This window comes from Tissierella carlieri, assembly GCF_018917285.1.
GTDB lineage: Bacteria > Bacillota > Clostridia > Tissierellales > Tissierellaceae > Tissierella > Tissierella carlieri.
The window spans coordinates 1-185281 of record NZ_JAHLOH010000033.1 but is presented as its reverse complement, the minus strand read 5'-3'; the positions used below and the strand labels follow the sequence as shown (position 1 = coordinate 185281).

The window sequence follows — 185281 nt, the reverse complement described above, 5'->3', positions numbered from 1 at the left end:
TCAGGCATGGGGGAACTATTTATATCCTCAATTACCAGTAGAGATTATTCAGTAATGAATGCTTTGGTTCTATTATTTGGTGTATTGACGTTACTTGGAAGTTTATTGTCAGATATAATTATGACAATTGTTGATCCAAGAATAAGGATAGAATAGGGGGTAGCAGGTATGAATAAAGAAAAAAAAGTTGTGAAAAATGTTGCCTCTAAAATAGATAAAGAAACATTAAAATCCGTTAGTGAGGTGCCCTCCTTTTGGAAGGTAATAAAAAGAGAATTTAGGGCTGATAAGCTGGCAACATTCTGTCTTATTATGTTAGTTATTATTTTTACCACTGTAATAGTAGGTTCTTTTCTAATAGATCAAGAAGAGCTTATGAGGATAAATTTGAGAAATAAATATCATGCACCTAGCAAAGAATTTATTTTGGGGGCAGATATTGGAGGAAGATCAATTGCAGGACAATTGTTAATAGGTGGAAGAAACTCCATTTTAATAGGCTTTGCTGTTACCATACTGACCTCTGTAACGGGAGTGATCATGGGATTGATTGTAGGGTTTTATGGTGGGAAGGTAGATAGTATTATAATGAGAGTATGTGATTTTATCTCTATATTGCCTACAACTATGCTTATCATTACCTTCGTAGTTGTAATTCCAAAATATACTATGTGGCATTTCATATTTATTATGAGTATATTTTATTGGGTTGGGATGACTAGATTAGTAAGGAGTAAGGCATTATCGGAAAATAGAAGAGATTATATAAATGCTTCTAGGATAATGGGTACAAGTGATTTTAAGATTATGCTTACTGGAATTCTTCCAAATATTAGTTCAATCATTATTGTTGAGTTGATTTTAGGATTTGCAGGGAACATAGGAATTGAAACTGGATTATCTTTCTTAGGATTTGGTTTGCCGCCAGCGACACCATCACTTGGAACTTTGGTTTCATATGCAAGAACTCCAGGTGCCATGACAGGCAAACTATGGTTATGGTTACCTGCATCATTATTGATACTAGTAATGATGCTGTGTATAAATTACGTTGGGCAAGCTGTTAAAAGGGCGTCCGACGCAAAACAAAGATTAGGATAAAGAAGGGGGAAATTAAAATGAAAAGAAGTTGGAAAGTTATTATTCCACTACTGCTGGTATTAGTACTTGTACTAACATCCTGTGGTAAAAAGGTAGACCAAGAGCCACCAGTAAGTAATGAAGATGTGTCTCAACAGCCAGAAGATAAAGGCGATCAAGGACAAGACGAACCTGATGTAGGAGCAGGTGAGATTGTACTACCTCATCCAATGACTATTAAAAAAGATGGAGCAACAGTAGGCGGTACACTTAATGTTGCTATAGTAACAGATACACCTTTTGAAGGTATCTTCAATACATTTTTATCTTCAAATGCTGTAGATACTCAATTAGCAGAGCCTCTACAATCAGGATTCATGAGATCAGGTCCAAACAAAGAAATAGCAAATGGTGGATGGTGTGATGTTGATTTCGACAGAGAAGCTAAAACAGCTACTTACAAGATTCACAAGGATTTAACTTGGTCTGATGGAGTACCTGTGACTTCTGATGATTTAATCTTTGTATACAATAGTATAGGACACAAAGATTATAAAGGCGTTAGATTTGACAGTGATTATCACAATGTTGTAGGTATGCTTGACTATAACCAAGGAAAAGCAGATACTATTTCAGGACTTAAGAGAATCGATGATAAAACTCTTGAAGTAAGCTTCTATGAGTTTACACCAGCGATATTATGGGGTGCAGGTCTTACCTATCAAGCTGAGCCAGCACATTATCTAAAGGATATTCCAATAGATGAGATGGAAGGACATGACAGAGTTAGAATAAGCCCACTATCTTATGGTCCATTTATGGTATCTAATATAGTACCTGGAGAATCAGTAGAATACGTTCCAAATCCACATTGGTTTGGAGAGAAACCAAAGGTAGATAAGATTGTAGCAAAGAGAACAGGTTCAGATACTATTGTAGAAGCATTGAAGGCTGGAACATTTGATATAGTTGATAAAATCAATGTTAATAGTTATCCAGAGTACAAGGATTTAAGCAATATCACTTTAACATCAGCTATGAGTAGATCTTTAGGATATCTAGGATTTAAACAAGGAAAGTGGGATGTAGAAACTAAAAAAGTTATGCCAGACCCAAATAAAAAATTAGCTGATGTGAAATTAAGGCAAGCAATAGCTTATGCTATGAATAATGAAGAAGTAGCAGAATTGTTCTATAATAATTTGAGAATACCTGCTAATGCATTAATTACACCATATCATGCTAGTTTCTGGAATGATAAGCAAGAAGGTTATCCATATAACCCAGAAAAAGCAATGCAAATATTAGATGAAGCTGGATATAAAGATGTAGATGGAGATGGACTTAGAGAAGATCCAAAGGGTAACAAGCTACAAATCAACTATCTTTCAATGTCAGGTGGAGATATAGCTGAGCCATTAGCTCAATTCTATATTCAAAACTTTAGAGATGTTGGATTAGATGTAGTATTACAGAATGGTAGATTAATAGAGATGAATGCATTCTATGATATGGTAGAAGAAGATAATGAAGATATAGACTTATACATGGCAGCTTGGAGTGTAGGATCTAACCCAGAACCATCAGGATTATGGGGAAGAGATGCTATGTTTAACTATACAAGATTTGCAGCAGATGAAAACGATAAATTAATTGCAGCTATTAATTCAAATGATGCATTTGGAGAAACTGGAATGGATAATGAATACATGGTAAAAGCATATCATGATTGGCAAAAATATGCTATGGAGCAAGTTATAGTAGCTCCAACTCACTATAGAATTGAATTGACAGCACTTAATAACAGAGTTACCTACTGGGATAAAGACCCTATGAATACTGATTGGGGATGGGAGAAGGTTGGTTTATTAGCTGATACTCCTGAAAAAGCAAAATAGTAAGATTCTAATTAAATAAATTAAAGTAAAGTCTAATGATTTTTATCATTAGACTTTATTTTGATGGTACATTACAATATCACCTTACCTTACCACACAGCAAACGTCAAATTCATATATTTTTCTGTTAGTTCTAACTCTGGTAATATTAGTTTTTTAGTTGGCTGTAAACCTAAAGAAAGATCAACCAGTGGTTTTCTTTCAATTAATTTTCATACATAGAATTAATTATGCAAAAATGGGTATAACTCATATAATAGTAAAAAAAGGTTAGGATGATATTATGAAAAACATAGCAGCATTTTTTGATATTGATGGAACCATATTTAGAAATTCCCTAATGATCGAGCATTTTAAGAAATTAAACAAATATGAGGTAATAGACCCGTCTATCTGGTATACTCGAGTAAAAAAGGTCTATGAAGAATGGGAAAAGAGATTTGGAGATTTTGAACTTTACTTAGAAACTTTGGCACAAGTATATATTGAAGAGCTAAAGGGAGTGAATAAGACATATATAGAATTCATAGCATCACAAGTAATTAATCTCAATGGTGATATGGTTTATAAATATTCTAGAGATCAAATTGAATGGCATAAAAGCCAAGGTCATAAGGTATTTTTTATTTCTGGAAGTCCAGATTTTTTAGTAGCGAAGATGGCTGAAAAATATGGTATTACAGAGTATAAAGGAACCATTTATAAAGTAGATGAAGAGAATAAGTTTACAGGGGAAATAGTTAGGATGTGGGATTCTGAAAGCAAACAGAGAGTTCTAAATGAATTGATAGCAAAGTATAATGTTGACTTAGAAAACAGTTATGCCTATGGAGATACTACTGGAGATATCTCCATGCTTAGAATGGTGGGAAATCCTATTGCTATAAATCCAAATAAACCTCTTTTTTTAGCTATAAGAGAAGATGAAGAATTATCAAACAAGATATCTATTATAGTAGAAAGAAAAAATGTCATATATAAATTAAACCCAGATGCAGAAATATTATAGAAAATATAAACAAAGAACCTTTACTATACTTAAGGTCACAGCTATTTTTCCACCTTGAGTATAGATAAAGGTTTGATTTTTTTATAACTCACGAGTCTCAGTTGAAACCAAGTTAGATTGTAATATTATCGTAAAGACTTTTTTATAGAAATATATTATAATTATAGTAAAAGAGGATATAATCTAAATGAAGTTATAGTTGGACAAATTAGTTATAGGAGTGATATTATGAAAAAATTATTTTCCTTATTATTAATAACATTATTAATTTTTTCTTTAATTGGATGTAAACAAGTTATATCTAAAGATCAAAGTAATATCAAAGGTGATGAAAAAATATCAACAAAGGAGATTTTAACAATAGCTGACTATTACCCTTTTAAAGAAAATACTATTATGGACTATGAAGGTATAGGAAATGAATATGCTGAACAAAAGACCTTTATAGAGTTTGTTGAAGGAAATAGAGCACAGATGAAAATCATGAATCCAGGTACTGTTTTTGTAAAAGTTATGGAATATAAAGATGGAGCGTTAACAGAAGTATTTGCAGAAGGGGAATTTTATCATATTGAAAATATGTTAAATGCTAATACAAATAGTAGTAATACCATTCTAAAGGAACCATTGCAAGTTGGAAATACTTGGTCAAATGATGAAGGAAGTACAATGGAGATAACTAGCTTAGATAGAAAAATAGAAACACCTTCTGGGACTTATAATGCATTAGAAGTGACTACTGAGTTTAAAGATGGTAGAAATCAAAAAGAGTACTATGCAAAAGATATAGGCCTCGTGGCAAGAATATATAATGATGGAGAATATGAAGTTAAAACTCTATTAGAAGAAATAGAAAATAGTAAACATGAAATGGAAATACTATCCTATTATCCAACATCTGAGGATATTGGTACAGCATATATAGAACAAGATATGGAATTTGGAACCAATGATAGTATTGAGGAAATTTTAGCAAACATTATGAAAAATCCCCCATCAAGTAAATTGATTTCTCCAATTTCAAAAAATACTAATATAAACAAAATACATTTAAATCGAGAATCATGGACTTTAGAGGTAGATTTTTCAAAGGAATTATTAATAGATATGAATGCTGGTTCTTCTTTGGAATTAGAGATATTAAAGTCTATAGTAAATACCTTGGGGAAGTTTTATGACGTGGAAAAGGTATATATAACTATTGAGGGAAGCCCTTATGAATCTGGTCATATCGGGATAAAGCCTGGAGAATCTTTTAGTGTGGATGATGTAGATGTAAAAGAGTTTAATAAATAAATGAAGGTCCTCTAGTGATGAGGACCTTCATTTATTTATTTGTCATCTTCGTTTTTGTTGTCATCTCTTTTTGATTCTTGTTTGTTTTCATTTTTTCTCTTTTGATTATTTTGTTTATTCTTTGCCATTACCACCATTTCCCTCCTTTTTCAAATAATTATTCCTGCATTTATAGTATTACAAATAAATAAAATTTTACTCTTAAAAATGTTATAAAAACTAAAAAATAACAAATTTTTATAACATTTTATAGCGAAAAAGAGAAAGCTTAAGATTTCCCTTTTTCTAGCTCTAATAAAAATCTTGAAGGCTCTACACTTTTTCCACCAAGATTATTTAGAGTAATTAAAGATAGATGGTATTTTGCTCTACTCATCCCAACATAAAATAGTCGTCTTTCTTCTTCTATTAATTCATACTTACCCTTTTCAACTGCTTCGATGCTAGATATAGATGGAAAATCACCATCTACTAAATCTATCATATATACCCTATCAAATTCTAAGCCTTTAGCAGAGTGAACAGTAGATAAAGTTATAGCATCCTTAACATTTTTAGAACTTTTACACAGATATTCTAGATATTTTAATCTATTGGTTAGTTCGTTTAAGTTATTAGTATTACTAGCTATAATTTTCAAAAAATATATAGTAGTCTTTAAAACATCATAGGTATATCCAAACTTCATAGAATTTTCCTTAAGATATTTCTCATATTCTAAGTCATATTCAATAAAATTTATTGCATCGCTAGGGCTCATCTTTGAAAGTTTTTTGAAATCAAGTTTTAGCTCTTTAAGAATTGATTTATAAAAATTAGATATTCCAGGAAAATCCATTATTCTATCAAAGACTGAAAGACTATAATTCAAGGTTTTAGCATAATTAATTTGTTTTTTTGATATATAACCTCTTTTCTTATAATAGATATTCTCGTATATACTCATATTGCTAGTATCTTGAGAAAATATTATAAAGTTTATTATATCCTGTATAAGCCAGTGATTAAAAAATCTAACTTTAACATCCCTCATGTAAAAGGGAATTTTATGTCTCTCAAACAGTTCAATAATGCCTATGGATGACAAATTATTTCTATACAAAATGCAGCATCTAGATAACTCTCTATTTTTCAAATCCTCCACTAAGTATTTATACTGCTCAGCAATTGAGTTGACTTTTACTATATTGATAGGCTCAATAAAATTATTATCAGTGGAAATATTCTTATTATACCTCAATGTGTTTCTTTTAATAAATTGATTACAAACAGAGACAATATTCTTTGATGACCTATAATTTTGTTCCATAAAGAATAACTTCCCATTGGAATAAATTTTATTAAAGTTAAGTAATCCTTTAGGATATGCCCCTCTAAACCCATAAATAGATTGGTCATCATCTGCTACAATAAATAAATTATTTTTGGGACTTGCTAATAATTTTATTATTTCCATTTGTACCTTTGAAGTATCTTGTCCTTCATCTATCTGAATAAAATCATATTTAGCACGATATTTTTCCAATATATATTTATTTGATTCAAGAATCTCTAAAGCAGTAGTTAACATATCATCAAAATCTATGAGATTATTATCTCTTTTATATTTTTCATAAGTATTATATATGGTTTTAAAATTCTCAATATCAGATTTATTGTTTTTTAAGAATTCATCGACCGTAAGCATCATATTTTTAATATATCCTATGGAGTTTAAAAGTGATTCTAACTTTTCTTCAGTGATATAATCTTGGTTTGCTGCAAAATATATTTTTTTAATTACGTTATATTTATTAAGTTGATTCTTTTCTTCTTCAATCAAAGTATATTTAATTTTGTTTATATATGCATATTCTCTAATTAAACTAAAGCAAAAACTATGTATTGTAGAAAATTGAACCTGAATAGGTGATAAGTCTAAAAACATTTTATTAAATCTCTCTTTCATGTCTTTGGCAGAAGCTTTACTAAATGTTATTGATAATATCCTTTCAGGACTTATTCTATGGTTTAATATTAAATTTACTGTTCTATGTATTAATACAGTAGTTTTACCTGCACCTGGGACAGCTAATACTAAAGCAGGACCTTCCTTATGTTGTATGGCTCGTTCTTGTTCTATACTTAAATGCATATCTACACCTACTTTTGAATTTATCTTCTATATTTTAACATAAAAAAGAAATAAGTAGTATAGATATATAAATCAATAAAATTATTGATAAGTGGGTAATAATAAATTACAATATAATATTAGGAGTAAAAGACAAATTTCTACAATAAATTCTATTATTAAAGGTGAAAAAATGAAAAATAAATTAAAAAAATTCGACGATCTTTTTATTAACATAATTAATAGGAAAATGAAACATAGATATTTGGATGCTATAATGTATAGAGCTACAAATCTAGGGGGAGCGGTATTTTCTTCTCTCTTAGTTTTAATTCTAATATTAATAGGAAGCAGCAATGTTAAACTTATAGGACTTGAGGCTCTTGGAGCTTTAACTATTAGTCAAATAATAGTCCATGCACTCAAAAGAATATTAAGTAGAGAAAGACCATATAAGATAATAGAGCAATTAAACACCTTTGGTATAAATTTAAAAGATTATTCATTTCCTTCAGGACATACTACTGCAAGCTTTTCTATTGCTACTACTATAGCACTTAATATACCAAAATTATCTATTGTAGTATTTGTTATTGCTATAATCGTTGGTATATCAAGGATATACTTAGGAGTTCATTATCCTACAGATGTGACTGCAGGTATATTATTAGGCATTGGTACGGCTTTAGTTATACATTTTTACCTACTTGAATATATCTATACCTTGGCAGAAAGTCTGGGACTAAAATGATAGATTAGAAAATTACAATAGTGGTATATATACTATATATTTATATTGAGGGGGTTTTGGTATGTTAATGACTAATTTTTTGAAGAAAAGAAAATCAGTGAGAGAATTCAAGAATAAAAAGATAAATAGTGATATATTAGATGAGATTAAATTATACTTAGATTCATTGGAAAGAGAATATGGTACTGGAAATTTAAAGTTTAAATTATATGAATATGGTGAGAAATTATATGAAGGTTTAAGAGGAATTGGGGGATATTCAGGTGTAATGATTGAAAGTCCACACTATATTGGACTTGAGTTAATAGATGATAAAGATAGAAATACAATCTATGGTTCATATTATATGGAAAAGCTTATAACAAAGTTAAACACTATGGGATTAGATACTTGCTGGGTAAGTGTAGGAAACGTAGGCAAGGATACTAAAAAAGATATATTTGGAGATATGGTAGGGGAAATTAATTATATTTTAGCTATAGGATACGGAAAGGCGAGAAATCCTTTTATAAATGATAGTTTTAGTGATAGGATTGGTGTTGAAGAAATAGTTTTTACTGATAAAATAGGAAATCACGCAAATGTTGATGATTTAGAAAATAGGGGACTAGGTGATTTATTTTATTATATAAGATTTGCACCATCAACTCTAAACAAGCAACCTTGGAGATTTTTACTTGAAAGAGATAAAGTGACATTATTGATTAAATATAATAAAGGAGAAGAACCAAATCTTATAGATGCAGGAATAGTAATGTATTACTTTGAATCTCTAGGAGAGTCTATAGGCTTGAATAGTAAATGGCAATTAGTGAGTAACACAGTAGAAGAAGGAAATGATTGTTATAGATATATAGCAGAATTAAAATTATAAGAAAAGCTTGGGAAGCAGTATTTACTGATATTGGAGTATCTATATTAGCCATATTAAACTCAATGAGAGCATTAAAAGTAGAGGAATAACATTTTCTCTACTTTTTTGGCGTAAATGTGATAGACTATATATAGTATAGAAATTAAGAGGTGTTTTTTTGGTGAGAGAAATAAAAGAATATACTAGACAATATAATTATGTGTTATTAGCTGAAAACGCATATATTAATGGTGATAAAGAAAAATCTATTGAATTTTATAAAAAAGCATTAAAATTTAGAGGAAGTATAGAAGATACAATAGCAATATTATATAATATTGCTGAAGTCCATGATGAATTAGATAATGCATTAAAATCTTTATCTACATATGAACAGATAACGGAAATTGATTCTGATGAAGCAGGGGCATATTACGGTATAGCCATGACATATGAAAAGATAGGAGATAAAGATAAAGCTTTAGAATATTATCATAAAGCAATAGATATAGATCCATACTATGACAGAGCATATTATTATGCGGCTAATATATTTGATGAAAAAGGTCAAAAGAGCAAAGCTATAGAATATTATAATAAGGTAATTCAATTGGTGCCTGATGATCATATAGCTTTGAACAATTTAGGATCTATATATGAAGAATTGGAAGAGTACAATAAGGCCTATGAGATGATAGAGAAGAGTTTAGATTTAGAGCCTAATTATTATAAAGCATTGTTTAATATGGGTGTTATTTACAAAGCGATGGAGAATAATGACAAAGCCTTAGAATATTATTTTAAATCGATAGACATTAATCCTGAATATTCCTATTCATATCTAAATGTCTCTGCCATTTATATAGAAGAAAAAAGGTATGGGGATACTATTGAATTGCTAACAGAGGGAATAAATAATAACCCAGAGGCTCATGATTTATATTATAATAGAGCTTGCTGCTATTCAATATTAGATGATAAAGAAAAGGCCTTGGAAGACTTAAAAAAAGCAGTAACACTGTTGCCGCAAATAGTAGAATTTATAAAAACTGATAATGATTTTCAGAGTTTATATGGAGATAAGGAGTTTTTAAAGATAATAGATAAAGAAAATAATAAAGATTAATAGGATTTATTTACTATAAACAATATTATGATATATGAAGGAAGGTAGATTAAATGATTATATTAAAAACAGAGCAAGAAATACAGAATATGAAAAAATCAGGAGAGTTATTAGCAAGACTGCATAAGGAAATAGGAAAGATGATTAAACCAGGTATATCGACTATGGAGATAGATAAATTCGTGGAAGATTATTTAAAGGAACATAATGCTTATCCAGAACAAAAAGGATATCATGGCTATCCTTATGCAACTTGTGCTTCAATAAATGATGAAATCTGTCATGGGTATCCAAGACCAGAACCTTTAAAAGAAGGTGATATAGTGACTATAGATATGGTAGTCAATATAGATGGATGGCTAGCTGATTCTGCTTGGAGCTATTCTGTTGGGAATGTATCAGATGAAGCTAAGCAACTATTAGATGTAACTAAAGAAGCCTTATATAAAGGAATAGAACAGGCAGTTGTAGGCAATAGACTAGGAGATATTGGTTATGCTATACAATCTTTTGTAGAATCTTATGGGTATTCGGTTGTCAGAGATTTCGTAGGTCATGGTATAGGTAAAAAAATGCATGAAGATCCTCAAGTTCCTCATTATGGAATACCGGGTAGGGGACAAAGACTTGTTGAAGGAATGGTTATAACTATAGAGCCAATGATAAATGTAGGGACATATCGTATGAAAATGGATGATAATGAATGGACTGCTAGAACAGTTGATGGAAAGTTATCAGCACAATATGAGCATACAATAGCCATTACAAAAGAGGGACCAATGATTTTAACAGAGCAAGACTGAAAAAGATAATTAACAGATGACAATTAACAAAGAACAATTTTATCAATTAGCAATTGTCAAAAAATAATTAGAAGATTAAAGATTAAAAGATCAATATCATTTTAAGAATTTAATTTATTCCAATTTTTTTATTGTTAATTGTTAATCGTTAATTGTTAGTTGATTATAGAAAGGATAGGTGAAACGATGAAAAAAGAAAATCCAGTTCAATTATTGAGTAAGAAATATACAGTTAAAGAAGAAATTGCAAATGGAATTACTCATGGATTAGGAGTATTATTTGGTATTGCATCTTTAATTGTATTACTAGTAATTTCTATAAGGAAGGGAGATAATATATCAATTGTTGCATTTAGCATATATGGTGCATGTTTGACTTTGATGTATTTATCATCAACATTATATCATAGTATACCTAACGAAAAAGCAAAGAAAATACTTCGTGTATTTGACCACTCCTCTATATTTTTATTTATAGCTGGAACCTACACTCCTATTGCACTTCTTACTATGAAAGGAGCTTTAAGGATTGGTATACTAGTTGCTGTATGGTCTATAGCAGTATTTGGTGTTGCATTTAAAATTTTTACCTTTGGAAAATTTGATAGATTTAAGGCATTGTCATTGAGTCTATATATAGGTATGGGATGGATAGCAGTATTCACTATAAAACCAATTATTAGAATGACCTCTGTAGGATTTTTTATTTGGATATTAGGAGGAGGACTTTTATATACTTTAGGAACTATATTCTATAGTATTAAAAAGATTCCTTATCACCATGCTATATGGCATTTATTTGTATTAGCAGCATCGGTAGTTCATTTTGTAGGGATAATACTATATTTGACTTAGAATATAATGAACAATTAAAATAAAAGCAGGATGAGTCTTGAATACCTAAAATAAGTAATGTTTTTAAAAGGGGTTTATCATGATAAAAGTTCTTATAGTAGATGATCAAAGTTTAATACGAGAAGGCCTTACGATGATGCTGAGTCTTTATGATACTATAACTTTAGTAGGTGAAGCTACTAATGGTAAAGAGGCCATAGAATTAATAGATAGAATACAAGTTGATTTAATATTAATGGATATACGAATGCCCATTATGAACGGAGTAGAGGCTACGAAAATAATTAAAGAAAAACATCATGATATAAAAGTATTAATACTAACAACTTTCAATGAAGATGAGTATATCTTTGAAGGTTTGAAAAATGGTGCAGATGGTTATTTACTCAAAGATATATCGTCTCAGGATTTGGTGAAGGCTATAAAAACAGTATATGAAGGAAACGTACTGTTACAACCAGATGTAGCTAAGAAGATGTTAGGGGCTATGACGTATAATAATGCTGCACAAGGCAATCTAGATAAACATATATTTAAAGAGTTAACTAAAAAAGAATATGAAATAGCACTATTAATTGGAGAGGGAAAATCTAATAAAGAAATAGCAAATATCCTATATATAACAGAAGGAACTGTTAAAAATCATATAACAAAAATATTAGATAAGTTAGACTTGAGAGATAGAACTCAATTGGCAGTATTAATTAAAGACTAAAAACTGTGATTAACAATCACAGTTTTTTTTTAATCTATAGGAGAGCTACCACTTATTTTTGATTTTTTAAAAATAGATAATTTCAATGGTTCAAAAAAGCTGTCTTAATAATGCTTCAATAGAAGTTTTTGTTACTTTAGTCATGAAAAAACATGACCTTTAATATTACCTTAGCTAGATTTTTTATATTGAAAATTCTTATATATTTAAGGTAAGAATATTTAGGGGGTTATGCCGTGAAAGAGCTAAGAAAGGTTATCTATTTCATATCTTTTCCGTTGTCCTTTATAGGATTTATATTTCCTATTTATGCTTCTTCTATAGGAGCAAACATTATTCAAATAGCATATCTTTATTCCATATTTTCAATAATCAGTATAATAATACGGCCAATGGTTGGAAATTTAATAGATAAGAGAGGAAGAAGAATAGGGATATTAATAGGTACTATACTTTATACAATAGTGAATATATTTTTTATATTAGCTAAGGATTTTAAGTATCTATTGATAGGGAGAATAATTCAATCTTTAGGGGCTTCATTTCTATGGATAAGTGTAGATACTTTTATCTCCGATATTAGTGATGAGACTAATAGAGGTAAAAATTTTGGTTTATTAAATCAATTTATGGCTAAAGGTGAATGGGTGGGTAGTATTATTGGGTTTACTATTCTATACAATAATTTTACTGATAATCCATTTAAATTAATATTTACTATCTTTCTAATTACTAGTTCCATATCTGTCTACTATACAATTAAAAAAGTTCCGGAGACTATTAATCTTAAAAAGGAATATAAAGCAGGTAATATTAAAGATAAGAAACAATTAAAATATTTCCTGGGAATAATGGGGATTCTTTCATTTATAACTAGCTTAACTGCACCAATATATCTTATATATCTACAAGAAAATATTACAAAAGATATTGGTCTAATATCCTTCTTGTTTATTCCAGCATCTATATTGGCACTTTTTCTGCCAAATATATTCGGAAGTTTCTCTGATAAATATGGCAGAGAGAAGATAGTTATAGCTGGTATGTTCATAAATGCTATACTTCAAATATTTATACCATTTAATAAAGAATATTATAGTTTTATGATTCTTTATACATTGATTTCTATCGTTGTAATGTTTTATAGTCCAGCATTTTCTTCATTGATCATTGATTTTGTAGGAGAAAATAAAAGAGGAAGATCCTATGGTTTATATAGCTTTGCAAGTGGAATAGGGGGAGCAATAGGATATATGGCTGGTTCTTATATATATGAAAATATAGGAAATGATATTTTATTTTACACTAAAGGAATACTTTTAGTTGTAATGACTTTATTTATTTGCTATCTTTATATTAAGAATATAAGAATGAATAGAAAAATGGAGATAACTAGAATAGAACAATGAGGTAGTATAGATGAAGAATATTTATAAATACAATAATTATTTATATAGAGTATTGCAGACTTCCATAGGACTTGATATTATTTATCGATGCAAAGATAATATTACTGCTTTACTAATTTCTTTTGGGCTATTTTTAGTAATAGTAATCAATGACCATCTAAGGAGAAAATACTTTTATAGAAGTGTAAAGAAGTATTATTCATCCATATTTATATCTATGGCAATAAGCCTAATGTTGGCTTTGAAAATAAGTGGATATATAGAAATATATTTATACATGATTTTATATGAACTAATTCTATATACAGAAGGAAAAATCTCAAGGTTATTTATATCACTGGAGATCATATTTATTCTAACTCTAATTCTGCTTAGCACAATATCTGGTGAAGATATAGGTTCAATAGAATTTTGGAAAGAGAATATATTAGATGTTATTATGGTACTGATGAGTTTATTTTTCTACTTAGCAAGTTTATTTGGATATAAATTTTTGAGAAAAGAAAAAAGAGAAGTAGATAGGTTGAATAAAGAATTAGAATTATCCTATAACAAACTAAAAGAGCAATCAGAAAAAATAGAAAAGTTAACTATAGCTAAAGAGAGAAATAGAGTAGCTGGAGAAATCCATGATAACTTAGGTCACAGCCTTATAGCTTTAAATATGAATCTAGATGTAGCGGAAAAAATTATAGATAAAGACATTGTTAGGGCTAAAGAGCTAATCAATAAATCTCAGATATTAACTAAAGAAAGTATGGAAAGCCTGAGAAAAGCTGTCTATGCTTTAAAAGATGAAAGAAATAGAACTTTGCTGGATTCAATAGAGAAAATAGTTGATAATATTGAAAGCACAGGAAAAGTTAGTGCAGTATTAAATATAGATGAAAGAGTGGAGGAATTGTTGCCAGAATATAAGGATGTTATATATACCTCTATAAAAGAAGCTTTAACTAATAGCATAAAACATGGCAAAGCAGATAAAATCAATATAGAGATAAAATTAGGTAAAGAAGAAGTTAGAGTTGGAATTAGAGATAATGGACTAGGATGTGTAAGTTTGATTAAGGGTAATGGATTAATGGGTATAGAGAATAGAATAGAAGCTTTTGGTGGGAAAATAATTTATAATAGAGAGGAAAAACAAGGATTTAATTTAGGTTTAATCTTTAAATTAAATTATATAGAATGTACTAATGAGGAAGGAAAATAAAATGACTAATATAAAAACAAATGCTATGCGTATTTTAGAACAGATGAAAATAGATTATAATGCTATCACCTATAGTAATAATGATGGAAAAATTGATGGTATTTCAGTTTCTGAGAAGATTGATAGAGAACTGAAATTTGTTTACAAGACATTAGTAGTCCAAGGTCATAGCAAGAATATTTATGTGTTTCTTTTACCAGTTGCAGAGGAATTGGATTTAAAAAAGGCTGCAAAAATTGCGGGAGAAAAAAGTATTGAAATGATACCAGTTAAAGATATATCAAAAATTACAGGATATATAAGAGGTGGATGTTCTCCAATAGGGATGAAGAAAATTTATAAGACATTTATAGATAAATCTGCTTTAGAGATAGATAAGATTATTGTAAGTGGAGGAAAGATAGGAGTTCAAATAGAATTGGAAACATCCAAATTAATTGAAGTCTGCCATGGTGAAGTCGGAGGTTTTACTATTATAAAATAACTATTATTTTTGGTGCCTGGCACCAAATACTATAGTTATTTATTAGTTGGAGATCTTATCAAATAATTATTTTATTTATTTAATGCATATATTATAGATTACATATTATGGTATAATGAATCTGCATTAGTATTAGTTATTTTTTCGAAAGGAGTGGACAATATGAGAAAAATAAATGTTAATTCAATCAATCAACTAGCCATTGGAGGAATTACATTTTAACTAAATGTACTTAACCCATTGGCAAAATTTAAAAAACTATTTGGAGGGATTTTAATGTCAATGGAAAAGTCTATAGCAGAGAAAAGTATATTCAATTGGATAGAAGAAAAATTAGCACCTATATACTGCACATCAGAAGAATTCATTTATAATGAAATGGAATCTCAGTCAGGGTATAGTTTGCCAATCATCTATAAGCCTTTTGATGCAACAGAAAGATCCCATTGGGATGATAGAGGACGTATGTATGATTTTCTTTATTCAATTAAGGGAGAAGGAAAAAAATTATTAGACTTTGGACCCGGTGATGGATGGCCTTCATTAATTGTGGCACCTTATGCTAAAGAAGTAATAGGAGTAGATTCATCGGAGAAAAGAATATCAGTCTGTAAAGATAATGCTAAAAGTCTGGGAATTACAAATGCTGAATTTATATTCTATAATTCAGAAGATAGATTACCATTTGAAGATAATACTTTTGATGGAATAATGGCAGCCTCATCTATAGAACAGACACCTAATCCAAAGAAAACCATAGGAGAATTATATAGGATATTGAAGCCTGGCAGAAGTATAAGGATTTACTATGAAGCATTGGGTAGATATAAAGATGGATCTGAAAGTGATATATGGATAGAAAAGTTAAATAAAGAAAGCTGTAAACTAATTATATTTGATAGAAATATTAAAGAAGAATATGTAATACAATATGGTTTAACTATTGCTATGTCTATGGAAGAATTGATTAGCAAGTTGAATAACAATACTGATTTTTCACAGATAACCATTTCTTTCTTAGAAGAGATTAAACCTAAGGTTACAAATGCTTTAGTCTTAAGAACGATTCATCCTTCTGGTAAGACATATATAAAATGGTTTAGGGAAGCAGGGTTTAGAGAAGTAATACCTACTTATTCTGGTGGGATAGCTGCTAGCAAATTATATGATTTATATAAAGAAGAATTACCTAATTCTTTAGAACTAGTCGATGAAGCAATTAAAAAAACTGTAAAGATAGTAATAGATTTAAAAGCACCTATTGAAATGGCCCCAATGATTATAGCAGTAAAATAAGACATAAGCTAGACAAGGGAGATGAGATGTCTCCCTGTTTAGCTATTTTGCTAGTTGCAATAATTTTGTAAGGAGATAATAGGATGATAAAAGCAAAAGATGAATTTAAAATTTCACTACCTCAAATTCCAGCAAGGTTAGAAAACTTAGATATAACTGACAAGGATATTCAAGATGAGGACTCTTTTAATATGGCTACTATCAGTGATTGTTATATAGAAGAGCAAAGGGCAGAGAAAGTAATATTTGAGAAAATTATATTTAGAAATGTTATATTTGAAGATATATTTTTTAAGAACCTTGAGCTAACGGATGTTAAGTTTATTAATTGTGACTTATCTAATATAGATTTAAGTGGCGCAATTATACATAGAGTAGAGTTTATGGATTGTAAAATGATGGGGATAAAATTAATTGAAGGAACTATTAGAAACGTAAGATTTAATAATTGCAATTTATCCTATGCCAATTTTAGATTTTCTAATATCAAACAGGTAATTTTTATGAATTGCTTATTAAGAAATGGAGATTTTCAAAGTGTTGAACTCTTGAAAGTTAAATTTGATGAAAGTGATATGAAACAAATACAAATGAGTGGAACAAAGTTAAAGGACATAGATTTAAGTACTTGTGATATAGAAGGAATAGGTATAAGAATAGAAGAATTATATGGAGCAATAGTCTCAAATATACAAGTAATTGATTTTGCTAAGTTACTAGGACTTGTGATTAAGGATGAATAAAAAGGGGAAATAAGTGATGAAGATAGATAGACTGCTTTCTATTATAGTTATACTACTTAATAAAGATAATATAACTGCTAAGGAGCTGGCTAATAGGTTTGAAGTTTCTGTAAGGACTATATATAGAGATATAGAGACTATTAACTTAGCGGGGATTCCCATAGTGTCTAGCCAAGGGAGAGATGGAGGATTTAGAATTTTAGATAACTATAGGATGAGCCATCAGTTGCTAACATTAGATGATATGACTTCAATCATTATTGCATTAAAAAACATAGGCAATTTCTCAGAAAATGAAAATATTGACATAACAATTGATAAAATAAGCAATATTGTACCTAAAGATAAGAAGCAAGAGTTTGATTATCATTTTAATGAATTAATAATATGTGATCTGCCATGGGGATATAGAGCTAACTCGAGAGATAAAGAAAAATATAGAATCATATATGAAGCAATAAGGGAAGAAAGGCTAGTAAATATAGAATATAGAGATCCATATGGGAAGATAACAGAAAGAAAAATAGAACCTATGAGTCTTGTTTTAAAAGGACTTAATTGGTATGTTTTTTCATATTGCAATTCAAGAAATGATTATAGATTTTTTCGGCTTTCCAGAATACATAAAATCAATATATTAGAAAAAAGATTTAATCGTAGAGATATTTCTTATGAAGAGTTTAAAAAGCAAAATACTTATATAAATAATATGGTAGAATTAGTTTTAAGGTTTTCTCCTGAAGTGCAGCAAAGAGTTGATGAATTTTTCTATGAAGAAAATATTATAATAGATGAAAAGGGATATACAGTAGTTAGGATTTCATTTCCAGAGGATGAATGGGTTTATTCTATGATATTAAGCTATGGTGAATATGTAGAAGTTCTTGAGCCCCATTATATTAAAGATATAATCAAGAAGAAAGCACAAAAGATTTATGAAAAGTATTAAATATGACATACTGTTGTCAAAAGATAGTGATATTATAGGATAAAACAATAAAAGACAAGGGGGAAAATCTTATGAAACAAGAGTATTGTCAAAGTTGTGGAATGCCAATGGAAGATGTTAACCTTTATGGTACAGAAAAGGATGGAAGTAAAAGCCAAGATTACTGCACATATTGTTATGAAGATGGAAATTTTAGCAAACCTGATGAGACAATGGAAGAAATGATAGAAACTTGTGTACCTTTTATGAAAGAAAATGAAATGGATGAAGAAGAAGCAAGAAAATTATTAAATGACTCTCTTCCACATTTGAAACGTTGGAAAAAATAAAATGGTTTTTAATTTTAATTCTCCTATTTAGCAAATGTGCTGGATAGGAGAGTTTTTCATTGGTTTATCTATATAGGAATAGATATTAATTAGGAGGATAGGTAATCTAAAATGAAATATATTGATGCTAAAACAATAATTATACATAATAAATATCCAAATGCATGGTTTGGGAATAAATATAATATGAATATTTATCGTGGGTGTAGTCATGGATGTATTTACTGTGATTCTAGATCTGATTGCTATCAGATAGAAAATTTTGATGAGATTGTAGCAAAGAAAGATGCTCTCATAATAATAGAAAAAGAATTAAGAAGTAAAAGAAATACTGGTATTGTAGGTACTGGTTCTATGAGCGATCCATACAATCCTTTAGAAAAGAAACATAATTTAACTAGAGGTGCATTAGAACTTGTAAATTCATACGGTTTTGGTATTGGTATTACGACTAAATCAGATATTATAATTAGAGATATTGATATTTTAAAAGATATTAATAAACATTCACCAGTATGTATTGGTATTACTATAACAGCGGCAGAAGATTCTTTATCACAAAATATAGAACCTTTAGCACCCTCTTCTTCAAGACGATTTGATGCTCTAGCTAAGTTATCTAAGAATGGAATATATACAGGAATTTTGATGATGCCTATTTTACCATTTATATCTGATAATGAAGAAAATATTATTTCTATTGTAAAAAAAGGAGCAGATTGTGGTATTAAATATATTTATCCAGCATTTGGAGTTACTTTACGCTCGGGGAACAGGGAATATTTTTATCACAAGCTTAATCAAACTTATTCAGGAGTTAGTGAAAGATATAAAATGAGTTTTGGATATTCCTATGAATGTTTGTCACCAAACTATAAAGAATTATGGAAAATCTTTAAAAAAGAGTGTGATAAATATAATATTGTTTATAAAATGTCTGATATTATAAAGGGTGCAGAGAAAAGCAGCCAAACTAAGCAATTATCGATGTTTAGTTGATTACCAAAAAAATTGGGATTTGCAGATTAGATAGCTAATAAAACTTTAAAAGTTTCTCTTATATAACAAATATATTACATAAGAGTTTTTTCGTTGACTTTGCTCCCTTACTCTGATAAAATCATCCTTACGTCTAAAAAATAGAGAGGAGGGTTTTATATGGTTATTGTAGCAAATGAGCTGTCAAAAGGATATAAGATATCCCAAAGAAGCCCAGGTATAGTAGGTGGACTAAAGAGCATTATACACAGGGAGTATAAGGAAATAACTGCTCTGGACAAGATATCCTTTGAAGTAGTGAGAGGAGAGTTGGTAGGATATATTGGACCAAATGGAGCTGGTAAATCTACTACAATTAAAATACTATCAGGTATTTTAACACCAGATTCAGGAGAATGTAAAGTTCTTGGAAAAGTTCCATATAAGGAAAGGATAGATTATGTAAAGGATATAGGGGTAGTTTTCGGTCAGAGAGCTCAACTATGGTGGGATTTACCTGTAATTGATTCCTTTGAATTACTGAAGGATATCTACAAAATTCCTTTAGGAGACTATTTAAAGATTAAAAAAGAGCTGGTAGAATGGCTCGGCCTAGAGAACTTTATAAATACTCCAGTAAGGCAGCTAAGCTTAGGTCAGAAAATGCGATGTGAGCTAGCAGCATCACTTCTTCATTCCCCAAAAATACTTTTCCTTGATGAACCTACTATAGGGTTGGATGCTATATCTAAATTAGCTGTTAGAGAATTTATAAAAAAGCTGAACAAGGAAAGAGGAGTTACAGTCATACTTACGACCCATGATATGGATGATATCGAAACTCTATGCAATAGAGTAATCATAATAGGGAAGGGAAAAATCCTTTTAGATGGTTCCTTGCAATCCCTTAGAAACACAGTATCTAAAGACAGAAGATTGATTTTAGACTTTGATGAAGGAATAAATGGCTTTTCAATAGTGGGAGCAACTCCCATAAGTCAAGAGAATAATAGGCTTGTAATTGATTTTAATCCTGATATAATCACACCTGCAGATCTAATAACTACTTTATCCACTAAATATAAAATAAAAGATATATTAATAGAGAACCCTCCCATTGAAGAAATTATTGCCAAGCTCTATGGAGAATTTAACATATGAAGGCATTTATATCTATTATAAAAATTAGATTTAATCTATTATTGCAATACAAAGTTGCTGCTATAGCAGGTATGACTACTCAATTTTTCTTTGGGATGATTATGGTCATGGTATTATATGGGTTTTATAGTTCCTCAGGTGGAGAGATGCCTATTAATCGTGAGGCAGCTATTACCTATATATGGATAGGTCAAGCTATGCTTGGAATGTTACCATGGAATGGTGATAGTGAAATACAAAATCTAATAAGGACAGGGAACGTAACCTACGAACTTATTAGACCAATGAATTTATATAATTATTGGTTCGCAAGAGCCTTTGCTTTAAGAACTGCGCCAACTCTACTTAAATCCATTCCTTTATTTATTATAGCTTTATTATTACCAAAAGATTATAGAATGGAATTACCACCAAATGCTTTGGCTACTATAGGGTGGGCAGTAACCACCTTTGGTGCTCTTATGATTTCTTGCACCATAACTAATATAATTAATATGACTACTCTTTATTCTCTGTCAGGAGATGGAATACAAAGACTATTAGCAACCATCGTCACAATATGTTCTGGTATGATAGTACCATTACCACTTTTTCCAGATAAGTTCAAACAAGTATTAAATTACTTACCCTTTAGCGGATTAGTAGATATCCCAGCTAGATTTTTTACTGGAGAAATACCTTTTAGTCAGTTGCTTGGACATTTTTTATTTCAGTGCATATGGGCATTTGTACTATATTTATTAGGCCAATGGATTTTAAATAAAAAAATAAAAGACTTGATAGTACAAGGAGGCTAGAGTATGGATAGTATAAAATTATATTTTAAGTATATTAAACTAAGTATAGAATCTCAGCTTCAATATAAGGCCTCCTTTATTATGATGTCTATTGGTCATTTCTTAATAACTTTTATTGAATTTCTCGGTGTATGGGTATTGTTTGAAAGATTTGGTAGTATTAAAGGTTTTACTTTTGAAGAAGCCGCCTTATTCTATGGAATAGTTCATATTGCCTTTTCCATTACAGAAGGTTGGACTAGAGGATTTGATACTTTTCCTAGACTAGTCAGATTAGGAGATTTTGATAGGATATTACTTAGACCAAGGACTACAGTATTACAGATTCTAGGACATGATTTTCAGATAATGAGAATAGGTAGATTTGTTCAAGGTCTTGTAGTGCTTATATGGGCTATGCTTAAATTAAAGATAGAGTGGACTTTAGGAAAGACTCTATTATTAATTGGATCTATTATTGGAGGAAATTTTCTATTTTCAGGTCTTATAGTACTTCAAGCTACCTTATCTTTTTGGTCTGTACAGAGTCTAGAAATAGTAAATTCCTTTACCTATGGTGGAGTTCAAGCAGCACAATACCCCATTTCTATATATAAACCTTGGTTTAGAAAAATACTTATATATGTTATACCATTAGCTACAGTGAATTATTTTCCTGCTATGAGTATATTAGGAAAGTCTCAATTATTAAACTATCCTATTTGGATAGGGTGGGTTTCTCCATTCATTGGGTTCATGTTCTTTATATTTTCTATATTAATATGGAGAATTGGAGTGAAGCATTATACTTCTACTGGAAGTTAAAAGTAACAGGAGTTGTATCTAACAACTCCTGTTACTTTTTTATTCTCTAAATCTATATCCAATACCACTCACTGTATCAATATAATGTTTTTGTTTTTTAGTATCTCCTAGCTTTTTCCTTATAGAAGATATATGCATATCTACAACTCTAGTATCTGGGCTATAATCCAGTCCTCCAATTTTATCTAATATAGTTTGCCTATGTATAACTTTACCAGGATTTGAAGCTAATAAATATAGTATTTCAAATTCCTTGAAGGAAAAGTTAATGACTTCATTATTCTTTTTTATTATTCTCTTATTTACGTTTATTTCCAAATCATGAAAAGCTATTATAGGACCAGTTTTATCTTCAATAGCCTGAGATCTTCTTATAGAAGCATTTAATCTAGCTATTAATTCCCTATGATGGAATGGCTTTGTTATATAATCATCTGCACCCATTTCAAGTCCAAGGATAGTATCTAATTTATCATGGTTTACTGTAACTATTAAGATGGCAATATTTTTATGTATTGGGTGATTTCTAATGTATTTTAATATTTCAAACCCACTAGTGTCTGGCAGGGCTAAATCCAGTATAGCAGCAACAATTTTATTATTCATCAATGATTCTATAGACTCTGCCCCATTAGTTGCTTTTAATACAGAAAAACCATATTTATTTAATATTGCATTAAAAAGCTTCATACTTATAATATCATCTTCAACCACTAAGACTTGATTGCCCATAATTTGTCTCCTTACTAATATAGTTTAGATAATGTACTTCTTACAATTATAGTTTAAACTAAGAGAAAAATATTTTCTATCATAGATAAATATATACATTGTATCATATAAAGAGAATTTAATACAAATAATTCCGATAATAACATAAAATGGAAGGTGAGGAGAGATTGGATACTAAAAAGACAGAAAAGTGTGTATTTAAAAATATTAGAGAGATGGACAAAATAGAAGACCAGTTACATAGTATACATCCCTTGTTGGAGTATATGTTTGAAAATGCTACAGAAGGGATGTGTATTATAGATGATAATCGTAGGATAATAAAGGTTAATAGTAAATTATTAAAGATATTAGATGTTAATGAAGATAAGATATTGGATAAAAAATGTTATGAAATTAACTCTTATATTATCTGTGATTTAAAAGAATGTCCATTAGAGAGAATGAAAAAAGGAGAACATTACATTACTTATGAAATCAAAAAAAGATTAATGGATAGGGAAATTTTTTTACTTATTACAGCAACTCGACTATTTGCTATTGATAAAGAATTAAGGGGAACTGTGTTACGACTGAAAGATATAACAATATTCAAAGAGGAAGAAAAGTCTATAAAAAAACATCTGAACTTATTAAAACATACAATAGATTCTATTCAAGATATAATAGCTATAATTAAACCAGATTTAACTGTAGAACTATTAAATAAAGAAGGATATAAATTTTTTGATTCTAATCAGAATAATGTTATAGGTAAAAAGTGGAATCAGCTTATTGAAGAAAAGCTGGGAAAAGAAGGAGTATTAAATTGTCAAGTAGCAAGTTGTAAAGATAGATTTATTAGGAGAAGGTATTTTGCTAAAATTGATAAATATATGGATTGGTATAGCAAATTAATTTTTGATGAAAGGGGTAATATAAAATTTATTATTGAAAGGTTAGTCGATATAACAACATCTGTAAAACATGAAGAAGAGATAAATCAAGATAAAGAGTTAAATATAATACAAAATGAATTTTTAACAGACGTGAGTCATGAAATACGTACACCAATGAATGGAATTATTGGTCTGGTAGAATTATTAGGAGATACACCATTAAACGATATACAAAGAGAGTACATTGATATGTTAAGATTTACGACTGATAGACTTCTTTCTCTTGTAAATGATATATTAGATTTATCTAAGATACAAGCTGGGAAGTTTGAACCTATAAATGATAAATTCAATATTTTAAAACTACTCAAAGATATTACACATTATTTCAAATTACAGGCAGATAAAAAGGGATTAGACTTTGATTATAAAATAAATGGTAATATGCCTCATAGTATAATTGGCGATGTGGATAGATTAAGTCAAGTCCTATTTAATATCATTGGAAACTCTATAAAATTTACTGAAAAAGGATATATCAGTCTAGAATTGGAAGTGTGTTATGAAGATGATAAACAAATAGATATTCTTTTTAGTGTAAAGGATACAGGAATAGGTATACCTAGTGAGAACATAGATACAGTTTTTGAAAGTTTCAATCAAGTAAACTTAAAAGTTTCAAGGAAATATGGAGGTACAGGTTTAGGACTTGCTATTTCTAAGAAACTTGTAGAGCTCATGGGAGGAGAAATAAAAGTAAAATCACAGCAAGGTAAAGGAAGTATATTTTCTTTCAACTTAAAATTTTTAAAAGATGATTATAAAAGTTTAGATAAGCAATACTTAAATTCAAAAGAAAGTTCTACAGAAAATATTTTATTTTATGGGATTCGTATTTTAGTTGCAGAAGATGATATTGTGAATCAAAGAATAATAAAAAGTATATTGGATAAAAAAAAGTGTATAGTGAGCATAGTTTCAAATGGCAAAGACACATTGGAACATTGGCAAAATAACGATGTTGATTTAATACTAATGGATATTGAAATGCCAGTGATGAACGGATTTGAAATAGTAAAAGAAATTAGAGAAAGAGAATTGATAACAGGTAAGTATACCCCTATAATTGCATTAACTGGAGCTACGATGAGAGAAGATAGAGAGAAATGTTTAAAAATGGGAATGGATGGATATATATCAAAACCTATAAGAATAGATGGGATTTATCAAGAAATAAATAGTGTATTGAGAAAGTATAGAAAAATAGAAAGTTTAAGTATCAGACAGTTTCTTGAGAGAGTAGATGGAGATAAAGAAGTTTTGATGGAGATAATAGAAGATATAATATCTGATGATTATGAGAAAGAATACTTAGGAAATATAGAAACATGTATAGAGCAAGGAAATTTAGAAGCTTTAAATAAGAATATTCATAAATTCAAGGGAAGTATATCAAATTTTGACGCATATAATGCTATTAATATTCTAGAAACAATGGATGAGAATATAAAGTCTAGAAATCTATATACAATAAAGCATTTATTTAAAGAATTAAAAAATGAATTTTTTGATATTAAATGTGAGCTTAAAGAATATAAAAGAAAATTCCTAAACAACCTATAAATATAGGTTGTTTTTTACAAAAAAATTACATAATCTCCTATGGAATTTACAACGATTATATATAATAATTTTCAATAACGTCGAAGGCTGTTGTCTTTTGTAATATTATATAAAAATTTTAAGACTAATAATATAAATAAAAGCTTTGAAAAAGTTTTTCAATATGGTTTAAAGAATCTAGAGAATAAGGAGTTCACAAAAATATTATGGGAAGATATACTCTATGATAATTCCTATAGTTTTAGAGAAACTATAGAAACTGTGGCATGGGGATATTTAATTAGTAGATTCGTGGAAAAGATAAAATTTAAGAATTATTGGTTAAAAGTAAAAAAAATTTATGATTTATATTATTTAAAAATTAAAATGGAGGTGTTATAAGTGAAAAGTATAAAAACAAAACTTATTATTTATTTTTCTGCATTGATTTTACTATCATCTATTGCATTAGGAGCAATTTCTATTATATATTCTAGTATAACCTTAACGGGAGAGGCAGAAAAAACTCTTATTGCCCTAACGGCAGAAGGTGCTAGGGTGACAGACAGTAGAATTGAGACTCAAATGCGAACATTAGAAGCTATAGCAAATATGGCAGATATAGGAAGTATGGATTGGACGTTACAAAGACCTATTTTAGAAGAACAATTAAAAAGAACTAATTTTCTTGACTTTGGAGTAGTGAATCTAACAGGAAATATCTATTATGCAGATGGTACAATTTCTAAGTTTGAAGATAGAGAATATACAGAGAAGGTCTTAAAAGGTGAGGATAATATATCAGATTTAACGATTAGTAGTGTGACAGGCAAGCCTGTTTTTATGTATGGAACTCCTATAGAAAAAGATGGCAAAATAGTTGGTGCTTTAATAGGCAGTAGAGATGGATATGCTTTGAGTGATATAATAGATGAAACTGGCTATGGTGAAAGTGGTTATGCATATATGATTAATGACATTGGAACCACAGTTGCTCATCCTGATAGAGATATGGTATTGAGACAACAAAATATTATAGAAGAAGCAAAGAGTGATGAAAGTCTAGCATCAGCAGCGGAACTATTTAAAAAGATTTTAGTAGAAAAAAATGGAGTTTCCGATTATTCCCTTAATAATCAAGATTTATATGCTGCATATGCACCAATAGAAGGAACTAACTGGATATTAGTTATTACAGCAAATATAGATGAGGTGTTGTCTGCGATTCCACCAATGCGTAATAGCATCTTAATAGCAGCAGCTATTAGTTTAATCGTTAGTATGGCTATTACATATTTAGTAGGGAATTCAATTTCAAAACCTATTATTCAAGTGGTAAGATATTCAGAAAATATAGCCAATCTTGATATTAGGGAAAGTGTTTCCCAAGATTTTCTTAATAAAAAAGATGAAATTGGAATATTAGCAAAATCATTTCAAAGTATAACTGATAATCTTAGAGATATTATTAAAGAGGTTAATTATTCTTCAGAGCAAGTAACTTCTACTTCGGAAGAACTGACAGCTACTACACAGCAATCGGCTGCTGCTGCAGAAGAAATAGCAAGAACAGCAGATGAGATATCAAAAGGTGCAGCTGAACAAGCGCAGAATACTGAGGGAGGATCTTCAAAGGCTGTTTTATTAGGGCAGATTATCGAAAAAGACATAGGATATATGAAAAACTTGAACACTGTTTCAAATAAGATTACGGAAGTAGTTAATGAAGGATTAAAAGAAATTCAAAACCTATATGAAATAACTGAAGAAAGTAACAGTGCAACGGGAGAAATCAATGAGGTTATATTAAAAACAAATGAGAGCTCTATTAAAATAGGACAGGCTAGTAATGTAATAGCATCAATAGCAGAACAAACTAACTTATTGGCTTTAAATGCAGCAATAGAAGCAGCAAGAGCTGGAGAATCAGGAAGAGGATTTGCAGTTGTAGCAGAAGAGATTAGAAAATTAGCAGAAGAATCCACAGAGTCTACAAAGTCTATTGACCAGATAGTTAATGAATTACAGGATAATGCACAAAATGTTGTAAAGACAATGGAGAGAGTATCAGCCATATCTCATGAGCAAACAAAGAGTGTAATTAACAGTAAAGATAAATATATATTAATCGCAGAAGCTATGGAGGAGGCAGAAAAAGCAGTTTTAAAATTAAATGATTCGGGGTTAGATATGGAAAGAATGAAAAATGAAATACTTCACACCCTTGAAAATCTATCAGCTATTGCACAAGAAAATTCAGCTGCAACAGAGGAAGTAACAGCATCTATAGAAGAACAAACGGCTTCAATAGAAGAAATTGCAAGTGCCAGTGAGGGATTAGCAAACTTAGCACAAGATTTACAATCAATTATTAAGAAGTTTAGAGTTTAAGATAAAAGCTCCTATGTTTAATTAAATGACTTAAACATAGGAGCTTTTGTAACCAGTGAGAAAATAAATATAACTTTCTATAGATGGATTTCATAAAATGCTTTTTCAATATATGAATGTTTAAATGAATGCTTTTTATATAAATCTATCTAATTATCTTGAATAATCTCTAACTTTAATGTAAAATTACTTAGAGTTACTAAATAGAGTAACTATTAATCAACTAGGAGAGGCTAATATGAGTAAAAATATTAATTTAACAGAAGGTAATATTTCCAGTACCCTTACTAAACTAGCATTACCTATTATGGGTACATCTTTTATACAGATGATGTATAATTTAACAGATATGATGTGGCTAGGGCGACTTAGTACTAAGGCTGTAGCTGGTGCAGGTACAGTGGGGTTTTTTATGTGGTTTGGGATGTCATTAGTGCTGATTTCTTCAATAGGAGTGAGTGTAGGAGTATCTCAGGCTTATGGAAGGGAAGATATGGAGGATGCTAGGGAATATATATCTAGTGGAATAAAGCTAGACATACTTATAGGTATCATATATTCATTATTATTACTAATCTTTAGACATCAGGTGATTGGATTTTTTAATTTGGGTGATGCAGAGACTATTCAATTAGCCACAGATTATTTAACAATTATAGCTTGTGGATTTATATTTCACTTTATTAACCCAATATATTCAGCAGTATTTAATGCATCAGGTAATAGTATTACACCTTTTATTATAAATACTATGGGGTTAGTTACTAATATAGTTTTAGATCCTGTTTTAATCTTTGGTATAGGACCTTTTCCTGAAATGGGGATAAAGGGAGCGGCATTAGCTACTGTACTTGCTCAAGTTGTAGTTACTTCAATATACATAGTAGTATCAAGAAAAAATAAAGAGTTATTTTCCCATTTGCATCTTTTTAAGTCACCAAAGAAAAACTATATTAAAAGAATACTTAAATTAGGTTTTCCTGCGTTTTTACAGTCAGGAGCTCATGCATCAATATCAATGGTTTTGACAAAAATACTAGCAAAATGGGGTCCTACTCCAGTAGCAGTACAATCTGTAGGCTCTCAAATAGAGTCTATATCTTGGATGACAGCAGAAGGGTTTTCTACTGCAATAGCAGCCTTCGTAGGACAAAATTATGGTGCTAGAAACTATGATAGGGTAAAAGAAGGATATTATAAGGGGCTTAGGATAGTTGGTACTATAGGAATTTTTGCAACTATATTACTTATATTTGCTGGGGAACCTATATTTAGAATATTTACACCAGGAGACGCTACTGCAATAGCTCAAGGAGCCATATATCTAAGAATTTTAGGATTTTCTCAATTTTTTATAACTATTGAAATAGCATCCACAGGAGCATTTAATGGAATTGGTAGAACTCAAATCCCAGCAATAACCGGAATTATATTAAATTCACTAAGGATTCCAGGAGCTTTACTTTTATCCAGTACCATATTAGGAATGACTGGAGTATGGTGGAGTATGAGTATTAGCACTATATTTAAGGGAATTATTTTAACCTCTTTATTTATGTATGTAATAAAAAAGGGATTACATACTAAATAAGTAACAAAAATGGTGCAGCCCTAATCCTAAGCCTATTGATAGGCTAGGACGGCCACCAAGTTTGTTACTTATTATGATCAGTTTACTCTTCTAGCTGCAACTACATCAACACCAGTACCCAATATATTTTTTATAATGATCTCTCCCTTTTCTATAGGGGCAGATACTTCAGTTACCTTGATAATTTCCATGCATTCATCAACCAGATTTTCTGGAATAACTCCATTAGTTTTAACTGGAAGTCTGCCCATAGGACCATTATTAAGTAACACTCTAGATGTAAGAATTCTTGAAGGTTCTAAGAGTTCATTAATACCATATTCTTTACCTCTATTGCATCTATTACCTTCAACTGAAAATTGAGAATCATCATTTTTGGTTATTCTAAGGTGACAGCCCACAGGGCAAACCTTACATTTTTTTTCAACTATGTTCATAATAGGACCTCCATGATAAATTAACATAATCATTATAACATATTATGGTGGATGTAGTATATTTAATAAAAGGAGATGATTTAATGGATGTTTTGCAGGCTATAATGACTAGAAGAAGTATACGAAAATTTACAGGAGAAGTAATCACAGAAGAACAATTAGATACATTGCTTAGAGCGGGATTTCAAGCACCTTCTGCTCATAATATTCAACCTTGGCATTTTGTAGTAGTTAGAAATAAGGAATTACTTGAAAAAATATCAGATTTTCACAAGTATGCAAAGATGCTACCTAATGCTGGATGTGGAATAATAGTTTGTGGTGATGAAGAAAAACAGTCAAATAGAGGGTTTTTGGTAGAGGATTGTTCTGCCGCCATACAAAACATGCTTTTAGCCGCTCACGGCATAGGATTAGGTGCAGTATGGTGTGGCCTATATGATTCTGGAAATCTAGTTGAGGTTATGAAGGATGTACTAGAGTTACCTAATAATATTATACCTATAGGTATGGTAGTAGTAGGAAATAAAGAGAAAGATATGGAACAAACAAATAGATATGATGATAATAAAATACACTATGATAAATGGTAGATAAAAAATGAGTATATGTATATAATAGAGCATAAGTATAATTAATATACCTAGATAATATTATTATAAGGGGTTTTGTTATGATATCTAGAACCGAAATAGTTACAAGGCTGTTGCTGTCTGCTATAATAGGTGGATTTATAGGCACTGAAAGAGAGGTTAACAATAGGCCAGCAGGATTAAGAACACATATACTAGTTACATTAGGATCCACCTTAGTTATGCTTGTTTCCATTGATGGATTTCAATCTGCAGATCCTTCTAGATTAGCAGCACAGGTTGTTAGTGGAATAGGTTTCCTTGGGGCGGGAACTATTATGAGAACAGGTAATAATATCAGTGGACTTACTACTGCTGCCAGTTTATGGGTATGCGCTGGAATTGGCTTAGCGGTTGGAGCAGGATATTATCTAGGAGCTATAGTTACTACTGCCATAGTCCTTGCTACTTTAATGAGTTTAGGTATATTTGAAAAAAGGATATTAAGGAAAAAATATCAGGCTATTGAAGTAATAGCCACAAATAGACCAGGGATTATAGGGCAAATAGGAGTTTTATTCGGGAAACACTATGTTTCTATTAAAGATATAACCATTTTAAATAATGACAATGAATATGACGAAGATAGCGGGATTATGGAAATTCGATTTCTAATCAAGACACCTAATAATTTTAATATAAATAACTTATATAAAGAAATCTATCAGATTCATGGTATTATTAGCGTTAGCTTTGAAGGTAATATTATACCGCATAATAAAGATATAGATTTTTAATTAATATAGTTATTGTATAATATAAGATAATGTCGTATAGAAAGTATTAAGGAACTAGGAGTTGCAAAAATGTATAAAAAAACTATTAAAATTTTAATATTATTACTAGCTACATCCTTGATTTTATTTACAGGAGGATGCAAAAAAGAAAAGATAGTAGAAAAAGAAGAAATAGAAAAAAATGAAGGAGGAAATGATATGACATTAGAGCAGCTAGAGCAACCACAAGAAGGAGAAGAAATTGCAGTTATTACTACAAATTATGGAGAAATAAAAATAAGACTTTTTCCAGAAATAGCACCAAAAGCAGTGGAAAATTTTAAGACTCATGCTAGAGATGGATATTATAATGGTGTTACTTTCCATAGAGTAATGAATGAATTTATGATTCAAGGGGGAGATCCAGATGGTACTGGTAGGGGTGGTCAAAGTATCTGGGGTAAACCTTTTGAAGATGAGTTTAATGTAAATTATAGAAACTTTAGAGGAGCATTATCCATGGCTAATGCTGGGCCTAATACTAATGGGAGTCAATTTTTCATAGTACAAAAAACAGAAACTGAGGAAAACATAATCAAGCAAATGAAAGAAGCAGGTGAACAAAGAGGATATCCAGATGCAGTAATAAATGCTTATGCTGAACTAGGAGGTACCTATTGGCTAGATGGTGCACATACAGTATTTGGTCAAGTATTTGAAGGAATGGATATTGTAGATAAAATAGCTTCTGTAGATGTTGATGCAAACGATAAACCAGTTGAGCCAGTTGTTATGGAGAAGGTGGAAATATTAGAATATAAATAATCAGCAATAAGGGGGAGGATAGCATGAAAGAAAAGGTTGGAAATATTATAAAAGAATTTGTTTTCAGCTATCAAAACAATGAGGATATATCTACAAAGTGGAAAGAACCATTAATTGCTTATGCTGATGCAGATGATATTATGTTTAGTAAATTAAAAGAAGCAGTAAGCGAAACTCATTTATTACCTCATGATTTGCTTGATGATGCAGAAACAGTAATTGCTTATTTTCTTCCCTTTGAAGAATATATACCAAATAGCAATATCGAAAATAGGCACAGCTCTAAGGAATGGGCAACTGCCTATATAGAAACAAATAAAATTATTGCGGAAATAAATAAACATCTAAAAGAGAAACTACAAGAGTCAGGATATAGCCTTGAAGTTGTACCTGCAACACATAATTTTGATACAGAAAAACTAATGAGTGATTGGTCCCATAGGCATGTAGCATATATAGCTGGACTTGGAAAGTTTGGATTAAATAATATGTTGATTACTGAAAAAGGTTGTTGCGGTAGAATAGGCACTGTGGTTACAAATATAAAAATACAGCCGACTACGAGACAAGATAAGGAAAATTGCCTATATAAGCATAATGGCAGCTGCAAGAAATGTGTAGACAGATGTGTAAATAATGCATTGAAACTAGATGAATTCAATAGACATTTATGTTATGAGATGTGTTTAACAAATGGAGAAACCTATAAAGATATGGGATTGGCAGATGTTTGTGGCAAATGTTTGGTTAAATTGCCTTGTTCTTTTAGAAATCCAGTTAAGTAGTTGTTGACAGAGTTATATGAACTAAAAACAAAGCCTATGGGTGAAATTCCATAGGTTTTGTTGTAATATAGATCGTTTTGCCAGTTCAAATTTACAAATAGAAAAACTCCAGAAGAATATGTTAATAAGATATCATCAATAGTACGCAACAAATTAAAATAGGAAGTAAATATTAATAAGGTTTTATTACAAGGGTTAGAACAAAGATTTTAAACCGTAACCTCTATCAGAGTATCAATAAAATATCAAGTAATGAGATAATTTTGGGTATATATTAAAGAGCTTATGTTTAGAGAATGTTCTCAACTTATTTTCTTATAAGATAGCTTTTTGCTAAAAAATAATTGACATGAATAATAAAGATGTGGATTTTCATATAAAGCATATATATGGGGGAGATATATGAGAAACTATAAAATTATAAGAGGTTTATTATTAACTTCAATATGTATAACATTATTGACAGCATGTGAAAAGGAATCAGAAAGTATTTCTCAAATGGAAGAGTCTGAGGTTTATAAAAGTACCTATATAACGCAAGAAAATGATAATAAGAATCAAATTGTGAATCAGAAAGTATATGAAAGTTTTAAGGGGACATGGAGTGAGGAAGGTAAACAGAAAGAAGAAATTTTACATAATGGAGGTAGTTATTTAGAAGTATATGAAATAAATAATAATTTTCTCAAGGGCTCTTATATATCTGTTCAGGAACAATCCCTAAGAATTGCTGAAGTTGATATTGCTGCGGAAATCAATGATTATTACATTTCTGAGAGCTTTTCTGATGATGGATTTGGAAATAGAGGAATCATGCAAATAAGAATGGCAACTGAAGAGGTAAGAGTTGAAATATTATTTGAACATAAAGAAGAAAGTAATTGGTCGATTCAGGATTCAGATTTAGTGCCTATGAATGAAATAAGAAAATATGACGAAGAGGAGCTTGTTTTGTATACGAGTGCAATTAATGATTATAGAGAAAAAATGGGGAAATTTGATGTAGACTATGATAATTTTATTTTTGATACGGATGAAAGAGTATATTCTATGGAGGAAATAGAAGAATTAACAGAGATACAGCGTTCTATTTTTCGAAATGAGATTTATGCAAGGCATGGATATGTATTTGAATTAGAAGTACTTAATCAGTTATTCAAAAAATATAGTTGGTATGTGCCAATGAAGTCACAAAAATTTTTTGATACAAATGATTTTTCAGAGTATGAGCAAGAGAACCTAAATAATATTGTGTAATATTAATATATATTGTTTTGATATAAGAATAATTGTGAAAAAACAACTATAAAAAACGGTGGTCATCTCAGCCAATAGGACTAGGGATACACGTTTTTTATAGTTGTTTTTATTCTACCATCTTTTAAACTTATCTTCTAATATAGCAACTAACTTATACATTACAGCGGATATAATAGCTAATATGAATACACTCATCATTACAATATCCAGCTTAAAGACTTGCCCACCATATACAATTAAATATCCTATGCCTGCTTTCGATACTAAAAACTCTCCTACAATTACTCCTACCCAAGATAAACCAATATTTATTTTTAATGTGCTTATTAGAGCAGGTATAGAAGAAGGTAATACTACTTTTTGTAAAATTTGCAGCTTAGTGGCACCAAAGGTATTTAACAATCTAATTTGATCTTCATCGACAGCTATAAAGCTTGCAAACATATTCATAATAGTGACTACTATTGATACGGTAATAGCTGTGACAATAATACCAGAATAACCTGCTCCAACCCAAATAATTATAATAGGTGCCAAGGCAGTTTTAGGAAGACTATTTAGCATAACTAGATATGGATCTAATACTTTTGCCCAAAAATCTGACCACCAAAGCCCAACGGCAACAACCATGCCTAATAATGTGCCTCCCAAAAAGCCTACTATAGTTTCAAACACTGAAATTCCCACATGATAAAATAGATTTCCTTGCTTAGTATAATTTAAAAATAGTCTCCATATTTGCGATGGGTAACTGGTTAGAAAGGTATCTATCCATTTAAAGTGTGCAGCTATTTCCCATAAACAAAGAATTAAGACTAAAATACTTATTTGAGTTAATAATATATTTCTATTTTTCCTTTTTACACTAATTAGGTAATTCTCGTGCTCTTCAGAAATATTTTTATTAGACATGAACATCCAGCTCCTTCCATATTTTATTGAAATAGTGTCTAAACTCTGGAGCTTCTCTACACTTCAGCGGTGTTCTACATCCATCAGGACAAGTTAGATTTATATCAATTATTTCCTTAATATGTGCAGGTCTCTTTGAAAGAATAACTACCCTATCTGACAAACTAATGGCTTCAGCTATATCATGAGTTATCAATAGACCAGTTTTTTTCTCTCTTTTTAATATAATTCCAATTTCATCTGCTATGGCAAGTCTTGTCTGATAATCTAAAGCAGAAAAAGGTTCATCTAGAAGAAGTAAATCAGGTTCTAGTAAAAGAGTTCTAATAAGAGCAACTCTTTGTCTCATGCCTCCTGATAATTGGCTTGGATAACTATTGATAAAATCACCTAATCCATAATTTTCTAGCATTTCCTTTGCTGCTTTGTAATCTTCAGGAGTTAATTTACCTTGAATCTCCAGTCCAAGTATTACATTTTGCATAATAGTTCTCCACTCTAATAGTTGATCTTTTTGAAACATATAGCCGATATTTCTATTAGATTTAGTTACTTTCTTGCCATTTATCAGGACACTTCCGGTACTTGGCTGGATAAGCCCAGCTATTATTGAAAGTAAGGTAGATTTTCCACATCCACTTGGTCCAACTATTCCAACGATTTCTCCCTCCAATATATTTAAATCTATATTTTTAATAGCTACAGTTTCTCCCTCTAGGCTGTGGTAAGTCATTCCAATATTTTTAATTTCTACTATAATTTTTTCATCCATAGTATCCCTCCCAAAAGTAATATATAGTACTTTATTGTATTCTCAAGGAAAGGAATATGTGAGATTACAAAAAAATATTAATTTTGTAGAAAGTAAGAAAAGATGATATAATATTGCAGTAATAATCTTAAGGGGGAATTATTTTGCATCAGTACAAAGGAAAATTGATTATACATACAGGATCTATGTTTTCTGGCAAAACTTCTAGTCTAGAAAAGGACATAAAAAGATTCAATATAGCAGGATATAAAACTGTAGCTTTCAAGCCGGCAGTAGACACTAGATATCCTAAATCTGAAATAAGAACGCATGATAATACAACATTAAATGCAGTAATGGTAAACAATATATCTGAAATATATGAATACTGCAGGATTCACAATCCAGATGTTATAGCTATAGATGAGGTACAATTTTTAGGTGGTAAAATAGAAGATATAGTGAAAGCTATCACTAAGTTTCTAGAAAAGGATGTAACAGTTGTATTAGCAGGTCTGGATATGGATTTTAGCGGACAGGCATTTGAAATAGTAAAGGAATTAATGCCTATGGCAGATTATCTATATAAACATCATGCAGTATGTGCTAAATGTGGAACAGATGCTTGGGTGAGTCATAGAAAGACTAAAGCACAAGAAAGAATAGTTATAGGAGCAACAGATGAATATGAGCCTCTTTGCAGAAAATGCTTCCTAGAAGAACAAAATGATTAGGTGAGAGAAGATATGGAAAGATATATAAAATTTGAACCTTCAAAACAGCCACTATATGATGAATATAATAAGGATTATATGTATTTATTTAATGAAGACAGACTTATGGTAGAAGTTAAGGATGGAGAGTATACTATACCTAATAGAGAAGGCTTAGAGAGATTTAAACCACATATAAACTATCTACAGTGTTTAGGTGCTTATAATGGAATAAATTGTTACTGTGGCGAAATAGAAGAATTTACAGCAGATAATTATAAGTTTATAGATTTGAGGGCATACTCGAAAAATATAAGTCACGACGATTTTTTAATATCAGCCAAAGCACTACTTTTACTAGATTATGTGAGGACTAATCAAAGATGTGGAATTTGTGGTTCTAAGATGATTATGAAAGTTAGTGGAAATGATAGAGCTATGATATGCACAAACTGTGATCATATGGTATGGCCTAAAACGGCACCTGCAATAATCGTAGCAATTACCAAAGAAGATAAACTACTATTAGTACATAATAAAATGTTTCCAGAGGGAATGTATAGCATATTAGCAGGGTTTGTTGAGATGGGAGAGACATTCGAGGATTGTGTAAAGAGAGAAGTATTCGAAGAAACGGGAATAAAAGTACATAATATAAAATACTTTGGTTCACAACCTTGGCCATTTCCAAATTCAATGATGATAGGATTTACAGCAGAATACCTTGAAGGTGAGATAAAGGTAGATAATGATGAAATAGTTGATGCAAAATGGTTTTCAAAAGAGGAAATACCAGGAAAATATAGGAAATCTATTAGCATTAGCACAGAGTTAATAGAGTGGTTTTTGAATAGGTAAGATAGAAGGAGACAGAGTACATTTCTTCTGTCCTTTTGATGATTTTGTTGATTTCTTATTGAAAAACTAGATAAGCTATGGTATCATTTAATTAATCAAAATAATATAAAAGGATGGAAATTGCAATAATGAGAATATAATTCACTTAATTTAAAGGAACAATTTGAACTTAGAAAAATAATACCTATTTGATAGGTTTGTTTTTGGTGTAAAAATGTTCTGAAGTGGATTATTAATCGCTTATTATTTATTTAAATTAACCATGCTATTTGGTTGGTTTATTCCTTTTTGTAATAATAAAAGATATTTAGTCCCTTCAGATTTTAGGAGGGATTTTTTTATGTTGATTTTAGATATTAATAATTTAAAAAAATATTATGGATATAGGCTTATATTAGATATTAAAGATTTAAAAGTATATTCAGGTGATAAAATAGGTTTAGTTGGGCTAAACGGATCTGGAAAAACCACATTACTAAACTTAATTTCAAAAGAAATCAATCCTGAGGAAGGAACAATTAGGACCACCATGGAACCATTCTATATTAAACAGCTAGAAGACAGCCCTAATAAAGAAGTAGATAAGGAGTATATGAGTAAATTTGGGCTAAAAGATAAAAATGAGCAATTTATGAGTGGTGGAGAATTGACTAGATTAAAAATTGCTAAGTTCTTGACTGATGATAGAAAATTTCTTCTTGCAGATGAGCCAACTTCCAATCTTGATTTTGAAGGAATAAATTTATTAATAGAAAAATTATCTAAATTTGATGGAAGTATGATTATCACTTCTCATGATAGAGATTTACTAGATAAAGTATGCAATAAGATAATAGAAATCGAAGATGGAAAAATTAAAATATATGAGGGCAATTATTCTGACTATAAAGCTCAAAAAGAACTAGAGAAAAAGACTCGAGAACTAGAGTATGAGAAATATATTAGAGAAAAGGAGAGATTGCAGAAGGCTCTAATTGATACAAAACAGAATTTGGAGAAAATTAGAACGACACCTAAAAGAATGGGAAACTCAGAAGCAAGACTCCATAAGATGGGGGGGCAGGTAAATAGGAAAAAACAAGATAATAAAGTTAAAGCAATAGCTAAAAGAATAGAAAAGTTAGAAGTAAAAGATAAAGTGAAAGAGCTAGAAAAAATAAATCTAGATATTAGAGGTAAAGAGATTTTTTCAAAAATAGTAATTGAAGGTAAGGATATTACTAAGGCTTTTGGAAAGAGAATATTATTCAAGAACTCAGATTTTCAAATATATAATAAATCCAAGGTAGGATTAATTGGTGATAATGGTACTGGAAAGACTACATTATTGAAAATGATACTAGAGAATGCAACTAATATTAATATCTCTAAGAAAGCCAATATAGGCTATTTTAGTCAAAATTTAAATATTCTAGATGAAAATAAAAGTATAATAGAAAATCTTCTTGAATTAAGTTGTCTAGAGCAAGAGGCAAGAGATATTTTAGCAAGATTTCTATTTAAGAGGGACGATGTATACAAAAAGGTTAGTGTGTTAAGTGGTGGAGAAAAAGTAAAAGTATCTTTGGCAAAAATACTATTGAATAATTTTAATATATTAATATTGGATGAGCCAACTAATTATTTGGATATATATTCAATTGAAGCGGTAGAAGAAGCTTTAATAAATTATGATGGTACATTATTATTTGTATCACATGATAGGAGATTAATTGAAAAAGTAGCAGATACAATAATGGTAATTGAGAATAATAAAATCAATACATTTCAAGGAACTTTCAATGAATATAATAATAAAGCTTTAGTTAATGATTCTAATCACAAAGATTTGCTCTATAGGAGGGCAATATTAGAAAATAAACTAAGTGAGGTAATAGGACTTCTTTCTATTTCCAAAAATGATGAAGAGAAGGAGAAGCTTGATTTAGAGTATCAAAAAATATTGAAGGAATTAAACCAAATTAAATAAAAGGAGACAGAGAAAAATATAGAAAATCTATTAGCATTAGTATAGAACTAGTAGAGTAGTTTATAAATAGGTAAAGACGGAATAAAATATTTCCGGTTTTTACCCATTTATTATTAATTAGGACCTTGTATTAGGTAGGATAGTATATAATATAGTCAACAATATTTAATAATATAAAAATACAGGGGGGATATTGGTGAATAGAAATTTTGTTGTTTCATTAATTTTATTGTTTATCTTAATTGTCATTATTGCAACTGGATGTAATCAAGCAAAAACTTCTATAGCTAGAGATATAAGTTTAATGGAAACAATAACTGAATCGAAAAATTCTATTAATGTTTCTGTTGATCCAAGAATAGAGCTTTTGTCTATTGTTCAAATTTTAAGTAATTATCCAGAAAAATTTCCAACGCTAATTACTAAAGAGAAGTTTGATTACAAAGATAAAGTAATGGATTATTTTAGTGAGTTTAAAGAACATAAGGCAATAAAGACTTTAGAAGGAATGATGCCAGATTTTAGCTATGATGTACCTCCAGGACTGATGCTTTTTATGGATAAAAACTTTAATGTTAGAGAAGATGTTGAATTGACAGAATATATAATTGAGAGGGCTGATGGAAAAAATAATATAAATGAATTATTTGAATCTCTTAAAGAGTTTTGTATAGATACCAATTTTATTGATTTCTTCAATGATAATAGTAATTATTATAATAGAATAATTAATAGCACTCTTGAATTAATTCCTTCTGATTGTAATATTATCGAAGATTTAGAAGAATACTATGGAATGAAGCAGAAAAGTTATAATGTTGTATTAGTGTCTCTATATGGAAATGGAGCATTTGGACCTAACATTGACACTAAAGAAGATGATACAGAAATATATAGTGTTTTAGGCTGTATCGGGATTGATATGATGGACCTACCAATGTTTGGTGGTTGGAGTTTCTTTACTGGATTACAGCAACATGAATTTAGCCATTCATTTATCAATCCTATAACAGACAAAAATTATAATTTGGCTTATTCTTATGAAGAATTATTCATACCGATAAAAGGCAAAATGAGAAGTATGGCATATACTAATTGGGGCACTTGTCTAAATGAACATATAATTCGTGCACTAACGTCAAGATTTGCCTATCATGAAGATAATCTTGATGGAATTAGAGCTCTTGAAATGGAAAAAGAAACTGGTTTTATTTATGTTGAAACTCTATTTAATAAACTAGAAGAATATGAAAATAATAGAGATAAATATTCTACAATAGAAGATTTTTATCCAGAGCTTCTAAAATCATTAGATGAATTTATGGATAAAAACTAAAAATTTAAAACCTACGAAAGTGAGTTTTTTATACGGAATAAGTTGTGTATTTAGTTTTAATTTCACCTCTTTATGTTATAATATTAATATTAACTAAGAGCGAATCTAAAACACCAAGGAGATGTAATAGGATATGAAATATGTAACTAGTGATATACACGGCAGATTAGATAGGTTAAAGAAACTTATTGAAACTATAGAGCTTCGAGAAAATGATATACTCTATATAATTGGAGATTTAGTAGATAGAGGGGAAAAGCCTATTGAAACTATCGAATTTGTCATGAATCATCCACAGATAGAAGTAATTATGGGAAACCATGATGAGATGATGCTCTATGCATTAAAGTATAAAGATGAGAAACAAATAGAAAGATGGGGGAGAAATGGATGTGAGCCTACTATAGAAGGCTTTTCCAAAAGAACTTTGGAGGAACAAGAAAATATATTATCTTATATAGAAGGATTACCATATTTTAAGATAATAGATAACAAATATTTACTTATCCATGCTGGATTTGAACCTTCAAGATTATTTGAACATATGATAGACAAGCCTTTAAAAGATGCTTTGAGTGAACAAAAAGATAGACTTGTTTGGGTAAGAGATGACTTTATAAAGAATAAAGCCTTAGATAATCTAATAACAGTATTTGGGCATTCTCCTAGAATATATATAGATAAGTTATTTGAAAGAGAGTCGAAGTTACCTTATGAAATTTGGATTGATAATGTTTATAATGATAAAATAGGTATTGATACGGGCAATTGCTATGAAGGTGGTAGAATGGCTTGTTTGAGGTTGGATGATCATAAGGTATTTTATATTGAATAGTAGCATACTCTATTTATATTGAAAAAACAAGGGTGCTGTTTAAGCATCCTTGTTTTAATTGTTTATAACATATTGTATCGCTTCATCATTTTCATAACTATATCCAACTGCAGAATCAATTTCTATATCAGGAGGAGTTTGTACTTCCTCATTTATAGTTCCGTCTCCATTTAAAGCTAATAGACTACTAAACCTTATTACTATACCACTATTAGGTAAAGAGAAGAACAATGGATCAATTCCAATCCCATCTCCACCAGTAGTTGTCCCTACTAGAGTTGCAAGACCACTATCCTTACAGAAAGCAGCAAAACTTTCTGAAGAAGAATATACACCTTTATCTACCAATAAATATATTTTTCCATCAAAATCTATAGGGTTTTTTGGTTGTATAGTTCTGTTGGATATGTGATAATAATCAAAATCCATCTTTATTTCTTGAGGGAAATTTTCTAAGATATTTTTATCTAATTTTGATATTGGAGATTGTTTCATCCCTCTTGCTTTATAGAAAGGTTTTCCATAGTTACCCCTTGTGAAGATATAATTACCTACAGATATTTTTTCCTTGGTTAAAGGTTCTATAACATTTTTCATCCAATATAGATCATCGCCACCACTATTACCTCTAATGTCTATTATTAACTTATTATAATCTTTGACTTCTTCATAAAACTTTCTTATTTCTTTTCCGTCTTCCTCAACTCTTTCACCGTTCATTTGACTAATCTTCAAATAAGCTACCTCATCAGGTATAATAATGTCTGAATGAAAAGCAGGGGCATTAGAGCCAAAAAATCCTTGGCTTTTTATATTTTCAAATTCATCTTCGTTAAATCCATACCATTTTAGAACAGTTTTGTCTTTAAAGACTTTAGACCAAGGTTTGTTAGATTTTTTATATTTAGGATTTGTGTATACAGTATAATACCATTTAAAGCTTTCTTTATCTACCACATGGGTATGACCATTGTTTAAATCTTTTACTATAGCAGATATATTATTCATAAAGATTGTATCATTATTCGAGTTTTCAACTAATTTTATATACTTTTCTTTTTGTTCTAGCCAATTAATACCATTAACTCTTTCATTAACCTTTAAAAAAGGATAATTCTCTGAAATGATTTTATACAGATATTCAAAATCTTCTAATCTATCTTCCATAGATAATGGTGTGGAAGTATCTGTAGTATTTGCTTCTTTTGCACATCCAATTAGGCTACTAAATATTAGTGTAATTAACAAAGAATATACTAAAAACCTTTTGCTAGTAAACCTCAAAATTATCTCTCCCTTTTGAATCTATATATTTTATTTAGGGGAAGCTCATGTGCAAATGAGTCCCCTTTATATGAATTTTTTTATCTTTCTATTTATCTGAATTCAACATCTCCAGATGAAGTACTAATATCAATAGATTTTTCCCCTGAACCTATTGTAGCTCTAAATCTGCCTTTTTCATTTTCTTCTATATTCATATCTACAGATGAACTGAAATCACCAGAAGAAGCTGAGCCTTTTATATTATAACTGGCATCATCACTAAGGTCGATGGAAACATCGCCAGAACTAGTAGAGATTTTCATATTTCCACTTACTTTCTCATTACCTAAAGAAATATCTCCAGAACTGGAAGTTACACTGATTTCACCTATAAATTTATCTAATTCGATATCACCGGAAGAAGTAGATAATTTTAATGATTTTCCTTCTAAGTTTTCTAATTCTAAATCACCAGAGCTAGAGGAAATATTTATATCTTTACCAATTAAATCTTTCATATAGATATCTCCAGAAGAAGTAGAAGTATTAAAATCATCTTTGAATGATTTAGGTACAAATACTTCTAGGACAACATCAGATTCTACAACTGAATAACTATTGACGTTTGATTCAAGTTTAATATTTAGCTTATTAGATATTTTTTCAACTTTTAAACTAGGTACTACATTAGTCCTCATTCTGCCATAATAACGAACGCGAACATCATCTCTATCCTCTGAAGTAACTTTAACATCTATAAAGGGAGAAGAGACAACTACATTATTTATTCCATCTATTTCAGCTAATTTCTCTTCATCAATTGTTTCCCATTTTACATCTTTAGAATTCATTCCAAACCACCCCCAATTCCAATTCTTATCAATATTAACTCTGGACTTACCATTTTCATTAAATTTTATCCCGTCCCATCCAATTCTGACTTCATCTCCGCCATCATCTACCTTTATTCCATTCCATCCTATAGATACGTGCTCATTTCCATCCCTAATTTCGATTCCGTCTGTACCTATTTTTACTATCCCATCCCTAGATCTAATATTCAATAAATTGCCAGACTTGGAACTTACAAAGCTATAATTATCATTATATCTCAGGGACAAAAAACCTACTCCAAGAGCAATTAAAGCAACAGCTACTAAAATTGGAACAAATTTTCTTATATTCATTTTTCAAACCTCCTATTTATTAATTGTTTCTACATTCCATTGAATATATTTCACTACAAGTTTATAAAATCCTTTTGTTAGATATACTGACAGTATTATTCCCAATGCGCCTAATGCAAGTAACCCTATACCGAATGATATAGAAGTAAGTATATGAGGTGATGGTATTGGAGTAAAAATAGTAATTGGAAATCCAAATAAAATTACAATTCCACCGATTACACAACTAACAGAAACGCCATATAATCCAATTAATAAGGCTACTAGAGACATAAAAGGAGCAATTACTACCACTAGGTTAAATCCTATTAACAATAATGTGACCAACAGTTTTCTTGTAGTATCATTAGAGGAATCTGTATTATAACTATTTCTATTATAGTTGGGTCTATACATTGTTCTATAATTACTAGCTACTTCTCTAGGATCTCCTAATTCATTAGATATTTCTTCTTCTGATTTGCCTTTGGAAATACCTATATCAAAATGTTCATTATAGTCTGATAGAATATCTTCTAACTCATCTGTAGGTAAACCTTGTAAAGATATTCTTAATCTATCTAAATATTCTTTTTTACTCATGATAACTCACCCCTTAATATGCTATTTACTCCATCAATAAAACTCTGCCATTCTATTTCTAATTCTTCATAAACTTCCTCGCCTCTATCAGTCAATTTATAGTATTTTCTTGGAGGACCCTCTTGAGATTCCTCTAGATAGGTAGTTACATATCCTTCGGCTCTAAACTTTCTAAGTAAGGGATAGATAGTTCCCTCAGAAATATTTATATATTGTGAGATATGTTCAACCAACTCATAACCATAAAAGTCTTTTCTATCTAGCAAGGAAAGAACACAAAGCTCTAAGACACCTTTTTTAAATTGAATATTCATAAGCTTCTCTCCCTATTATTATATATTGACTATAGTATATCATATGCTACCTTTTAATACAAGGTACTAAAATAAAAAAATAATGGTTAAATAGACGATAAAATATAAAGGATGAAAAAGACAGGAGAAACATCTCCTGCCAGCTAAAAACTTAATTCTTCTCTATGAACGCTTACGCTTAATATTATTCCTATACAAATCATATTAGATAATTGAAATGTACCACCATGACTGATAAATGGCAATGGAATTCCCGTTATAGGCATGAGGCCCATAGTCATTCCAATGTTTTCCCATATATGGAAGAGAAACATGGCTGTAAATCCTACTATCATTAAAGAACCGAACAAATCTTTAGATTTTCTAGCTATTAAAATAAATCTACTAAGTAATATAAAATATAGAAAAATAAGCCCAAGTCCTCCCATAAGCCCAAGTTCTTCTCCTATGACAGAAAATATAAAGTCTGTTTGTTTTTCAGGTATATAGTTAAATTGGGTTTGTGCGCCTTGAAATAAGCCTCTGCCAAAGACTTTACCAGAACCAATAGCGATTTTGCCCTGATGGGCTTGGAGTCCCGAATCAGCCAAATCTCTCTCAGGGTCTAAGAAATTTAAAATACGATTTTTTTGATAATCACCAAGCTTAAACCATAGTAGAGGAAGACTAAATAGTCCAATTAAAAATGTATAGCCAATATATTTCCACTTGATTCCAGCAATAAATAACATTACAGCTATGAAAAAGATAAAAACCATGGCTGTACCGGCATCAGGTTGAAGAAGTATAAGAACAACTGGAGCAAAAGCGAAAGCCAATATTTTTAGCAAAGTGAAAGGGTCATTTATATTTTCTTTATGATTATCTATAAATTTAGCTAAGGAAATAATTAAACCGATTTTTACAAATTCAGCAGGCTGAAAGGTTATAGGACCTACAGTAAGCCATGAGCGAGAACCCCAATCTTTATCACCTGTACCAAATACAAGAACGGCTATAAGTAAAATATTACATACTGCATAAATAGGTATATAAAGTTTCCCTAGAAATTCATAATCTAATAGGACTAATATAACAATGGCAATTAGTCCAATGATGGTAGCTATTCCTTGAGTCTTTACATAAGACATAGTTTCTTTGCTTAGAGTGGCACTCTTTATCATAAGTAGACCATAGCCGCAAAGTAATAAAGTAGTTAAAAATAATATATAGTCAAATTTTTTATAAGCTTTCTTTTTAAAGTTGAACATTATACTACTTCCTTTCATCGGATAAATTACCAGTAAAAACCAAAAAATCCCTATTTTCGCCTTAAATTCAATTATAACATATTTTATTCTTTTGAAATAGTTAAAAATAGGTGACAATATGGTATTATAATATATAAGAAAGGATGATTAGAATGTTAAATATTGGTTGTCATTTGTCTATTTCTAAAGGATTTTATAATGCAGCACTAGATGCAGTATCTATAGGGGCTAATACATTTCAATTTTTCACAAGAAACCCTAGAGGTGGCAAGGCAAAAGAAATTGATATGGAAGATATAAATAAACTTAAAGAGTTAATGATAGAGCATAAATTTGTACCACTTTTTGCTCATGGAGCTTACACTATGAATCTTGCTTCGGATAAGGAAGAAACTAGGGAATTTGCAAATATGATATTAAGGGATGATTTGGAAAGACTTAAGATAATTCCAAATACCTATTATGTATTTCATCCAGGATCTCATGTAGGACAAGGGAGCGAAAAAGGTATAGAATTTATAGTAAATGCTCTCAATAGAGCAATAGATGAAGATAATGAGACAATAGTATTATTAGAAGGCATGTCAGGTAAAGGTACAGAAATAGGCAGGAATATGGAAGAGCTTAAAGCTATAATAGATGGTGTGAAAAGCAATAAAAATCTTGGAATCTGCATAGATAGCTGTCATTTATATTCAGCTGGTTATGATATAGTCAATAACTTAGATGGGGTATTAGAAGAGATAGACAAAATAATTGGTATAGATAGATTAAAAGCAGTCCATCTTAATGATAGTAAGGTAGAGTTTGGATCTAATAAGGATAGACATGAAGTCATAGGAGAAGGCACTATTGGAATAGATGCAATAATAAATATAATCAATCACCCATTGTTAAGAAATTTGCCTTTTAATCTAGAGACACCAAATGAATTAGATGGTTATAAGAAGGAAATTGAAATGCTTAGAAGGGAATATAGATGAATTCATTAAATCAATATATAATTGATAAATCTAAAGAGTTAAATATAGATATCTGTGGTTTTACAGATTCATTACCATTAGATAAATTACAAGATTATCTTATCTATAGGGAAAAAATCAATATAAAAACTGAATTTGAGGAAAATGATATAGATAAAAGAATTGATCCTAAGCTTACTATGCCTAATTGTAGATCTATTATAGTTGTAGGACTTTCTTATAACGTAGATTATACTGAAAAGCCAGATTATCTATTAAAAGGAAAATTATCAAAATCTACTTATGGTATAGATTATCATAAAGTATTGAAACAAAAAATAGAGGAACTTATTCAAGAGATAAAAAAAGTTGTAGAATTTGAATATAAATATTTTGTAGACACTGGTCCCTTAATAGACCGAGAATTGGCAAAAAAAGCTGGCGTTGGATATTATGGGAAAAATTCTTCCATTATAAATGATGAATATGGATCATTTGTGTTTTTAGGTTATATATTAACTAATTTAGATCTAGAATTCAGCAAAGAAGCATCAAACAAATGCGGAGACTGTGATTTATGTCTAAGAGCATGCCCCACTGGTGCATTGGAAGGTCCTTATAAATTTAATCCTAAGAAATGTATATCATATCTAACTCAAACAAAGAATGATATACCTGTTTCCCTTCGGGAAAAAATGGGAATAAAAATATATGGATGTGATACCTGCCAATTAGTTTGTCCTAAAAATAAAGATATAAAAAAATCTAACCATAAAGAATTTATACCAGAGATAACTAGGGGGTATATGGATATAGAGGAACTGTTATCCATTTCTAATAGAGAATTTAATAAAAAATATGGAGATATGGCTAGCAGTTGGAGAGGAAAGAACATACTAAAGAGAAATGCAATAATTGCCTTAGGTAATATGAAAAAAGAGGAAAATATACATCTTCTTATACCAATGCTAAGAGATTCTAACCCTATGATAAGAGAGCATGCAGAATGGGCAATAGTTAATATTTTTTTTAACAATTGTATCCACTAAATAATAAATATATGTTATAATAGAATTGTGTTACATATTAGAAAATTTAGGGAGGTCTTACTGTGTCTAATGTTCACGAGTTAAGTTTTTTAAAAGAAAAAATTGAGGAATTAAAAAAAGATGGTGTTTATAGGACGTTGCCTGTATTAGGAACTCCAAGCCAAGCAGAGGTAATATTAAATGGAAAAAATGTTATAAATTTATCTTCAAATAACTATCTTGGATTTGCAAATCATCCTAGATTAAAAAGAGCTGCTATTGAAGCTGTTGAAAAATATGGTGCAGGCTCAGGTGCAGTTAGAACTATTATAGGAAATATGGACATTCATGAGAACTTAGAAGCCCTTATAGCTAAATTTAAAGGAGACGAGGCAGCATTCTTATATCAATCAGCTTTTAATTGTAATGCAGGTACTATTCAAGCAATAACAGAAGCAGGAGATATAATAATATCTGATGAATTAAATCATGCTTCAATAATAGATGGCTGTAGATTATCAAAGGCTTCAAAGGGTGTTTATAAGCACTCAGATATGGATAGCCTAGAAGCAGTATTAAAAGATGCTAGAGATAAATATAAGAATATCTTAATCATTACTGACGGTGTATTTAGTATGGATGGAGATATAGCAAAGCTTCCTGAAATAGTTGAACTAGCAGAAAAATACGAAGCTATGACCTATGTAGATGACTCCCATGGTTCAGGAGTATTAGGTAGAAGCGGAAGAGGTACTATTGACCATTTTGGATTACATGGTAGAGTAGATTTTGGAATGGGATGTCTTTCTAAGGCCATAGGTGTAATGGGAGGATATGTAGCTGGTTCCAAGACTGTATATGAATGGTTAAGTCATAGGGCAAGACCAGTATTATTCAGTACATCTTTACCACCAGCGGCTGTTGGAGCAATTACTGAGGCAATAACTATGCTGATGGAATCAACAGAATACACTGATAAGCTATGGGAGAATGCTAAATATTGGAAATCAAAGATTGGAAGTCTTGGATTTGACACAGGACATAGTGAAACTCCAATTACTCCAGTAATTATTGGAGATGAAGCAAAGACTATGGAATTCAGTAGAAAGCTACTTGAAAACGGAGTTTTCGTATCAGGTATTGTATTCCCAACAGTTCCAAGAGGAACAGGAAGAGTTAGATGTATGGTAACTGCGGAACACACAAAGGAACAGCTAGACAGAGCAGCAGCTGTATTTGAAAAAGTAGGAAAAGAAATGAATATATTAAAATAATTGAAAGGGAGAGATATTCTCCCTTTTTCTTTTATAATCCAATAAGAAAGTTCTTAATTTATTTATTTTATTTAACTTAACTAGAACTTGCTATGACCCCAATGAGTTTTAAGCAGATTGCCGAAATCTTTGATTTCGTATAAGTCACTTATGCAATGGTCAAAAAAGGCCTCTTTAATATAATAGGTTTTTTATAGAAGATTTTTTTACATAGAATAAGATAAAGGGTAAAATATATACTATAGAGGTGATACTAGTGATAATAGGAGCTTGTAGGGTTAAACTACTAATATATGAATCAAATTCTCTGAAGGATAAAAGACATACTATAAAAAGCATAATAGGAAGGATACAATCAAGATTCAATGTTTCAATAGCAGAGATAGATTTAAATGATAGTTGGAGATCATCTATAATTGGATTTGTTTGTGTGACAAATGATACAAATCTTGCTAACCAAATTTTGTCAAATGTGATAAAATTTATAGATGAGGATGGTAGAGTGGAAATATTAGAATATCAAATAGAAATATTGTAGGTGAGAAAATGAAAAAGATTTTATCAAAAAAAGAAATAAAAATAGTCTTAGAAAAACTTATGGAAAGATTTCCAGATGCAAAGGCAGAATTAGATTTTACAAATTCATTTGAGCTCTTGATAGCAACAATTCTATCAGCGCAATGCACAGATGTTCAAGTGAATAAGACTACATCAACTTTATTTAAAGAGCTTAAAACACCAGAAGACTATATAAAATTATCTGAAGAAGAACTGGGAGCAAGAATTAGATCCTGTGGATTTTATAAGACTAAGAGTAAGAATATCTTAGAGACATGCAAGCTTCTTATAGAAAATCATAATAGTCAAGTTCCAGATACTATGGAAAAGTTGACTACTTTACCAGGTGTAGGTAGAAAAACTGCCAATGTAGTCTTGTCTAATGCCTTTGATACTCCAGCAATTGCTGTAGATACTCATGTTTTTAGGGTAGCCAATAGAATAGGATTGGCTAATAGTGCCAATGTCCTAGATACAGAAAGAGATTTAATGGATAATATAGAAAGAGAGATGTGGTCAAAGGCTCATCATTTATTAATTTTTCATGGAAGAAGAATTTGTAAGGCTAGAAAACCCTTATGTGATATATGCCCAATAACTGATTATTGTTTTTATTATAAAAAAGAAGTTAAACAATAGGAAGAAGGTGGTATTGTGAGAGACGAATTAATATTTTCCCTAGATATTGGAACTAGAACTATTATAGGGATAGTAGGAGAATATACTGAAGATGAAAGATTTAAAGTGTTAGCTTATTCCATAAGGGAACATAAGAAAAGAAACATGTATGATGGTCAAATTCATGATATTGATGGAGTAGTAAAGCTAGTTAAAGAAATAGTATTAGAATTAGAAGAAAAGACAGGTGAAAGATTAAAGGTTGTATCTATAGCTGCTGCTGGTCGGGCTCTTAAGACTCATAAAATTAGGATAGAAAAACATATTGATGGCTTAAAAGAGATAACTAAATTTGATGTGGAGGCCCTAGAATTAGAGGCAATACAAAGGGCACAGGGTGAAATAAATGAAGTAGAAATAAATAAGCACTTTAAATATTATAGTATAGGATATACTGTATCAGATTATTATTTAGATGAAGATAGAATTGAAAAGTTAGAAGGTCATAAGGGAGAGAGAATAGGCGTAGAACTTTTAGCCACATTCCTGCCTCAAATAGTTATAGAAAGCTTATATTCTGTAATCTCCAGGGTGGGGTTAGAAGTAGGTAGTATTACCCTTGAGCCGATTGCTGCAATTAATGTAGCTATAAAGAAAGAGTTAAGACTTCTTAATTTAGCATTGATAGATATTGGTGCAGGGACATCAGATATTGCTATTACCAAAGATGGGCAAATTGTTTCCTATGCTATGACTTCCACTGCAGGAGATGAAATAACTGAAAGACTAGCAAAGGCATATTTACTTGATTTTAATAGTAGTGAAAAGTTAAAAGTAAATCTAAGCAAAAAAGAAGAACATGAATTTGTAGATGTAGTAGGCATACAATATAAATTAACTACTACTGAAATAGTAAATACCATAATAGATATAATTGAAAAGATTGCAGCAGAAGTATCAGAAAGAATACTTGAATTTAATGGAAAATCACCAAATGCAGTATTTTTAATTGGCGGAAGTAGTCAAATGCCTATGTTAAAAGAAAGCATTGCAGAAAAGCTTGGATTACCAAAGGAAAGAGTTGCAATAAGAGATGCATCTATCATTGAAAATATAGAAGGGCTAGAAGAGGTTAATGGGCCAGATATGATAACACCTATAGGAATTGCAATAGAAGGCGCCCAAGATAAATATAAAAATTTTATAAAAGTAAATTTCAATGGTGAAGAAATTCGCATATTTAATACTGAAGATATAAAGGTATCAGATGTTTTAATACTGACAGGATATAATCCTAGAGATTTGCTGCCAAAGAAATCCAATGATTTTATATATTATCTAAATGGAAAGAAGAGAATAATAAAAGGTAAAGAAGGGACTCAACCACAGATAATAGTAGACAAGGAACTTGCTAATTTAAAAACTAAACTTTATGATAAAGCTAATATAGAGATAATCTCTAGTGTAGTAGAACCTTTAATTATTCCATATCTTTATGATGTAGTGCAAATGGACAAGTCAGTATATTTTGAAGGAGAAGAAATAAACCTTGTTAAAACTATCAAGATAAATGATGAAATAATAAACCATAATATTATTCTTAGTCCAGAAGTATATATTGAGATTGAGGAAATAAAAACATTGGAAGAGTTAATACTAGAATATAAAAAAGACATATCTATAGATGAATTCTTGGTAAATGGAGCTAAAGTATTTCATACTTATCAATTGAAAAAGGGAGATGTTATTAAAAGAATAGTTGGTATTAAAGAAGATAATAATATAAGAGATAATGAAAAAAAGATTAAATTAGTAATAAATAATGAGGAAATGGAAATATACTATAAAAAGGATAAGTTTGTTTTTGTAGATATTTTTGACTATATAGATTTTGATTTATCTTCCTTAAGGGGAAAATTAATTCTGAAAGTAAATAATAGAGATGCAGAATACTTGGAAGAATTAAAGGACGGAGATAATATAAAAGTCTATTGGGAATAAAATATTAATACTCTGGGCTGGAGGATTTAAATGAAAAAAGGTATATTGATTTTATTATTTGTTACTGTAATAGTATTAGCTATAGTTCTAGGATCTGGAACCTATATTTACAAGAATATCCTAAATATAGATACCATCTATAAAGGTATAAGGATAGATGGATATGATGTAAGTAATAAAACAATGAAACAAGCCTTAGAGTATATAAAAGAGAAAAAAGAAGCAGAAATCCAGAAGAAGTCTATGAATTTAATATATAATGAAAACATATATAAGATTAGATTAAGACAATTAGGATTTTCATATAAATATGATGAAGCAGTTAATATAGCATTTCAGCTAGGCAGGGAAGGAAATTTCATTAAAAGGTTGAGGGATATAGCTAAAATTAAATCTGGGGTAGAAATATCACTTGAATCCTTTTATGAAAGTACTAAGTTAGAAGAGGTAGCAAAAAACATTTCCCAAGAAATAAATAAGGAAGCTGTAGATGCAGTTCTTAATTTCAATAATGGTAAAATCACTGTAACAGATGAAACCGTAGGGAAGAGAGTATTAACAGATAAATTAATTGCAAGAATAGATGAAAATATCTATGAATTAAAAGACATAGAAATTCCGGTAGAAGATATACAACCACGAGTTAAAAAAAGCCTACTATCTAGAATAAATGGAGTAATAGGAGAATTCTCCACTTCTTTTAAGGGAAGTAGCAGTGGAAGAATACAAAATATTAAATTATCATCTAAAGCAATTAGTAATAAATTAATTTTACCAGGAGAAGAATTTTCATATAATAATACAACTGGACCTAGGTCTGCCCAATCTGGCTATAAAGAAGCGAATGTGATCATAGGAGGAGAATTAACGCCAGGTCTTGGAGGAGGAGTTTGCCAGACATCAACTACGATGTATAATTCCTTATTACTTGCAGATCTTACTATACTTGAACGTCACCCCCATTCTATACCAGCAAGTTATGTTCCTTATGGCCAAGATGCTGCAGTGTCATATGGTTATTTGGATTTGAAATTCAGGAATGATTTTGATTTTCCAATATATACTTATGCAAAAGTAGTAGGAGACAGAGTTAATATATATATATATGGAGATACAAAGACAAAAAATTATAATGTAAAGATAACTCCAGAGATTATTGAAACGATTCCTCCTAAAACTGAAAAAATATATGATGCAAAATTATCACCAGGTACTACAATAGATATACAAAAAGGCAGAACAGGATATAAAGTTAAGACTTATAAATCTATAATAAAAAATGGGAAAGTAGTATCTAGAACACAGATTACTGTAGATCATTATAGGAAAAAAGATTATATATATAAAGTTGGGCCTGCCTTACCAGCTAGTACTATAATAGAGGAAGAAAAAGATATAATAGAAAGGTGAGTTGCAAATTGACAGAACAAAGTGAACTATTTGACAAAAAGGTAGAGTGCCCAATCTGTAAAAAAGAATTTTTGACTAAAAAAGTGAAGACATCTAGACTAAGGCTTTTAAAAAGAGATGAGGATTTTTTAAATCATTATAGTGCTGAAAATCCCATAAAATATAGTATATTCGTATGTCCTAACTGTGGATATGCTGCATCCGAAAATAAATTTAATGATATAAAAAAAGATCAAATTGGAATAATTATAGATAACATATCATCAAGGTGGAATAAAAGAGACTTTGGTGGAATAAGAGATTTAGACGAGGCAATAGAATCCTATAAATTAGCATTACTTGCTGGAACATTACTTAAAGCTAAAAATTTGGAACAAGGGAATATTTGCTTAAGTTTAGGTTGGCTATATCGTCTAAAGGAAGAAAAAAATGAAGAAGTTAGATTTTTAAAATTAGCTAGAGACCAGTTTATAGAAGCATATAATACAGAGTCCTTGTCAGGTACAAATATGGATGATAGTAAGCTATCTTATTTAATAGGAGAATTATCAAGAAGGTTAAGCGAAAAAGAAGAAGCTTTATCTTGGTTTAATACATGTTTAAATCTTGCTTCCACAAGGATGAATCCTGCATTAAACGATATGGCTAGAGAACAATGGAGATTAGTGAAGGAGATGTAGTGGACAAGTATATAATGCTAAATCATAGATGTATTAAGAAATACACTAAAAACAGACAAAATACCATAAAGAAATAATTAAAAAAGAGTTACTTTTAGGTAAAAACAAAGGTAACTTTTTTATTTTAAATTAATGCATGGTCCAATATTGCAGAAATAATACCCAGTTTTGCATATGGTGTATACAATTAAAATAGTAACATGGTAAAGTAACAGACAGGAGGAGATATATATGGAAAAAATTAATCAAGATGATTTTAGAAAAGCATCCAATAAAGTAGGACTATTGTTTATTTTACATATGCTTTCATTTGGACTTATTCCACCAATTCTTTCTAAAATAGGAATATATAATCAATCTACGAATGGTTTTCTATTTAATATGGGGTTTATATTGATTATAGCTTGTTTATTGTTTCCCTGTGATTTTAGAAAGATGTTTTTAAGAGAGAAAAAAATTGGTATATTAGAGGGAGTTTTCTATGTATTTATATTTTTATCTATATATTTTCCATTGGCTATTATAATAAGTAATTTATTCTCACCTCTATATTTTACTAGTATAGGTGAAGAACAATTAGCAGTTGGAATATTTATTTTACAAGGAATTATAGTACCAATTGTAGAAGAAATCGTATATAGAGGAACATTATTAGAAAACCTGAGGAAATATGGAGACAGCTTTGCTATAGTTATTTCTGCACTTATATTTGGTATGATGCATGGTCATAGAGTAGTAGATATATTTTTCGCAGGAATATTTACTGGAGTTGTATATGTTAAATCGAATCAACTATCTTATTCCATTTTAATGCATCTGTTTATAAATTTATTTTTTACTTCATTGGTATTTTGGATAAGAAAATCTTTTTTAATAGAAGATATAAATATAGAATTCTTAATATTAACTATTATTTCAATGACTATAGCTTTTATATTATATATTATAGCAAAGAGAAAAGATTATCCAGAAATCAAAAAAGCAAGGGTTTTTCAAATAAAAGAAATTATTCCACAATTGAGAAAAGACAAAGAAAAATATAAGGTTTTCTTTCAGGAAGGAGGAGTAATTTTTGCTTTAATAGTTTTCTTCATAATAACATCAATAGAAATAAAATTAATTATAAGTAAATTAAAGTAAATGTTATGATTGGGGATTTAAAATATAGATATAAACTTTATAGTATATAAAATATAGTTCATTTTATATATAGTTTTTAAAGTTTCTACGAAATAAATGAATTACTTTTAGATAAAAATAAAGGTAATTCTTTTGTTTTATCAATTCTATGACAAAAATTGACAAAATTTTTATTACATATATGCTATATCAAATATACCTTAAGTATTATGAAAAATTATCTAGCATGAAGTCATTAACAGATAAAGATAGGATAATTGCAATGAAGAATTTTCAAAAAGTAGGTGAATACAATGCATATAGCTATCTGCGATAATGAGAAGTTTTATAGAGATAAAATTAAAAAATATCTAGAAAAATATATAAACTTATATCGAGAAATAAGTATCGCAGATTTTGATTGTGGAGAAGATTTGATCAAGGCTTATGATAGTGAGGAAGAATTCGATTTTATTTTTTAGATATACAGATGAAAGATAGGGATGGAGTACAGACTGCCCAGAAAATAAGAAAAAGGGATAAGCATACAATAATATTCTTTATAACAAGCTATGTAAATTTTTTATCAGATACATTTAGAGTAGGAGCATTTCAATTTCTTATAAGATCTATTAATGCTATTGAAGCCTGTGAAAAGATATCATCAGAAAATGAGAAAAAGATCCAACTTAAGATAATTTAGATAGAAGAATACTTATCAATAGAAATAAGCAATTCAATAATTGATAAAGTTAAACTTAAAAAAGGTAGGAGTTTTACTACAAAAAAGATAAGTTATTCCATGGTTTCGGATTAGGAAGTATAAAAGAAATAGTAGAGAAATATAACGGACATATAAATTATGAACAAGAAGAAAACTCTTTTATAGTTAATATATTATTACAGAATTCAATAGCTAATCCAATATTGCAGAAATAATATCCAGTTTTACAAAGAATTGCATTTAAATTAAAATTTAAAGATGTAAAGGAGAGATGTTAAATGAATAAAAAATCTTATGTATCTATATTAGTTGTTATAATAACTTACATAATTACTCGTATTGTTTATAAACTAACAGGATTTAGTTATAGTTTCTCTGAGGGAATACTAAATATAAAGCTGTTAATAGATTTAGGTTTATGGATTATAGTAGCTGTATTGGTTAGTACCGCTTTAAATAAGATATTATCCAATATCTAAGGAGCAATTTGAAAACAGTGTAAAAATAATAGAGTTAAAACATTGCTAATCTTCCTTATATATAAGTGGAGTATTTCTCATGCCATTAAATACGATTTAAAAGGAGGATTATTACCTTGAAGAATAATATTAAACTAGCTGAGGTTTTGAGTGAGAAAAATATAAAAATTATTGATATTATTAAAATATACATATATATTAATGCTGTTAATCATATAGTTTTACTATTTCTAACCATAATTGAATCAATATTAAATACTAAGGGGTATTCAATAGATGTGAATCTTTTGTATGCCAGTAAAGGAGAATATATAAAAGCTTCATTAGGACTTTATTTACGTGTATTTATAATTGGCCCCGTTATAGAAGAACTTATATTCAGAGGTGGAATATTAAAATGGTTAAAGAAATATGGAGTAAAATTCGCTATAGTAGTGCAAGCCTTAATTTTTGCTATTTTACATAATAACTTAATGCAAGTAGTACCTACTTTTATAGTCGGAATATCATTGGGGTATATTGCAGTTATGACAAATTCAATTTTAGTAACAATTATTATACATATGATAAATAATTCTTTTACTGGCTTAATTCAGATGATCATATTAAAAAATGTAAGCATAGCTAGTCCAATATATATTATTATGTCTATTTCATATGTTATAATGGGAGTAATCACTTTATATCATTCAAAATGGAAAGTGATATTAGAAAATACAGTAAATATCGACATTAAAGAATTTTTTAGCAGAAATAAACAACAAAAAATAAGGAGAGGTAAATATGAGCCCTAAATATTACTCGTTTGAATCACCCATAGGTGAATTAACAGTATATTTTACTGAAAAAGGAATAATAGCTCTTTCTTTTCAAGAAGAGGACAACCTTAAATATATAGAAAGATACTATGATACTCCTATTAAAGTAGAGGAAAAAGACTATAATTATCATGAGGAAATAATTAAATACCTAGAGGGAGAATTAAAGGAATTTACTATGCCAATTTCCTTTAAGGGAACTCCTTTCCAAGAAAGCGTGTGGAAGGAATTATTAAATATACCCTATGGAGAGACAAGAACATATAAGGAACTTGCTGAAAAAATCGGGTGTCCTAAAGGACCGAGGGCAGTTGGCGGAGCATTAAATAAAAATCCAATAGCTATTATAGTTCCGTGTCACAGAGTCATAGGTTCCAATGGAAATTTAGTAGGCTTTGCTAGTGGAGTTGAACTAAAAGATAAACTATTGAAATTAGAAATGAATAACACCATATAAGTAAATTGAATATCCTGATATAAAAGCAGAAAGGAGAATAAATATGGACTATCCTATTGTTTTTATACCAGGACTTTTTGGTTCTATGGGTGATGATATAATAAAGGGGACTGGGGATTTTTCTTTTGGATTGGCAGAAAGGGTTTATAGACCATTTATTGAAATATTAAACTCTATGGGTTATGAAGAAGGAGAAAACTTATTTATTTGCTATTATAATTGGAAAATCCCTGTATTGGAGGCAGTAGATAGGTATCTAGTTCCTAATATAGAAAAATTAAAATTGAAGACAGGTGCGAGAAAAGTAATACTCATCGGCCATAGTTTAGGGGGACTGTTAGGGAGGGCATATATTAATTATTTTAATCCTTCCTATATTGATAAGCTAATTATGTTAGGAACTCCGAATTTAGGAAGTGTAGATGCGTATTGCTTCTGGAGTGGAGGAAAGCTTCCCTATCCGAAAATAGAGGATAATATTCTTTACAATGGACTAAAGCTTGGCTTTATACTTTATTATTATTTGTTTGAAAAAATACATTATATAGAGGCTTTAAGAAACATATTTCCTGTTGCTAAGGATTTATTGCCAAGTTATAGATATGGAAATTATTTATTTTGGAAAGATAAAGGAGTAAAAAAAGAAATTTCCGTAGAAAATATGTCTATAAATAATTCATTTTTAAATACATTGGAAAAGGAATCTATAAATGAAGATAAATTATTTATTATAAGTGGAAAAGGGATTTATACAAATAAAGAATTTATAGTAGAACTAAAGGGAAAAGAAAAAATCAAATGGGCAGATGGAAAGCCCATAGAGGCATTTAAAACAAATTATGGAGATGGTACTGTAACTACAGCTAGCACATTAGGATATTTGGGCGGAAATAATATAATATTAGAAGGAAATCATACAGAAATTTTATATAAGTCAAAGGATTATCTATCATCAATTCTAAGCAAACCTATAACTAGGGAATTTAAAGACAGAGAAGTAGAAAAGGTATATATTATTTTAGCCGATAACTGTAACAAGATAAATATTAGGACTTCAATATCCAATGAGATATCCAGTGAGTATATGAAGATTAACGATAATAGAGTTCAAGCAATAAATCTATCATACAATAGATACTTAGTAATGGTTGCAGGTAATAATAATTTAGATATTAAATTAGATATAAGTCCTACTGAGGTAAAAAAGCCAAAGGTATTTATGGCAATTATCGATAAAGACGGATTTATATTTGAGGATAACCCCTTGAAATATAAATTTTAATTTGATATTATTATTTTACAAAAGAATAGATTTATAGGTGTTCCATATTAATGGAACTTAAAAGGGAAAGTGGTGAGATCCCACTACAGCCCCCGCTACTGTGATTGGGTACGAAACCAGCAAAAGCCACTGGGAAACTGGGAAGGTGCTGGGATTAGGATGATCCATGAGTCAGGATACCTGCCTATATTTAAGCCTCGGAGGGAGGGATGAGATAGATTATAAACTTATCCTTTATAAAAGGCATAAGTTTTTTTATTTATCTTTATAACTAAAAGAAAAAACGGGAGGTAAAAAATGAAGAAGTTTAGAAATATCGCATTATTTTTATCATTAATGCTAATAGCATTTACAATTGTTGGATGTACACCAAAGAAGGATTCAAATGAAGGATTAAAAGTAGAAGGTGTAGAATCACAAAATAAAGATGTAGGAGAAGAAACTCAAGAATTCCCAATAGAAATAGAAGATAACTTTGGTAATAAGGTTACTATGGAAAAAGAACCTATGAAAATAGTATCATTAGCACCAAATAATACAGAAGTTTTATTTGCCTTAGGCTTAGGAGATAGAATTGTAGGGGTGACATCTTATTGTGATTATCCAGAAGAAGCTAAGACAAAAGAAATAGTAGGTGATTTTACGGCTACTAATTTAGAGAAAATTGTAGAGTTAAATCCAGACCTAGTATTGGTATACGGTGCTGGCAATGAGGAAGATAATAAGGTATTAAAAGATGCAGGGATTAAAGTTCTTGGATTTATGCCCGAAACCATAGATGCTGTGATGGAAGATATTGAAACCGTTGGAAAAGTAACAGGAAAGAATAAAGAAGCAAAAGAACTTGTTGAAGCTATGAATAATAAGAAAAATGATATATTGGAAAAAATAAAGGGGCAAGAAGAAGTGAGAGTATTTTATGAAATATGGCATGATCCACTACAGGCAGCTGGTAAAGGTTCCTTCATGAACGAGCTTATAACATTGTCAGGTGGAATAAATATTGCAGCAGATGAAAAAGATGAAAAGGGTGTAGAAATAGCTTATCCTCAATACGATTTAGAAAAATTAATTGAAAAAGACCCAGAAGTCTATTTAGCATCTCAAGATATGCCAGATAAAACTATTGAATCTATAAAGATGAGACCAGGATTCGAGACTATATCGGCTATAAAAGATGACAGAGTATATGTATTTGAAGGTAATGAAGCAAATGTAGTGTCTAGACCTGGACCAAGAATAATTGAAGCATTGGAATTAGTGGCAAAGTCTATTCATCCAGAATTATTTAAGTAAAGTTGGGATTTTAATGAAAAAAAGCATAAATAAGGATAAATATGGTTTTATCCTAATAGTGTTGTTCTTAGTATTAATATTATCAATAGGTTTTTTTGCAGTAATAGGTACTGCCAATATTAGTTCTATAGATACCTTTAGGATTGTAGGCTCAAAACTACCTATTATAAAAAAATATATAGATGTTTCAGATATAGAGAAATCTCATCAAACTATAATCTGGTCAATAAGACTTCCTAGAGTGTTATTGGGGATTTTAGTCGGTGCTAGTTTATCTATGGCTGGTACTGCATTTCAAGGAATATTTAAAAATCCAATGGCTGATCCTTATGTAATAGGCATATCATCGGGAGCAGCCCTTGGTGCAAGTATTGCAATAATATTAGGAGTTAATATAGCATTTATAAATATATCCACTATTTCGATTTTTGCCTTTATAGGTGCCTTGGGAGCAGTATTTACAGTATATAATATTGCTAGAATAAAGAACAAGGTTCCAGTTACAACCTTACTTCTAGCAGGTATTGCCATAGGCCAATTTTTAACAGCTATAATGTCCTTTCTAATGGTTATATATAGTAAAGATATGGCAAAGATTATATATTGGACCTTAGGTAGCTTAGCAGGTAAGGGGTGGGAGCCTTTAATTAAGATATCAATTCCTGTAATTATTTCAATGATTTTTATAAATTTTTTTGCAAGAGATTTAAATATTATGCTGACTGGAGAGGAGTCAGCTCAAAGTTTAGGAGTAGACGTAGAGAAAACAAAAATATATATATTAATATTGGGAACTTTTATGGTTTCCATGGTAGTATCTATAGCAGGAATTATAGGATTTGTAGGACTTATAATTCCTCATATAGTGAGGATTATACTTGGACCTGATAATAGAATAATTCTTCCTGCATCAGCATTTGTGGGCGGAATATTTATGGTATCAGCAGATACAATAGCAAGAACGATTATCTCACCTGTTGAAATTCCAGTAGGCATTATAACGGCTTTATTTGGAGGACCATTTTTTTTATATTTACTTAGGAAGAGTAAAAGATAGTGAAAATCAATTAACAAATGACAATTAACAAAGAACAAAAATCAATTAAAAGATTAATGATTTCAATCGTTAATCGTTAACTGTTAGTTGTCAATTGAATGGAGTGTTACCATGTATGCATTAGAAGTGAAAAACTTAAAATTTGGATATGCAAAAGATCTAATACTAAAGGATGTATCCTTTAGTATAGAAAAGGGGAAATTTATAAGTATAATAGGACCCAATGGCTCTGGAAAATCAACACTTTTAAAAAATCTCAATCGGATATATACTCCAAAAGGAGGAGAGATTGTTGTAGAAAGTGTTGATATTAACATGATAAAGGCTAAGGAATTAGCTAAGAAAATTGCATTGGTACCACAAAATACCATTATTGATTATGAATTTACCGTAGAAGATATAGTATTAATGGGTAGGCATCCATATAAGGGAAGGTTTCAAAGAGAAGATGATAATGATTATGAAATTGTAAAGGAAGCCTTAGAGATGACTAATACATTTCATCTAAAAAATAGAATTATTACAGAGCTTTCTGGTGGTGAACGACAGCGAGTTATCATAGCTAAAGCTTTAGCCCAAAATCCCTCTATTATCCTTTTAGATGAGCCGACTTCTCACTTAGATATAAATCATCAAATAGAGATATTAAACCTTTTGAGAAAATTAAATAGAGAGAAAGGGACTACTATAGTGGTTGTAATCCATGATATAAATCTAGCATCTAGATACTCTGATGAGGTAATTATGTTAAATGAAGGACAAATTGTTGGCATAGGAAGTCCAGAAGAGGTCATAACAAAGGAAAATATAGAATTTGCATATAATATAAAAGTTGTTATAGAAAAAAATAAATATACTGATGCAATTTATTTAACTGCATTGTAATAATTATAATAAAGTGAAAAATCCTTTTTATTTAATTAATAGAAAGGGTTTTTTATAATTATAGGCAAGCTCTAGCTTGTTTTTAATATTTTAAAAAGAATTTTATATAAATAAATTTCAGAAAAGCTATTTCATATAGAAATTCTTTATTAACATCAAAGGAGATTTTGATATAAAATAACAATAAAGGTTGTTATTATTTAAATTTGTATTTTATTATTTTATTTTTTATGCTATATTAAGTAGTTGAGGAGTGAGAAAAATGAAATATAAATTAGTTGCTATAGATATGGATGGTACACTTTTAAATAGTAATAATCAGGTATCGGAAAGAACAAAAGTAATAATAGAAAAGGCAAAGAACAAAGGTACTCACATTGTTTTATCAACGGGAAGAGTATTAAAATCAGCTTTATCATACTCTAGGTCTTTGAATTTAAAAAATCCGATAGTTGCATGTAATGGAGCAATAATCGTAGATGAGAATGCTAATATTATATATAAAAAGCCTATAGATAATAGTTTAGTTAAAGAAATAGTAAATCTTGCTATGAAGAAAAATATCTATTATCATTTCTATGATGAGTCTAGATTTTATTCTCATGTTAAGGTTGATGAAGTGCTTCAATTTTATAATGAAGGCAATGGAAATACCATTATAGATATAAAGGTATTTCAAGATATAGAGGAAATAATCAAACTAAAGGATTTAAATGTATATAAGTTCTTATTTATTGATGATAATAGAGCGAAACTTCAAGATTTAAGAATGGATCTAGACAAGTTAGGAAATATAGGTACTTCTAGTTCCTGGGCTAATAACATAGAAGCTATGGGCTTAAATGTGTCTAAGGGAGAGGCTTTAAGGGAGTTATGCAATAGACTCAAAATTATGCCGGAAGAAGTTATAGCTATTGGAGATAGCGAGAATGATTTATCGATGTTGACATTTGCAGGATTAGGTGTGGCTATGGGAAATGGTGATGAATTCATAAAGAAAGAAGCAGACTATATTACAGACTCAAATGATGAAGATGGTGTAGCTAAAGTAATAGAGAAATTTGTATTAGAATAGGAGATGGTGACTTAATTATGGCACTACATATAGTACTTGTAGAACCAGAGATACCTTCAAATACAGGAAATATTGCTAGAACTTGTGCCCTTACAGGGACAGTGCTTCATTTAGTAAGACCTTTAGGATTTTCTGTAGATGACAAAGCTCTTAAAAGGGCAGGACTTGATTATTGGAATTTAGTAGAAATACATTATTATAATAGTTTTTTTGAAGTATTGGAAAAGTACCCTAATGGTGAATTTTATTATGCTACTACTAAAGCAAAAAATAATTATGCTGAAAATTGCTATAAGGATGAATCTTTCTTTGTATTTGGAAAGGAAACAAAGGGATTATCTAATGAAATACTAGATGGGAATCTCCAGAAGGGTATTAGAATACCAATGAAGAGCAATATAGCGAGATCACTAAATTTAGCAAATTCAGTTAATATTATATTGTATGAAGCTTTAAGACAGTTAGATTTTCCCAATATAGAATAATATTTTATTTGATGATAATAATTGAATAAAATATGATATTATGTATTTAGAATAAATAGTTCAACAAAAGAATAAATAGGTCAATAAATTTGTCTAGGAGGTTAATTATGGATATAGCACTACCAGTACTTGGTGGACTTGGATTATTTTTATATGGAATGAACTTAATGGGAACAGGTCTTCAAAAAGCTGCAGGTGAAAAACTAAAGAAATTGATAGAAGTACTTACTAACAATAGATTAATGGGTGTTATAGTTGGTACATTGGTGACTATGGTTGTTCAAAGTAGTTCTGCTACTACAGTTATGGTAATAGGATTTGTTAATGCAGGTCTTATGTCTTTATATCAGGCAGTTGGTGTTATTATGGGTGCAAATATAGGTACAACTATAACTGCCCAGTTGATTGCATTTAATTTAACAGATTATGCACCCTTAGCAGTAGCTATAGGCGTGGGAATTTGGATTGCAACTTCCAAGAAAAAAGCTAAAAACATGGCTGAAATACTTATTGGGTTTGGTATATTATTTATTGGTATGGATATGATGGGGAGTGGATTGAAACCTTTAGCTGATTTACCAGCCTTTAGTAATATTATGGTTAGTTTAGAAAATCCTGTTCTTGCTATGTTAGTAGGTTTAGGTCTTACAACTATTGTTCAAAGCAGTAGTGCCTCTATAGGTTTATTGCAAGCATTAGCTGGGCAAGGCTTACTAAATATTAATGTTGCTTTTCCAATCCTTTTCGGTGACAATATTGGTACAACTACAACTGCTATGATATCGTCAGTTGGGGCAAATAAGACAGCAAAAAGAGCAGCTATCATACATTTTTTATTTAATTTAGTTGGTACAATTATATTTATGACTGTTTTAAAGACACCAATTCAAAATATAGTAACTAAATTGTCTCCAAATGATGTTCAAAGGCAAATAGCTAATGCTCATACTTTATTTAATCTAATAAATGTATTAATTCAATTGCCTTTTGCTGGACTACTAGTTAAGGCAGCTAAAGCTATAGTTCCGGGGGATGATAAGCTAGAAGGACAGGAAGCAAAATTCCTTGATTTCAGAATCATAGAAACTCCTTCTATAGCATTAGGTCAAGTAAGAAAAGAAATTGCTAGAATGGGTAGTTATGTAGAGGATAACTTAGGAAAAGCCCGAAGAGCCTTTGTGGAAGGGAAATATGATGAAATAGAACCAGCACTAGAGCAGGAACAAAAAATAAATAAGTTGCAAAGAGAAATAACTGATTATCTAGTAAGACTTTCAAATGCACCATTATCAGATGAAGAACATAATCAGGTCAATGTATTCTTCAATAATATAAATGATATAGAGAGAGTTGGAGACCATGCTGAAAATATAATTGAACTTGCCGAAGAAAGAATGGAGGGTAATCTTCAATTTACAGAGGAAGCTATAGATGAGCTACATGAGATATTTGGTAAGTGTCAGCAGGGATTTCAGAAGGCAATGGAAGCATTTAAGACAAATGGCGAAGCTTTAGCTAAGGAAGTTTTAGTTATAGAAGATGAAGTGGATGCATTGGAAACAAAAAATAGAACTAATCATATAGATAGATTAAATAAAGGTTTATGTTCAACAGGACCTGGAATAATATTTTTAGATGCTATATCTAATCTAGAAAGAGTATCAGATCACTGCTCTAATATAGCATTATATGTACTTGATAACTATAAAACAAAGCCTAGGAATATATAAAAAATATTAATATAAAAAGGGGTTGTATAATTATATTTTATATATTATAATGTTAATGAACTGTGAAAAAAGTATCAAAATATTACATTATCTGGATGACTAATGCGGAAGAGACCATGTTATATGGCGCCGAAGGAACAAGTTGATGGGTAGCCGATCCACAATGAAACTCTCAGGCAAAAGGACCGTATTGTGACAGAACTCTGGAAAGCGAAAAGCACCGAAGGAGCAATCCAAATATTGGAGAATCTCTCAGGTAAATGAACAGAGTAAGTAGGCCTACTTAGACCTATTTATTCTGTTTTTTTTATTCTTAAATAATTAAAAGAATTATTTTAAGCTACTACAAATATTTAAATTTTATATTGATTTTCTTAAATCGTTGAGTTTATAATTAGATTTATGTAATTGATAAAAATTATACTAGTTCTTCAATGAAAATGAATAATATTTTAAAATGGAATATTATCAATATAATTTGGCAAAAATGCCATATTAGAGAACTACATAAAAAAATATTTTCAAGGGAGGAAGACAAATGATTTATGATGTAATAATCATAGGAGCAGGTCCAGCAGGTTTAGCAGCAGGTCTATATGCATCAAGAGCAAGACTTAATACTTTGATTATCGAAAAAGAAGGCGAAGGTGGACAAATAAAGACAACTGACGAAGTTGCTAACTATCCAGGTTCTATAGAGCATGCTAGCGGACCATCTTTAATAGCTAGAATGGTAGATCAAGTTAATGAATTTGGTGCAAAAAGAATAATTGATGAAATCAAATCCGTAGAACTAGAAGGCAAAATTAAGGTTTTAAAAGGTGCAAAAGAAGAATATCAAGCAAAAACAGTTATTATTGCAACAGGTGCAACTCCAAGACCAATAGGATGTCCAGGAGAAAAGGAATTAACTGGCAGAGGAGTTTCTTACTGTGCTACATGTGATGCTGCTTTCTTCGAAGACTTAGAAGTGTTTGTAGTAGGTGGAGGAGATTCAGCAGTTGAAGAAGCTATGTATTTAACAAAATTTGCTAGAAAAGTAACTATCGTTCATAGAAGAGATGAGTTAAGAGCAGCTAAATCAATTCAAGAAAAAGCATTTAAAAATGAAAAAATGAATTTCATGTGGGATTCAGTTATCACTGAATTAAAAGGTGATGGTATACTTGAGTCAATGATAGTTAAAAATGTTAAAACTAATGAAGAAACAGAAATATTTGCAGATGAAGATGACGGTACATTTGGAGTATTCGTATTCGTAGGATATAATCCAGCAACAAAATTATTTGATGGAATAATTAATATGGAAAATGGGTATATAAAAACTGATGATGATATGAAGACTAATATACCTGGAATTTTTGCTGCTGGAGATAACAGAGTTAAGTCACTTAGACAAGTAGTTACAGCTACTGCAGATGGAGCTATAGCTGCTGTTCAAGCTGAAAAATATATAAACGAGCATTTTGAAGACTAATAAATAATGGCAGACTAGTAATGCTTAAAAATAATATTAGGAGGTATAATAAATGTTAGAACTTAATAAGGACAATTTTGAAGCAGAAGTATTACAAGCAGAAGGATATGTATTAGTAGATTACTGGGGACCAACATGTGAACCATGTAAAGCACTTATGCCACATGTTCACGCTTATGAAGAACAATATGGTGATAAAATCAAATTTACATCATTGGATATTACAAAAGCAAGAAGACTTGCAATTGGACAAAAGGTTATGGGATTACCTGTAATCGCTATCTACAAAGGTGGAGAAAGAATAGATGCAGTAGTAGCTGATGAAGCTACAAAAGAATCAGTTGAAGAATTAATTAAAAAATATATTTAATTAATTAAGGTTTTAATTCTGGGCCTTGAGCCCAGAATTGAGATATAGATACTTGCTAAAATAAGAGGAGGTGAATTTATGCGTCTGGAATTAGGCCATGTGCTAATTAAAGATGTTCAATTTGGTAATGAAACCAAAATTGAAAATGGGGTGCTAACTGTTAACAAAGAAGAGTTAATCAGTTTAATTAAAGAAGATGAGCACCTTACATCAGTAGACGTAGATATTGCAAAACCTGGTGAAAGTGTTAGAATTACACCTGTTAAGGACGTAGTAGAACCAAGAGTTAAAGTGGAAGGTCCAGGAGGTGTATTCCCAGGAATATTATCAAAGGTTGATGTTGTAGGTTCAGGAAAAACCAATGTATTAAAAGGTTGTGTTGTTATGACAACTGGTAAAATCGTTGGTTTCCAAGAAGGTATTGTGGACATGACAGGACCTGGAGCAGATTTTACTCCATTCTCTAAAACAATTAACTTAGTATTAAAATGTGAACCTGTAGAAGGATTAAAGCAACACGATCATGAGAGAGCAGTAAGATTCGCAGGATTTAAAGCAGCAGCTTATCTTGCAGAAACCGCAAAATCATTAACACCAGATACAGTAGAAGTATATGAAGTAGACCCATTCTTAAAAGGAATTGAAAAATATCCTAATCTTCCAAAGGTTGGATATGTTCAAATGCTTCAAACACAAGGATTACTTCATGACACTTATGTATATGGAGTAGATGCTAAGCAAATTGTACCAACTATAATGTATCCAACAGAAATTATGGATGGTGCAATTGTAAGTGGTAACTGTGTATCTGCTTGTGATAAGAATACAACTTACCATCAAATGAATAACCCAGTTATTCATGATCTTCTAGCTCAACACGGAAAAACGCTTAACTTTGTAGGTGTTATAATCACAAATGAAAACGTTTATTTAGCTGATAAAGAAAGATCATCAAACTGGACAGCAAAACTTGCTGAATATCTAGGACTTGATGGAGTTATAGTTTCACAAGAAGGTTTCGGTAACCCAGATACTGACCTTATAATGAACACTAAGAAGATAGAAGCAAAAGGCATTGATACTGTAATAATTACTGACGAATATGCAGGTAGAGATGGTGCCAGCCAATCTCTAGCAGATGCTGATCCTTCAGCTAATGCAGTAGTTACAGGTGGTAATGCTAATGAAATCATTGTATTACCAAAGATGGACAAAGTAATCGGGACTTTAGATTATGTTGACATTATAGCTGGTGGATTTGATGGAAGTTTAGCAGCTGATGGTACAATCACAGTTGAGATCCAAGCTATTACAGGTGCAACTAATGAAGTTGGTTTCAATAAAATGTCAGCAAAAGGTTTCTAATTTTATATAAAAATATATGCAAAAAAATTAAAATATAATACAAAAGATTAAAGAATATAACAAAGAAAGGAAGTGGCTAGATGTCAATTTTTAATGAAAACTCAAAAGTTATCATTATTGGAGACAGAGATGGTATACCAGGACCAGCTATGGAAGAATGTATAAAGACCACTCCTGCAGAAGTAGTATTTTCAGCAACAGAATGTTTTGTCTGAACGGCTGCAGGCGCAATGGACTTAGAAAATCAAAAAAGGGTTAAAGATTTAACTGAAAAATACGGTGCAGAAAATATGATCGTATTAATCGGTGGTGCAGAAGCTGAATCAGCAGGATTAGCAGCTGAGACAGTTACAGCAGGAGACCCAACTTTCGCAGGTCCATTAGCAGGAGTTCCGTTGGGACTTAAAGTATATCATGCAGTAGAACCAGAATTCAAAGAATCAGTAGATGCTGATGTATATGATGAGCAAATTGGTATGATGGAAATGGTTCTAGATGTTGATTCAATTATTGAAGAAGTTAAAGCTATGAGAGATGAATTTACAAAATTTTAATGATTAAATAAAATCCCGATACGAAATATATGAGAGGAGGGGAACAAATGGGGAAATTAAAAGTTGTTCATTATATCAACCAATTCTTCGCTGGTATAGGTGGAGAAGAAAAAGCTGACCACAGACCAGAAGTAAGAGAAGAAGTATTAGGGCCAGGTCTAGCTCTTCAAGCAGGATTCGGAGATAATGCTGAAATAGTAGCTACAGTTATTTGTGGTGATAGCTATTTTGGTGAAAATCTAGAAGAGGCTAAAAAAGAAGTATTAGCGATGGTTAAAAAATATAACCCAGACCTATTCATTGCTGGACCAGCATTTAATGCAGGTAGATATGGTGTTGCCGCAGGTACTATAACAGAGGCAGTGCAAAACGAATTAGGTATACCAGCTTTAACTGGTATGTATATAGAAAACCCAGGTGCTGATATGTTCAAGAAAGCAGTTTATGTAGTTTCCACAAGGGACTCAGCTGCTGGAATGAGAGACGCAGTTAAGAAAATGGTTCCATTAGCACTTAAACTAGCTAGAGGGGAAGAAATCGGTTCTCCAGAAGAAGAAGGATACTTAGAAAGAGGTATCAGAAAGAATTACTTCACTGATAAGAGAGGTTCTGAGAGAGCGGTAGAAATGCTTCTAAAGAAAATGGCTAAGGAAGAATACAAAACTGAATTCCCAATGCCAAACTTCGATAGAGTAGATCCTAACCCAGCAGTAAAAGATATTACTAAGGCTACTATTGCTATAGTAACATCAGGTGGGGCAGTTCCAAAAGGAAACCCAGACCATATAGAATCATCCTCAGCTCAAAAATATGGCAAGTATGATATTGAAGGTATAGATGATTTAAATGAAACAAACGGAGAAACAGCTCATGGTGGATATGACCCAGTTTATGCTAATATAGACTTAGACAGAGTTATCCCTGTTGACGTTCTACGTGACTTAGAAAAAGAAGGAAAAATTGGAAAACTACACAGATACTATTATTCAACTGTAGGTAATGGTACAGCTGTAGCGAATTCAAAGAAATTTGCTGAAGAATTCAGTAAAGAACTTAAAGCTGATGGCGTGGATGCAGTTATCTTAACTTCTACCTGAGGCACCTGTACACGTTGCGGTGCAACAATGGTAAAAGAAGTTGAGCGTGCTGGTATTCCAGTAGTTCACATGTGTACAGTAGTTCCAATTTCATTAACAGTAGGAGCTAACAGAATAGTTCCAACAATAGCTATTCCTCACCCATTAGGAGATCCAAAACTAGATCCTAAAGATGAGAAAGCTCTTAGAAGAAAATTAGTTGAAAGAGCATTAGAAGCTCTAACAACTGAAGTAACAGAGCAAACTGTATTTGATGTAAAAAAATAATTAATAAAATTTATAAAAGGGTGATTCTTCTTATCACCCTTTTATAAGCAAAGTTTCTAATAAGCATTAAAAGGAAACTTTGCTTAAAACTCATTTACGAAAAGTTTAAATTTAAAAATAATAAAGAAAAACTTTTCTATTCGTTATAAGCAAAGTTTCTAAAAAACAAAGTACATACCAAAATTTATGGAGGTGGACATATGAATTATTCAGTAGTAAAAGGAACATCTTATGTTTTGATGCAAGCACCAGATATGATTATTCACAATGGTACAACTCAGACAACAGAAAGATTATTACATCCAGATTCAGAATATTTAAAAGAGCTACCAAATCATATACGTAGTTATGAAGAATCAGTTAACTATTTACCAAACCAAGTATATATTGGAAATCATAAGCCAGAGGAACTTAAAACAGTTGAGCAACCATGGTATGATAAGGATGTAGCAGATGCAAAAAGAGATGGAAAATTTGGTGAAATAATGCCACAAGATGAATTTATAGGTCTAATTAAAATAGTAGACGTATTTGATCTTGTGTTATTATCCAAAGAATTTACAGCACAAATTAAACCAAAATTAGAAGCTCATCCATTAATTAAAGATGAGTTTGTTGCAAAATTAAAAGATGGTGCAGAATTAGCAGATATTGAAAAATATATTAACGAGCAACATGCAGAACCGCTATATAATGATAAAAAAGTAGTAGGTTGTGTAAAGAGAGCTCATGATGTAGATGTTAACTTAACAGCTCATGTTATGTTTGAAAACTTAGTTACAAAGGCGTCAGGAGTATTAGCAGCATTACATTGCTTAGCTAAAAATGATTTACAACCTGAAGAAGTCGAATATGTAATTGAGTGTTCAGAAGAAGCATGTGGAGATATGAACCAAAGAGGTGGCGGTAACTTTGCTAAAGCAGTTGCTGAAATGGCTGGTCTTACAAATGCTACAGGTTCTGACCTAAGAGGTTTCTGTGCTGCACCTGCTCATGCTATTGTGTCAGCAGCTTCATTAGTTCAAGCAGGAACTTATAAAAAGGTAATGGTAGTTGCAGGCGGATGTACAGCTAAATTAGGTATGAATGGTAAAGACCATGTGAAGAAAGGTATGCCTATATTAGAAGACGTTATAGGTGGATTTGCAGTTATAATAGCAGAAAACGATGGAGTAAACCCAGTTCTTAGAACTGACTTAGTTGGTAGACATACTGTAGGTACTGGTTCATCACCACAAGCAGTAGTTACTTCATTAGTTACAGCACCACTTGATAAAGCAGGATTAAAAGTAACTGATATAGATAAGTATTCAGTAGAAATGCAAAATCCAGATGTTACAAAACCAGCAGGAGCAGGAGACGTTCCAGCAGCTAACTATAAGATGATTGCAGCTCTAGGAGTTAAGAGAGGCGAAGTAGAAAGAACTGGTATAGATGGATTTATTCAAAAACATGGTATGGAGGGATGGGCACCAACTCAAGGACATATTCCTTCAGGAGCACCATATATTGGATTTGCTAGAGAAGCTATGTTAGCAGGTGAAATAAATAGAGCGATGATCGTAGGAAAGGGAAGCTTATTCTTAGGTAGAATGACTAACCTATTCGATGGTACATCAATAGTTATGGAAAAGAATACTGGAAAGTTAGATGAAGGTAAAGGTGTATCACAAGAAGAAGTTAGAACACTTGTAGCAGAAGCTATGAGAGATTTTGCTTCTCATCTACTTCAAGATTAGAGGTGATAATATGGCAGATAATAATATAAAAAGCATGATCGGTAAGGTATTTAACGATATCGCTGATGCTATGCAAACTGGCCAATTTGGAGAGAGAGTAAGAGTAGGTATTACCGTAGCTGGCTCAGAGCTAGGTATTGACAATATAGTTAAAGGTGCTGAAATGGCTCAAGCTAGAGACAATAGCATTGAAGTAGTACTAATTGGACCAAAGGTTGATTCTAAACTTACTCAATACAATGTTGAAGGCGAAGATGCTCAACATAAGAAAATGGAAGAATTACTTGATAGTGGAGAAATAGGAGCATGCGTTACTATGCACTATAACTTCCCAATAGGTGTATCTACTGTTGGTAGAGTAATAACTCCAGGTAGAGGTCGTGAAATGTTCTTAGCTACAACCACTGGAACATCATCACCACACAGAGTTGAAGCTATGGTTAAGAATGGTATCTATGGTATTATAGCAGCAAAAGCTATGGGAATAGAAAATCCAACTGTAGGTATCTTAAATGTAGATGGTGCAAGACAAGTAGAGAGAGCTTTTAAAGATTTAAGTAGTAAAGGATATCCAGTTAACTTTACTGAATCAGGAAGAGCAGATGGTGGCTCAGTAATGAGAGGTAATGATCTATTAACAGGTACACCAGATATAATGATAACTGATACTTTAACAGGAAATCTTTTAATGAAAGTATTCTCTTCATTTGCAACAGGTGGAAGCTATGAAGCTCAAGGCTTTGGATATGGACCTGGTATTGGAGAGGATTATGATAGAACAATCCTTATTCTTTCAAGAGCATCAGGTACTCCAGTAGTTTCTAATGCAATTGGTTATGCTGCATCATTAGTAAGAGGGAACGTAACTAAAATTGCTAAGGAAGAATTTGAAAAAGCTAACAAAGCTGGACTTAAAGATATATTAAAAGGTCTTACAAAGGACACTAAAAAGGCTGAGGCTAAGGAAGAAGAAACTGTAGAAGCACCACCAGCTGAAACCGTAACTGGTACTATTAATGGTATAGATATTATGGAATTAGAAGATGCTGTTCAAGCTTTATGGAAAGCAGGTATCTATGCTGAGTCTGGAATGGGTTGTACAGGACCAATAGTAATGGTAAACGAAGCTAAGTTAAACGAAGCTACCAAAGCATTAGCAAAAGCTGGTTATGATGTAGGCGAAGCTGATCCATGCTAGGACTAAAAGCTCCAAGGAAACTTGGAGCTTTTTCTTGCGAAATAATTGCAATTAAATAAAAATTTACTTATCAACATAAATTATCAGAAAACATTGACAAACATTTCTCAATGGACTATAATATAACACAATAGCATTAACTAATGGACAAAACATAGACTAAAAGATATAGTCTCGATTAAATTTTAAATTATAAATTGTTTACATTGAGGACATAAATAATATTCTTTGTGATTATTTAGATAGATATTTAATAATAAATAAAATTAATTGGGGAATAGTAGAAATTAGAGATTAATTATTATGGAAGTAAATATGATATAATTGAGTCCAGAACTATTAACATTTCTAGGGTAGTTTTAGTTTGATGACTTATTTATACCATAAAAAAGGATTAGAGTTTTTATTTTAAAACTATTGAAAGCTTTACAAACACAGAGTTTAAATCTATTTAATAATATAAATGGGTTTATACTAATTTAAAAAAGGGGGGATACCATGAAGAAGAATGTCAACAAGGTAATACTATGCTTAACGTTAATTGCGATACTAGCTGTAAGCTTTGCAACGTCTTCAATGTATAATGTTGTAGAGGCAGCCGCAATAAACAGTGAGGTAGAAGTAGCTTCAACTTGTAGTAAACATCTTTATTCAACAAAAGTAGTAAGAGATTATAAAGATCACTATGAAAACGGAAAGCTAGTATATACTTTGGTAACCGAATATGTATATAATCGTTGCACTAGATGCGGTTATGAAGAATTTGTTGATGCAAGAACTCATATTATTTATCCCTAGAGATTGACAAATTAATGAATTAACAAATAAATTTTGTTAGTTTTAGATTTGTGTACATGACATCAAAAAACCCTTTATATATAATTATATATAGAGGGTTTTAGTTTGTTTACGCTAGAAACTTGTAGAGTTAAATCAGACCTTTTAATGAACAGAGGTAGACTTTACTTTTACAATTAAATATATAAAATAAAAACAAATTGAATACAAAACACTTGACTTTTAGTAACTATTTTTTATATAAGAAAATCACCTTCATAGCAAGTTCAATATTTTCTATATTAAGCTATTGCTTCAGAATTAGAGGTAACCTGAAGCTTTTTATGTTGAAATAATTAATAGTATACATTATAATTATATTGTAGTTAATCTTGTTTAAAAAGGTAATTATATAGTACTATTTTTAATAATACTATATGAGTTAATAAAAATTAAGAGGGGGAATAAAAAAGTGAAGAGAAAATTATCAGTGTTATCATTAGTATTAATCTTAGTTTTATCTCTTACATTAACAGCATGTACAGGTGGAGGTAAGTCATCAGCTCTTAAAGTAGCTATGGTTACAGATGAGGGTGGAGTTAATGATCAATCATTTAACCAATCAGCTTGGGAAGGCTTACAGCAAGCAGAAAAAGATTTAGGAATAAAAGTAAGCTACCAAGAATCAAAGCAAGATGCAGACTATGCTCCAAACTTTGAAACATTATTAGATGCGAGTAACAACATGATTTGGGGAGTAGGATATAAACTAGCAGATGCTACTTTAGCTGCTGCTAAAGCAAATCCAGAGATTAAATATGGTATCGTTGACTTCGATTATGGTGATGAGACTCCAGATAACGTAGTAGGAGTAGTATTTAAAGCTGAGCAACCTTCTTTCTTAGTTGGATATATTGCAGCTAAAATGACTGAAACTAATAAATTAGGATTTGTAGGTGGAATACCAGGAGATGTTATTTGGGGATTTGACTATGGATACCAAGCAGGAGTTCAATATGCTGCTAAGGAATTAGGAAAAGAAATTACAGTATTATCTCAATATGCCGACTCTTTCTCAGATGCAGCAAAAGGTAAATCTATAGCTTCTAATATGTATCAACAAGGCATGGATATAGTATTTCATGCAGCAGGTGGAGTAGGTGACGGTGTTATAGAAGCAGCTAAAGAACAAGATAAAAAAGTAATAGGTGTGGATAGAGACCAAAACTATCTAGCTCCAGACCATGTTATAACATCAGCTATGAAACGTGTAGACGTAGGTATTTATAATGTAGTCAAGGATTTAAAAGATGGTAAATTTGCTGGTGGTACAACTGTAAAATATGGTTTAGAAGATAATGGTGCTGTAGATATAGCTCCTACATCAAATAAACATGTGCCGCAGGAAATTCTTGATAGAGTAGAAGAACTTAAGAAAGATATCATAGATGGAAAAATCGTTGTTCCATTTAACGAAGAAACTTATAATGAATTCATGGAAGGTCTAAAATAATAAAAATTAGCAGCTCAGGCTTTAGTCTGAGCTGCTTAAGTCTAAATGGGAGGGAGACCTGTTGACCACTGGAAAAATGGATATGAAAGTAATAGAAATGAAAAACATAATTAAAAAATTCGGCAGTTTTACAGCCAATGATAATATTGATTTATCAGTCCATAAAGGTGAGATCCACGCCCTATTAGGAGAAAATGGCGCAGGGAAGAGTACGTTGATGAATATTCTCTATGGCCTTTATACACCAACTTCTGGTGAAATCTATATAAATGGCAAAAAAATAAATATTACTAATCCTAATGTAGCTATAAAGCATGGTATAGGAATGGTACATCAGCATTTCATGCTAGTAGATACCTTTACAGTAGTAGAAAATATTATATTAGGTATGGAAACAACTAATGGACCAGTATTAGATATTAAAAGAGCAACGAAAAAGGTAGAAGAATTATCTAAGAAATATGGATTATTTGTAGACCCAAATGCAAAAATACAAGATATATCTGTAGGCATGCAGCAAAGAGTTGAGATATTGAAAGCTTTATATAGGGGTGCTGATATCTTAATATTGGACGAACCAACTGCTGTACTTACACCTCAAGAGATTGATGAATTAATTAACATTATGAGATCTTTAGCTAGTCAAGGAAAGACTATTATTATAATTACTCATAAGTTGAAGGAAATAAAAGCTGTGGCGGATTACTGTACAGTTATTAGAAGAGGTAAAAAAATTGATACGGTAAAAGTTGAAAGTGTAAATGAAGAAGAACTTGCTGAAATGATGGTTGGCAGGCAGGTAAGTTTTACTGTAGATAAAAAAAATGTAAACAGAGGTAAAAAGGTATTAGATATTAAGGATATTGTTGTGAAAGATAATAGAAAATTAAATGCAGTAAATAATTTATCTTTAGATATTTATTCAGGTGAGATATTAGGTATTGCTGGAATAGATGGAAATGGTCAATCTGAATTTATAGAAGGAATTACGGGACTTAGACCTATTGAATCTGGACAAGTAATCTTTGATGAAAAGGACATAACAAATAAATCTCCTTTTGAAATTATAAATGCTGGGTTAAGTACTATTCCAGAGGATAGACAAAGAAGAGGTTTGGTATTAGATTTTACAATAGCAGAAAATATGATATTAGAAAATTACCATAAAGAGCCTTTCTCTAGAAAAGGCAGGTTGAATCATAAAGCGATAGAAGATTTTTCGGAGAAATTAATTGAGAAATTTGATGTAAGACCAAGAAATCATGGACAGAAAGCAGGAGCATTGTCTGGAGGTAATCAACAGAAGGTGATTATTGCTCGTGAAATCACGAATAATCCAGAGGTATTAATAGCAGCTCAGCCTACTAGAGGGCTAGATGTAGGTGCCATAGAATACGTTCATAAGTATCTAATTGAACAAAGAGATAATGGGAGGGCAGTTCTTTTAATATCTTTTGAGCTTGATGAAGTAATTAATCTATCCGATAGAATAGCTGTTATTTATGAAGGTAAAATTGTTGATATAATAGATGCTAAGGATGCAGATGAAAGAACGTTGGGGCTATTAATGGCCGGAGGAGGTGCAAATAATGAAGAAGATGAAGAATAGCAAATTTTTAGTTACCCTATTCTCTGTATTACTAGGTTTGGTAATAGGAGCAATAATTCTACTGATATCAGGATTTAATCCTATTGAGGCTTATTGGATAATGTTTACAGGGATATTTGGAAATATTAAATATATTTCTTGGACTATTATTAGATCTACTCCCATAATAATAACTGGTATATCAGTTGCATTTGCATTTAAAACTGGATTATTTAACATAGGTGCAGAGGGGCAGTTTATTATTGGTTCATTATTTGCAATGATGGCAGGATATTTACTAAATTTACCTCCAGTAATCCATGGATTAGTTGCTATTTTAGTTGGCGCATTAGCTGCAGGTATATGGGCGGGAATTGTTGGGATGTTAAAGGCAAAGTTTGGAGTTAATGAAGTAATTTCATCTATAATGCTCAATTGGATAGCGTTATATCTTAACAATTATTTCCTTACTTTTCCACTTTTAAGAAGACCGAATTCTGATGCTTCGTATAAAGTTTTAGATTCTGCTAAAATCAATGTTTTAGGACAATGGAAGGCATCGGAGGCAGGGCAGGCAGTTTTGAGCAATAATAAGTTTTTAAGAGATCTTCTAAATCCACCAGTAAATTACGGATTTATTTTAGCAATTTTACTAGCCATACTAATATGGTATATATTAAAAAATACTACTTTAGGTTATCAATTAAAAGCTGTGGGATATAATAAGGATGCAGCAGAATATGGTGGAATAAATATTAAGAAAAATATTGTAGTATCTATGATGATAGCAGGAGGTTTATCAGGTATTGCAGGAGCAACACAGGTCCTTGGAGTAGAACATCAGGTAGGAATTCTTGCAGCATCTCAGGGTTACGGTTTTGATGGTATGGCAGTATCCTTAATTGCAGGAAATAGTCCTTTAGCTGCTATACCAGCAGGACTTTTGTTTAGTGGATTGAAATATGGTGGTGGAAAACTTAATTCAACCATACAAGCTCCATCAGAGGTAATAAGCATAGTATTAGGTTCTATAGTATTTTTCGTAGCAATGCCAAAATTATTTGAAATGGCAAGTAGCTTATTGGCTAAAAAGAAAAGAGGTGAGAGTGTTGAATAGTATATTTGATAATATAGGTATTATAATAGGAATATCACTAATGTATTCAGCACCGCTTATATTTACAGCCTTAGGTGGAGTTATATCAGAAAATGCTGGAGTAGTAAATATTGGACTTGAGGGCATGATGACAATAGGTGCACTTATAGGTGCTACAGTAGGATATTACTCTGGGAATCCTTGGCTAGCTTTTTTAGCAGCAGGGCTTGCAGGAGGGGTTTTAGCTCTTCTTCACGGTATAGCTTGTATTACCTTTACAGCAGATCACATAGTGTCAGGTATAGCTATTAACTTTATAGGTCCCGGACTCTCCTTATTCCTTTCTAGACTTTTCTTTGAAGGAGCTGCGATGACAAAGCCTATACCTTTAGATAATAAAATGCCAAGACCATTTAATGATATTCTGCCAGAAGGAACTATATTAAATTCAATATTTAATCAATATGCCACAGTTTATATGGCATTTATTCTAGTATTTATAGTATGGTTTTTATTATATAAGACTAAATTAGGTCTAAGAATTCGTTCAGTAGGAGAACATCCAAGAGCAGCAGACACCTTAGGTGTTAATGTATACAAGATAAGATATATAGCTGTAATTCTTTCAGGAATATTTGCAGGATTTGGTGGGGCAGCCATGAGTATTGCAGTAGTTGCAAATTTTAGATCTACCTTAATATCAGGTCAAGGATTTATAGCACTTGCAGCTATGATTTTTGGAAGATGGAAACCTCAAGGTGCTATGTGGGCTTGTTTATTATTTGGTGCAGCTCAAGGATTAGCCATATATTTAGGAAGTACATCTTTAAAAGTACCATCAACATTATTAGCTATGACCCCTTATGTAATCACATTACTTGCTTTAATATTTGTAGTAGGAGAAGGTAATGGACCTAAGGCAAATGGATTATCTTACGAGAAAAATCAAGGGTAGATAAGGCAATTGACAATAAAAATCTAGTACTGATTAAATTATTATGAAAATAAAAGCTTATAATAAAATATTTGATAAAAGGCAAGGTTCACAAAAATTCCTTGTCTTTTTATTTTGTACTTTGTCGAATATTTGGTATAATATAGTTAAGACTATATATTAGGAAGGTTGAGCTGGATGAGACTTAGCTATGATTTAACTCTTGAACAGTCACAAAAATTAATAATGACACCAGAACTAAGGCAGGCTATAGAATTGCTTCAATTTAATAGTCTGGAATTAAAGGAATATATAACTAACGAAATGGAACAGAATCCTATGCTTGAGTCATTAAGTTCTTCTGAGGAATTTGAAAACTTAGATAAATATGCTAATGACAATGATGTAGACTGGAAGGAATACTTAGAGAAGTACGACGATATTAGCTATAGACCCCAAGTTGATAAAAATATAAAGGAATATAATTATGAATCCTTTGTTTCTTATGAACCCACATTAAAAGAGCATTTAATGTCACAGCTAAGTCTTATTCCTCTGGATAATAAGGAACATAAAATTGGCGAGAACATTATTCAGAATATTGATGAAAATGGTTATTTAAATATTTCAACAGAAGAAATTGCAAGCTTTATGAAATGCGAGAAAGATGAGGTTGAAATAGTATTAGATATTATTCAAACATTTGAACCAGCAGGAGTCGGTGCAAGAGATTTAAAGGAATGTTTATTAATTCAAGTAAGAAATAAAAAGGATGCTACTAACTATATTATCATAATAATTGAAGACTATTTAGAAGATCTTGGCTATAATAGAATACAAAAAATTGCTAAAGAACTGAATCTTGACTTACAGCAAGTTCAGGATGCCTGTGACTATATAAAGCGATTAGAGCCTAAGCCTGGTAGGTCTTTCAGAGGAAACAATGAAGAAGTAAGATATATTATTCCAGATGCTGAGATCCAATTAATAGATGGAGAATTTGTTGTGGTCATAAATGATGTTACAGGTCCTAGGCTTAACATAAACAATTACTATAAAGGATTAATGAAGTCAGGTGGAGATAAAAACACTATAGATTTTCTTAATGAAAAATTTAACTCTGCAATGTGGATTATTAGAAGCATAGAGCAGAGGAGAAACACGATTAAAAGGGTAATAGAATCTATATTAAAATTTCAAAAAGATTTTTTTATTGAAGGAGAAAAGGCACTAAAGCCTTTAACATTGAAAGATATAGCTGACGATATTGAGATGCATGAGTCAACCATATCTCGAGCAACCAATGGAAAATACGTGCAAACTCCTAGGGGACTGTTCGAACTAAAGTATTTCTTTTCCTCTGGGATATTAGGGGAAGAGGGAGATATATCATCCACTAGCATTAAGGTTACATTAAAAGATATTGTAGATGGTGAAGATACTAAGAAACCTTATAGTGATCAAAAGATATCAGACTTATTAAAAGAACAGGGTATAAACATTTCAAGAAGGACTGTTGCAAAATATAGAGATGAATTAGGCATACCTTCATCTTCAATGAGAAGAAGATATTAATTTGAAAAAAGGATATTTACTTATTGCATAAAAAATAAATATAATATATACTATAGGTGGTGGAATTTATATTCTACCATTTCTTTAATACAACCGGGACAAATAATACATATGTGGGTCGAAAAATGACCAGTTAAGCAATTAAAACTTCTTACTATGAGGTGATTTAATGGAAATACTAGAATTATTGAAAAAGATAACACCAGAAATTATTGAAATAATTGAAAAAAGATATCTTATTTTAAGGGCTATTTCCTATAATCAACCTATAGGGAGAAGAGCTTTGTCAGGAGAATTAGGATTTAAGGAAAGAACTATAAGGGATGAGGTAAGTATACTCAAAAATCAAGGGCTGTTAAATATAGATTTAATGGGTATGTATATCACTGATGATGGAAAAAAAATATTAGAAAATTTACACTCAATCTATGGTAACCTAAAAGGTATCCCAAAGCTAGAAGAAAGATTACAAGAGATATTAGGAATAAAGAAAATGATTATAGTACCTGGAAATTCTACGGAAAACAGTATGGTTCTGAAGGATATGGGTAAAATTACATCTAGAGTACTGAAGAATATCATTCAACCTAAGGATATAATTGGTATAACTGGTGGAAGTACAATGGCAGTAGTAGCTGAGGAGATTACTCCTGATAATAAATCCAGAGACATAATGGTTATACCTGCAAGGGGAGGTCTGGGACGTGAAGTAGAGACTCAATCCAATTCCATAGCAGCAAAATTAGGACAGCAGTTAGGTGGGTCATATAGATTATTATATGTACCAGATGGATTGGAAGAGAAAGCCCTAGAACTTATGTTAAAAAATGAAGAAATCAGAGAATCTATGGAAATGATAAATAATATGAATACTCTTGTATTTGGAATTGGCAGAGCAGATACCATGGCTAAAAGACGAAATCTATCTGAAGAAAGAATAGAAGAATTAATTAATAAGGGAGCAGTAGCAGAAGCTCTTGGTCATTATTTTGATATTAAAGGAAACGAAATTTGGGAATTTAAGACCATTGGATTATCTCTTGAAAAGTTTAAATCATTAAATAATGTTATTGGAGTTGCAGGGGGAGAGGAAAAGGCAGAATCCATAATCTCTGTATCTACTTTGAACTCAAATATGACATTGATAACAGATGAATCTGCTGCAGAAAAGATATTGGAAATTGTGAATGAAGCTACAAAGTAGCTAAAAATATAAGAACTAAAAAATACAAATAAATAGGAGGAGTTTTTTATGGCAATGAAAGTTGGATTAAGTGGATTTGGTAGAATTGGTAGAGATGTATTAAGAGCTTATGCGGAAAATGGTGTGGATGAATTTGAAATAGTGGCAATAAATGCATCAGGTAGCTTAGAAGATTTAGCCCATTTATTTAAATATGATACTATGTATGGAAAATTTAATGGTACATTAGAAGTAGCAGAGGATGGATTTATTATTAATGGTAAAAAGATTAAAGTTGTAGGTCATAGGGACCCAGCTGAGATACCTTGGAAAGACTTAGGAGTTGAATTAGTAATTGACTCAACTGGAGCATTTAGAGATAGAGCGGGCTTATCTAAACATATTGAAGCAGGAGCTAAAAAAGTAATTATAACTGCTCCAGCTAAAGATGAAGATATTACTATAGTATTAGGTGTTAATGAAGATAAATATGATCCAGCTAATCATCATATTATTTCAAATGCATCTTGCACAACAAACTGTTTGGCACCAGTAGCTAAGGTAATATTAGAGAAGTTTGGTATCAAAAAAGGTTTAATGACTACAATCCATGCTTATACAAATGATCAACAAATATTAGACAAGAGACACAAGGATCTTAGACGTGCAAGAACAGCAGCACAAAATATTGTTCCTACAACAACAGGGGCTGCAAAGGCTGTAGCATTAGTGCTTCCAGAATTAAAAGGAAAACTTAATGGTTTCTCAGTAAGAGTGCCAGTGCCTACAGTTTCCATGGTAGACGTAGTATTTGAAGTAGAAAAACCAGCTACAGCAGAAGAAATCAATAAGGCATTAAAAGAAGCTAGTGAAGGTGAATTAAAGGGAATATTAGGTTACTCAGATGAGCCATTAGTATCCTCAGATTATATTGCTGACCCTCGTTCATCAATAGTAGATGGTTTATCAACTATGGTTATTGACAATATGGTTAAAGTAATAGCATGGTATGATAATGAGTGGGGATATTCTGAAAGAGTAGTAGACCTTGCAAAGTTAGTAGCTAACAAATAGATATTTCACAAAATATAATAAGTAACAATAATGGTGCAACTCTAATCTCTAGCAAATTGATATGCTAGGACGGCTACCATTATTGTTATTTATTGAATAATCTTGGTGATGGGGGAATTTAAATGCTAAATAAAAAATCATTAAAAGATTTAGACTTTACAGGGAAAAAAGTATTGGTTAGATGTGATTTTAATGTGCCAATGGATGGAAATGGTAAAATTACGGATGATATAAGAATAACATCTTCACTACCAACTATAAATTATTTAATTGAAAAAGATGCTAAGATTATACTTATGTCACATTTAGGTAGACCAAAGGGAGAAGCAAATAAAAAGTATTCATTGAAAGCAGTAGCAGATAGGCTAACAGAACTACTTAACAAAGAAGTTATATTCGCAGAAGATGATAATGTTGTATCTAGTGCGGTGAAAAAACAAATAGATGCTATGGAAGATGGAGATGTTTTATTACTTGAAAACACAAGATTTAGAAAAGAAGAAGAAAAGAATGAAGAAAACTTCGCAAAGGATTTAGCATCATTAGGAGATTTATATGTAAATGACGCTTTTGGAACTTCTCATAGGGCTCATGCATCTAATGTAGGTGTATCCACCTATTTACCTTCTGCTGTAGGGTTTTTAGTGGATAAAGAGATATCTGTAATGGGTAAGGCTTTAGAGTCACCTGAGAGACCTTTTGTAGCCATATTAGGTGGTGCAAAGGTATCAGATAAAATAGGAGTAATAGAAAACCTTATAAATAAGGTAGATACCATAATAGTTGGTGGCGGAATGGCTTATACTTTCTTAAAGGCACAGGGATATGAAATTGGTAAATCCTTACTGGAAGAAGATAAGATTGAGCTAGCAAAGGAACTATTGCAAAAAGCAAAAGACAATAATGTCAAATTAATGTTGCCAGTAGATGTAGTAGCTGCGAGAGAATTTAAAAATGATACTGAATTTAAGACTGTTAAAATAGATAATATATCCGAGGATATGATGGGATTAGATATAGGTGATGAATCTATAAAATTATTCTCAAACCTAATCAAAGAAGCGAAGACGGTAATCTGGAATGGACCTATGGGAGTATTTGAAATGGAAAACTTTGCAAAGGGTACAGATGCCATTGCAAGAGCTATGGCGGAATCAGAAGGTATAACTATAGTTGGTGGTGGAGATTCAGCTTCAGCAGTTGAAAAATCAGGCTATGCAGAAAAAATGACTCATATTTCAACAGGTGGAGGAGCTTCCTTAGAATTTCTTGAAGGAAAAGTTCTACCAGGAATTGAGGCAATAACAAATAAATAGTGAATAACTAATAGTGAATAGTGAAAAGTTTTGGGTAAGGACTTTAGGGTTTTCAACTATTAGTTATTCACTCTTCACTATTCACTAAATACAGAGGGGGGTAATGTTAATGCGAACTCCTATAATCGCAGGAAATTGGAAAATGAATAATACAATAAGTGAAGGACTACAATTAGTGGAAGGAATAAAATCCCACAATTTAAATCAGGACGTAGAAGCAGTTCTTTGTGTACCCTTTACTATTATCCAAGATGTAAAAAAAGCTGTAGAAAATACTAATATAAAACTGGGTGCCCAAAATATGCACTGGGAAGAAAATGGAGCCTTTACAGGTGAAATTTCTCCAAAGATGTTAAAGGAACTAGGGGTTGATTATGTAATAATTGGCCATTCTGAGAGACGTCAATATTTTAATGAAACAGATATTACAGTAAATAAAAAAATAAAAGCTGCTATTTCCCATGATATTAAGCCAATAGTTTGTGTAGGAGAGACTTTAGAGGAAAGAGAAGCAAATACAGAAAAAGATGTGGTCAAATCTCAAATCTTAAAAGCTTTTGAGGAAATAAAAGAAAAAGACCTAGATAATATCGTAATTGCATATGAACCGATTTGGGCTATAGGTACAGGCAAGACTGCTTCATCAGATGATGCAAACGATATGATCCTTTTTATAAGGGAAACTATAGGGGAAAAATATAGTGAAAAGAAAAATGTAATTAGAATTCAATATGGTGGATCTGTGAAGCCAAGCAATATAAAAGAATTAATGGATAAATCTGAAATAGATGGTGCCTTAGTTGGAGGGGCTAGTCTAGTTGCTGAAGATTTTGTGGATTTAATAAATTTTTAATTGGAGGATAATATGGTTAAAGCACCAGTTATGCTAATAATACTTGATGGTTTTGGTATAGGAAAAGAATATAACGGCAATGCCGTTACACTAGCTAATACACCAAATATAGATAGGTTATTTAGAGAATATCCGAATACTATTCTGGAAGCAAGTGGCTCAGCAGTTGGTCTCCCAGAGGGACAAATGGGTAATTCGGAAGTAGGCCATCTGAATATTGGATCAGGACGTATAATATATCAGGATTTAACTAAGATATCTAAGTCTGTAGCAGATGGCGATTTCTTCGAAAAAGGAGAATTCTTAGAAGCAATAGAAAATTCTAGAAAGAATAATTCTAAAGTTCATTTAATTGGATTAGTATCATCAGGCGGAGTTCATAGTCACAATACACATTTATATGCGTTGTTGAAACTAATGAAAAAACAGAATTTTAATAATGTTTATATACATGCAATATTAGATGGCAGAGATGTATCACCAACTGCAGGTAAAGAAGATATAAAAGATCTAATGACCAAAATAGAGGAAATAGGTGTAGGAAAAATAGCGACTATATCTGGTAGATACTATGCTATGGATAGAGATAAGAGATGGGATAGGACGAAGCTAGCCTATGATGCTTTTACTCTAGGCAAAGGTAATGAAAATGATAATCCAATATCAGCCATAGAGAAATCCTATAATGAAGATATTACAGATGAATTTATTATTCCAACTATTATAAAAGAGAATGATGAACCTGTTACAACTATAGATAATAATGATTCAATTATATTCTTTAATTTTAGACCAGATAGGGCTAGACAAATTACTAGAGCTTTTGTAGATGACAATTTTGAGGGATTTGAAAGAGAGAAAAAAGTAAATACCTTTTATGTCACCATGACAGAATATGATAAAACCATAGAAAACGTAGAAGTGGCTTATACGGATGAATCACCTAGAAACACTTTGGGAGAGTATATTAGCAATAAGGGATTATCCCAACTTAGAATTGCTGAAACTGAAAAATATGCCCATGTAACATTTTTCTTCAATGGAGGTATAGAAGAACCTTATGCAAACGAAGATAGGGCATTGATTCCATCTCCAAAGGTGGCAACCTATGATTTGCAGCCAGAAATGAGTGCCATAGAAGTAAAGAATGAAGTATTAAATAGATTAGGAATGGATAAATATGATTTAATCATATTAAACTTTGCAAATCCAGATATGGTAGGTCATACGGGAGTAGTATCTGCCACAGTAAAGGCTATAGAAACGGTAGATAGCTGTTTAGGAGAAATAATAGAACTCCTTATAGAGAAGAGGGGCAAGGCATTAATTACAGCAGACCATGGAAATGCAGAAATGCTAATAAATGAAGATGGTAGTCCTGTAACATCTCATACAAGTAACAAGGTACCATTAATTCTTGTGGGATATAAGGATGTAGAACTACAAGAAGGTATTCTGGCAGATTTAGCACCAACTATATTAGAACTGATGGGGTTAGAAAAACCAGAAGAAATGACGGGGAAATCACTTGTAAAATAAATGCACAATTCACAGTTCACAATTCACAATTATGAAAGCGGTGAATGAAGGTCATAAAGACCCCAAAACATTCCTTAGCAATTGTGCATTGTGCATTGATAATTGTGAATTAACTAAAGGAGGAGTTAAATTTGAGTATAATAGTAGATGTTTATGCAAGAGAAGTATTAGATTCAAGAGGCAATCCTACAGTTGAAGTAGAAGTATGGACAGAAGATGGTGCTTTTGGAAGAGCTCTAGTTCCATCAGGAGCATCTACAGGTGCATTTGAAGCTGTAGAGTTAAGAGACGGAGATAAAGGAAGATTTCTAGGCAAGGGTGTTATGAATGCCGTAGATAATGTTAACAATATAATAGCAGAAGAAGTAATAGGAATGGATGTGTTTGAGCAAACTGCAATAGATAAATTGATGATTCAATTAGATGGTACACCCAATAAAGGAAAACTAGGTGCCAATGCAATCCTTGGAGTATCCCTAGCAGTAGCCAGAGCAGCGGCAGATGAATTAGGAATGCCTTTATATCAATATGTAGGTGGAGTTAATGCTAAAACATTACCGGTTCCTATGATGAATATACTAAATGGTGGAGAGCATGCTGATAATAATGTGGATATTCAAGAATTCATGGTAATGCCTGTAGGGGCAAAAAGCTTTAGAGAAGCTCTTAGAATGGGTGCAGAAATATTCCACAATCTAAAGTCTGTTCTTAAATCTAAAGGTCTAAATACAGCAGTAGGTGATGAAGGCGGATTTGCTCCAAATTTATCTAGTAATGAAGAAGCATTAAAAACTATAGTAGAAGCTATAGAAAAGGCAGGGTATAAACCAGGGGAAGAAATAATGCTGGCACTAGATGTAGCGGCTACAGAAATGTATGATGAAGAAAAGAAGGTTTATAATTTAGCTGGAGAGGGCAGAATTCTTACTGTAGATGAGATGATAAATTATTATGAGGAATTAGTAAACAAATATCCGATTATTTCCATAGAAGATGGTTTAGCTGAAGATGATTGGGATGGATGGAAACAGCTGACAGAAAGATTAGGGAAGAAGATTCAATTAGTGGGAGACGATTTGTTTGTTACAAATACTGAGAGATTGAACAAAGGTATAGACTTAGGAATTTCCAATTCAGTATTGGTTAAATTAAATCAAATAGGTACATTAACTGAAACATTAGATACAATTGAAATGGCAAAGATAAATGGATATACTGCAGTTATATCTCATAGATCAGGTGAGACTGAAGATACTACTATAGCAGATTTAGCAGTAGCAATGAACGCAGGACAAATTAAAACAGGAGCTCCTTCAAGAACGGATAGAGTGGCAAAATACAATCAATTACTTAGAATAGAAGATATGCTAGGTGAAGAAGCAATTTATAGAGGAAGAAAAACATTTTATAATATAAAGAAATAATATTTAGATATAAAAAGATTCTATTGCATGCAATAGAATCTTTCTATATCAAGAGAAGATTTAGGAATAAATAAGAGGACTTAAATTTGACAATTTATATTGCCTATGATATATTCTACTTAAAATTTAATATTTTATTCATTGGTATAATCTTATATATAGGATTATTTAAAAGGGAAGTTCGGTTTAAATCCGACACGGTCCCGCCACTGTGATAGATAGAACCTTGCAGATGCCACTGTACTTAAAGTATGGGAAGGTGTAGGGTTTGTTATTCTTAAGTCAGGAGACCTGCCAATGAAAAAAACGCTGTTTATTACTCACGCGGATGAGAAGGTGTTATTTATAAGGTAGATTAAATATTTATTCTACTCTATTGATAATATCCTTTCTATTGCAGAAAGGTTTTTTTGTTTTGTAATATTTATTTTGCAAAACCATAGTAATAACTCAGCAAATTTTTGCTGAGTTATTTTTTTGAAAATAAATTGGAGGGATAAAGATGAATATACATGAATATCAGGCAAAAGAATTATTGAAGAATTATGGGATTCCAGTCCCTAATGGCAGAGTTATATATGATGCGAAAGAAGCGGAAAAAACTTCTTGGACAATAAGTACTGATGTGGCAGTTGTAAAAGCTCAGATTCATGCTGGTGGAAGAGGAAAAGCAGGAGGAGTTAAGATAGCTAAATCGATAGATGAAGTTAAGAAATATTCTAAAGAGCTATTGGGGAAAAAGTTAGTAACACATCAGACAGGAAAAAAGGGAAAAGAAGTTAAAGCTGTATTAATAGAAGAAGGGTGTAATATTGATAAAGAATACTATTTAGGATTTGTATTAGATAGGGATACATCAAGCATAACTCTTATTGCTTCTGAAGAAGGTGGAACTGAAATTGAAGAGGTAGCATTAAGAAATCCTGATAGGATTTACAAAGAGAAGATTGACTGTTTGACGGGACTAACAGAATTTCAAGCCAGAAGAATATGTTTTGACATTAATTTACCTATTGAGATAATAAACGAAGCAGTAAGATTAATGATGAACTTATATCGTATTTTTGTGGAAAAGGACTGCGTTCTGGTAGAAATAAACCCATTAGTATTAACAGAAGAAAAAAAACTAATAGCTTTGGATGCAAAAATGAATTTTGATGAAAATGGCCTGTTTAGAAATGAAGATATACTTAGCTATAGGGATTTAAGTGAAGAAGATGAGAAAGAAGTAGAGGCTTCAAAGCATGGACTGTCTTATATATCATTAGATGGAAATATTGGATGCGTGGTAAATGGAGCGGGCTTAGCTATGGCTACTATGGATTTAATAAAACTTCACGGGGGAGAACCGGCTAATTTTCTTGACGTTGGAGGAGGAGCATCAGAAGAAAACGTAACAAATGCGTTTAAAATACTATTATTAGACGATAAGGTCAAAGGAATTTTTGTCAATATATTTGGTGGAATAATGAAATGTGATGTTATAGCTAAAGGAATTGTCAATGCGGCAAAAGAGCTGAAATTAAATATTCCTTTAGTAATCAGATTGGAAGGAACTAATGCTGACTTAGGTATGGAAATAATAAAAAACTCTAATCTGAATATATTTGCAGTAGAAAATATGGGCGAAGGTGCTAAGAAAATACTAGAACTAATTTAACAGAAAGGTGGACTAAATAATGAGTATATGGGTTGATAAATCTACTAAAGTAATAGTGCAAGGAATAACGGGAAATACAGCCATTTATCATACAAAGCAAATGTTGGAATATGGTACAAATATAGTCGGGGGAGTTACTCCGGGTAAAGGGAATATGAAAATTGAGGGTGTACCTGTATCTAATACTATGAAGGAAGCTGTAGATAACACTGGCGCTAATGTTTCTATAATATATGTTCCGGCAAAGTTTGCAGCAGATGCTATATTGGAGGCTGTGGATTTAGAATTAGATATGGTAATTTGTATTACCGAGCATATTCCTATAAAGGATATGGTAATGGTTAAAAGATATATGGAGGGTAAGAAGACCAGATTAATCGGGCCTAATTGTCCTGGGATTATAACACCTGATGAGTGTAAGATTGGTATTATGCCTGGATATATACACAGGAAAGGAAGAATAGGAGTTGTATCTCGTTCCGGTACTTTGACATATGAAGCAGTTCATCAACTATCACAAAAGGGAATAGGACAATCAACAGCCATAGGAATTGGAGGAGATCCTGTGAATGGAACAGATTTTGTCGATGTATTAAAGGCTTTTAACGAGGATGAAGACACCGATGCTGTAATTATGATTGGCGAAATTGGAGGAAATGCAGAAGAAAAGGCAGCTTTGTGGATTAAAGAAAACATGAAGAAACCAGTAGTGGGTTTTATAAGTGGAAAGACAGCTCCTAAGGGAAAAAGAATGGGACATGCAGGAGCGATTATCTCGTCAGGCCAAGGAACAGCAGAAGAAAAAATAAGGACAATGAATGACAGCGGAATATATATGTCACAATCTCCTACAGCTATAGCTGCTACTTTAGTTAAGGCATTAAAGGATAATAATCTCTGGAGAGAAGAATATAAGGGATAACATTAGAGAGGTATAATCATGGGCGAAATTGTGGGAAAAAAACATAAAAAAGTAAAGTTTCTTGGAATGAGAGTCGTTAAAACAGTTATAGCGGTGTATATATGTTTTCTAATAAGCTTTTTTAGAAATGGACTTCCTTTCTATTCAGCAATAGCCGCAATCCTATGTATGCAAAATGATCATGCTAATAGCTTAGAGGTTGGGAAAGGCAGGATGATAGGCACTTTTATCGGAGGAATATATGGATTTCTAGCTATAATATTAATTAATTTTGTCAATGTTGAGTTATTTAGTTATATTCATCATTTGATTTTGAGCTTATTTTTGATTCCAATTATATATACAAATGTATTTTTGAAGTCCAATAGTTCTACCTATATTAGTTGTGTAGTTTTTTTTAGTATAACTATTTCTCATGGAGGAGATATAGCACCGATGTATTTTGCGTTAAATAGAGTAATCGATACATTAATTGGAATAGCAGTCTCACTCATTATAAATATGATAATGTAAAATTAAATTTTTTCAGATGTTATTTATTTGAGAAAGGTAAACTGTAAAATTAAATTAGGCTTTGTAAAGTTAAATTAGACCTATCGATCTGTAAGACTAAGTGAGTCTGCAAGAAAAAATAGGTCTATTTTATTTTTATAATTAGATAGATAGAGAAGTTTAATAGTTAATACTCTAAATCTATTGTTTAAATCCAAAATATGGTATATAATGGAATAAATCTGAATATTAATTACTTAGGTTCTTTATATAATAATGATTAAAAGACAATCATGTGCAAATCATGAACGGTCCGGCCACTGTAAATGGAGAGCGATCTTTTAATATACCACTGGAAATATTTCTGGGAAGGTAAAAGAGAGTAACGACCCATAAGTCAGGAGAACTGCCTAAGTGATATTTTTCATTAGCCTTCCAGGATTGAGGCAAGATGTAATAAGTATGTGTATTTGTATATAATTATACTTAGATAAAATGTCTTAATCTCTAAAGGTTAGGACATTTTTATTATTTTAGGGGGGAGCTGATCTACACACATGAATGATAAAAATTTAAACTTAAAGCTTACAGAGAGGGAAAAGAATCTTATAGAACTAATAAGAAATACAGAATTTGGAGAAATAAAAATTATAATCCAAAATAGTGAACCCATAAGGGTTGAGGAGTTAAAAAGATCGATAAAACTATAGAATATGCTGACCAGAAAACTGGAGGCACTACTTGATTAACAAAGGTAGTGTTTTTTTATTTTTGTAGAGATTTAACTGAAAAATTCCAATACACGTTATATTAACCTAGTATGGAGGTGGTAAGATGAATAGAAATATCATGAAAAAATTAATTCTTTTTATCATTTTAATTACATTAGTGATTCCTTTAACAGGATGCTTTTCTGATAAGGCTGAGGGAGCAGGCAGTAACGGAGATTTAGAAATAGATTATCTTGTAGAGAAAAAAGAAGATAAAGAAAATTTAAAAGCAACTTCTTTACTTGCACAGATGAGAGAAAAACTATCATCAAAAAATGAGGTCGAAACTGAAATTCAAATAGAGGAAGAAGATATAGTTCAGCAGGATAAAAAAGAACTGTCATTTTGGGAGAAGTTAAGACTAAAGAATTCAGAGAGAGGAAAAGATGAAGAATTAGACCTTGTATCAAAAATAAAGGAAGAAGAAAAAGACAATGTTGAAATAAAGCCAACAGAAAACAAGAAAAAAGACAGCTTTCTTGAGCAAAATATAAAGGCGAAAGAAGACAAAAAGGAAGAAGAAAAGAAAAAAGAAGAAAATAATACTAAGGATAACGAGAGTAAAGAGAAAAAGGAAGAAAACAAAGAGCCAGAGGAACAGAAACCAAAGGAAAATACAGTAACCCTTACTATACGTTGTGATACTGCTGTAAATAAAGAGATGCATAAAGACCCTAAATTTAAAGGAATAGTACCGGAAAGCGGAGTTATATTATCTACAACTACATTTAAAATAAAAGAAGGAGATACTGTATTAAATGTATTAGAAACCGCAAGAGATAAATACAAAATACAGATGGCATATAGAGGAAATAAAGAATCAGCATACATAGAAGGGATAAATAATCTTTACGAATTTGACGGTGGACGCTGGAGCGGATGGATGTATTGTGTAAACGGCTGGTATCCTAACTATGGAGCTGGAGTGTATGTATTGCAGTCAGGAGATGTAATAGAGTGGAACTATACCTGTGATTTAGGAAAGGATCTAGGGCAGGAATGGCTGGGAAATTAGATAAGAGGAGAATATAATGTCTTTTATTGAATTGAGAAATATAAAGAAGGAATTTAAAATAGGAGAAAATATTGTAAAAGCTCTTGATGGAATCAATTTGTCTGTTGAAAGAAAAGAATTTATCAGCATCACCGGACGTTCAGGTTCAGGAAAGTCCACCTTGTTAAATATTTTAGCTGGATTGGAAAAGTCAACAGATGGAGAAATTGTAATTGAGGGAGAGCATATTGAAAAGATGGGAGAGGGGCAGAGAATAAGATTTAGGCGCAAAAATATAGGATTTATATTTCAGTCATATAATCTATTGCCTCAATATACTGCCTTGGAGAATGTAGCTCTTCCTCTGGCATTAAAAGGAATTGAACCAAAAGAAAGAATTGAAAAGGCTAAAGAAATAATGAAACAGGTGGGAATAGAAAGCCATGAGAATCATAAGCCCAGTGAGATGTCAGGAGGGCAGCAGCAAAGAGTTGGGATTGCCAGAGCATTGATAACAGGTCCAGCTATTGTACTTGCAGACGAGCCTACAGGTAATTTAGATACTAAAACAAGTATAGAAGTAATGGAATTATTAATTAATCTTTTTAAGGAAAAGGGGACTACCTTCTTGCTAGTTTCCCATGATGAAGTAGCTAAAAATTATACGGAAAGAACTATTAATCTACTAGATGGCAAAATAGTAGACATTGAATAAATATTTAGGGGGACAATGTTAATATGAAAAAAAGAAAAATATCCATTCTTTGTCTTGTACTAGTGATTTTGATAATAGCAGTTAAGCCTAATGTTATTTGGGCAGAACCAACTACACAACCTGCTGTCAATCAAGATAAGGTGGAAGGGGCGGATAAGAAGGCGATAGTAATTGCAGATACAGGTGCATTAGCCGTCTCCGGTAAACCGGGAGAAACAGTTACCATAGAGCTTCCTTTAGCTGTAAACAGAGAATATCTACCGACAAGAAAGTATGTACTTAGAAATATTACCGTAGAACCGGTTATACCTGTAAAGCAAGAGGATATGAAAAAATGGCCCTTCGAAATAAATCAGGCAAGCTATGTAAAAAAAATGGAAGATATGACCTATGGAAGTATGGCAGATATATTTTATAGCTTTAAAATATCTGAAACAGCAAATAAAGGACTTTATCCTATTTCATTTTTAATAAATGCAACAGTATGGAGATTAGATGATATAAACGGGACCAATATAAAGGAAGATGTAGAATTCCAGATTGTGACTTATGTAAATGTATTGGAAGATGGAAGTCAGTCCCAAAAAATTAATGAATTAGGAGCCCTGTCAATAGCATCAGTTGATGAGGACGGAGCCATAATACCTGCACCCTCGGGAAATGCAGGACAGAGAGTAAAGCTTAGACTTCCCGTCATAAATAATGGAGGGAACCTATCAAATATCAGTGTAACTCCGGTTATATCTACGTCATTGGATGAATGGCCCTTTGTAGTAGAAGCGGTAAACTATGGAAAGAATCTGCCGGATATGAAGCATGGAGAAATAGCCTTCCTAGAATACGATTTTAAAATATCCCCTAATATTTCCGAGGGAGCGAAACCAATTAATTTCAGAGCAACATATAAAGAAAATGATGTATATATGGAAAGCTTATTTTCTGCATATATCAATGTGGCAAAGGGGAAGCCAGAGATAAAGGAACTCCCCGATTCAGTGCCTAAATTAATAGTTACAGGCTATAGTACGGAACCGGAAATAATATATGCAGAGGATGAATTTCAGTTGATTTTAAACTTACAAAATACTTCTTACAATTCAACTATAAAAAATGCAGGTATTGTATTGACATTAGAAGAAAATAGTATCATGCCTGCAAAAGGAGAAAGTGATACCAAATATATAAATTCATTAAAACCAAGAGGAACTACTAGCTGTACTTTTAAACTTAAGGCATTGCCTACAGCATTAAATCCTACTTCTACAATTGCAGTTACCATGGATTATGAAAATGAAAAGGTGGTAAAGGGGACTGCCGCTCAGGGAATAGTAATTTCCATTAAACAGAAGATGGAGGTATCAGTAGAAGAACCTATAATCTATGACGAAGATATTGCAGTAGGAGATCCAATAGCTGTAAGTATGGCAATTGTAAATAAAGGAAGGACTAAGGCATTTAACCTGGAAATTGATATTGAAAGTGAAGATATTCTTATGTTTGAAAAATATTATGGAGGAGATTTGATACCGGCAGGTAAACATAGTGCAGATTTTCAAATTATTGGAGGAAAAACAGGAACACTGACAGGTGATTTTGTAATAACCTATGAAGATATAGATGGGGAAATATTTGAAGAGAGAAAACCCTTTGAAGTGAAAATTCTAAATGAAACTTCTGGCAAGGATAAGATAATTCAAGAAGAGATACAGCAGCCTAAAAAGAATTTAGTATTGCCTTGGGTAGGAGGAACAGGAGGAATCGCAGCTATTGTTTTGGGATATTTATATAGGTTTAAATGGAGGAAGAAGTAATGAGGTTTTCAGATTTTTTTCGTATGGGATTTATAAATCTAAGGCGAAGAAAAGTGCGAACTATTTTAACAGCTGCAGCCATGGCAGTGGGAGTGTCCTGTATAGTGGTACTTATATCAATTGGAATTGGCTATAACCAAACATATCAGGAGTCTATCTCTGAAATGGGAAGTCTGACTAAAATAGATGTAACCCCTCCAAGGGAAACGAAGGGAAAAGTAGCTTTATTGAATGATAAAGCAGTATCAGCATTTAAAAAGCTAAATGGGGTAGAGGCTGTGACTCCCGTTGTACAAGTAGTTCCTTATTTAAAAAGCGGGAAGTATGTAGCTCCTATTAGATTATATGGAATTGACTTGGCAACAGCAGAAAGCTTTCAGATAACTCCATTGAAGGGAGAATTACCCCTAAAGGGTACCAAGCTTGTACCTCAGATTATATTGACAGATGATGTAGCGGATTCCTTTGCAGACCCTCAAACATGGGAGCAAGTTAAGGATATGAAAAATAAGCCCTTGATAGATCCTATGAATGGAAACATTAAATTAACCTTTGATTACAATACATTATCAGGACAATATACAGAAGGGGAAGATGGCAGAGCAGTACTAAGCGGAAATATCTATAGAACAGAAGTCACAGGAATAACTAGTATTCAGAATTATACATACTCTACTTCTGGATTTGTACAACTTAAAATATTAGAAGAACTAATAGAAACTAATAAGGGTTTTTTACCTCTATTGAATACAGCTAATGATATGAAAAATATAAAGACCTATCCTTTGGTATGGATAAAGGCAGATGATATAAAAAATGTACAGGGGATTACAGATGTAATAAGGAAGGCTGGCTTTGAAACCTATTCCTTAAACGATATGCTAGAATCGGTGAAAAAACAATCAAGACAAATTCAAGGGATGCTGGCGGCTATTGGAGCAGTAGCACTTTTAGTGGCTGGTATTGGGACAGCCAATACTATGATGATGGCAATCAACGAAAGAACTAAGGAAATAGGAATACTCAAGGTCTTAGGAACTGATTTGGGGGATATAGTAAAGATGTTCCTAGTGGAGTCTGCAATGATAGGAGTTATAGGAGGAACCATAGGACTTTTTGTTAGCTTTATATTGAAAAGACTGTTACCTGTGCTATTGAAGGAAATGGAGGTCCGTTCCATTATACCAATTTGGTTAGCAGGAGGAGCATTAATATTTGCAGTATTTGTAGCGGTAATATCTGCGCTGGGACCGGCAATAAATGCTATGAGAGTCAGTCCCCAAGTGGCCATAAGGGCTGAATAGGTGGCAGTTTGGTCTAAGGTGCAGTTTATTATAAATAAACCAAAAGTATTGGAGGTGCATAAAGGAATAGAGAAACAGAGAGCTTACATCCTTAGGAAAGACAAAAAACAGTAATTTTATGAGATAGGCTCATAGGATAGAGAAAAAACTTATAAAAAGAAAGGGGATAAGAGTATGTTTAAGAAGCTTAACAATAAAAAAATATTTAGTTTATTACTAGCGTTAATGCTGGTAGTTGGAATGAGTGTATCATCATTTGCGGCGACATTGACAGATGACGGGATATTAGTAGTAAAAGCAATAGAGGGTTCAAATCAATATACAGCAGAGATGAAATTTGTAGATGTAGGGGGAGTAACAAGATATACAGGATATATTGAGTTTCCTAATTCCTCCAGTGTGGATTTAAGTAATGTGGAGATAGTTGCCACAATCACAGGGTCATATACTCTAGAAGTAGATGGAACTCCTTATACTCCAAATATGAGTGTGGATTTTAGTGAGGGATATGTAGATTTTGTTCTGAAATCAGGAAGTACAGTTTACAGAACCTATCAAATAAATGCAGGTATAGATGGGACAAATGTTTTGATATTTGTAACCATTGATTTAGAAAATGTAAATGATTGGCTAGATGGAACTTATGTAAGCCCAAATAAAGAAGGGTATATAGTGCCTAAGGCTATTAACAATCCTCTTGCAGAAGCTAGAGCACAAGCTGCAGTAAATGGTTTGGAAAGTGGTTCCCTATTAATCCCTTTTGTTGCCAATATAGGAGATTCTGCTATGACTACTTTTTCCAAAGCAATAGCAAGTACAAATCTTAATGTAGTAGGTATATCCAGTGGATATGTAAGTGAAATAGGAAGAGGAAGTGCTGATACTTTGCCTGATACACTATTTCAAAGAACAGAAGGAGCTCCTAATTTCCCACCGGGAGATTATATGAAGGATAGGACAGGCTGGATATATCTTATGAATGATATTGTTGCTGATATGGGTGCAAGCCAATATATTATAACAGCTAGCGATAGTACCTTAACATGGGGATATACCTTTGACTGGGGTATAGACTTAGGAGGACCTGAGTGGTAAAAATTTCAGAAGGGATAAGGAGTGATGTTTTCACTCCTACCTCCTTTAATACATATAGTCTAATAAATAAATTTATAAAACGTAGGCTGGGAAAAGGAGATAAAGATGAAAAATAACAAATTTATAAAGAAAATGGTATTTTTATTAATTTTATCAATTTTATTGAATTTGAGCTCCAGTTTAATTAATATATCATATGCCAATTCAAATGTAGAGATTCGAGAATGGTGGGCATATAAATTTAGGGGAATTAAGTCCTATGAATATTTTAATGGGGGAAGCTATACAGAATTAATAGGGAGTAAAAACCATTCCATATTAATTCCTTTAAAGATACCTGAAAAGGGAAATAATAGGGCTAGAATAGATATGGTAGAAACCTTTGCAGCTCCAATTATAGGACAGATAATAACTGCTCCAGGGAAACTATATTTAGATGGTAATAAATATGATTATTCACTTCCTATAAAGCATGAATACAGAATTAACTATGATAATAATGAAAAAATGGATTATTTCCCCGTATGGATGGTAGTAGAAGGGGCAGGGCAAACTATAGCAAAAGAGAGAACAGAAGAGTTATTAAAATTGTATACAGAGAAAAAAGAAGCTTTGCAATCTTTATACAATACCATAATAAGGCAGGGATCTCCTAGTAAATCTGGTGATTATCATTTTACGCATTTATTTTTCCTTAAAAGTGCTATGGAAGAATGGGACGCGGTACTAACTAATGGAAAAAAAGATGGGTTTTCAACTCATTTAAATGAAATTCAAGTAGAAAAAATAATCTATCTAATGGATGAAATACCTAAATTTATAGAAAATCATAGGATAAATGAAGCAGAAATATTAGATTTAAGATTAGATAGATATAAGAGTATTATAGATAAGGATAATAAAACCATAGAATTATATGTACCGGAAGATGCAGTCTTAAATATAGAGAATGTAGAAATACAAACTCCGGATTGGGTTATAGCTAATTATAAATCTGGTCAATTTAAGATAGGGGGAGAAGCTAGATATACAGTTCAGCCAATAGATATAGGCTATCATGGATTTAGAGATATACCTAAGTACGATAATTTAAAAGAAGAATGGACAGTAAAAACCTTTAAAGAAGATGAAAATGAGACTGATAAATTAAGAATTAATTCTTTGAGTTATATAAGTGAGTATGGGGAAAAGATAAATGGAATTATATCTGAAAATAAAATAGAACTGAATATACCGTTTCAGGTAGACTTAAATGAGATTGAATTAGAATTTTACCATACAGGTGAAAAAGCCTTTGCAATAATCGATAATAATCAACAAATAGAAATAGAAGGAAATAAAATAAAAAAACCTAGTATAATAAAAGAGATTAAGATACAAGCAGATAATATTGAAAAAATATATGATTTCCACATAGAAAGTCAACCATCATCTAAGAATGAAATTCTAGATTTTAGAGTGGCGATAGATGGAGTCAGCCATAGAGCTTATATAGATAATGAAAAAAATGAGATAGAAATATTTATTCCATTTAGTACAGATATTACTAAATTGAAAACAGATATTAAGATAGATTATAGGTCTAACATTAAACCAGGTAAATATGAAGTACAAGATTTCACCAATCCGTTAATATACAGTGTTACCTCTGAATCAGGAGATATAAGAAACTATAAGGTCTCCGTAAAAAAAGGTGAAGCTTCTTCAGAAAATCAGATATTATCTTTTAGGGTCGGTACTATAGAAGGAAAAATAGAAGGAAATAATATTAAAGTGGAAGTTCTGGCTTCGGTAAACCTAAAGGGTATAAAGCCTTTTATAGAAGTTTCTCAAAAGGCAAAGGTAAAGCCAGCAAGTTCTGAAGAAATGGATTTTTCAAAAGGTCCCGTTGATTATATAGTAACTGCTGAAAACGGAGAACAAAGAATATATGAAGTAACTATAGAGCATAGTCAAGGGGAAGCAATAGGTCCGGATGAAGAGTATATGTCTATGCTTAAGGAACTAAGAGACAATATATATAAGAAATATAAAGAAGAGACTGTCTCCGAAGACTGGGAATGGATGAACATAGGGTTTTATGAAGGAAAAAATAATGGATTGCCTAAAGGGATAAGAAAAAATATAGATGATTTGCCGGAAAGATTTAATATGTATGACGAAATAGGAGAACTATCTGGTACTAAAATTACTGATTTTGCTAGATTTGCTATGACCTTAACAGCAATGGGAATCGATGCTTCTAATTTGGAACCATTTCAAATTGATGGCAAAACCTTTAGAACAGATTATGGACGACCTACAGGGAAAACAATAACAAATATGATAGAGCCGCTCTACAATGCCTATGGTGCAGGAATAAATGGAGCCATATACTCCTTAATAGCATTAGATATGGGAAATTATTCTATCCCAGGAGATGCTAATTTAACTAGAGATGATTTAATTAAGGTTTTATTAAATCACGAATATGGTTCTGATGAATTTGGAGTAGATATGGTGGCTATGCTTATGCAGGGATTATATCCATATCAGAATCATCCTACCTATGGCGAAGCTGTAAAGAAGAAATTAGCTCATGGAGTAGAGCTGTTTTTAGGAAGTAAATCTGCTAAAAAAGTGGAACCTTTAAATAAGGATTTTCTAGGAATTTCATGGAGTGCTGTAAATAGCGAATCCACATCTCAGGCTATCATAGCTTTATGTTCTATGGGTATAGATCCTTTTTCAGATTATAGGTTTTCTAGAGGAGCAGAGGATAATATGATAGTCAATTGGATTAACAGATTTGCAACTAAGGAGTTAGATGGTTTTGGGCATACAAGTAAGGCATACAATTTCATGGGAACATATCAAGGAATGTACGCCCTTCAATGGTATATAAATTTTGTAGAAAATGGAGGTAAACCTTATTCTTTATATTATGATGGAGTTCCTTTTGATTTCAGCAAGGAGTTTAGCAGTGAAGCAGAAATAAAGGAGTTTAAACTTTTAGGAAAAGAGGGAATTATAGATAACGAAAAAGGTATTATAACAATTGAGATTCCTATAGAGACTACAGATGAGCAGCTAAAGGCAAAACCAATTATAAAAATTTCCGAAAATGCAGCCATTAATCCAGCAATAGGAGTGCTTCAAGATTTCACAAAAGAGATTTCCTATACTGTAACTGCTGAAGACGGGAGTACAAGAAAGACCTATAGGATTGTAGTTGAGAAAAAAGAAGATATATTAAGCGGAGAAAAAGAAATAAGCTCCATTGGTATAAAGGAATTCCCCACTGCTAAAGTCAATATAGATAACCAGAATAGAGAAATATCCATAATCCTTCCTAGCGATACGGAGCAGTCCAAACTAAAAAGTCTAAGGATATCCATAGACTTCAAAGGGGAGGCTATAAGTCCTGACCCTAATGAACCTCAGGATTTCACCAATGAAGTAAAATATACCATAAGAGCTAAGGATGGTTCTACAGATTACTATATTGTAAAGGTATTTATCGAGGAGGCAGATAAATATGAATTTACAAAGTTTGTACTTCGTGGAGTAGAGGGGAAAATAGATGCTTTAAAGAATGAAATCACTATAAATCTTCCCTATGGAGCCTATGTGGAAAATATAAAGCCAAATAAAGCGGAATATTACCCTGAAGAAACAGGTACTTCAATATTCCCGGCACCTACTATTTCAAGAAAGTTTGAAGACGAAAACATATATAGTATAAATCCACATGGAGGAAGATTAATTGAATATAATGTAAAACTTAATTATGTTGAAGTAGGAGGAAATAGCGAAATAACTAAATTTTCCATAGGAAATTATACAGGGAAAATTGAAGGGAAATCTATTATATTAGAAATACCAGAGGGAATGACTGAAAAGGAATTTAAAGAAAGGTTGAAGGATAAATCATCAAAACTAGAATGGGAAGGGAAAACCATTGATCCTATGCCGGGAGCAGATAATAATTCTTTAAATGATTATCTAAAGGATTATGTCCTTACGGATAGTGAAGGAAATGTAAATATCTACACAGTAAAGTTTACTGGCAGTACAGGTACAGATCCTGATGATCCAAATAATTCAAAGGAAAATAAAATAGAGATAACTTCCTTTAAAGTCAATGGTATGGAAGCAACTATAGACAATGGAAACGGAAGGATATTTTTAGAAATTCCATTTGAAACTGAAAATTATAGAGTTGTTCCTACTATAGTAATGAGTGAGAATACAGAAATATATCCAAGAATAGGAGAAACAATAGACCTAAGGAAAAGTAATGTTTATACCCTTAGAAAAGGAGATATTTATAAGCAATATGTTCTAATAGTAAGAAGAGTAGAGCCGAAGCCGGTTACTTTGTTATGGAGATATATGGAAGAAGATTTAGATATACCTTATTACCAAAGAGTTGAATAAAAGGGAAAATTAAATAGATAATTGTGGAACTATATATTAATTAGAAAAAGGAGGAAAATATGTGAAAAAATCTATCATAAGAATTTTAATATTTGTAATATTGCTTACCATTGTAATAAATATAGATTCTTCATTTGCTGAACAAGATACAATAAATCTGAAAATAAGCATGAGAGAGAAAGTGTTACCACTCAACGATGCAACCAAACAAGCAGGGATTGTAGTAATTGACGAAGATGGAAAAGAAAGTTTAGTAGAGACATTAGATAGCCTTAAAATAGGAGATACTATAAAGGTGAAAGTTAAAAATGGAGAAATCGCACAATTTGCAAATTGGGAAGCTAAGAATGGATCCCAAACCATATTAGAAGATGAATTTAAAACAATGTTCGGAGGAAGCCCTACAGAACCAGAGTTAACCTTTACCATAAATGGAGAATTTAAAGGTAAAAATATAGTTATATATGCATTGTTTGAGATGTGTGTGACCATAGATACAGGAAATACAAATGGAGAAGAAGGAAAAGTAGAAGTAGATGTAATAGCTATAGGAGGACAAAGAGCAAGTTTTAAGTCAAAAGATGGCTATGAGATGGCTGCTAAGGATTATAAAGTGAACATTAAAGCTAGACCAAATAGAGGCTATGAGTTTGATAGGTGGGAATTTTCAGACAAGAGATATGAAGCAGATAAAAAAAATATAATTGATGTAAATTCTAGTGAAATAACTATAAATAAAATGAACGCTATGACTCTTTTAGGTTTCCAAGTAAATAGGTTGAAAGTTACAGCCCATTTCAAAGAAAAGGAAGGCGAAGAGCCAATTAATGATGAATATATAACAGATGTTAAAGTTCAGTCCCAAAATTGGTTTAAAGATTTTAGAATTGAAGATGATAAGCTAATTATAAAACCTGATAAAAGTATATATGGATATTTTGTTAATGGATTACATGCTAACAATGTGGCCAATGCGAAATTAGTTATAGATACAAAAGGTATAGAAAAAATTAAAGTCTCCAATCCATATACTGATACAGAAAACGGTATAGTTGGTAAAGAGATAGTAGCTACCAGCGAAGAATGGGCACAAGGTATAAAATTTAGTGAATTTGGTATCGTAGAAAATGGTGAAAATAAAATAGGCTTTTTTAAAGATCATCCTGTTGAATTTACCTTTTTCCCAAAAGATGGGAATGAGTTTAAACTAATTTGGGATATGCAAAGGGATTCAAAAGACCACATCCTATATATTGCAAGTGATGGGGTAATAAGAAAATCAGAAGTAAATGATAAAGAAATATCTTTAAAAATAAATAATGATATGTATAAGATGATAAATGATTTTAATATAGAGAGCTTAGAATTGCATAATGAAAAATCATTGATAATTAGTACCTTAGAAGTAAAAAGTATAAAGGTAGATAATAGTAAGTTTGCTAAAGGTGGATATAGAGGGATTACAACAGGAGAAATAAGTAGTGAAGACTGGCAAAAGGGAGTTAAATTTTCTGTTTTTGGAGCAGAAAAAGATGGACAGAAAATAATTGCCATAGATAATGAAAATCCACCATTATTAACTTTTAAAACAATGAATGACGAAGAATTTATATTTGAATTAAAGATAGATCAATTTATACCTGCATTGGAGTTTACAGCTAGAGGAGGAAATTTACTATTAGGCCAGATAGACAAAGAAGCTAAGATTGAAGTCAAAGATACTAAGGGAGAAGAGATAAAAGAAAAATTCCTATATTTAGTTCCAGGAGAAGAATATAATATAATAGCTGTGGATGGAACAAGAAGTAAGTTTAAGGAATGGACGTCAGAATTGAAACCTATAGATGAAAATTTTGAAATTCATTTTGGGGATAAATCCAATAGAGAATTAAAAATTTCAGCGACAGATGATTTTATATTTGAACTTCAAAAAACAAATAAAGATGTCGTCAAACTCAATGCTAATTATGAAGTATATGTATCTGTAGAAGTAGAATTAAAAGAAGAAGAGAAAAAAGAAGGATTTTCAAATGAAAGCAAGGTCTATAAAAATAATCTCAATATAATGGAATACTCTATTGAAACAGAAGAATATGAAGAAAAGTTAAATCTATTAAAAAATAGTGTGAAAACTGAATATACCCATAAACTAGAAGCTAATATGGGAGAAGGGTATATCATATTAAAAGATAAGGATGGTAATATAAAAGAAAAATTAAGTCCTTCGCTAAACAATGATATTGTATGGGGATATGGAGGGTTAATAGGAGAGTATTTCGATACTTTAGAATTGGTAGCTATTCCAAAGGTGGGTTATGAGTTTGTAAAATGGCAGATAATTACACCAGCTATGAATATAGAAGATGAGTGGGATATGCCCATAAATTACTTTGATCCAAATTCGGGAGTTTCTGCTGAAGCTAAAAGTCCATATATACGAACTAAACTAGAAAATATGATAAATAAATCCGAAGGACATAGAAATAGATTTAGTGCAAGAGCAATATTTAAATCTATAGATGATAGTAATGCAAGAGAAATAGAAGAAATAGCAGATATTTATAGGGAATATATAAAAGGATATACAGATAAGGGAGACGTATTACTAAAATCAGTAGAAGCAAAATATAAAGATAATGGTGAGAAGGTAATAATCCCAGTGGAATGGGAAAATCCTAATATAGATAACCTTCCTATAGGCAGAAATATAATTACAGGAAAATTAAAAGATCCTAGATTTACTGATAAAGAAGCAAAGTTATATCTAACTGTAAAAGAAATAGTTGGATTTGGAGAACCGGAACAAAGAATGGAAGTTATAAATAGTAACTGGTTTGGAGAAGGTCAAAGGCATAAGTTGCCGGAAAGGTCTAAGGTAAATCTAAATGATGGAGAACAGGAAAGTACTTTGGAATTAGATATAAAATGGGATGAAGAGGACTTAAACTCAGAAGAAACTCATAAAATTAACGGTAAAGATATTATATATTATAAGCATGGAAGATTTACAGCTGTTGGCAGGGTCAAAGGGTATGATGGTGAACTTAAATATGTCTTGGAAGTAATTCAAGGGAATGAAGTAGTATTTTGGGTGGACGATAATTTTAAAAAATCAAAAAATGATTATATCTATGAGAGATTTAGTTCAATACCAATAAAAAAAGGAGAATCAATTCCAGAGCCAGAAATACCAACAAGACCGGGATATGTTTCTATAGGGTGGTATAAAGATGCTACTTGGTCGAATCCGTTAAACCCTGATGCTGGAATAAAATTTGATTTTGCCAATCCTTTGGGGGAGGCTGAAATGGAGAATTCAAAATTTTCTTTATATAATAAATGGAGAAAAGTTATCAAATGCACCATAAACTTCGACACCAATGGTGGAAATCATATATCTTCTATAGAAGTAGAGGAAGGAGAAAAGCTTACAAAACCAACAGAGCCTATAAGAAATGGATATAGGTTTTTAGGATGGTATGAGGATAAAGGATTAACGCAAGAATTCAACTTTGCTACACTGATCATGCAAGATTTAATCCTTTATGCCAAATGGGAGGAAGAAGATCCAACACCTGGAACCCTTGAAATAGGATCTGTAGAGCTAATCAAAGATAGTCAAGTGGTTTCTACAGGAGTAAAGAAGGGTAATACTTTTACTTTAATGCTTCCAGAGAATTACAGTGAAAAAGTTGATGTAGGTCATATTCTAAAGATAATAGGCACTGAAGGATCATATCTTGCTCAAGATAATGGTCACGGTGACCTCATAGAAAATTGGGCTGCCGGCAATATATCTAATAGCATTGTGGTAGGAGAAACTAAAAAATTTACCCTAACTAAAGATGGTAAATCTGAGGTTTATTATGTAGAAATCAAAACTTCAGCAGAAGTTGAAGAAAAGCATACAATAATCTTCAACACAAATGGAGGAAACAATATTCCTTTCCAAGAAGTAGAAGAAGGTAATAAAGCTACAAGACCCAGCAATCCAACTAGAAATGGATATAGATTCATAGGGTGGTATATGGATTCAAATCTAACTCAGGAATTTAACTTTAATACCTCTATAACAGAGGATATGACCCTATATGCAAAATGGGAGAAGGCAGAAGAACCTACAACAGAGCTTCCTAGAATCATAAGATTTTCATTGCTAGGATATGAAGGTTCAATAGATGATAGAAATGAAAGAATTACAATAAGTCTTCCATATAATATTGAGCTTAGAAATTTAGTACCAAGTATTACCATATCAGAAGGAGTTACTATTTCACCAAATAAAGACGTAGCACAAGATTTTAATAGAACTGTTTATTATACAGTATATGGAGCAAATAATACTCAGAAGACCTATAGGGTAGTAATAAATATGCCAACAGAAAGAGAAGAGTCTCGCTATTGGGATGATTATTATGAAAATTATAAGAAAGAGCGAGACGATTATTACAAAAAAAGGGGAGAAATTTCTTGGTGGGAATTAGCTAAGGAAGCTAAAGAAAAAAGAGCTGAAGAGGAATTAAAAATACAAGCAGAAAGAGATGAGAAGCTAATACTGAAAGAGAGGGTAAAGATTTTAAATGATGTAGGTAAGATTGGGTCAAGAGCTAGAAATAGTCGTAGCTCCTTGATGATAAATGATCGCTTTAACCATATAGAGATTATGCCTACTGTAGCTGACTTTAAACCAGGATTCAGCAATATAATAACTATACCTAAGGATGTTCTGACAGTATTGTCTAATGGAGAATATGAATTCATAAAATATAGCACTGGAGTTGTAAATATAGAGATATACCCCTTTATGGAAACAGCATCTGGATTAAAACTAAATCTATGTGATGTATCTAAGGATATACGAGATAAATGGAATAAAGTAAAGGGGAATGGCTATATATTTCAAGTAGAATCAGATTCTACTAAGGGCGGATTTTCCTATGAATTGAATTTGGAAAAACAATATCCGGCTGAAAAGCTTAGATTTGTAAAATATAATTATATGAAAGGCAACTTTGAAGATGTTCCTCCAGAAAAATGGTATGTATTCGGTGGGAAACTCCGTTGCGACAAAGTTTCAGCAGGGATTTACGGAATAATCTATAAAGACTAGAATATCAATGTACAATTCACAATGCACAATGTAAAAGATATGAATGTGCATTGTGAACTGAAGTATGAAAATAAAGGAAGGTTTTTATATGAAAAATAGAATAAAAAGATTATGGTCAATTATTTTCATTATAATAATAAGCACTAGCCTTGTATCATGTGCTTCTCCAACATCTTCGACTGATTATAATATAGAAGAAAGAATAGCAGAAACAGCTAAGTATATGCAGGAAATTATACCTAATCCAACAATATCCTCAATAGGAGGAGATTGGACTGTAATGTCTCTAGCAAGGGCGGATATAGAAATTGATGAAAGCTATTTCGAAAATTATTATGATAATGTTGTAAAGACTCTAGAAGAAAATCAAGGTATACTTCATGAAAGGAAATATACAGAATATTCTAGAGTTATCCTTGCTTTAACTGCCATTGGAAAAGATCCGGTAGATGTTGCAGGATATAATCTGCTTGAAAAGTTAGCAGATTATGAAAAGGTGATATTTCAAGGAATAAATGGTCCAACCTTTGCCCTATTAGCTTTAGATTCTAAAGACTATGAGATTCCTTTAACTCCAGAGGTGAAGATTCAAGCAACAAGAGAAATGTATATAGATAATATTTTAGAAAGACAATTAAAAGATGGGGGATTTTCCATAACAGGGGATGATAATGCAGATCCTGATATGACAGGAATGGTATTGCAGGCTTTAGCCAAATATGAGGATATCCCTAGAGTGAAAGAATCCATAGATAGAGCAGTTGAATGTTTGTCTCAGATTCAGTTAAAGGACGGAGGGTACGAGAGCTGGGGAGCTACTAATTCCGAATCTGTAGTACAGGTAATTATGGCATTGACAGAGTTGGGCATTGACCCAAATGACAGCAGATTTATAAAAAATGGCAAAACCTTAATAGATAGCTTGATGACTTTCTATGTAGATGGTGGAGGTTTCATGCATATAAGAGAAGGAGAAAAGGAAAATGGGGGGGCTCAAGCAGGAGCAGTAGATCCTATGGCAACGGATCAGGGGATGTATGGAATAGTAGCATATGAAAGGTATATGAACAAGAGGAATAGCTTTTATAACATGACTGATGTCAATTAGCTATAAGTTAAGATATAGATTAGGGTGATAAAAAGATGAAAAATAGAAAGTTTAAAATAGGAATATTTTTAATTTTTGTATTGACTATTACTTTCTTTTACGGTGGAAATAAGGAAATTCATCCCCTTGATTATACTGAAAGCATAAATCAAGATAGAGTAAATGAAGAGCAAAAATCTGAGAAAGAAAAAGTAATAGGAGAAGACAATAATAAAGATAATAAGGATAAATATTTAACAGACCCAGTTCCAGAAGGAAAGCCGAAACCCGTTGAATGGCAAGATATAACCATAAATAAAGAAAAGCAGCTAACTACAACTTTGTCCGTCACATGTAAGACCATATTAAATAATATGGGGCTGTTTAATGAGGATAAGATGGAGGTATTACCAGAGGATGGAATTATTTATCCGCCTCAGGAAGTGAACTTCTATGAAGGAGAATCTGTATTTGATGTTCTTCTCAGAGAGATGAAAGAAAACAAGATTCATATGGAGTTTGTAATGACTCCAATATATAACAGCCATTATATAGAGGGAATAAATAATATATATGAGTTTGACTGTGGAGAATTAAGCGGATGGATGTATAAGGTCAATGATTGGTTTCCCAATTATGGAGCCAGCAGATATCTATTAAAGGACGGAGATGTAATAGAATGGATTTATACTTGTGATTTAGGCAGGGATATAGGCGGCAGCTTCGCTGTTACAGGGGGAGAAGAATAATGTATGATAGTTTTTCTAGTTTTCATCCTATAGTAAATTTTTTATATTTTTTAGTTGTATTAATATTTAGTATGTTCTTTATGCATCCCATATTTCAAATCATAGCCTTAATATCAGCTATTACCTATTCAATGATGATAAAGGGATTAAGAAAAGGTATAAAAATTAATATTGTATATATGCTCCCTATGCTGTTGTTTATGGCATTTCTAAATCCTTTGTTCAATCATGAAGGAGTCACCATATTATTTTATCTAAAGGATGGAAATCCTATTACATTTGAATCCATACTCTACGGCATAGCTTCAGCAACCATGTTTATTACAGTTATTATATGGTTTTCCTGTTATAATGCAGTTATGACATCAGATAAGTTCATCTATCTCTTTGGTAGGATTATACCTTCATTATCTTTAATTTTTTCAATGGTTCTCCGATTCGTCCCAAGATATTTAGAACAAATAAAGATAATTTCCAATGCTCAGAAATCCATTGGAAGAGATTTGTCTCAGGGAGGGATTATTAAAAGGGCTAAAAATGGAATAAAGATATTATCCATAATGACCACATGGGCATTGGAGAACTCCATTGAAACAGCAGATTCTATGAGAGCAAGGGGCTACGGATTATCTGGTAGGACTAGTTTTTCTATATTTTCTTTTGATAATAAGGATAAGATAGGAGTTTCGGCTATAATATTGTTGGTATCGATTATCCTGATAGGTGCTTTTAAAGGTGAAAATACAATTAAATTCTTCCCATCTATTAAATTTAGCGAAATAACAGAATTCAGCATATTCATATATATAGTATATTTAATATTATGTATGCTGCCAGTGATTATAAATATTCAGGAGGCAATTCGATGGAAATCTATAAAATCGAAAATTTAAGTTTTACATACCCTTTAATGGAGAAGAAGGCATTAGATAATATAAATCTTACAATCAATACAGGAGAATTTTTAACTATATGTGGGAAATCAGGCTCAGGGAAGAGTACCTTTATTAGACAATTAAAAAGCATACTTGCGCCTCATGGAAAAAAGGAAGGTGAAATATATTTTTTTGGACAAGTTTTATCAATGGTAGAAAATCGAATTCAGGCTTCTCAAATTGGATATGTACTTCAAAGTCCAGATAATCAAATAGTAACAGATAAAGTTTGGCATGAATTGGCATTTGGTCTTGAAAGTCTAGGCTATGATAATAGGACTATCCGAATTAGAGTAGCAGAGATGGCTAGTTTTTTTGGTATCCATACATGGTTTCATAAAAAAGTAACTGAGCTTTCAGGAGGACAAAAACAGATTTTAAATTTAGCAGGCATAATGACAATGCAGCCTTCTGTATTGATATTAGACGAACCTACCTCCCAGTTAGATCCTATTGGAGCCTCTGAATTCATCGGAATAATAAAAAAGATTAACCAAGAATTGGGGACAACCATAATAATAACAGAACATAGGCTAGAAGAAATAATTCCAATATCTGATAAGGTTATAGTTATGGATGAAGGACGTATTATCAGTGAAGGTATGCCAGAAGAAGTAGGTAAGGATTTACATAGAAATAATAATTCAATGTTTTACAGTATGACATCAGCTATGCAGATATACACGGGAGTGAAAAATCAATTGCCCTATCCTATTACTGTGAATGAGGGAAGAAGGTGGATTGATTCTTTTATGAAAGGAAAAAAAGATATAAGAGTTCAACCTTCAATAGAAGGGCAGAGGGAGAAAAAGAATACAGTAATAAGTCTCAAAGAGGTGTGGTTTAAGTATGATAAAGGTATGCCAGATACTATTAAGGGTATGTCTATAGAAGTAAAAGAGGGGGAAATCTATTGTATTTTAGGAGGAAATGGTACTGGTAAGACTACTACATTATCAATTATCTGTGGAATATTAACTCCATATCGAGGTAAGGTATTTATATGGGATAAGAATCTAGCAAAGATGAGTACCAAAGAAAAATTTATCAACAATTTAGGAGTATTACCTCAAAATCCCCAAAGCCTATTTGTGAAAAAGACAGTTGAACTGGACTTATATGAGATATTGTCAGACTTAAAACTTTCTAAGGAGGAAAAGTCTCATAAGATTAAAGAAATAGCAAAACTTACTGAAATTGAGAATTTACTGAATCAGCATCCTTATGATTTAAGCGGAGGAGAACAGCAGAGGGCTGCCCTTGCCAAAATACTATTATTAGAACCTAGAATACTACTGTTGGATGAACCTACTAAAGGCCTAGATAATTTTTTCAAAGATAAATTGGCAAGAATCTTAAAGGCTCTAAGTAATAAAGGAGTTACAACTGTAATGGTATCTCATGATATAGAGTTTTGTGCAAAGTATGGTGATACCTGTGCTATGGTCTTTGATGGAAATATAGTTAGCTCTAAGCCTACAAAGGAATTTTTCGCCGGAAACAGTTTCTATACCACATCTGCCAATCGTATTGTAAGACATATTTGTCCAGAGGCAGTAACTATAGAGGATGTGATTAAATTATGTCAAAAAAGTATCTAGAAAGTGATTCTTTAAATCCTAGAACCTTGGTCTCAGCAATAATTATTTTATTGCTGATTCCGATCACCATTTTTTTTGGAATGTACTTTTTAAATGACAGAAAATATTACTTTATCAGTGTTTTAATTATCATTTACACCATGATTCCATTCATAATGATATTTGAAAGTCAAGAGCCTCGGGCTAGAGAATTAGTTCTTATTGCAGTATTAACAGCTATAGCTGTAGCAGGAAGAGGTGCCTTTTATATGATCCCTCAATTTAAGCCTGTCGTGGCTATTGTAATTATTACTGGAGTATCACTTGGAGCAGAATCGGGTTTTCTTGTAGGTGCAATGACTGGATTTGTGTCTAATTTTTTCTTTGGGCAGGGTCCGTGGACACCATGGCAGATGTTTTGCTTTGGAATAATAGGATTTCTAGCAGGTATATTGTTTCAAAAGAGAATTATCAAGAAAACAAGATTTTCTTTATGTATTTATGGTGGATTATCTACACTTTTCATATACGGTGGAATTATAGATATTGGAAGTCTTTTAATATTTACTTCTAATTTTTCATGGAAAGCCTTATTAGCAACTTATATTTCAGGGTTTTGGTTCAATATTGTTCATTCTATTTCTACAGTTTTTTTCTTATTCTTTATTTCTCAGCCAATGATTGAAAAGCTAGATAGAGTCAAAATTAAATATGGTCTTATTGAGATAGAGTAGTATTGGAGATAAATTTTTATTAGTTTAGGACCGTGTATATTTGATAATAATAGGGAATATACACATTATTATTTCATATGTACGAGTTCATATGCTATTGATTTTATGCTCCCACTATGTTAAAATAGTAATGTTTTAGGGGATATGTTACTATCTACTATATTTGTAGGAGGTGTAAATATGACAACATTCTTTTCAGTATTAGTTCTTGCGTCAAGCTTATCTTTAATAGTTTCTGTAGTATTACAAGAGGGTAGTGAACAAGGGATGGGTACTTTAGCAGGTGGTTCAGCGGATTCATTATGGGGTAAGTCAAGAGGAACAAGCCGTGAAGACATGCTTAAGAGAATAACAGTAGTGTCAGCTGTTATTTTTATAATATCTACTTTAGTTTTAGCAGCTAAATAACAAAGGAGGAATAGGAGATGAATTTGGCATTAATTGCTGCGCCAGTAGTGGGTATATTGGCGTTATTATTTGCTTTGTATAAGGCAAACAGTATCAATAAAGTTAGCCCTGGAAATGATAGGATGAAAGAAATATCAACCTATATTCAAGAAGGTTCCATGGCTTTCTTAAGTAGGCAATACAGATCTTTAGCAATTTTCGTAGTAGTACTTTTTGTTATTTTAACAATTGTGCCTGGTCTTGGTTTTAAAACAGCTATTTGTTTCTTACTTGGAGCATTATTTTCAATATGTGCAGGTTACTTTGGTATGAAGGTAGCTACAAAAGCAAACGTAAGAACTGCAAATGCTGCAATGGAATCAGGTATGACTAAGGCGTTGAATGTAGCATTCTCAGGTGGAGCGGTAATGGGAATGTGCGTTGTAGGGTTAGGAATTTTAGGAGTAGGAGTACTTTACATAATATTTGGTGATGCAAATATTATAACAGGTTTTGGATTAGGGGCTTCATCCATAGCATTATTTGCTAGAGTAGGTGGAGGTATCTATACTAAGGCAGCAGACGTTGGTGCAGACCTAGTAGGTAAAGTAGAGGCAGGAATTCCAGAAGATGATCCAAGAAATCCAGCAGTTATTGCAGATAATGTTGGAGATAACGTTGGAGACGTAGCAGGAATGGGTGCGGACTTATTTGAATCATATGTAGGAGCAATTATATCAGCTATTACCTTAGGACTTGTAGCATATGGAGAAAAGGGAGTTTATTTTGCACTTGCACTTTCAGCAGTAGGAATTATCGCTTCAATCATCGGTGTTTATTTTGTTAGAGGAGATAAAGATCCTCAAAAGGCATTAAATAATGGCACATTAGTTAGTTCATTGATTACAGTAGTTGCAGGTTTTTTCTTGAGCAATTATATATTAGCATCATATAAGCCATTTATAGCAATATTATCTGGACTTGCAGTAGGACTTATCATAGCTAGAATAACTGAATATTATACATCTGGAGATCATAAACCAGTACAAAGAATAGCAACTGAATCAGAAACGGGAGCATCAACTAATATTATTGGTGGACTTTCAGTAGGTATGATGTCAACGGCTGGACCTATTGTTATAATAGCTATTGGTATTTTAGTAGCTTATTATATTTCTGGCGGATCAAGTGATGCTGCTCAAGGGCTATACGGAATTGCTTTAGCAGCAGTAGGTATGCTATCAACAGCAGGTATGACTATAGCAGTAGATGCTTATGGTCCAATAGCTGATAATGCTGGTGGTATTGCAGAAATGTGTGAATTACCAGATAACGTTAGAAATATAACAGATAAATTAGACTCAGTAGGTAATACTACAGCAGCTATAGGAAAAGGATTTGCAATAGGCTCAGCAGCACTTACAGCTCTTGCATTATTTGCTTCCTATACTCAAGCAGTAGGACTTTCTAGTATAGACATGACAAAACCAACTGTTATAGCAGGTGCATTTATAGGTGGTATGCTACCATTCCTATTCTCAGCAATGACTATGGATGCAGTAGGTAAAGCAGCTTTCTCTATGATTGAAGAAGTAAGAAGACAATTTAGAGAAATTCCAGGTATCATGGAAGGAAAAACAACTCCTGAATATGCTACTTGTGTAGATATCAGTACAAAAGCAGCACTTAGAGAAATGATAATCCCTGGACTATTAGCAGTAGTTGTACCTGTAGCTGTAGGTTTATTATTAGGAGCTGAAGCTTTAGGTGGGCTATTAGCTGGTTCATTGATTACAGGAGTATTAATGGCTATATTCATGTCAAATGCTGGTGGAGCATGGGATAATGCTAAGAAGTATATTGAGGAAGGAAATCATGGTGGCAAAGGTAGCGAAGCTCATAAAGCAGCAGTTACTGGAGATACTGTAGGAGACCCATTCAAAGATACTTCAGGACCATCATTAAATATCTTAATAAAACTAATGACAATAGTAGCATTAGTATTTGCACAAATATTTGGAAATGGAATTTTATTCTAATTAAAAAGGATTCTATCGAAGAATTATACGGATTATAAAAAGTCCCTCTTTTAGAGGGATTTTTTTATGCTGGAAAAATATATAATGAATAAAAATGTTTTAGTAGAAGAGCTTGTTTTACTGTAAATATATGTGTTTATATGATATAATCATATAGTTAAGGGCATAATAATATATAAAAGAGTTGAGGTATATTAGTATGAATATTGAAGGTATAAATCTAAATTATATAGTAGAAGGTGAAGGGAAAGATGTACTCGTACTTCATGGCTGGGGTGCAAATATCAATACGGTACTTCCAATAGTTAATATACTAAAGGAAAAATTCAAAGTACATGCACTGGATTTACCGGGTTTTGGTAAGTCTCAAGAACCAAAAGAACCTATTGATTCTTTTAAGTATGCAGATATAGTAAAAGCATATATGGATAGTATGGAAATTAAAAATGTGATTCTAATAGGTCATTCCTTTGGGGGAAAACTATCAATTATTTTAGGAAGCAAATATCCAGAGATGGTAGATAAGATTGTACTTGTAAATAGTGCAGGGTTAATACCAAGGAGAGGGTTTAAATACTATATAAAGGTTTATAGCTTTAAAACTTTAAAATTCTTATATAAAAGTCTTTTCTTTTGGATAAAAAATGAAGAAAAGATGGAGAAGTTTTATAAGAAATTTGGGTCAACAGATTATAAAGATTCATCAGGTATCATGAGGAAAATATTAGTTATAGTAGTCAATGAAAATTTATTACCTTTACTAAACAAAATAAAAGCACCTACGCTATTGATATGGGGAGATAAAGACACAGCTACGCCTTTATATATGGGAAAAATAATGGAAAAAGAAATAAAAGACTCAGGTTTAGTAGTACTAGAAAATACAGGACATTATTCATATCTAGATGATTATCAAAGATTTACATTAATACTAAGAAATTTTTTGCAATATGAAAATATAGTGAATAGTTAAAAGTGAATAGTGAAGAGGTAAATGCAGTGACTAGTTAATGGTGAATAGCTAATAGATGAAAAGATTAAAAAAACTAAGTTCTAAAATTGTTTACCATTAGTTATAAGTTAAGTTAAACTATTCACTTTTAATTATTAGTTATTCACTAATTTTGTGGGGGGATTATTTTGTTAATTATAGTAATTATAATAGATATTATGGCTTTAGTTTTTATAGCAAATAGATCAAAATATTTTTTACATATGCTCCAACTTGAGGGATATAACTCAGAGCAATTTCAGAAGTGGATAAATAGCAATAAGAAAAAAGTTTTTTCTCTAAAAAATGATAATAACGAAATTAAAAAACCATTAGTATTTACTAATAGAGCAAAGAGATTATATCTAACTAATATGATATTTAATATAATATTAGTAGCATTATTTGTCTTGAAGACTCGTAATTTTCTTGAAGCTCCGCCTGCCTATGCATTCTTTGCATTAGTAATATTAATTGTCTTATTAGGGATACTCTATTATCTTCAAGCATTTCTTATGTTAATATCAAATAATTCACTAAAACCCATAGAAAAAAGAATTAATATGGGTTTTTATGAACAGGCTCAGGAAAAGATAAAAAGTAGAGCAGATTTAATCGTAGTAGGTATTACGGGAAGTTTTGGAAAGACTAGTACAAAGTTTATAGTTGGAAATATATTGGAAGAAAAATTTAAAGTACTTAATACTCCTGAATCTTATAATACTCCTATGGGACTATCAAAGGTAATAAATAATGATTTAACTCACGAACATAATGTGTTTATTGCAGAATTAGGAGCAAGAAATATTGGAGATATAAAGGAGGTAGCAGAATTAGTTCAACCTAAAATAGGAGTTATCACATCCATTGGGCCAACACATATAGAGACATTTAAAAATATAGATAATATAATGAAAACAAAATACGAATTAATTGAAGAATTGCCTACAGATGGAGTAGCCATATTTAATTACGATAATGAATATATAAAGAAATTAGCTGATAAAACATTTAAAGAAAAAATCCTTTATGGACTGGAAGATATAGAGAATCTGGATTTATATGCAGAGGATATAGAGGTATCCGAATTTGGATCTACTTTTACAATAAAAGACAAAGACGGTAATTCTATAAGATGTACTACTAAACTCCTAGGAAAGCATAATGTCTATAATATCTTAGCAGGTGTTGCAGTGGCTAGATTATTAGATTTATCCTTTGATGAAATAAAAAATGGAATAGAGAGTCTAGAACCAATACCACACAGATTAAATATAATAAATCCAGGTACGGGTGTTATCATAATAGATGATGCTTTTAATTCCAACCCAATAGGGTCTAAAGCAGCCTTAGAAGTATTATCACAGTTTAAAGAAGGGAGAAAGATAATAGTAACACCTGGCATGGTAGAATTAGGTGCAATGGAGATAGAAGCCAACAAAGAGTTTGGTACAAATATAGGGAAGGTCTGTGATTATGTAATACTTATTGGAGAAAAGAGGACTAAACCGATATATGATGGATTAATGGAAGTGAATTACAACAAGGATAACATATTTATAGTAAATACTTTAGATGAAGCGACATCTCATATTCAAAAATTGGCAAGACCAAAGGATATTGTTTTATTTGAAAATGATTTGCCAGATAATTATAGTGAGTAAAGTAAAGAATCGGAAGGGGGTTATCTCTTGTGAAAAAAATCGGGGTAATATTTGGAGGACTAAGTGTAGAGCATGAGGTATCTGTAATTACAGGAATGCAGGTAATAGAAAATATTGATAAGACAAAATATGAAGTGATACCGATTTATGTAAGCAAAGATGGAAAATGGCTGACAGGAAGTAGCTTAATGGATTTTAGAAACTACAAGGATGGAAATTTTAAGGATGCTAAAGAGATTATATTATCTCCTAACCATGGAGATAACAATATCTATTCACATCCTAAGACAGTAGGATTATTTGGAAAGAAGATTCTTGGAGAGATAGATATAGCGTTTCCAGCATTTCATGGAATGAATGGAGAAGATGGAACAGTGCAGGGAATATTTGAACTTATGGATATACCCTATGTAGGTTGTGGTGTATTAGGTTCATCAGTAGGTATGGATAAGATATTAATGAAAGATGTATATAAGGCTAATGAATTGCCTGTAGTAGATTATACCTGGTTCTATAGATCTAAATGGTTGAAAGATAAAGATTTAATTATAAAAGATATAGAAACAAAACTATCCTATCCATTATTTGTGAAACCAGCTAATTTAGGATCAAGTATAGGGATATCAAAGGCAAAAAATAGAGAAGACCTTGTTGATGCTATAGAGGTAGCTATTAGATATGATAGAAAGATAATAATAGAGCAAGCAGTGGAAAATTTAAGAGAAATAAATTGTGCAGTCTTAGGATTTGATGATGAAGTAATTACATCTTTATGTGAAGAACCAATTGGTTGGGAAGAGATTCTAAGTTTTGAAGATAAATATGTAAAAACTAATGAAAAAGGTGGAAAATCCAGTGGTGAAAGAAGAATAATACCAGCTGGAATTGAAGATAATATTAGACAAGAAATAGAACAATTAGCAAAGAAGGCGTTTATAACTATTGATGGTAGAGGAGTATCGAGAATAGACTTTTTATTAGATGCCAATAATAATATATATATCAATGAAATAAATACTCTGCCTGGTTCAATTGCATTTTATTTATGGGAAGGCAAAGGATATTCTTTCAAAAAATTAATAGATGAATTAATATCTATTGCAATAAAAGTTCATGAAGAAAAGAAAGAAAATATGTACTCTTACGAGGCAAATTTATTTAATAGGACACAATATGGTTCAAAAGTAAAAAAAGTGTAAGATATTTTTAATATCTTACATTATTTTTATATAATATGGGTAAATACTAATGATAAAGAAAGAATATATAAAAATATAAACCCCAGATAGGGAGGAATAAAGATGAGTATTAGAGAAATGATTATAGAGTTTATGGAAGAAAAGAAATATAAACCTATGTTAAAAGAAGAATTAGCCGTACAATTTGATATAGAACGTAGGGATTTAGAGAGTTTTTATAAGATATTAGAGGGATTAGAAAGAGAAGGTATAGTAATAAAGGCCAAGAATGATAAATATGGTTTAATTGATAATGATTACTTAGTTGCTGGTATTTTAGAAGGAAATGAAAGAGGATTTGGATTTGTTATTCCTAATGATAAAATTAGAGAAGATATATTTATTCCTGCTGAGAATATGAATGGAGCAATGCATGGAGATAGAGTAATAGCCAATATTACTAGAAGGCAAGAAACGGATAGACGAGAAGAAGGAGAAATAATCAGAATTCTAGAAAGAAATAATAAAATCATTGTAGGTACCTTTGAAGACAATAGGAATTTTGGCTTTGTGGTACCAGATGATCATAAGATTAGATACGATATATTTATCCCAAAGGCAAAGACTCGCAATGCAAAGACAAATCAAAAGGTGGTTGTGGAGATAACTACATGGCCAGAGCCTAGGAGAAATCCAGAGGGCAAAGTAATAGAAGTTCTTGGATATTTAGATGAAAAGGGAACAGATATTTTATCAATTATTAGACAATTCAATTTGCCAGAGGAATTTCCAAATAAGGTACAAGAAGCAGCCAAGAATATTGAACAAGAGGTAGATCCTAAAGAAGCGAAGCGTAGAGTTGATCTAAGACATTTAAATACTTTTACAATAGATGGAATCGATGCAAAGGATATAGATGATGCTGTATCTATTGAAATGAAGGATAATGGAAACTATTATCTTGGAGTTCATATTGCAGATGTTGCTCACTATGTAAGAGAGAAATCAACTTTAGATAAAGAGGCATTGCAAAGAGGGAACTCAGTGTATCTAATAGATAGGGTAATACCTATGTTACCAAAGGAACTATCTAATGGAATATGTTCATTAAACCCTAATGTAGATAGACTTTCATTATCTGTATTTATGGAAATAGATAAAAAAGGTAAAGTAGTAGACCATGAAATAGTTGAAGGATTAATAAATAGTAAACAAAGATTAGTATATGATGATGTTTCTGATTTCTTAGAAAATGATGATGAAGTGGCTAAGGAAAAATTGTCTAAGGTTGCAGAGGATTTAAAGCTAATGGAAGAATTATGTCATATATTATATGAAAAGAGAGAAAGAAGAGGAAGTATAGACTTTGATTTTCCTGAAGCAAAGATTATCTTAGATGAAAAAGGAGTACCTATAGAAATAAGAAAAGAAGAGAGAAGAATAGCAAATAGATTAATAGAGGAATTTATGTTAGTTTGCAATGAAACAGTGGCAGAACGATTTTTCTGGTCACAAACTCCATTTTTATATAGAATACACGAAGAACCTTCAGCCGAAAAAATAGCTACTTTTAGTAAGCTAATACACAATTTTGGATATACATTAAAAGGGCAGCAAGAAGTCCATCCAAAAGAGTTACAGCTATTGACTAAGGAAATAAGAGGCAAGAAAGAAGAAACGCTAATTAGTACATTAATGTTGAGGTCATTGAAAAAGGCTATATACAGTAATGAGCCAGGTATACACTTTGGTCTTGCTGCGCAGTATTATTCTCATTTTACAGCACCTATTAGAAGATACCCAGATTTAGTAATACACAGAATAATAAAAGCATATTTAAATGGGAAACTAAGTGACCAAGTTCAAGGAAAACTAGAAGCAAACCTACCTGAGATAGCAGAACATACTTCTATGACTGAGAGGAGAGCAGAAGAAGCGGAAAGAGAAGTTGAAGATATGAAAAAAGCTCAATATATGACTAAACATATAGGAGAAGAATTTGAAGGTATAGTATCTTCACTAACTAATTTTGGTATGTTTGTGCAGCTGGAAAATACCATAGAAGGATTAGTTCATTTTAATAATATGCTAGATGATTATTATCATTTTGATGAAGAAAAATACTATATAATAGGAGAAAGAACAAATAAAATATATAGATTAGGAGATATGGCTAAGATAAGAGTAATAGATGCTGATGTAATGAGGAGAAACATTGATTTTGAATTGCTATAGGAGATTGACATCACCATATATATTTGTTAAACTTAATCATAAGAAATTATAATGTGGTGATAGAATGAAAAAAATAGGAACTAAGGTAGTTGCAACTAATAGAAAAGCAAGATTTGAATATTTCATAGAGGATACTATGGAAGCTGGACTAGTATTAACTGGAACAGAAGTAAAGTCCATTAGACAAGGGAAGTTAAATATTAAAGATAGCTATGCTTCCATAGAAAAGGGAGAATTATTTATAAATAATCTCCATATTAGCCCATATGAGCAAGGGAATATATATAATGTAGATCCTCTTAGAAAGAGAAAATTATTATTGCATAAAAGGGAAATCAGGAAGTTAATGGCTGCCATAACGCAAAAAGGCTATACCTTGGTTCCTTTGTCTGTATATATAAAGGATGGGCTAGTTAAAGTAGAACTAGCGACTGCAAAAGGAAAGAAGCTATATGATAAGAGAGATGATATAGCGAAGAAGGATGCAGAAAGAAGAATGCAACAACATTCATCTGAGAAATACAAGTAGACAATTCACAATTAAAAGGACTAGAAGATTATAAGTTTTGTGGTATTAATTGTGCATTGATAATTGTGAACTGTGCATTGATTAACGGTTGACATAATTCAATAAATTTGCTATAATTAATTGCTAATTAAATATGGGGGCGAATTTGGTTTCGACGGGGATGTGGAATCAGGAGTAGCGAGTCGTTGTCGCCAAGCAACGTTAAAAGTGGCAAACTAAATTAAACGCAAACGATAATTACGCATTTGCAGCTTAATTAAGCTGCTCGTCCTACTCGAGTAACCCACGGCTTGAGATAGGGCGTCAATCTAGTGGGGCACCGCACTTAGCAAAGCTTTGAGCTAAGGACGGAACTTATGAAGCTACTGAAACTTGAATCCTGTCAGTAGGGGTCAAGTAGAGGGAATGTCAAATTACTGACTGCACTCGGAGAAGCTCTTGTGGAAATGTTTTCGGACGTGGGTTCGACACCCACCGCCTCCACCATACATATTATAGAAAAAATAATAGGAGTGATCATATGAATAAAGAAGATCAGATATTTGACCTATTAGAGAGACTATATATAGAGTTACAAGATACAAAGAAAGAATTAAAAGAAGAAATTTCTAACGTAAGAACTGAACTTAAAGAAGAGATTTCTAACGTAAGAACTGAACTTAAAGAAGAGATTTCCAATGTAAGAACTGGGCTAAAAGAAGAAATTTCTAATGTAAGGACTGAATTAAAAGAGGATATAGGAGTTCTTAATGATAATCAAATGATTATATTTGATAAGCTAGAGAAAATGGGATCGGATATAGAGGGTATAAAAGAAGATATGTCAGATGTCCAGATGATTACTGCCAATAATTATAAAGATATAGTTAGACTTAAATCAGTCAGATAAAATAAAACTCTAATGAATAAAATCATTAGAGTTTTTATAATGAAATAGTTTTAGCACTATATTCACGATAACTAAATTGTAAGAAGCCTACTAAAAATCTTTAATTGACTTTTCGTAGTACATAATATAAAATCTTCATTAATTAATAAAATTGGAAATTCTAGGAAGAGAAAAGTAGCCATTTAAATTTCTAACAGCGAGCGAGAACAGAGTGAGAGTCTTGTAAGAAAGCTGATGGTGAAGAGGGCCTCGGAGAATATGTCTGAGCAATTGCGAGGATAATACGTTAACTGCGTTAAAGTATTTAAGTGGACTTATGTCAATTTGAGTGGTACCGCGGATTTAAACCCGTCTCAGTTTATGAGGCGGGTTTTTTATCATTATGTATATTTTGATGTTTTAGTAATAGTATAATTTACTGAAAGATCCAATATAGTTGAATTTAAGGAGGGAATCCATGGAAAAATTAATTAAAATATTAAGTAGGATAGTTGAGGATGCTTTTGGGCAATGTGGATATGAAAGAAATTTTGGTAATGTTACTATATCCAATCGTCCTGATTTATGTCAATTTCAATGTAATGGAGCTCTACCTGCATCTAAGAAGTATAAGAAGTCACCTATACAAATTGCTAATGAGATATTAGAAATATTGAAGAATACTAATGTTTTTAAAGATGTTTCTTCTGCTGGACCTGGTTTTATAAACATAAATATAAAGGATAACTTCTTGGTTGATTACCTAAATGATATGAGTAAAGATAAGAAATATGGTTGTTCTGAGCCAGCAAAACCTATGACAATTATAGTAGATTATGGTGGAGCAAATGTTGCGAAGCCTCTTCATGTTGGTCATCTTAGAGCTGCAATTATTGGTGAAGCAATAAAGAGAATTTCTAGATTTCTAGGGCATAATGTCATAGGTGATGTTCATTTAGGTGATTGGGGCTTGCAAATAGGAATGGTAATATCTGAGCTTAGAAGACGTATGCCTAGGCTGCCTTATTTTGCTGAGGATTATAAAGGGGAACATCCTGAAGAAGCCCCTTTTACAATAGATGAACTTGAAGAAATATATCCAGCGGCAAGCTCCCTAGCAAAAAGCAATATTGAAGCGATGGAAGAAGCTAGAAAAGCTACCTTCGAGTTACAAAGCGGGAGAAAAGGATATATAGCACTTTGGAAGCACATTTTAAATGTTTCTGTAGAGGATTTGAAGAAAAATTATAGCGCTTTAAATGTAGAGTTTGACCTTTGGATGGGTGAAAGCGATAGTCAGAAGTATATTGATGAAATGATAAATTATCTAAAGGAAAACAACTATACCTATGAAAGCAAAGTAGCATTGGTTATAGATGTTGCCAAGGAAATTGATACTTATACGATTCCCCCAATAATAATATTAAAATCAGATGGTGCTATATTATATAGTACTACGGACCTTGCTACTATTTGGCAAAGAGTAAAGGATTATAATCCAGATCAGATAATATATGTTGTTGATAAAAGACAGGGGTTACATTTTGAGCAGGTTTTTAGATGTGCTAAAAAAACAAGAATTGTAAATGAAAATCTATCTTTTGATTTTATTGGCTTTGGGACAATGAATGGTAAAGATGGGAAACCTTTCAAGACTAGAGAAGGTGGTGTTATGAGACTACAGGATTTGATTAGAATAATTCAAGATAATGTAGTGAATAAACTCGATGACAATAAAGGTTTTAGTGAATCTGAAATATATGATATAGTAAGAAAGGTCGGACTGTCTGCATTAAAATATGGTGATTTATCTAATCAGGTTACTAAAGACTATATATTTGATATGGAAAAATTCTCATCATTTGAAGGAAATACAGGACCATATATTTTATATACCACTGTAAGAATTAAATCTATTTTGAGAAAAGCTAGTGAGGAAAAAATGCATAATGTAGATGTAATATTTGAACCCTACAGTCAGAGTGAAAGAGATTTAATGCTAAAGCTTTCAAAATTTAATGAGGCGATAGAGTTTAGTTTCTTAGAAAAGGCACCAAACAAATTATGTGAATATATTTATGATTTATCTAATCTTTTCAATAAATTTTATCATGAAAATAAAATTATAAGTGAAGAAAATCTTGAGAAGAAAAACTCTTGGTTAAGTCTTATTACTTTAACAAAAAATGTTTTAGAAACTTCTCTTGATTTACTTGGAATAGAAGTGCCTGATAGAATGTAAATGAAAAAATCAGAATTGAATAAAACCTAAAGGATAATGAACAAGTTAAAAATATAGTAAAATATCAAGCAGGGAAGTCCAATTTGGCTTCCCTGTTAAAGTACTTAACTAGATTAATATCTATCCCTTTATTTTTTAGCAATTTTATAAAGTTAGATTTTGATAACCCATTTAAACGTATTTTTTATTAAGAATAGTATGAAACTTATAAAGAAATCTTATAAAAGCAAGCTAATATCAAGAGATTCTTGGTAACTTTATGGTTAATAAACTATTCATGGTAAAGATATGATTTATATTAAGATATAAAAATATTAAAATCAATACATCTTCTTAACATATTTATGATAGTAATATTTTATTCTACCCCAATACTTTTTTAGTCGATTTTCCATAGTATTCTTATATTTTTCTAGTTCTAATACATCCTCATTTGAAGAAGGAAAGCTACTGTACTTACTTTTTACAAAGATTTCTGTAATTTCTTTTATTCCTATTTCATCATAGGAATAGAATTTATACGCAATACGATTTGCATATTCATAGTGAGTTTCTCCATATAGTTGGGGATAACCCATTAATTCCTTAAGCCTTAGAATTTGTCGATATAGATAAATAACTCTTTTATTATTGGATAACTTTTTAGCTTTAGCTTCACGATAGCTATATTGTAAAAATCCTACTGAAAATCTTAGAGGGATTATTAATAATAAAATGATTGTAAATAAATCAACAGTATCACTTGGTAAACCAGTAGGTATATCTTTGTAGTCTTCCTCATAGTCTGATTTCCTTCCATCAATAATAGTTTGGTCACCATCAATAATTTGATCATCAATATCCTTTCTTGGACCTCTAGTACTTTCCCTAGCTTCATTTAACTCCATATCCTTATCGGATTCATTTAGCTGATAATTTTCTAATCTAGATTCTACAGGGTAAGCAGGTGTAGGCTCAAAGGTCATCCAACCAACTGGTTCAATAAATGCTTCTACCCATGCATGGGCATTTTCATGTTTTACCTCATATACACCAGTTTCAATAGAATCTTTAGCTAAATAACCTTCTATATATCTGCTTGGTATTCCTGATAGACGAAGCATCACAGCCATAGATGTTGCATAATAGGTGCAGTAACCCTCTTTTTCTTCGAATAGGAAATAATCTATAAACTCTTGATTTTCTGGTACATATTCCACATCTAAGCTATATTTATAATTATTTCTAAGATAATTCTCAATAGCCACTGCTTTTTCAAAATCATCTTTAGTATCCTTTACTATTTCCCTTACTAGATCTTTTGTCCGTTCAGTTATTTTATCTTTAGGTATTTGTAGATATATATTTAAGTCAGTCATATCTTTCTTTTTTTGTTCTATACCTAGGGATACTAACATCCCATATGGAAGAGGTTTTTGTACTAGGACAAGATAGCTTTCACCATTATAAACTCCATTGGAGAATACCAAAACATCATCACGGTTTACTTTTAGCATATGATTATCTGAGAAGCTAACTTTAGCTGGTTTATAAGGACTAAAAAGGGTAGTTGATGCAAAATCATGATAAGTAATAGTAATATATTCTTGCTTGTAATAAATTTTCTGTTCTTCCTGTGAAATACCACTGAAGTCTTGTTTCAATCCATAATTTGCTGAAGGTTCAATTATAGTATCCCAAGAATTCCCCGTATAAACTTGCTTTACATTTCCCCTTAGATAAGTACTATCACTTATACGTACTATCATAATTCTCTTATCACTTAAGTATACAGGACCTCCTAATTTTGAGCTTTCACTTTGATATCCTGTAATTGAAAAATTGAATAGTGTAGCGTTTCCAGATTTCCGGCTATAGATATCATAGGAACGTAAGTCTTCGATAAATGGGAAGATGGTATAAACTTTTTGCTGCAACCAAGGCCATTCGATATAGTTGTAACTCTTTGGCAATAGTAAAGCTATGAAAACAATTAATATACTATAGGTAGTTAATGTGTGGAACCATGGATTGTAAAGGTTCTGTAACTTTTTCTGAGAATATTTATTTAATCCTATGAGAATAAAAAATGCTAATAGAAATATGGAAATCATCCAATATGCTTGATTGAAAAAATTATACCAATAGTAAAGGAAGGAAACTATATAAATAGGAAGCAATAGATAAATATTTTTACTCCTAAATAAGATGAAAGCAGTAAACAATGATACTAAAATTATAAGTATTGCCCAGAATAGCAACATATTATCTGATGCAATACTTTCTTTCCCTTGGAGATGAGCAATTATATTTTTAAACAAAGAAAGAATTCTTTCTATTATGGTAAATAAAATGGGAGAAACGAAACGGTGTATCAAGATAGTGATTAGAGAACTAATAGCTAAAAGTCCATATAGAATTAGTGGATTTAGTAGAAAGAATTTAACCATCATACTTCCTAGCAATACTATTAATACTTGCAGCATAATATTTAGTTTTAGACCCATCCCTAAACCAAAAAGATATACTAGACAAAATACAAAAGAAGCATAAATCAGGTTAAAAAGTAATTTTTGACTTTTATTAGATATTTTATCCATGATATACCTCCAATGCTTCCTTGATACTATTGTTATAATCTAATATATATATGGGGATTCCTTCCTGTCTTAATCTTTTCTCAACGATTTGGTCTATATATCCTGTTCTGTTATCCAAATCAGTTATAACTATAAATAATGGATTAAGATTTTTGATTTTTAGTTGAATTCCTTGTGCACCAATAGCCTTATCTAAGTTTGGAGTAATAATTATAACTGTTGAACCTTTATTTAAAGTTTCAATCTTTGACGCGACAATAGATTTAAATTCAAGAGCTCCATTACCCTTAAATCTAGCTAAGGTTTCCAAAAAAGGCTTTAAGTCAGACTTTTGCTGACCTTTTACTTCTACTTGGTTTTGATCATTCTGAGTTTCCAAGTTTACTTCTATGTTTTGACTTAAACAATAATTTACTATGCTAAGAGCAACATCAGCAGTCTTATCTTCAAGACGACGATCTACATCACCCCTAAATATATTTGCTTCATTGTCTAAGAAAATGATGACATATGTATCTCCTCTATTTTCATAGTCTTTAACTATGGGAATACCTTTTTTTGCAGATAGTTTCCAATGAATGGCTTTAACGGAATCACCTTCTCTATATTCCCTCAAAGAAGCAACTCGGCTTTTATCTTGAAAATCTGAGGTTTGCACTAGAAGTTCTCCAGATTGATGGCTGGCAGTTATTTTGAAAGTAGATAGAATAATGGTTTCTGGATAGACTAGTAGAGAGGCGGGACTGGTAATTTTTTTCTTAAAAGAATAAAATCCAAAAACATCTCCCACTGTTACCTCTATTTCTCCAAATTGATAATAACCCCTTCTTCTTAGGATTGGAGACTCACTACTGCTGTAGGATTCCTTTTTTTTCAGTGCTAATGTCACTTTAGGAGAATTAATCCCTGTTAATTGCTTTGAAATATCAGATTGAATTTCCAAATAAGGTATGTGAAGAATACTATTATTTTTTACCTGATAATCTATATTGAGTATTTCACCAGTGAATAGAGATTCACTTGGAATCTCTATAGAACCTTTTAGCCCTTTAAGGGTAACTAAACAGTGAATTAAAGGAATAATGAATGTCAGTAATAGTATATAAAATAAAAAGTAAGGCAAGGTTCCTCCAACCAACAATACAAAGGTAATTATAATTATAAGGAAGATTAATGGAAGACCAATTTTTATATTATTCATTTGCCATCACCGGTACAAATACACGACTAAGAACTTCTTTTAATATCTCTTCAATACCCTTTTGCTCTATTCTGGCCTCTGGGGAAAGAATTAGCCTATGTCCCAATACAGGTACTACCATTTTCTTTACATCATCATGAATAACATAGTCTCGACCTGCTAAAAATGCCTTTGATTTTGCAGCCTTCAATAAATCAATAGAAGCTCTAGGACTAGCTCCTAAACGCAAATCTTCATAAATTCTAGTTGTATTAGAAATATTAACAATATAATCTATAATATCACGGTGAACTGTTATTTCATCTACCATGGATTGCATCTCTAATATATCTTCCTGAGATACAACAGGCTCTATAAGATTAAGATTTTTTATGGACTGATAATTTTGGAGTATTTCTATTTCAGACTGTTTTTCTGGATATCCCAGAGATAAACGCATTAGAAAACGATCTAGTTGTGCTTCTGGTAGAGGAAAAGTTCCTTGGTATTCTAGTGGATTCTGAGTTGCTAGTACCATAAAAGGTTTCTCTAAAATATAATGACTTTCTTCTGTAGACACTTCCCCTTCCTCCATAGCTTGTAATAAACTAGACTGAGTTTTTGGAGAAGTTCTGTTGATTTCGTCAGCTAAGAATACTTGATTAAATATTGGACCTTTTTTGAAAGAAAAGGTTCCAGTATTTTTATCATAGACACTAATACCTATAATATCAGAAGGCATCAGGTCTGGTGTAAACTGAACTCTTTTATATGATAAATCCATACTTCTAGCAAGTGCTTTAACTAAAGTAGTTTTTCCAACTCCAGGTACATCTTCGATTAAAAGATGGCCTTTGGCAAATAATGCTATTAAAACCTTCTCTAGAACTTCATCTTTGCCCATAATTACCTTTTTTAAGTTTTCTAAAATATCTAATGCTTTTTTATTATCCATATTTACCTCCATTACTCTTTTATAGAGATTAAATTTATTAATAAATTTTATGGCTGCAGATAATTTATATGTTACATTAATTATACCATTAAAACTATTATATAATCTACAAAATATAAGGTAAAATATAATTTCAAAACTAAGCAAATAACTATTTTATAAACAGTAGAGAATACTATCTATAAGAGAGTAATGGGATGAAGAAAAAATGTAAGTAATTAACTGCGAGGTAATTAGTGTTTTCATATTTTTGCTGAAAAAGCCTTGATTAGAATCATATCCTATCAAGGCTTCTATTATTTTTGCAATCCATATTCATTAATTTTATTAAAAAGCTGACGAGAACTAATATCAAGCCTGCGAGCTGCTTCAGCTACGTTTCCATTTACTTGATTTAGAACCCATTGTAAATATTTAGATTCAGTATTTTTTCTAAACTCTTTCAAGCTAATGATAGATTGAAATGTATTACTGGTCGAACTAGGTTTCATTCTAGCAATAGAATGTAAAATAGGAAGATTGTCTTTTTTAATAACACCATCTTCTGACAATATCACTAATCTATCGATAGTATTTTTAAGTTCCCTGACGTTTCCAGGATAATCATAATTATACAGAAATTCATTAACCTCAGGTTCAATATAAGTGATTTCACGTCTATTTTCAATGCAGGACTGTTCTAGAAAAAAATTAATCATATCCATAAGATCCTCTTTACGTTCACGGAGAGGTGGGATTCTAATGGCGATAGTGCTAATCCTATAAAAAAAGTCTTCTCTAAAAGTAGCATTTAAGATGTTTTCTTCAAGATCTTTATTAGTAGCACAAATTAGTCTAAAATCTATTAGCATAGGTGTGTTAGAACCAATTCGTTCAAATTTTTTAGTTTCAATGACTCTTAAAAGCTTCACTTGAGTAAGTAGACTGGTATCTCCAATTTCATCTAAAAATAAAGTACCTTCATGTGCCAGTTCGAACTTCCCCTTTTTTGCTTTTAAAGCTCCTGTAAATGCTCCCTGTTCATATCCAAAAAGTTCAGATTCTAAAAGGGTTTCAGTGAAAGCACTGCAATTAACTGCTACCACATCATTAGAAGCCCTTTGGCTACATAAATGAATATATTTAGCAGCAACTTCTTTTCCAGTTCCAGATTCGCCTATCAAAAGAACATTGGAATTAGAATTTGCAACCTTTTCACAGTATCTTAAGGTTTCTGCAAAAACTGGACTTTTAGTATTCAATAAAAACTTTTTATGCATATCATCTATATCTTTAACATCCATAGGTTCAATTGCTATGTTTTTTTTATTAAAGGCTTGGTTCATATACAACATCTCCTGACTATATTATAGATACATAATAAATGAAATTTATTTCTTAGTCAAGAACTAAATTTCACTATAATATAGTTAACAGTGTAAGATTAAGAGTTAATAAAAAGTAAGAAATCAATACTTTAAAATATGAAAAATACTTTTTATTACTATAATACTAAGAACTATAGCCTATATGTAAAAGATAGATTAAATTTAAATAAAAAGCAAAAGCTGGCAAGGTAATTGCAATTATTAATTGTGTAACAAAAAAACTGACAAATAGATTGATATTATTTAATATATAGGAGGGATACGTATGAAAGGTTTTGCAATGCTTGGATTAAATAATGTAGGGTGGATTGAAAAAGAAAGACCAGTGGCAGGACCTTATGATGCAATACTTAGGCCTTTAGCTTTAGCTCCTTGTACTTCTGATATTCAAACAGTATATAAAGGTACATTAGGTGATAGGCATAATTTGATTTTAGGTCATGAAGCTATAGGTGAGATTGTAGAAGTTGGCCGTAAGGTTAAAGATTTTAAACCAGGTGATAAAGTAATAGTACCAGCTGTAACACTTGATTGGAGAAATATTGATATGCACAGTAGCAGTCAACAATTAGTAGGAAGAAAATACTCAAATATAAAGGATGGAGTTTTTTCAGAGTATTTTCATGTAGATAATGTAGATATGAATGTTGCGTTACTTCCAGAGGGGATTTCATTAGAATCAGCTGTTATGTTGACAGATACAGTATCTACAGGATTTCATGCTGTAGAATTAGCAGAAGTAGAATATGGAGATACAGTGGCGGTTTTAGGCACTGCTTCTATAAGTTTGATGGGAGTTGCAGGTGCACATTTAAAGGGAGCAGAAAGGATTATTGTAGTTGGCTATAGTCCTGATTTAGTTAAAGCAGCTAAATTCTATGGCGCAACAGATATAATAAATCATAATGATGGGCCCATTGTGGAACAAATTTTAAAAATCACAAAAGGTACAGGAGTAGATAAAGTATTGGTTGCAGGGACTGATTCAGATGCAATTACTGATGCTGTGAAAATTGTTAAATTAGGTGGACGTATTGGAAATGTAAATCACTTTGGTAGCGGGGAGACATTTTCAATTCCAAAGATTGAATGGGGAGCTAATACAAGTCATGATAACACCATTAATAAAGAAATTCCCGGTGGCAGAGCTAGAATGGAAAAACAAATTGAATTAGTTAAGTATGGTAAACTTGATCCGAGTAAGATAGTTACACACGTTTTTCATGGATTTGAAAAAATAGAGGATGCATTAGTAATGATAAAAACTAGACCATTTGATTTAATTAAACCAGTAGTAATTATGTAGCAAGAAAATAAAACTCTAATGATAATTTATCATTGGAGTTTTATTTATTATTTTTGCATATCATTAACGTATCTTTGAACTCTCAACAAAAAGCCTACTACTTATATATATTTTACATTGTCATTTTATACTATTTATCAAATTTATTAACATATCTCTTTTAATTCTAATATGTTATAATTGTAAAGAATAATTTGTCGAAATTTAGCGAATTATGACTATAAATAAAGTGAGGGAATTAAATGATCAAGATAATGGCTGATTCTACTTGTGATTTATCAAAAAAAATAGTCGACAAATATAATATAGGAGTTGCACCCCTTAATATTATCATAAGTGGTACAACCTATAGAGATAAAATAGATATTGAGACAGATGAGTTTTTTAAAATTTTACCAACTTTAGAGGAATTACCTACTACATCAATGCCAAGTCCAGAAGAATATTTAAAAATAATAAATAAAGCCATTGAAGATGGATATAAGGAAATTTTATGCATTTGTATGTCTAGTGGTACAAGTGGCTCTTACCAATCAGCAGTTTTAGCAAAAGACTATTTTTTTGAAAATAATCCAAATTCAACTGTGAAAATATATGTAGTAGATTCATTATCTATGAGTCATGGAAGTGGATGGCTGATATTGAAAAGTGCTATGCTATTGGAATCGGGTTATAGTTTTGATGAATTAATTCAATTCAATGAAAATTATAAGACTAAGGTAAAACATTTTCTTTGTGTAGATGATTTAAATAATTTGATTAAAAGTGGTAGGTTGACCAATGCTAGTGCATTTATTGGTAAACTACTAAGGGTAAAACCTATTATGTCCATGAAAAAAGGTAAGGGAGCCATAGTTGCTAAGGAAAGGGGACGAAATAGAGTACTAAAATTTTATGTAGATGAGTTTATTAGAAGGGTAGATAATAAGATTACAGATTTTGTCATTATTGGATATACTTCAGATATGAATATTGCTAAGGATTTAGCAGAAAAAATTAGATTAGAGACAGATTTTAAAGATGAAATTTATATAATGCAAATGGGTGCGGCAGTAGGTACTCACGTAGGATTGGGAGGACTATCCATGTTCTTTGTAGAAAAAGAGAATTTGAAAGATGGTTTAGTTAAAAATGAAATAAGGAGTATTAGAAACAAGAAAGATGAATTAATTGAAAAGATAAGAGGTTAATACTAGTATTATTAGGAGACATTTAATATATATAGCAAGTTGTTTTATAGAAAATACTAAAGTTAGCTCTAGTGAGGAAAGTCATTGGGGCTTTTATTGTATTATGATATAGATAAACAACAAATCTTGAAAATAGAATAGAAGATTGATAAACTATTAATAAATTATCAGGTGTGTTGTAAGTGCCTATTATTAAAGAAATTCTAGAGATGAGTAGAGTCAATAAGTGAGGGGTGGAAAATGAAATATAAAATAAGTGATGTAGCTAAACTATTAGATATAACACCAGAGGCAATACGTTACTATGAATCTAAAGGAATTATAGCTCCAGAAAGATCAGAAGCTACAGGTTATCGTTATTATGGTGGCTGGGAAATTCATATGTTAATCAGGGCAAGGATATATCGTCAATTAGGATATACACTAGATGAAACAGCTAAGCTTCTTAATAATTATGAAAATGATGATATCATTTCTAATTTATCTGATAGAAAAGAAGATATTAAGAAAGAAATAGAATGGAAGAGCAATATTCTCAAACATATAGAGAAAGAGGAGCAAAGCATGATAGCTTCCAATGAGTTAATTGGAAAATATCGAGTTGAATACCGGCCTGATATTTACCGTTTAGAGATGCAGGATGGATATGTATTGCATCCAGATAAAGGTATACAGAAAATAATTTTTGATTGGCTAAACAAAATTCCCTTTGTATTTACAAGTACTTTATTCTCATTAGCAGAAGTGGAAAGTAGCGGAAAGAATTTTTCTGTTGGACTTGGTGTTTATAAAGAATATGCAGAGTTATTAGATATTGAAGAGTCTGATTATGTGAAATTGTATCCTTCTAGATTATGCATACAAACAGGAATTCAATCAAAATCTAATCGAACTATTACTCCAGAACTCTTAGCACCTGCAATTGAATATATGAATTCACAAGGAATGGAATTATCAGGAGATGTTTTAACTAAAAGTGCTTTGATGCGTAAAGTAGGTGACGACTATATAAATTGGCACCAAGCTTGGTTACCATTTAATCACATTGAATGATAAAAAAATATCATTGACTTTAAAGCTCCTTTAGACCTTATACTTATAAATGTAGATGAATTCAGCATTTATATAAAATAATTGAAGGGAGCATGAAATATGAAAAGAGTAATTGTTTTTGTTTTAATTTTGGCAATGATGACATCTGCATTAGTAGGATGTAGTCAAACTTCAGAACCGATGATTTCAGAAAAAACAGAGATGGCTTTTACTCCAGGTGTATACGAGGGTGAGGCTAAAGGAATGAAAAGCATTATTAAGGTTCAGGTTACTGTTGACGAAGAAAAGATAACAGAAGTAAAAGTAATTGAACAAGCTGAATCGGAAAGATTATTTAGTTATGCAAATGATTCTGTACCAGCGGCAATTGTTCAGCACCAAAGCGTTGCTGTTGATACTGTAGCTGGTGCTACGATGTCAAGCATTGGTATTATCCAAGCTACAAAAGATGCTTTAAAAAAATCTGGTGCGAATATGGATTTATTAAATATTAAACCAGAGAAACCAGAATTAATCGAAGGTGAAGATGAGGAATATGATGTGGTAGTTGTTGGTGCAGGAGCTGCTGGACTATCAGCAGCTATCGAATTAGGGAAAAATGATAATATAAGTATTTTAGTTCTTGAAAAAATGCCATTTACTGGTGGATCACTTGCTTTATCAGGTGGATTATTTTGGACAGGTAATGGCTCTAAATATGTAACTGAAGAAAGCTTTACTTCCGAATCACTTCTAGAGTGGTTTGAAATGAGATCTGAAACAAAGTCAAATGAAGCATTAGTTAAACATATAGCAAATATAGCAGGAGAAACATTTGACTATTTAATTGATAATGGTGCACCATGGGATGTTGAAAGTGCAACTGAAACATACCCTGATTCAGGAATATATAGATTTGAAACCAATAGAGGAGCTAAATTAACAAAGTTTAGAGATGATGCTGCAGGTAATCAAGCTGCTGAATTCTTATTAAATTTTGCTAAAGAGAGTGGGGCTGAAATAAGAGTGAATTCAAAAGTAACTTCTCTAATAGTTGATAATAATGACGTTATCAAAGGTGTAAATGTTGAAGATAGAGAAAAGAAATATACAGTAAATGCTAAAAAAATTATTTTAGCAACAGGAGGATTTGGAAATAATCGTAAATTACTTGAAGAATTTGATCCAGATTCAGCTGGAAAATGGCCATTCCTTGCGGCAGGTTCTACAGGAGATGGAATAGAAATGACTAGAGAACTTGGTATAGAAATAGTAGGTAATGGTGTAATGTCCTATGAAGCACTTACTCCAAATATGGGATATAAAGGTGAGGTAGGAAGTCTTGTATGGGTACCAGAATTATTTGTAAATAAAGATGGTAAGAGGTTTGTAGATGAAACTGGACAAAGTACAGATATTGCGTTACAAATATATTTACAGCCTGAAGATATTGGATATGGTATAGACGATTCTAAGAGTGATAGAGTTGAAGATTATGAAAAAGGTGTTGAACAAGGACTTATACTTAAAGGAGAGACCTTGGAAGAACTAGCTGATTTAATGGGAGTAAATAAAGAAAATTTCCTAGCAACTGTCAAGAAATACAATGAAACTGTTGAGAATGGCACTGAGGATGAATTTGGAAGCATTATCGAAAAAATGAAGCCACCAACTAAAGGGCCTTTCTATGCAGTTCCAACACGTGCATGTATTATTGGTACAATGCCAGGATTAATGGTAAATGAAAATTGTGAAGGACAGCCTATTGAAAATCTTTTTGCTGCAGGAGAATTAGTTTTCGGTAATATATTTAATAGAGTATATCCTGCAACAGGAACAGCTATAGCACAAGCAATATATACAGGTAAGATAGCTGGAGAAGCTGCAAATGATCAATTAAAATAATTAGGAAAAATCAAAGATTAAGATAGATAGGCATTCTTATTTCAAATAGGTTATTAAAGATATTTTTTAGAAGCATGATTAAAAGTAGAAAAGGCTTTAATTAGGATAATTAAGGTCTTTTTTCTATTTAATAGAATATAATTATAAAAATTAAGAATATTATTAATTATTCGTTAAATAACTCACGAAGACTGTTAAAAACTAAACTTTCCTCGAAACTATTGACATATATATAAAGTTGTAATAAAATTTACAAGACTCAGAAAATATTGCATAAGGAGGATTTTTAACGTTGAAAAAGACAGCTCGAAAACCATATCTTTGGGAGGCGTTGCTATCATTCGCATTCTTAATTATTGTCATGGGGGTTAGTATTTCTATATACGAAGCTGATCCGCATATTCCAATGCTTGTAGGTACATTATTTGCGGCACTTATAGCAGTTAAGATTGGATTTACTTGGAATGAAATTGAAAAAGCTATGTTCGATGGTATTTATCAAGCTTTACAAGCTATAATTATTTTAGCAATTATTGGTGTTCTTATTGGATTATGGCTATTATCTGGTGTTGTTCCAAGTATGATTTATTATGGATTAGGGATTCTAAAACCTGGAATTTTCCTAGTTGCTACTGTTATAATATGTTCAATCACCTCTTTAGCTACGGGGACTAGCTGGGGTACTGCAGGGACTATTGGTATTGCATTAATTGGAATAGCTAAAGGATTAGGCATACCTGCTCCAGTGGCTGCAGGAGCTATTATTTCAGGAGCATATTTAGGGGATAAGATGTCTCCGTTATCAGATACGACAAACTTAGCACCAGCAGTGTCTGGAACTGACGTATTTACACATGTTAAAAACATGGTCCCAAGTACATTTACTGCATATGGTATTACATTGGTAATATTTTTAATTATGGGATTCAAATACGGTGGAGAGAGTGTTGATATATCGGCTATAAATGCTATTAGAGATGGAATTACATCTTCATTTAATGTGTCACCACTGTTACTAATACCGCCTTTGGCTGTAATCGTAGCAATAGCCTTTAAGATACCTGCTATACCAGGAATTACAATCGGTATAATATTAGGTGGAGTTTTTGGAGTAGTTATGCAAGGTGCAAATTTAGGAGATTTATTAACTGCTGGTGGATTGGAGAGGATGATGTTTTCTATTTCACTTACAATTATAGCCATGATGTTTGGTGGTATAATGGAAAAGACTGGGCAACTTGAAGTTATAGTGGGAGCACTGTTAAAGAGAGTAAAGCGTGTAGGTACATTAGTTACTACTACAATATTAACCTGTATATTTAGCAATGTGACAATGCCTGAGCAGTATATTTCAGTCGTAGTGCCTGGCAGAATGTATGCTAAGGCATACAAGGAAAAAGGTCTTCATCCTAAAGTATTGTCCAATGCTTTAGAGGGTGCTGGAACTATTACTTCTGCTCTAATACCTTGGAATACATGTGGTGCCTTCCTTTACAGCGTTCTTGGAGTAGCTACTCAAGATTATGCTAAATATGCTTTTTTTAACTATATAACTCCAATAGTAATTATTATATTCGCATATATAGGGATTAATCTACCTAAGATAGAAGATGACCCTGATACTGTAATAGGTTTAGAAAACTAAGATATTGAAAATTATATTATATATATGATAAATAAAAGCTCTGATAGGGAAACTTATCAGAGCTTTTTAATACAAAAAATTATTTTTCACATTTCTAAATGATAATGTTTATCATTTAGAAATGTGGGCATATATATAATAAGCTGATAATAATAAAATTAATATAGATAAAAAAGGAGAGATACAATGAAATTTTTACTACCAGAATTAAAATATTCATATGATGCATTAGAACCACATATAGACCATTTAACAATGGAGACTCATCATTCAAAACATCATCAAACTTATGTTGATAATTTAAATAAGGCCTTAGAAGGTCATGAAAAATTCCAAGAAATGAAAATAGAAGATATATTAAAATCTTTAGATGATTTACCAGAGAACATTAAAACTGCTGTAAGAAATAATGGTGGAGGTCATTATAATCATACATTATTTTGGGATATGATGTCACCAAATGGTGGAGGTAAACCAGAAGGAGAACTTGGAAAGAAAATTGACGAAGAATTAGGAGGATTTGATAAATTAAAAGAAGATTTCAAAAAAGCTGCATTAGGTCAATTTGGTAGTGGTTGGGCATGGTTAGTACTTGATAATGGAAAACTTGCAATACTTTCTACACCAAATCAAGATAATCCAATCTCACAAGGAAAGATACCTCTTCTTGGAATAGATGTATGGGAGCATGCATATTATCTCAAATACAAAAATAAAAGAGCAGACTATATAGATTCTTGGTGGAATGTAGTTGATTGGAACAAGATAGAAGAAATATATAATAAAGCTAAATAATGAATAATAGGCCCTGCATATGCAGGGCCTTTAAATTTAAAAATTAAATTTGTAATATTTAACTAGATTGATAATATTGAAAAAACAATGTAATATATTACTTAGGTACTGGAACAAATATGGAGTTATAGAGAATAGTAAAATAATAGGTATTACAGATGGAGGGATATATGGAAAAGATTAAATTACTATTGAAAAAAAATGGAACAAAGATTTCAAGATTAATATTTATAATATTCATGATGGGAATTATAATCGCTGGAGGAGCGAAGGAATTAAAATCAATAGATTTTGCTAAGACAATATCTCTAATTAGGGAATTTCCTATGTCTCTTTTATTTATATTTACTATTTTAGGAATAGTAGCAGTATCATCAATGAGCTTGTATGATTTTGCAATAATAAAATATTTAAATCTTAATATTAAAAAAATAACTATATTTAGCATTACTTTTGTAGCTAACACAATAAATAATATTTCAGGACTAGGGGGATTGACAGGAGCCTCTATTAGGTCTGTACTATTTAAAAAGAGCACCAACAATAAAGGGGATATTATAGATTATAATTTATTATTGATTCCAGCAACGGGTATAGGACTTTCACTTATGACGATTATTGCATTGTTTAGATATCAATATATAGCTCCCCTTATAGAGAAATATAGATGGATAATTATAACCATTGTTGCTTTCATAATATACTTCATTGTTTATTTTTTAATAGATAGGATTTTTAGTACTTTAAGAAAAAATTCAATAGAAACAAGTGATCATAATAAGATTATATTGAGAGTGAAACTATTATTTTTATCTTTTATAGAATGGATGGTTGCTTTCACTTTATTTTTTGTTATCGTGAGACAATTTAGTCAAGGTGTAGATCCTTATATTATATTTATCGTATTTACCTTAGGTTCCATAGCTGGTATTCTAAGCTTATTGCCTAGTGGAGTTGGGTCTTTTGATTTAGTTGTATTACTTGGATTTCAATATTATGGTATAGGAACTGAAAATGTTTTAGCCATATTGATATTATATAGAACTTTTTATTATATATTGCCTTTGATAATAGGAATAGTTTTTACTTTGATAGTACAATCTCAAAATGAAAATAAATTAATTCAATTTATTGGTTTTTCAAAGATAAAAGATTTTATCAATAAAACATCTAGCATTACAAACCTATTGTTAGCTATATTGATATTAGCATCTGGAGTAACCTTATTATTATCTGCATTAGTTCCGGGAGTAATTGAACGAATTAAAATAGCTTCAAGACTTTTATCATTTCCAATTTTACAGTTATCAAGGCAGTTATCAATATGTATAGGAATACTATTGATAGTTATTTCTAGGGAAATAAGAATGAAAGTAAAACGCAGCTACAAAATTACTATGTGGTTATTGTTTTTTGGTGCTATATTTGCTTTCGTTAAGGGGTTCGCCTATGAAGAAGCAATTTTTTTGATTTTAGTTCTGATAATATTAAAAATGTCTAAGCATAGCTTTTATAGAAAAAGTTTACCAATTGATTGGTTTAAAGCCATTATGACTTTGCTATTGGCCTTTATCGGAATTTTAGCCTATATGAAAATGTCTCATATAATATTGAGAGATTTTATAAAAATTAAATATTTCAAGTCCTTGATCTCAAAGGGAATTTCTTGGCCTATACCTAGTGGTATTATTGCTTATGGTTTTCTCATTGTTTTTGTTATCTACTATGAACTAACAAAGGAAAAGATAACAAATGATAAGATGTATGAAAGTATTAATGAAGAAAGGGTAAGTAAATTTCTGCAAGAATATGATGGGAATTTCTTAACTCACCTTATATTTTTAAAGGATAAACATTTATTTTGGTCTAAAAATAATAGTGTTTTGATTCAATATGAGATAAGTCATGGCCTTGCAGTAGTTTTGGGAGATCCTATTGGAGATCCAAAATACTTCGGAGAAGCTTTAACAGAATTTCAGATATTCATAGATGAATATGGATATAAATCAGTTTTTTATCAATCCAGTGAGAAATTATTACCTTTTTATCATGATCATGGGTATTATTTCTTTAAATTAGGTGAGACAGGATTAGTGGAACTTGATAATTTTGATATAAATAGTTCAAAAAGTAGAGATTTTAGAAATACACTTAGACGATTTGAAAAGGATGGTTTTACTTTTGAGATGTATTGTGATAACTCTATAGATGAAAATCTATTTTTAGATCTAAAGAAAGTTTCTGATGAATGGTTAGCTGATAGAGAGGAAATGGGCTTTTCACTTGGATGGTTTAGTAGGGAATATCTAAATAAATCTAAAATAGGAGTTGTAAAGAAGGAAGAAACAGGAGAAATAATAGCATTTGCTTCTATAAGTCCTAGTTATGATGATCATAAATCAGCTTCTATTGATTTAATGCGTTTTAAAAAGGAAGTACCTAATAATACCATGACTTTTCTTATACTTAATTTGATTTTGATATTTAAAGAGGATAATTATAAAATATTCAATCTGGGAATGGCTCCACTCTCAAATGTAGGAATATCACAGAATGCACATATTCAAGAAAAGATTGCACATTTAGTATTTAAATATGGTAAACATTTTTATAGCTTTGATGGACTAAGGAAATATAAAAATAAATTTGATCCAAAGTGGGAAGGAAAATACTTGGTTTATGAGGATCTTATGTTGCTTCCATCCTCTCTAATAGAAGTAACTTGGTTGATTCATTCAAAGAAGAAAAAATCTTAAAGAAATGAGTGAATATATGAAGAGAAAAATATTAAAAACTATAAGCACCATAGACAGCTTAAATATAGAAGAGTTTAAAAAGCTCAATATAGGTATTGAGATACAGGATTTTACAGAACCTAATTTATCCTTGGATGAAATTAATATAATAATTCATAGATATAAAGCTAAACTTAAAGGATTTGAAAATGTCAAAGCTTTGCATGGACCTTTTTTAGATTTAAAGCCTTCGAGTCCTGATAAATTAATTAGAGAAGTAAGCTATAATAGATATTTATATACTATGAATGCGGCTAAGGAATTAAATATAGATTACTTAATATTTCATAGTCAGATTAATCCATATTTAAATCAGCCATCATTAATAAAATTAAACAATAAGCAAAGTAGGGAATTCTGGGAACAGATACTAAAAGAAGTACCAGATTATAATGGAATAATACTTCTGGAAAATATATTCGAAGAAACTCCCAACATGTTAAAAGACCTAATAGAAACTATAAACTTGCCTAATATTAAAATTAATTTAGATGTAGGACATGCTAAATTAGGGAAAGTGAAATTGGAAGAATGGATAAAAGAACTTAAAGATTATATTTTCTATATTCATATCCATTCTAATAATGGTCTATATGATAATCACCAAGCTCCAATTAGAGATGAAATCGAAGATTTATATTATTTATTGGATAAATACAATCTGGATCCAGTATTATCCTTAGAATATAAAGTAGATAATTTAGAAGAAGAAATGGAAAAATACAAATAGGGGGAAAATAATATGACAAATATCATGATACAAGGCACCACATCTTCAGCAGGTAAGAGTCTTATGTGTACAGGATTATGTAGAATATTTAAAGAAGATGGATATAAGGTATACCCATTTAAATCTCAGAACATGTCCTCAAAATATTATACTACTAGTGAAGGATATAAGATAAGTACAGCTCAAACTTTGCAAGCAATAGCTGCGGGACTTAAACCACATCCAAATATGAATCCAATCTTACTTATACCGAAGTCAGATAAAGGTTCTATGGTTGTTATAAGAGGTGAAGATAAAGAGGATATGGAAGCAGTGGAATACTTCAAGTATAAAAATACTCTTAGACCAATGATATTAGACATATATAAAGAGATAGAGAAAGAAAATGATATCGTAGTTATAGAAGGTGCAGGAAGTCCAGCAGAAATAAACTTGAAACAAAATGATATAGTCAATATGGGAATGGCTGAAATGGCAGATGCTCCAGTACTTTTAGTAGCAGATATAGATAGGGGAGGAGTATTTGCTTCTCTTTATGGTACTGTAATGCTGTTAGAAGAACATGAAAGAAAAAGAATAAAAGGGCTCATAATCAATAAATTTAGAGGAGATAAAACTTTATTAGATCCAGGAATTAAAATGATTGAAGAAATATTAAATATACCAGTTGTAGGAACAATACCTTTTGCACATTTAGAATTAGTAGATGAAGATAGTTTAATAGACTATGACAAGGAATGTAATACAAATCCACAAACAGAAGAAGAATTGGAAAGAGAATTAAACAAATTAGCAATAATACTTCGTGAAAATATGGATATGGATTATATTTATAAAATAATGGGATTGGATAATCAAGTATGCTAATTAGTATAATACTTGCAGTTATAATAGATTTTATTATAGGGGATCCCTATAGTTTTCCTCATCCTGTGAAACTTATGGGAAGAATGATTGCTTTTGAAGAAAAATTAGCAAGAAAAATTGCTAGATCAAAAAAAGGACTTAAGTTTGCTGGATTTATTATTGTTATAATTAATATTTCACTTGGCTTTATTACGCCATATTTGTTATTAAAGCTTATAAAAGAATATAAAGTTCTTTATATTATAGTGAATACTTACTTAATCTATACATGTATAGCTGCAAGATGTCTGCATTATGAAGCCATGAAGGTATCAAAAGCTCTAGACATAGGTATAGAAGAAGCTAGGATAAGACTTTCTTATATTGTTGGAAGGGAAACTAAAAATCTTTCAGAACAGGAAATTATAAGGGCAACAGTAGAAACTGTGGCAGAGAATACATCTGATGGGGTCATTGCTCCACTATTTTATATAATCCTATTTGGAGCATCTGGAGGACTAGCATATAAATTTATCAATACTATGGATTCTATGTTAGGTTATATGAATGATAAATATATTGATCTAGGATATTTTCCTGCAAAGGTAGACGATATATTTAATTATATTCCATCAAGAATTACAGGAATTCTTATGTGCTTAGGTTCATTAGGGAGATTTCATATAAAAAATGGTTTTAAGATAATGATCAGGGATAAAAAAAATCATAAGAGTCCAAATTGTGCATATCCAGAGGGTGCTGTTGCAGGGCTTCTAGATATTCAATTAGGTGGAAATAATTATTATCATGGAAAGCTTGTAGAGAAACCTACAATAGGTGATAAGGTTGAGGAAATTAGAAAAATAGATATAAAAAACACTATAGAAATTATGTATCGTAGTGAAGTATTATTATTAATAATCCATATTGTGATCCAATTAGTTAGCTAAGTAAAAGATGGACATAACAACCTTTGGTATAATATTATATCTTTTAGTTGCAAAAATATCTTGTATTAAATATTATTTTATGATAGCATTAGAATGAAAATTGAATATAGTACATTAGGTTCTATAAGAATAATAGGGAAATGGGTGAAAATCCCATACAGCCCCCGCTACTGTAAGTGATGATAGAATCAGCTTATACCACTGGAGAAATCTGGGAAGGTGCTGAGAGTAAAATGAGTCACAAGTCAGGAGACCTGCCTAATAGTATTGAAGTGACCTTCGGAGGGAAGGAAAAACTTATAATTGTACTATTATATAGTTAATATTAGTATAAGTTCCATCCCTAATCTGCTTCAGGTTAGGGATTTTTATTTTCCTTTTAGGTCACCTAGTTTAGATATAAAGGAGTATTCCTTTAAAAATAAATGTGAGGTGATTTTATGAAAAAGAAATTATTAATGTGGGGTATATTATTGACTTTAATTATAACTCCACAGCTTGCACAAGCAATGCATATTATGGAAGGTTTCCTACCTATTAAATGGGCAATTATTTGGTCAATATTAACTTTACCATTTTTAGTCATAGGATTTAGAAAGGTAGGAAAAGGTTTGAAAGAAGGACAGGATCATAAAATGATTCTAGGATTAGTAGGAGGATTTGCATTTGTTTTATCTGCCCTTAAGATTCCATCTGTTACTGGATCTTGCTCTCATCCAACGGGAGTAGGATTAGGTGCAATACTATTTGGACCAACAACTATGACTGTTATAGGGACTATAGTATTGTTATTCCAAGCCTTATTATTAGCCCATGGTGGGATTACTACATTAGGAGCTAATTCCTTTTCCATGGCTGTAGTAGGTCCACTTGTTTCCTATGGTATATATAAAATGGGTAAAGAAGGGAAAAATAAAAGCCTGACAGTCTTCTTAGCGGCAGCATTAGGAGATTTAGCTACTTATGTAATTACATCAATTCAGCTTTCTTTAGCATTCCCAGATGCCACAGGAGGAGTTGCCGCATCTCTTACAAAGTTTCTATCTGTATTTGCAGTTACACAAATACCGCTAGCAATTGTTGAGGGAATTATAACTGTAATGGTATTTAATCTTATTCAAGAATATAGAAAAGAAGGAGTGATTAAACTTGAAGAGTCTATTTAAGCAAAATATTATTCTTTTATTTTTGATAATTGTAATCGTAATTACTCCATTAATTATTAAAAGAGATTCTGAATTTGGCGGAGCAGATGGAGAGGCTGAAGGAGTTATCCAGGAAATAAATCCAGATTATGAACCATGGTTTGAATCATTCTGGGAACCACCAAGTGGTGAAATAGAGAGTTTATTATTTTCTCTTCAAGTAGCTATAGGAGCAGGTCTTATAGGGTATATCCTTGGTGTATTAAAGGAAAGACGCAAAATTGTTGCTGATAGATAAATATGCATATACTAACAAATTAAGAAATTATCCTCCACAGGTAAAGATTCTTCTTTCCTGTGGAGGCATAGTATTGTCAAGATTAATCAATAGTTATTATCTTGATTTATTGATTACTATTCTTATGATCATATTAGTTATTGGAATAGCTAAAGTTCCCTTTAGAACCTATTTTAAGATGCTTTTATTACCTGTATCATTTCTATTCATTAGTATAATTACTATAATGATTTCAGTAAATGGTGATTTTTATCTTTACTATTTCAAGATTATGAATATCTGTATTGGTATAACTATGGAGTCTATGTCTAAAGGAATAAAACTGTTTACAACAGTATTATCATCTTTAACATCAGTATATTTTCTGATATTAACCACTCCGATGATTGATATCATTAGGGTTTTAAAGAAATTAAAGGTACCTAAGCTGTTTATAGAATTAATGGTACTTATTTATAGGAGTATATTTATTTTCATTGAAGAAGCGAACAATATTCATTTAGCCCAAGCTATGAAATTTGGTTACGAAAACAAGAGAAATTCATTAAGATCTATAGCATTACTTATTAGAAACCTTTTTACCAGAGTATTTATAAGACATAATGAGATGAATATATCCTTGGAATGTAAGTTATATAGCGGAGAATTTAAATTAGGTGATTAAATGTTAAAAATAAACAATTTATACTATAAATATGAAGATGGAACGAAGGCATTAAATGATATAAATATAGATACATCAAAGGGAAAAGTAATAGGTGTTATTGGAGCTAATGGTTCTGGAAAGTCAACCTTGTTCCTAAATATAATGGGAATTTTAAAGCCAAGTAAAGGTTCAATAATATATAATGATACTCCTATAAAGTATAATAAGGCTTATTTAAAGGAATATAGAAAGCAAGTCAACATTGTATTTCAAAATCCCGACCAACAATTATTTTACTCCAACGTATTTGATGATATAGCTTTTTCATTGAGAAATATTGGTGTTAGTGAAGATATAATAAGGAAAAAAGTAGCTAATGCATTGGAACAAGTTGGCGGTCTTGATTTGGTGGACAAACCCCTGCATTTTTTAAGCTATGGTCAGAAGAAAAGAATTGCTATTGCTGGAGTTTTGGTCATGGAATCTAACATTCTCTTATTAGATGAGCCTACATCTGGACTTGATCCTTATATGACTAAACAAATGAAAGAGATAATCAATGAAATAAGTAATGATAAAACCATTATAATATCTAGTCATGATATGGATTTAATCTATGACATTTGTGATTATATTTATATACTTAGCAAAGGCAGCATCATTGGAGAAGGTGAAACACAAAAGATTTTTCGTGAAGATAAACTACTAGACGAAGCCTTTTTAACAAAACCTTGGCTTGTTAGAATTCACGAAAAGTTTAATACTATCTTATTTAGGAATGAAGAAGAATTTTTATTATATGAAAGAAAGGAGATTTTATGAAAAAAGGAATAATAGTAGCTAGCTTTGGAACTACCTATGAGGATACGCGGAAATTATGTATAGAAAGCATAGAAGATATAATTAGAGAAAAGTATAGAGATTACTTAGTTTTAAGGGCATTTACATCTCAAATGGTTATCAACATATTAAAGAAAAGAGATAATATTCATGTATTTAATCTTGAGGAAGCAATAAGAGATATGGAAAATCAAGGTATAGAAGATATATATATTCAACCCCTCCATATAATCCCTGGCCATGAATATGAGAAACTTACTAAATATAATTTAAAAGTAGGCTTGCCATTATTAAGTTTAGAAGAAGATTATATGAAGATTGTTGAAAATATTGGAATTAGTGAATTAGGAAATAACGAAGCCCTAGTATTCATGGGGCATGGCTCTGATCATGAAGCAGATGAATCCTATGAAATACTAGAAAATCTTTATCATAAGAAAGGTTTTACAAATGTATTTATTGGTACAGTAGAAGGGAGTAAAACCATAGAAGATATAATAAAGGAACTAAAAGAAAAAAACATAAAAAAGGTAAAACTAAAACCATTTATGCTAGTAGCAGGAGATCATGCAGTAAATGATATGGCGTCTGAAGATGATGATTCTTGGAAATCAATACTTGAAAGGGAAGGATTTCAAGTTGAGGTATGTCTCAAAGGTCTAGGTGAATATAAGATTACCCAAGAAATATTTCTAGAACATTTTGAAAAGATAATAGGAGAGAAATAATGAAAAAATTATATGGCATTGGAACAGGTCCAGGAGATAAGGAACTATTAACCCTTAAGGCTGTTAAGGCAATAGAAAGTTCGTCAGTTATATTTGCTCCAAACAACAAGGGAAAAAATATGGCAGTGGATACTGCAAAAGATTTTATTGGAAACAAAAAAATAGTATTTATAGATTTTCCTATGGGACATGTACTGAAAGAAGATTATAAAAAGGCTGCAGAAACTATATTCAAAGAGATACCTGAAGGTGAGATAGGTTCATTTCTTACAATAGGGGACCCTATGGTATATAGCACATTTATATATATCATGGAAGAATTAGAAGGAAGAGACATAGATATAGAAATAATATCAGGGATTCCATCTTTTGTAGCAGCAGCTGGTGAAAGTAAGACTCCCCTAACTGTAAAGGGAGAAAGTTTTTTATTATGTGATGAGTTGAACGAAGAGTTACTAGAAAAGATAACCTCTATAGCTATATTAAAAACTTTCAAGGGAAAAGAAAAGATATTAAACATATTAGATAGTAATGACTATTGCTACAAATATATTAAAAGAGCAACGTTAGAAGAACAAGAAATCATAATAGATAAAGAAGAAATATTAAACGACAAAGATTATATATCATTAATTATGGCTAGAAAGAATTAGGAGGATTACAATGAAAAGCAAAAAGATATTATCACTACTACTAATACTTGTATTGATTGCAACAACATTGGCAGCATGTAAGACTAAAGAAAATGATAAGCCAGTAGTACAAACAGAAGATACTTCACAACCAATAGAAACAAATAAAGATATAGATGAGGATGCAAAAGAAGAGTATGGGATAAAAATTACTGATAAAACTGTATCTTTTATAGATAGTAGAGGAGAAGAAGTTACTTTAAATAAGAATCCTGAAAGAGTAGTAGTACTATTTAACTCTTATTTAGATATCTGGATGAAAAATGGAGGCAGTATCGTAGGTAAATTGGAAGAATCTATAGGTCAAGATGAAATACCTGGAACAGAAAATGCTGAGATAGTAGGGGCTCTTGGATCTATAAGTGCAGAAAAAGTATTGGAATTAGAACCAGATTTAGTAGTTTTAATCTCAACACAAAAATCTCAAATGGAATTAGTGCCTATTTTTGAAGAAAATAAAATACCATTTATAGCATTAGAATATTATGGTAAAGAGGATTATTTTAAATTAGCAAGATTATTTTCTGCTCTTAATGAAAGAGAAGATTTATATGAAGAAAATGTTTTGAATGTTAAAAATCAAATAGACAGTATAATTGATAAGGCACCAAAAGATAAAGCGAATAAAGTACTTATAATGATGGCTAGTGCAAAATCTGTTACTGCCAGAGGTTCTGATTCTACAGTTGGAGAAATGTTAAAGGATTTGCATACTATAAATATAGCAGATACATCAAATGATATGCTAAGTGATAAAAACTTTAGTATTGAAAAGATTCTAGAAGAAGACCCAGATTTCATATTTGTACAAACTACAGGAAATGATATGGACAAGGTAATAGAGAGAATAAAGGAAGATGTAGAATCTAATCCTGCATGGTCATCTCTTTCTGCAGTAAAAAATGATAGATATATAATTTTACCAAAGGATCTCTATATGTTTAAAGCAAATCATAGATATGCAGAAGCATATGAAGGGTTAGCTAAGATTCTATACCCAGAAGTATTTAAATAAAAAGGAGTAGGCTATGATTAAATATATAAAAGAAGGACCTAAAAAAAGTACAATGATTACTATCTTTATTATCTTATTCATAGCCAGTTTTTTCTTTAGTGTTGGCAATGGAGCAGTAAAAATAAATCCTTTACAAATAATTAAATCTATTTTATATGAGAAGGATACTGTAAAATATCAAATAATATGGAATGTAAGATTGCCAAGAACTATAGTCGCAGCCTTAGTGGGCATATGTCTGTCATTATCTGGTGCTATACTTCAAGGAATAATGAGAAATCCTTTGGCAGGACCAAATATAATAGGAGTTTCCTCTGGAGGAGGCTTCTTTGCTCTTATTATTCTTATAATTTTTCCAAAGTATTATTATCTAGTGCCAATAGGTGCATTTATTGGTGCTTTGTCTGCGACTTTATTTATATATTCTTTGGCATGGAAGGAAGGTGTACTTCCCACAAGGTTAGTCTTAGCGGGAGTAGCAGTATCATCTCTCTTTAGTGCAGGTACTAATGGTCTAATGACATTTTTTCCTGATAGAGTCCATGGAGTTTTAGGATTTATGGTTGGAGGCCTTTCAGCTATAACTTGGAAGGATGTAAGAATAATCTTACCATATGCAGTGCTAGGGATGATATTAATATTATTTTTACCAGATAAATTAAATATCCTTATGCTGGGAGATGAGGTTGCTACAGGATTAGGTGTGAGGGTTGAAAGAACTAGATTTGTTTTTATAATAATTTCCTCCTTATTAGCAGGAGCGGCAGTATCTGTAGTAGGACTATTAGGTTTTGTTGGACTTATTGTACCTCATATGACAAGATTGTTTATTGGTTCAGATTACAGATATCTTTTTCCAGGGACTATATTTTTTGGTGCATCGATTGTTATGATTTGTGACACTCTGTCAAGAATATTATTTGCACCAATGGAGATTCCAGTAGGTATTATAATGTCAGCACTTGGAGCACCGTTTTTTCTTTATTTATTAAGGAAAAAGGAGGCAATGAAATAATGGGTATGGAAACAAAAAATCTACAAGTTAAATATGGAGATAAGGTAGTATTAAAAGATGCCAATTTTAAGGTGAATAATGGTGAGATAGTTACTATCATTGGACCAAATGGATCAGGCAAAACTACACTCATTAAAGCATTGTCAAGGTGTATCAAATCCCATTCAGGGGATATATATCTTGATGGAAAAGATATATATCAAATACCTACAAAGAAAATAGCAAGGGAAGTGGCTATATTGCCACAAGTAAAGAATGTATCAGCTGATGTTACTATAGAGAATCTTGTATCCTATGGAAGATATCCCCATTTAGGATTTGGAAAAAGAATAAAAAAAGATGATAGAGATATTATCCATTGGGCAATTGAAAAAACTGGGCTGATAAAACTTAGAGATAGATATATAGCAACTCTATCAGGTGGAGAGAGACAAAGAGCTTGGATAGCAATGGCACTAGCACAGAAACCAAAAATACTAATTCTTGATGAACCTACTACATATTTAGATATATCCTATCAATTAGAAGTATTAGAGTTGGTAAAGGAGTTAAATGAATCTTTAGGTATTACAGTTATAATGGTTTTACATGATTTAAATCAAGCTGCCAGATATTCAGATAATATCTATGTATTAAGAGATGGACAGATATGTGAGTGTGGAAAGCCGAATAATATATTACAAACTAAGATGCTAAAGGATGTATTTAGAATAGAGGCTCATATATATCAAGATGAAATAAACGATTGTCCATATTTTATACCACATAAGTTAAAAGATAGTGAATAATGAACAACTAATAGTGAATAGTTGAAAAGATAGTGAATAATTAAAAGACCTAAAAACTTTACTAAAAACTATTCACTCTTAACTATTAGCTATTCACTATTATACAAGGAAGGTGATAAAATGGAGCATGGAGGAGATTTATTATCCTATGAAAAGTATTATGATGGAGAATTAATAGATTATAGTAGTAATATAAATCCATTGGGACCACCTAAAGGATTAGAAAAAGTCTTAATAGATGGTTTTAAGAATATTCAATCATATCCAGATATTAAATATAGAAGACTAAAAAAATCTATAGCTAACTACCTAAGCTGTAGTGAGAATAATACTATAATAGGGAATGGAGCAGTAGAATTAATAGATAACTTTATAATTTTAGCTAATAGAGTATTGGTTTCCACCCCTTCTTTTTCGGAATATGAAAAAAGGGCAATCATACATGGAAAAGAAGTAATTAGAATTCCATATAATCTTGATTTTACAATAGATATTTTAACTATAGGAAACAAAATACAAAAAGGTGATTTAATAATATTGGGTAATCCCAACAATCCTACTGGGCTTAGGATAGATAAAATAGAATTAATAATGTTATACAATGTTATTAATAAATCTGGAGCATATTTACTATTAGATGAAGCTTTTTTCGAGTTTTGTCCTATAGATTATGACAGTATAGAATTGTTTAGGCAAACTAATTATGAAAATTTAGGGATTATAAGGGCTGCTACAAAATTTTTTGCACTACCTGGGATTAGACTAGGATATGGATGTACATCTATAGAATTGGTAGAAAAAATATCTAAGATAGAACTGCCATGGAGCATAAATTCCTTTGCGGAGGCAGCAGGTAATTTTATATTTAGTGACAAGGGATATATAGAAGAAAGTAAAAGATATGTTGAAAAAGAAAGACAATATATGCACAAAGAGTTATCGAAACTTTCTAATATAAAAGTATTTTTGACAGAGACTAATTATATTTTGATTAAATTATTAAAATGGGATGAAGAATATGTATTTAATTTTTTTCTTAAGAGAGGAATAGTCATAAGAAAATGTTCGAGTTTTATAGGACTTAATCATCATTATATTAGAGTTGCCATAAAGAACAGAGAAAATAATAAGAGACTTATAGAAATCTTTAATGAATTGGAGTGTATGTAAATGAAATCCATAATGATTACAGCTCCATCTAGCAATACTGGAAAGACAACAATTACACTTGGTATTATTAGGGCAGTTAAAAATAGGGGATTAGATGTATCTGCATTCAAAACAGGACCAGATTTCATCGATACTAAATATCTGGAACTTGCGTCAGGAAAGAGATCAGGAAACCTTGATATTCACTTAATGGGAAGGAAGGGAATAAGAGAATCCTTATCCATGAATTGCGGAGAATATGGAATTATAGAAGGTGTTATGGGATATTTTGATGGTATATATAACACCTTTGAAAATTCCAGCTTTGATATATCAAAGGAATTAGATATTCCTGCAATATTAGTATATAAACCTCAAGGTGAAATGTTTTCAGCTATACCCAAAATAAAAGGTATGGTAGAGTTCCATAGTTCAAAGATAAAGGGGATTATACTTAATAAGGTTAGTAAGGATATATATCAATTACTAAAGGAAAAAATAGAAGAGTATATAAATATTGAAGTATTAGGATATCTACCTCAAGATACATCCTTAGAAGTAGAAAGTAGATATCTGGGACTAATGCAAATCTATGAAAATGATGATTGTGAGGAATTAATATCTAAAGCAGCAGAAGCTGTGGAAAAAACAATAGATATAGATAGAGTAATTGAATTAGCTAGTTCAGTTGATATTTCCCCCTATGAATATCAGAAGAAAAGAGATATAGAAGTAGCAATAGCCTATGATGAGGCATTTAACTTTTATTATAATGAAAATCTAAATTTATTAGAGAATATCTGTAAAGTAAAATACTTTTCTCCAATTAGAGATAAAAATATTCCAAAGGCAGACCTTATATATATTGGTGGGGGATATCCAGAGCTATATAGAGATGAACTATCATCAAATATAGATATGATAAGCTCCATAAGAGAAAGTGCTATGAAAGGAAAAACCATTATAGCTGAGGCTGGAGGACTTATGTACTTGGTATCTTCAATAGAAAATTGTCCTATGTGTAATCTATTTAATGGCAATGCTATTATGACAGATAAATTACAGAGATTTGGATATGTGAATATGGAATTAAATCAGGATACTATATTGGGAAGACAAGGTAGTATAATCACTGGAAATGAATACCATCGTTCTACAATAGATATAAATGAGGAGCCAGTATTTCGTATTACAAAGCCAATGAATGATAAAAAGGTTTGGCAGTGTGGATATACCTATAAAAATGTTTTAGCATATTATCAGCATATTAATTTCCTTGGAAATATTGAAAATTTTAATTATCTACTGGATATTGTAGAGAAAATAAGAAAAGAGGGATAAAATTGTATATTAAAAATCCTATGGAAATAGAGAATAAAAGTATGGATATTATAGATGAAGTTATGGGGGATACTAATTTTTCAGAAGAAGAAAAGATAATAGCGAAGAGAATGATACACACAACTGGAGATTTTGATTATAGGAATATAATTATATTTAAAAATGATTTTATTGGAGAGGCTAAAAAATCTATTTTAGAAAAAGTAACTATATTTACGGATACTAAAATGGCATATACAGGGATTAATAAACCTGCCTTAGAAAAAGCTGGTTGTGAGCTAAAATGTTATATAGATGATGAGAGAGTATTTTCATTATCTAAAGAATTAGGAACTACCAGATCAGCTTGTGCAGTAGACTTAGCTATTCAGGATGGTATAGATATATTTGTAATAGGCAATGCACCTACTGCATTGTTTAGAATACTAGAACTAGTCAAGGAAGGTAAAGCTAATCCACGATTTGTAGTAGGAGTGCCTGTAGGGTTTGTCGGGGCTGCAGAATCTAAGGAATATTTAAGAGAGTTTGATATACCATCTATATCTACAGTAGGTAATAAAGGTGGAAGTAATGTAGCTGCCTCTATTATTAATGCCTTATTATATATGGTGGTAGGTAGATGACTTTAGATTTATATGTAATAAAAGAAGGAAAACATCTAAGATGTGGATATACTACGGGTTCTTGTGCAGCGGGAGCAGCTAAGGCGGCAGCTACTATGCTTGAGACAGGTGAGATAATAAAATATATAGAGATAGATACACCAGCAAATATTAGATTAAAACTTGAGGTGAATAATCCATCGATTGAAGGGAATAGAGCAACATGTTCAATCATAAAGGATGCTGGAGATGATCCGGATAATACAGACGGGATAGAAATATATGCAACGGTATCTAAACGAGATGATGGACAAATCTTTATAGAAGGTGGTAAGGGGATCGGAAGAATAAAGAGAAAAGGTTTATTTGGAGAAATTGGTGAAGCGGCCATTAATCCTATACCAAGAGAAATGATTGAAAAAGAAGTAAAAGAGGTTTCAAATAGTGGATATGATATTTTAATATTTGCACCTCAAGGAGAAGAAGTAGGGAAAAAAACTTTTAATAAAAATATTGGCATTGAAGGTGGAATATCTATTATAGGCACAAAAGGGATAGTATATCCAATGTCAGAGGAAGCCCTTGTAAAAACCATATATATGGAAGTGGATATGCTGGCTCAAAGTCATGGGAAAGATAATATAATCTTAGTACCAGGAAATTATGGGGAAAAGTTATCTGAAGAATTGAGGCTAAAGGGAGGAAAAGTAAAGATATCTAACTTTATAGGGGATAGTCTACTGTATGTATATAACAAAGGCTTTAAGTCTATGACCTTAATAGGACATATTGGCAAATTTGCAAAACTATCTATAGGTGTTTTCAATACCCATAGTAAAGTATGTGATGGAAGAATGGAAGCTTTTATATATTATTTGGCTCTGATGGGTGCACCAATGGAATTACTCAATAGAGTAAATGATACCATTACGGCAGAAGAAGGATTAAACATCTGTATAGACTCTGGTTATGGTGAAGTTATAAGACATATGGAAAAAGGGGCAGAGGATAGGATTAGGAAATATCTAAAGGATGAAAATTATAAAGTAAAGGTAATCATATATTCCATGGAAAAAGGGGTGGATATATGTTAATTGTAGCAGGAGTAGGACCAGGGAATCCAAAGTATTTAACCTATGATGTCAGAACGAAAATAGAAGAAGCAAGGCATATTTTAGCCTTTGGGAGAGTGGCAAATTCCCTTAAAATCATTAGGGAGGATATTATAGAAGTAAATAAGGTAGAAGAAATATTAAATTATATAGATGGGAAAAAGGAAATATTATTACTTGCTTCTGGAGATCCAAACTTTTTTGGAATAGTGGATTTTCTAAAGAAGAAAGGTCTGGATATACAAGAAGTACTACCTGGACTATCTTCATTTCAATATATGATGGGAAAGCTTCAGAAGTCATGGCATAATGCAAATTTTTTATCTCTTCATGGAAGAGATGAGAATCTAGAAAATATCAAATCACATAAGCTTAGTATATTGTTAATAGATAAGGAAAATACCCCAAATAAGATATCAAAGGAGTTATATGAATTAGACATTAGAGGAAAGATTTATGCAGGATTTAATCTGTCCTATGAGAATGAAAAAATAATTATGAAAAATATTGGAGAAGAAATAGAAAATATTTCATCTCTTGGAGTGGTGGTAGTTGAAAATGAAATGGATTAAAGATGAAGAGTTTATAAGAGGCAATATCCCTATGACTAAGTTCAATATTAGGCTACTTACATTGGGATATTTAGCCATAGAAGAAGGAGATAGATTATTGGATATAGGAGCAGGGACAGGATCTATATCTATAGAAGCATCACTTCATGGTGCTAGAGTGTGGGCAATAGAAAGAGAAGCTGAAGGCATAGAATTAATAAGAACAAATAGTGAAAAATTCAACGCAGGAGTTAATATAATCTATGGACAAGCTCCAGATAGCCTTCCAAATGAGAGCTTTAATAAATGCTTCATAGGAGGATCTGGAGGAAAACTAGAAGACATATTTTTGTATCTGCAAAAAAAATTAGAGAATAATGGGATAATATGCGGAAATTTTATAACCTTAAAAAATGTAACTCAGTTCATTCAACTATTAAATAAATATAATTACAAAGATATAGAAGTACAATTAATTCAAGTGTCATCTATGGATAAAATAGGACTTTTAAAAGGGCAAAATCCAATTTTTATAGCAAAAGGAGTGAAGAAGTATGATTAGCTTTGTAGGGGCAGGACCAGGAAATGTTGACTTAATAACAATTAAAGGTAGGAGACTTTTGGAAGAGGCTGATGTAGTCATATATGCAGGATCATTGGTATCTAAGGAACATTTAGAATTTTGTAAAGAAGAAACTGAATTCCATAATTCAGCTTCAATGACTTTGGAAGAGGTAGTTGAAGTAATAGAAAGATCTGTAAAAGATAATTTAAAGGTAGTTAGATTGCATACTGGAGATCCTACAATATATGGAGCAATAAGGGAACAAATGGATTTATTAGATGCTAGAGGTATTTCCTATGAAGTGATACCAGGTGTTAGTTCCTTTACAGCGGCTTGTGCATCTATTAAGAAAGAGTTTACACTTCCAGATGTAAGTCAAACCATAATCTTGACTCGAATAGAAGGACGTACTCCTGTGCCAGAAGAAGAAGATTTAGAATCTTTGGCTAAGCATAAAGCTTCAATGGCGATATTTCTGTCAGTGCAAGAAATAGATAGAGTAGTAGAAAAATTAGTAAAAGGGTATGGAAATGACAATGTACCAGTTGCTATAGTATACAAGGCTACTTGGGAAGATGAAAAAATAATATTTGGCACACTTAAAGATATTGAAGAAAAGGTAAAAAAGGAAAACATTAATAAGATGGGTCAAATTTTAGTGGGTAATTTCATAGAAGGTGAATATGAAAGGTCAAAGCTATATGACCCAAGCTTTACCCATAAATTCAGGAGTGCATCAAAATGAAAATAGCTTGTTTATCATTTACTGAGAGTGGAAAAAAACTAGGTGATAAACTAAAAAATTTAGATAAAGAAAGTAAATCATATATAATCCACCATTATGCCAATGAAGATATATATGGTGGAATAAAAAACTTATTAAATTATGCTTGGAAAGAATATGATGGGTTTGTATTTATTTCGTCTACTGGAATAGCCATAAGGATGATAAATCCATATATAAAGCATAAAACAATAGATCCTGCTGTTGTTGTAGTAGATGACTATGGAAGATTTTCCATATCATTATTGTCAGGACATTTAGGCGGAGCAAATGAATTGTCTAAATGGATAGGAGAAAAAATAAATGCAGTACCAGTTATTACTACAGCCTCAGATAATAGGAGAATAGAATCCATTGATTTATTTGCGCAAAAAAACAATTATTATATAGAAGATATGAAATCAGTGACAAAGATTACGGCAATGATGGTAAATGAAAAAACTATAGGATTCTATTCAGAGGATAATGCAATTATAGATTATCCTAATATTATAACCTTAGAAGATTTAGATTATATACATCCTAATGTAGAAGGAATAATTATAGTTAGTTCACAAAATTTTAAATTAAAGGGTGCGGATATTCCAGCTACATATTTAAGGCCAAGAAATATTAATATTGGTATAGGATGTAGAAAAGGGATAGAAGGGGTACGGATTATAGAGGCTATAGAAACAGCTCTTATGGAAATAAATCTATCTAGTAAGAGTATAAAAGCTATTGGTACAGTTGAAGTAAAAAAGGATGAAGATGGAATTATCGAAGCAGCAAAACATTTCCATTGTCCAATGAAGATATTTACTATAGGCGAAATACAAAAAGTGGAGGACAAATTCGATAAATCTCAATTTGTTAAAGACACTATAGGTGTTTATTCTGTATCAGAGCCTTCTGCATATTTACTGGGAGGAAGGTTAATCACAAATAAATCAAAACATAATGGAATTACAATATCAATATCAAAGGAGATGAAAAATGGCTAAATTATATGTAGTAGGAATAGGACCAGGTGGAAGAGAGCATATGACTTATAGAGCGGTAGAAGCAATTAAAATTAGTGATGTAATAGTAGGATATACACCATATATAGAATATATTGGAGAATTAGTAGAGGATAAAGAATTATTTTCTACAGGAATGAAGGGTGAAATAGAAAGATGCAAAGCAGCCATAGATATGGTTAGGAGTGGAAAAAACACAGCGATTATAAGTACAGGAGATGCAGGGCTTTATGGAATGGCGGGACCAATACTGGAATTAGCAGAAGATATAGAGGTGGAAATAATACCAGGAGTGACAGCATCATTCTCAGCAGCAGCAGAACTAGGATCTCCAATTATGCATGATTATGCTTCTATAAGTTTATCAGATTTACTTACACCTTGGGAAGTAATCGAAAATAGATTAGAAAAAGCGGCAGATGCAGATTTTGTTATTGCTATATATAATCCAAAATCAAAGGGAAGAAAAGATCATTTAGAAAAAGCAGTGAATATAATTTCAAACTATAGGAAAGGAGAAACACCTGTAGGTATAGTCAAGAATTCTGGTAGAGTAGGCAGAGAAATAATTATCACTACTTTAGATAATATAGACTATAAAAAGGTGGACATGTTATCAGTACTTATTATAGGAAACTCCAATTCCTATATAAAAAATAATAAAATTATTACACCGAGGGGATATAATATAAAATGATTTGGATAATAGGTGGTACTAGTGAAGCTAGGGAAATAGTAGATAGGATAAAAGATCTAAATAACTACATTGTAACTATAGCTACAGATGGCGGAAAAGAGTTTGTAAATAGTGACAAGCTACTGGTAGGTAGAATGAGTTATAAGGATATGGTTAAATTCTGTGAAGAAAATAAAATATCACTAATAGTAGATTTAACCCATCCCTATGCTAAGATAGTATCAGAAAATGCAAAACAAGTAGCAAAGGATTTAGAAATATATTATATTAGATATATGAGGGACAAGATAGAGTTGAAAATAAATGCTATTTATTTAAATAGCTATGATGAAGCTTATGATTATTTATCAAAAACTTCAGGGACTGTATTTTTTACAACGGGATCTAAAAATATCGGTGATTTTGAAAAGGTACGAGGCGAGAATAGATTTATCTATAGAATACTTCCAGCTATGGAAAGCATAGAGGAGTGTAAAAAACATCATGTTCATATGAAGGATATAGTGGCAGTATTAGGTCCATTTTCTAAAGAATATAATAAGGTTATGCTTGACGAATATAAAGCTAAATATTGTATAATGAAAGATAGTGGACATAAGGGTGGCACTCTAGAAAAATTACAAGCCTGTGAGGAGTTAGGTGTAATACCAATAATAATAGGAAGAGAAATTGAAAATGGAATTAAGGATTTAGATTTAATTGAGAAAATAATCAGAGAAAGAAATAAGGGGGGAAAATAAATGGAACATTCATATAGATTTTATAGAAATACAGCTTGTGACTATTTTCCATGTCATAAAGTGAATAATGAAGAAGAATTTAATTGTATGTTTTGTTATTGTCCATTATATTTCTTAGAAGATTGTGGTGGCAACCATATAGATAACCGTGGTATAAAAGACTGTTCAAACTGTCTTGTACCCCATAAGCCAAATGGTTATGATTATATAAATAAGAAAATAATGGAACATAATGACAAAAAAATTAGAGACAACAAATAGGAAAGGCGGAATACAAATGAATTTATTAAAGGAAACTATAAATTTAATAACACCTCCAAATGAGGAAACAAAAAAATTAGCAAGAGATAAATGGGATGGCTTAGTAAAGCCTGTTGGTAGTTTAGGCACATTAGAAGAAGCTACTATAAAAATAGCAGGTATGACTGGTAAAGTGACTAATAAAATAGATAAAAGAGCTATAGTTGTAATGTGTGGTGATAATGGAGTAGCAGACGAGGGAGTAAGTTCAGCACCTCAAATTTTTACAAAGGTTTTAACGGAAAGTATGACAAAAGGATTGACAGGAGTTGCAACTTTAGGTAAATATGCAAATACAGACATTGTTACAGTAAATGTAGGAGTAATAGGAGAAATAGATGATCCGAAGATAATAAATAGAAAAATTGCAAATGGAACAAAAAACTTTGTAAATGGACCTGCAATGACTTATGAGGAGGCAATTAAATCTATAGAGATAGGTATTGAAATAGGGGATAAACTATACGGTGAAGGATATGATATTTTAGGTACTGGAGAAGTTGGTATAGGTAATACCACTACTTCAGCAGCAGTTCTATCAGCTTTGACAAATTTAGATGTAGATATAACCTGTGGAAAAGGAGCAGGCCTTACAGATGAGCAACATTCCAATAAAAAAGATGTAATAAGAAGAGGAATAGAAATAAATAAGCCTAATAAGGAAGATCCTATTGATGCAATAGCAAAGGTAGGGGGATTTGATATAGGTGGAATGTGTGGATTGTTTTTATCAGCTGCTAAAAACAAAAAGCCTATAGTAGTAGATGGTTTTATATCTGGGGCTGCAGCTCTTTGTGCTGTTAAATTAAATCATTTAGTTAAAGAATATATAATCCCATCTCATCTATCAGGAGAACCAGGGGCAAAATATGTAATGGATGAACTACAATTAAAACCTATGCTGAATCTAGGAATGAGATTGGGAGAAGGAACAGGATGTCCACTGGCATTTCAAATCATAGAAGCTGGAATGTATACATTAGAGCATATGGGAACCTTTGAATCATTATCATTAGATGGTGGTGCATTAGTAGATATAAGAGAAGAATAAAAGGTCGTGATAAAATGATTACATTAGTCACAGGCGGGGCTAGATCAGGAAAAAGCCGATTTGCAGAAAATCTATATAAAGATGAAAAAGATGTAGTATATATAGCCACATCTAAGGCAACAGATGCTGAAATGAGAGAAAGGGTAAAACTTCACCAAGAATCTAGACCAAGTGAATGGAGAACTTATGAGGGGAACTATGATCTTCAGAACTCCATAGGTAAAGAAAGGAATTACTTACTTGATTGTATCACTGTCCTTACATCTAATATAATGTTCGATATATCAAAAGATGTAGAATATATAGATTATGATATGCAAAGGCGAATAGAAGATACAGTAATTCGAGAGATGCAAAATTTAATCAACGGTATTAGTCTAAAAGATTACAACTTGGTCTTAGTAACAAATGAAGTAGGAGATTCTATAGTCCCAGAACACCATATATCTAGGGTTTTTAGAGATATTCAAGGGAGGATAAACCAAAAAATCGCTTCATTAGCAGATGAGGTTTATTTGGTATGTTGTGGCATACCAGTGAAAATCAAATGATAAAAGGGCTCATACTTTCTTTACAGTTCTTTTCAAGAATACCTATTAATATTAATGTAGATTTTAATGAAAAGAATATTAGATACAGTATATTCTTTCTTCCTTTAGTTGGAGCTATAATAGGAGGCTTTGGAGGATTAATCTATTATTTGATTTCTCCATACAATAGACTTGTTGCTTCCTTTTTGGCACTACTCGCCACTATAATATTAACAGGCGGTCTACATTTAGACGGCCTTTCCGATACCTTTGATGGATTTTTATCCAATAGAGATAAGGAAAGGACATTAGAAATAATGAAGGATAGTAGAATTGGTGCCTTTGGAGTTCTGATCCTTGTACTTCTGATTCTATTTAAATTTATATTGATATATAGCATTGAAAACCTGCCTCTAGCTATAATCCTATCCTTTGCGAATAGTAGATTGGTGGTTGCAAGAATAATATCATATAAGAAGAATGCTAGACCTGGTGGATTAGGTGACTTATTTCATAAAAGTAATCCTAAGAGTTTAATGATTGCAAGTGGGATTATTTATATGGCTATTTTGATATTATTAGACATAAGGTATTTAGTTCCATTACTAATTACATTTTTAGCTGGAGAATACATATCAAGCATATCCTATAAAAAGATAGATGGGTTGACTGGAGATGTATATGGTGCGATTATAGAATTAGGAGAGGCTGTTTCCTTACTTAGCTTTTGGAGTGTGATGTTATGGATATAATTATGATACGCCATGGAGAATCAGAGGATAATATACAAAGGATTTTTAGCAGGAATGATACTAGGCTTACAGAGAAGGGTATAGAACAGATAAAGAAGACTAAGGAATTAATAAATAAATTTAGCTATGACAAAGTATATTATAGTCCGTTAAAAAGAACGGTGGAGACATTGGAGAACCTAGGATTAATAGGCACTGAGGATATAAGAATTAGGGAAATTAACTTTGGAATATTCACTGGAAAAACCTTTGAAGAAATATCAGAGATTTATCCTGATGAAACTAAATCCTGGTTAGATGATACACAAAGCTATATTATTCCTGAAGGGGAAAGCTTATTAGATGTATATAATAGGGTAAGGGAATTTTTAGATGAAGTATCTCAATATAAGGAGAACATATTACTCGTCACCCATGATTGTGTTATTCGCTTGGCATTATCTTGGATATTCGATAATCCAGATTATTTCTTTAAGTTTAAAGTAGATAATGGAAGTATAAACATAATATCAATAGAAGATGGATTTAAATATATAAAGAAAATAAATTGACATAAGAGGATAGTTTTTTTGTGCGGTTGTACAGAAGGGCTGTCCTTTTTTACATATAAGATAACTTTCATTTTAAGATATTAAAATTATTTTTAATTTTTGGACAAAAGTTAGCTGACTTTAAGATTTAAAGATTATATGATTAGTATAAAAAATTTAATATATTTGTTTTAAATATTAAAGGAGGCGAATCATATGCAAATTAAAGCATGGATAAAGCGTACATTAATTTATACTCTTATTTTAGCATTTGGTTTTTCATTAGGATTAGCAGGCCAGGTATCAGCAAATTCATATCTTAATCAAAGTTTTATGCCAGCACCGGAATATCCTAAGAACGAGTCCGGCGAGACATACGGCTCTGCGTTAAAAGCAACTTCGCCCGCTAACGAACCAGATCTTATTCAAGCAATTGGCGAAGATGGAACTGTTGGATATGTGAGAAATTCAGATCTTATTGATAAACAGCCTAAGACTCCAGAAGAGGCTCTAAAAATGAATACAGAAACTTGTGAAAAAGAGATTACTCTTTATGCTTCAGACGGTAAGACAGTCATAGGTAATTTTAAAATTACAAAAGGAATAGTAGTAGAAAGGTAGTAAAATACCATAACTCGGCGCATGTCGATTTGAAGTGAACCCTTTTTGATAGATAGAAAAACAAAATCTAATGAAAAGGGTTATTTTTATTCCAAAAGCAATTTATACTACGGGAAATAATATAACCTCGGCTAATGTCAAAGTATTTGATGTGCGGTATCCACTTTCCATTTATGAATTTGTTAATAATCTAACAAGTGGTGGAGAATTAGAATGTGGAAAGATAAAAAATATATGTTGCTTCACGATAAGGAACATATGAAGAACTGTATTAATAAAAAACAAAATAAACCTGACAAGCCTCCTGTGAATTTAGTCCTTATCTTCTCTTAGCTACATAGATTTTTGAAGTCAATCATACCTATGGTGAATGTAAACAGAAAAAGTTGTAACAATGGAATAACAATTTATCGTTTACATTTTGTCCCATCCCACCTCTCTATCATATAGAAAGGTGGGATGTTCTATGTTGAAAGATATAATTCTCAATGCGCAGGCTTCGTCATAATTGTGAAGGGGGCATAGTTTCATACATATGTAAATCCGTATATTCGAGCTATATTAATAAATCTAAGACTAACTGCAAATATTTCCAATCAACAATTCCATTTTCAGGACTAAATGAGAATGAAAAGTATTACGCAGAACTATCTTTGTCAACAGTTGATAGAGACGATGCTTTGTTAGTATCCAGCCTTAATGAAATTTTGAACCAGCATGAGTTTTGTATCATATATACGATTTATTTTTTGGGATACTCATCAGCGGATATTGCTCAATCAAGTGGTACGTCACGTCAAGCAGTTAACCAAACAAAACGTAGGGCTTTAGAAAAATTACGAAAAGCCTTTGTTGTTTAGTATCTATTTGTGTGGACTAAACCCACCCGCCTTTAGCTGTATACACTTTAAGCCTTACCTTTGAATTGAAATATTTCTTTATAAGTTTACAAATTACAAACATTTTTCTCCTTATTTTTTGTATTCAACCCAAGTTTTCCAGACTTTCGACGCCGTCAACCTTCCTGGGTTACTCTTTTCGAGGCTCAGTTACTTTCAGGCCTACTACCTGACTAGCTACGCTTAGTGGCTGCGATTACTCTCAGACACCCAAGACTCGCTATTGGTGACTCGGCTGGTGTCTTCTCAAGCAAGGTTTCCACTTGCTAAACTTCACAACATGGGCTTAGTCGCATAATTATTTGTATAGCGTTTACAAATCATTTATCGGGATCTCTTTAGTAAGTAAGCTTGCAAGCCAACATCATTAAAGTGGGGGAGACTTTATCGAATACTCAGCGCAGGGTCCCGGCTGAACTCGACCCACAGGAAGAAGACGCAAAATACGAGATGAAAGGGGGTAATTCCAATGTTTCCATAAATGCGCTCATACACAGTAGATTTATAACACTTCTATCATTATCCAAATAAAAAGAAAAGGAGAATTACAATGAAAAAGTCTATTAAATCAATCATGACTCTGGCCCTGGTCATTACCATTCTGTCCGTAAGTGCGATGTCAGCTTTCGCTGCTTCAAGTTTTTCTACCTCTACTCAGAAAAACGGCACACTTAGTGGAGGAACGTATTGCGGAGTTGGAGGCTCACCTAATCTTAGTTTCTCAGAAACACTTCTAGCTTCCCCTACCTCAAGCTCCTATATCAAAGCATCTCACCAAGTGGTAAATTATTCTACTGGAGCTACTGTTGCAACACCAAGTTCTGGTTCCGGGTATAATACGAGCTACGTTTCGTCATATGTCTATTTGAACGCTGGAAAATACACTTCTTACGGTACGCATGATTTCTATAACGGCTCTGAGACAATATCCAAATATACAAATCTTGTCGGATTTACCGTCTATTAGCATTTATGTAGTCTGGCAGGAACGCGCAACGCGCGTTCCTGCCAAATAACCAAAAGAAGATATTCCGCATAGATAATCCAGCATACAAAAATCTTCATAATTTGAAAGGAATGATCATTAACATGAGAAAGATAGCAGTATTTCTGGTGATAGGCATATTATTTTTGTTTTCATCTTGCGCGAAGGAACCCATTCCGGCGGAATCACTGCCGACGGGTATAGATCCCCTTAATACTTCGGAGAGTAGTAATTATGGTCAATTATCGGCAATAGGAAAACCACTGCCGGAGGGTACGATATCGCGTAAAAGGGTAAACTCTCCGCATACCTTGGGATACGATGTATACAACGGCGAGCCTATCGAAGTTTCACTCGAAGTCTTAGCAAGCGAAACTCCAACTTATACAGAGGGTTACATGGTTTTTGTCGAGGGTATACCTGTACTTTCCAGAATTAAGGTAGACGGTGTTATGCACGAAAAAGAGAAATATATGCACATTGTTGACCATCGCGAGGAAACCACGACAAATGTGAATTTATATTTTGAGCCGCTTGGATTTCAAAAAGAAGAAATTGTGGAGTTTTATATTGCGTATATATTTACTCCTTCCTATATTCCATACGAGTATTATCCTTTATATGGAAACACACATAAGATAATGAACGCTCCTTCGAGCCCTGTTAAAATAGAAAGAGGAAGCGATTCCACAACGAAAAAAATGGCATTGTTCCCCTCAAGAACATATGAGATTCCTAATGAAATATATAAAATGTATGAGCATGAAGATGGGACGAATTATTTAGACTCAGACCCAATTGTCGAATTATACGATGGCAGCGGGAATCAGATTGTACAACAAATGGGTGCAAACGGCTATACAGATTTAAAGATCAAACTATATGGAGGAAATTCAACCCAATATAGACTTACACTATTAATCGACCAACAGCCGGTTTTGATTTCGGGTAAAGACTATCTTGAGGTTACGCTTGAGAAAGGCACGACGGCAGAATTTGATTTTACGATAGACATATCTGAACTTGATAGAAAAAGTACAATTATGGCAGTTGCTCTTCCTTATGGAGATACATTTCAGAGGTATATTACACATTCTGTTCCGGTGTTGCTGATAAATCTGGACAAACCACAAGCAGAAGAGGACATCGTCCCGCCTGAATATAAATATGCTGAATGAGACGACTGAGCCAGTTGTGATTTGAAAGCCCGTCACACCAATGTTACTGAGACTTCTGTTCAACCATTCTACAACGTACGCCCGGCTTCGCTATCAACAGCTCCCAATCGTAGTTATTATTCTACGATTGGGAGCTTCTTCGTTATGGTCGTTTTTTACGACGCAGTGTAAGATTACCGCAGGCTTTCTGATTGTTATATTGAAACTAAGCAGAAACTGCTTGTGGGGATCAACCGTTTTTTTAATGCCTATGAATATCGAGTAGTGGACCAATAAACCCATGCCTGCAAATTTCTGTATTATTTCTCTTGACATCACCACGCGTTTGTAGTAATATGAGATTACTACATAAGTGTAGTAAAGTTGTCGCAGACGTACGGCAATAAACGGAGGTGTACACCATGACCAATTTTCAAAAACTATCGGAAACGGAAATGGAAGTGATGCAAATTATCTGGGCATCCGGCCATCCCATGACTTCCAGCGAACTGCTTGACATATTTGCGCGGAACAAAGGTAAGGAATGGAAAGGGCAGACAATGGCAACCTTTCTGGCAAGGCTGGTTGAGAAAGGCGTCCTGATTTCCACAAAGCAGCAGGGCCGCACGAATATCTATGAGCCTTATATGTCGCCGGAGGAATACCGGAGCCGGGAAGCAAAAAGCCTGCTGGAAACACTGTATGAGGGTTCGGTCAAAAACTTCCTGGCAACACTTTATGACGGCAAAGAACTGACAAAGGATGAAATAGCTGAATTGAGGTGCTGGTTCGCGGAAAAGGCAGGTGTAAAGAATGAGTAATCTGTTTTCAAATCTCCTTGCCATGTCCATTGCGGGAAGTGTGGTTGTCGGGTTGATGCTGTTACTTCGGCCTGTAACTGCAAAAATCTTTCCTGCCAAGTGGCAATACGGAATTGGGAAAATGGCAATTGCTTTTTTTCTCTTGCCTGTTTCCCTTATTGTGGGAAAGGTTTCTTTTGTTTTGCCAAAGACAATAACGCCAAGGCATCCTTCTGGAACGCCACCTATGGCTATCCCTGAAGCATTACAGCCAAACGGTTTTGTGGATGCAGTAGATACCCTGATGGAGAAACATCTTCCTGCTGCTATGGAAAAACACCTGTCTTTAGAAGTAATGGGAGCCGTTTTGCTCATTTGGTTTGTGGGCACGATGGTATTTGCCGGATGGCATTTCTATTGCTACCGCAGATTTAGCAAGCGGCTTCTGGAAAACAGTATTCCCATACCGGAGGATACGGCCGCCGCCCTGCTTTCCTCACGCAAAGTGGCTTTGGGCGTCCACGGTGATGTAAAACTGATGCTGAACCACAAAATTACAAGCCCTATGCTTGTGGGGCTGTGCCGCCCCATGATACTGCTGCCAGCATCCAACATATCGGAAACGGACTTAAAGCTGGTCCTGACCCATGAACTCATGCACCTGAAACGGAAGGATTTATGGGTGAAAGTGCTTGCGCTGATTGCGGGAACGCTGCATTGGTTTAACCCCTTCGTCCATGTTCTCCGCAAGGATGTAAGCATATGGGGCGAGTTGTCCTGCGACGAGGCGTTGGCATCCGAAATGTCCCATGAGGAAAGAAAGCATTATGGCGAAGCCATTTTGAACACGCTGGACAACCATTCCGGCATGAACACGGCTTTTTATTCTCCCTTATGCGAGAGTAAGAAGCACATTAAAAGGAGATTGATAAGAATGTTGAACGTTAAGAAAACGAAGAAGTCTATTACAGTTTTAGCCGTTGCAGCAATCCTGGCAATCGGCGGTATAGGATTGGCATTGGCTGCCAGTTCGACAGGGAACGACATTAACAATGTTATCGATACCAGTTCGACAAGGAACGACATTGACAATGTTATCAATGTCAGTGCTGATAAACAGAACGATAGCAATATCGACATGAAATATCTGTGGCCAGTAACGGGGTATAATCATATTACCGCTGCATATGGTACCCGCATGCATCCCGTGAAGAAGGAAATGGTGTTTTGTAACGGGATTGATATTCCGGCACCTGAAGGCACACCTGTACTTACTGCCGATAAGGGAACAGTCGCTGAGATAGGAGATAATGAAACGGATGGTAATTATGTCATTTTGAATCACGGCGGGGGTATTCAGACTTTTTACTCGAAATTGTTTGGATTTGCAGAAGGACTTGCAGAGGGAGATACGGTGCAGCAAAGTGACGTTATCGGCTATGTTGGCTCGACAGGCGAAGCAACAAGCCCTCATCTACATTTTCGCCTGATTATTGACGGTGAGTACATTGACCCGACGAGCGTTTTTGCATCGGAAGATTGGTCGGATGGCAGGGGGTCGAAGGCCTGGGATGATTGATTTTTCCGTAGTGTCATGGATGGTGTATTTACCTGATGACCATTCTTGAAGACATTCTGGCGATGTGGTAGTTGTTAAATATGTGTGGGTTTCGTGAAAATGCGGAGCCCACATTTTTGTGTGCCCAGCATCATGTGATTTAACAAATTTTAATCAGCACCAAAAACAGTTGAAACCCCCAAGCCATCACAGTTTTTCTTCACGGTGCTGATTAAAAACTCTTGATGATAACCGGTATAATCATCACGTGCTGATTATTGTGGTTATCAGGAAGAACAACTTATCAGGAATTTTAGAAAAAACCTTAGAACAAGTAGGTATTCGCAGAAAAGTTCCTGATAAGTTTTAGTGTATTTAGGCTTGATTTATACAAATCATATATTAAGATAAAAATGTTTTTCCTGATAAGTTGGAGCAATGATTTTTAAAGTTAGTTGAAATTCCTGATAAGTTTAGTTATACCGACTTTTTAGTTAGCCCGATAAATTTAAAAATGGTTGTAAATATAACAATTACAGATATAAAAATCGGGATAACTTTTATCTGAATTTTGTTGAATGGCAATACATTTTGCTTCTATATCTAAAAAAGTCGGGATAACATTACTTTAATCCATATAATCGTTTTAATACCTCATCATCACTCACATCAAACTGAGGAACAGCAGACCTATCATTCAATGGGCTTTGCATAGAAGTTGCTTTTTGAATAGCTTTTCGTTTGAGTTCTGCATCTGCATGGGCATAAATCATTGTGGTTTCTAAATGAGCATGCCCCAACCATTGAGATACAAGTGTCAAATCCATGAAATTTAACAATTGGAAGGTAATAGCTACCATAACTATTCCAGACGGTATGAGTAGCCAACCCCAATTCCAGTAACTCTTCTGCTGTCTTTTTAATAAGGTTACTGATTATTATTTCTTCTGTCATATTGTTCACTCTCCAATAGATAAAGTCGGGATTAACACCGTTATATCTATTGTTGCCATAATGCTAATAAAATAGAAATATTTTGATGATGTTATACCGACTTTTTTAGATACAGATTAATAGTTCATCTAAACTAGTCTAATTTATTTTAAAAGTTATCCCGATTTTCTCAGCATCAATACCCTAGTTTTTTGGGAATTTATCCTACAGTCGGGATAACTAAAAAGTCGGTATAACCAATAGTATCCAGAATTCCTGATACAAGTGGCAAGTGGAAAGCAGGGCAAGGTGGTACACACCTTGCGATTTCGCTCAAAATTCCCTTACGGGAGTTTTGGCAAATCTGCTTGTTGGGGAGTATCCCCAATCCCCATTGAACGCACAATAAATTGTACGGCTACGCTCCCTTTGGGAGCTTATAAATCACATGAGAAATCATCTCTGATCCTGTGATTTTTCTTTTCAGAAAGTAGTACAGAATATTCCGTTTGCAGAGCCTTAACAGTAGGTAATTTCTTACTGTCTAATTCATCAAAAGCTGCCTTTGCTGCTTTATGCAAAAGCAATCAGAAGTATGTTTTTCATAGAACTTTTTAGAGTATCCCGCCTTACGGTAAGGGGTGTAAACCTCACGAGTTTTTGAATAGTTTATGATATGATTTTTAAGTTTTCCTATCTCCGTCATACGCTTTTCGGCAGTTTTAATTTGAGCCGATAGCTCATGGAAATTATCACTGACAGTCTGTGCTTTTTTCTCTAAATCTTCATAGAAAAGCAGATTATTTTCCGTCAAAAAATTGATAGTCTGTGCCATTTGTTTTAGGTTAAAAATCTTTGCCCACCGTTCATAGCCAGCACCTTTTCCAGCCTGTAATTTTGCCTGTATATCCACTAAAAGATTGACATGGGATTGTGTCTTTTCAGTTGCTTTTTTTCTGTTAGCAAAAGGCTTTTTACCGTCAATAACTGCCTTGATTTCTTTCTCAGAGTATCCACTCCCCAAAGAACGTAGGCGAATGAATTTTTTTTGCTCTTTGCTTTTAAAGGCAAGATATTTTCCTTGTTTAATAGAGTAACCTGCCTGTTCCATTTGCAATAAGAAAGTATCAAAATCGGCAGGCTTTTTTCTAAGGATTTCATCTATGGCAATCCTTAATTTTTCAGAATGAGAAACAGGTTTTTTATCTCCAAGCCATTTGCCATAATGGTTTTTCCCACGCTTTGGATTTTCAACAATAGACAGTCCGTTTTCAAGACAAATACGGTCAGATATTTTACGGACAGCTCTACCTGAACCTAAGAAATCACGGAACTTTTTGGTGCAGTCCAGTGATGTAGAATTAAAAATGATGTGGTTATGAATATGAGCCTTATCTATGTGAGTAGCAACGAAAAAAGCATGATTGCCTTTTGTAAACCGCATACCCAATTCATAGCCTACTTGATTGGCAAGCTCCGGGGTAATCTCTCTCGGCTTAAAGGACTGGCGTATATGATAAGCTATCACATCGTTTGTTTGTTCTCTGCCTGTAATGTCGAGATAAATTCTCTTAGATAAAAGAAATTCTCCCTGTACGGTTTTAGGGTCACACTCATAAGAGCTGATGTATTCGCCATCATTTGTTTTATCGGGATTTTTTGCGTAATCAGTTCGATCTGCAAGGCAATCTGCAATGGATTTTCCTTTGTTCTGGTGCATGGAAATTAATCGTGTAGTTGCCATGAAAACCTCCTTTCCAAATATTGACACAAGGGAACGGTTCTTCTGTGCGGTTGTACAGAAGGGCTGTCCTTTTTTACATATAAAATAACTTTCATTTTAAGATGTTAAAATTATTTTTAATTTTTGGACAAAAGTTAGCTGACTTTAAGATTTAAAGATTATATGATTAGTATAGTATAAAAAAATTAATATATTTAATATAAAGAAAATTAAAATTCTGGATTTAGGGCATCAAATAGATGAAGATGAATATGAGGGGTATGTAACAAATGATAATATAGTAGAGTCTATTAAATAAAAATAGATTCTAATTGATATCAATCTGCGTTATTTTAATAGAATTTATATGTTTAGTTGTATTTAGATTCGAAAGGAGTGATTATATGAATAAGAAAATATTGATGTTGGTTATTTCAATTGTATTATCTTTTTCTTTATTAGGATGTGAGAAAAAAAGTCAAATAATAACAGAAGAATTCAATAATACAATTTGGGAAGAGGAAAATGGGAAAACATCTCTATTATTTATTGACAATAATTTAACCGTAAATTCCGGAGAAATTAAACCTGATATGGAACTAGAAGATATAGAGAATGTAAAATATGAAAGTGGAAAATACGAAGATATTGAAATAAATTTGAAGGATGAAACAATATCAATTAAAAATGAAGATAATATCATAATGGAATTTAAAAAAATATCTGATACTAAAATAGAGAATGAAGATGGAATCATTTTTATAAAAAAACAGATATAGATAATCCATAAAAATAGAAAAAATTAAGTCCAATAATTCAGAAATAATACTTCGTTCTGTAAGAACTTAATTTTTTAAATTATTTTAAGATTTTGGACAAAAGTTAGCTGACTTTAAGATTTTAAAATTATATAATTAATTTATCGAATATAAGATTACAAAAAAAGGGATGTAAATATTGAAATAATTCATCGCTAAAGTTTGATATCCATGGAAAACCAATGTATGCCTTAGTCTATAAAGGAAATAATTTAATCAACATAACGGGGATTTGAAACAAATGATTATACCCTATGCCTTACTTAAATAACAGATAGAGAGATTATGGATAGGGTGTATAAGAAAAAAAGGGGGGATACCATGAAACTGAAAAAGACTAAGAAGTTTAATACAGTAGAGTCTTATGCAGCATGTATCTGCATTGCTACTACTTGTACTTGTAGTTGTGATTCAACATCAGTATATTCATCAAACGGAAGTAGAGTATTCAATAATAAGCACTATGATTCCAACAATTCAGCAGTGAGAGGTTAATCAGTGCTAAGGCATACAGGTTTAGTGAGCCTAGGTAGTTAAACTACCTAGGCTTACAATTAATTAAAGCTAGACGAATAATTGTTTTTTAGATAAAGGTTAGATGACTTTCAAATTTTAAAACTATATAATTAAATTATCGAATATAAAATTACAAAATACTTTATGTATAGAAATGGGTGTAGATATTGGAGAAATATAAAAAAAATCAATTTGAAGGTTATGTAAGAAGCTATTTAGATAAATATCTGGAAGGACAGAGTAAGGAGGATTTTAGTGTAGAGTTTTATGATTACTTATTAAACGAAATCCTTTCTAACTCCATAAAAACATTGTTAATCCTATTTTTCGCATTTAAAAAAGAAAGCTTATTAAAGGGTGATTCTTCGGAAGAAAGATATAGGTATTTCGATAATTACTCATCTACAGAGGAATTTCATGGTTTGGTCAATAGGATGTATCCTCTACTTAAGCAGAGATTAGATAGCATCCTCCATAACCATATAATAAATTATAATGATTTAAATATTAGAGTAAAAAGAGATAAGGAAGAAATCCATAAAAAGTTTGGGTTCAATATGGAAGATTTAACAGATTGTCATATAAAATATGGGGTTTCGGATTATCATAGAGGATTAAAATCCATTTGTATAATTGAAAAAGATAATAGAAGAATAATTTATAAGCCTCGCTCCGGTAAAATAGATATATATTGGAGAACTTTTATCGATTGGTTCAATTCCAAAGAACCATCCTTAAGGCTTGCTAATATTGAAATATTAGATAAAGGAGAGTATCATTGGCAGGAATTTGTGGATAACAAGCCATGTAAATCAGAGCGGGAGATTCAAAAGCTATATTATAGAATAGGTATTTTAGCTGCCATATCCTATATTTTTAAGATAGAAGATTTACATATGGAAAATATTATAGTTAGTGGAGAATTTCCCTATATAATAGATTTAGAAACAATTTTTCAAGTGGATGGGTTTCAAAATTGTCATTTAGAGCTAAAAAGTGCTACTGATATCTTGAATAGGAACATAAATCAATCAATCCTAAGAACACAGCTTTTTCCTACATCTGTCAAATTCCATAATTCAAATATGGATATTTCAGGTATAACGGGAAAAGGTGGACAAGTAATAGAGAATGGTAAAGTTAAGATTAAGAATCAATTTACTGATGAAATAGAAGTCGTTAAAGAAGACGCTATTATAGAGAATAAGTATAATATTGGATGTATAGAGGATATTCTTGTTGACCCTAAAGATTATATTAAAGAGATAATAGCAGGATTTGAAGAAGGATACCTCTTACTTAAAAACAATAAAGAAGAGCTTTTGAAGCTAATAAATTCAGGTGAATTATTTTATGATGTTCGTCCAAGATATCTTTTTAGAAATACAAATTTATATGCTATGATTCTTGAAATGGGTAAGAATCCTAAATATTTAAAGGACAAATCAGAATTAAATAGATTGTATCATCTTCTTTTCAAGACAGCTAACGATCATAATATTAAAATGATATATCAATCAGAACTGGAAGATTTATTTAATGATGATATTCCCTATTTCTATGGAAATATCAATGATAAGACTGTATATAACTCCAATGGAGATAGTTGTTTTGTACTGGATAAAACCCCTTTGATGGAAACAAATGAAAGGATAAAAAATTTAAATCAAAGGGATTTGCGTACCCAAATATATCTTATAGAAAAGGTAATGGCAAAGCAAAAAAAGACTTGGAACACAGTTAGAGAAAAAAGAGATTATAATATGATAAAAAATGAAAGGGATTCATTGACAAAGGCAGCAGAGGGAATAGGAGATATTCTGATTGATAAAGCCATGATTGATGAAAAAACAGAGACCATTAGTTGGTTAGACTTGCAAAATACATTTCCTACTTGGACTATCAAAGCTCAAGATATTTATCTATATGGTGGATTAACAGGTAATGCTATATTTTTTTCCTGTTTATATCAGGAAACGAAAGATGTAAAATATAGGAATATATTGCAAAAAATATTAAATACCATAAAGATTGACCTTCAGGGGACAAATAATAAATCTTCATCAGCATTTAATGGAATGGTTTCATTAGCATATTTATATGCTTTCTTATATAATCAAACAAAAGATAAGGACATGCTTTATCAAAGTCTTTCCATTATAAATAATTGTAAAGCTGAGATATTTCAAAATACATCATATGATATAATCGATGGATTATCAGGTGTTCTTGTAGTCACTTTAAATATATTTGAATTAACTAAAGATAGAGAGCTGGAAGACTTATCAATAGGTATTGGAATAGATATAATAAAAAATATTCATATAGAGAAAGACAGAGCTTACTGGAAGAAAAATAATGGCAATGAACTTATAATAACTGGATTTGCCCATGGTTTAGCGGGAATATCCTATGCACTGGGTAAATTATACAGGCTGACTAACTATAAAAATCATATATCTATAATTGAAAATCTCATAAAGATAGAAAATAACTATTATAGTGATAATATTGAGAATTGGATAGATTTGAGAAGTGAAGAAGTTACAAGCTTAGATACTTCACCTATACATTGGTGCCATGGAGCAACTGGTATAGGGCTATCAAGGTTAAAAGGTAAGGATATAATAGATACTTCCAATGATATGGCTAAAGCATTGAGAGCTGTGGAGAAAAATGGTCTATATCGTGATAGTGACTGCTTATGTCATGGAAATCTAGGAAATATAGAATTATTGTTAGAAGTCTATAAAGAAAATGGTGATTTAAATTTATATAATAAAGCTATTGCCAGAGCAAATGAAATAATTGAAAATGGATATATAAATGGTGTAGGACAGGAATTTGACAGTTCTGGATTTATGTTAGGATTATCAGGAATAGGATATGAAATGCTTAGGATATCAGACCCAAGCAAATATCCTTCTGTATTGCTGCTGGAGGTTTAAGATGAAAAAATCAGTATTAAAATTTTTTGGTACATATATTGATAAGAAAGTAGTTCTTACAAGCTATATTTTTATTCAGATGCTGCTGCATTTTTTAGCATTTAAAGTATTAAACAGGCGTGAATACAATATAATAGAATATTTAACTATATTTTCAGCCTTAGTCCACAGCTTTATCGTTTATGTGGTTCTATTATTAAATGATAAAAGTAAATTGATGATATACTATTATTCTATATCAGCTACTATGTTAAATTTTTTTCTGATAATTGATATAGGTTACTTAAAATATAGTGATATAAGATATATATATGCTCAAAGCATAGTTATGTTTATTATACTGGATATAACTCTGAAGATTTCAACACAGAATATTAGCAGAAAGTTGTTTTATAAGTATATTGTAGTTGCTTTATGGGCTGTAGGGATAATGTTTGGAATATTTAAAATTGAGATTTATATGTTAGTTTATCAGATTACATTTATAATCATTATTATTTATCCGAGTATATTCTTAGTATTAAATTATAAAAAGCTTAGAAATTATGGCAGGCATTTGCTTCCCATAATTTCATTATTTGCTATTGTAAATATTATATATTTTATATTGACTTTCGTTATTTTTCAGGAATATAGCGGAATGCATAACTACGACTTATATATATACCTAAATTTAATAGAAATGTTTCTGAGCTATCTAGTTTTATCGGCTATAGGATTTTGGAAGCTTGTAAAGAATAAAAAAAGTACCATAAATAGAAGTATAATAATTAATTGCATTTTTATAATAGGATATTTATATTGCATCAAGGATAATAAAGAGAATTTAAAATTAATTATCTTTTCACTCCTTAGCTTTTTTACGATATTAAAGCAATCTCAGCTATTAAATCATTATATAAAGCTCAAAGATAACAGAATAAATCATAAACAAAATGGATTGGTATCTCCCAGTATATTTAAAGAAATATTAGAAACCAGTATATCAGACTTCAGAAAGGAAGAAATATATAAGGAACAGGTGGCGGATTTTTTACATGATGAGATTTTACAAGATGCCATATATATAAAGAAGGAGCTTCGTGACAACTATGAAATATCAATAAATGATAAAATATTTGAAATCGTGGATAATATGATAAATACGACAAGAGGACAAATTAGTCTGCATAGACCCTATATAAATTATAATATAAGTTTGGTGGAAAACTATTACAATCTGATACAATCCTTAAAAAAGAGATTTGGAAATGATAATATACTGGTAGATTTTATATGTGACGACAAATTATTTTTAAGTTCACCATATGATTTAGTAATTTATAGAATGATTCATGAATTAATTACCAACATTTTCAAACATTCAAAAGGATATTTTTCTTCTATAGAATTGAAGATTCAAGATAAAATAATTTCATTAACAGTAACTAACTATGGAGACTATTTGAGCAATGAAAATAGTAACAATACCGATAGCAGAGGTCTTAAGATTATAAAAAGAGAAGTCGATAGGTTTGGTGGTACATTGGATATAAATTCATCAATAGATACTGATATGTTAATGAATACAGATATATTTAATAATTCCATAGTTAACATAAGTATTAAAATACCAATTAAGGGGGAGATAACCTATGAACATTTTATTAATAGATGACCATGGAATGTTTTGTGAAAGTCTAAAGCTCACTTTGGAGAGAGATGAATGTATTGAAAATGTTCATATATTACAGGACGTGGGTGAAGCAAAACGAAAAATACTAAATAAAGAATATGACATTATTTTAATGGATATCAATATCAAAAAGATTACAGGGAAGGAAGACGGTCTTACAATAGCAAAAGAACTTTTAAAGAGAGATAATACATTGAAAATAGTAATGCTAACAGGATTTGATATGCCGGGATATGAAGCAGAAGCGCAACAAATAGGAGCTAAAGGCTTTATATGTAAAGATGAGTATACAGAAGTATTAATTGAAAAGCTTAAAAAGGTATATAATGGAGAAACCATATTTAGAAAAGTAACTAGCCATATAAATGAACTGACGGAAAGAGAAAAGGAGATATTGCAATTATATAGTTCAGGATGTTCAAGAAAGGAAGTTGCAGATAAATGTAATATATCAGTTAGTTCATTAGCAGTAGCCTTAAATAGAATTTATGAAAAATTAGATGTAAAAAACTATCAGGAAATGATAAACAAAGCACTGGAATTGGGATATATAAAGCCAAATTTTTTTTGAAATATTAAAGCATAGAATAGATAATTCTATGTTTTTATTTTTTGGAAAATTTTAAAATATGTACAAAAGTTAGCTGACAAGAAATTTATTATAAAATATACTTTAATTAAAATAATAAAGGGGGTAGACAAGCATGAATATATTATTAGAAAAAATAGACAAGACTGTGGATGAAATGATTGACAAAAATTTAATTATGGACATGACTGAGCAACAAATGATGAACCTAATTTATGAAGATGAATTATTCACAAGAACTATAACAAGCCCATGTCCTACAAGCTTTTTAGTATGTTGCTAGTAAAGTATATAGAATAATAACCAGAATATAAATACCATAAAGAATATTTTATGGAGGTGATTGGATGAATAAACCGATAATACAGTTATTTAAAACAATCAACAATTATTATCTCCTAGATGGAGTGAAATGTGAAATTCTTCCTATAAATAAAGAATCATTTCAATATTTAGATGGGGTACTAAAGGGGAAAGATGATTTTTCAACAGAAAAATTGCCTACAGAAGAGTTAATTCAGCTTCATCATCATGGATATCTGTCAACAAAAAATAACGTAGAAAAACTTCAACATTCCTATGCAAATTACTTACCTTATTTTATGCAGCGTAAACTAAATAAAATAACATTACAAGTTACTCAAGGCTGCAATTTTCGATGTAAATACTGCGTATATTCCGATGAAACAAATAAGAAGCAAAGAACCCATAGTCAGGAAAGTATGTCCTTAGAAACAGCAAAAGAAGCAATAGATTTTTTGTTAGCTCATTCAATTGATAGCAAGCATATAAATATAAGCTTTTATGGAGGAGAACCGCTATTAGCCTTTGGTTTAATTAAAGATGTTGTTGATTATGCAGAAAAGATATTTAAAGGAAAAAAGATTTCATATAATATGACCAGCAATGGTACTCTTTTAGATGAAGAAAAAATTGAATTTTTAATAGAGCATGATTTTAGTCTAATGATAAGCCTAGATGGTCCAAAGGAAATCAATGACCTAAATAGAGTATATCCAGATGGCAGTGGTACCTATGATTCTGTTATGAAAAAAATTCAGCTTATTCAAGAAAAATATCCTGATTTTGGTGAGAAGCTAAGTATCAGTATGGTTATGGATCCAAGTAATGACTTTGACTGTATAAACTCAGTCACATTAGGTGGCAGGGATTTTAAGCCTCTAAACCTAAACGCAACTGTAATAGATACTGATTATGACTATGATAAGCCATTAAACTATTCAGAAGATTATATTTGGAAATTTGAATATAATATATTTCTAGCCCTTATGTCCTATTGGAAAAGATATCCAATAGAGAAGATATCCTCAATATCAAAGTCAGTGATACAGAAAACAGTAAATGATTTATATAAATTTGAAGAATCACCGGCTATAAAAGCCTATGATGCACCTTCAGGACCTTGTATTCCAGGACAAATGAGATTATTCTCCGATATAAATGGAAATTTATTTCCCTGTGAGAGAGTAAGCGAAACCTCAGAAGCAATGAAAATAGGGACTCTAAAAGAGGAATTTGACATTAAACAAATAGAAAGATTACTCAATTTTAGTCAATTAACGGAGGAAGAGTGTAAGGGTTGCTGGGCTTTTAGATATTGTAATCAATGTGCAAAAAAGGCTGATGACGGAACTAAGAATATGTCTAAGGAATTAAAGCTGTCACATTGCAGAGCCTCTAAATCTACTGCTTATTCAGAGATAATGGAGTACTTAATAATGAAGGAAATTCCTGAATATTATGGGGAGCAAGTACGGAATGTATAAAAAAGGAGAAGATATAAATGGGAGAAAAAGCTGCTATATATCCATTTTATCCTAGACTATTACCATATATTAAACATTATAACAAATTGCAGGACAGGTATGAAATAACCGAGGTCTATGCTCCGCAAGGGCTGGGATTGAAGGATAAGGATTTGTCCTTCGCCTGCAATCATCCGTCAATAGGGAAAAAGGGGAACTTAATAGATAATATAAATAAATCTGATGCTGATATACTTGTATTGGTTGACGATATAGAAGATGATTTTGACAATGAAGATTTTTTTGATATTGCAAATATTGCTTTGCAGAAGGGAATGAAAGTCAATTATTATGCCAAATCAATATTTGCAGTAAGGGATGAGATGAGAAGACTATCTGAAGACTATAAAGATAATATGAAAATAATCATAGAAGAGCATAAGAATAATGAACTGGGACAGACGAAGGGCTCTTTGCAGACTCCTGTTATCTTAGTCGGAGGGATGCTTGATGAGCCGGATGTATTGGAGGTTTTACTTCAGTCTTATTTAAATCTAATTGAATTGGGATTGAAAGTAAGTGTATTTACTAAAACACCATTTTCATTAGGTACAAATTTTCACAGCATAAATGCTTTGTTTAGCAATGGACTTGATGAAAAGACAACTATATCATATTTAAAAGAAACATTAAAGGAAGTAGAACATATAGAACAACCGGATATTATATTAATAGAAACACCTGATCCAATTATGGAATACAATGAATTTGCACATAACGGATATGGCATAAGGACTTATATGTTGTCCTTGGCAGTAATTCCAGATTCTATGATAAATGTTATACCTGTTGAATTATGTGTAGCTGAGTATGTAGAGATGGTCAGTAAGTTTGTTGAGGAAAAATATAATACCAAATTAGATGGTGTTCATGCCAGCAATTCTATAATAGATTCCTTATATGTGGTTCAGTCACAAGAACTTTCATGGGTTCATATACCTACTGAAGAAGTAAATAAAAGTTTACAATTTAATCAGGGTCAATCTAAGATTCCAATTATCAATGTAATACAGGCTGGTACAAATATGATTACAAATAATATCATCAATAGATTATCTTATTGAAGGAGATGAATAGATGATTACAAAAGAATTAACCACAGTATTATTGGAAATCTTAGAGGAAGATTATTTGATTTCACATGATAGACTAAAAGAAGAATATTGGGATATGCCATTGACAGGAAAACACTTCAGATTATCAGGATTTGAACTAGCAGCCTTAGTATTAGAATTTGAAAAGAGATCGGGAATTATGATTGATATCAATGAAAAACCAATGTATGCCTTAGCCAGCATAAATGACATACTTAAATCAATATCACAAGGGGAGTTTGCAACAAATAATTGACATTGGATTATGGATAGGGTGTAAAAAAAGAAGGGGGGATACTATGAAACTTCGTAAAGCTAAGAGATTCAATACAGTAGAATCATATGCAATATGTGCATGCCCAATGGCTTCATGCTCTTGTTGGTGTAGTTGTAGCTCAGATTTAGCATTCACAACTCCATATAATAGAAATGATCAAAGTATATACGACAGAAATCGCTATGATACTGTTGCTTTATCCATATGATGCCAATGCTGCATCTATGAAAAAGTAATCATTGCTAAGGCATACAGGTTAAGTAAGTCTAGGTAGCTTGACTGCCTAGACTTACAATTATATTGAATTATTGAGAAATTATACATATATATTATAATAGATTGGTTTATTCATATAATTAATAGTAAATAAAGTATAAGGAGAGTGAAATCCATGAAAAATCCAATAAACAAATCCAACCTAAGAAGACCTCTGAAGGGAATACTCCTTCTAAGTATACTGCTAATAGCATCAAATCTCTTTATATCGAGCATTAGTCAGTTTTACATAGTTAATAGGGAGATTGATAATATTGGAAAATATTATAGAAGTATCGGAAAAATACTACCATTAGATGAAAATAACTTTGATGTAAAAGAAGCTCAGGAGCTAATCACTGGTGACCCAATGATAGATTTTGAAGATAATAAAAGATATACTATTGGAGTGATAGATGGGTTATATAGAAATAAAAGAAATAATCCTGTTTTTTTCCATATACCAGGTTCAAATGCACTTGATCATATATTTATTGGAGAAATGCGAGAAGTATATAAATATCAACATGCTGAGAGCATTTATGAAGGTTCAGCATTAGATGTTAAGGTTACAAATATATTGGCAGGAAATCCAGACTATATAGAAGGAGATTTTCGCTATAAAAATGAGCAGGAACATCGATTCCTTTTTTTATCCCATTCCATAGTAACGGGAGAAAAACTTGAATATATCAATGATGATGTAATAGATGAGCTATTCCAAATGAAACCTGGAAAAAAGTACTTATTCAGAACATTTCTTCATGCATCTGGTGAGATTGGCTTCTTTGCTAAACCGCTTTATAATGATGGACCTCTCTATATAGAGCTAGATGATAATGGGTATATAGATTGGGAGGCTCCACAGTTTAAAATCATCAAAGAGGAAATGGACTTTATAAATGAAAATATTATTTCATATTTTCTTACAGGCATTAAGGATATGACAACAATGCCGGAAGTACAAGATAGTGCAAAGGATTATTATCTAGTAGAAGGACGTTGGTTTAACAAGGAGGATGATGAAAATCAAAACCATGTAGTTATAATACATGATACCGTTGCCAAAAATCATAAAATAAATATTGGAGATAAGATTAATATTAAAATGCGGGATTCTGACTATGGTTTTTCAGAATTATGTTCAGAAAAGGATAAAAGAGAATGGAAGACATATTATGTCAGTGAACCTAAGCCCTTTGAAGTAATAGGTATATTTAATTTCAACGTTTCCCCTCGATTTCAATACGTTTATATGTATGTTCCGAATAGTACCATACCTGTAGAACTTGGCAGATATACTAAAGGGTTAGATGAGTCAATACCTATTGATTCTTACTCATATACTTTTGTTTTAAAAAACGCAAGTGATGAATCAGCTTTTATAGAAAAGTATAAAGAGCCATTAAAAGAATTAGGATATGAGTTATCTTTTTTAATAAATAATGTGGAAAGCTTTTTAGAGTCTTCTGCTCCAATTAAAAGAGCTACAGCAATAAACTTTGTGCTTTTTAGTGTACTTTTAATATTAATACAAGGGTTTGTGATATATGTATATATAGAAGGACACAAGCTTAATTATGCAATAGAAAGGGCTTTGGGAATTCCGTCAAAGATTAGTGGAAAACATCTGGTATTACCACTAATTATATATGGTATGATAGCATCGGGAATTGGAGGCTATATAGGTTTTAACAATGCTATGGAGAAGTCGATGGAATTGTTAGGAAGTGTTCCTGCTACTACACAGACTACTGTTAACTCAGGATTAGATATAAAATACTTTATACTATTTATCCTATTATCTATGCTTCCCTTTGTGATAATGTTGATGCTTAGAATAAATAAGCTTAAAAATTCTTCTATTATAGATTTAATTAACAACAATAAAAAGAGAAAAACGATTCAAGGGAAAACTGAAAGTTTGGAAGTGGCTAAAGCTACTAATGCAATGACAATAGAAAGTAAAGTGATTACGAAACAATTAGAAGATGATAAAGAGAAAGATATAAAAGATGATAAATTGATAGGGAAAAAGGACAGCAAAAAAGCATTAAGAAGATTTTCATTAAAGCATAATTTGCGTTCCAAAGCTACATCTATTCTTCTAATAGTATTAGCAGGAATATTTACTTTTTCATTATTATGGATGAATTACATAACCATTAAAAATAATGAACTTATAGAAAAGGCATATAAAGACTACATAATAACAGCAGATATAATAGCACAAGGAAATTTAGTTTCAGATACAAGAACAGGTCCAATTAGTGGAAGACATATAAATAACTTAATGGAAACAGAATTAGTTGAAGACTATTCTGCCACAGCATTAATGATTTATGATGAGCTATATACAGATAGGGATGGTGTTATAGAAAAGTATGAAGTTGGAGAAAAGGATAAGGTTCATGTTTTTATATCTCCTCCTAAATTTGTAGTAAAAGCTAGTAACAAAAGCTACAATAGTTCTGATGGAGTTATGGAGTTTACTGAGTTAAATATTATAGATGGTTATTCATTGGAAGATTTTCATAAGGAATATATTAGAGGTTATAAAGGTCTTGAAACAATTATTGTAGATGAAAA

The 185281-nt window shown here is 31.4% G+C and carries 169 protein-coding genes, 1 other RNA gene, 1 pseudogene, 5 riboswitches and 1 other annotated feature; of the genes and pseudogenes, 155 read left to right on the top strand and 16 right to left on the bottom strand.

Annotated features, from left to right (window positions below; genetic code table 11):
• Nucleotides 1-6: 6 nt before the first annotated feature.
• The 5 genes from KQI38_RS11020 (at nt 7) to KQI38_RS11000 (ending at nt 5283) form a co-directional block, all read left to right on the top strand.
• Nucleotides 7-156 (top strand): ABC transporter permease subunit, encoded by a 150-nt coding sequence (locus KQI38_RS11020; RefSeq protein ID WP_276515577.1) that lies wholly within the window; start codon nt 7-9, stop codon nt 154-156.
• Between the two features lie 12 nt (nt 157-168).
• Nucleotides 169-1101, top strand: a complete 933-nt coding sequence (locus KQI38_RS11015; protein ID WP_216559368.1) for an ABC transporter permease — start codon at nt 169-171, stop codon at nt 1099-1101.
• 17 nt (nt 1102-1118) lie between these two features.
• Nucleotides 1119-2978, top strand: coding sequence for an oligopeptide ABC transporter substrate-binding protein (locus KQI38_RS11010; RefSeq protein WP_216559366.1), 1860 nt, complete (start codon nt 1119-1121; stop codon nt 2976-2978).
• A 283-nt stretch (nt 2979-3261) separates the two neighbouring features.
• The gene (locus tag KQI38_RS11005) at nt 3262-3987 is read left to right on the top strand and encodes an HAD family hydrolase (protein WP_216559364.1); all 726 of its coding nucleotides are present in this window, start codon (nt 3262-3264) and stop codon (nt 3985-3987) included.
• Between the two features lie 228 nt (nt 3988-4215).
• On the top strand, nt 4216-5283 hold the full coding sequence (locus KQI38_RS11000; RefSeq protein ID WP_216559362.1) for a GerMN domain-containing protein: 1068 nt from the start codon (nt 4216-4218) through the stop codon (nt 5281-5283).
• 268 nt (nt 5284-5551) lie between these two features.
• On the opposite strand, the gene KQI38_RS10995 is transcribed toward KQI38_RS11000, so the two are convergent.
• On the bottom strand, nt 5552-7417 hold the full coding sequence (locus KQI38_RS10995) for an ATP-dependent helicase (protein WP_216559360.1): 1866 nt from the start codon (nt 7415-7417) through the stop codon (nt 5552-5554).
• 172 nt (nt 7418-7589) lie between these two features.
• Between KQI38_RS10995 and KQI38_RS10990 the strand changes: the two genes are divergently transcribed.
• The 17 genes from KQI38_RS10990 to KQI38_RS10910 all read left to right on the top strand — a co-directional run bounded on the left by KQI38_RS10990 (nt 7590) and on the right by KQI38_RS10910 (nt 22662).
• Entirely contained in the window at nt 7590-8147 is a 558-nt protein-coding gene (locus tag KQI38_RS10990) for a phosphatase PAP2 family protein (RefSeq protein WP_094904115.1), read from the top strand.
• 61 nt (nt 8148-8208) lie between these two features.
• Nucleotides 8209-9021 (top strand): nitroreductase family protein, encoded by an 813-nt coding sequence (locus tag KQI38_RS10985; protein WP_216559358.1) that lies wholly within the window; start codon nt 8209-8211, stop codon nt 9019-9021.
• A gap of 160 nt (nt 9022-9181) precedes the next feature.
• A complete protein-coding gene (locus tag KQI38_RS10980; RefSeq protein ID WP_338114462.1) occupies nt 9182-10126 on the top strand; it encodes a tetratricopeptide repeat protein in 945 nt (314 codons plus the stop codon).
• A 53-nt stretch (nt 10127-10179) separates the two neighbouring features.
• Nucleotides 10180-10929: a type I methionyl aminopeptidase gene (gene map / locus KQI38_RS10975; RefSeq protein WP_216559353.1), complete on the top strand. Its 750-nt coding sequence runs from the start codon at nt 10180-10182 to the stop codon at nt 10927-10929.
• A 186-nt stretch (nt 10930-11115) separates the two neighbouring features.
• The gene (gene trhA, locus KQI38_RS10970) at nt 11116-11784 is read left to right on the top strand and encodes a PAQR family membrane homeostasis protein TrhA (RefSeq protein WP_094904119.1); all 669 of its coding nucleotides are present in this window, start codon (nt 11116-11118) and stop codon (nt 11782-11784) included.
• A gap of 79 nt (nt 11785-11863) precedes the next feature.
• Nucleotides 11864-12499 carry a response regulator gene (locus tag KQI38_RS10965; RefSeq protein ID WP_216559351.1) on the top strand — a complete coding sequence of 212 codons (636 nt, stop codon included), beginning with the start codon at nt 11864-11866 and terminating at the stop codon, nt 12497-12499.
• Nucleotides 12500-12735: 236 nt separating this feature from the next.
• Nucleotides 12736-13908, top strand: a complete 1173-nt coding sequence (locus KQI38_RS22625) for an MFS transporter (RefSeq protein WP_094904120.1) — start codon at nt 12736-12738, stop codon at nt 13906-13908.
• A gap of 10 nt (nt 13909-13918) precedes the next feature.
• Nucleotides 13919-15121: a sensor histidine kinase gene (locus tag KQI38_RS10955; protein ID WP_216559349.1), complete on the top strand. Its 1203-nt coding sequence runs from the start codon at nt 13919-13921 to the stop codon at nt 15119-15121.
• Between the two features lies 1 nt (nt 15122).
• Nucleotides 15123-15605, top strand: coding sequence for a Cys-tRNA(Pro) deacylase (ybaK, locus tag KQI38_RS10950; RefSeq protein ID WP_094904122.1), 483 nt, complete (start codon nt 15123-15125; stop codon nt 15603-15605).
• 276 nt (nt 15606-15881) lie between these two features.
• A complete protein-coding gene (locus KQI38_RS10945; RefSeq protein ID WP_216559347.1) occupies nt 15882-16901 on the top strand; it encodes a class I SAM-dependent methyltransferase in 1020 nt (339 codons plus the stop codon).
• Between the two features lie 83 nt (nt 16902-16984).
• Entirely contained in the window at nt 16985-17644 is a 660-nt protein-coding gene (locus KQI38_RS10940) for a pentapeptide repeat-containing protein (RefSeq protein ID WP_216559345.1), read from the top strand.
• 16 nt (nt 17645-17660) lie between these two features.
• The gene (locus KQI38_RS10935; protein WP_094904126.1) at nt 17661-18593 is read left to right on the top strand and encodes a helix-turn-helix transcriptional regulator; all 933 of its coding nucleotides are present in this window, start codon (nt 17661-17663) and stop codon (nt 18591-18593) included.
• A gap of 71 nt (nt 18594-18664) precedes the next feature.
• A complete protein-coding gene (locus KQI38_RS10930; RefSeq protein WP_094904127.1) occupies nt 18665-18922 on the top strand; it encodes a zinc ribbon domain-containing protein in 258 nt (85 codons plus the stop codon).
• 111 nt (nt 18923-19033) lie between these two features.
• Nucleotides 19034-19921 carry an SPL family radical SAM protein gene (locus tag KQI38_RS10925; protein ID WP_216559343.1) on the top strand — a complete coding sequence of 296 codons (888 nt, stop codon included), beginning with the start codon at nt 19034-19036 and terminating at the stop codon, nt 19919-19921.
• A gap of 159 nt (nt 19922-20080) precedes the next feature.
• The gene (locus tag KQI38_RS10920) at nt 20081-21061 is read left to right on the top strand and encodes an ABC transporter ATP-binding protein (protein ID WP_216559341.1); all 981 of its coding nucleotides are present in this window, start codon (nt 20081-20083) and stop codon (nt 21059-21061) included.
• A complete protein-coding gene (locus KQI38_RS10915; protein WP_094904130.1) occupies nt 21058-21858 on the top strand; it encodes an ABC transporter permease in 801 nt (266 codons plus the stop codon). The genes KQI38_RS10920 and KQI38_RS10915 overlap by 4 nt, the downstream gene beginning before the upstream one ends.
• Before the next feature lie 3 nt (nt 21859-21861).
• Nucleotides 21862-22662: an ABC transporter permease gene (locus KQI38_RS10910; protein ID WP_094904131.1), complete on the top strand. Its 801-nt coding sequence runs from the start codon at nt 21862-21864 to the stop codon at nt 22660-22662.
• A 39-nt stretch (nt 22663-22701) separates the two neighbouring features.
• Here the strand turns inward: KQI38_RS10910 and KQI38_RS10905 are convergent, their stop codons facing one another.
• Nucleotides 22702-23394: a response regulator transcription factor gene (locus KQI38_RS10905; protein WP_216559339.1), complete on the bottom strand. Its 693-nt coding sequence runs from the start codon at nt 23392-23394 to the stop codon at nt 22702-22704.
• Nucleotides 23395-23561: 167 nt separating this feature from the next.
• Between KQI38_RS10905 and KQI38_RS10900 the strand changes: the two genes are divergently transcribed.
• From KQI38_RS10900 to KQI38_RS10885, 4 genes are all read left to right on the top strand, one after another.
• Complete coding sequence (locus KQI38_RS10900) at nt 23562-25895, top strand: PAS domain-containing hybrid sensor histidine kinase/response regulator (RefSeq protein ID WP_216559337.1); 2334 nt, start codon at nt 23562-23564, stop codon at nt 25893-25895.
• A 90-nt stretch (nt 25896-25985) separates the two neighbouring features.
• Nucleotides 25986-26276: a hypothetical protein gene (locus KQI38_RS10895; protein WP_216559335.1), complete on the top strand. Its 291-nt coding sequence runs from the start codon at nt 25986-25988 to the stop codon at nt 26274-26276.
• Nucleotides 26277-28265, top strand: coding sequence for a methyl-accepting chemotaxis protein (locus KQI38_RS10890; RefSeq protein ID WP_216559333.1), 1989 nt, complete (start codon nt 26277-26279; stop codon nt 28263-28265).
• A 238-nt stretch (nt 28266-28503) separates the two neighbouring features.
• A complete protein-coding gene (locus KQI38_RS10885; RefSeq protein ID WP_216559331.1) occupies nt 28504-29856 on the top strand; it encodes an MATE family efflux transporter in 1353 nt (450 codons plus the stop codon).
• A 77-nt stretch (nt 29857-29933) separates the two neighbouring features.
• Here the strand turns inward: KQI38_RS10885 and KQI38_RS10880 are convergent, their stop codons facing one another.
• Entirely contained in the window at nt 29934-30293 is a 360-nt protein-coding gene (locus KQI38_RS10880; RefSeq protein ID WP_216559329.1) for a DUF1667 domain-containing protein, read from the bottom strand.
• Between the two features lie 44 nt (nt 30294-30337).
• Here KQI38_RS10880 and KQI38_RS10875 point away from each other — a divergent pair, with 44 nt between their 5' ends.
• The 5 genes from KQI38_RS10875 to KQI38_RS10855 all read left to right on the top strand — a co-directional run bounded on the left by KQI38_RS10875 (nt 30338) and on the right by KQI38_RS10855 (nt 34508).
• Nucleotides 30338-30886: a nitroreductase family protein gene (locus KQI38_RS10875; RefSeq protein WP_246565772.1), complete on the top strand. Its 549-nt coding sequence runs from the start codon at nt 30338-30340 to the stop codon at nt 30884-30886.
• A gap of 80 nt (nt 30887-30966) precedes the next feature.
• The gene (locus KQI38_RS10870) at nt 30967-31662 is read left to right on the top strand and encodes an MgtC/SapB family protein (protein ID WP_094904138.1); all 696 of its coding nucleotides are present in this window, start codon (nt 30967-30969) and stop codon (nt 31660-31662) included.
• 198 nt (nt 31663-31860) lie between these two features.
• A complete protein-coding gene (locus KQI38_RS10865) occupies nt 31861-32466 on the top strand; it encodes a peptidylprolyl isomerase (protein ID WP_201260060.1) in 606 nt (201 codons plus the stop codon).
• A gap of 23 nt (nt 32467-32489) precedes the next feature.
• Nucleotides 32490-33251, top strand: coding sequence for an epoxyqueuosine reductase (locus KQI38_RS10860; RefSeq protein WP_094904140.1), 762 nt, complete (start codon nt 32490-32492; stop codon nt 33249-33251).
• A 402-nt stretch (nt 33252-33653) separates the two neighbouring features.
• A complete protein-coding gene (locus KQI38_RS10855; RefSeq protein WP_216559327.1) occupies nt 33654-34508 on the top strand; it encodes a YARHG domain-containing protein in 855 nt (284 codons plus the stop codon).
• Nucleotides 34509-34622: 114 nt separating this feature from the next.
• On the opposite strand, the gene KQI38_RS10850 is transcribed toward KQI38_RS10855, so the two are convergent.
• Together KQI38_RS10850 and KQI38_RS10845 are read right to left on the bottom strand one after the other, a co-directional pair.
• Nucleotides 34623-35423 carry an ABC transporter permease gene (locus KQI38_RS10850; protein WP_216559325.1) on the bottom strand — a complete coding sequence of 267 codons (801 nt, stop codon included), beginning with the start codon at nt 35421-35423 and terminating at the stop codon, nt 34623-34625.
• Nucleotides 35416-36195 (bottom strand): ABC transporter ATP-binding protein, encoded by a 780-nt coding sequence (locus tag KQI38_RS10845; RefSeq protein WP_216559323.1) that lies wholly within the window; start codon nt 36193-36195, stop codon nt 35416-35418. Before KQI38_RS10845 ends, KQI38_RS10850 begins: the two co-directional genes overlap by 8 nt.
• Nucleotides 36196-36338: 143 nt before the next feature.
• Here KQI38_RS10845 and KQI38_RS10840 point away from each other — a divergent pair, with 143 nt between their 5' ends.
• From KQI38_RS10840 to KQI38_RS10820, 5 genes are all read left to right on the top strand, one after another.
• Nucleotides 36339-36908, top strand: coding sequence for a thymidine kinase (locus KQI38_RS10840; RefSeq protein WP_094900440.1), 570 nt, complete (start codon nt 36339-36341; stop codon nt 36906-36908).
• Nucleotides 36909-36920: 12 nt separating this feature from the next.
• On the top strand, nt 36921-37745 hold the full coding sequence (gene nudC / locus KQI38_RS10835) for an NAD(+) diphosphatase (RefSeq protein WP_216559321.1): 825 nt from the start codon (nt 36921-36923) through the stop codon (nt 37743-37745).
• 340 nt (nt 37746-38085) lie between these two features.
• On the top strand, nt 38086-39714 hold the full coding sequence (abc-f, locus tag KQI38_RS10830) for a ribosomal protection-like ABC-F family protein (RefSeq protein WP_216559319.1): 1629 nt from the start codon (nt 38086-38088) through the stop codon (nt 39712-39714).
• Nucleotides 39715-39910: 196 nt separating this feature from the next.
• Nucleotides 39911-41050 carry a DUF4932 domain-containing protein gene (locus KQI38_RS10825; protein WP_216559317.1) on the top strand — a complete coding sequence of 380 codons (1140 nt, stop codon included), beginning with the start codon at nt 39911-39913 and terminating at the stop codon, nt 41048-41050.
• Between the two features lie 133 nt (nt 41051-41183).
• Complete coding sequence (locus tag KQI38_RS10820; RefSeq protein WP_216559315.1) at nt 41184-41885, top strand: fructose-bisphosphatase class III; 702 nt, start codon at nt 41184-41186, stop codon at nt 41883-41885.
• Between the two features lie 54 nt (nt 41886-41939).
• On the opposite strand, the gene KQI38_RS10815 is transcribed toward KQI38_RS10820, so the two are convergent.
• From KQI38_RS10815 to rodA, 5 genes are all read right to left on the bottom strand, one after another.
• Nucleotides 41940-43169 (bottom strand): S41 family peptidase, encoded by a 1230-nt coding sequence (locus KQI38_RS10815; protein WP_216559313.1) that lies wholly within the window; start codon nt 43167-43169, stop codon nt 41940-41942.
• A gap of 92 nt (nt 43170-43261) precedes the next feature.
• On the bottom strand, nt 43262-44338 hold the full coding sequence (locus tag KQI38_RS10810; RefSeq protein ID WP_216559311.1) for a DUF4097 family beta strand repeat-containing protein: 1077 nt from the start codon (nt 44336-44338) through the stop codon (nt 43262-43264).
• A 12-nt stretch (nt 44339-44350) separates the two neighbouring features.
• The gene (locus tag KQI38_RS10805; RefSeq protein WP_216559309.1) at nt 44351-44920 is read right to left on the bottom strand and encodes a DUF1700 domain-containing protein; all 570 of its coding nucleotides are present in this window, start codon (nt 44918-44920) and stop codon (nt 44351-44353) included.
• Nucleotides 44917-45234 (bottom strand): PadR family transcriptional regulator, encoded by a 318-nt coding sequence (locus tag KQI38_RS10800; RefSeq protein WP_094900448.1) that lies wholly within the window; start codon nt 45232-45234, stop codon nt 44917-44919. The genes KQI38_RS10805 and KQI38_RS10800 overlap by 4 nt, the downstream gene beginning before the upstream one ends.
• 143 nt (nt 45235-45377) lie before the next feature.
• Nucleotides 45378-46484, bottom strand: a complete 1107-nt coding sequence (gene rodA / locus KQI38_RS10795) for a rod shape-determining protein RodA (RefSeq protein WP_216559307.1) — start codon at nt 46482-46484, stop codon at nt 45378-45380.
• A 152-nt stretch (nt 46485-46636) separates the two neighbouring features.
• Here rodA and KQI38_RS10790 point away from each other — a divergent pair, with 152 nt between their 5' ends.
• From KQI38_RS10790 to argS, 68 genes and pseudogenes are all read left to right on the top strand, one after another.
• Nucleotides 46637-47467: a deoxyribonuclease IV gene (locus KQI38_RS10790; protein ID WP_216559305.1), complete on the top strand. Its 831-nt coding sequence runs from the start codon at nt 46637-46639 to the stop codon at nt 47465-47467.
• Complete coding sequence (gene queG, locus KQI38_RS10785; RefSeq protein WP_216559303.1) at nt 47464-48495, top strand: tRNA epoxyqueuosine(34) reductase QueG; 1032 nt, start codon at nt 47464-47466, stop codon at nt 48493-48495. The genes KQI38_RS10790 and queG overlap by 4 nt, the downstream gene beginning before the upstream one ends.
• 62 nt (nt 48496-48557) lie before the next feature.
• Nucleotides 48558-49748, top strand: a complete 1191-nt coding sequence (locus tag KQI38_RS10780; RefSeq protein ID WP_216559301.1) for a glycine C-acetyltransferase — start codon at nt 48558-48560, stop codon at nt 49746-49748.
• Between the two features lie 256 nt (nt 49749-50004).
• On the top strand, nt 50005-50286 hold the full coding sequence (locus tag KQI38_RS10775; protein ID WP_216559300.1) for a DUF503 domain-containing protein: 282 nt from the start codon (nt 50005-50007) through the stop codon (nt 50284-50286).
• A gap of 8 nt (nt 50287-50294) precedes the next feature.
• Nucleotides 50295-50945: an endonuclease III gene (nth, locus tag KQI38_RS10770; RefSeq protein ID WP_216559298.1), complete on the top strand. Its 651-nt coding sequence runs from the start codon at nt 50295-50297 to the stop codon at nt 50943-50945.
• Between the two features lie 15 nt (nt 50946-50960).
• Entirely contained in the window at nt 50961-52925 is a 1965-nt protein-coding gene (locus tag KQI38_RS10765; protein ID WP_338114461.1) for a cell division protein FtsA, read from the top strand.
• 30 nt (nt 52926-52955) lie between these two features.
• Nucleotides 52956-54335 (top strand): VanW family protein, encoded by a 1380-nt coding sequence (locus tag KQI38_RS10760; RefSeq protein ID WP_216559296.1) that lies wholly within the window; start codon nt 52956-52958, stop codon nt 54333-54335.
• Between the two features lie 8 nt (nt 54336-54343).
• Complete coding sequence (locus tag KQI38_RS10755; protein WP_216559294.1) at nt 54344-55015, top strand: DUF2225 domain-containing protein; 672 nt, start codon at nt 54344-54346, stop codon at nt 55013-55015.
• A gap of 231 nt (nt 55016-55246) precedes the next feature.
• A complete protein-coding gene (locus tag KQI38_RS10750) occupies nt 55247-56155 on the top strand; it encodes a CPBP family intramembrane glutamic endopeptidase (protein WP_216559292.1) in 909 nt (302 codons plus the stop codon).
• A 293-nt stretch (nt 56156-56448) separates the two neighbouring features.
• Nucleotides 56449-56616 carry a hypothetical protein gene (locus tag KQI38_RS10745; RefSeq protein WP_216559290.1) on the top strand — a complete coding sequence of 56 codons (168 nt, stop codon included), beginning with the start codon at nt 56449-56451 and terminating at the stop codon, nt 56614-56616.
• An 8-nt stretch (nt 56617-56624) separates the two neighbouring features.
• The gene (locus tag KQI38_RS10740; protein ID WP_216559288.1) at nt 56625-56837 is read left to right on the top strand and encodes a response regulator; all 213 of its coding nucleotides are present in this window, start codon (nt 56625-56627) and stop codon (nt 56835-56837) included.
• 92 nt (nt 56838-56929) lie between these two features.
• A pseudogene (locus tag KQI38_RS22810) lies at nt 56930-57073 on the top strand (GHKL domain-containing protein); the annotation flags it as partial.
• 63 nt (nt 57074-57136) lie between these two features.
• Nucleotides 57137-57337: a hypothetical protein gene (locus KQI38_RS10730; RefSeq protein WP_216559286.1), complete on the top strand. Its 201-nt coding sequence runs from the start codon at nt 57137-57139 to the stop codon at nt 57335-57337.
• Nucleotides 57338-57453: 116 nt separating this feature from the next.
• Entirely contained in the window at nt 57454-58131 is a 678-nt protein-coding gene (locus tag KQI38_RS10725; RefSeq protein WP_216559283.1) for a CPBP family intramembrane glutamic endopeptidase, read from the top strand.
• The gene (locus KQI38_RS10720; protein WP_216559280.1) at nt 58121-58612 is read left to right on the top strand and encodes a methylated-DNA--[protein]-cysteine S-methyltransferase; all 492 of its coding nucleotides are present in this window, start codon (nt 58121-58123) and stop codon (nt 58610-58612) included. Before KQI38_RS10725 ends, KQI38_RS10720 begins: the two co-directional genes overlap by 11 nt.
• Before the next feature lie 43 nt (nt 58613-58655).
• On the top strand, nt 58656-59894 hold the full coding sequence (locus KQI38_RS10715) for an esterase/lipase family protein (RefSeq protein ID WP_216559277.1): 1239 nt from the start codon (nt 58656-58658) through the stop codon (nt 59892-59894).
• 18 nt (nt 59895-59912) lie between these two features.
• Nucleotides 59913-60096: riboswitch (cobalamin riboswitch) on the top strand.
• A gap of 95 nt (nt 60097-60191) precedes the next feature.
• Complete coding sequence (locus tag KQI38_RS10710) at nt 60192-61190, top strand: ABC transporter substrate-binding protein (RefSeq protein WP_216559274.1); 999 nt, start codon at nt 60192-60194, stop codon at nt 61188-61190.
• 13 nt (nt 61191-61203) lie between these two features.
• Nucleotides 61204-62247 (top strand): FecCD family ABC transporter permease, encoded by a 1044-nt coding sequence (locus tag KQI38_RS10705; protein WP_216559271.1) that lies wholly within the window; start codon nt 61204-61206, stop codon nt 62245-62247.
• A 111-nt stretch (nt 62248-62358) separates the two neighbouring features.
• Nucleotides 62359-63132, top strand: coding sequence for an ABC transporter ATP-binding protein (locus KQI38_RS10700; RefSeq protein WP_216559268.1), 774 nt, complete (start codon nt 62359-62361; stop codon nt 63130-63132).
• 262 nt (nt 63133-63394) lie between these two features.
• Complete coding sequence (locus KQI38_RS10695; protein ID WP_216559265.1) at nt 63395-64207, top strand: Cof-type HAD-IIB family hydrolase; 813 nt, start codon at nt 63395-63397, stop codon at nt 64205-64207.
• 17 nt (nt 64208-64224) lie between these two features.
• On the top strand, nt 64225-64692 hold the full coding sequence (locus tag KQI38_RS10690; RefSeq protein ID WP_216559262.1) for a tRNA (cytidine(34)-2'-O)-methyltransferase: 468 nt from the start codon (nt 64225-64227) through the stop codon (nt 64690-64692).
• A 107-nt stretch (nt 64693-64799) separates the two neighbouring features.
• On the top strand, nt 64800-66422 hold the full coding sequence (locus KQI38_RS10685; protein WP_094900462.1) for a Na/Pi cotransporter family protein: 1623 nt from the start codon (nt 64800-64802) through the stop codon (nt 66420-66422).
• 95 nt (nt 66423-66517) lie between these two features.
• A riboswitch (glycine riboswitch) is annotated at nt 66518-66620 on the top strand.
• A gap of 340 nt (nt 66621-66960) precedes the next feature.
• Nucleotides 66961-67899 carry a thioredoxin-disulfide reductase gene (gene trxB, locus KQI38_RS10680; protein ID WP_094900463.1) on the top strand — a complete coding sequence of 313 codons (939 nt, stop codon included), beginning with the start codon at nt 66961-66963 and terminating at the stop codon, nt 67897-67899.
• Nucleotides 67900-67951: 52 nt separating this feature from the next.
• Nucleotides 67952-68269, top strand: a complete 318-nt coding sequence (gene trxA / locus KQI38_RS10675) for a thioredoxin TrxA (RefSeq protein ID WP_094900464.1) — start codon at nt 67952-67954, stop codon at nt 68267-68269.
• A gap of 78 nt (nt 68270-68347) precedes the next feature.
• Nucleotides 68348-69634 carry a glycine/sarcosine/betaine reductase component B subunit gene (locus tag KQI38_RS10670; RefSeq protein WP_216559259.1) on the top strand — a complete coding sequence of 429 codons (1287 nt, stop codon included), beginning with the start codon at nt 68348-68350 and terminating at the stop codon, nt 69632-69634.
• Between the two features lie 80 nt (nt 69635-69714).
• Complete coding sequence (gene grdA, locus KQI38_RS10660) at nt 69715-70188, top strand: glycine/sarcosine/betaine reductase complex selenoprotein A (protein WP_094900466.1); 474 nt, start codon at nt 69715-69717, stop codon at nt 70186-70188.
• A gap of 47 nt (nt 70189-70235) precedes the next feature.
• Nucleotides 70236-71552 (top strand): glycine reductase complex selenoprotein B, encoded by a 1317-nt coding sequence (grdB, locus tag KQI38_RS10655; protein ID WP_246565771.1) that lies wholly within the window; start codon nt 70236-70238, stop codon nt 71550-71552.
• A 200-nt stretch (nt 71553-71752) separates the two neighbouring features.
• On the top strand, nt 71753-73291 hold the full coding sequence (gene grdC, locus KQI38_RS10645) for a glycine/sarcosine/betaine reductase complex component C subunit beta (protein ID WP_216559253.1): 1539 nt from the start codon (nt 71753-71755) through the stop codon (nt 73289-73291).
• A gap of 10 nt (nt 73292-73301) precedes the next feature.
• Nucleotides 73302-74489 carry a glycine/sarcosine/betaine reductase complex component C subunit alpha gene (gene grdD / locus KQI38_RS10640; RefSeq protein ID WP_216559251.1) on the top strand — a complete coding sequence of 396 codons (1188 nt, stop codon included), beginning with the start codon at nt 73302-73304 and terminating at the stop codon, nt 74487-74489.
• 498 nt (nt 74490-74987) lie between these two features.
• The gene (locus tag KQI38_RS10635; protein ID WP_216559248.1) at nt 74988-75287 is read left to right on the top strand and encodes a hypothetical protein; all 300 of its coding nucleotides are present in this window, start codon (nt 74988-74990) and stop codon (nt 75285-75287) included.
• Nucleotides 75288-75738: 451 nt separating this feature from the next.
• On the top strand, nt 75739-76779 hold the full coding sequence (locus KQI38_RS10630) for a BMP family lipoprotein (RefSeq protein ID WP_216559246.1): 1041 nt from the start codon (nt 75739-75741) through the stop codon (nt 76777-76779).
• A gap of 76 nt (nt 76780-76855) precedes the next feature.
• The gene (locus KQI38_RS10625; protein ID WP_276515575.1) at nt 76856-78388 is read left to right on the top strand and encodes an ABC transporter ATP-binding protein; all 1533 of its coding nucleotides are present in this window, start codon (nt 76856-76858) and stop codon (nt 78386-78388) included.
• The gene (locus tag KQI38_RS10620) at nt 78378-79484 is read left to right on the top strand and encodes an ABC transporter permease (RefSeq protein ID WP_216559378.1); all 1107 of its coding nucleotides are present in this window, start codon (nt 78378-78380) and stop codon (nt 79482-79484) included. The genes KQI38_RS10625 and KQI38_RS10620 overlap by 11 nt, the downstream gene beginning before the upstream one ends.
• Complete coding sequence (locus tag KQI38_RS10615) at nt 79477-80418, top strand: ABC transporter permease (RefSeq protein ID WP_276515574.1); 942 nt, start codon at nt 79477-79479, stop codon at nt 80416-80418. The genes KQI38_RS10620 and KQI38_RS10615 overlap by 8 nt, the downstream gene beginning before the upstream one ends.
• Nucleotides 80419-80595: 177 nt before the next feature.
• A complete protein-coding gene (rpoN, locus tag KQI38_RS10610; protein WP_216559374.1) occupies nt 80596-81972 on the top strand; it encodes an RNA polymerase factor sigma-54 in 1377 nt (458 codons plus the stop codon).
• 169 nt (nt 81973-82141) lie between these two features.
• The gene (locus tag KQI38_RS10605; RefSeq protein WP_216559243.1) at nt 82142-83176 is read left to right on the top strand and encodes a sugar-binding transcriptional regulator; all 1035 of its coding nucleotides are present in this window, start codon (nt 82142-82144) and stop codon (nt 83174-83176) included.
• Between the two features lie 48 nt (nt 83177-83224).
• Nucleotides 83225-84229, top strand: a complete 1005-nt coding sequence (gene gap, locus KQI38_RS10600; protein WP_216559240.1) for a type I glyceraldehyde-3-phosphate dehydrogenase — start codon at nt 83225-83227, stop codon at nt 84227-84229.
• 122 nt (nt 84230-84351) lie between these two features.
• Nucleotides 84352-85545, top strand: coding sequence for a phosphoglycerate kinase (locus KQI38_RS10595; protein ID WP_216559237.1), 1194 nt, complete (start codon nt 84352-84354; stop codon nt 85543-85545).
• A gap of 109 nt (nt 85546-85654) precedes the next feature.
• A complete protein-coding gene (gene tpiA / locus KQI38_RS10590) occupies nt 85655-86398 on the top strand; it encodes a triose-phosphate isomerase (protein ID WP_216559234.1) in 744 nt (247 codons plus the stop codon).
• Nucleotides 86399-86410: 12 nt separating this feature from the next.
• Complete coding sequence (gene gpmI / locus KQI38_RS10585; RefSeq protein ID WP_216559231.1) at nt 86411-87937, top strand: 2,3-bisphosphoglycerate-independent phosphoglycerate mutase; 1527 nt, start codon at nt 86411-86413, stop codon at nt 87935-87937.
• A 131-nt stretch (nt 87938-88068) separates the two neighbouring features.
• The gene (eno, locus tag KQI38_RS10580; RefSeq protein ID WP_216559228.1) at nt 88069-89361 is read left to right on the top strand and encodes a phosphopyruvate hydratase; all 1293 of its coding nucleotides are present in this window, start codon (nt 88069-88071) and stop codon (nt 89359-89361) included.
• Between the two features lie 125 nt (nt 89362-89486).
• A riboswitch (cobalamin riboswitch) is annotated at nt 89487-89674 on the top strand.
• A 189-nt stretch (nt 89675-89863) separates the two neighbouring features.
• Nucleotides 89864-91021 (top strand): ADP-forming succinate--CoA ligase subunit beta, encoded by a 1158-nt coding sequence (gene sucC, locus KQI38_RS10575; RefSeq protein WP_216559226.1) that lies wholly within the window; start codon nt 89864-89866, stop codon nt 91019-91021.
• Between the two features lie 19 nt (nt 91022-91040).
• Nucleotides 91041-91943 carry a succinate--CoA ligase subunit alpha gene (sucD, locus tag KQI38_RS10570; protein ID WP_216559223.1) on the top strand — a complete coding sequence of 301 codons (903 nt, stop codon included), beginning with the start codon at nt 91041-91043 and terminating at the stop codon, nt 91941-91943.
• Nucleotides 91944-91961: 18 nt separating this feature from the next.
• Complete coding sequence (locus tag KQI38_RS10565) at nt 91962-92456, top strand: FUSC family protein (protein ID WP_216559220.1); 495 nt, start codon at nt 91962-91964, stop codon at nt 92454-92456.
• A gap of 221 nt (nt 92457-92677) precedes the next feature.
• A riboswitch (cobalamin riboswitch) is annotated at nt 92678-92863 on the top strand.
• Nucleotides 92864-92992: 129 nt separating this feature from the next.
• The gene (locus KQI38_RS10560) at nt 92993-93145 is read left to right on the top strand and encodes a DUF2292 domain-containing protein (protein ID WP_216559217.1); all 153 of its coding nucleotides are present in this window, start codon (nt 92993-92995) and stop codon (nt 93143-93145) included.
• A 124-nt stretch (nt 93146-93269) separates the two neighbouring features.
• Nucleotides 93270-94220: a DUF4430 domain-containing protein gene (locus KQI38_RS10555; protein ID WP_216559214.1), complete on the top strand. Its 951-nt coding sequence runs from the start codon at nt 93270-93272 to the stop codon at nt 94218-94220.
• A gap of 16 nt (nt 94221-94236) precedes the next feature.
• Nucleotides 94237-94914: an ABC transporter ATP-binding protein gene (locus KQI38_RS10550; RefSeq protein ID WP_216559211.1), complete on the top strand. Its 678-nt coding sequence runs from the start codon at nt 94237-94239 to the stop codon at nt 94912-94914.
• Nucleotides 94915-94937: 23 nt separating this feature from the next.
• The gene (locus KQI38_RS10545) at nt 94938-96725 is read left to right on the top strand and encodes a COG1361 family protein (RefSeq protein ID WP_216559208.1); all 1788 of its coding nucleotides are present in this window, start codon (nt 94938-94940) and stop codon (nt 96723-96725) included.
• Entirely contained in the window at nt 96725-98029 is a 1305-nt protein-coding gene (locus tag KQI38_RS10540; RefSeq protein ID WP_216559205.1) for an ABC transporter permease, read from the top strand. The genes KQI38_RS10545 and KQI38_RS10540 overlap by 1 nt, the downstream gene beginning before the upstream one ends.
• A 174-nt stretch (nt 98030-98203) precedes the next feature.
• On the top strand, nt 98204-99124 hold the full coding sequence (locus KQI38_RS10535; RefSeq protein WP_216559202.1) for a hypothetical protein: 921 nt from the start codon (nt 98204-98206) through the stop codon (nt 99122-99124).
• Nucleotides 99118-99240 carry a hypothetical protein gene (locus tag KQI38_RS22330; RefSeq protein WP_276515573.1) on the top strand — a complete coding sequence of 41 codons (123 nt, stop codon included), beginning with the start codon at nt 99118-99120 and terminating at the stop codon, nt 99238-99240. Before KQI38_RS10535 ends, KQI38_RS22330 begins: the two co-directional genes overlap by 7 nt.
• On the top strand, nt 99230-103543 hold the full coding sequence (locus KQI38_RS10530) for a DUF5018 domain-containing protein (RefSeq protein ID WP_216559199.1): 4314 nt from the start codon (nt 99230-99232) through the stop codon (nt 103541-103543). The genes KQI38_RS22330 and KQI38_RS10530 overlap by 11 nt, the downstream gene beginning before the upstream one ends.
• A gap of 61 nt (nt 103544-103604) precedes the next feature.
• A complete protein-coding gene (locus tag KQI38_RS10525) occupies nt 103605-108653 on the top strand; it encodes an InlB B-repeat-containing protein (RefSeq protein ID WP_216559196.1) in 5049 nt (1682 codons plus the stop codon).
• Between the two features lie 88 nt (nt 108654-108741).
• Nucleotides 108742-109761: a prenyltransferase/squalene oxidase repeat-containing protein gene (locus KQI38_RS10520; RefSeq protein ID WP_216559193.1), complete on the top strand. Its 1020-nt coding sequence runs from the start codon at nt 108742-108744 to the stop codon at nt 109759-109761.
• 35 nt (nt 109762-109796) lie between these two features.
• The gene (locus tag KQI38_RS10515) at nt 109797-110489 is read left to right on the top strand and encodes a DUF4430 domain-containing protein (RefSeq protein ID WP_216559189.1); all 693 of its coding nucleotides are present in this window, start codon (nt 109797-109799) and stop codon (nt 110487-110489) included.
• On the top strand, nt 110489-111382 hold the full coding sequence (locus KQI38_RS10510; RefSeq protein WP_216559186.1) for an energy-coupling factor transporter transmembrane component T: 894 nt from the start codon (nt 110489-110491) through the stop codon (nt 111380-111382). The genes KQI38_RS10515 and KQI38_RS10510 overlap by 1 nt, the downstream gene beginning before the upstream one ends.
• On the top strand, nt 111355-113025 hold the full coding sequence (locus KQI38_RS10505) for an ABC transporter ATP-binding protein (protein ID WP_216559183.1): 1671 nt from the start codon (nt 111355-111357) through the stop codon (nt 113023-113025). The genes KQI38_RS10510 and KQI38_RS10505 overlap by 28 nt, the downstream gene beginning before the upstream one ends.
• Nucleotides 113007-113738: an ECF transporter S component gene (locus KQI38_RS10500; protein ID WP_216559180.1), complete on the top strand. Its 732-nt coding sequence runs from the start codon at nt 113007-113009 to the stop codon at nt 113736-113738. The genes KQI38_RS10505 and KQI38_RS10500 overlap by 19 nt, the downstream gene beginning before the upstream one ends.
• Nucleotides 113739-113918: 180 nt before the next feature.
• Nucleotides 113919-114146 carry a preprotein translocase subunit SecG gene (gene secG, locus KQI38_RS10495; RefSeq protein WP_094900494.1) on the top strand — a complete coding sequence of 76 codons (228 nt, stop codon included), beginning with the start codon at nt 113919-113921 and terminating at the stop codon, nt 114144-114146.
• Nucleotides 114147-114163: 17 nt separating this feature from the next.
• Nucleotides 114164-116164 carry a sodium-translocating pyrophosphatase gene (locus tag KQI38_RS10490; RefSeq protein WP_094900495.1) on the top strand — a complete coding sequence of 667 codons (2001 nt, stop codon included), beginning with the start codon at nt 114164-114166 and terminating at the stop codon, nt 116162-116164.
• A gap of 199 nt (nt 116165-116363) precedes the next feature.
• Entirely contained in the window at nt 116364-117137 is a 774-nt protein-coding gene (locus KQI38_RS10485; protein ID WP_216559177.1) for an alpha/beta fold hydrolase, read from the top strand.
• Nucleotides 117138-117334: 197 nt separating this feature from the next.
• Nucleotides 117335-118819, top strand: a complete 1485-nt coding sequence (locus KQI38_RS10480; RefSeq protein ID WP_216559372.1) for a UDP-N-acetylmuramoyl-tripeptide--D-alanyl-D-alanine ligase — start codon at nt 117335-117337, stop codon at nt 118817-118819.
• Nucleotides 118820-118848: 29 nt separating this feature from the next.
• Nucleotides 118849-120018, top strand: coding sequence for a D-alanine--D-alanine ligase family protein (locus tag KQI38_RS10475; protein ID WP_216559174.1), 1170 nt, complete (start codon nt 118849-118851; stop codon nt 120016-120018).
• Between the two features lie 102 nt (nt 120019-120120).
• On the top strand, nt 120121-122232 hold the full coding sequence (rnr, locus tag KQI38_RS10470; protein ID WP_216559171.1) for a ribonuclease R: 2112 nt from the start codon (nt 120121-120123) through the stop codon (nt 122230-122232).
• 64 nt (nt 122233-122296) lie between these two features.
• Complete coding sequence (gene smpB / locus KQI38_RS10465) at nt 122297-122761, top strand: SsrA-binding protein SmpB (RefSeq protein ID WP_216559168.1); 465 nt, start codon at nt 122297-122299, stop codon at nt 122759-122761.
• Nucleotides 122762-122896: 135 nt separating this feature from the next.
• Nucleotides 122897-123247: a transfer-messenger RNA gene (ssrA, locus tag KQI38_RS10460) on the top strand.
• A gap of 34 nt (nt 123248-123281) precedes the next feature.
• Nucleotides 123282-123650: a hypothetical protein gene (locus KQI38_RS10455; RefSeq protein ID WP_216559165.1), complete on the top strand. Its 369-nt coding sequence runs from the start codon at nt 123282-123284 to the stop codon at nt 123648-123650.
• A gap of 153 nt (nt 123651-123803) precedes the next feature.
• Nucleotides 123804-124009, top strand: a binding site (T-box leader).
• Nucleotides 124010-124107: 98 nt separating this feature from the next.
• Nucleotides 124108-125871 carry an arginine--tRNA ligase gene (argS, locus tag KQI38_RS10450; protein WP_216559162.1) on the top strand — a complete coding sequence of 588 codons (1764 nt, stop codon included), beginning with the start codon at nt 124108-124110 and terminating at the stop codon, nt 125869-125871.
• A 320-nt stretch (nt 125872-126191) separates the two neighbouring features.
• Here the strand turns inward: argS and KQI38_RS10445 are convergent, their stop codons facing one another.
• The 4 genes from KQI38_RS10445 to KQI38_RS10430 form a co-directional block, all read right to left on the bottom strand.
• Entirely contained in the window at nt 126192-128450 is a 2259-nt protein-coding gene (locus KQI38_RS10445; protein ID WP_216559159.1) for a transglutaminase-like domain-containing protein, read from the bottom strand.
• Entirely contained in the window at nt 128443-129651 is a 1209-nt protein-coding gene (locus tag KQI38_RS10440) for a DUF58 domain-containing protein (RefSeq protein ID WP_216559156.1), read from the bottom strand. Before KQI38_RS10440 ends, KQI38_RS10445 begins: the two co-directional genes overlap by 8 nt.
• The gene (locus tag KQI38_RS10435; RefSeq protein ID WP_216559153.1) at nt 129644-130585 is read right to left on the bottom strand and encodes an AAA family ATPase; all 942 of its coding nucleotides are present in this window, start codon (nt 130583-130585) and stop codon (nt 129644-129646) included. Before KQI38_RS10435 ends, KQI38_RS10440 begins: the two co-directional genes overlap by 8 nt.
• 296 nt (nt 130586-130881) lie before the next feature.
• Nucleotides 130882-131910 (bottom strand): sigma-54 interaction domain-containing protein, encoded by a 1029-nt coding sequence (locus tag KQI38_RS10430; protein ID WP_216559150.1) that lies wholly within the window; start codon nt 131908-131910, stop codon nt 130882-130884.
• 307 nt (nt 131911-132217) lie between these two features.
• Between KQI38_RS10430 and KQI38_RS10425 the strand changes: the two genes are divergently transcribed.
• From KQI38_RS10425 to KQI38_RS10230, 40 genes are all read left to right on the top strand, one after another.
• Nucleotides 132218-133258: an alcohol dehydrogenase catalytic domain-containing protein gene (locus tag KQI38_RS10425; protein WP_216559147.1), complete on the top strand. Its 1041-nt coding sequence runs from the start codon at nt 132218-132220 to the stop codon at nt 133256-133258.
• A 242-nt stretch (nt 133259-133500) separates the two neighbouring features.
• Nucleotides 133501-134448: a DegV family protein gene (locus KQI38_RS10420; RefSeq protein WP_216559144.1), complete on the top strand. Its 948-nt coding sequence runs from the start codon at nt 133501-133503 to the stop codon at nt 134446-134448.
• A gap of 240 nt (nt 134449-134688) precedes the next feature.
• Nucleotides 134689-135501, top strand: coding sequence for a MerR family transcriptional regulator (locus tag KQI38_RS10415; RefSeq protein WP_216559141.1), 813 nt, complete (start codon nt 134689-134691; stop codon nt 135499-135501).
• A gap of 99 nt (nt 135502-135600) precedes the next feature.
• The gene (locus KQI38_RS10410; RefSeq protein WP_216559138.1) at nt 135601-137385 is read left to right on the top strand and encodes an FAD-dependent oxidoreductase; all 1785 of its coding nucleotides are present in this window, start codon (nt 135601-135603) and stop codon (nt 137383-137385) included.
• Nucleotides 137386-137677: 292 nt separating this feature from the next.
• Nucleotides 137678-139030: a Na+/H+ antiporter NhaC gene (gene nhaC, locus KQI38_RS10405; RefSeq protein ID WP_216559135.1), complete on the top strand. Its 1353-nt coding sequence runs from the start codon at nt 137678-137680 to the stop codon at nt 139028-139030.
• 186 nt (nt 139031-139216) lie between these two features.
• Nucleotides 139217-139825 (top strand): superoxide dismutase, encoded by a 609-nt coding sequence (locus KQI38_RS10400; protein ID WP_216559131.1) that lies wholly within the window; start codon nt 139217-139219, stop codon nt 139823-139825.
• A gap of 170 nt (nt 139826-139995) precedes the next feature.
• On the top strand, nt 139996-142581 hold the full coding sequence (gene mprF, locus KQI38_RS10395; RefSeq protein WP_216559129.1) for a bifunctional lysylphosphatidylglycerol flippase/synthetase MprF: 2586 nt from the start codon (nt 139996-139998) through the stop codon (nt 142579-142581).
• Nucleotides 142582-142597: 16 nt separating this feature from the next.
• The gene (locus KQI38_RS10390) at nt 142598-143350 is read left to right on the top strand and encodes a sugar phosphate isomerase/epimerase family protein (RefSeq protein WP_216559125.1); all 753 of its coding nucleotides are present in this window, start codon (nt 142598-142600) and stop codon (nt 143348-143350) included.
• A 12-nt stretch (nt 143351-143362) separates the two neighbouring features.
• On the top strand, nt 143363-144217 hold the full coding sequence (locus KQI38_RS10385; protein WP_216559122.1) for a cobyric acid synthase: 855 nt from the start codon (nt 143363-143365) through the stop codon (nt 144215-144217).
• Nucleotides 144211-145146 carry an adenosylcobinamide-phosphate synthase CbiB gene (gene cbiB / locus KQI38_RS10380; protein WP_216559119.1) on the top strand — a complete coding sequence of 312 codons (936 nt, stop codon included), beginning with the start codon at nt 144211-144213 and terminating at the stop codon, nt 145144-145146. The genes KQI38_RS10385 and cbiB overlap by 7 nt, the downstream gene beginning before the upstream one ends.
• A gap of 99 nt (nt 145147-145245) precedes the next feature.
• Nucleotides 145246-145422: riboswitch (cobalamin riboswitch) on the top strand.
• Between the two features lie 164 nt (nt 145423-145586).
• On the top strand, nt 145587-146312 hold the full coding sequence (locus KQI38_RS10375) for an energy-coupling factor ABC transporter permease (protein WP_216559116.1): 726 nt from the start codon (nt 145587-145589) through the stop codon (nt 146310-146312).
• Nucleotides 146296-146589: an energy-coupling factor ABC transporter substrate-binding protein gene (locus KQI38_RS10370; RefSeq protein ID WP_216559113.1), complete on the top strand. Its 294-nt coding sequence runs from the start codon at nt 146296-146298 to the stop codon at nt 146587-146589. Before KQI38_RS10375 ends, KQI38_RS10370 begins: the two co-directional genes overlap by 17 nt.
• Nucleotides 146573-147253, top strand: coding sequence for a cobalt ECF transporter T component CbiQ (cbiQ, locus tag KQI38_RS10365; RefSeq protein WP_216559110.1), 681 nt, complete (start codon nt 146573-146575; stop codon nt 147251-147253). The genes KQI38_RS10370 and cbiQ overlap by 17 nt, the downstream gene beginning before the upstream one ends.
• Nucleotides 147254-148057, top strand: coding sequence for an energy-coupling factor ABC transporter ATP-binding protein (locus tag KQI38_RS10360; RefSeq protein WP_216559106.1), 804 nt, complete (start codon nt 147254-147256; stop codon nt 148055-148057).
• A complete protein-coding gene (locus tag KQI38_RS10355) occupies nt 148054-148803 on the top strand; it encodes a sirohydrochlorin cobaltochelatase (RefSeq protein WP_216559103.1) in 750 nt (249 codons plus the stop codon). Before KQI38_RS10360 ends, KQI38_RS10355 begins: the two co-directional genes overlap by 4 nt.
• Nucleotides 148803-149456, top strand: a complete 654-nt coding sequence (locus KQI38_RS10350) for a precorrin-2 C(20)-methyltransferase (RefSeq protein WP_216559100.1) — start codon at nt 148803-148805, stop codon at nt 149454-149456. Before KQI38_RS10355 ends, KQI38_RS10350 begins: the two co-directional genes overlap by 1 nt.
• A gap of 10 nt (nt 149457-149466) precedes the next feature.
• Nucleotides 149467-150510: an ABC transporter substrate-binding protein gene (locus KQI38_RS10345; RefSeq protein WP_216559097.1), complete on the top strand. Its 1044-nt coding sequence runs from the start codon at nt 149467-149469 to the stop codon at nt 150508-150510.
• Between the two features lie 13 nt (nt 150511-150523).
• Complete coding sequence (locus KQI38_RS10340; protein ID WP_216559094.1) at nt 150524-151525, top strand: FecCD family ABC transporter permease; 1002 nt, start codon at nt 150524-150526, stop codon at nt 151523-151525.
• A complete protein-coding gene (locus KQI38_RS10335) occupies nt 151525-152313 on the top strand; it encodes an ABC transporter ATP-binding protein (protein ID WP_216559091.1) in 789 nt (262 codons plus the stop codon). The genes KQI38_RS10340 and KQI38_RS10335 overlap by 1 nt, the downstream gene beginning before the upstream one ends.
• Nucleotides 152314-152433: 120 nt before the next feature.
• On the top strand, nt 152434-153483 hold the full coding sequence (locus KQI38_RS10330) for a pyridoxal phosphate-dependent aminotransferase (RefSeq protein WP_216559088.1): 1050 nt from the start codon (nt 152434-152436) through the stop codon (nt 153481-153483).
• Complete coding sequence (locus tag KQI38_RS10325) at nt 153484-154803, top strand: cobyrinic acid a,c-diamide synthase CobB (protein ID WP_216559085.1); 1320 nt, start codon at nt 153484-153486, stop codon at nt 154801-154803.
• Between the two features lie 2 nt (nt 154804-154805).
• Nucleotides 154806-155426: a precorrin-8X methylmutase gene (locus KQI38_RS10320; protein ID WP_216559082.1), complete on the top strand. Its 621-nt coding sequence runs from the start codon at nt 154806-154808 to the stop codon at nt 155424-155426.
• Nucleotides 155423-156499 (top strand): cobalt-precorrin-5B (C(1))-methyltransferase CbiD, encoded by a 1077-nt coding sequence (gene cbiD / locus KQI38_RS10315; RefSeq protein WP_216559079.1) that lies wholly within the window; start codon nt 155423-155425, stop codon nt 156497-156499. The genes KQI38_RS10320 and cbiD overlap by 4 nt, the downstream gene beginning before the upstream one ends.
• Complete coding sequence (gene cbiE / locus KQI38_RS10310; RefSeq protein ID WP_246565765.1) at nt 156493-157089, top strand: precorrin-6y C5,15-methyltransferase (decarboxylating) subunit CbiE; 597 nt, start codon at nt 156493-156495, stop codon at nt 157087-157089. Before cbiD ends, cbiE begins: the two co-directional genes overlap by 7 nt.
• Nucleotides 157076-157630: a precorrin-6Y C5,15-methyltransferase (decarboxylating) subunit CbiT gene (gene cbiT / locus KQI38_RS10305; protein WP_216559076.1), complete on the top strand. Its 555-nt coding sequence runs from the start codon at nt 157076-157078 to the stop codon at nt 157628-157630. Before cbiE ends, cbiT begins: the two co-directional genes overlap by 14 nt.
• Nucleotides 157623-158378, top strand: a complete 756-nt coding sequence (cobM, locus tag KQI38_RS10300; RefSeq protein ID WP_216559073.1) for a precorrin-4 C(11)-methyltransferase — start codon at nt 157623-157625, stop codon at nt 158376-158378. The genes cbiT and cobM overlap by 8 nt, the downstream gene beginning before the upstream one ends.
• Complete coding sequence (cbiG, locus tag KQI38_RS10295) at nt 158375-159400, top strand: cobalt-precorrin 5A hydrolase (RefSeq protein WP_216559071.1); 1026 nt, start codon at nt 158375-158377, stop codon at nt 159398-159400. The genes cobM and cbiG overlap by 4 nt, the downstream gene beginning before the upstream one ends.
• Nucleotides 159393-160115, top strand: coding sequence for a precorrin-3B C(17)-methyltransferase (gene cobJ / locus KQI38_RS10290; protein WP_216559068.1), 723 nt, complete (start codon nt 159393-159395; stop codon nt 160113-160115). The genes cbiG and cobJ overlap by 8 nt, the downstream gene beginning before the upstream one ends.
• Entirely contained in the window at nt 160112-160855 is a 744-nt protein-coding gene (gene cobK / locus KQI38_RS10285) for a precorrin-6A reductase (protein ID WP_216559065.1), read from the top strand. The genes cobJ and cobK overlap by 4 nt, the downstream gene beginning before the upstream one ends.
• Nucleotides 160856-161116 (top strand): cysteine-rich small domain-containing protein, encoded by a 261-nt coding sequence (locus tag KQI38_RS10280; protein ID WP_216559062.1) that lies wholly within the window; start codon nt 160856-160858, stop codon nt 161114-161116.
• Between the two features lie 16 nt (nt 161117-161132).
• Entirely contained in the window at nt 161133-162206 is a 1074-nt protein-coding gene (cobT, locus tag KQI38_RS10275; RefSeq protein WP_216559060.1) for a nicotinate-nucleotide--dimethylbenzimidazole phosphoribosyltransferase, read from the top strand.
• A 14-nt stretch (nt 162207-162220) separates the two neighbouring features.
• A complete protein-coding gene (cobU, locus tag KQI38_RS10270; RefSeq protein WP_216559058.1) occupies nt 162221-162757 on the top strand; it encodes a bifunctional adenosylcobinamide kinase/adenosylcobinamide-phosphate guanylyltransferase in 537 nt (178 codons plus the stop codon).
• Entirely contained in the window at nt 162754-163488 is a 735-nt protein-coding gene (gene cobS, locus KQI38_RS10265) for an adenosylcobinamide-GDP ribazoletransferase (RefSeq protein WP_216559055.1), read from the top strand. Before cobU ends, cobS begins: the two co-directional genes overlap by 4 nt.
• A complete protein-coding gene (locus KQI38_RS10260; RefSeq protein WP_216559052.1) occupies nt 163479-164039 on the top strand; it encodes a histidine phosphatase family protein in 561 nt (186 codons plus the stop codon). Before cobS ends, KQI38_RS10260 begins: the two co-directional genes overlap by 10 nt.
• 312 nt (nt 164040-164351) lie before the next feature.
• Nucleotides 164352-164639, top strand: coding sequence for a hypothetical protein (locus tag KQI38_RS10255; protein ID WP_216559049.1), 288 nt, complete (start codon nt 164352-164354; stop codon nt 164637-164639).
• Between the two features lie 488 nt (nt 164640-165127).
• Nucleotides 165128-165499, top strand: coding sequence for a sigma factor-like helix-turn-helix DNA-binding protein (locus KQI38_RS10250; protein ID WP_216559046.1), 372 nt, complete (start codon nt 165128-165130; stop codon nt 165497-165499).
• Nucleotides 165500-166088: 589 nt separating this feature from the next.
• Nucleotides 166089-166505: a hypothetical protein gene (locus tag KQI38_RS10245; RefSeq protein WP_094900534.1), complete on the top strand. Its 417-nt coding sequence runs from the start codon at nt 166089-166091 to the stop codon at nt 166503-166505.
• Between the two features lie 101 nt (nt 166506-166606).
• Nucleotides 166607-167701, top strand: a complete 1095-nt coding sequence (locus KQI38_RS10240; protein WP_216559043.1) for a hypothetical protein — start codon at nt 166607-166609, stop codon at nt 167699-167701.
• A gap of 401 nt (nt 167702-168102) precedes the next feature.
• Nucleotides 168103-168501: a BlaI/MecI/CopY family transcriptional regulator gene (locus tag KQI38_RS10235; RefSeq protein WP_216559040.1), complete on the top strand. Its 399-nt coding sequence runs from the start codon at nt 168103-168105 to the stop codon at nt 168499-168501.
• Nucleotides 168494-170059 (top strand): M23/M56 family metallopeptidase, encoded by a 1566-nt coding sequence (locus KQI38_RS10230; protein WP_216559037.1) that lies wholly within the window; start codon nt 168494-168496, stop codon nt 170057-170059. The genes KQI38_RS10235 and KQI38_RS10230 overlap by 8 nt, the downstream gene beginning before the upstream one ends.
• 602 nt (nt 170060-170661) lie before the next feature.
• Here KQI38_RS10230 and KQI38_RS10225 read toward each other — a convergent pair.
• The gene (locus KQI38_RS10225) at nt 170662-170865 is read right to left on the bottom strand and encodes a hypothetical protein (RefSeq protein ID WP_216559034.1); all 204 of its coding nucleotides are present in this window, start codon (nt 170863-170865) and stop codon (nt 170662-170664) included.
• Nucleotides 170866-171515: 650 nt separating this feature from the next.
• Nucleotides 171516-172715: a relaxase/mobilization nuclease domain-containing protein gene (locus KQI38_RS10220; RefSeq protein ID WP_216559031.1), complete on the bottom strand. Its 1200-nt coding sequence runs from the start codon at nt 172713-172715 to the stop codon at nt 171516-171518.
• A gap of 383 nt (nt 172716-173098) precedes the next feature.
• Here KQI38_RS10220 and KQI38_RS10215 point away from each other — a divergent pair, with 383 nt between their 5' ends.
• The 11 genes from KQI38_RS10215 to KQI38_RS10165 all read left to right on the top strand — a co-directional run.
• Complete coding sequence (locus tag KQI38_RS10215) at nt 173099-173473, top strand: hypothetical protein (RefSeq protein WP_216559029.1); 375 nt, start codon at nt 173099-173101, stop codon at nt 173471-173473.
• 360 nt (nt 173474-173833) lie between these two features.
• Nucleotides 173834-174007 (top strand): hypothetical protein, encoded by a 174-nt coding sequence (locus KQI38_RS10210; protein ID WP_216559026.1) that lies wholly within the window; start codon nt 173834-173836, stop codon nt 174005-174007.
• A gap of 188 nt (nt 174008-174195) precedes the next feature.
• Entirely contained in the window at nt 174196-176976 is a 2781-nt protein-coding gene (locus KQI38_RS10205) for a type 2 lanthipeptide synthetase LanM family protein (RefSeq protein WP_216559023.1), read from the top strand.
• A 1-nt stretch (nt 176977) separates the two neighbouring features.
• Entirely contained in the window at nt 176978-178633 is a 1656-nt protein-coding gene (locus KQI38_RS10200) for a sensor histidine kinase (protein ID WP_216559020.1), read from the top strand.
• On the top strand, nt 178611-179222 hold the full coding sequence (locus KQI38_RS10195; protein ID WP_216559017.1) for a response regulator transcription factor: 612 nt from the start codon (nt 178611-178613) through the stop codon (nt 179220-179222). The genes KQI38_RS10200 and KQI38_RS10195 overlap by 23 nt, the downstream gene beginning before the upstream one ends.
• Nucleotides 179223-179355: 133 nt before the next feature.
• Entirely contained in the window at nt 179356-179523 is a 168-nt protein-coding gene (locus tag KQI38_RS10190; RefSeq protein ID WP_158220068.1) for a hypothetical protein, read from the top strand.
• Between the two features lie 64 nt (nt 179524-179587).
• Nucleotides 179588-181027: a radical SAM/SPASM domain-containing protein gene (locus KQI38_RS10185; RefSeq protein WP_216559014.1), complete on the top strand. Its 1440-nt coding sequence runs from the start codon at nt 179588-179590 to the stop codon at nt 181025-181027.
• A gap of 17 nt (nt 181028-181044) precedes the next feature.
• Complete coding sequence (locus tag KQI38_RS10180) at nt 181045-182130, top strand: hypothetical protein (protein ID WP_216559011.1); 1086 nt, start codon at nt 181045-181047, stop codon at nt 182128-182130.
• Between the two features lie 13 nt (nt 182131-182143).
• A complete protein-coding gene (locus KQI38_RS10175) occupies nt 182144-182416 on the top strand; it encodes a hypothetical protein (protein ID WP_216559009.1) in 273 nt (90 codons plus the stop codon).
• A 43-nt stretch (nt 182417-182459) separates the two neighbouring features.
• Entirely contained in the window at nt 182460-182645 is a 186-nt protein-coding gene (locus tag KQI38_RS10170) for a hypothetical protein (protein WP_216559008.1), read from the top strand.
• Between the two features lie 183 nt (nt 182646-182828).
• Nucleotides 182829-185281: ABC transporter permease (locus KQI38_RS10165; protein ID WP_216559006.1), on the top strand; the 2453-nt coding region annotated here is incomplete at its 3' end.

Coding starts and splice junctions, on each gene's coding strand:
- KQI38_RS11020 (WP_276515577.1), top strand. CDS start 7: ATGGGGGAACTATTTATATCCTCAATTACCAGTAGAGATTATTCAGTA.
- KQI38_RS11015 (WP_216559368.1), top strand. CDS start 169: ATGAATAAAGAAAAAAAAGTTGTGAAAAATGTTGCCTCTAAAATAGAT.
- KQI38_RS11010 (WP_216559366.1), top strand. CDS start 1,119: ATGAAAAGAAGTTGGAAAGTTATTATTCCACTACTGCTGGTATTAGTA.
- KQI38_RS11005 (WP_216559364.1), top strand. CDS start 3,262: ATGAAAAACATAGCAGCATTTTTTGATATTGATGGAACCATATTTAGA.
- KQI38_RS11000 (WP_216559362.1), top strand. CDS start 4,216: ATGAAAAAATTATTTTCCTTATTATTAATAACATTATTAATTTTTTCT.
- KQI38_RS10995 (WP_216559360.1), bottom strand. CDS start 7,417: ATGCATTTAAGTATAGAACAAGAACGAGCCATACAACATAAGGAAGGT.
- KQI38_RS10990 (WP_094904115.1), top strand. CDS start 7,590: ATGAAAAATAAATTAAAAAAATTCGACGATCTTTTTATTAACATAATT.
- KQI38_RS10985 (WP_216559358.1), top strand. CDS start 8,209: ATGTTAATGACTAATTTTTTGAAGAAAAGAAAATCAGTGAGAGAATTC.
- map (WP_216559353.1), top strand. CDS start 10,180: ATGATTATATTAAAAACAGAGCAAGAAATACAGAATATGAAAAAATCA.
- trhA (WP_094904119.1), top strand. CDS start 11,116: ATGAAAAAAGAAAATCCAGTTCAATTATTGAGTAAGAAATATACAGTT.
- KQI38_RS10965 (WP_216559351.1), top strand. CDS start 11,864: ATGATAAAAGTTCTTATAGTAGATGATCAAAGTTTAATACGAGAAGGC.
- KQI38_RS10955 (WP_216559349.1), top strand. CDS start 13,919: ATGAAGAATATTTATAAATACAATAATTATTTATATAGAGTATTGCAG.
- ybaK (WP_094904122.1), top strand. CDS start 15,123: ATGACTAATATAAAAACAAATGCTATGCGTATTTTAGAACAGATGAAA.
- KQI38_RS10945 (WP_216559347.1), top strand. CDS start 15,882: ATGTCAATGGAAAAGTCTATAGCAGAGAAAAGTATATTCAATTGGATA.
- KQI38_RS10940 (WP_216559345.1), top strand. CDS start 16,985: ATGATAAAAGCAAAAGATGAATTTAAAATTTCACTACCTCAAATTCCA.
- KQI38_RS10935 (WP_094904126.1), top strand. CDS start 17,661: ATGAAGATAGATAGACTGCTTTCTATTATAGTTATACTACTTAATAAA.
- KQI38_RS10930 (WP_094904127.1), top strand. CDS start 18,665: ATGAAACAAGAGTATTGTCAAAGTTGTGGAATGCCAATGGAAGATGTT.
- KQI38_RS10925 (WP_216559343.1), top strand. CDS start 19,034: ATGAAATATATTGATGCTAAAACAATAATTATACATAATAAATATCCA.
- KQI38_RS10920 (WP_216559341.1), top strand. CDS start 20,081: ATGGTTATTGTAGCAAATGAGCTGTCAAAAGGATATAAGATATCCCAA.
- KQI38_RS10915 (WP_094904130.1), top strand. CDS start 21,058: ATGAAGGCATTTATATCTATTATAAAAATTAGATTTAATCTATTATTG.
- KQI38_RS10910 (WP_094904131.1), top strand. CDS start 21,862: ATGGATAGTATAAAATTATATTTTAAGTATATTAAACTAAGTATAGAA.
- KQI38_RS10905 (WP_216559339.1), bottom strand. CDS start 23,394: ATGGGCAATCAAGTCTTAGTGGTTGAAGATGATATTATAAGTATGAAG.
- KQI38_RS10885 (WP_216559331.1), top strand. CDS start 28,504: ATGAGTAAAAATATTAATTTAACAGAAGGTAATATTTCCAGTACCCTT.
- KQI38_RS10880 (WP_216559329.1), bottom strand. CDS start 30,293: ATGAACATAGTTGAAAAAAAATGTAAGGTTTGCCCTGTGGGCTGTCAC.
- KQI38_RS10875 (WP_246565772.1), top strand. CDS start 30,338: ATGGTGGATGTAGTATATTTAATAAAAGGAGATGATTTAATGGATGTT.
- KQI38_RS10870 (WP_094904138.1), top strand. CDS start 30,967: ATGATATCTAGAACCGAAATAGTTACAAGGCTGTTGCTGTCTGCTATA.
- KQI38_RS10865 (WP_201260060.1), top strand. CDS start 31,861: ATGACATTAGAGCAGCTAGAGCAACCACAAGAAGGAGAAGAAATTGCA.
- KQI38_RS10860 (WP_094904140.1), top strand. CDS start 32,490: ATGAAAGAAAAGGTTGGAAATATTATAAAAGAATTTGTTTTCAGCTAT.
- KQI38_RS10855 (WP_216559327.1), top strand. CDS start 33,654: ATGAGAAACTATAAAATTATAAGAGGTTTATTATTAACTTCAATATGT.
- KQI38_RS10850 (WP_216559325.1), bottom strand. CDS start 35,423: ATGTCTAATAAAAATATTTCTGAAGAGCACGAGAATTACCTAATTAGT.
- KQI38_RS10845 (WP_216559323.1), bottom strand. CDS start 36,195: ATGGATGAAAAAATTATAGTAGAAATTAAAAATATTGGAATGACTTAC.
- nudC (WP_216559321.1), top strand. CDS start 36,921: ATGGAAAGATATATAAAATTTGAACCTTCAAAACAGCCACTATATGAT.
- abc-f (WP_216559319.1), top strand. CDS start 38,086: ATGTTGATTTTAGATATTAATAATTTAAAAAAATATTATGGATATAGG.
- KQI38_RS10820 (WP_216559315.1), top strand. CDS start 41,184: ATGAAATATGTAACTAGTGATATACACGGCAGATTAGATAGGTTAAAG.
- KQI38_RS10810 (WP_216559311.1), bottom strand. CDS start 44,338: ATGAATATAAGAAAATTTGTTCCAATTTTAGTAGCTGTTGCTTTAATT.
- KQI38_RS10805 (WP_216559309.1), bottom strand. CDS start 44,920: ATGAGTAAAAAAGAATATTTAGATAGATTAAGAATATCTTTACAAGGT.
- KQI38_RS10800 (WP_094900448.1), bottom strand. CDS start 45,234: ATGAATATTCAATTTAAAAAAGGTGTCTTAGAGCTTTGTGTTCTTTCC.
- rodA (WP_216559307.1), bottom strand. CDS start 46,484: ATGTTCAACTTTAAAAAGAAAGCTTATAAAAAATTTGACTATATATTA.
- KQI38_RS10790 (WP_216559305.1), top strand. CDS start 46,637: ATGTTAAATATTGGTTGTCATTTGTCTATTTCTAAAGGATTTTATAAT.
- queG (WP_216559303.1), top strand. CDS start 47,464: ATGAATTCATTAAATCAATATATAATTGATAAATCTAAAGAGTTAAAT.
- nth (WP_216559298.1), top strand. CDS start 50,295: ATGAAAAAGATTTTATCAAAAAAAGAAATAAAAATAGTCTTAGAAAAA.
- KQI38_RS10760 (WP_216559296.1), top strand. CDS start 52,956: ATGAAAAAAGGTATATTGATTTTATTATTTGTTACTGTAATAGTATTA.
- KQI38_RS10750 (WP_216559292.1), top strand. CDS start 55,247: ATGGAAAAAATTAATCAAGATGATTTTAGAAAAGCATCCAATAAAGTA.
- KQI38_RS10745 (WP_216559290.1), top strand. CDS start 56,449: ATGCATATAGCTATCTGCGATAATGAGAAGTTTTATAGAGATAAAATT.
- KQI38_RS10740 (WP_216559288.1), top strand. CDS start 56,625: ATGAAAGATAGGGATGGAGTACAGACTGCCCAGAAAATAAGAAAAAGG.
- KQI38_RS10730 (WP_216559286.1), top strand. CDS start 57,137: ATGAATAAAAAATCTTATGTATCTATATTAGTTGTTATAATAACTTAC.
- KQI38_RS10720 (WP_216559280.1), top strand. CDS start 58,121: ATGAGCCCTAAATATTACTCGTTTGAATCACCCATAGGTGAATTAACA.
- KQI38_RS10715 (WP_216559277.1), top strand. CDS start 58,656: ATGGACTATCCTATTGTTTTTATACCAGGACTTTTTGGTTCTATGGGT.
- KQI38_RS10710 (WP_216559274.1), top strand. CDS start 60,192: ATGAAGAAGTTTAGAAATATCGCATTATTTTTATCATTAATGCTAATA.
- KQI38_RS10705 (WP_216559271.1), top strand. CDS start 61,204: ATGAAAAAAAGCATAAATAAGGATAAATATGGTTTTATCCTAATAGTG.
- KQI38_RS10700 (WP_216559268.1), top strand. CDS start 62,359: ATGTATGCATTAGAAGTGAAAAACTTAAAATTTGGATATGCAAAAGAT.
- KQI38_RS10695 (WP_216559265.1), top strand. CDS start 63,395: ATGAAATATAAATTAGTTGCTATAGATATGGATGGTACACTTTTAAAT.
- KQI38_RS10690 (WP_216559262.1), top strand. CDS start 64,225: ATGGCACTACATATAGTACTTGTAGAACCAGAGATACCTTCAAATACA.
- KQI38_RS10685 (WP_094900462.1), top strand. CDS start 64,800: ATGGATATAGCACTACCAGTACTTGGTGGACTTGGATTATTTTTATAT.
- trxB (WP_094900463.1), top strand. CDS start 66,961: ATGATTTATGATGTAATAATCATAGGAGCAGGTCCAGCAGGTTTAGCA.
- trxA (WP_094900464.1), top strand. CDS start 67,952: ATGTTAGAACTTAATAAGGACAATTTTGAAGCAGAAGTATTACAAGCA.
- KQI38_RS10670 (WP_216559259.1), top strand. CDS start 68,348: ATGCGTCTGGAATTAGGCCATGTGCTAATTAAAGATGTTCAATTTGGT.
- grdC (WP_216559253.1), top strand. CDS start 71,753: ATGAATTATTCAGTAGTAAAAGGAACATCTTATGTTTTGATGCAAGCA.
- grdD (WP_216559251.1), top strand. CDS start 73,302: ATGGCAGATAATAATATAAAAAGCATGATCGGTAAGGTATTTAACGAT.
- KQI38_RS10635 (WP_216559248.1), top strand. CDS start 74,988: ATGAAGAAGAATGTCAACAAGGTAATACTATGCTTAACGTTAATTGCG.
- KQI38_RS10625 (WP_276515575.1), top strand. CDS start 76,856: ATGGATATGAAAGTAATAGAAATGAAAAACATAATTAAAAAATTCGGC.
- KQI38_RS10620 (WP_216559378.1), top strand. CDS start 78,378: ATGAAGAATAGCAAATTTTTAGTTACCCTATTCTCTGTATTACTAGGT.
- rpoN (WP_216559374.1), top strand. CDS start 80,596: ATGAGACTTAGCTATGATTTAACTCTTGAACAGTCACAAAAATTAATA.
- KQI38_RS10605 (WP_216559243.1), top strand. CDS start 82,142: ATGGAAATACTAGAATTATTGAAAAAGATAACACCAGAAATTATTGAA.
- gap (WP_216559240.1), top strand. CDS start 83,225: ATGGCAATGAAAGTTGGATTAAGTGGATTTGGTAGAATTGGTAGAGAT.
- KQI38_RS10595 (WP_216559237.1), top strand. CDS start 84,352: ATGCTAAATAAAAAATCATTAAAAGATTTAGACTTTACAGGGAAAAAA.
- tpiA (WP_216559234.1), top strand. CDS start 85,655: ATGCGAACTCCTATAATCGCAGGAAATTGGAAAATGAATAATACAATA.
- gpmI (WP_216559231.1), top strand. CDS start 86,411: ATGGTTAAAGCACCAGTTATGCTAATAATACTTGATGGTTTTGGTATA.
- sucC (WP_216559226.1), top strand. CDS start 89,864: ATGAATATACATGAATATCAGGCAAAAGAATTATTGAAGAATTATGGG.
- sucD (WP_216559223.1), top strand. CDS start 91,041: ATGAGTATATGGGTTGATAAATCTACTAAAGTAATAGTGCAAGGAATA.
- KQI38_RS10565 (WP_216559220.1), top strand. CDS start 91,962: ATGGGCGAAATTGTGGGAAAAAAACATAAAAAAGTAAAGTTTCTTGGA.
- KQI38_RS10560 (WP_216559217.1), top strand. CDS start 92,993: ATGAATGATAAAAATTTAAACTTAAAGCTTACAGAGAGGGAAAAGAAT.
- KQI38_RS10555 (WP_216559214.1), top strand. CDS start 93,270: ATGAATAGAAATATCATGAAAAAATTAATTCTTTTTATCATTTTAATT.
- KQI38_RS10550 (WP_216559211.1), top strand. CDS start 94,237: ATGTCTTTTATTGAATTGAGAAATATAAAGAAGGAATTTAAAATAGGA.
- KQI38_RS10545 (WP_216559208.1), top strand. CDS start 94,938: ATGAAAAAAAGAAAAATATCCATTCTTTGTCTTGTACTAGTGATTTTG.
- KQI38_RS10540 (WP_216559205.1), top strand. CDS start 96,725: ATGAGGTTTTCAGATTTTTTTCGTATGGGATTTATAAATCTAAGGCGA.
- KQI38_RS10535 (WP_216559202.1), top strand. CDS start 98,204: ATGTTTAAGAAGCTTAACAATAAAAAAATATTTAGTTTATTACTAGCG.
- KQI38_RS10530 (WP_216559199.1), top strand. CDS start 99,230: ATGAAAAATAACAAATTTATAAAGAAAATGGTATTTTTATTAATTTTA.
- KQI38_RS10520 (WP_216559193.1), top strand. CDS start 108,742: ATGAAAAATAGAATAAAAAGATTATGGTCAATTATTTTCATTATAATA.
- KQI38_RS10515 (WP_216559189.1), top strand. CDS start 109,797: ATGAAAAATAGAAAGTTTAAAATAGGAATATTTTTAATTTTTGTATTG.
- KQI38_RS10510 (WP_216559186.1), top strand. CDS start 110,489: ATGTATGATAGTTTTTCTAGTTTTCATCCTATAGTAAATTTTTTATAT.
- KQI38_RS10505 (WP_216559183.1), top strand. CDS start 111,355: ATGGAAATCTATAAAATCGAAAATTTAAGTTTTACATACCCTTTAATG.
- KQI38_RS10500 (WP_216559180.1), top strand. CDS start 113,007: ATGTCAAAAAAGTATCTAGAAAGTGATTCTTTAAATCCTAGAACCTTG.
- secG (WP_094900494.1), top strand. CDS start 113,919: ATGACAACATTCTTTTCAGTATTAGTTCTTGCGTCAAGCTTATCTTTA.
- KQI38_RS10490 (WP_094900495.1), top strand. CDS start 114,164: ATGAATTTGGCATTAATTGCTGCGCCAGTAGTGGGTATATTGGCGTTA.
- KQI38_RS10485 (WP_216559177.1), top strand. CDS start 116,364: ATGAATATTGAAGGTATAAATCTAAATTATATAGTAGAAGGTGAAGGG.
- KQI38_RS10480 (WP_216559372.1), top strand. CDS start 117,335: ATGGCTTTAGTTTTTATAGCAAATAGATCAAAATATTTTTTACATATG.
- rnr (WP_216559171.1), top strand. CDS start 120,121: ATGAGTATTAGAGAAATGATTATAGAGTTTATGGAAGAAAAGAAATAT.
- smpB (WP_216559168.1), top strand. CDS start 122,297: ATGAAAAAAATAGGAACTAAGGTAGTTGCAACTAATAGAAAAGCAAGA.
- KQI38_RS10455 (WP_216559165.1), top strand. CDS start 123,282: ATGAATAAAGAAGATCAGATATTTGACCTATTAGAGAGACTATATATA.
- argS (WP_216559162.1), top strand. CDS start 124,108: ATGGAAAAATTAATTAAAATATTAAGTAGGATAGTTGAGGATGCTTTT.
- KQI38_RS10445 (WP_216559159.1), bottom strand. CDS start 128,450: ATGGATAAAATATCTAATAAAAGTCAAAAATTACTTTTTAACCTGATT.
- KQI38_RS10440 (WP_216559156.1), bottom strand. CDS start 129,651: ATGAATAATATAAAAATTGGTCTTCCATTAATCTTCCTTATAATTATA.
- KQI38_RS10435 (WP_216559153.1), bottom strand. CDS start 130,585: ATGGATAATAAAAAAGCATTAGATATTTTAGAAAACTTAAAAAAGGTA.
- KQI38_RS10430 (WP_216559150.1), bottom strand. CDS start 131,910: ATGAACCAAGCCTTTAATAAAAAAAACATAGCAATTGAACCTATGGAT.
- KQI38_RS10425 (WP_216559147.1), top strand. CDS start 132,218: ATGAAAGGTTTTGCAATGCTTGGATTAAATAATGTAGGGTGGATTGAA.
- KQI38_RS10420 (WP_216559144.1), top strand. CDS start 133,501: ATGATCAAGATAATGGCTGATTCTACTTGTGATTTATCAAAAAAAATA.
- KQI38_RS10415 (WP_216559141.1), top strand. CDS start 134,689: ATGAAATATAAAATAAGTGATGTAGCTAAACTATTAGATATAACACCA.
- KQI38_RS10410 (WP_216559138.1), top strand. CDS start 135,601: ATGAAAAGAGTAATTGTTTTTGTTTTAATTTTGGCAATGATGACATCT.
- KQI38_RS10400 (WP_216559131.1), top strand. CDS start 139,217: ATGAAATTTTTACTACCAGAATTAAAATATTCATATGATGCATTAGAA.
- mprF (WP_216559129.1), top strand. CDS start 139,996: ATGGAAAAGATTAAATTACTATTGAAAAAAAATGGAACAAAGATTTCA.
- KQI38_RS10390 (WP_216559125.1), top strand. CDS start 142,598: ATGAAGAGAAAAATATTAAAAACTATAAGCACCATAGACAGCTTAAAT.
- KQI38_RS10385 (WP_216559122.1), top strand. CDS start 143,363: ATGACAAATATCATGATACAAGGCACCACATCTTCAGCAGGTAAGAGT.
- cbiB (WP_216559119.1), top strand. CDS start 144,211: ATGCTAATTAGTATAATACTTGCAGTTATAATAGATTTTATTATAGGG.
- KQI38_RS10375 (WP_216559116.1), top strand. CDS start 145,587: ATGAAAAAGAAATTATTAATGTGGGGTATATTATTGACTTTAATTATA.
- KQI38_RS10360 (WP_216559106.1), top strand. CDS start 147,254: ATGTTAAAAATAAACAATTTATACTATAAATATGAAGATGGAACGAAG.
- KQI38_RS10355 (WP_216559103.1), top strand. CDS start 148,054: ATGAAAAAAGGAATAATAGTAGCTAGCTTTGGAACTACCTATGAGGAT.
- KQI38_RS10350 (WP_216559100.1), top strand. CDS start 148,803: ATGAAAAAATTATATGGCATTGGAACAGGTCCAGGAGATAAGGAACTA.
- KQI38_RS10345 (WP_216559097.1), top strand. CDS start 149,467: ATGAAAAGCAAAAAGATATTATCACTACTACTAATACTTGTATTGATT.
- KQI38_RS10340 (WP_216559094.1), top strand. CDS start 150,524: ATGATTAAATATATAAAAGAAGGACCTAAAAAAAGTACAATGATTACT.
- KQI38_RS10335 (WP_216559091.1), top strand. CDS start 151,525: ATGGGTATGGAAACAAAAAATCTACAAGTTAAATATGGAGATAAGGTA.
- KQI38_RS10330 (WP_216559088.1), top strand. CDS start 152,434: ATGGAGCATGGAGGAGATTTATTATCCTATGAAAAGTATTATGATGGA.
- KQI38_RS10325 (WP_216559085.1), top strand. CDS start 153,484: ATGAAATCCATAATGATTACAGCTCCATCTAGCAATACTGGAAAGACA.
- cbiD (WP_216559079.1), top strand. CDS start 155,423: ATGACTTTAGATTTATATGTAATAAAAGAAGGAAAACATCTAAGATGT.
- cbiE (WP_246565765.1), top strand. CDS start 156,493: ATGTTAATTGTAGCAGGAGTAGGACCAGGGAATCCAAAGTATTTAACC.
- cbiT (WP_216559076.1), top strand. CDS start 157,076: ATGAAATGGATTAAAGATGAAGAGTTTATAAGAGGCAATATCCCTATG.
- cobM (WP_216559073.1), top strand. CDS start 157,623: ATGATTAGCTTTGTAGGGGCAGGACCAGGAAATGTTGACTTAATAACA.
- cbiG (WP_216559071.1), top strand. CDS start 158,375: ATGAAAATAGCTTGTTTATCATTTACTGAGAGTGGAAAAAAACTAGGT.
- cobJ (WP_216559068.1), top strand. CDS start 159,393: ATGGCTAAATTATATGTAGTAGGAATAGGACCAGGTGGAAGAGAGCAT.
- cobK (WP_216559065.1), top strand. CDS start 160,112: ATGATTTGGATAATAGGTGGTACTAGTGAAGCTAGGGAAATAGTAGAT.
- KQI38_RS10280 (WP_216559062.1), top strand. CDS start 160,856: ATGGAACATTCATATAGATTTTATAGAAATACAGCTTGTGACTATTTT.
- cobT (WP_216559060.1), top strand. CDS start 161,133: ATGAATTTATTAAAGGAAACTATAAATTTAATAACACCTCCAAATGAG.
- cobU (WP_216559058.1), top strand. CDS start 162,221: ATGATTACATTAGTCACAGGCGGGGCTAGATCAGGAAAAAGCCGATTT.
- cobS (WP_216559055.1), top strand. CDS start 162,754: ATGATAAAAGGGCTCATACTTTCTTTACAGTTCTTTTCAAGAATACCT.
- KQI38_RS10260 (WP_216559052.1), top strand. CDS start 163,479: ATGGATATAATTATGATACGCCATGGAGAATCAGAGGATAATATACAA.
- KQI38_RS10255 (WP_216559049.1), top strand. CDS start 164,352: ATGCCAGCACCGGAATATCCTAAGAACGAGTCCGGCGAGACATACGGC.
- KQI38_RS10250 (WP_216559046.1), top strand. CDS start 165,128: ATGCGCAGGCTTCGTCATAATTGTGAAGGGGGCATAGTTTCATACATA.
- KQI38_RS10245 (WP_094900534.1), top strand. CDS start 166,089: ATGAAAAAGTCTATTAAATCAATCATGACTCTGGCCCTGGTCATTACC.
- KQI38_RS10235 (WP_216559040.1), top strand. CDS start 168,103: ATGACCAATTTTCAAAAACTATCGGAAACGGAAATGGAAGTGATGCAA.
- KQI38_RS10230 (WP_216559037.1), top strand. CDS start 168,494: ATGAGTAATCTGTTTTCAAATCTCCTTGCCATGTCCATTGCGGGAAGT.
- KQI38_RS10225 (WP_216559034.1), bottom strand. CDS start 170,865: ATGGATTTGACACTTGTATCTCAATGGTTGGGGCATGCTCATTTAGAA.
- KQI38_RS10220 (WP_216559031.1), bottom strand. CDS start 172,715: ATGGCAACTACACGATTAATTTCCATGCACCAGAACAAAGGAAAATCC.
- KQI38_RS10215 (WP_216559029.1), top strand. CDS start 173,099: ATGAATAAGAAAATATTGATGTTGGTTATTTCAATTGTATTATCTTTT.
- KQI38_RS10210 (WP_216559026.1), top strand. CDS start 173,834: ATGAAACTGAAAAAGACTAAGAAGTTTAATACAGTAGAGTCTTATGCA.
- KQI38_RS10200 (WP_216559020.1), top strand. CDS start 176,978: ATGAAAAAATCAGTATTAAAATTTTTTGGTACATATATTGATAAGAAA.
- KQI38_RS10195 (WP_216559017.1), top strand. CDS start 178,611: ATGAACATTTTATTAATAGATGACCATGGAATGTTTTGTGAAAGTCTA.
- KQI38_RS10190 (WP_158220068.1), top strand. CDS start 179,356: ATGAATATATTATTAGAAAAAATAGACAAGACTGTGGATGAAATGATT.
- KQI38_RS10185 (WP_216559014.1), top strand. CDS start 179,588: ATGAATAAACCGATAATACAGTTATTTAAAACAATCAACAATTATTAT.
- KQI38_RS10180 (WP_216559011.1), top strand. CDS start 181,045: ATGGGAGAAAAAGCTGCTATATATCCATTTTATCCTAGACTATTACCA.
- KQI38_RS10175 (WP_216559009.1), top strand. CDS start 182,144: ATGATTACAAAAGAATTAACCACAGTATTATTGGAAATCTTAGAGGAA.
- KQI38_RS10170 (WP_216559008.1), top strand. CDS start 182,460: ATGAAACTTCGTAAAGCTAAGAGATTCAATACAGTAGAATCATATGCA.